Genomic DNA, 230,686 nt, shown 5'->3' on the forward strand with positions numbered 1-230,686 from the left:
CCGGAGTGGCGCCGAAGGCGTGTGGCATGAGCTTCGGCACCACGATCGCGCCTCCGGCGCCGACTGTGACGATTCGGTCGCCCGCCAGCAGTTGCAGTTCTCCGTCCGCGACGTAGAACAACTCGTCGGACTGCGTGTGGTAGTGCGGTGCCGCGCCGTCGGCGCCGCGGGCCATGGTGACCTCGAGTGTGCTCACCGCGCCTCCGGCCGGTTCTGCATCGATCAGTAGGCGCATCGTGACCGACTCGGTACCCAGCGTCTCCGCGTCCTGCGGCTGACGAATCGCGACGTCCATGCGGGGGGCGTTCATCTCGGACTCCATTAGTTCGGTGGTTTATAATTCGCTACCGAACTATATACCGACGAATAGACTCCTGTCCATGACCGAGCAGATAACAGATCCCGTCGACGCGATCGTGGCGCAATGGCGACGCGAGCGGCCCGATCTCGACCTCGACGCCATGGCGGTCATCGGACGTCTCGGCAGGCTGATGGTGGTGGCACAGCGCGAGATCGAGGCGGTCTTCGCCACACACGGGCTGCAGCGCGGAGAGTTCGACGTGCTGGCGGCGCTGCGCCGATCAGGCGAGCCGTTCGAGCTGAACCCGTCCATGCTCGCCGACACGCTCATGCTCTCGCGCGCGGGCATGACCGGGCGGCTGGACCGACTGGAGGCGGCCGGGTGGGTGCGGCGGGTCGCGGACGCGGCTGACCGCAGGGCGGTCCGGGTCGCGCTCACCGACGCGGGGCGAGAGCTCATCGATGTCGCGGTCACCGAGCACACCGCGAACGAGACCAGGTTGCTGTCCGTGCTCTCCGCGGGTGATCGGCGCGAATTGGATCGGATCGTACGAGCGCTGCTGGAAAGCATGCAGTCCGGCGCGTAGCCACGCCCGGCTATCCGCCCCCTAGATCGCGCTCCGCGTGGCGAAACGCGTGTCGCGGTGAAGTAGCCCGGTACTCGGGTCGTGCAGTGTCACACGGGTCTACCGTGAAATCCCGTACCGAAGGTCGGTGCGGTGCGCTAGGAGACCACGATGATCGACATCATCACGCTCCGCGGCACCGGCGAGCCGCGAAATCCCGACGGCGCGCCCGCGGGCATCCTGCACGAAATCACCACGCTGCTCGACACCGACCGATTCAGCGCTTTCGAACCGGACTGGCCCGCGGCGGTGGGCCCGGCGCCGGACGTGTGGGGTCCCTCGCTGGATACCTCGGTGCGGCTGGGCGTCACCGCCGGGGTGCGGGCGATCCAGAACTCACCGAATGTCTGTGGGCTGCTGAGCTACTCACTCGGCGGTATCTGTGCGAGTCGGATCCTGGAGGGCGTCAGATCGGGAAAGTACAAGAATACCGACGGCACTCCACTGGAGATCGCGTTCGTGGTGAACATCGCCAACCCCTTGCGTCGCGCGGGCGAATCGGTCGGAAACCTGTGCCCGTCGTCGACTTTCGGCCTGCATGGTCAGCGCGGTGCCTGGCCCGCCGCGGTCGCCGTCCGCGAGTACGCGAACCCCGGGGACATCATCACCGCGTCCCCAGCGGACTCGCCGCTGCGCATCATCGACATCGGCATCTCGCCATTCTCCTTCGTCGAGGGCGCTCGCATCGGCGATGTCGCACCGCTGATCTTCGCCGAACTACTCGAAGTGCTGCTGCGGGACCCGATCGAGAACCTCGACCGCTATTCCACGGCGGTCCGTGGCGTGATCGGCTACCTGACCCCGTGGCCGGACGGGCAGCACGTACGGTACGCGACCCACACGATGCCGGGCACGAACGTGCGGTGGACAACGCACGCGGCGAACTACGTGAACGCGACGTTCTGAACGTCGTCGGCTGATCAGTGCCTGCGGCGCACCGAAGCCTCGACGAGATCGAGAACGGCGGAAAGGTTCTCATTGGTGTGACCGGAAGCGATGCGGGCGATCAGGCCATCGAGGACGAGATCGAGGTAGCCGAGCAAGACGTCGGTGGGGACGTCGTCGCGCAATGCCCCCGCAGCCTTGCGGCGTTCCAGGCGGGCCAGCGTGGCGGCGGTGAGTTCCGCGGAGCGCTGGGTCCAGCTGGCCCGAAATTCAGGGTCGGTGCGCAGTCGTCGGGCGATCTCCAAACGTGTTCCGAGCCAGTTGAACTGCTCTGGGTGGGCGAGCATATCGCGCATCACCTGCACGATGCCCTGGTTGGCCGCGACGTCGGCCATCCGCTCGGCATCCTCTTGGGCGAGGGCGAGGAATAGCGCGTCCTTGTCCCGGAAGTGGTGGAAAATGGCGCCGCGCGACAGCCCGATCTCCTCTTCCAGACGACGCACCGTGGCGCCTTCATAGCCGAATTCGGCGAAGCAGCGGCGTGCCCCGTCGAGAATCTGGCTGCGCCGGGCGGCGAGATGATCGTCACTGACCTTAGGCATGGCGGGCTCCTCCGAGGGAAGCGGGCGTTGCGGCGCGGGGCAGGCGATGCCGCGTGCCGCGGAATGTGGAACGGTCCGTGCACCGCGAAATGCGGTGCACGGACCCTCGACGGCGGTTTCTGCCGTCCGCCGCCGTGAACCGACGGCGGACGGTCAGCGAAGCAGCTCAACTGCGAATCATATTGCGCAGCACGTACTGCAGGATGCCGCCGTTGCGGTAGTAATCGGCCTCACCGGGGGTGTCGATCCGGACCACCGCATCGAAGGTGATCTTGTCACCGGTCTCCTTGGTGGCGGTGACCTTCACGGTCTTCGGGGTAGCACCCTCGTTCAACTGGGTGATGCCCTCGATATCGAAGGTCTCGGTACCGTCCAGCTTCAGTGACGCGGCCGACTCGCCTGCCGGGAACTGTAGCGGGATGACGCCCATGCCGATGAGGTTCGAGCGGTGGATGCGCTCGAACGATTCGGTGATCACGGCCTTCACGCCGAGCAGGCGAGTGCCTTTGGCGGCCCAGTCCCGCGAGGAACCCGAGCCGTACTCCTTGCCGCCGAGCACCACCAGCGGGACGCCCGCGGCCTGGTAGTTCTGCGCTGCGTCGTAAATGAACGCCTGTGGGCTGCCCTCCTGGGTGAAGTCGCGGGTGTAGCCGCCCGAAACGTCGTTGAGCAGCTGGTTGCGCAGCCGGATGTTGGCGAAGGTGCCGCGGATCATCACCTCGTGGTTGCCGCGCCGCGAGCCGTAGGAGTTGTAGTCCTTGCGCTCGACGCCGTGCTCCTCCAGGTACTGCGCGGCCGGGGTGCCGGGCTTGATGTTGCCCGCCGGGGAGATGTGGTCGGTGGTGACCGAATCGCCGAGCAGCGCGAGCACGCGGGCGCCCTTGATGTCGGTGACCGGCTCCGGGGTCTGCGGCATGCCGTCGAAGTACGGCGGCTTACGAACGTAGGTGGACTCCTCGGCCCACTCGAAGGTCTTACCCTCCGGGGTGGGCAAACTGCGCCACCGCTCGTCGCCCTTGAAGACGTCTTTGTAGTCCTCGAGGAACATGTCGCGGCTGATGACCCGGTCGATGGTGTCCTGGATCTCCTGCGGCGCCGGCCAGATGTCCTTCAGGAAGATGTCGTTGCCGTCGGTGTCTTGTCCGAGCGCGTCGTGTTCGAAGTCGAAGTCCATGCTTCCCGCGAGCGCGTAGGCGATGACCAACGGCGGGGAGGCCAGGTAATTCATCTTCACGTCGGGGGAGATGCGACCTTCGAAGTTGCGGTTTCCCGAGAGCACCGCGGTGACGGTGAGGTCATTGTCGTTGACCGCCTTGGAGATCTCCTCGGGCAGTGGGCCGGTGTTGCCGATGCAGGTGGCACAGCCGAAGGCCACCAGGTTGAATCCCAATTTGTCCAGGTAAGGCCAGAGGCCCGCCTTCTCGTAGTAGCCGTTGACGACCTGTGAGCCCGGCGCCATGGAGGTCTTCACCCAGGGCTTGCGGGTCAGGCCTTTGTCCACCGCGTTACGGGCCAGCAGGGCGGCGCCGATCATGACCGACGGGTTGGAGGTGTTGGTGCAGGAAGTGATCGAGGCGACCACGACCGCGCCGTGATCGAGCACGAAGTCGCCGTGCTCCTCGGTGCTGACCTTGACCGGTTTGGACGGACGGCCCGCGGCGCCGTTGGCAGCCGATATCAGTTCGGCGTCGTCGTCGGCGAAGGACAGCACCGCCGGGTCGCTGGCCGGGAACGACTCTTCGAGCGCCTCGTCCAGGCGCGAGTGCGGTGTGGATGCGGCCGGGCCGCTCACCTCGTCGCTGGTGTAGTTGTGGATATCCTTGCGGAAGGCGATCTTGGACTCCGACAACAGGATTCGATCCTGCGGACGCTTCGGGCCCGCGATGGACGGCACCACCGTGCTCAGGTCCAGTTCCAGGTACTCGGAGTAGGCGGGCTCCTTGTCGGCGTCGTGCCAGAGGCCCTGCTCCTTGGCGTACGCCTCGACCAGCGCGACCTGGTCGTCGGAGCGACCGGTCAGGCGCAGGTAGTCGACGGTGACGTCGTCGATCGGGAATATCGCCGCGGTGGAACCGAATTCGGGACTCATGTTGCCGAGGGTGGCGCGGTTGGCCAGCGGCACCTCCGCCACCCCCTTGCCGTAGAACTCGACGAACTTGCCGACCACGCCGTGCTTACGCAGCATGTCGGTGACGGTGAGCACCACGTCGGTCGCGGTGACTCCGGGGTTGATCTCGCCGGTCAGTTTGAAGCCGACCACGCGCGGGATCAGCATCGAGACGGGCTGGCCGAGCATGGCCGCCTCCGCCTCGATGCCACCGACGCCCCAGCCGAGGACGCCGAGGCCGTTGACCATGGTCGTGTGCGAGTCGGTGCCGACACAGGTGTCGGGGTAGGCCTGCCCGTTGCGGACCATGACCACGCGGGCCAAGTGCTCGATGTTGACTTGGTGCACGATGCCGGTGCTCGGCGGTACGACCTTGAAGTCGTCGAACGCGGTCTGGCCCCAGCGCAGGAACTGGTAGCGCTCACCGTTGCGCTGGTATTCGATGTCGACGTTGCGCTCGAAGGCGTCGGCGCGGCCGAACACGTCGATGATGACGGAGTGGTCGATCACCATCTCCGCGGGCGCGAGCGGGTTCACCTTGTCCGGATCGCCGCCGAGGGTGGCGACGGCCTCGCGCATCGTCGCCAGGTCTACTATGCAGGGCACACCTGTGAAGTCCTGCATGATGACGCGGGCGGGCGTGAACTGGATCTCGGTATTCGGTTCGGCCGAAGGATCCCACTTCGCAATGGCGCGAATGTGGTCGGCGGTGATGTTGGTGCCGTCCTCGGTGCGGAGCAGGTTCTCCGCGAGGACCTTCAGTGCGTACGGGAGTTTCTCGGTGCCGGGCACGGCGGAGAGGCGGAAGATCTCGTAGGAGTTGCTTCCGACCTCGAGGGTGCCCTTGGCGCCGAAAGTATCGATACTTGTCGTCACTTCAGCTCCACTCGTCGGTGCGGGGGGCCGCCCGCGGGGCTGTGCGAGCGACCGAGTCTTCGCCAGGTGCTCCGGCGCCGGAAGGCGCCGGGTCCTCGCCCTACGACCGTAACAGTACGCTTGTCCTGTGAAACACTGGGGGGTCGCTCGGTGTGCCGCACGCGAGTGCTGCGACACTCCGTCGCGTACTGTGCTTTCGAGCTAGAAGGGGATCTCGCTCGCCCCTGCAGTGTTGGATGACCGTCGCTTCGGATACCGATGCGGCTCGACAGACCGGATGGAAGATGACCGCCCCGCACACCTCGGTTTTCACCCCCATGGCCGCGGAACTGCCGCCGAACGTCACCGCCGACACTGTGAGCTCGCTCAACGCGGATCTGGCCGACGACCACGTCGCGACCCTGACCGGCAAGGACAAGGCGGAACTGGCGGCCATCGCGGCGGATGCGCGGGCGCACGGGGTGCCGCTGAGCATCGTGGTCGTTCCCGGTAATCCAGGCCACGACTCGAGCCTGCGTGACCTTGCTACCGAGGTGGGCGAGACGCAGCACGGCACCGTTGTCGTCCTCAGTGACGATTGGGTCGGCACCTATAGCGACTCGATCAGCCGCGTGCAGCTGGAATGGGCCGAGGACGGCGCGAAGGAGACGCACGGCAAGAGCGCGGAGGCGGCTGGTCTCTTTGTCAGCCGTCTGGAAACCCCGGAATCGGTGTCGTCGTGGACCGCCATCACCTGTGTGCTGCTGGCCGGGACGTTGGCGGTCGTTGGTGGGCTGTACTGGGTCAAGGCTCGACGGGCGCGCGAAGACGCGACCGCGGCCGCGCTGGGCTCCGGTGACCGGCAGCCGCCGAGGGCAAGTTTCCTGTAATCCGGAAGAACTAGCGAGATAGCTCGGGGTCGGCTTCGACATCGGTCGACCGAACCGAGTTGTTCAAGGATTCGACCGAGATTCGAGTCATCGATGCTCGCCGCCGCGTAGTCGGCGGCGAGTGCGCTATGTCCGGAGCAGCTAGCTGTTTGCTAGTGCTGCCGTTTTTCTAATGCTGAATGATTGCTGAGACTGTCGTGCGTCGGCGATCGGCGGTACTGATCCGGCATCTATCGGGGATGCGGTCTTTCTGTGCCATTTTCTCCGGGCGGTTGGTTTGCGACATTTGCCGGAATCCGCCGCTGCATCCAGTAAATCTCGAAAAAAGTAAAAATTACGCGTATGTAGTTCTGTTACTGGAGTTTTCTTGGTGATGTAAGTGCCGTACGGTTCAAATAACCGCTACTGGGGAACAAGTGTTGTCAGAGGCCATCTGTCGACCACTGTGCGTCATGGTTCGGCTGGTGCTCGTGAGGCATTGCCGGAATCCACTTCTCGGAGGTGTGATGCGCAATAACGGCGAGTTCGCCCGACGCCGCCCGCTGCGAATAGCTATTGGATTGCTGTCGCTGGTGGCTGTGCTGGTTGCCGGAGGGCCCGCCGCCTCCGTTCCGCCCCCGCCGCCGAACCCCAGCGACAGCCAGATCGCCGAGGCCGGGGCGCAGGTCGACGCCGGAGTCGCCGAGGTGGGGACGTTGATCAACCAGGTCGCCGCGGTCGACCAGCAGCTCCAACAACTCGACGACGCGGTCGCGCGGAAGCGGGAAGAGGTCAACAAGACGCTGGTCGATCTGCAGGACGCGCGCCACACCGCCGACGCGGCCGCCGTGGCTGTCGCCGAATCCCGGCGCGAACTGGCAGCTGCCGCAGCGCGAGTCGGCCAGGCGCGGCACAACTTCGACCAGTTCGCCACGCAGATCTATACCCGGCCGGGCTCGGAGTCGATGGTCATCTACCTTGCCGCTGCCACTCCGGCGGCCGCGCTCGATCAAGCCCAGCTGCTCACCTTGGTCTCGAAGAACCAGCAGCAGGTGCTCGACAGCCTACGCCGTGCACAGATCGCCCAGGGCAATCAGAATTCCAGTGCGCGACAGGCGAAGTCGGCCGCCGATGGCGCCACTGCCGCGGCGGAGGCGAGAAAGGCCGACGCGGAGAAGGCGGTGGCTGCCGCACGGGTCGAGCTCGACCAGCAGACCGTCCAGCGAGACGACCTGCTACGCCAGCGCCGCGATGCACAAGGTCGGGTGGATTCGGCACGAGAGAACGTGGCGGGACTGCGCGGCCAGCGCGACGCGTACTTGGTCTGGGACACGCAACGCAAGGCGGAAGAGGCCGCGGTGCGCGCGGCCGCCGCGGCGGCCGCGGCGCGCGCCACCGACGATCTGGCCGCCCGGGATCGCGCCGCGCGGCTCGGCGAAGGCAGGCGCCCACACACCCAGATGGAGGCCGCGCCGCCGCCGCGGCGGACCATGCCACGCCCGAGCGCGCCTTCAGTCGGCGGTTCCGGAGGCGTCGACATTGCGGTCGACCGGGCCATGTCACAGCTGGGCGTCACGTATGCGTGGGGTGGCGGTGACGAGGACGGGCCGACGCTGGGCATCCGTGACGGTGGTGTCGCCGACAGTCATGGCGATTACAACAAGGTGGGCTTCGACTGCTCGGGCCTGATGATCTACGCGTTCGCGGGCATCGGAGTTTCGCTTCCGCACTACAGCGGGTATCAATACAACGCTGGCACGCGGGTGCCAGTGGACCAGCGCGAACGCGGCGACATGCTGTTCTGGGGGCCCAACGGCAGTCAGCACGTCGCGCTGTACCTCGGCGACGGGAAGATGGTCGAGGCGCCGGAATCCGGCGACGTGGTGAAGGTGTCCCCGGTTCGGGAGGGTGGCATCATGCCCTACGCGGTGCGGGTCACTACCTGATATCCGACTTTTCGGATGCCGGGCGGCCGGGTGGGATCGTCGAATTCCCTTTATATCGGGTCCGGTTGCGGCACAGGCGGCCATTACCTGGAATAGTTGTGGCAGCACGCACAGGACCAAGGCGAAAGCGGGGATGTTGGTGACTTCGACGGACGGTGTGAGCGGGGCGAATTTGGCGAAAGATGCGCCTGGCTCCGCGCCCAGCACCCTCGAGCGTGACGTCCAGACCCTGGAAAAGGCGATCTACGAGGTCAAGCGGGTAATCGTGGGCCAGGATCGCCTGGTGGAGCGGCTGCTCGTCGGTGTGCTCGCACGCGGACATGTCCTGCTCGAGGGTGTGCCGGGTATTGCGAAAACGCTCGCGGTGGAGACCTTCGCGAAAGTTGTCGGCGGCTCGTTCTCCCGCGTGCAGTTCACGCCAGACCTGGTGCCCACCGACCTCATCGGTACCCGTATCTACCGGCAGGGCCGCGAGGAATTCGACACCGAACTCGGCCCGGTCGTCGCGAACTTCGTGCTGGCCGACGAGATCAATCGCGCGCCGGCCAAGGTGCAGTCGGCACTGCTCGAGGTGATGGCCGAACGGCACGTCTCGATCGGCGGCAAGACCTACCCGATGCCGGATCCGTTCCTGGTCATGGCGACCCAGAACCCGATCGAGAGCGAAGGCGTGTACCCGCTGCCCGAGGCGCAGCGCGACCGCTTCCTGTTCAAGGTCGTGGTCGACTACCCCTCGGTGGAGGAGGAGCGCGAGATCATCTACCGGATGGGCGTGACCCCTCCGGCGGCAAGTCCCATCCTGCAGCCGGAGGAACTGATCCGTCTGCAGAAGGTGGCGGCCAACACCTTCGTGCATCATGCGTTGGTCGACTATGTGGTCCGGGTGATCGCGGCGACCCGCAAGCCGGCCGACTTCGGCATGCAGGATGTGGCCAGCTGGATCTCCTATGGCGCCTCGCCACGCGCCAGCCTCGGGATCATCGCCGCGGCTCGTGCTGTCGCGCTGATCCGCGGTCGCGACTACGTGGTGCCGCAGGACGTCGTCGAGGTGATCCCGGACGTGTTGCGCCATCGCCTGGTGCTGTCTTATGACGCGCTCGCCGACGAGATCAGCCCGGAGGATGTGATCAAGCGGGTGCTGCAGACCATCGGCCTGCCACAGGTCGCACCGCAGGCGGTCGCGCCGGGTGCTTCGGCCGCGCCGCCCACTGTCAGCCCGCAGAACGCGCCGCCGCAACAGATCCCGCAGCCGCCCTCGCCGCAGCAACAGTCCGTGCCACAGCCGTCGAACGGGCACCTTTCCCAGCCCGCCGGCACCATCCCGCCGAAGTGACGTCGGCATCGGATCCGGTTCCCCCAGTACCGATGCCGTCGCACGCACCGCCATCGTTCCGATCAGGAGAACTGACCGACCCACGACTGTCGGTCGCGCTGAAAACCCTCGAGCTCACCGTGCGCCGAAAGCTCGACGGCGTGCTGCACGGTGATCACCTCGGTCTCATACCAGGACCTGGTTCCGAGCCGGGGGAGGCGCGCACATATCAGCCGGGCGACGATGTGCGCCAGATGGATTGGTCGGTCACCGCTCGCACCACCCATCCGCACGTTCGTCAGATGATCGCGGACCGAGAGCTGGAGACCTGGATGGTGATCGATCTGTCCGCCAGCCTCGACTTCGGTACCGCCGCGTGCGAGAAGCGTGATCTGGCCATCGCCGCTGCCGCCGCGATCACGCATCTGACCAGTGGTGGTGGCAACCGGATCGGTGCGGTGGTCGCCACCGGCGAGCGACTGGTCCGCATCCCGGCACGCAGCGGGCGCATCCACGCCCAGACCCTGCTGCGCGGCATCGCGACGACACCGCACGCGCGCGACGGCGTGCGTGGTGACCTGCGCGGCGGCATCGAATCGCTGCGCCGCCCGCAACGTAAACGCGGCCTCGCCGTGATTATCAGCGACTTTCTCGGTGACATCGACTGGCAGCGCTCACTGCGTGCCATCTCCGCGCGGCACGATCTGCTCGCGGTCGAGGTGATCGACCCGCGCGACCTGTCGCTGCCCGACATGGGCGATGTCGTGCTGCACGACCCGGAGACCGGGCGCACCCGCGAGTTCAGCATCACCCCTACACTGCGCGCCGATTTCGCCGCTGCCGCGCAGCGCCACCGTCAGCAGGTCGAGCAGGCTCTGCGCAGCTGTGGCGCTCCGGTGCTCACCCTGCAAACCGATCGGGACTGGATCGCCGATGTGGTCCGGTTCGTGTCCACCCGGCGCCACAGCTTGGGCGCCCCGACCGGGCGGGTGCCACGCCAGTGAGTATTTCGCATTTCACCGCACAGATCTGGCTCGGATTCCTCGCGGTCATCGCGCTCATCGCGCTCGGCTACATTCTGGTGCAGCGCAGCAGACACAAGCACATGGTGAAGTTCACCAACATGGAGCTGCTGGAGAGGGTCGCGCCGTCGCGGCCGGGCCCGCTGCGACATCTGGCCGTCGCACTCATGCTGATCGGCCTGATGCTGCTCACCATCGCCGCGGCCGGGCCTACGGCGGTCAAGAAGGTACCGCGCAACCGCGCGACCGTCATGTTGGTGATGGATGTCTCATTGTCGATGGAGGCGGACGATGTGCCGCCGACCCGTATCCAGGTCGCGAAGAAGGCGGGCAAGGAATTCGTGGACGGACTCCCGGAGGGGGTCAACATCGGATTCGTCACGTTCGCGGGCACCGCTTCGGTGATGGTGTCCCCGACAACGAATCACGAAGCGGTCAAGGCGGCGATCGACAACGTCAAGCTGGCCGAGCGCACCGCCACCGGCGAAGGCATCCTCACCGCGCTGCAGGCGATCGACACCCTGGCCACGGTCCTCGGCGGTGCCCAGGAACCACCGCCGGCCCGCGTTGTACTCATGTCGGACGGAAAACAGACGGTTCCCGCCTTCGAGGATGTCGACAATCCGCGGCACGAGTTCGTGGCGTCCCGGCTGGCGAAGAACAAGAACGTCCCGATTTCGACGATCTCGTTCGGCACGAGTTGGGGTGTCGTCGAGATTCCCCGTGAGGACGGTGGTCGCGAACAGGTCAAGGTCGCGGTCGATGACGATGCGATGAAGGAGATCGCGCGGCTGTCCGGGGGCGAGTTCTATACCGCGTCGTCCCTGCAGGAGTTGACGAGGGTCTATGACACGTTGGAGCAGCAGATCGGATATGAGTTGACCAGAGGCGATGCCAGCCGTCCGTGGCTGCTGCTCGGGCTGCTGCTGGTTGCCGCCGGAGTCGTCACCGGCCTGCTGTACCGACAGCGTCTCCCGTAGCAGCCCCGTAGCAACGCAGTGTGAATTGTTCTGGCCCAGTGTTCGCTTCGGGCGTGGCCGAGTGGCCGGTGCAGTGCGGTGATCGAGTGTTGTCCCGACCCTGATGGGCGGCAGCCGACGTCGCCCACTACGGGGAAATGATGCGTACTCCGAAATCTTCGGCGGTCCCGGCTGCCCTGCCAGCAGTTGGTCGCGGCTCCGCTGCCAGAGGCGCCGGCGGCGAGGTGCCGGTACGCCGAATCGTTCGCACCAGCAGGTCGGTGCGACAGACGCGGGCGGCCGCGTCGTGAGCGGTCGATCCGACCAGGTAGGTTGAAGCTCATGTCGAACATCACATCCCGGTCGGTCCTGGTGACCGGCGGTAATCGCGGCATCGGTCTCGCGGTCGCGCAGCGTCTGCTCGCCGACGGTCACAAAGTGGCCGTGACGCATCGTGGGTCTGGGGTGCCGGACGGGCTGTTCGGTGTGAAATGCGATGTGACCGACAGTGACTCGGTCGACCATGCGTTCACCGAGGTGGAGGCGCATCAGGGCCCGGTCGAGGTACTGGTGGCCAACGCGGGCATCACGGACGACACCCTGCTCATGCGGATGTCCGAGGATCAATTCAATCGGGTTATCGATGCCAACCTGACAGGTGCGTTCCGGGTTGCCAAGCGGGCGAACCGGGCGATGCTGCGGGCGCGCTGGGGCCGGTTGATCTTCCTCGGCTCGGTCGTCGGCCTGGGTGGTGGGCCCGGTCAGATCAACTACGCCGCGTCCAAGGCCGGCGTGATCGGTATGGCGCGTTCGATCACCCGTGAGCTCGGCTCCCGTTCGATCACCGCAAACGTCGTCGCGCCGGGATTCATCGAGACAGACATGACCGCGGAACTCGACCAGAAGTTCCACGACATGGCCAAGCAGTTCATCCCTTTGCAACGGCTGGGCCAGCCGGAAGATGTTGCGGCGGTGGTCAGCTTCCTTGCGTCCGAGGACTCCGCCTATGTGTCCGGCGCGGTCATCCCGGTCGACGGCGGCATGGGCATGGGCCACTGACCGCACAGAACACCGTGTCGCGAGGCCATTCTGGGCCGCAGGCAACCCGATCTTTTCAACGTCAGGAGAACCGAGAACTCATGGGCGGACTGCTCGAAGGCAAGACCATTCTGGTTACCGGCATCATCACCGATTCGTCGATCGCGTTCCACGCGGCGGCGGTCGCGCAGGAGCAGGGCGCGAAGGTGATCATCACCGGCATTCCGGAGCGGCTGCGGTTGATCGACCGGATCGCCAAGCGGCTGCCGCAGGAGGTTCCGCCCGCGATCGGGCTCGATGTCACCAACGAGGAGGATCTCGCCGGACTGTCCGACACGGTGCGCGAGTTGGCGCCGAACGGGATCGACGGCCTGCTGCACTCGATCGCATTCGCGCCGCGCACCCTGATGGGACCAGAGGCTCGTCCGTTCCTCGAAGGCCCCGGTCCGGACGCCGCGAAGGCGTTCGAGATCTCGGCGTGGAGCTACGCGTCGCTCGCGCGTGCGGTGCTTCCGGTGATGAACGAGGGCGGCTCGATCGTCGGCATGGATTTCGATCCGCGCACCGCCATGCCGTTCTACAACTGGATGGGCGTGGCGAAGGCGGCGCTCGAGTCGGTGAACCGGTACGTCGCGCGCGAGGTGGGCACGGCCAAGAAGGTCCGCTCGAACCTGATCGCCGCTGGACCGATCAAGACGCTGGCCGCCAAGGCGATCGCGGGCACCGCGACCGATGACGCCGCCAAGCTGAACCAGCTCAACATGTACTGGGACGGCGCGTCGCCGATCGGTTGGGACGTCGACGACCCGACCGTCGTGGCGAAGTCGATCGTCGCGCTGCTATCGGACTGGCTGCCCGGCACCACCGGCTCGATCATCTACGTCGACGGCGGCGCCAGCCACAACACCTGGTTCCCGGAGAGCATGGCGATCAACTGAGCGATTCGCGAGGAGGCACGGTGGTTCCGGCTGCCGACGCGCTGCTGCTGCTGTCGTTCGGCGGCCCGGAGCGTCCCGAGGACGTGATGCCGTTCCTGGAGAACGTCACCCGGGGCAAGGGCGTGCCGCGCGAGCGACTCGAAGCGGTCGCCGAGCACTATCTGCATTTCGGTGGCGTGTCACCGATCAACGCGCTCAACCGCGACATCATCGCGGCGGTCGAAGCCGAATTGGTGACGGCGGGTATCGAACTGCCGGTCTACTTCGGTAACCGGAACTGGAATCCCATGGTGGAGGACACCGTTGCGCGGATGGCCGCCGACGGTGTCGGCTCCGCGTTGGTGTTCCCGACGTCGGCGTGGGGCGGGTACTCCGGTTGCCTGCAGTATCACGAGGACATCGCGCGGGCACGGACGGCTTTCGGTGCGGGCGCGCCGGAACTGGTGAAGTTGCGCCAGTACTTCGACCATCCGCTGCTCATCGAGGCGTTCGCCGACGCCATTCGCGCCGCGCGGGAACGGCTTCCGGTCGACCTACGCGCGGGTACGCGGCTGGTGTTCACCGCGCACTCCATTCCGGTGTCGGCCGACGATGCCGCGGGGCCCCCCGCCGACGGCGGCCGCCTCTACAGTCGTCAGGTCGGCGACGCGGCCCGATTATGCGCCGCCGCAACCGGTTTCACCGACTACGACTTGGTGTGGCAGTCCAGGTCCGGTCCACCGCACGTACCGTGGTTGGCGCCGGACATCGTCGACCACCTCGACGTCTTGGCGACCGAGGACGTCGCGGCCGTCGTGGTCTGTCCGGTGGGCTTCGTCTCCGACCACCTCGAGGTCATCTGGGATCTCGACAACGAGGCCGCGGAGAAGGCCGCGGAACTCGGCATGGCTTTCGCTCGCGCCGCCACTCCGGGCACCGATCGCCGCTTCGCGAAGCTGGTTGTCGAACTGATCTCCGAACACCTGCGCGACACCCGATCTCGCCGGCTCGGCGATGTCCCGGGATACGGCTGCACCCGCAATGGCGCCGCATGCGTCGTCGACTGTTGCGCGGCACCGCGCCGTCCCATCGGTGGGAAGTAAGCCGAATCTGGCCGGTTAGCATCTACTCCGTTTGTGACCGACGAATCCATTCTCCGGGGGGATAACTCTCAATGGCCTATGCCGACGTGCTGATCAACGCCGCACTGCTCGACCCGCATGCCTGGTCCGACACGAGTGTGTGGACCGTCGCGCTGGACGCTACCGAGGCCAGGCGCCGCGGCGGGAGTGGCAGCGGAGGGTTCTCGCTCGGGGGACTTCTGTTGTGTATCGGGGTCGTCATCGTCGTCATTGCCCTAGTGGTCTGGCTGAGCCGAAGAGGGAACTCGAACCGGTCGCAGCAGCCGTATCCGCCGCAATCGCCGCAGGTTCACCACCCCTATCCGCCGCCGCAGTATCAGCAGCCCTACCCGGCGCAGCCGCAGTACCCACCGTATCCGCCACAGCAGCAGTATCAGCAGTACCCGCCGCAACAGCAGTATCAGCAACCGCCCTTCCCGCCGCAGTAGGTAGGCGGGCTCCCCGCGATAGCTCAGAAATTCGCCGCTGATGTACGGGAATAGACCGTGGGAAAGCGGGGTCGGGCCGCGCCTTTGCCCCAAGAGGTGAGGCCGACGAGCCGACCGTCGACGAGGAGCGGACCCCCGCTGTCGTACTCGGCGGTATCTGCGTCGGGGGAGCCCGCGCAGAGCATGGTCCGCGGATCGAAGGCCGCGCCGTAGGCGGCAACACAGTCGTCGTCGGCGACCACAGGGACGGTCGCGGCGCGCAGGCGGGTGTTGGCCTCGTCGGTTTCGGAGGTGGCGCCCCAGCCCAGGATGGTGCCGGTGCTCGAAATCGCAGCGGCGATGTCCACCGTAGGGCTGGGCTGCGGGCGATCCAAGGTCAGGATCGCGATGTCGTCGTGATAGACGGGCTCACCGTCGAGGATGGTCGCCCGGAAATCCGGGTGGATGCGAAGTTCCTTGACGCGCACCGTGTTTCCGTCCCTGTCACGCAGGTCATCGCGGCCGAAGGTGACCGCGAGGACTTGGGGTAGCAGCAAAGCAGGAGCGACGCAGTGCGCCGCGGTGATCACCTGGTCCGGCGCGATGAGCGCGCCGCCGCAGAACTGGCCGGAGGCGCGGGTGGCGAACAGCGGCGTGCCAATGGCGGCCAGCCACGGATAGTCGGTCGTCGTCGCCGGGGTACCGCCAACAATCGCCGAGGCAGGGGCAGGCAGTCCGAGGCCGATCAGCGCGGCAGCGAGGGCCCCGGCGCCACGACGGAGAATACGCATGTCACACTGCCTGCCGGGGGATGCCCGGTCGGCCTGTCGGCAGCTGACAGGGCATCAGTGGTTGCTGCGTGCTGACGCGTGCACCGCGACCAGCCGCGCCGCGCGGATCGCGTCCCAGAGCGGGCGTAGCAGCGATTCCTGCGCACCGATGGCACTGGCGGAGGTGGGGGAGGCGGCCGGTTCCCGCTGCGCCACCGTGAGGATGGCCGCGACATGATCGGCGGTATCCAGAATGCGCCTGGCGCGCAAAGGGATCGAGTCGGGGTAGTCGTGCCGGGAGTAGTCGGCGAGTTCGGCCTCGATGAGTTCACGCGGATCGGAGTCGGCCGCGCCGACGGAGGTCGTGTGGAGTTTCATCAACGCGTCGGCGGCATCGCGGACGGCTTCGCGCATGGCGTATTCGGCTTCGCCGAGTGACATGCCGGACCCTGGCGACGCGGGGATGGGTGTGCTGTAGATCGTCCACTGCAGGGTGTCCTCGTCGGCCCACTGCGGGATGAGGCCGGTGCCGTCGGTGCCGGGGACGCCGAGCAGGATGCCTTCCTCGGCTTCGATCGCGTCGGCGGCGAACGCCGTTCCCGACGGCAGTCCGCGCACATCGCCCGGGACCGGGAGCACCAGCCGCAGTTGAGCGCCGGCCTGCGCGGTCGTCTCGCGAATCACCTTGAGCAGCGCCATGACTCCGCTTCCCGGCAGGTTTCCGTGCGCCGACCAGGGCAGGTCGGTGCGCCCCCCGGTGACCGGGTCGCCGGCCGCGATCGTGTGTCTCGGCGCCCAGGCGTGCAGGGCCGCCAAGATGTCGTCGGGCGCACTGCAGCCGGCCAGCCAGGAGCCGGCCCACACCGTCAGCGTCGCACTTGGAGAGCACATAATTATCGAGCATAAAGGGTTTGCGCTACGCACGGGCGTCGGTGCGGCAGAGCATTCGTGACCTGTACGGCACGACGGGTGGACAGCAGCCGTTGCATTGGTACGGTCATGGCCCGGCTCGTGGCGCCGGGCTGGACCCCTGAGTTCCAGCTATTCGGGTTCGGTGACGAAGTCGATCAGGCGCTCCACCGCGCCGATGAGTGGTGGCTCCAGATCCCGAAACGAGGACACGGCGCCGTACACTCGCCGCCAGCCGTCCTGCGGCGTCCCCCACCCCAGTCGGGTGCAGATACCGGTCTTCCAGTCCTCGCCGCGTGGCACCTGCGGCCACCGCGGGATCTCGACGGTGGCCGGCCGCACCGCCTGCCACACATCGATGAACGGGTGTCCGGTCACCAGCACGTGGGGCCCGAGGCCGGCGGTCAGCTGTGTCTCCTTCGACCCAGTGACCAGGTGGTCGACCAGTATCCCGACCCGCCGGCCCGGTCCGGGTTCGAACTCCACGAGCCGCTCTGCCAGATTGTCCAGGCCCTCCAGATGTTCGACTACCACGCCTTCGACCCGCAGGTCGTGGCCCCACACCCGCTCGACCAGCGCGGCGTCGTGCACGCCTTCCACCCAGATCCGGCTGCCGCGCGCCACCCGGGCACGCAGTCCCTCGACCCTGGTCGAACCGGACGCGGAGCGCGTCGGCTTGCTCGGAAGAGCAGCAGAAGGCCGGACCAGCGTGACCGGCGCGCCATCGATGAGGAACGCCGCCGCCCGCAACGCGAACAGGCGCACCACGCCGCAGGCGTCCTCCAGTTTCACGAACTCGCCGTCGTAGCTGCGATCGAAACCGACCACGGCGCCACAGAATCCGGTGGCGGCGTCCTCCACGACCAGGTCACGCTCCGCGATCACCGTCGGTACCGCCCGCTTCTTCGACCGGGAATGTCCGGAGAAGATATCGCCATACCTGTCACGCGCGTTCATCCGCTCGAAGCTAGCACCACCGCTGCGGGTTTCGGCATCACGACCGTCGCCCGCGCGTCCGTGGGGCAATTGGTGGCGTCGGGGCGGGTCGGTCCCGCCCGAGATCATCATCGGAGCACTAGAGTGGTTGTGTGGCTGCAATTTTTTGGCTGGTCGCGGGCATCGTGCTTGCGGCGGCGGAAATGCTCACCGGGGACTTCACGCTGCTCATGCTCGGTGTCGCGGCGCTCGGCACCGCGGGGATCGCCGCCGTTGCGGACACCTCGCCGGTGGCCGATGCCGTTGTGTTCGCCGTGATGTCGGCGGTGCTGTTCCTCGGTGTTCGCCCGATCATCCGACGGCGCTTCGGAACTCCACCGCCGACGCCGACGAATGTGGACGCCTTGCCCGGTAAGACGGCACTGGTGCTCGAGCAGGTCGCCGCGCAGTCCGGTCAGGTGAAGCTCGGCGGCGAGGTGTGGACCGCCCGGCCGATGGACGTGACCGAGGTCTACGAGCCGGGTACGACCGTGTATGTCATGAAGATCGACGGCGCGACCGCCGTTGTCTGGAAGGGGCCTTGATGGCTGTACTGATCGTGACCGCCGTCCTCGTACTGTTGGTCGTGGTGGTGGTCTTCAAGTCGATCGCGCTGGTGCCGCAGGCCGAGGCCGCGGTGATCGAGCGTCTCGGCCGGTATTCGCGCACCGTGTCAGGCCAACTCACGTTTCTCGTCCCGTTCGCCGACCGGATTCGGGCCAAGGTCGATCTGCGCGAACGGGTGGTCTCCTTCCCGCCGCAGCCGGTGATCACCGAGGACAACCTGACCCTGCACATCGACACCGTGGTCTATTTCCAGGTGACCAGCCCGCAGGCGGCGGTGTACGAGATCAGCAACTACATCGCCGCGGTGGAGCAGTTGACCGTCACTACGCTGCGCAACGTCGTCGGCGGCATGACCCTCGAGCAGACGTTGACTTCCCGGGACTCGATCAACGGCCAACTGCGCGGGGTGCTCGATGAGGCGACCGGCCGATGGGGGCTGCGCGTCGCGCGGGTCGAACTCAAGAGCATCGATCCACCGCCGTCGATCCAGGAGTCGATGGAGAAGCAGATGAAGGCCGATCGCGAGAAGCGCGCGATGATCCTCACCGCGGAGGGGCAGCGCGAATCGCAGATCAAGACGGCCGAGGGTTCCAAGCAGGCGCAGATCCTGTCCGCCGAGGGCGCCAAGCAGTCGGCCATCCTGGCCGCGGAAGGCGAGCGGCAGAGCCGGATCTTGCGTGCGCAGGGTGAGCGGGCCGCCTCCTACCTGCAGGCACAGGGCCAGGCCAAGGCGATCGAAAAGGTCTTCGCCGCCATCAAATCCGGCAAACCGACGCCGGAATTGCTTGCCTACCAGTACATGCAGACGCTCCCCATGGTCGCCCGTGGTGACGCCAACAAGGTGTGGCTGGTACCCAGTGACTTCGGCAAGGCGCTGGAAGGGTTCGCCAAGAGCTTCGGTACCCAGGGCGAGGATGGCGTCTTCCGCTACGAAGCACCCCCTGCCGACGGCTCGGAGATCAAGCCGGAGGACGACTCCGACGTCGCGGACTGGTTCGACACCGCGCCCGATCCGACTATCGAGCGCGCCGTCCGTGCCGCCGAAGCCACGGCGCGCACTCCGGTCGAGGGCATCGCACCGACACCACCCCCACAGGGATTCGAACCTTCCCCGCACCAGCCGGTAATTCCTCCGCAGGAGGCTTTCCCAGCGCACCAGCCCGCACAGTCGCCGCAGCAACCACCGTCCTACCGCCCGGATGACCCGCAAGGCCGTCCTTGGCAGCCCCCGGAGAACTTCTCGAAATAGCGCCCGCCCGGACCCGGCCCCGCACCTGAGTCGAATCCGGCGCGGGGCTGTCGGCTCAGCCGCGGTTACTCAGCCGGCTCGTCCGGAGGCGTGGATCGCCTGACCGATGACGTCGCAGACGCCGCGCATAGCCCGCAATGATGTCGGCATGTCTGGGATCGGCATCCGGACAGCAGACTGGATACCGGCTCGATTCGGAACCTTCCGCGCAAGGAGCGCAGCGGCAACCTCGAGTAGCGTCCCGGTGGCCCGGCGCCGCCAACCCACCCACCGGGGCTTGGTCGCGACAAACCCCGCGATCGTGCCCACCGCCACGACGATCAGCGTATCGACGCCGGTGCTGACCGCGACGTGGATGCTTCCCAGTACGATTCCCTGCTCGACGGTGTGCCCGCGACTCGGTCGATGAACTGTTGGATCAGTGCCACATACAGCGCCACGGCCTTCGGATTCAGCAAGTTCGTCAGCGGGCCCATCCGAAACGCCGCGCCGACCGAGTCCTGCTCCACCGCGGGTGTGTCGGACAAACCGCGGTTGCTCGCCTTCGGCGTCTGCCATGCCAGATATCCCTGATAGACCGCGCCGAGGGCTTTCACGCCGAAATGCAGCCACGGCACCGCGACGAACGCCACCGCCACCGCCACCGCCACCGCCACCGCCACCGCGAGATTGGCCATCAGCGTGTCGACCAGCAAGCCGATTGCCCCTCGGGGAATCTCGGAGTGTTGTGCGCCGGAGTACTCGGAGGTCGACCGCATCGATGGAATCGAGTGGCAGACTTTCCGGTATGACGACACCGGGATGGGCCGACGTGGACCGCTATCTCGTGGACACACTCGTCGGGGAGCAAGATTCGGCGGCGCTGGCAGCGAACAAAGCGGCGGGCTTGCCTCCGATCGACGTGTCACCCCCGCAGGGGAAGCTCCTGTATCTGCTGGCCAGGACGGCCCAGGCGCGGCGGGTACTGGAGATCGGCACGCTCGGCGGATACAGCACGATCTGGCTCGCCCGCGCGGTCGGTGCGAAAGGGCGGGTGATCACGCTGGAGTTCGCAGCGCAGCATGCCACGGTCGCGCGCGCGAACATCGACCGAGCGGGTGTCGGGCACCGGGTGGATATCCGCGTCGGCGCCGCACTGGACAGTCTTCCCGTGCTCGCCGAGGAGGACCCGGAGCCGTTCGATCTGGTGTTCATCGACGCGGACAAGGTCAACAATTCGAACTACGTGCTGTGGGCACTGCGACTGACCCGACCAGGTTCGGTGATCATCGTCGACAACGTCGTGCGCGAGGGTGCGGTCGCCGAGGAGCATTCCGATGACCCGAACGCTCGAGCCGGCCGCGACCTGATCGACCTGCTCGCTGCCGAACCCAGCCTGGACGCGACCGTGGTTCAGACTGTCGGCAGCAAGGGCTGGGACGGCTTCGCGTACGCCATTGTGAACGGCGCCGGCGACTGACGGCGCGCGCAGTGCGGACTGCGCAACATGGTGGAGGCGAAGGGCATTGACGCGGATTCCTCTCCGTGCGGTGGTCGCCGCCAGCCTCCCGATATCACGTTATGTCGAGGTCAAGGTTGTGTGACGCGCCGCCCGTACGGCGAACCCGTCGCACAGCGCATCGAGGCCGGCGTAGAGCAACTCCTCCTGCGTCAGGTCGCCGACGCCGCTGCCTTCCAGTTCCGTCAGCGCGGAGGGGGTCGGCAGTTGTGCCGTCCCGTTCAGTAACGCCCGCAGGCCGTTGTCACCCGCGGGGTTCATGCCCTTGCGCGCCATCAGCGCGGCACTGATCTCCGGCAGAGTGGCGCCGGAGATGTAGTTCCACACGGTGAAGGACATGGTCGTCGCTTCGCGAGCGCAGACCCCGAGTTCCATAAAGCCCTCGACCAGCCAGGCCAGGCAGGCCAGGCTCTGCGGCCCGAAGCTGTAGCGCGGGGTGGCGAAGGTGAGTAGCACCCACGGATGTTCCCGGTAGAGCGCCCAATCGATCTCGCCGGCGATGCGTACTCGATCCCGCCAGGTCCACTGCTGCCCCTCCGGTGACGGGTACGGATTGCGCCGGGCTACCTCGTCGGTCATCAAGGCCAGCAATTCGTCCTTGTGCGCGACATGGCGGTACAGCGACATGGCGCCCACACCCATCCGCTCGGCGATGCGCCGCATGGATAGCGCGTCCAGGCCCTCGGTGTCGGCGAGCGCGATCGCGGTATCGACGATCGCGGTGCGGTGCAACTTGGGTTCGGTCATCCCACGACTCGCTTTCCGTTCCAGTGCCCAGTGCGTACACTGTACCCGGATTGATGCGTACGGTGTACGCGACACGGGAGAGGGCGTTCGGAACATGACAGACCTGGAGGCAGCGCGGGCCACACCGGCCACACGCGGCTCGCGACGTGCCTGGCTGGGCCTCACCGTGTTGCTCCTGCCGGTGCTACTGGTCTCGATGGACATCTCGGTGCTGTTTCTCGCGCTACCGACCCTCACCATCGACCTCGATCCCTCCGCGGACCAGCAGCTGTGGATTCTCGATATCTACGGGTTCCTGATCGCCGGCCTGCTGATCACCATGGGCAACCTCGGTGACCGGATCGGGCGGCGCAACATCCTGCTGGCAGGCGCCACGATCTTCGGAATCGCGTCGATGCTCGCCGCTTTCGCGCCGAGCGCGGGCGTGCTCATCGGGGCGCGGGCGCTGATGGGCCTCGGCGGCGCGACCCTGCTGCCGTCCAGTCTCGCACTGATCTCCAGTCTGTTCCCCGACGCGCGCGAGCGAGCCACCGCGATCGGCGTCTGGACGGCGTTCTTCGCGGGCGGATCGGCCGTCGGGCCGATTATCGGCGGCGTGTTGCTCCATCAGTTCTGGTGGGGCTCGGTGTTTCTCATCAACATTCCGGTGCTGCTGATCCTGCTCGCGTTCGGCCCGTTCGTGCTGCCCGAACATCGGGCGAGCAAGCTGGGACCGTTGGATCTGCCGAGCGTCGCGCTATCCATCGGTGGCATTCTGCCGGTGGTGTACGGCATCAAGCACGCCGCGACCAAGGGGATTGAAACGCAGGCCGTCCTCACCGCGCTGATCGGCGCGGTAATCCTGGTGGCGTTCATCCGTAGACAGCGCCACCTGGACGAACCGCTGCTGGACCTGCGGCTGTTCGGCAAGGCGCAGTTCTCGGTGGCTATCGGCGCCAGCCTGGCCGGCATGATGTCGCTGGCCGGTATGAGTTACCTCACCAGCATCTACCTACAGTCGGTTACCGGGCGTTCGGCACTGGCCGCGGCGCTACTCGGGATACCGATGGCGATCGCTGTGTTCCTCTGTTCGATGGGCGGTGTGGGGGTCGGTCATCGTTTTGGTGCGCGCGCCACCTTCGTGTTCGCGTTGCTCGCCTCGGCGGTCGGCAATCTGATGCTGCTCGGCATGGGCGTGCACGGCGGGCTCTGGTGGTATCTGACCGGATCAGCCATCGCGGGGATCGGTTATGGCGTCTCTTTCACGCTCGTGTCGGACGTCGCGGTGTCGTCGGTGCCGCCGGAGCGGGCCGGGTCCGCCGTGGGCATCTCGGAGACCAGCTTCGAACTGGGCAACGCGCTCGGTCTCGCGCTGCTCGGTTCGCTCGCGGCACTGGTCTTCCGGTCCGGCGTCGGCTACGCGGACACCCTGGGCGAGACCATCCAGCGTGCCGACGGCAACGCCGCCCTGATCGAGTCGGCTCGCGAATCCTTCGTCGGTGGAATGCATATCGCGGTGGCAGCGGGTGCGACCGTGCTTGTGGCGATGGCGGTGGTCGCCCTGCTCGCCTCGCCCGTGAAGCGCTGACCGGACCGGCGAAGCGCACCGCGCGAATAGTGCCGTCAACATCGACGCCAGCTCCTTGTGCTCTGCCGCCTACCGCACCTGCCGGGGTCTGCCGCGACCGCGACGGGAGATGGCGGCCTAGCGCGGCCGGTGACCATGCGCGATCACCGGTCGTGGAGTCTGATTCGGGCATACAGTCGGATTCGTGGACGAAACCCCGGCGTCGCGCAACAGGCGGCCGATCACCGAGCGGTTGGCGACCTGGCTGCTGTACCCCCGCTCGCGTCCGCGCGCACAGTCGCTGCGCGCGGCGGTCGCCGGCAAGGTTGTGTTGGTTACCGGCGCGTCGCACGGCATAGGCAAGGCCAGCGCGCACAAGCTGGCCGCGGCGGGCGCGACCGTGCTGCTCGTCGCCCGGTCCGCCGACGAGTTGGACCGGCTCGCCGCGGAGATCACCGCCGCGGGCGGCGTCGCGCATGCTTATCCCGCCGACCTCACCGACATGGACGCCGTCGAACAGCTCGGTCGCGGGCTGCTCGACCAACACGGCCGTCTCGACGTGATCATCAACAATGCGGGCAAGTCGATTCGTCGTCCCATCGACGAGTCCTATGAGCGCTTCCACGATTTCACCCGAACGATCGACCTCAACTATCTCGGGCCGGTACGTCTGCTGCTGACCGTGCTGCCCACCATGCGCGCCCGCGGACAAGGTCATCTCGTCAACATGTCCACCTGGGGCGTGCTCATGCCACCAGCACCACGGTGGGCGGCCTACAGCGCGTCGAAAACCGCCTTCGACGTGTGGTTGCGCAGCGTCGCGGCCGAGGCCGCGAGCGACGGCGTCACCACCACCTCGATCTACCTGCCGCTGGTGCACACCAGGATGAGCGCACCCACCGACTTCAGCCGCGTGCCCGGACTCACCATCGATGAGGCGTCCAACCTGGTCTGTCATGCCGTGACCGCCAAGCCACGCGAGATCGCGCCATGGTGGTCGGCGCCGGTGCAGGCATGGACGGACCTGAACCGCCCCCATGCGCAGCGGTTCATGGAACGCCGGTTTCGCCGCTGACCCAATTGCGCCCCAACACTCGCGAAACGTCCTGGACACCTCCGCGACACGTCGCGACATAGGATCGACTGGTGCGCGAATCCGGTGCGACGAGTCTGGCGACGCTGTTCGCATTGGCGGACTCGCGGTTGCCGATCGGCGGGCACGTACATTCCGGCGGTGTGGAGGAGGCCGTCGCCTCCGGTCTGGTCCGCGACGCCGCGACCATCGAGCTGTATCTGCGCCGCAGGGTCAAAACCTCAGGTTTGGTCGCCGCGTCGTTGGCCGCAGCAGTCTGCGCGGGAAAGCTGGATCCGGTGCGCGCGGAGGCCGAAGCCGACGCGCGGACTGCCGCGCCGGGCGCCAGAATCGCCTCGCGAGCGCAGGGTCGCGGCCTGCTGCGTCTGGCCAAGCAGCTGTGGCCCCGGCCGGAGTGGTCGACGCTGAGCGTCACACCGCACCTGTCGACGGTCTTCGGCGTGGTGGGCGCCGCCTGCGCGGCGACACCACAGGAAACCGCGGGCGTCGTCGTGTACACCACGCTCACCGGCGCGGCGATCGCCGCCCAGCGACTTTTGGCGCTGGACCCCGCCGCGGTCGCGGTGGTGACAGTGCGCCTCGCCGAGCTATGTGATCGCACCACCGTCGAAGCCGTGGCCGGACTCGCCGCGGTGTCCGACCCCCTGCAGGACGCGCTCGCCCAGCGTCACATGCTCCGCGAGCGGCCGTTGTTCGCCAGCTGAAGCCACCGCCACAAGGAGACCGCGCCATGCCCCCGCATCTGATCGACGGCGAGCCGCACGACCACGTCCACTATCGGCCCAAGCGTGCCCGCACGCCGGGCGAGGCACTACGCATCGGCATCGGCGGCCCGGTCGGCTCGGGCAAGACCGCTCTGGTGGCCGCCCTGTGCCGACAGCTGCGTAACGAGCTGTCGCTGGCGGTGCTGACCAACGACATCTACACCACCGAAGACGCCGACTTCCTCCGCGAGCACGCGGTGCTGCCGGATCAGCGCATCACCGCGGTACAGACCGGCGGCTGCCCACATACCGCCATCCGCGACGACATCACCGCGAACCTCGATGCCATCGACGACCTGGTCGCGGCCAACCCGCCGCTGGAGTTGATTCTGGTCGAATCGGGTGGTGACAACCTCACCGCGACCTTCTCCTCTGGACTGATCGACGTGCAGATCTTCGTCGTCGACGTGGCGGGCGGCGACAAGGTGCCGCGCAAAGGCGGACCTGGAGTGACCTTCTCGGATCTGCTCGTGATCAACAAAACCGACCTGGCCCCGCTCGTCGGCGCCGATCTCGGCGTGATGGAGCGAGACGCGGCGAAAGTGCGCGAGCGCCGCCCGACCGCACTCATCTCGCTCACCGAAGACCCGGCGGCCACCCCGGTGCTGGCCTGGGTACGCGAGCAACTGCGCGCGGTAGCCGAACAGGACCGCGCGGCCGGCACCGAATCCGCTGTTGCGCACTGAGTTACGGATCATCGCTGCCGCAGCGACGATGATCCCGCAGATCCACGCGAGCGGCGGGTTGTCGGCCCGCCGCACCGGCCCGCACACGGTGCATCTGATCGGCACCGCCGCCACGCCACTCGGCGGCGACGAGCTCGACATCGTCGTCGTGGTCGCACCCGGTGCCGAGCTGGTGGTGCGGTCGGTCGCGGCGACGATCGCGCTGCCGAGTTCGACGACGCCGCTGTCGATCGGGCGCTGGGATCTGGAGGTCGGCAGCGGGGGAGCGCTGGATTTCGATCCCGAGCCGATGATCGTCGCGGGCGGCGCCCGGCACCACACCCGCACCACGATCCGGCTGGCGGCCGATGCCCGGCTGCGCGTACGCGAACGCGTCCAGATCGGCCGTACGGGCGAGGACAGCGGCCAGTGGCGTGGTGACCTGATTGCCGACGTCGACGCCACACCGCTGCTGCGCCATCGCCTGGAGCTCGGTGCGGGCGCACCGGCCGACGACGCGCTGAGCGCGCCACGCGCACTGGAAAGTGAACTCGTCTATCCCGACGAACGTCCGGCGGCGACAACGGGATTGACGCAGACCAGGGTGCCGCTTGCGGCTGGTGGCAGCCTGTTCACTCGCACCGGGTCGCTGCTCGCCGTCTCCGAGTGACAGAGCCCCAGCGTGGGGCTGCCGTTCGCGCCGTCGCGAGAGGCGTGTCGAGTCAGTTCGGAATGGGTGTGGTACCGCAGCAGGAGGAGCCCGACCCCGTTGCCGAGCCCCTCGCCCTCCGTTTCCCGAATCGTGCGTCGAATGGGCCGTTTCTGGTCAGCTGGGGACGACCCGCGGGGGTGCGCTGAGGGCGTGCACCGCACCAAGGGTCGCGCCGATGCCCGCACCGAGGGCTGTAAAGGGGACAGCCATGAGGGCCGCCCCGTAAGCCGCACCTATGGGCCCCGCGGCGAGGCCGATCGGCGCGAATGGCAGGCCGATCGCTCCGCCGATCACCCCGCCGGCAGCAGCCCCGATCAGCGCGAACGGGCTCGCGAACGCAGCACCCGCCGCCGCACCGATGGCGGCGGCACCGATGGTCTGGCCTGCGATACGGTCCGACCGGGTGCGTTCCATTCCGATCGAGTCGAGGAATGTCGCCATACTGGCCTCGGCCATCGCGGCGCCGTCGTTGAGCTGGATGGCCTGCTCCCGGTAGAGCCAGTCCGGTGCGTCGACCTGCACATCACCGAAGCGGAATTTGCCCGGTGGCGGCGCGATCGGTGGCACCGCGGTGACCGGAACAGGCAGGTGCAGGGCGCCGAGTGGCGCGAGATACTTCTGGTCCGGCATCGGCCGTGCCCACTGCAGTGAGCTCAGTGTGTTGTCCGGGATTCGCAGACCCTGGTACGGGTGCACGTTCGGCGCCTCGGCCGAAGGCCACTGCGCCGGCTGGTTGCGCTGCTCGGACCGGTCAGTTTGCTCGGACTGGTTGGGCTGGTTGTTCAGCTCGGGTTGGCTCGGTTGGTCGGGTTGGTTGTTCTGCTCCGGCGGGTTCGGCGGGTTCGGCTGAGACCGATCCAACGGGTCCGTCTGGTCGCTGGGCTCGGATTGGTCGTTCCGCTCGGGCTGATCCAGCTGCTCGGGTGGCTCGGGCTGGATGACCGGGGTGCGCCGAGCGGGCTCGGCGTTCGCGGTGCTGGGTCCGACAAGCGCGAGTACTAGTGGAATCGCTCCCGTCGCGACCATCAAGCCCATCTTCTGTCGCTGCCGGTTGCGAATCCTGTGCCTGCCTGTGCCCATAGTTCACCTTTCGTACCGAAAGAGACTTGTGACGCCCCCACGTCGTCTGCTGGCCACGCCGGATCGGCGGAATCCCGGCGACATGGAGAGTGAGCATAGCTGAGGATTTGCTATTCGGAGGCTTTTCGCGAAATCGCGGTGCCGAGACCCACCGCGATCGGCGTCGGCACCCATCGCGCGTCGAACAACAGCCGCTGCGATACCAAGGGCCCCATCGCTGTTGATTCGGCGTGACGATTCAGCCGAACCGGACGGATCGAACGAGACGCCTAGCGCGGCGCCGCCGCGGGCGTTCGGGCCAGCGCCCCTGATCGTCCGCGCGGCACTGTGATTCAGCTCCGCGCAACGGGTTTCACCATGTCGTCACATCAGCGTGGGCACGTCGGTGTGGGCCTTGTCCACGGCGACCCGGCTGTTGCTCGAGGCCCCGAGGGCGGCGGCGAGTTCTTCGGCGTCCTCGTCGTCACCGTTACTGATGGCTTCCAAGGCAAGTCGCGCGAACACCCACTGCTCGGTGGCGGCCATTTGTCCGCGACCGCGTCCGAGGAAAGTGACGAACCACTGGATGACGGTGATGATCCGGCTGCGGTAGCCGACCAGGTAGTACAGGTGCAGCGCCAGCCAGGCCAGCCACGCGATGAACCCGCCGAACTCCAGCTTGCCGACTTGGCACACCGCGCTGAACCGCGAGATGGTGGCCATGCTGCCCTTGTTGAAGTACTTGAACGGCTTACGGTCCTGCGGTGTCCGGCCGTTCAGTTCGGCCTTGATCTGCTTGGCGGCGTACGTCGCTCCCTGGATGGCGCCTTGCGCCTGCCCCGGCACGTTCGGCACCGACATCAGGTCGCCGACCACAAAGACGTTCGGGTGGCCCTTGACGGTCAGATCCGGCTCGACCACGACCCGGCCCGCCCGGTCGACCTCGGTGCCGTCGGACTGGTCCGCGATGATCTTGCCCAGCGGACTGGCCTGCACACCGGCCGACCACACCTTGCACGCCGACTCGATACGGCGCACCGTGCCGTCGGAGTCCTTCACTGTGACGCCGTGCGCATCGACATCGATCACCATCGCGTTGAGCTGGATCTCCACGCCCATCTTCGCCAGGCGCCGTTCGGCCTTGCCACCCAATTTGGGTCCCATCGGACCCAGCACCGCGCCCGCGCCTTCCAGCAGCACGACGCGCGCATCACGCGGATCGATGTTGTGAAAGGTGCCCTCCAGCGTGCGGTCGGACAACTCCGCGATCTGCCCGGCCAGTTCGACGCCGGTAGGACCCGCGCCGACGATCACGAAGGTCAACAGCCGGTCGCGCTCCTCCTGGGTGGTGGCCAGTTCGGCCTGCTCGAACGCCCCCAGGATGCGCCCACGGAGTTCGAGAGCGTCGTCGATGGTCTTCATACCGGGGGCGTAGGTGGCGAACTGGTCGTTGCCGAAATAGGACTGCTGCGCGCCGGTCGCCACAATCAGGCTGTCGAACGAGGTGACCGTGTCCTGGTCGAGTAGGCGCGAGGTCACCGTCTGATTGGTCAGATCGATGTCGGTGACCTCACCGAGCAGCACCTGTGCGTTCTTCTGCTTGCGTAGCACGAGACGAGTGGCGGGTGCGATCTCGCCGACCGACAAGATGCCGGTGGCGACCTGGTAGAGCAAGGGCTGGAACAGGTGGGTCGAGGTCTTGGAGATCAGGGTGATATCGACGTCGGCGTGCTTGAGGTGCTTGGTGCCGAACAGGCCGCCGAAGCCCGAACCGATCACCACCGCCCGGTGACGACGGTTCTCGACAGTCTGAGTGCTCATCGTCCTGCTCCTCGATGGACCGGGAACTCATCCCCGGCGACGGTTTCTGACACGCCCAACCGTAGTCGGCGCGCGGTCGACCGTCACGGTGAGATCGTTTCCAGGGGGAGCGTCGGGAGATGTCGGGTCACCACGGAGCGGATCGTTGTCGCGAACCGGCCGAGGAAATGCGCGGAAGAGAATACGATGGACCCTGTCGCTCAGGGAGGTTTTCCATGGTCGCTGGTGACCGTGTGGTCGGCCGAAGGACCAGCGTGCGGGTCGGTTTCGAATCCGAGAACGAAGCGCTGATCGAGGTACCGCATGAGCATCTGATCGACCGGGCGCTCGGTTTGCTACCGGAACGACATCACGTGCTCGCCACGCCGCCCCAGGGCAGCGCGACCGTCCCGGTCCACGGCGACGCCGGGCTTCCCTACCTCGGGCGGGCGTTGCACTACATGCGCTGGGGGCCGGCCGAGATGATGGAGCGTTATCGCCGCTACGGACCGGTCTCGTTGAACACCTCGCTCGGCGTGGACCGGGTGCTGGTCGCGGGGCCGGACGCGATCGACGAGGTGCTCGGTCGCAGACGTCGCGACTTCGGCCAGGGTTGGGACTACTTCATCGGCCCGTTCTTTCGGCGTGGGCTGCTGCTGCTGGAATTCGACGAGCACAAATTTCATCGCAGGATCATGCAGCAGGCCTTCACCAGGGACCGGCTGGAGGCGCATCTCGCGGCTCTGACCCCGGTGGTGCGCGCGAGCATCGATCGCTGGGTTCCGCGGGAAGGTAGCGCGGAACGCACCGTGCGCCTGTATCCGACGATCAAGGAACTCGCGCTCGACATCGCGGCGGAGAGCTTCATGGGCGTCGACGTCGGTCCGCAGCGCAAGCAGCTCATCGACGCGTTCGTCGCCTGCACGCATGCCGGTCTGGCGATCATCCGGCACTCGGTGCCCGGTGGTAATTGGCGGGCGGGGCTGCGCGGAAGGAAGGTGCTCGAGGAGTACTTCACCGCGATGCTCCCGGAGAAGCGCCGCACCGAAGCGCCGGACTTCTTCTCCGGTCTGTGCCATGCGCGCAGCGAGGACGGCGGAGTTTTCGGCGACGCGGACGTGGTCAATCACATGATCTTCCTGATCATGGCCGCGCACGACACCACAACGACGACAGCCACCGCCGTCGCGTACTACCTGGGAAAACATCCCGACTGGCAAGCGCGGGTGCGCGCCGAGGTCCGCGACCTGGACGACCGGATCGGTGACGTGCCGCCGACCATCGCGGACCTGGAGGGGCTGCGTGATCTGGATCTGGTGGTCAAGGAGAGCCTACGGCTGCTGCCGCCGGTCCCCGGATTGTCCCGCCGCGCGGTGCGCGACACCGAGATCGCCGGCTACTACATCCCGGCGGGGTCCTCGGTCGATATCGCCTACCAGGTCAACCACCTGCTGCCGGAACTGTGGACGCGGCCGGAGCTGTTCGACCCCGAGCGGTTCGGTGAGCAGCGGAGCGAGGACAAATCGCACCGGCTGGCCTGGCTGCCGTTCGGTGCGGGCGCGCACAAGTGCATCGGGATGCACTTCGGCACCTTCGAGGTGAAGACGGTGACGGCCGCCCTGGTACGCGGGTACGAGTGGCGAATCCCGGAGCAATATCGGATGCCCTGGGGGTTTACCGCGATTCCGTTTCCCAGAGACGGTGCGCCCATGACGCTGCGCAGACGCTCGGCCGGCTGACGAGAAGGTCATCGGCCGGCCAGGGCGCCGTTCGTCAGCGGGTTGCGAAGAGCAGTTCCGCGACCTTGGTGTCGGTGTCAGCGCCTTCGGTGTAGCCACCGGCCTCCCCCAGCGAACTCATGATGGCGAGGGTGTAGCGCTCATCCGGTCCTGCGAAGCCAACCGAGTTCACCACCCAGCCACCCTGTTCGGCGGACCAGCCGTTCTTCAGTCCGGGCCGCATCTTTTCGCCTGCGCCCCACACGCCCCAGTGCTGGTTGGAGTCCACCGCGCGCATCCGGTCGACCAGGTAGTTCCGGTCATCGGGGTGCATGTGGTTGAGGATATGGTCCATCAGCCGATCGAGGTCGGCGGCGGTGCACTTCTGGAACGACCAATCCGGGAAGAGCGCGGTATTGGTCGGCTGCGGGACCAGCGTGTTCATTCCGTTGGCGCGGAACGCGTTGTTGAATGCCATGCGGTCGATCCCCGCGTACTTGATCCACAGCCGATCCGCCGCGCCGTCGTTGGAGGTGGCGAGCATCGACTCCATCAATCCGCGATCCTCCGGCGACAGCGTGATGGATCCGGTCCGTGCGCGGTTCAGCAGATCCGCGGCGATCGCGAGTTTGATCGTGGACGCGGTCCACACCGAGTCCTCGGCATTGCCGTTGGCGTACACCCCGCCGGAGACTCGATCGCGCACGACGTAGCCGGTGACGCCGGGACGGCTGTTCAGGTAGGCGTCCACCGCGGTGATGCGACTGCTCATATCGCAATCGAAACCGGGTAGGCACGCCTGCGTATGTGCGAGCGGCGCCGCGCCCGCGGTCGGGAGCATAGCGGGCACGCTCGGTACGAGGATGGCTGCGGCGGCGAGGACACAGGCAGAGACTGCCACGCGGGGAACGGCCCGGGTGACGGGCGACGGGTAACGCACGAGGGACCACGATCGCACATCACGAGGCCGGACGCACGTCTTGAGCTCCGCTGCTGGTTGTGCTAAGGAGTCGGCTGCGTGGTTGCACCACAGCGGATTTCGGCACTCACGACCCGAGCTGGATGCTTCAGCGGAAGGCGGCGCGCAGCTCTTCGACCGTGCGCCCGTTGAGGCGGTAGCAATGCTCGAACGCCTCGGTGTGCCGGTCGCGGGGCCAGGTATGGAGAACAACGGTACGACCGTAGTGGCGCGAGTTGACGAGCTCCCAGCGGTCACCGACGCGGCGGACTGTGAACCCGCCTCTCGGAACCAGCGGAATCACCAGCGCATCCATGAACGCGAACCAGCCTTTCGGTGCAGCTCTGTCGTTCCTCCCCGGGCCAGCACTCTCGCATATCCGTCGCGCGGATTCCGCATGACACGGCGAAGGAATGCGTTCTCGTGTGGTTTATTTCACTCCCGGTGGGATGGGGCGGTGGAGTTACGCGTCGGTCGCTGGGCGTATAAACGTGCAGGACGCGTGCCACCGGGGATCTGTGAACATCCAGCGTAGTCCGACACCCATCGACCGAGAGGGCGGAGATGCCGCTGCACATCCACCGTGCCGAGCGCGCCGACCGCCTCGCCGAGGCACTGGCCGCTCTGCTGGTGATCGCACCGGCGGACCCGTTCATGGCCGAGGTGGTGGCAGTCCCGGCGAAAGGCGTGGAGCGCTGGCTGACCCAGTCGCTGTCGGTGGTGCTCGGGGCGGGCGACTCGGCCGATGGCGTCTGCGCGAATATCGCTTTTCCGTCGCTGGTCACGCTGGTGGCGGAGGTGCTCGCTGCGGTGAGCGGGATGCGCCCGGCGGATGACCCGTGGGCGCAGGAGCGGGTGGTGTGGCGCCTACTGCGGGTTATCGACGGTTCGTTATCCGAGCCGTGGTCCGGCGTGCTGGCCAGGCATCTCGGCGCATCGGACGTCGCGGACCGCGAGCACCGCATCGGCAGGCGATACGCCACCGCGGCGCACCTCGCGGCGCTGTTCGACAGCTACGGTGCGCAACGGCCCGCGCTGATCACCGAATGGGCTGCTGGTCTGGATACCGACGGGGCGGGCGGTTCGATACCCGACGACCTGCGGTGGCAACCGGCGCTGTGGCGGAGACTGCGTGCCGACATCGGGGTGGCGAGTCCCGCCGAGCGGTTGGACGGCGCCTGTGCCCGGTTACGCGCCGAACCGGATCTGGTGGCCCTGCCGCCGCGGTTATCGCTGTTCGGCGTGACCAGACTCCCCACCGATCAGCTCGCCGTGCTGTCTGCGTTGGCCGAGCGCCGCGAGATCCATGTATGGCTCACGCATCCGAGCCCGGCCATGTGGACGTCCTTGGCCGAGACGCCCACGGTGCGCCGACGCGCCGAGGACTTCAGCGCGTCGGCGGTGGCCCATCCTCTGCTCGCGGGACTGGCCCGCGATATCCGGGAACTCCAGCAGCGGCTTGCCGAACCGACTGCGACCGGCACCGATACCTACCACGCCTCGAGCGCCACAACAGCGAAAAAGTCTGCGCCGGAAGGCGATTCGCCCACACTGCTGCGCGCGCTGCAGAAGGGTATCCGAGACGATCATTGGCCGCCGACGGGCGGGGAAGTCGGCGCCGACGGCTCCGTGCAGGTGCACGCGTGTCATGGTCCGGCGCGACAGGTCGAGGTGTTGCGGGACTGTCTGCTCGGGCTGTTCGCCGCCGACGAAACCCTGGAACCACGGGATGTCCTGGTCATGTGCCCCGAGGTCGAGGCGTACGCGCCGCTGGTGCGGGCGGCGTTCGGGCACCGGACGCCGGAAACGCCCGAGACGCACGGCGATTCGGAGCGATCGGAGCCACCAGCACATCGGTTGCGGGTGCGCCTCGCCGACCGGGCGCGCGGCGTGACCAATCCGCTGCTCGCGGTGATCGGCGTCCTGCTCGAGTTGGCCGACGGTCGGGTGACCGTCACCCAGGTGCTCGACCTCGCGGACACCGACGCAGTGCGGCGCCGGTGCGGATTCGACGACGACGATATCGAGCGGCTGCGCGAGTGGGCGGCCGAAACAGGGGCGCGGTGGGGAATCGGACAGCGGCAGCGACAAGCGTTCGGGCTGGCCGATTTCGCGCAGAATACGCTCAACAGCGCGGTGGATCGGATCTTGCTCGGCGTCACCGCGGACGAATCCTCCGACGACTGGCTGGATCTCGCGCTCCCCCTCGACGACGTGGACAGCAACGACGTCGACCTGGCCGGGCGCCTCGCCGAGTTCATCGATCGGCTCGCGGTGTGCCTGCGCGACCTGCGTGGTCCGCGGCCCGCGCACGAGTGGGCGGCGGTGCTCGCCCGGGCGCTCGACCTGCTGACGGACGTGCCCGACGCCCAGGCATGGGTGCGTACCGAGGCACGGCAGGAACTCGCGGCAGCCACCGAACACGCGGGCGACGCGACGTTGCGGCTGGCGGACGTCGCCGTGCTGCTGCGATCGCGGCTCGCGGCTCGCCCCACCCGGGCAAACTTCCGGACCGGCGAACTGACGGTTTGCGGCATGGTGCCGATGCGATCGATACCACACCGGGTCGTGGTGCTGCTCGGACTCGACGACGACGTGTTCCCGCGCGCGGGCGGCGTGGACGGTGACGACGTACTCGGCCGCGAACCGCTACTCGGCGAACGGGATCCGCGCAGCGAGGACCGGCAGTTGTTGCTCGACGCCGTCCTTGCCGCCCGCGACACGCTGGTGGTGTTCCACACCGGCGCCGATCCGGTCAGCGGAACGCACCGTCCGCCCTCGATCCCGGTCGCCGAGCTGCTGGACGTGCTGCGGACCCATGTCGGTGCGCCGGCGATGGCCAAGGTGGTCACTCGGCACCCTTTGCAGCCCTTCGATGTACGCAATTTTCGGGCCGAGCGGCCGTTCAGTTTCGATATCGTGGCGCTGGCCGGCGCCCGCGCGGCAGGACAGCCCGCGCGACGACGCTCGCCGTTCCTCGCTGCGCCGCTACCCGCGCCGGCGGCCGAGGATGTCGCCCTCGCCGACCTGATCTCGTTCGTCGAGCATCCGGTGCGCGCCTTCCTGTGGCAGCGACTCGGCATACGGGTCCCGGAGCACGAAGAGGACATCGCTGATCGACTGCCCATCGAGCTCGACGGCCTGGCGAAATGGGAGTTGGGCGAGCGCCTCCTGGCCGCCCGGCTGACCGGCGCGGACCCGGCGAGTTTGCGCGCGGCGGAGTGGCGGCGCGGCACGCTGCCCCCGTTCGGTTTCGGCGCCGCCGTCCTCGACGAGGTCGAACACACCGTGGACCGGCTGTTCCGCGCCGCGCAGGCGGACTATGCGGGCGCGGCGCGGGCCGTGGACATCGCAGTGGATCTGGGCAACGGCCGCAGGCTCACGGGCACGGTACCCGAAGTGCGCGGCGAAACCTTGGTCCGTACCACGTTCTCCCGACTCGCCCCGAAACACCGCATCGGCGCGTGGGTCTCGTTGCTCGCCCTCGCCGTCACCGAGGACCGGAGCTGGCGCGCTGTCAGCACCGGTCGCGGCCAATTCGGCCGTCCCGCATGGCGATGCGAGGTCACCGCGCCCGACATGCCGATGGCCAGAACGATCCTGCGTGAACTCGTCGCTGTGCGCGACACGGGTTTGACCGAGCCGCTGCCGGTCGCCCCCGCCGCGACCGCGGTCTATGCCGAACGCCGATTCCGTGGCGCGAACGTCGACGACGCTGTCACCGCCGCAGAACGCGAATTCAACGGCGGGCCCACCGGACCCGGCCCCTTCGGTGACCACACCGACCGCCACCTGCGCTATGTGTGGGGCCCGACACCCCGCCTCGACGACCTCATGGCCGCACCCGCCCTGGCCGGCGAGCCCGGCGAGACCACCCGCTTCGGTGCGCTGGCTCGGCGGATGTGGGCCCCGCTACTCGGTATGGAAAGCCAGGGGCAGCCATGATCGGCCTCAGTGACGCGGCCGGGCGCGCGGCGACCGGGCACACGTCGCCTGCGACGGGTGTCGGTCGGCGATCCACTATCGGCTGCCCGGCAGAATGGCACCTCGGGTGTGCGGACCGTACGTCGGGGATCGTTCCCGCGGCCGCGTTGCCGGTCATTTCGGCGGCGCCCGCCGAACACGCGGCACATGGTGGCGCAGGAGGGAGGCACGCATGACCGTGCAGGAGACCTCGTTCGTCGCGCCAGCGTTCGCCGCCGCCGACCGGTTCGAGCCGTACGGCCCGCTCCCGAGCGGGACTACAGTGTTGGAAGCCAGCGCAGGGACCGGAAAGACGCACGCTATCGTCGGGCTCGCCGTACGGTACGTCGCCGAGGCGGGCATCGACGTGTCGCAGGTACTGCTGGTCACGTTCAGCCGCGCGGCGACACAGGAGCTGCGGGAACGCACGCGCGACCGGTTCGTCGCGGTCGCGAAGGGGCTGGCGGATCCGGACTCGGCGCGGGCGCACGCCGACGAGTTGGTTCGGTATCTGGCGCGGGCGGACGACGACGAGGTGCGTCGGCGGCAGCGGCGGCTAGTGACAGCGCTGTCGGATTTCGACGCCGGCACCATCGCCACCACCCACAGCTTTTGCCAGCGCATGCTCGACGAACTCGGCCTCGCCGGCGAACACGATCCCGGTACGAGGCTGGTGGAGACTGTCGACGATCTCGTCGGCACGGTCGCCGACGATCTGTACCTGAACCGCTACGCCCGCGCCGAACCACCCTTTTCGGTGAAAGAAGCGCGCACCTTGGCACTGGCCGCGGTCCGTGACCGGCATGCGGTGCTCATCCCGGACGGCGGGTCCGCCGCGGGCGAGCGGGCGATGTTCGCCGAGGCGGTGCGAGCGGAGACCGAGCGGCGCAAACGGGATGCCGGACTGCGCGATTTCGACGATCTGCTGGTGCTGTTGCACGATGTGCTCGCCGATCCAGAGCACGGCCCGCGCGCGTGCCGCCGCATCCGGACGCGCTACCGTGTCGCGCTGGTCGACGAGTTCCAGGACACCGACCCACTACAGTGGAACATCCTGCGCAGATCCTTTCATGGGCACACCACCTTGGTGCTGGTCGGTGACCCGAAGCAGGCGATCTACGCCTTCCGCGGCGCCGAGGTGCTCAGCTATCTGGACGCGGTCGCGCATGCCGATACCCGCAGGGAACTCACCACCAATTGGCGCAGCGACGCGGGACTGCTCGCCGCGCTGCAGCATCTGCAAGGAGGTGCCGCGCTCGGGCACGAGGAGATCAACGTCCACCCGGTCGGCGCGACCAGGAAGTGGTCGCGGCTGTCCGGTCCTGATGAGTTCACCACGCCGATGCGGCTGCGGTGCCTACCGCGGACCGGCGCCGGGCCGCTGAACAAGTCCGGCTTCCCCGCTGTCGGTCGATTGCGTGCCGAGGTCGCCGCCGATCTGGCCGCCGACATCGTCGCTCTGCTCGAATCCGGGATTCAGCTCGACACAAGGGCCGATTCCGTTGCCGTCGAGATCGATTCGGACGAGTATCCGCCGCCCCACGACGCAGCGCACCGGCCGATCGGTCCTGGCGATATCGCTGTCTTGGTGCGTACCAGGTCACAAATCGACGTGGTGCGCGCCGCGCTGGATCGGGTCGGCGTCGCCTCCGTACTCGCGGGCGGCACCAGCGTCTTCGCGACGAGTAGCGCGACCGACTGGCTGTGGTTGCTGCGCGCGCTGGAACAGCCGCACCGCGGTGACCGGGTCCGGCTGGCCGCGTGCACGCCCCTGCTCGGGTACACCGCGGCCGAGATGGACAGCGGCGGAGCGGATCTGGTCGGTCGGCTCAGTGCGCAACTGCGTGACGCCGCGCGATTGTTCACCCGTGCCGGATTCGCCGCGGTCTTCGAGAAGGTCTCCGCAGAAGCACAGCTGGCGCAGCGACTGCTCGCCGTCGAGAACGGCGAGCGACAACTCACCGACCTGCGGCATATTGCGCAACTGCTCGATCAGGTCGTGCTCGCCGAAGGACTGGGACTGACCGCCTTGACCAGGTGGCTGGCCGATCGGGTGCGTGATCCCGCGTCCGGCGCCGTCGCCGACCGCAGTCGTAGGCTCGACCGGGACGACGCCGCCGTCCAGATCGCGACCGTACACGCCAGCAAGGGGCTCGAATTCCCGGTGGTCTACCTGCCGTTCCCCTGGGACAGCGCGAAGAATCCGTATCCGGCGACGCTGCTGTTCCACACCGATGACGGAACGCGTGTGCTCGACATCGGCGGTCCGGACGCCCCGGGACACGCTGAACGCAAGGTCCGGTGCGAAGCCGAGGAGGCGGGTGAAGAGCTTCGGCTGCTGTATGTCGCACTGACCAGGGCGATGTGCCAGATCGTCGCCTGGTGGGCACCTGCGATCAGCACGGCGGCCGCACCGCTGCACCGGATGGTGTTCGGGCGGCCGGAAGGCACCGCGGTGGTGCCCGGCCGTGCCGCGGTTCCCGCGGATGCTGTTGTACCGTCGGCTCTTTCGACGTGGGCGGGGAGAGCGGCGCCCGGGGCGATTTCGGTGACCGCGGTGACCGGCGCCGACGATGCCGGGCGACAACGGGTGCGTACCGAACCCGGAACTGGTGAGCTGGCGGCCGCGCACTTCGATCGCGCTGTGGATCAGCACTGGCGACGCACCTCGTACTCGGCGTTGACCGCGTCGGCGCACGGACCCGCGATGGCGGACGAGAGCGAAGCCGAAGACGCGAGGGGCACCGCCGATGAGCCCAGCGGTGCCCGGCCGATCGCCGAATCCGAGCCAGATCCGGCCGGGGCCGCGTCGCTGATGAACGCGTTGCCCTACGGCGCGGAATTCGGCACACTCGTGCACGGCGTGCTGGAGCGGATCGACACCGACACCACGGATCTGGATGCCGAGGTGCGTATCCGCTGCCATGCTGCCGTGGACGAATTGATGGCCGAGGCGGACCCGGATCTGCTCGCCACCGCACTGCTCGCGGTGCTGCGGACCCCGCTCGATCGTGGCTGTCTCGCCGACGTCGCGTGTCGCGACCGGCTCAACGAGTTGGAATTCGAACTGCCGCTGGCGGGCGGCGATCGGCCTGGCGCCACCGCAGCGACACTGCGACTGATCGCCGAACTGCTCCGCGTCCACTTGTCTCCGGACGACGATCTGTTCGGGTACGCCGACCACCTCGCGGCGTTGGCGGACCTGCCGCTGCGCGGCTACCTGACCGGCAGTATCGACGCCGTCCTGCGCGTCGCCGAGGGCGCCGACTCTCGGTTCGTCGTGGTCGACTACAAGACCAACCGGCTCGGCACCGGCGACTTGACCGTCGCGCATTACACCCGCGACCGGATGGCCGCGGAGATGCTGCGCTCCCACTATCCGTTACAGGCGCTGTTGTATTCGGTGGCACTGCACCGGTATCTGCGGTGGCGAATGCCCGGCTACGATCCGGCCCGTCACCTCGGCGGCGCGCGCTATCTGTTCGTGCGGGGCATGATCGGGCCGGCGACTCCCGCGGGATGTGGCGTCTTCGACTGGTGTCCGCCGGCCGATCTGATCGTCGCGCTGTCGGCGCTGTTGGCGGGGACGGGCGGACGATGACCTCGATCCAGGTGGCGCAGCGCGGAACCGGCTTGTTGCGCACGTTCAACGAGGCGGGCGTGCTGTCTGCCGCAGATGTGCATGTGGCGCTTCGGCTGGGCCGACTGGGCCGGGAGTCGTCCGAGCAGGTGCTGTTCGCCGCGGCGCTCGCCGTGCGCGCGGTCCGGTCCGGCTCGGTGTGCCTCGAGCTGCACCGGATGCGGGAAATCGGTGTCGACGCCGACGAAACCTGGGATGCGGGCATCGATCCGGCGACACTGCCGTGGCCGGACATCGCCGCGGTGGTTGCGGCACTGCGGGTCAGCCCGCTGGTGCGCGGCGGACCGGCGGGGCCGTTGCGTCCGCTGCGGCTGGTCGAATCGCAGAGTGCGGGTGATGCCGGGCCGCTGCTCTATTTGGATCGGTACTACCAGCAGGAGAAAACCATCCGGCGGGTGCTCATCGAACGATCCGGGCAGCACCCGGTGGTCGACCCGGACATCGTGCGTCATGAGCTGGACCGGCTGTTCGACGAGCCGGTCGGTGCGGCGCCGGACCGTCAACGTCTCGCCGCCGCGCTAGCCTCGACGCACTGGACGACCGTGGTCGCGGGTGGACCCGGTACCGGCAAGACCCACACCATCGCGCGGATGATCGCGTTGCTGGACGCGCACCACCACAAGGCCACCCCGAAACTACCCGCTCTGCGCATCGCGCTGGCAGCCCCGACCGGCAAGGCGGCCGCGCGACTGCAGGAGGCCGTGCGGGAACAGGCCGAGTCGCTCGGGCTGCCCGAACTCACCGCCGCCACCCTGCATCGGCTGCTCGGGTGGCAGCGCGGTCGCACCACGCGGTTCAAGTACCACGAGTTCAACCGGCTGCCCTACGACGTGATCGTCGTGGACGAGACCTCGATGGTCTCGCTGACCATGATGAGCAGGCTGCTGGCCGCGCTGCGCCCGGACACTCGACTGGTCCTGGTCGGCGATCCGGATCAGCTGGCCTCGGTCGACGCCGGGGCGGTGCTCGCAGACCTCGTCGCCGGCCCGGTCGCGAGCACGCCCAACCCGGTACTGGATCAGATCATCGGACCGGAAACGACTGTGGCCGAAGCGCCGTCGGAGCTGACGGTGCTGGAGCGGACTCGTCTGCGTGGCGGTATCGTCCGGCTGACGCGCGGCCGTAGGTTCGGTGGCCGGATCGCCGACCTGGCTGTCGCGGTGCGGGCCGGCGACGCCGACACCGCGCTCGAACTCCTCCGCGCGGGAGGCGCCGAGCTGTCGTCTAATGCGCCCGACGACATTGCGACGGTGCGCGACGACGTCGTTCGGGCCGCCCGCGCGGGCACAGCCGCTGCGCTCGACGGTGATGCGGTGGGCGCGCTCGCCGCACTCGAATCGCACCGGTTGCTGTGCGCTCACCGTCAGGGACGTTTCGGTGTCGAACGGTGGGACCGCATGGCCGCCGAATGGGCCGCCGCGGCGGGAGCGGGATCCGATTCGTTCCAGGCCCCGTGGTACCCGGGGCAGCCGCTGCTGGTCACCGCGAACGATCACGAGGCGCGTGTCTACAACGGCGACACCGGCGTTGTCGTGCGTATGCCCGATGGATCGCTGCGTGTGGCGCTGCAACGGGGCAGTGACCCGTATCTGGTGCACCCCACGCAGTTCCCTGCGGTGGTGACGGTGTTCGCCATGACGATTCATCGCAGCCAGGGCAGTCAGTACGACACTGTCTCCGTCGTTGTGCCCGAGCCGGAATCGAGCCTGCTCACGAGGGAACTTCTCTATACCGCGATCACCCGCGCTCGCCGTCACGTGCGGGTCATCGGAACCGACGAATCCATCCGGGCGGGCATCGCGCGTCGCGTGCTGCGCGCCAGTGGGTTGTCGCGCCGGGAAGAGGACCCGGGCACTCGATAGCGGAATCACGTTTATGCCGCATTCGGAATCCACCGGATCCGAGTGCGCTTCCGCTCGAGGAAGTTGCGGCCGAGTACGGCTCGACGGTTCCGCACGTGTGCCCGGTCATTCGCCGTGACCGATGCGTCGGGAAGCTGAGGGGATCACACGCCGCTCGAAATACTTCGCGCTTGCCCCGAGCGCCAATCCGCGCAAAATCCAGCCGGCGGCAACTTTCCGATCGCAGCGCGTCAGCGAGGGGAACACCTCATCGGGGCACGGCTATCGCCACTGAACAAATTGAATATCTCTACTAATATTTCGTGATGATAGCTAAAAAATCTCAACTTGCCTGGGTATAGCGGTGAGTTTACTGTCTCGGATGTGAGTTTTTCTTCCGCGGTGGGGGCATCCGTATCCGGCTTGGGCTTCGGTCTCTCGCTGATTGTGGCGATCGGTGCACAGAATGTCTTTGTGTTGCGCCAGGGGATCAGCGGCAGGCATGTGCTCGCGGTGGTCACGGTGTGCGCGGTATCGGATATCGTGCTGATCGCGGCCGGGGTCGGCGGTTTCGGTGTAATCGTCGAATCTGCTCCGCAAGTCGTCTCGGTGGCGCGTTACGGGGGCGCGGCGTTTCTGATCGGGTACGCGGCGCTGGCCGCGCGGCGGGCGTGTACGTCCGCGACGCTGATCACCGAATCCGCCAAGGCCACCGCCGCGTTCGGTACGACCGTGGTCACCTGTCTGGCGCTGACGTGGCTCAATCCGCACGTCTACCTGGACACCGTGGTGCTGCTCGGTTCCTTTGCCAGCACCTATGCGGGGTCGGATCGCTGGTTTCTCGGCGCGGGGGCGATGCTGGCCAGCGCGTTCTGGTTCACCGCGCTGGGTTTCGGCGCTCGACTGCTGGGGCCGCTGTTCGCCCGTCCGCTCGCGTGGCGGGTGCTGGATTCGATAATCGCGGTGGTGCTGCTGGTCCTCGGTGTGGGGCTACTGCGTACTGGGTGACCGGCGAATTCGCAGCTGCTCACGACCCGCTCGGAGCGAAAACCTCGCTGTTTCCGATCGCTTCGCGGCCTGGCATTGAGCGACTCGATAATGACAGTGCTGAAGAGCGACTACCTCATCTTCGGCAGGAACCCAGGAACGGCGCAAATTCCGCCAGGCCGGCCGCCATGTGCGAGCGATCGCCGGATATTGCGCATCCTTGCGCTCTTCGGTGGCGTGCGGCCGTGTCGAGCTCGCACTCGATTGGCCGATATTCTGGTGCGCTCTGGTGTCCCATCAAGCTTCGATGTGACGCCGGATCAACCTGTCGGGAACCTCGCCGAAAATACGTCCGCCGAGCGGAGCCAGCGTAGTCACGCTGCTTGACGCCGCGGCCTGGTCGGCTCGCCCCAGGCGAGCGGGTAGCGTCCTGTGGCCACACGTGATGGCTGGCATACGACACCGATTGAGCACAGTACCAATGCCAACTGGCACCGGAGCTGCTCGTTATATGGCGGTGATCATTTACCGTGAATCCCGCAAGCGTAGGGAATTGCCCCATGTCACTCGAACGAGTGGTATGGCAATGTGGCCTGTCTCAGGTGGCGACACCCGGGGTGCCTGAATGCGAAGTGTGGAGGCAACAGTGTTCGATTGGTCATTTCTCGTCAGGCGCGCGCTGGGGTCTGCGATGGGGGTGCTCGCCGCGGGCACATTGGTACTGACAGGGTGTGTGACGAACACCGAAGTGCCGCCGTCGGAGGCTGCGGAAAAGAGCGACACCCCGCACATCTGCTCGCCGAACAATCCGGCCGGATCGTCGTTGGGTTGGACATCATTCGCCGATCGAAACTAGATCGGGTGCTGGCGGTGAAGGCGCAGTGATCTCGTCGTCGAGCAGCGGGTGGTCTTCAGCAGCGCTCATCGCGACCGGCGCGTCCAAGCCGCCACCATATCGCCATTCCACTCAGGAAGGCCGATGTCTGCGTGCGGCGACCAATTCCTGCCGGGCGCTCGAACCGTAGTCTGACCTGTCGTAAAACGGCCGACCTTTTGCGTTGTGTGGGGACGAGTGTCGCGACGAGTCGTTGACGTCGAAATCAGCTTGTCCGGAACAGGCCTTTTCGCGTTGGCTTTTCGCTCAATTGCCGCCTCGATCTCGTGCGCAGCGAGTTCCGTCCATAGCTGCTGCGATCTCGGTCGCGGCGTCGATCAGCGTCCCGGATGATGATGTCAGGGCTGGCTGCGCCCGCCTGGCCCTGCGAGCTGCTGGTCGCACACCGAATGCTGTTCTATGGCCACGGGCGTGGTGCGGCCGTCGGCCTCGGCGTTGATATTGCTCAGGTGCCGCTCCCGCTGGACCACGTGGTGGAGCGTAGGCATTTCCCCCATACCGCTCCAATGGTCCGCCTACGAGGATCGAATCGATGCCAATGGTGTTGTCCCTGAGATGAGAGACGTTCTATGTATCACGGCAGGTTTGTTGCTCCGAATTATCAGGCGCTGCATCGCCAGCGAAGTCGCCGCTGCGAAAAGATGAGTGCCGAGCGCCCTCTGCCTGTGGTCATATCGGGTCTGACCCATCACCCGAAATGCCTCCGTCCCCAAGGTGCAGTTGCCTTCACGTCCACAGCGGTTGTCTTTGTACCGCCACGAAGTATGACGGCTGTTTCCGGAGTTCGGCTCGTTCCGCTATCGGTGGCCAACGCTCGCGAGGAAACCTGATGCGATCACGAAGAACATTATTCCTGTTCGTCGGAATTACTATCTTCGTTGGCATGGGAGGGGAGTGTCCTCGTCGCAGTACGGCTCCCGGATCTGCGATGGTTCGTCGTCGGCGTGCTGCCGGGAATTGCTTTTGTTGTTAGCACTGGAGAAATTCTGCAGTCCCATATCGATAAGGAGAAATTATGGAACCCTCGCGAATCGAGGTCGATAAGGTCGGATTCTACGCCGCCATGGAAGCGCTGATGATGGATGACCCTCATCCGGGGTATGACTATCAGGACTCCCCTTCGCACTGGCTACGGCGGGCATTGTACGCATATGAATGGGCAAAGCATGTCTTTCTGGCGGATAGCCGCGGATTCGGGCTTCGTCGCGAGGTTCCCCCGCCCGGAGAGGCTCGGGAGGCTGTGCTCTTTCACGAGCGTCTCGAGCACGAGCAGTGGAGTGCCTGATGGCCGCATGGAATTGTCCGACTTGCAATACCCGGATGTGGACGATAGATGATTATACGAGGGGTCGTCATCTCGCGTGCAAGAAGCCGGGAAACAGTCTGACCGCTGAAGACCTCGAAGCTCTGCGGCCTTGGCTCAATCCTTCAGTCAGGAGGGGCGCCCGTCCCGAACTGGTAATTTCGGGCGCCTGAGTGTTGTAACCGTCGAACAACGGGATACCGTAAATCCCGGTGGGATGATCCCACCGTCGTGTCCCAGCGCGTAATTGCGCTCTCTTGGTCTGCGTTAGCCGAATGGAAACAATAGTTCTACTACTGGTTTGGAGTTCCGTTATTCTGCGATCCACCTACTACCGCGGCTGTGTTGCCGTGAAATCACCTCACGATTCGATCGGCGACTACATCTCTTGCCGACGGTTCCGATCGCGAAGGATGCCGAAATGACCGAACCAAATCGGGCGCGATCGGTGCGGGCCGGGACGAATGGTAATGTCGTACAGGGGCCCTGGGGCGCTGCCGCAGGCCGCGATGTGGGATGGATCTCCCGAGTGCGGACCGCACCGTCTCGGAAGAATATATTCTCGTGCGGCAGAGATATCGGATTCGGTATCGCTCACCGGCTGGAGTCGGGCACATCGCAAGCGCGGCCAATGATCCAAGTTGGACATGCGGCCCTCGTCTGTGCTCGATCGCTTTTCGAACTACTCGATGCGATCAACCGGGCGGTTGGCCTTCGCTTTGCGACGTGCGTCATCCGGCGGCTCCACGCGGAGGCACGGCCGAACCTGGAAGTTGCGCCACGATGAACCTGGACACGTTGATCGTCGCGCCCTGACCGCCGCTCCTCCGGACGGTACGCGTTCGAATTCGCTGCCTGCTATCCCTACCCGACTCGAACACGCCGGATTGCCGAGGAAACGCGAGCACGGATCGTGAGACGACGATCCTTTCGGGCGTCGCCGAGTGTCGACGACAGCTGTGTCCGCGGGAAACAACGCGGGCGAGCGTCGCAATCCTGCTCGATAACGGTACGGCTGACGTGCCGTACGTCGCCCACATCGCCCACATCGCCCACATCGTTGGTCGAATACGTCGGACAGTGGTGGGCCGGTCAGGTCGTGTCCGTTCCGGCAGGGTCGATCGTAGGCATTTCCCCCATACCGGCGGCACGGCTGCCCGAGGAGCATTAGTCGACCAAACGCCGCAATATTCCCAAAAAGGATCTGATTCGACGTTTTGCGGCGAGTATTTCTGTGTCGATGTAATCGCGTCAAAGGGATGTGTATCGAAATAGGCTAACTACAGGCATTTTGCACTACAGAAGTACTGCCGTCACGAGCTGGATGGCTCGCGATGTTTTACGCCGCCCTCGCGTTTACGGTAAGTACGCCGGGCCTGGGCCGGACTATCGATGCCGGCACTCAGGAAAAAGGTCGACTTGTACGCGGGCTGTGCTGCGGCATCGAAGGTCTGAAGATGAATTGTCCAGAAATCTCGACCTCCGGGTGCGATATATCGATCGAATGGCATCGATTCAGTGCGACGTGCGACCGGAATTCCGATCGGCCAATTGTGCTACTTCCGTGATCGACTGATTCGACATTGTTATCCTTATTTATTTGTTTAGGAGTTGCGCCGATGGGGAACTATGGGGCGCTTGATCGCGAACCGCAAAAACCGCCGTCGCGGGTAAAGAGTGCGGTGCGTGAGACGTCACGGTTGGATAATTTCCACAACGTGCCATATCTCTTGCTCGATTGGGTGGTTTCGCTTGCGTCGTGCGCTGTCAGCGTAGTCGTCGATCATCCGTTCATCTACCTTCTAGCTGTTGTCGTAATCGGAAGTCGGATGCGCGCGCTGGGCAATCTTCTGCATGAGGCATCGCACCGCAAGTTGTTTCGCTCGAGATCCTTGAATGATAATTTAGGAACACTGCTCTGCGCATGGCCACTAGCGATAAGCTATCGTCGGTATGTCGATGACCACCGGTTGCATCACGTATACCTGTGGGATCCTGACAAAGATCCCGATCTCGGCCTCTATCGGCTGACGCGAACAGAGACAGGTTCTGCGGACCAATGTGCACGCTGGAGATTTTGGCTCGTCCATGTCGCGCTTGCGGTTATTCCTGTCATGCCGTGGCGGAGATTGTGCGTCGATCTTGCGTCGAATCGGCCACGACTCGTAAAGTTCTGTGTTCTCGTTCTTTTGCTGTCCGTTATGGAGATATGGACGGATCTCTTTATTCTACACATCGTCTTTTCCTACTGGCTTATTCCGTTCATTACGTCCTATCAGACGATCGTGTATTGGGCGGAAATCGCCGAGCATGGTGGCATGCGGAGTCTTGGAAAAATGTGGGGCAGTCGTAACTGGCGAGGTAATATCATTTCTCGATGGTTGATCGGGCCGCATTCCGATGACTCGTACCACCTCTTGCATCACTGGTTTCCGAGTGTGCCGCACTATCGACTTGCCCAGCTAGATAGTGTTTGTTCAACCGAATGGCAGCGGTACGCGGAACATCCACAGTGCGGTGGATTTTTTCTGTCGGGAGGTTTGCGACGCTCCGTCATCGACGACATATGGATCGGATCCGCTCCCGCGATTCGAAGTGATGAGATAGGGCAAGCGTCGCTGAACTTCCTCGGTGCGGAACCGTCATACCCGGCGGATGCCACGACTGGGTCGAAGCTGGTAACTCCGCTGTCATGGTTGCCGCAGTCGATTCGTTGCCGAGTTCGTGTTCGGCTGTGATCGGTTGCTGTGCTTCGTGGTCCGATGTCTGGCGTGAAGGAGCAGTCGACGATGCGGATTTCCCCATGCCGTTCGATTCGAAGGTGTAGGAGAGTGGCATCCCGCGTCACGGCATTGACCGCGGCTTTCGAGCTGGGGATGCGCGAGAACTTCGGCGTCGGCCCGCCCCTCCGGATTCGGTTGGTGGCAGCGGATGAAGGCTACTCCGCAAGGATCCCGACCGGAGTCCAGCCTCTGTCGATGCGAGGTTCGCTGTGCACACTGGAATGCTGAGCACGGCGACGGGTGCCGCGGTGTTCTCCAGACTCGATGACGGCGCGACCTACACCACGGTGAAACTGCGGGTGAACTCAATCCAGTCGGAGAGGTTCGACGGCTCGCGGCTGGCCTGCGAGGCCAACCCTGTGCATGTGGGGCGCACGACCATCGCGAAGCGCGAGGTCACCGATGACACCGGACATTCGATCGCCAACTGCTCCACTACGAACCGGGTGCTGCCTCAGCAGCTGTGACGCCGCGCCGCCTGCCATCGCACTCACCGAAGTACTGTGCTCGGCCGACGCCGTCAGCTCGTCGAGCCACGTACCATGTCGCCGTGGCTGAATCCCCGCGTATGCGGGGCCGATCACTCGGCGATCAACGGACGGCAACATTGCCGGGCTGATCTCCGTGTGCGCACAGGGCCTACTCCACGCCCTCCGGCGTGTTGGTGACTGGCACCGGCTGATCCCCGCGTGTGCGGGGCTGGATCGGACAGTCCGGCTGTCTTCGCAACCGTACAGGTTGATCCCGGCGTGCCCGGGGCCGAGCCCCTACGCGCGCGAAATGTCCGATATTCGACGGGTGATCCCCGCGTGTGCGGGGCGGTCGATGCGCATAAGGAGAAATCCTGGTCGTAAACGGGTGATCCCCGCGCCTGCGGGGCCGGTACTTGCTGGCCTGCTGCTCAATAGGCAGTGGCCTGGTTTTCATCTCGTGTGTTCTGGATTGGCGAGCGGGGCAAGGGTGATGAGTCCGCAGCCGTATCCGCGGGCGGTTCCTACGCCTTGGGTGAGGCTGGTATGGGCGAGTTCGGCTTCGGTTATGCGCAGGATGCCTTCGAAGGTGGCGGTGTGGAGGGTGACGGGTGGGGCGTTGATTGTGTAGTTCTTCTTGAAGGTGAGATGTTTACGTTCCGTGATGATGAGGGTGGGGTCGCGTTGGAGTATGGGCAGAGTGGTGAATCCCCATCTTTCTGGAGCCTTTTCGAGGAACCAATTGAGTTGGTGTTCGGCGGTCCGGTGGGGTACCCGGATGCCGCGGGGGCGGTGTTGTGCGAGTTTTTCTTGTTGTGCGTGTGAGGGTTTCGTCGGTTTTTTGGTGGTGTAGGTGGGGTTGGCGCGGAGTTTGAAGCGGAATTCGGCGCCGTCGGTGACGCGGTTGAGTAGCGGCTGATAGGACTTGGTGCGCGCTTGCGGCTCGTCTGCGCGCGTCCAGCCAGCTTGCTCGATGATGTGGTCCCAAGAGGGCATCGATCGGGTGAGCACGAGGAGGGTGGCGCGGTGTGGGGTGTCGTGGTCGAGCCGCCACAGAACGCGCTCGTCGAGGGGTTGGTGGCTGATTCCGCCGAGGACGGCGGCATGGGTGGTGTGGGGGTTGCGGATGAGACGTTGTGCGCCGGTGCGCAATGGGTTGAGCCAGATGCGTGACAGATAGGTCATCGTTCAGTCCAGGAGTGTGAACCAGTCGGGCGGGGGTGCGGTGGCGGCACTGTCGTTCGGGATCGGCACGGTGACCCATCCGTGCCGTACTCGCCGAGCGGTGAATTGCCGTGATTTCGGAGCGAAAGTGACAGGGGAGTCGTATCGGATGTCGGTGCCGTGCGGGTCATCTAGGGTGATCGGGAGGGCTCGGGAGGGCAGAGCGGGTCTGTCGACTGCCGGGTTGCGGGCCTGGATCCGCTGGCACGGCACCACAGCCAGCACGGTGGCTAGAGGACCTGGCCAGAGAGTTCCGGTCGGGGGTGACAGGATCAGGGGCAGGGTCGGTGGGCAGCTGCGTCGCCCGAGTGCGAGTGGAAATGCGGGGTGACGTAGGGCATTGCGCAGGCGGTCGAGGAGTTGCGGTGGTCCGCTGAGGGCGACGACGAAAACGGCGTCTTGGAGGTAGAACCGCTCGGTGACGTGGGTGAATTTTTTTCGTCCGCCGAGGATCGCGTGTTTCTGCACGCCGCGTGCGGTGAGGGTTGCGGAGGGCAGGGGCTCGCCGGTGTGGTCGCCGACGGTGTGATAGTCGCGCAGCAGCGTGCCGGGTTCGTCGGTTCGTACACCCAGGTGCAGAGCTGTGAGATCGTCGAGGTGAGAACCGCGCTCGCGTCCGTCGGCTGCGGCGAGTAGTCCGACAACTCCGCTCTTGGTGGGTTGGGCGGCGGTATGGCGCTGGTTGTATCGGCTGTGCTCACCCCATGATTGCAGCGGCCCGGCAAGCCGCAGCACCAAGCTGTAGGGCGTGTGGCCGGCGTCGGTCGTCACGCGCGGCCTTCGTCTGACAACTTGTCGCGCACCGCCGCGATGGTGGCCTCGACAGCTCGCGCGAACTGAAACGGTTGTCCGAGTTCGGCTCCGAGATCGTCGGTTTGGCACGGGGAATAGCTGGAGTGGGTCGCGATCGGTTCGTAGCCCCACGTAATTTGTGTTTCTGCGAACTCGGCAGCCAGGCGTTTAGCGGATTCGGCGGCGATGCCGTCGGTGGAGCGTACGGGGCGCTCGAACGCGGTCACCATGTTGACTGGGCAGTCGCGCACCACGAGGCTGGTGAGATAAGGGCGGGTGTGGTGGGCGAAACTGGTTTGGTGCCCGGTGGGCACTGATCGGGTGAACGCGTTCAGGAATCGTTTTAGTGCCTTCAGCGCGGCGTCGGTGTCTCCGTCGAGGTTGTCGATCAGCTGTTGTACTCCGACGGTGGCGTATCGGTAGTACAGCGCGGAATTGAACTCCGTCGTGTCCATCATTTCCGCACCGGTCCCCTCGGATCGAGGTTTCTCATCGTCGGTGGCGGTGAAGAAGTCGAACTCGACCTGAACAGGATGCGTCGACAGGGCGTGCGCGACTTGCACCGCGGCATCGACATTGAGCTGGGGGATTCTGGCGACCATCCGGCCGAACAGAGCGACATCGACTGGGTGACCCGAACCCAGCTGTTCCTTGACCGGGAGGTTCTTGACGGTCTTCGCGAGTTCGTCGTCAGGGAGCGCGACGAGTTCGACAGCTTGATCCGCGACCAGGGCGACGATGCCGTCGACTTGCGCTTTTCCGAAGTAGAGCAAGTATGCGGTCTCGGTGGGCCGCCTGCCCGGGGTTATTTCCAAGTTCGACAGCAGGCTGTTCGCCAGCCGCGCCGCCTGCGGCCGGCCGATACCGGTCGTTTCCGCGAGGCGCGCGGTGACGAGTGCGGCGATGCGCTTGGTTCGGGTGGATGCCTTCTCCGGAATGTGTTGCCCGTCGGTGGTCATGGTTGTGCGGGTGGCGCGCTTCCATGCTTGCGACGACACGCGAGCGCGCCGGACCGCACCGTATTGGGCGTGTTTGGGGGTGCCGTTCTCGTCGCGGTTGGCATTCGAGGGGGGCAGGCTGTGCAGGATATGTATGTCGATGAAGAGTCTGGGCGCAGGCATGAACGGTCTACTTATCCTCCGGTTCTAGTCAATCGAGTTCGGGTCGGAATCAGCACGTTGTGTGTCGTCGCTGTGGGTTGCGAAGTAGCGGGCCCCCCACCGTCGGCGGATTCGGTCGGTTCTTCCCGGGTGTTCCCAGTCGCGGATGTCTCGGTAGAGCCGGTCATAGTCGAAACCGCCGCCGTAGGTCAGCGGGCGGAGGCGAGTGACGAGACTGCGGAGATGGCCGGCGAGTTCGGTGCGGGAGGTTGCGGTTGCCGCGGCCGAGAACCGGCGATCCAGCCCCTCGACACCCACACGGTGAGTCGATCGCAGACGTGCCATCGCCGCGGCGAACTCGATTCCCGGGATGTGGACGAGTTGAGGTATCGACTGCTGGTGCACGGCGAAGATGCACAGGGTGATGTGCTCAGCCCACAGGCGGTCGGTCAGAATGCCGCCGGCGTCGAGTGTCCGATAGTAGGGAATTACAGTCGGAACCGAGCCCGGTTCGTGGCCGAGCCCGCGTCGCAGGGTTGCGAGCGCAGCACCGTTCGGTCGCTTCCTTCCACCCCATGCCCGTTTGTCGCTCCAATAGTGGTGCGCTGATAAGAGTGTGGTTGTGGCTTTCATCGTGGTTCCTGATGGTCGACGACCGGGATATCGCGGAGAATGTTGCTGGTCTCGCGGTAGAATCTTGCTGCCGCAGAGTTGAGGTTTGTTCGAAAGATGTTGCCCGACTTAGGGGTTTTGTCGATCTGCCCGAGGAAAGCTTGTGGCGGCATCGCTGCGAGTAGGGTTTCGGCGGTCTCGATGCTGAGGCGACGCGCACTCTCCCGCCACATGGCCGCGACTTCTTCGGCGCGATCGGGGGCTTGCTGCAGGACCGACAGGGTCTCTCTGATCAAAGGTGTCAATCGATGCGTGAGTACCTCACCGGCGCGACAAACTGTGTGCGGCTTCGCGCGTACCGCGGTACGCAACTGCTTTTCCAGGACGATGGCAGCCCGGTGCAGCCCCTCGGCCTCCATAGCCATATCACGCACGACCCGCTGGACGGCCGAGTCCGCGACCAGCGCTGCTACGGGCAACGGCACAACATCGACCAAGACATCCTCTACCACCGCGGACTGGGCGCCATAGAACATCGCGGCGGTGAGAACACGCACCAACACACCGTCGGGAAGCGCGCTCCGATGTCGTAACTCAGCCAAACAGGTCAGCAGTCGCGAGGACTCGACCTCCCGATCGGTCGCTGGGTCGATCGCAAGCAAACCCTGCAGCCCGCGCCACACTTCGCGACCGGGATGATGGCGAGCCGGCCACTTCGCCGCAGGGCCGCTCTTCGCCGCGCCATTCGCCTGGCCGCGCCACATAGTGTGGATCTCGATGTCGATCGGGACAGCGGCGAGCCGGTCTCCCGCGGTCACAACTACCCGCCGAACCACCGCCGAACCGTCCAAGCCGATTTCGGGAACCAGACGGATTCGGCGCGCCTGCCACGTCAACAGATCCACGATTCCCACCGCCGATCGCGTCGACCATCGGCCACACAAGGGCGACATCTCCCACGGCGGAATGTCTTTGTCGCTGAGCCCTCGCTGCATCACTGGTGTATTCAGCAACAGCGTCGCCGCAATCGTCTCACCGAGCGGAGCGACCACGCCCAACTGCCCCACCGGGCCGGTGGGATTACCGTACGATTTACCCTGCTGCGCGAAAGGGTCATCCACCGCGCCCGACTTCAACCCCGCTGTGTCCCAGCACTGCGTGGCGAGCATCGCTCGTGCGGCCTGGGCTGGCGTCAGCGCCGGGGGATCCGCATCGGTGCGAACACCGAAGAGTGGAACACTATTTCCGGTCGGAATCGACGAAATCAACACAGCTACTGTTCTGGTCTCACCCCGGGCTGTGCGCAACCCAGCGGCCTGACCGAACGGCTCATCCCCGAATAGATCGAATCGTGCCCGATGAGCGGCCAGATACGCCAGAATCGGGTTGGTCTCCACGTCTTCCAGCTCGGACTCGGACAAACCGGGTACCAGATGGCCGGTCGACCAACGTTCACCCCACTCGGAATCGGTGCGTGGTATGCCCACCGATCGCCAATAGATCGGCAACAACACCTGCCGTAGCAACGCCACAGCCTCCAAAACGTCGTCGACTGCGAGGCTCAGCTCATGTGCGCGGACGAAGATCTCGCCGAGGGATACCGCTCGCGCCCGTCCAGAAATATGGTCGAGTACGTTTATCCACGGTTGATCAACTAAGTCGAAACCAAATTCGGCTTCGGCCATGTCTGCCTTCCGAATATTCTGGTGACATTCCGAAGCCCACCTGCGCGCGGCAAGACCTCTAGAGGTATCGAGTGTTCTCGTGCTGTTAGTGCGTCTGCGTGGACTCGGTACGAGAAGAGTGCCTCGATGAGTCCGAATAGGCGCCAGCGCAGCGCGCCGCCGATAAACCGATCCAACTGGCTCACGTCAAGAACCTACATCGGAGTACGGCAAAGAAATATCGTCGGTGTCTCAATGACATCCTATCTCTTCGACAAATGGCGAGTATTGTTCCGGATGCGATAGTGTCAAGTGCCCGTCCCGGGCGGTATGGGGGAAGTGCCTACGATGAGCACCCGGCTTTCGCGGTCGGCGGGAAGCGAGGGTCCGGCCGTCCCGGCAGGCGGTGTCGGGGCAAGCGCACGGTGGCCCGGGCAGGCGCTCTGGGAATGAACTCACCGCCTGCGGGCCCCTGACATCGTGGGGTCGGCCTGCCAACATCGTTGTCGGGGCAGTCTGGGTGAGGCCTTCGTCACCTAGACCTAACTTTTCCACACGACGACCGGAATGAGCAGTTGGGCATATCCCCACCTCGGTATACACCGGCCGATGGTTCTGCAGTGTAGGGCTTCTCCCCTTGTCGTACGGTTTGTACCTCCGGAGAATTGTTGTTGTGGTCTACGCGCCACCCTTCCCGGAGATGAGGAACGCTTCGCCCACTTTGCCCTCTCCGGGTCATGGTAATAATTATGTGGATCGATCCGAAGGAGCGATCGCGATGACAAACAAATATCGACGATCGATGCAGGCAGATTTCGTGCGGTGGTGCGAGCTGCGGGAGAAGGTCGCGTACACCGACAACGACTACGAGACAGCATGGATGATCAACAAGGTCAACCATATCGAAGAACACTGGGCGCACGGCCACACGCGACCAGATGGGTTCGCCTACAGGGCCGAAATCCGCGTTACATCGCACAGATAGCTTGCGAGCGCAGCGAAGCCGATCCGGGAGTAGTCACTGTCGAAACGCACCCGGCGAACGACATTGCCGAAGCGCTTGCCCGGAGTTTGTTCCGTCTTCAATTCACGCAGCACGCAAATTTGCGGTTGGGCATCAACCAAACCGGCTGCGAGCAACCTGTCCACAGCGTCAGTGGCCCGGCGAAGAGTGTTGCCGACCAGGTGTGGCGATGGCAACGTGACTATGAGCGGAGAGCGGCCTGATTTCCATCTACTCGGAAGCCGAAAGGTGTGGTATGCCGGGTGCGGGCCATCATGCTTGTCGGTCGTTGTAGTCGTAGTAGTGGGGCATCGGTCACGCTGGACTGGAACCGTCGGGCCCGATGATTTGTCCTGGCCTAGAAGCCGACCGACAACTGGTCACCGCGAACGATCACGAGGCGCGTGTCTACAACGGCGACACCGGCGTTGTCGTGCGTATGCCCGATGGATCGCTGCGTGTGGCGCTGCAACGGGGCAGTGACCCGTATCTGGTGCACCCCACGCAGTTCCCTGCGGTGGTGACGGTGTTCGCCATGACGATTCGTCGCAGCCAGGGCAGTCAGTACGACACTGTCTCCGTCGTTGTGCCCGAGCCGGAATCGAGCCTGCTCACGAGGGAACTTCTCTATACCGCGATCACCCGCGCTCGCCGTCACGTGCGGGTCATCGGAACCGACGAATCCATCCGGGCGGGCATCGCGCGTCGCGTGCTGCGCGCCAGTGGGTTGTCGCGCCGGGAAGAGGACCCGGGCACTCGATAGCGGTATCCGAGTTTCTCGATCACGTTCGATCGAGTGGTCTTCGGGTGAACGAGCGTTGCCATTTCACCAAAAAGGTGGCTGTCTTCGTCACGGGGGTAGGCATTTCCCCCATGTCGTTTCAGGCGACAGTGTGGGAGCGTCGTGAGGTGGCCAAGATGCTGTCGAGTCGCTGCCCGCCCCGGGCATCCGGCGGTATCGCGGCCGCCCCGAGGTGATCACGAGCGTGACGAAAGCGTCGATTCATCGGCGCGAGCCAACAGTTGGGTGCCCCGACGGTCATGCGGAATCGCCGTCGGCAGAGGTCGTTCGACCTGGCGCGAGGATCCGATTGCGCGGCCAGGAACAACTCTCGGCGTCACCCCTTCCGGTTTCCGCCCGAAGAACCCATCATCTGATATCTCCGGCCTGGGCAGGCTCGATGGTTTGTCGACACCGGCGGCCGGAGGGCCGGATGAGCATCAAATAAAGAGATCAACGGAAAATGGAGTTCGTTCATGTGTGGCATCGCCGGGTATGTTGACTGGTCGAAGCGAATCCGTGGTGGCGAGGTCATAGATGAGATGATCCGAACCCTGTCGCATCGCGGTCCGGACGACGCGAACAGCTGGATCGGTGATCACACCGCGCTCGGGCATACCCGATTGTCGATTATCGATCGATCCGGCGGAATACAGCCGATGGTGGAGGTCATCGGTGGCCGATCGGTCGCTCTGACGTACGGCGGTGAAATCTACAATTGCCCCGAACTGCGCCGCAAGCTCGGCGCGCTCGGGCATGAATTCCGCACGCGGTCGGACACCGAGGTCGTACTGCGCGCCTATCTGCAATGGGGCGAATCCTGCGTCGATGAACTGTCGGGCATGTTCGCGTTCGCGATCTGGGACGAACGCGTCGATCGACTGCTCCTGGCGCGTGATCGCCTCGGGATCAAGCCGCTCTACTACGCAGCACTGGCGGACGGGGTCGTCTTCGGCTCCGAACTCAAGGCGGTGCTCGCCCATCCCGCGATCGATGCGACGGTCGATCGAACCGGGCTCGCGCAACTGGTCGCGTTGGTGCCCATGACAGTGCCGGGCACCACGGTGTTCCGCGACATCGTCGAGGTCGAGGCGGCGCACGTTGTTCAGGTTCGCCGCGACGGGCTCCGCGCACGCCGGTACTGGTCGCTCGTGTGCGAACCGCACCGTGACGATACTCCCGCGACCATCGAGCGGGTTCGTGAATTGTTGTCCGACAGCGTCTCCCGGCAGGTCGTGGCCGACCGGCCGCTGTGCACGCTGAATTCTGGTGGCGTGGATTCCGCGGCGGTCACCGCGCTCGCTGCCCAGCGGGTCGACGGCCTGTTGAGCTTCGACATCGACCACGCGGTGGAGACTCCCGGCGGCGTCGCCTACGGAGTATCGGCCTTCCATGTGGATCGGGACAACCCCTACGCGTTGTTGACGGCCGAGCATGTCGGAGCACGTCACGAGACAGTAGTCGTCAGCACCGACGATCTGCTCGCCGCGCACGACGCGACGCTCACCGCCATGGACGTGCCCTCGTTGGGCACCCTTAACACCTCCTTGATCGCGCTCTTCCGCCGGATCGGACAGGTTGCGCCGGTGGCGCTCAGCGGCGAGGGCGCAGACGAATTGTTCCACGGATATCGCTGGTACCACACCGCCGCGGACTATCAGCACGACGGCTTTCCGTGGCATCGGACCTACCGGCCGATCATCGGCCTTCTCGGCGCGGCGGCACGTGCCGACATCAAGCCCGACGAGTACCTGGAAACTTGCTATCAGTCTGCGCTGGAACGGGTTCCGGACAGTGATCTCGTCGGTCTCGATCGGCGAATCGAGCAGGTATCGGCATTGACCTTCGATTTCTATCTGAACTTTCTGCTCCGGCGCGCCGACAGAACGTCGATGGCGTCCGGCGTCGAAGTCCGCGTTCCGTTTCTCGACCACAACCTCGTCCAGTATGCGTGGAATATTCCGCGGCTGATGAAGCGCACGGGGGGCATCGAAAAGGGCGTACTACGAGAGGCGGTGGCCGACTTGTTGCCCAGCGAGGTCGTGTCTCGTCGCAAGAGTGGGTATCCGGCATCGATTACTGCCGGATATCAGCGCGCGATGTTCGATCGCTTGCGGATGAAAATCGAAGTCCGGGACTCCTTTCTCGGCGAGGTGCTGGACAAGGCCGCGGTAACAAGATTTTTGGATACCAATGCCGGGGACTTCTCGGACTGGACCGCGACGCAACAGGCGAGCTATCTGGTGGGTATGGACGACTGGTTCACCAGGTATGGGGTACGCGTCGTGTAGTGGTGGTCGCCCATCGGGCATCCGCGGACTGCCCGATGGGCGATCATGTTAAATGACGGCTCGACGGCACAACGATCACAGATAACGTCCGAGTAACGCGGTAATTCGGCCTGCGCGGGATCGAGTGCGGCGATTCGCGCCAGGCGACACTACCAACCCCGCGGTCGACTTCATCGTCGGGTATAGGCCACTAGTCGCCAGCCGAGATAACCGACGACGCAAGGAGATGAGAGGCCTCGGAAACTCCGAGTCTTCTCGTTCGGCGCCGATTCCAGCGAAATAATGTAGCTGTCCGCAGTAGTAATCGAGGCTCGATGTATGGGATATCCCGGACGATCCGTAGTGGCGCCGAACGGATCAGTCGTTCATTGAGCAGGTTCGCGCAGCACGATGCGGGAGTGGTCGAATTCCCGGCCGCGGAGCTTCGGAATTTTGTCGGCAACGCCGTGTCCACCGAGGAGCTCGGCGCGCGGCGTATTGCTGCTGTACACGGTGTGTCAACGGCTCCTCCGCCGCAGCCTGAATTCCGACGATCGGAGCGGTCCTGATACGCCACTTCCGGTCCGCCGCTCCGGAGCGACTCGGCTCAACCGGCGAATCGGAGATGAGCTGGCGGAGCGTCACGGATTCGAGGTGTATGGCTTCGGTATGCCTGGCGTCGATACGGACACGGTCCGCGACATTTCCGCAGCCCTGGACGACATGCTCGCCAAGTATCCGCACACAAAGATTTTGTCGGTAGAAATCAGCAATGTGGAGGGGGATATCGCTCAGGCACTGGAAGATGTGTTGCGGCACAACGGCGTCAAGGGCACCAGGATACTTTTCTCCGAAAGATACGCCACAGATCGGAACCTGCTGTCCACGGCGGTGCGCGATGCGGTGCAGCGGGGCCATTTCAATTCGATGCCCGCACCGCCGGCATACGGCGCGATAGTTCATGAATTCGGTCATGCTCTGAGTTTTTCAGGTCGGTCGGCGGCAGTGGACAGTGCTGATTCCGATCTGCTCGAACATTATCTCCGGACCGATGGTAGCCGACTTTCTGGGGGTGACATCATGGAGTCGTATCGGATATGGCGTGGTCAGCTGAACGGATACAGTTTCTGGCGGGGAGAATTCGATCCGATCGAGGCTTTGCCCGAGGCATTCACCGATGTGGAACTGAATGGCGGCAGTGCTAGCGAACCCGCACAGGTGCTGTTCCGGACGTTGGTGGACGCCGCGGAGTCGCAGTGGCGGAGAGTGGGGTTGATGTGAGAGGTAGAGGATTGTCGGTCGATCAGGTGCGGCGTAACTTCGATTCCAGTCTCGCCCGGGCAGTGGAAGGCTTGGCGCCACCTTCTCACACGGGCCTCGGGCCCGATGTCGAGGGCGCATTGATCGCGATAGTGGTGGCATACCCGGCCGGGAATGACGAGCTGATTGCGAATGCCCGGCGCGCGTTTGCTCGGGAATTGGCCGAACGCGAGCACGATAGTTAGGTAGGCGGTGGTCTCGGTTGTGTTCCATGGGTGGGGTTTTGTGGTGGATACCCGTGACATCGTCGAGGTCGAGGCGGCGCACGTCGTCCAGGTCCGCCGCGTGGGGCTCCGCCCCCCGCCGGTACTCGACGCTCGTGTGCGAATCGCACCGCGACGGTACTTCAGTGACCATGGATCTGGTTCGTGAACTGTTGTCCGACAGTATTTCTCGGCAGGTCATCCCCGGCTGCGCAGTTCTGATGCGGGCCGGCGCCGCGTAGGTTCAGGGCGCCGGGTCCACAGCGTAGGGATTTGCCCCATGCTGAGTCGGTCGGAGAAGTGGAAGGGTCGAACTGTGGCACAGACCCTCCGACTGCATCCGCGAACCGCCCGGTGTCGATCGCGTCGTATGGCGGCGCGCCGGAATATCGCTGGCAGATAACTTACGAAGCGCCGCTGAACGCTCGGTCTGCGTGCGGGTCGCGAGCGGCGCTTGGCGTCAGGCACCGCTTCCACCCGCTGTGGTCGACTCCATCGAGTGCTATTTCTCGCCATGACACGCGCACTCGGTGTCCACCCCCAGGTATCCGCCCTTCTCCGGTCCGTGTCTTTCCGTTCGTCCGTGTATCGGTGCGAACCAGAACCGTACCTGCGTGTCCGCACACTGAATTTCCGACCTGACAGGCAGCACATCCGATGACATCCACGACGCGTTCGCTTCGCGTACAGACCACTCGCGGCCGTGTACTCGACGCGGCGACCGAACTCTTCCTCCGCAATGGGTTGCACGCCACAACCACCGACATGGTCGCGCAACGTGCCGGACTCTCCCGAGGAACTGTCCAACGGCTCTATCCCCGCAAACGCATTCTGGCCGCTGAGGTAACAGAGCGCGTGTGCCGTCGCGCTATCGACCGAATGCACCGGCGCCGGCCGCGGGACATCGACGACCTGATCGTCACACTCACCTCGTGGGCGCACCTCATTGTGTCCCGGCCCCGCTGGATCAGCCTCTACATCGAACTCAGGTTCATCGATGACGCGTGCCCGAGCGCCGTATTCCATCGACGGGCACGATTGCGTGAGTCTCTGTCCGAACTCCTCGACAAGGTTGATGCCTGCGATCCGTCACGGACCGAAGCCACGGCGGAATTCCTGCTGACCATCATCATCGGTATGGCCCTTCAGCGCGCCCACGGTGCTGGTCCCGACCTCGCTGATATCCGCTCGCACATTGGGCTCGTGGTGCGCGGAGCCGAGCCCAGATGACCGCCGGCACCTGGAGGGTCGGAGCCGTTGCGAAGCACTGTGTTTCGGTGTCTGTTCCGGCGAAGGCGCGCAAGTACTGTATCGAACCTCGGTGGAGGCGGAATCGGAGTGGCGAAGAGAAGGGGTGTAGTGAAACGCGCAGGATTGCCCGTCGATCAGGTACGGCGTAATTTCGATTTCAGTCTGGCAGGGGCGCTGGAAGGACTGGCTCCACGTTCTCGAACGGGCCTCGGTCCACATGTCGAGGACGCGTTGATCGCTATGGTCCTGGCGTATCCGAGCGCCGGTGCAGAACTTATCGCGAACACCCGGCGCGAGTTCGCCCGAGAATTGGCCAGACGCGAGCACGACAGAGGGTAGCGGCCGCCCGGTTTCCGCTCGAGTAGTGGACAACCGGGAGCCCGAGGCCGACGTACCCAGAAGGACATTCGTCCCGCGCCCGCGCCCACACCCCGGTGGTCCGGTCCGGTCGAGTCGCCGAGGCCGGAGAACCCACAGGAGCGAAGCTTCGACCTGGACGCGGATTCCAGCAGTCTTGTGCCGAGTCGGCCGCCGACAGGAGCGGGCTGATCGACTCGAGAGCGGTGCCGGGGACTACGCAGCTCCGAATCATCGCCTTCTTCGGACGTCGGTGTCGGTGCCCGCCCAATCGGCGACCCGGTGGGAAGGCGCGGTCATCGATCGCCCCAGGAGCGCATGCCGGATGCTTGCCTCCATGGGTGGATCTTCTGGTAGATACCGATAGTCGTCGGTCCGGCGCGCCATAGGTCGTCACGCGGTGTGCGAGGTCTGCTGGCTGACCGTTGAGTCTCTGCCGTGGCGGTATCAGCGGGCTGGATAGGTTTCAGGGTCGCGGTGGCGCATTCCATGGGGTCCTGTTGACGCCGGCCGCCCAGAGGTCGGTGTACTGGGCGGCGCTGACCTCGGCTTGGACCGCTCTCCACCGGGTGGGATCGGCCGGCGCCTGCATCAAACTTTCAACGGCCCCCGCAGATCTTCGCGCGTGTTCGGTCCCGATATATGCCATCATGCGGCCGCCGCTTGCGAGTTCAACGTCCTTTCCTTCGGTCGCCGATTTTCTTATCTTGTGTAGTTCTTCCATTGTGGGATCCACGATATAACTGTGGACTCGGTTCCGCTCCGCATCCGTGAGGCCGGGAATGACCTTTTCCCCGTTGGCTTCTCGAAACTTCAGCGCAAACCCCTCGAGTGCTGCGCGACCGGCTGGCGAATGGCCCTCGGTCTCGGCGAGTCGCAACGCCGTGACAAGTCTGCCGACGGGCTTGGAGAGAAGAGTTTCGTCCTCGGCGTCTCGCAGGACCCTCGCATGGAGCCGGATGGCTGTGTAAACCTGATCTCTGTCGGTGAATCCGGCAGCGACGAGGGCGGCGCCAGCATTATTGAGACTTCCGCCCATTTCGAGCACGCCGTGAACGGCAGCGGCGGCACCTCGGACAGTGCCTATGCCGCCGCCTCGTTTGCCTGCATAGGCGGCAGCGGCCCCGAGTTGGTCCCGGTCCCTGAGCATTGCTAGCTCGGATCGGTACCTCAGCCGCGAGTCGGGGTCGAAAGGTGATTTGCGCCCGATAAGTAGACTCACTATCGGGCTCGAATTCAGGGTGCTCACTGTGGCGAGGTTGGAGAGTAGTGCGGCGGGGAGGGAGTTTTTGGCACCTCCCGAACCCATCCCCGGACTACCGCCGCCACCGCCGGATCCGGACGGGCCCTGCACGGCCGAGGCGACTCGGTTGGCCGCCCAGTTGTTGCCGCTGGACAGGCTGTCGGCCAGGCGTCGCAGCTGGATGATAGCCCCGAGCATCACTATCCCGGCGAGGACGAATACCGTCATGACCTGGTTTCGGGCCGCATAAAAAATATCGCCCAGGAAAAGGCAGTAACCACCGAGAAACACGGTGTAGCCAGCCATCCTCCCTGCGGACATCCAAGTATCGACAATATTGCGGACCAGGAATGTCTGTGTGGGCCCGTAGATGAATCCGCCCGCGGCGAAACCGAGAATCGCCATGATGGCGTGATAGATGGAGTTCAACGCGCTCCATACGATCTTGCAACCCAGGTAGGTTCCGAAGAGCAAGACGATGGTTCCGAAGATCAGCAGAAGCAGCCCCGTGGTGACCTGGCCGAAACCGGGATCGGTGGCCTTGGCGTAGGCGAACGAGTCGCCGCAGGCTTTCATCGCTTCCACGACGCGCGCATCGTCACCCGTCCGGACCGTCGCCGACCAGGCCGCGCGGCAACGGGGCGACTCATCCACCACATGACCGAAATTCCATACCTGCAAGGGTCGCCGGACGAAATTGTCGGCGAGAGTTCCCTGGATACCCGACACCACGGTGCGGGGATTAGGGTTGGCGTCGCCGTTGAGTCCCGCGGCGATCGAGACGCCGACGTCGCGGCCTTGGGCCAAAAGGCCATGCGAAGAAAGTACCTCGGCCAGTGGATCCGCCAGATATGTCGGTCCGAGTACCGCCACGCCTACCATGGTTGTCACCTGGATCGCCGCCTTGGCGTGATGGCCACGCACCACGAACCACGCGACAAAGAACGCGCCGACCGCTGCCGCTACCGTCAACACCATGGGGGTGGCCACCTGATCGGCCAGCCGGTCGGCGGCGCCGGTCCATGCTCGGCCGAAGACGTCGAGCCATTGAAACGTCAGCGCATAGCTGATCACCCAGAGCGCAAGCACCACGATCGCCATGTATCCCGCGAACTCCACACCGAGCACCAATGCGAGCGTCGTCTTATACGGGTTCAGAACGTTGCCGTGATCGGTGACGAACATATAGTTGGCCAAGGGGACTCCCGAGGAATCCCGAATCTCCATCCAACTGAGCCCGTCGATCGCGGACGGTCCCGCCACAACCGTGTTGTTCTGTGCGGTAGCGACCGACCCGGCGATGCCTGGGATCACCAGCAGGACAGCGACGACGATCAGAAACCACACGATCCTGCGCCGCCGGGGTGTGGCATCGACCCAGTCACCACACCGTCTTGCCATCGTCCGCGGTCGCCACCGCGCGGGATCCCAGAACGCCGACGCCGACCGGGATCGTCGACCTCCCGATTCGATACTTGTCGTCATCGAAGATCGCCGAACCCGTTGGCACAAGCGCACGACGGCAGTGCGAACCGCAACATTGAAATGCGGCCCGGGCTGCGATGATCCGACTCGGACCGCATCGGATGTGGATGTAAGTGATTGTGCTGCGCAGTGTGTGGACGGTTACCGAACTGGCGCCGATGTTGGGTGCGGATGTGTAGTACGTCCTCGAAGCGTTGGTGCCGAACCTGATCAGCCGAGGTCGCGGGGCTGAATCGAGTATTGACAGCAGGAAATCCGAGCACGGCACGACGGTTCCACGGCGGCGCAGTCGGGGTAATGGGGGATATGCCTACGGTGGGCCGTCCATTTGGCAGGACAGGTTTCGTCGACGCGGGTATCCAGCCATAAAATATGTTGTCGGTCGGTTCGAGTCGACAAGTGCCTCGTGAACAATGGTCGGTCACTTCGGCGCCGTACGCAGGGCCACTGCGGCCCGGGTCTGTTCGCAGCGAATCGAAGTGGTGCGATCGCTGTAGTCATCGATTCTCCGAGTACGTCGAACCACGGCTGATGGAACGCTGGTCGAGGCCGGCGCGTTGGGTCCGCAGGTCAGGCCTGGACGCTGTGCGAAAAGTCCGTAAGCGAACAACTCTGGCCTTGTTCCGGAAACCAGCCGCCTACCGTCCGGCTACGCGCGGGAGGTCGACTGTGTCGGTGGGGGTTCTTTGCCCACGGAATGCTGATTCGCATATCCGACCCGGGCTGCGGTGTCGGCACCTGGCACACCGCGCACCGGCAAGACCGTCATGGCGGCGGTGACTCGTATCGCAATCGGCGCTTCGACGTACGGCGAAGACAAGCAGATGACCGATTGGATGCGCACAGATCCGTTCCAGGACTTCATAAACCAGACAATCCGCCAATCTGGGCTCGAGGAGAATGCCCAGCTGTTAGCTGGGTCGATCCGCTAGATGGTGACCTTGTGGAGGCTCGATGGCGGCGATCGGCGAATGGAACGCGAGATTTCCTTCGGGCTGATTGTCGAAGCCATCGATCACAGGTTCTGGTCGCTCGACTCCCGGATCGTCGTAGATTTGGGTCCGGATCGGATGGCCGAACTGGCTGTGGTGTTCCGTCGTTGTTCGGACGGCAGGCAGTTCGCGAGCCGATTGGAAGTGGAGCGCTTCGAGTTTCATCGCACGCGCGCGCCACGTTCGATCAGTTCGCGTCGCGCAGGCCGATGGTGTTGGCCCTCGATGACGTGCATTGGACCGACCCGGCTTCGATAGAGCTGTTAGTACTGCAACGGCACCTGTGCGAGTCTGTGCTGGTAGATCTGATGTGTGGTGTTGGATCATTTTGTGGCCGAGTTGGATTCGCTGATGTCTCGGATCGCGGGCAGGTTCGCGCGTTCGGAACCGCGGGCGCGGGTGTGTGAGTATGTGACGGGGCTGTTGGCGGGCTTGGAACGCAAGAACGGGTGGACGCTTGCCGAACGTGCTGGTGAGGGCTGCCCGGATGGGATGCAGCGGCTGCTGCGCAAGGCGGATTGGGATGTCGATGCGGTCCGTGACGATGTGCGTGACTATGTGGTCGAACATCTCGGCGATCCCGAAGGTGTTCTGGTTGGCGACGAGACCGGATTTCTGAAGAAGGGCACCAATCCGCTGGGGTGCAAAGGCAGTACTCCGGCACCGCCGGACGTACCGAGAACCGCCAGATCGGGGTGTTTCTGGCGTACGCGTCGAAGCACGGGCACGCCCTGATCGACCGGGAACTCTACATCCCGCAATCGTGGACCGACGATCGTGAGCGTTGCCGCGACGCCGGGACCGGCGACGAGGTGGAGTTCGCCACCAAGGCGCGGCAGATGATCACCATGCTCGAGCGGGCACTGGCCGCACAGGTGTCGTTCGCGTGGTTCACCGCCGACGAGGTGCATGGGCAGGCCGGCTACCTGCGGGACTGGCTGGAAGACCACGACGTGTCGTATGTGATGGCCACCCGCTGTGACCACCTGTTGACCACCCGCGCCGACCGCACTGCCCGCGCCGACGAGCTGATCGCCGAACTCGGCGCGGGCAAGTGGCAGCGGATGTCGGTCGGCGCCGGCGCGCATGGGCCCCGCGAATACGACTGGATACGGCGACTGATCGACGGTACCTGGGCGCGCGGGCGTGGGCACTGGCTGCTGGCTCGCCGCTCGATCAGCGACCCGACCGAAATCGCCTACTACGTCTGCTACGGCCCGGCCCGCTCCCGGCTGGTCGATCTCGCGTGGGTCGCCGGGTCCCGCTGGCATGTGGAGGAGGCGTTTCAGCAGGCCAAGGGGGAGGCCGGGTTGGATCACTACCAGATCCGCACCTGGTGTGCCTGGTATGCCCACATCACCTTGTCCATGCTCGCGCTAGCGTGGCTGGCAGCGTCGAAAACCCTTGCTACAAAAGGGGAAACAACGCCAGCGGCGAGGGCATGATCGCTCTCACGTTACCGGAGATCCGCCGCTTGCTGGTCGCGTTCGTGCTCACCCCGTTGCATGCCGCCGATCACATCTGGGCCTGGTCGACCTGGCGACGACGACGCCAACATCAAGCCCGCCTCAGCCACTACCGGCGACGAGGATATCCACTCACGTAGACCATGTAGGAGAGAATCGGGCCATGGGTATCGACCTACAATTGCACAACAGCCGCCCACAGTGGCCCGGTCGACGTTCGAGGCGCAAGCCGACTTTGGTCCGTCAGTCCCATGAGCACGGCGCCGCGCTGGCAAAGTTGATCGCCGAACTCCCCACCAACACCTCAGGCAAGCTCTGGACGGTCGACCCATACAACAACACGGTTTTCAACGAGCAAGAAGCCGCGGCTGCGCTCCGCGAGATCCCAGATCTTCTGGACCGCTGCACCGACAACTCTCACGCCGAAGCGATCTGCGACCTCGCCGCCTACCTGAACGACTGCGCCACGACACCCGGCAGCTACCTGGTTTTCGTCGGAGACTAGCCACACCACACAGGTGCCGTCGCAGTATTAGGCCACCTGCTCAGGCGTCTGGTGCCACACATGGTGCTGGCGTCGCGAGTTCATCACATCGCGCACTCGGCGGTCGTCGGCGATTATGACGCTGTCGGGCTCCTGACCGAGCCTTCATGCTCGGCGCAATGTTCGCGCCGAGCACTCAATAATCGCTCTGCAGAGTGGAACCGGGCAAGGTTTCGCGTCCGGCAGACTGCGAGGGGCGGCTATTCGGTCAGCCACCGAGGGAGGAACACCGAGGCTACGACGGTGGTCGTGGTGGCGGCGATCACTCCGCTCCAGGCCACCGGCCCCAGGGGCGTGCAGCCGAAGAAATGGCTGATGCCCGGCGTCTGGACGATGCCGACCAAGACGACAGCGCTGCCGACGGCGGTAGCGATGACCAGCGGACTGCGGTGGCGGGTGAGCAGTGTTTGCGCCAGTTGGGTGCCGACCAGCGCTGTCAGGCCCATGGTTGTGGACCGGCGTCGGGTCCCTGGGGTCCAGCAGCCGATCAGCCAGGCGATGGTCGCGGCGGTGGCGGTGACGGCGCCCCGGTTGATGATGGCCTGCACCAGAGGGCGGTCCAGGGAGGGGACCGCCTCGGTGAGCACGGCGTGCCGGTGGGCGCGGTGTGCGGCGTCGAGTTCCTCGTCGGTGACAGCGGCCGCTTCCTCGGGGGACCGACGCTGCGGGGTCACCGCGACGGCGAGGGCGGGAAACATATCGGTGAGCAGATTGACCAGCAGCAGTTGCCGGGTACCGATCGGTGCGCGGCCACCGAACGCGGTGCCGAGGATGGTGAAGGCGACTTCGCCGGCATTACCGCCGAGCAGCATCACCAGCGCGTCACGCACGCTGCCCCACATGTTCCGGCCCTCCACGAGGGCGTCGAGTAGCACCGTGAGGTCATCGTCGGTCAGTACCAGGTCCGCGGCGCCTCGCGCTGCGGAAGAACCGCGGCTGGTGACCCCGATCCCGACATCGGCCATCCGGATCGCGGCGGCGTCGTTTGCGCCGTCGCCGACCATCGCGATGACCCCGCCGGCGTGTTGCAGGGCGGAGACCACTTGCACCTTCTGCTCCGGGCTGACCCGGGCGAATACCTGTGCGCCGGCGACCAACTCGGCCCGGGAGTCCTCGTCGAGGGCAGCGAGTTCGGCTCCGGTGACGACCCGGATATCGTCGGCGAAGCCGAGCCGGTGGGCGATGGCACGGGCCGTGACCGGATGGTCGCCGGTGATCAGCGCGACTTTGTGGTCGGCGGCGAGGAGTTGCTCGAGCAGCGGACGCGCCGACGGCCGTGGCGTGTCGGCCAGACCGAGGAATCCGAGCAACTCCAGTTCCGACGCGGCGTCGTCGACCACGTCGGTGTCCGTGTCGTCGGCCAGATCGGCTTCCGCGACACGGTGGGCGACCGCCAGCACCCGCAGGCCCTGCTCGGCAAGGCCGTGCACGAGGGCTTCGGCCCGGTCTCGGTCCACGCTCTGGTGCACGAACCGGCAGCGGGCCAAGACCACCTCGGGGGCGCCTTTGACCACCAGCAACTGCCGTGGTGTTCCGGTCCCGTTCGGTTGCGGCACTCCGACAGCAGCCGCGTAACCGCGTCCGGATTCGAAAGGCATCGCTGCCATCACATCCCAGTTCGCCGCAGCGGCGGGTACCGCGGCGACCGCGGTGAGAATCGCTTCGTCGGTCGCATGGGCATGTCCCTGGTCGGTACCCGGACATGGGCAGGTGCGGCCTGCTGCCTGCAAGACGGCCACGATGTCCGGGGCGTCCAGACTCTGGACGGGATCGTTCGGGTCCTGATGCGCGGTAGCGGCCGCGACGACGCGCAGACGGTTCTCGGTCAGGGTCCCGGTCTTGTCGAAGCACACTGTATCGATGCGGCCCAGGGCCTCGAGGGTGCGAGGGGTACGCACCAGCACACCTCGTCCGGACAAGCGTCTAGCCGCGGCGAGCTGGCCGACGGTCGCCACGAGCGGAAGCCCCTCCGGGACCGCGGCCACGGCGATCGCGACCCCATCCGCGACGGCATCGCGCAGCGGGCGGCGTCGGAGTAGGGAAAGGCCGGTCACCACGCCGCCGCCGACGAGGGTCAGCGGCAGTACGGTCGCGGTGAGTTCGCGCAATCGGGCTGCCACCCCGGCGGGCGCTGCGACCTGCGCTACGGACGAGATCGCGCGGTGGGCTGCGGTGCTGGTACCGGTCGCCACGACGATCGCCCGGGCGCTGCCCGCGATGATGGTCGAGCCCTCGAAGATCATGCTCGATCGGTCGGCCGGATCGGTGACGGGGACCGGCTCTACCTGTTTGTCGACCGGCACCGACTCGCCGGTCAGGGACGACTCGTCGACCTCGAGGTCGGTGGCCACCAGCAACCGAGCATCGGCGGGAACCACTTCCGGGGCGCGTAGGTCGATGACGTCACCTGGGCGTAGCCGAGTGGCGGGCACCGTCACGGTGGGTTCGGCAGTGCGGGCGAAGGCCAGCCGGCGCCGCGTATTGGCGATCACCGGTATCACGACGCGGCGGGCGACCTGGCGCTGCTCGGCGAACAACTCCGCGGCCGCGTTGTCTGCCCGCACCCGCTGCCCACCTCCGACCAGGGCGTTTCCCGCCATCACCCCGGTCACCAGCAGCGCATCGACGCTGCTGCCCAGAATCGCCGATGCCGCTGCGCCGACCGCCAACACGGGGGTCAGCGGGTCACTCAACTCGCTACGAGTCGCGGCTGCCAACCGGGCAAAATCACGCGCCGGCCCCCGCAGCGGGGCCAGCAGCGCACTGTCGGACAGGTCGTCGAGCCGCCGACGCCAGGCCGGGGTAGCCGGGGCGGGCGCCGCCAGCGGCTGCCGCCCACCGGTGAGGCGCTGGTAGACGATCTCGGGGTCGAGCGCGTGCCACGCCGTCAACGGTTGTGGGTCCGGATCAGGTCGACGCAGCACCGACCGCGCGGTGAGCGTCCCGGAGAGCAGAGCGGCGGCGCCAGCCGCGTTGACTGGACTGAGCCAGCGGCCCAACCCCATCCGGCGTCGACTGCCGGTCTCTCCGGTCACCAGAAGCAGACCAGCCAAGGTGCTGCCGGCTTTCGCCAAACGCACCGCTGCCGCACTGGCTCGGCGGGCTGCGGGCAGGGCCGACAAGACCCGCACTGCGGCATTCAGGTCGGTCTCGGTGATGATGTCCGCGGTCCACGGTGCGGCGGCCTTCGGATCATCGAGGGCGACACCGACATCGGCGACGGCGAGGGCCGCCAAAGTGTCGGCCGAGGCGAAGTCGGGATGCAAGGCGGTGATCAGCATGACCGGGCCGCGATCGGTGCGCAGCCTGCGTACGACCTCGAGCAGCGCGGTGCCCGCCGGATAGCTGGCTGTCACCCCGGCGGCGAGTTCGTCCGTCCCGGCGACGTGACGCAACACCACCCGTGTCCCGGTTCGCTGCGCGGTCTGCATCAACGCGACCGCGTACGGGTCGAGTTCCCACCCCACCGCGACCGTGCCGACGAGTTGCCCGCCGACCATGAGGTCCGCATCCTCGATCCCCTGCGCTGGTGCGCCGGATGAGCCCTGACGGTTGTGCCACCGCAGCCGTGCGCCGGTGGCGAGCTGTTCGTCCCGGTCGGACTCTGGGGCTCTCTCGCCATGGAGCAGAGCGTCGGCGACCTGGTAGACGCGGTCGTCGTCCCAGCGTGCCGTGGTCGTGCGGGCGCGTAGCACCGTGCGCGCGTCTCCACGCAATGCCGCACCGTCTATGACTACGACGCGCACCCGATCGAGCCGGCGCAGCGCGCTTGGATCCAGGACCAACAGTCCGGCGCGGGCCAGGCCGCGACCCAACGCCGCGGCGAACGCTTCCCGTCCCAGATGTGCGGCCTTCGGCACTCCGGCGAGCACGGCCTCGGCCACGTCCTGCGCACGTCCGCCGGCGAGCAGGGCTCCCGCCGCGGCCACCAGCGAACCGTTCGCGGCCTGGTCTGCGTAGTCTTCGACCATACCGCCGACGGCCGCCTTCGCCGCGTCGACGGCGACATCGACCGCGGCGTCGACCACGACATGGGAGATCTCACCCGCCGCCGCAGTCGCCCAACTGTGTCGTGGCGCATCGGCGTCGGAGACCACGGACGAGCGGATCGGCGCCATCGGGGCCTGCGGCCGCGTGGGGACGGCAAGGACCGGCTCGCGCAGTGCCCACGTCCGTCGGTGCGCCAACGCTTCGGACACCTGGGCGACCCGTTGCGTGAAATCCAGCAGCGGCGATCCCGGTGCGTGACCGAGCCCATGGGTGGCCGCCGTCGCGGTGTTGAGCAGGAAGTCGGTGGCCACCCTACCCAGGTGTTCCTCGAGCATGGCCACCACGCGCGGCTGATGATTGATCACTGCGGCCGCGGCGCGGGCGGCTTGGGGCACAGCGGGCACTCGCGCCAGCACACCCGCGACCGACCCCACGACCGCCGCCACATCCATCGCGCCCGCCACCAGCGGAACCAATAGTGCCAACCGATCGCCGGGGTCGGCGACCGGCCGCGACCGCGGTTGCACCGTGACGTCGGTGTCCGCGGCCTCGGCGGCGACCCGACGAACAGGCGACCAGATCTCCTCCACTCGGACGTGCTCCGCGCGGTCGACCACCAGTCGACCTAGGGCGTTCTCCACATGCACCGCAGCTACTCCCGGCACCGCGGCCACCGCCGCCTCCACCACCGCGGCGTGTTGCGCCCACATCGACAACGGCAACGCCGAACCCAGATCGAGGTGCAAGCGACGCCCCTTCGACCACGCGACCGATGGCCCGCCCCCGGCGCCGCGGGCGCTCGCCACCACACCGACCACATCACGACCCACGGTGACAACCGGGCCCATCAATACCTGCGCCGCGCCCACAGCCGTCTCCGCTGCCGAGGTGCCGGCCCGCAATGCCACCGAACCCACAACCCATATCAGCCCGTTCACCGTCGCCACACCTATCACGAGCGCTCCTTCACATCGCGGACCACCACAACGGCACATGATGGCAACCCATTCTCTACCGCAATCTTTCCGCAAACTTTCAGAGTGGCGGTTTAGTCCGTGTAATGTCAGCAATTCGGTCGGCGATGTACGAAATTTTCCTGTACTAGACAGCTTGGAGCAACCGGGTGGGCCTCGGAAGGGAGGTCGACCATCGAGGGCGCTGCCAAGCTTGTTGTCGATGCGCGGCAGCGGATATGCGCTGGACCGGTACGAACCGTCGTCGCCGGACAGCTATCGAACGGCGTCTCCGCCCGTGTGCCAGGAATCCGCCGCACCCGATAGTCGAAATTGCTGATGGCACCTGGTCCGATCCGGCCGCGTGGTGTTTTATCCTGCGAATGTGACAGGGGAGCCGGCGCAACGGGCACGTCGATTCCAGTGGCGCTTGGTGGTGGTCATCAGTGTCCTGGTGGCGGCGGGCGGGGCCGCGACCCGATCGTTCTCCTGGTCGGCGAACGTGTTGGTGGCGGTTCCGGTGATCGCGATCCTGGTGCTGGCGTGGCGTGTGACACCCCAGCACACGCCGCGCACGGCCCGACTGCGCCGCGGCGTGTCCGTCTGGTCGGCGCTCATCGTCGCAGCGACGGCGTGGGAGGCGTATGCGTTCGTGCGACAACCAGATTGGACACAACGCAGCGTCGAACACCCCACATTGTCCACGCTGCTGGATCCGGCACTCGAATACTGGCCGGTGCGGTTCGTCGGATGGCTGGTGTGGCTGGGGATCGGCTGGTGGCTGGTGTCGCGATGAGTGATCGTGCTGTCGTCATCGTCGGGTTTGTGTTGATGCTGCTGGCTGGACTCGGCGTCGTCGTGTTCGCCCGCGCGCGTCGAGAACTGGTCGCGTCGCTGGGGGAGACGATGGCCTACCTGACCCGGACCCGAGCGGCGAGAATTGCCGCCGTACTGGTTTGGGCATGGCTCGGCTGGCACTTCCTGGCACGATAGCGCCGCGCACCCCTGCGGGTGTCACGGGCAAGCGCTCCTGGTCGGCAGCGTCAGCGGTACCCCCGGGCGGATGGTCGTCGGGCCACCGGGAGTCTCGACACTAACCGGATCACCCGCGGTGACCTCGACCGTCGTGCCTTCGGGTCGAATCCGCAAGGTCAGTTTGCTATCGCGTACCGCGAGGTCGCGCACCGTCATACCGTTGGGAAACCCGCTGGGCAGCATCGGGTCCAGCCGGGGACCCGTCTCGGTCCACCGAAGCCCGCTCGGACCGTAGAGCAAACCCTGAAGGAATCCGCCCGCGCCCGTGACGAAGATCCACGCCGGTTGACCGACCGTGTTGGCACCCGACCGCTCGCCACGTGCCTCGGACTGGAACCGATACGGCGGCCGGACATATGGCTGCACCGACTGGTCCAGAAACTGCTGGGTGCGGCAGGGGTCGTACTTCGCGCTGAGGATGGCGCCGACACTGTTGCTCATATTGGGGCCGTCGGGATCGGTGCGATCGAAGTAGTACACCAGGGTCGCCTCGGGCGAATAGCCCGGAGCCGTATAGGAATACGGGTAACTGATCAGCACCGTGTCGGCCTGCTTGATCTTCGCCCCCTGATACCCGAGATACTCGGCGGGCACCCCGGGCACGATATCCGGCGGCATCGCCATGTTGGCGGCGATATCGGCCCACCGTGGATTCTCGGGCAGTCCGGCCAGCCGGGCGGCCGACATCGCGGTGCGCATCGTCGCCATCACTCCGGCGTTGGTGAGTGCGCTGTCCACCGAAAACGTGACGTATTCGTCAGCGCCCGCCGCGGGCGCGTAGTGGTAGCGGCCGTCTGGCAGCTTCGGGCCGATTCGTGCGACCTGGTAGTTCGCGATGGCGGTGATCACCGGAGCGCCGCTGTCGCGCAACCATTGCTCGTCGCCGGTGGCCGAGTAGTACTGCCATTGCGCGAGCACGATTTCATTCCCCAGATGTTCCTGGACCAGTCCGCAGACCCCCGGTGACGCGCACCGCTGTGTCGGTCCGTCGTTCCAGGGATACAGCGCGCCGGCCAGTCCGTAGGCGCGTGCGTTCGCCTCGGCTTGCGGTAGCGCCGCGACGCGGAAATCGACTACGGTGCGGGCCAATTCGGGATAGAGCGCGAGCAGGGTGGGGAAGATCCAGGTCTCGGCGTCCCAATAGGTCAGGCCGCCATAGTCGTCCGAGGACAACCCGGCGGGCTGCACGGACCAGCGCTGTCCGGCCCGGACGCTGGACAGTACCGAATACAGTGCGGGCCGGATCCAGTCCCGATAGTCGTCGCGGCCGGGGATCTCGATAGCGGGCTCCCACAGGCGATCCCAGGCCGCGGCGTGCTCGGCGTGCGTCGCGGCGAAACCATGTGCCGCACCGGAGTCGGAGATCTCGGTGGCGATCGCGCGCGGGTCCGCACCATCCGCGTTCGAGGCGATTCCCACGTACTTGGTGACCGTGTAGCTGCGGCCCGCCGCGACAGTGCCGTCGAATCGTGTACCGGCCGTGAGTCCGTTCGCGGGTAGCGCGATGCCATTCAGCTCATCGGGGGTGGTGACCGTGGATACGAGGAAGGCGGCGCTGTCGGTGCCGTCGGCGCGCATGCCAACCGTGATCTGTTTCCGGTCCGGGTCGGCGTCCGCCGTCGTAGCGGTGACTCGACGCGCCGCGGCGCCGTCGATCAGATCGGTGACCGTCAGCGGTCCCGAGAAGCGCGGGGTGATGGAGAGCTGCTGGACCGCGAGGTTCGGTTGCGCCCGGGACACGAAGGTCCGGTAGGTCAGATCCAGTCGGTGTTCCGCGTCGGGCGCCCAGGTGGCCTCGGTGGTTGCGGTGGCATCGCGGTAGTTCAGGCGCTGGCGGTACTGCGTGAGCGTGGCCGGGTCGACGTCGGCCTGGTAGGTCCGGCCCGCGACGTCGAGGGTCAAGCCCGACCACGCGGGGAGCGCGGCGATCACCTCGGTGTTGTTCAACGACCCGGACTGCCTGGCATAGAAGCCGGCGAGATATGTTCCGGTGTAACGCGGTTCCAGCAGCGGGAACGAGGTGCGCACCAAGGTGCCGTAATCGTGATATCCGCCGCCGCTCGGTGGAATCATCGCGCCGATGCGCCCATTGCCCAGATACGGGGCGGCGCGGAAGTTCTCGGGCTCGAACGTCTCCGAGACTGCCGACCAGTCGTCTCCGTCCGTCTCCTCGTCCTGCGCGACCGCTACCGCGGATATTCCGGGCAACGGGACAAGCGCACAGGTCAACAGCACCGCACCGAAACTCGACACGAGTCGCATCGGGCCGACAGTACTAGCGGTCTCCGCGAGCCCACCGCAACGACACGGGCGCCGCAGCGGGCCTACTACTCATGTACGCGGCGACCCGATGCGCCTGTGGAGCGCCGAGGCACAGCGCGATAGGCGACGACGAAGTCGCGGGCCGAGGCCCTCGGCGTTCGCGCCGTGCGTTGGTCGCGGGCGCCGCGGTCCGTTCCGGTATGGACGAACAACTAGGCCTCGGTGTGGGCCGTCGAGCGCGCCGTGGCGATCCGTTCGATGACATGCGCGGCGTGCTCGTCGAAACGTTCGCGCGGAATCGCGATTGCGCCGTCCAGCCAGGGGCGGTAGAGGTAGGCCAGCGCGCCGAAGATAGCGCTGGCGTTGAGCGCGTTGTCGAAGTCGTCTGGTGGCGGGTCGGCATAGTCGCCCGCGCCGACGATCATGGCGATCGGCCCGGTGAACAAACCGATGAGTTCGCCTGCGCGCGGCATCAGCACCGGCGTGGCCTGTGATTCCACGAACATGATCCGGCCGCGGCGGCGGTCCGCCAGCAGATAGTCGGTGAAGACTCCCACCATGTGGCGGAACATCGCGCCTCGTTCGGCCGGCGCGCCGGGCAGTTCTGCGAGCAGTTGGTCGCGCGCGCCGAGGACGACGGTGTCCAGCACGGTGGTCAGCAAGGCGTCCAGGTTGGAAAAGCTCTCGTAGAAGTAGCGCTCGGTCAGCCCCGCCTGTCTGCACACGCCGCGCATCGAGGTCTCGGCGGCACCGACGGTAGCCATCAACTCTGTGCACGCGTCGATCAACTGTTCCCGACGCGCGGCTACCCGGTCGGCGGGAGAGCGTCCGCGCCAGCGACGCATACCCGGAATCGACCCGTCCGCTTCGACCATGGCGTCATCCTCTCATAGCAACCGAATTGACATCATGTGATGTTGACAGCAGTTGATGTCACCAATAGATTGCGAGAACGCTGATCAAAGATGAGGGGTGCGATATGAGATCTGCCGCTTATACCGACCAGACACACGCGATCAACGCGCGCGCGGTGGACTTCGACTTCGCCACGGTGCCGATGCATTACATCCCCGGTGAAGCGATGGCCACGCACATCATCGATGTCATGCACCTGGTGCTACCGGAAGGCGAGCGCGCGATGGCGCAGGCGCTGGCCGAGGCGCTACCCCTGATCGAGGACGAGCGGCTACGCGAGGAGGTCCGTGGCTTCATCGGCCAGGAGTCCATGCACGCGAGTTCGCACGAGAAAGCGCGCCAGCAGTTGGAGCGACTCGGTCTCGACGTCGGTCCGATGGTCGAGCGCGTCGCGTGGCTGATCGACCGGCTGCTCGGCGACCACGGGTTGTCGGGCCGGGCCAAGCACGAGTGGCTGTGCGAGCGGCTGGCGCTGTTCGCCGGAATGGAGCACTACACCGCCGTGATCGGCGAATGGCTGCTGACCAACGACAAGCTGGAAGCCAAGGGCATGCATCCGGCGATGCTCGATCTGATCCGCTGGCACGGCGCCGAAGAGGTCGAACACCGCAGTGTGGTCTACGACGCTTACATGTACGTCGACGGCGGCTATGCGCGGAGGGCGCGCCAGGCGCTGATCGCCAGTTCCGGCTTGCTCGCGCTGTTCGTCATCTCGGGCGGCTACCTGTTCCACAAGGATCCGTCCAGGAACAAGGGGCGGTTATGGCCGCTACAGTTGGCCAGCGCGTCGGCCCGCGGGGTGGTGCCCAGCTTCACCACCTTTCTCACGGAGATTCCGCGCTACCTGCGGCCGGGCTTCCACCCGTCACAACTCGGCACGAAAGACAATGCGCTGCGTTACCTCGCGCAATCGCCTGCGGCACGGGCGGCGGGCGCATGACGGCCATCGGCGGGCAGTTTCAGCCCGGGGCCGCGCTGCGATTGATCGGCTCGGCGGTCGACGTGTACAAGCGGATCTTCGTCGAAGGTGATACCGCGCAGTTGCTTTCGCGACCGCATCCGGTGCGGCACTCCGGCTACGACTACGAGGTTGTCGTCGAGCAAATCGAACAGGAGGCCGACCGGGTGGTCAGTCTGCGATTGCGCGATCCGGACGGCGCGATGCTCCCGGCCTGGACGCCTGGCGCACATCTCGACGTCTTCCTGCCCTCCGGTCGCCAGCGGCAGTACTCACTCACCGGCGACCCCGCCGACCGCCGGTCCTACCGGATCGCGGTGCGCCTCATCGTCGGCGGTGGGGGCGGATCCGTGGAGATCCATCGCCGACTTCGGGTGGGTGATCGCCTGCGCGTGCGCGGGCCGCGCAACGCCTTCCCGTTCGTCGAAGCATCGTGCTATGTGTTCGTCGCGGGCGGTATCGGGATCACGCCGATCCTGCCCATGGTCGCCGCGGCCGAGCGTGCCGGAGTGCCGTGGCGGCTGATGTATCTGGGCCGCACCAGGGCGCGAATGCCCTTTCTCTACGAACTCGCCCAGTTCACCGGCGGTGATGTGGTGGTGCGCCCGGACGACGAGTTCGGCCACCCGGACCCCCGGATGATCTTCGAGCAGACGCCGACCGGCGCCGCGGTGTACGTCTGCGGCCCGCCTCCGCTGGCCGAGGCTGCGCGCACGGTGCTCGCCGTGCACGACCCGACGGTCTCGCTGCACACCGAGCGATTCTCGCCTTTGCCCGTGCGTCGTGGCGAGCCGTTCCGTATCCGGCTGCACCGCAGCGGATTCGACGTGGAAGTCGCGGCCGACGAATCCGCCCTGACAGCTATCCGTCGGGTGCTGCCCGACGTTGCGTACTCCTGTCAGCAGGGCTTCTGCGGCACCTGCAAGGTCGGTGTGCGCGTGGGCGCGGTGGAGCACCGGGACCGGCTGCTGCGCGCCACCGAACGTGAGCACTCGATGCTCACCTGTGTATCCCGCGCGTGCGGCGGCGAACTAGAACTGGATCTGTGAGTTCGGCGGGCAGCGGGGCCCGTGGGTGAGAGGAAGACATGATGGTGGCAGCGGATCCGGAACACGTCCCGATCCTGGTGATCGGGGCGGGGATCGCCGGGGTGGGGCTCGCGGTGTCGCTGCGCGACGCGGGAATCGACGATTTCGCGGTGCTGGAGCGCGCCGCCGATCTCGGCGGGACCTGGCGGGCGAACACCTACCCCGGCTGCGCCTGCGACGTGCCGTCGCAGCTGTACTCGTACTCGTTCGCGCCCAACCCGAACTGGTCGCGCACCTATGGCACCCAACCGGAGATCCTGGCTTATCTCCAGTCGGTGGCACGACACCACGATGTCGTGCGGCACATGCGTTTCGGCACCGAGCTGTTGTCGGCCCGATGGGACGACACGGGAAGTCGGTGGCGGATAACCACCACCCGCGGCGAACTGACCGCCGATGTGGTGGTGTCGGCGGTGGGACCGTTCAGTGAGGCGCAGATCCCGCAGCTACCCGGTGCGGAGACGTTCGAAGGGGCGCAGTTCCATTCGCTGCACTGGGATCACGAACACGATCTGACCGGCGACCGGGTCGCGGTGATCGGCACCGGCGCTTCGGCAGTGCAGTTCATTCCGGAGATCCAGCCGACGGTGAAACGTCTGACCGTGTTCCAGCGTTCGGCGCCGTGGATCGTTTCGCGGCTGGATCGGCGCACGCTGGCCGCCGAACGAGCGCTGCTGCGCCGTATCCCGATGCTCGGCAAGGCGATTCGCGGTCTCTACTACACGGGCATCGAAGGTTTCGGCCTGGTCGGATTCGTAGACAAGCGTTTCCGACACCCCTATGAAGCGCTGGCGAAACTCCAGCTGCTACGCCAGGTTCGTGACCCGACGCTACGCCGCAAGCTCACCCCCGACTATGTGATCGGCTGCAAGCGCGCGATCTTCTCCGACGCCTACTACCCGGCCCTGACCAAGCCCAACGTCGACGTGGTCACCGCCGGCATTCAGGAGATCCGCGCCCACTCGATCGTCACCACCGACGGTACCGAGTACGAGGTGGACACAATCATCTATGGCACCGGATTCGGCGTGCCCCCCGCGATTTTCGACCGCGTGTACGGCACTGACGGACGATCGATCGGGGATCGTTACCGGCAACGACCGAGCAGCTACCTCGGTGCGACGCTCGCGGGGTTTCCGAACTTTTTCTGCACGCTCGGGCCGTTCGGGGCAGCGGGCAATCAGTCCGCGATCTATATGATCGAGGCCCAGGTGCGCTATATCGTCGATGCTGTGCGCACCATGCGTGCGCGGAATATCCGCCGGATCGACGTGCGCGAAGAGGTCCAGCGGACTTTCCTGAACGAGGTGGCCGAACGCAGTCGTGACACCGCCTGGCTCACCGGCGGGTGCCGTAGCTATTACCAGACCGCCGACGGCGGCAACGCCGGGCTGTATCCGAACTGGAGTTTCGAATACCGGCGGCGGACAAGCCGATTCGATCCGGAGTCCTACGAGGTGCGGGTACGGTGAGCATCATGGTCCTCGGCGTACTGCGCGACCTGCTGCTCCTGCCCGCTCAATCGGACATGGAACTATTGGACGTCCGAGATCGTGTAGTCGTGATCACCGGCGCGGGTACCGGAATCGGGCGTGCGCTTGCCGAAAAGCTCTACGCCACCGGTGCTTCGGTGGCCTTGATCGATATCGATGAGGCCGCCGCCGCGGCGGTGGGCCGCTCGATGGGGGAGCGTGCGCTTGTCGTGCGCGCGGACGTGTCCGATCGAATCGGTATGCGCGAAGCGATGTCCAGGGTGCGTCAGCGCTTCGGCCGGATCGACGTGGTCGTGGCCAACGCGGGCGTGGTGCCCGAGCCGGCGACGATCCGGACGATGAACCCCGCCGATTTCGACCGGGTCATCGGAATCAACGTGACCGGCGTGTTCAATACCGTGCATCCGGCACTGGATGACGTGATCACCGCCAAGGGACATGTCGTGGTGGTCTCCTCGGCCGCGGCGTTCGCGCCAGGTATGGGGGGTTCGCCCTACATGGTGAGCAAAGCCGCGGTGGAGCAATTCGGGCGGGCGCTGCGCGTCGAACTGGCCGCGGTCGGTGCTACCGCGGGGGTCGCGTATTTCGGCATCGTCGAGACCGCGATGACGCACGGCACGCTCGACCAGGACGAACTCGGCGCCGACCTGGGCGCGCTGCTGCCCTGGCCGCTGAATCTGCGGATCACTGCGCGCGACGCGGCGGAATCCATCGCGCAGGGCATCGCGCGCCGCGCGCCGCGCACTATCGCGCCGCCGCAGTGGGAGCCCTATGCCCTGTTCCGTGGCGCGATCAACGTGGTGCTGGACAGTCGGCTCGCGCGCGACCCGCGGGTGCACGCCTTGATCCAACGTGTCGAGCAGCGGATCGTCGAGAATCGTCCGATCAGCCCGGTGCCGCGCTGATTCGCGCGGCTCAGGGGCGTCAGGAAGGTGTGGCGGTCGGCCCGGGAAGATCCCTGGCAAGCGCAGCGTCTTCGCCGGCCGGCTCGGGTGCGCGTGTGGTCGGGCAGCGCTGGGATACCTGGATGTCGAGAGCACGGAGTGGATGCTCGAGGTCGCACGCTCGTGCCCGGCACTACCCCCAGCCGTGGTGTCGGTGGGGGTGAAGCGGCGCCGCACAACCGTGGCCTAGTCGCGGGTGCCGATCACGACGGTGGCGAAGTAGTCGTCGGACTGGACGACGCGGCCCGCGAGTCCGCGCTCGGCCAGAACCGATATCGCCGCGGGCCCCTGCGCTTCGCTGGTTTCGATCAGCAGGTGGCCGCCGGGGGCGAGCCAGGATGCGGCGGCGTCGGCCACGCGGCGGAAGATGTCCAGGCCGTCGGATCCGCCGTCGAGGGCGGTGCGCGGTTCGTGATCGCGGGCTTCCGGCGGCATCTGCGCGATCCCCGCAGAGGGAACATAGGGGGTGTTGCACAGCAGGATGTCGATGCATCCGCGCAGGTCCACCGGCAGGGCTTCGAAGAGATCGCCCTCGTAGACCGGGGCGCCGAGCGGGGTGAGATTGCGGCGAGCACAGTCGACCGCGACCGGATCGATATCGGCGGCGGCCAACGTCACCTGGCGGGACTCGTCCCTGAGAATCGTCATCAGTGCCAGCCCCAATGCGCCTGACCCGCAACACAGGTCGACGACCACCGGGTGGCCGGTCCTCGAGCGGATCAGGTCGGCCGCCTCGTCGACGAGAAACGTGGTCCGTTGCCGCGGCACGAAGACACCGGGGGCCACCATGACCCGGAGCCCATGGAATTCGGCCCAACCGAGCAGATGCTCCAGCGGGGTCCCGGAAACGCGCTGGGCGATCAGCACCTCCAGCGGGGTGCCGGTCTCCGCGGCGGCGGCGATCAGCAGCCGCGCCTCGTCTTCTGCGAACACGCAGCCCGCCGAGCGCAGTTGAGCGACCACATCGGTACTTCGCGCTGACATCACTGGCACATCCTGCCGTGCGGTCGCGTGATTGGCCACCAGTTTTCGGAGCGCGCCCGACGGCGGGGATCCGTGCCCGCCAAGGTGCTCGGGCGGGTGCGGATCCCCGGTCGGTCAGTATGCGGTGCTGAGCTGGAAGGTGCGCGTGGCGTCGAGGTAGATGCCATGTTGGGCCTGCTTGGCAGGCGGCGGTAGTTGGGAGACCAGCTGTTCGAGCGAGGTCATCGCGCCCACGACATGGGTGCCGGCGACGATGAAATCGGCGACGGCGCGCCGGATATGGTTGGGCGAGGTGACCACGACCGCGCTCGTGGCACCCACGTCGCGCAGCATCCTGGTGCTGAACACGGCGTTCTGCACGGTCGATCCGGCGCGGGATTCCACACTGATCCGCGACTGCGGCACGCCATGGGCGACCAGCCAGTGACGCATCGCTTCGGCCTCGGTGATGCCGTTCTGCGGGTTGCCGCCGGTGACGACGATGGGCGAGAGCGGAGCGGCGATCGATTGCAGCCAGGCGGCAGTGAGCCGGTTCTCCAGTTCGGGGCGCAGCGATCCGTCCGGGAGCAGGCCGTAGCCGAGGACGACGATGCCGGTCTGCGGCCCGACCAGCGCGGGCAGTGGATTCGGCAGGGTGCCGACCGCGGCGCGGACAGCGCCGAGGACGTTGTGGGTGCCCCGCGCCATGGCCGGATCGACGACGTTGAGCCGCGCGAGGGCGTCGGCGAGTGCGGGCAGGTCGCCTGCGTAGTCGGACCAGATCGCCTGCAGGGCGAGCGCTTCGGCGTGACCGGGGTCGGCGCCGATCAGGGTTCGCAGGTCGGCACGGCCCGCGGCGTCGTCACCGTTGGTGAAGTTGCGCAGGGCGGAGTTCAGGAGGACGTCGGTGTTCGGCGCGGCGTACGCGGGAACACCGGCCAGAGCGGTGAGAGAGAATGCCGCGAACGAGGTCGCGACGAGAAGTTTCCAATGCCTCGAGATCTTCACTACAGTCGACACCTTCCGCCGATCAACGGGTTGGCACGCGCTGGCAGTTAGCCGTGGGCAAACAACGATGACGATACTGTGGTCATCACCGATTTCGGGTGATTGCTGGGCGGGTTACGCAGCCGAGTTTCCGGCGTGCGGACCCATCGGCAAGATGGAGAGGGCGCGCGCACACCCCGTCGCGGCGGCCGGGCTAGGGTGTGTCAACGTGGATACCGTTTCGCTGTCTGGCAAGGAACTCGCCGCCGCTATCAATGCCGATACCAAGGCCCGCGCCGCCGCGCTCGGCGACAGCCGCGCCGCGCCGCGCCTGGCCCTGGTCGTGGCGAACGACGACCCGGCTAGCGCCTGGTACGTCAACTCGCTGCGTAAGGCCGCCGAGCGACTTGGAATCGCCTGCGATACTGTCGATCTCGGAGCGGATGCGAGCGCCGATGCGATCCGCGCCGAGCTCGCCGCGCGCGGGGCGGATGCTGCCACCGACGCGATCATGCTGCAGACCCCACTTCCTGCGGGCATCACCCTCGACGACGTGAGCTCCGCGATCGTCGCGAGCAAGGACGTCGACGGGGTGAGCCCGCTGTCGCTCGGTCTGCTTGCCGCCGGACTCGATGGTTTCGTCCCCGCCACCTCCGAGGCTGTGGTCGAGCTGCTGAAACAGCACGAAATCCCACTCTCCGGCCGCCATGTCGCGGTCGTCGGCCGCTCGAATATCGTCGGAAAACCGCTCGCGCAGTTGCTGCTCGCCGAGGACGCCACCGTGACGGTGTGCCATTCGCGCACCGCGGACCTGGCTGCTGTCACCGCTGCCGCCGACATCGTGGTCGCCGCGGCGGGCCGGATCGGCCTGGTGTCCGGTGAACACGTCCGTGACGGCGCGGTGGTCATCGATGTGGGCACCAACGAGGCGCCCGATGGCAAGATCGTCGGCGATGTCGACGCAGACTCGGTGCGCGGCAAGGCCGCGGGACTCAGCCCGGTCCCGGGCGGAGTCGGCCCCGTGACGACAGCCCTGCTGATGCGTCACGTGGTCGTGGCCGCGGAGAACGCGCGCAACAACTGAGTGACGGTGCCACAGGCTCTATTCCGCCCCGTGAGCAGCGGTGCGTCCGCACCGTACTCGGCCGAAGTTCGTGCGGTCGCGGCTCAACCGCGGCTGATGGCACTGATCAAGGTGCGGTTGCCGTCTGTGGTCGTGGTGACGATCTGCGGGTTGTAGGCGAGCGGGTCGTGGCCGGGACGATGTTCGGTGATGACGACGACGTATTGGCCCGCGAAGGCGCCGGGGGTGATCGCCAGACAGTGGGTTGTACCGGCGGGGATCGAGTCGATGCCTTGTTGGATGGCGTCGGCGGTGGGGACGGCGGCGGTCGCGGTGGCGGCAGCGCGGGCTTGCCCGCCGGAGCGAGCGACGTAGTAGGCGTGCTGAAAAGCGAAAATCGCGGCAGGTCCGGAGTCGAAGCCGCCCACGCCGTTGCCTTGGATCCGGTTGCCGACCCGTTCGGCGGCGCATTGGGTGGCGGGCGTTGCCGTAGTCGCGTTCGCCTGGGTCGGTACGGATCCGTCGGCCTGCTGGTCGGCGCCGCCGCCCCAGAAGTGGGTGACGGTGGCGAAGGCGAGTGCGGCCGAGCCGAGCGTCCCGAGCAGTGGCGGCGCCCATCGGCGTTTTGCACGCTGTGGACGGGAGCGATCGATCAGTCCGTCGAATTCGTCCTGGTAGGAAACGAATTCGGGCTCGAACGTCGGCTGTGGTGCGCCCGGCGGCCGGTCGACCCACGTGGACCACTCACCCTGGTACCCCTCGTCGCCCGCCTGCGGCCGACGCGGTCTGGTGAACCGGGAATCCACCCGCTCGTAGCCGGGTCGTCCGCTCACGTCCGGTCGATCCATCGCCCCACCTTCATCGGGTCACACCGTCGAATTGCCCGCACTGTCCGCAGGACGTCCGTCCGGGCGAGTGCGAGACCGCTCCTCGGGAGAATACTGCCCGTTTGGCGAACTCCGTTCCCGCCGTGCCTCGAGTCGCAGTCGGTCGACGAGGTAGCTCACAATGCGTGATCACCGGGTCGCCGAGCCCGGCGCCAAGGGTGACCATCACTACGTCGGCGAGCCTGCCCATCCGGCCCATGTCGAGGCAGGGGGTACGAAGCTGAACTTGCCCACGCAGGGCGTCATCACGACGGAACCAGTCCAGCAGCTGGACCACGTCGGCGGGCGGGCCACCGATCTGATTGGCGCCTGCCCCTTCTGATGGGACATGCGGATATCTTGCCGTACTCATCCTGGTTCTCAGCACCTACTCGGTGTCCCGAAACCGAGGATTCAGTACACATCTCGCGGCGCCGGGCCCCAGAGCAAGGCAAGTCTTCGTCACTTCAGCCAGAATCGAGCGATGCTCGGGTAGGGAAATCAACGCAGTCGGACGCCCGACGAGTCCGTGTCCTCGATCGCACGGCTGCTCGGGGTGTCGCGGACCGCGCTGTACAAGTACATGTCCGACCTCACCGCGAATGGCGGGTGAGTGCGCCTTGCCGCTGGTCGGGCAACCCCCGGCCGGGTCGCCCGGTGATTGTCGGCCGGGCCTGGGATTGCTGAAGAGCGGGCATCTGTGAGGTGGGGGGCCCGGCGTGCGTTGCCTCACTCTCTGGGTGGGGTGGCCGGGTCTGTGGCATGCTGACAGGTGAGCACGGGTTGTTGAAATGATCGCTCGGCTCGCAACAGGAAGTAAATCAAAAGTATGTCGCAAGGCAGTGTGAAGTGGTTTAACGGCGAAAAGGGCTTCGGGTTCATCGCGCAAGACGATGGCGGTCCCGATGTTTTCGTCCACTACTCCGAGATTTCCGGCTCCGGGTTCAAGTCCCTCGACGAGGGACAGCGTGTCGAGTTCGAGATCGGGCAGGGTCAGAAGGGCCCGCAGGCTCAGAGCGTCCGCGCCATCTAGGAGCTGACCAACAACGAAACCCGCGCCGGTGGCGCGGGTTTCTTGCTTTTCCGGGGTCGGCCACGGCCGCGGCTATCGAGTGTTTGTCCGCTTCATACCGGTTGGTCCGCAGGGCCTGGAGGGGCTGAGCAGTCAGCCCTCTCCAGCCTTGCTCGATCGGCCCGGTCGAGCCTGCAAGAGCGATCGGCCTACCGCGCTGCGGGATCGGCTCGGTCCACTCCGCGACGCGCAGTGGGTGTCCCATGTTTTCGCCCGCACCCGCCGAGTTCATTCACGACTCCTGCGGTGTCAGTAGCCCGGCCCGCGGGCGGTAACGGTTCAGCCGGCCATAACCGACGGACAGCTCTACCGGGCTTGCTTCTTGCGCACCCGAGCGGATGAGCTGGTGTGGTTGGTGGTTCAGTGGCGCGGCTGCTGGGCATCTCGTGTGCCACGCTCGAAAAACGCGCCCTGAGATCCGTCTCGCAGTCAGCAGTTGGACGGGAAGCACGACTACGGCGGGGCAGTCGGCGGGCCCGGGTGCGAGCGTGCGACGGCACCACGGCGGTGTCAGCCGGTCTGTCGGTAGATCCCAGTGGGTGGGGTCAGCATGGAGCGCTCGGGCCTCGAGGTGCGCGTCGGTCGGTGAATCGGACGGACGCCGCACGTAACTCCCGCCTACCCGTTCCCCGCGAGAATGCCGCCGCACGGCTTCATACCCATGACCATCACAGGTCTAGGACTCCAGGGCCGGCGCGACCTCTCCATTCAGATTCCCAGGATGGGAAGGGCAGCCGACGACGTCGGTTTCGTCGGCAACGGATCCACCTTGCCTCGCGTGGGCGAAGAACTCACCTTCGACGGGGACGTGGCGGCGGTGATGGTCAAGATGACGAAGGTAGACCATGTGTTCTACTCGACAACGAACCATCCCGCGCGTCGACTATTGGCGATCGGTACTGCGAGTCTGGCTCGATACCCGCACAGCGCTCTGGCGGGAGTTCGGGGTACCAGGCACCAAGGAACTCCACGCCACCGAGTACGTGAACGGCCGTGGCCGGATCCCGAAGAGCATCCAGGCGCGGCATATTCACGATAGCCATGAGTACTGGAAGGACTTCGGTCGGGAGGTGGCGGGCGATTGCCTGGAGATGCTTCGATGCACCGAGGGGCTGCTCGTCGGGTCGGTGTACCGCAGCGGAAAGCCGAAGGAGTCAGCGTCAACCAAAAGCGACCTCTACGCCGATCTCGTTGCGCGCTTCGAGGTTCAACTGGCAGACCGCGACTCGTTGGGCCTGATCTTCATGGACGGTGACGGCAGCGACAGTTCGTGCCGAACGACTCGTCGCGGTCTCGCGTTGGCGAAGCGGCGTGCGATCGACGACGCTGTCCACATCGATTCGTCCGGCTCACAACTGCTACCGATGGCTGATCTCGTTGCGGGGTCAGCCTCTTCGGCGCTCGATCAGCATCCGAAGAACGAGTTCGCCGTCCAGTGGTAGAGCGACTACCTGGCCGAACGTGATCCTCAGGAGCGGGTCGTCATGGGTCCGAGTAGCCGTCAGCCGAGGTGACTCGGGAAAGATCTGCCGTACACAGCCATCGGATTGCATTTGAAGCGGGGGGCGGGGAGCGTTGCGGGCGCCCGCCCGAGACGATCCTTCGGTCTTTTCAACCCTGAGCGCCGAATTTCTCGAAGATGTTCCTCACTCAGGCCCCTATCGGAACCCCGAGTCGCTGATCCGGCCACCGGTCACGCCGGATGCCGGGACCGGTCGAGGGCAACCTCAGCCCACACAGTCTTGTGCCCGTGGTGGCGGGTGCATGCCCAGGCCGTGGCGAGCCGGTCGATCAGGATCATGCCGCGCCCGCCGGTGTGATCAGGGATGCGGAGGTGGGGGTCGTCGGGGCCGGTGTCGTCGACTTCGATGCGTAGCCGCGCTCGGTGTGCACGCAGTGATATCCGGCATCGGCACGGAGCCAGTCCGTGGCGGCGGGCGTTGCTGACCAGCTCGTCGAACACCTGGATCGCATCTGCGACCACCACCCCCGGCAGTGGTGTCAACAACTCGCGCACCAACGCCCGCGCCCGCGCAGGCGCGATCAGGTCGAGATCGAGATCCATGGCAACGCTGCGGTCTCCGTCAGAGTGCAGATCATCCAACATCGGTGTCGTCATGACCATCACACCTCCTGCGTCGCTGCTCGAGTGCACCAGATCTACCCCGGTCGGAACGATCTGAAACTGTCTACCCCACAGGAAATAACCACGACACCGGCAGACGAAAATCTGTTGTGTCGGATGTAGACATCTTGCGAGGGCTGGTATATAGTCACTGTCGTTGAATTGATAAGTCCAGTGGCCGGGTAGGTGAACTGCCCGGAACATGAGGTTCCACCGTCCCCTTCCGGCGGAGAAGAACATCCGGTGCAGTCGGCCGGACTGCTGGAAGGGGGCGAAGACGCAAGACTGAGAAGTAACGCGGATAGGACCGACAATCCAGGAGGTGGTGCTCACTGAGTAGTCATTTACCAGTTCCGCGTCCCGGGAAGTGTCGGGCGCGGTGTAGGGCATCGGCTCACGCGGCCGGTGAACAGAGTTGATATCAATCCCCTTCGTAGATCCCAGGCCCCGGCGCGCATGCGCCGGGGCCTGGCGGCGTTGAATCCGAGAGGTGCTGTGCAGCAAGCGAACCTGAACCCCGCCGACGGTCCCAGTGCCGCCGACAAACTCGATGACGACGACTACCCCGCCTACAGCATGGGCCGGGCCGCGGAGATACTTGGTGTCACCCAATCGTTTCTGCGTGGCCTCGACGCCGCCGAACTTTTGACCCCGCAACGTTCAGCGGGTGGGCATCGCCGCTACTCGCGTTACCAGTTGCGTATCGCCGGGCGCGTGCGTGAGCTCGTCGATGCCGGTAACGCCCTCGAGGCGGCTTGCCGCATCGTCATCCTGGAAGACCAGCTCGCCGAGGCGCAACGCCTCAACACCGACCTGCAGCGCACCCTCGACCAGCGCGCCGAACCTGGCTGAAACGGAGGGATGAACATGACCGAAACACGCACCGGGCCACCCCCACGGGACTTTGGCGACAGATCGCGGGTCGGGTGACGATGTGTCCGCCTGGGGCATGGACGGGATCGCTGCCGTCGATACCTTGACAAGGTTGTCGGCGTAGTAGCTGGTCCCCTGTTCGAGCAGCGCACTCGGGTCCGGCAGCAACTCAGAGGCTGCGACTGGTAACGACCCGTATTCAACCGGTCTGTATTCCCCTGATCGCCGCTCGTGATCGCGTCCGGTTTCCGAGACGGGGTCCGCTGGCGAAACCCCGTGGCCACAAATGCCGCCCGGCGGCCATGATGGCGGGCATCAGCCTGATGAAGTACTGGCCCTTGGCCGGATTGCGGGTGCGGACACCGCGTCTGGAACTGTGTCTGCCCAGTGCGGAGGACCTGGGCAGGCTTGCTGGGTTGGCCGCGGTGGGAGTGCATGATCCGGCGGTGCAGCCGTTCACTGCGGAGTGGACCGATGCGGAACCAGACGAACGTGCGCAGCGGGTGTTGCGGTGGCACTGGAGATGCTGGGCCGACTGGCAAGTCGATGCGTGGGCGCTCGATCTCGTCGTGCTTCGAGAGGGGAGTTGATTGGCACCCAAACGATCAGTGCGAAGGACTTTGCGGTTTGCTGCTGGTATCTGCCTAGCACGCTACTTGCCCGATTCTTGACAGATACGCACCCACGTCCGACAACGTGCGGCATACCAGAGACCGTCCTGCGCATCGCCGGACTGGCGGTTACCAGGCACATAAACCACGAAGGGCCCCGCTACGGCGAGGCCCTTCGTGTTGTCTCCGGGATTCAGGCGTTGATGGCTTGTCGGTCGGCGGATTCGGTGCGGGTGACCTCGATCTTGCGCGGCTTGGCCTTCTCCGCGACCGGCACGACCAAACGCAGCACGCCGTCGCGGTAGTCAGCGCGGATGGCGTCGGTGTCGAGGTTCTCTCCCAGGAACAGCTGGCGGGAGAACACGCCGCGGGTACGTTCGGCGGCGATCATCGACCGACTCTGATCCAGTTGCGGGCGTGCGGCTTTCACGGTCACGACATTGCGTTCGACGTCGAGGTCCAGAGAGTCCGGGTCGATGCCGGGCAGATCGAATTCGACGAAGAACTCATCCCCTTCGCGCCACGCGTCCATCGGCATGACGGCCGGTCGCGCGGGTGTGCCGAAAACCTGTTGCGTCAGGCGATCCAGGTCACGGAAGGGATCGGTACGCATCAGCATGGTCGCCACCTCCAACTCACTCCATTCTCGATCGAAGGAAATTCAGATAACCTCTGTCATCTGACAGAGATAATATTTAGCACTCAACCCACGTGAGTGCAAGTAGTTCCAAGAGGTAATCTTCAGGCAGGTGACCATGAGCGAGAAACGGGAGACAGGGCAGATGCCAGGACACGAACAGGGCCATCTGCCGCTGGCCGGGCACGCGGTGTATGCGATCTCGGTGGCCGCAGAGCTTGCCGGCGTCGGTGTGCAAACCCTGCGCCTCTACGAGCAGCACGGACTGATCAGCCCGATCCGCAGCAGCGGAGGTACCCGCCGCTACAGCGGCGACGATCTCGCGCGCCTGGCCCGCATCACCGCCCTGGCCGGGCAAGGGGTCAATCTGACTGGGATCGCGCGCATCCTCGACCTCGAAGACACCAATGCCGCGTTACGGGCGAGCAACGACGCCCTCGCCGCCGAACAGGGCCGCGGCCCACATCCAGGAAATCCCCACCCCTAGCGGGCCGCCCGAACCCCGCGCACTGCTACTCCCGCCCAGACTTCTGGCAGCCGCCCGATGTGAACTCGCCTCCGGCCGATGGGCGTGTCCGCCGATGTCACGATGCGCGGGACTGCGAGCATGGGCATGTGTCCGTGGCGAACGAGGAAAGATCGCACGCCGGCGCGCCAGGCGTTTCCGACCCGTCGCGGAGGGCGTGCTGCGCGGCGGGAGGCGGTCCGGTCAAGACCCGCCGGTCGGTGGTGGCGGCGATGCGGCGGGCCTGCCGTAGCCAGAAACGGTGGTCTCGGGCCAGGTGATGTGCGCGGCGATGCGGCCACCGTCACGTTCGCACTCCGCTGCCAGCGCGGTCATCGTGGCTCGAGTGCCCGGATCCCAAAGTCAGTGTCCGCGCACGGCGGACGAGCCCTATGAGCGATATGGCGGTAGCGGCTGTGATCGCAACGGCACGCGCGGTCCGACTATCTGCGTGAGCTGGGCGCTGCCGAGCTGAGCGATTACACCACAGTCGATTTCGGCACTGTACTCCGCGACGTGGGCATCGTGCTCGATCTGATCGGCGGCGCATACGGTTCCCGTACGGCAGCGCCGCTACGTCCCTAGGGCAGACTGATCGACACTCAGGGTTCGGACGCCGAGGCGGATCCGCGCTACGAGCGCTTCTATGTCGAACCGTTCGGGGTGTCGCTGCGGGAATCACCACCATGGTCGAGCATGGGGATTTACGCGTCACGATCGACCAGGTGTTGCCCCTGGCCGCGATCGCGACGGCGCACCAGCTCGAAGAATCCGGCCGGGTGCGCGGCAAGGTCACGCTCATCCCGTGAAAATCTGAAAATCCGCCCGTCCGAACCCGACGGGAGGCAACAGTCTCAGGCGTTATCCGGGCGTCGGTGCGGGTTCCGGATGCCTGCGCTACTTACGCACCGCGTGCACGACATCGGCATGCAGTGCGTCCGCGCGTGCGGTGAGTTCGTCGACGCGTACCAGGACGGCGGCGAAGCCGTCGCTCTCGCCCGGGGGAAGCGACGCCACATTGATCTCGATGTTGAGCTGCGAACTGGCCGCGGCGGCCCGGCAGGCATCCGCGGCAGCGCCTATATCGGTTACCACATTCGGGTTCCCGATCGGAAACAACTCCGTGGCCAGCGACAGCACCTCGTCGGCTTCGTCGACAACCGCGGCGGGCACACGCGCGGCTTCGACCAGCGCGGCGTTGATCGCGGCGGTGCGGGCGGCAAGACGCTCCGGGGTGTCCTTCGGCAGCTGATAGGCGGCGCCGACGGCGGTAAATGCGGCAGCGTCGGCATCCGCCAACGCGAGCGCGCGCCCACGCGCGGCGTCGGCGGCGGCGATGATCCGGTCGACTACCGGGCGATTATCGGCGTCCTTCGCGCGGGTCGTGTAGCGCGCGACCATCGCCACCAGTGCGGCCGCCTGCGCGGCGTGCAGCGCCGCCACCGCGCCGCCGCCGGGGGCGGGGAGCTTGGCGGCCAGGTCGGTCAGGTACTGCGCGAGGGTGGCCTCGCCGAAGGACGACGCAGTTTCCGTGGACGACGTGCTGGTCTGCGACACGAGGATGTTGCCTTTCGTTCTACGGCGAGGAGGATTCGGGATAAACGCTACTCGGTTGTGCCGATGGTTCCGGTGGCGACCAGTCCACCCGCGTTCCCGTGTGGCCGGTGGCGGCCCACGCGGCACCGTCGTTATGTTGAGTGCTATGAGGATCGGATTGGGCATCAATTACTCGGGCGGTTTCCAGGAGGCCGCGGCCGAAGTCGCGGACCTCGAGCGGGCCGGTCTGGACATCGTGTTCGTGCCCGAGGCGTACTCGTTCGACGCGGTGAGCGCGCTCGGCTACCTCGCGGCCAAGACCACGCGCGTCCAGCTGGCCTCGGGCATCTTGCAGATCTACACCCGGACTCCGAGTCTGACCGCGATGACCGCGGCAGGCTTGGACTTCGTCTCCGAGGGGCGGTTTGTGCTCGGTCTCGGCGCGTCGGGCCCGCAGGTGATCGAAGGCTTTCACGGCGTGCCCTACGACGCGCCGATCGGTCGCACCAGGGAATTGGTCGAGATCTGCCGAAAGGTGTGGCGGCGCGAGCGCCTGGAATACCAGGGCAAGCACTACCAGATTCCGCTACCCGCAGGGCAGGGCACCGGACTCGGCAAGCCGCTGAAGCTGATCAATCACCCGGTGCGGGAACGCATTCCGGTGTTGCTGGCCGCGCTCGGTCCGAAGAATGTGGCGCTGGCCGCGGAAATCGCCGAGGGCTGGCAGCCGATCTTTTTTCTGCCGGAGCGGGCCGAGCAGGTCTGGGGCGACGCGCTCGCGGCGGGCTTCGCCCAACGTGATCCCACGCTCGGCGAACTGGACGTGTACGCCGGCCCGGCGCTGGCCATCGGCGAGGACGTCGAACCGCTGTTGCAGTTCGTGAAGCCGCATCTCGCGCTGTATATCGGCGGAATGGGTGCCAAAGGCAAGAACTTCTACCACACCTTGGCGACGAAGTACGGCTACGGCGCGGAGGCCGACCGGATCCAGGAGCTGTATCTCGCCGGCCAAAAGGAGGAGGCTGCCAAGGTCGTGCCGGACGACCTGGTGCGCGACATCTCCCTGGTCGGGTCCGCGGGCTACGTCAAAGAACGGGTCGCGGCCTTCAAGGAGGCGGGTGTCACCGTTTTGAACGTTGTCCCTATGGCGGCGACACCCGCCGAGCGGATCAGGCTGATCGAACGGTTGCGTGAGCTGGTGTGAGCCGGCCGCTGCCGTTGTCGAGGGATCCGACAGCGGCAGCGGCGCCGGTCAGCTCGACCGGAACGCCGCGAGGGCGGCGTCCAGGGTGGAATGTAACGCGAACACCTGATCCAGGCTGGTCATCTTCAGCTGGCGGCTGGTCGCGGGGCCGTCGGCGACGACCGCGATCGAGGTCGCGGTACCTGCGCGCTGGTGGGCCGCGACCAGCGTCGCCATGCCCGCCGAGGCGAGGAAACTGACCGCGGTGAGGTCGATGATCAGGGCCGCGGGCTTACCGCTGAGGATGGCCTCGATCGCGTTCTCCAGCGCCGGTGCAGTCGCCAGATCGACCTCGCCGGCCACCGTCAGCACTGTCGCGGCATCGTGCGCCGCGACTGTGGTGGTCATCGTGTCCGCGAGGGGATACGCGTCTCCGGAAGTGTTGGTCACATCATCACAACACACAAATCGCAGCGGATTTGCAACATTTGAGTGTTCATAGAGCTAACGATACCTCGTTCGTTGCCCGGTCTTCCCTGGTAGCCGCGGCATCAGCGGCCGATGGTGGCCATCTGCGAGCGGATGCGCCGTCTCCACCGCGTTGCCCGGCGTGCTCGACCAAGCGCGTCATGATCGTCGACGAGATCGGATGCCAGCGCACGACCCCGCCCTTTTCAGCGAGCCGCACCGGAAATGCTTGACCGCGTGACCGGCACGCCGAGCCGCAGCACAGCCCCGCGGCGGTAGTCGGTCTCGACGCAGCCGCACGAGGCGGGATCGGTGGGTGCCGTCGAAGTCGATCAATCACCCTGTGCTGTAGCAGATTTCGAGTAGTTTGGTGACCGCGTTGAGTAAGGAGTGATCCGCGCAGCCGCTGTGATCGGCACACCGTCCCGACGTCGTCGTGGTCGGTCCACCCTGGTTGCGTACGGACCGCAGATTACCCGTACGCCGTAACGCTCGAGGCCGATATCGATACGCTTACGGGGCATTGCGGACGGCCGCCGGGCATCCCGGACGGCACGACACGATGGGGTTCAGGATAAGGCTGAGCGTCGTCATTTGGTCTTCGATCCCTCGGTGAGTAGGCGCTTCGCCAATTCTTCACGCGCGAGGTCATGCCTGGCGACCTATCGGGCGCTGAACTGGAGACCTACTTGCGCAATGCCGTGACGACCTACTGACACGAGTCAGGGACGACCACGATGGGACGCGACGCCACGTCGGTGGTCGACAAACACCTACTAGGCTGCTCGCGCAGATCGCCCAAGGTCCTTGCCCAGTCATTGCCGCAAGGAAGAATTGGAGTAAATATGGAGCAGCGGTGGGCGGGTAGTCACATGCCTGAACAACACGGCCGTCTTGCCGTCATCACCGGCGCCAACAGTGGTCTCGGCTTCGAGATTGCCCGGGCGCTCGCCAGCCAGGGTGCGTCCATAGTGTTGGCAGTGCGGGATGTGCACAAGGGCGGACTCGCCGCCCGCCGTGTCGCCGAGGCGGTTGCGGGCGCGGAAATCTCGGTTCAGCGCCTCGATCTCGCCTCGCTGGCTTCAGTACGCGACGCGGCGGAAGAACTTCGGTCCACGCACCCCACCGTCGATCTGCTGATCAATAACGCCGGCGTGATGCACACCCCGAAACAGCGAACTCGGGATGGGTTCGAGCTGCAGTTCGGCACCAACCACCTCGGCCATTTCGCGCTGACCGGGCTGCTGCTCGACAAGATGCTCCCGGTACCGGGCTCTCGAGTGGTCACGGTGAGCAGCATTGGCCATCGTTTCCTGTCCCGAATCGACTTCGATGACCTTCATGCGGAACAGTCGTACAGCCGAGTGGCCGCCTATAGCCGATCCAAACTCGCGAACCTGATGTTCACCTATGAACTGCAACGCAGGCTGTCCGGCCAGGGAACTACGATTTCGGTCGCTGCGCACCCGGGCGCCGCAAACACCGATCTGATGCGAAACCTGCCGAGCCCTTTGCGTGCACTCGTGCCTGTCGTAGCACCGCTGTTTACGCAGAGCCCCGCGATGGGTGCGCTGCCGACTCTGCGCGCGGCCACCGATCCTCGAGTGCTCGGCGGTCAGTACTATGGCCCGGATAGATTGTTCGAGAGCAGAGGTCGCCCGAGGCTGGTCGAATCCAGCGCGCAATCCCATGACACAACCATCCAGCGACGTCTGTGGGCGGTATCGGAGCAACTGACCGGAGTCGTATTTCCCGTCTGACACAGCCACTGCCGCAACGAGCCGAGCTCGCGCCGGTCTTCGGACGCTGACAGTGGAGATTCCGCCGAACCTGCAAATCACTGTTATCCATACACTTGCCGAACGGTCGCGATCGTGGAGTCGATCCCAGCAGACCGACAAAAGGATCAATGCACCGGTGGCGGATGTCCTTCAGCGCTCTCGGCCAGCATGCTGTCCCACTTGCCGATCCGGCAGGAGCCCTGGAACGCCGAGCGCGCGAACTCCAGCGCCAACGCGTGCGGATCGGCACTGGATCGGATGTCGTCCCAGTCGAGGATGAACTCGCCCAAGGTGGTGTCCCAATGCGCGGCGGGAGGCGAGAGGGGGAGTGCGTCGAAGCCGTCGGGCGCTGGGTAGGCGTAGGCGTAGAACGATGCTTTGCCATAGTTTTCGTCGCCGGGCCACCAACCGACAGCGACCTCTTGGGCGTCCATGGCGTTGCGCATGATGAAGTCCGTCGAGGGCGGCGCGGCAGCCTCCCCGGAGAACAGGCTGACCGCGAGATCGAACGAACCCCACCATGCGTTGACCGGGGTGGAACGACCACGGAACGGCGCACGGTATTCGGCCAACACCTGCGCGGCTTGGGTGGCCGCCGCGAAATAGTCGGCAACCTGCTCCGGGTCGTAAGTGGCGTGTTCATCGTCCTCATCGAGCGGTACGGTCCACGACACTTCCTGAGGTGTGGGATTGATCGTCACCGGGCCGCCGAGCGCGCACACCGCGGCCAGCACATCCCGTGTCACCGCGCCGACAGATCGGTTCGGAGTCAACGCGATTCGGCGGGTCTCGCCGGTACTGTGTTCCACCACGGCTTCGTGTGTCCGCAAATCGAGGCGCACCGTCAATGACCCCGATCCGTCCGGTGCGGGTAGCGCGGCGGTCTCCCAGCCGCGCGCTGTCAGATGTAGCGCCGCGTGTTGTAACTGCGGCTCGGCCGGAGCCAGTTCGGTCGCCAGCTTGCCTAGCACCTGAGTGTGTGCGTGCATCGTGTCACAGGTCCGGTGCCACTGCTCGTACGACAACCGCGGCCACAAGGAGCGCATGTCTCCATGCTAACGCTGCGCAACCCTCCGGCTGCCACATCGTCGACCAGAACGGCAGGATCGACACCGTTCGCATCGCTCCGGTCCGTGGTCTAGCCTGCTGTCAGGGTCCGGACGTCGTGGCCGTAGCGCGGAGCACAGGAGTCGGCACACGGCCGCCGATCGGAAACGTGCCTGATCAGTTCCGAATCGCCGACGGTGTGCACTCACCTACTTCGGAACCGGACCGGTTCCCGTCCGTGTCGACCCGGGCCCGACCGCACCTGAGGACTCTGGACAGACCGATACAGATAGGAATGGACCATGCCGACGACCGCCACCACACGCCGTGTGGAACTGCCCGAACTCCTGGAATTTCTGCGTCCGCGCCACCACGGTCTGTTGTCCACGATCCGGACTTCCGGTGATCCGCAGCTTTCTCCGGTGACCTGTGGTGTAGACTCCGGCGGCCGGATAGTGGTCTCTACCTACCCGGACCGCGCGAAGACGCGCAACATTCGCCGCCGTGATCGGGTGTCGATCTGTGTGCTGTCCGACGACTGGAATGGTCCCTATGTGCAGGTCGATGGACATGCCGAGGTTATCGATATGCCTGCGGCACTGGAAGGATTGGTCGACTACTACCGATGCATCTCCGGTGAGCACCCGGATTGGTCCGAATATCGGGACGCGATGAAGCGCCAAGACAAGTCTTTGATCCGCATACACATCGACCGCTGGGGTCCCGTCGCCACCGGCGGGTTTCCCGCGCGTTTGGCGGACTGAGTCCGCGGCACTCCGTTGGCTACCACGTGTCGGTCCGCGTGGCACCCCCGCCGATCACGGGGCGGAGCTCTACCCTGACGGCATGACTTCGCGTTTGGATCTTGCGCTGCCTCATCCAGGCGAAACGCTGTCGTTGGGGGAACTCAGGCTCTTCGTGAAGCAGGCGTTCACCGGGGGCGCGAGCACTGAAACCCCGGTCGCCGTCGTTCCAGTGGAGAACGCAGACGCGATCGCCCACGTGCTGCGCGTCGAATTCGGCGCTCCACCGGGTCCAGGGCGGGTCAAGCGCGAAGACCTCGACGAACTGCTGAGTTTGTTGAGCGAGATCGAGCGCAATCACGGCGATGCCCGCACTCAACTCCGTGCGGTCCACGACATCCGGCAACGACTCACCGGCCGGGAAAGCTAGCGATTCCGACCACCGCGCGGACTCAGGGCGGGTCGGTCCGTATCTCGACCAGCATGCTGCCGTGCATGTTTTCGCGTACGAAGTGGTCACAGTGCCCTCAATTGCACGTTGTGTCGCTATAACTCGCCGGTCCTGAACTGTGGTGTTGAGCGGCGGTGATGAGCGCGCGAGCATGCTCGCCGAAGACAGCTTGTTCGTAGAGTCCCGCCCAGGCTTTCTCGTAGAGAGCGAGTTCCGACGGGGTGGTGATGGTGAGTTCGGCGCTGAGGGTCTCGACGAGGGCGGTGCGGCGATCGAGCAGATCGAACGAGGTGGTGGTGTAGACGAATCCGGCGCCGAGGGGGACTACACCGAGCAGCAGGCGTGGATTACCGAACCCGATATCCAGCAGGTGCTGGAGTTGGCCGGCCACGACGGCTCGGCCGCCGACGCGGGTGTGCAGGGCAGCCTGGTCGATCAGCTGCACGAGGCGGTGGTCGCCACGGTGCAGAATGCGCTGGCGGTGCAGGCGCGCGGTGACGGCATCGTCGAGGTCGTCGCGGGTGCCGAGAAAACGAATGCATTGGGTCAGGACGGCGCGGGCGTAGGGCTCGGTTTGAAGCAGGCCGGGGATCAGGATCGTGCTGTAGGTGCGCAGCGATCGGGCGCGGCTTTCGAGTTCGATGCCGCGACGTTGCCTGCGGGCGTGCCCGCCCGCGGTGACCCGCCGCCATTCCTGCCATTGGGCTTCGACGTTCTGCAGGGCCGCCAGAAGGTCGGGCAGCGCAAGTTCGGCGTCGCACAACCGGCACCACATGGCGAGGTCGTCACGGCTCGGGCGTTGCTTGCCGAGTTCCACCCGGCTGGTTTTCGACCAGTGCCAGCCTGCGGCGGCGGAGAATTCACGGCCGTCCAGGCCCGCGGTGCGGCGCAATTCACGCAGTCGGGCGCCAAGGGCTAGGCGCGCACGGTCGACTCCGTTCGCGGTCATGGGGACCTGCCGAAGAGATAGTCCTGATATGGGATCGCAGCCGACCATACGCGGTCGCGGACCTCGGCCGCTGCGCGGAGTTGGCGCGGGTCGACGGTGGCGGCCGCGCCAGTCCAGCGGCCGCGGTCGTCGAAGAGGCTGTAGGCGAGGGTGTGCTCGTCGAGCAGCCAGAAGTCCTCGGCGACAGCGTCTTCCGGGTCGGCTTGGTTGCGGGGCAGGTAGCGGACCTCTTCACCGGCGGCGATGTTGTGGCGGGTGAGGGCGAGCAAATAGCGGGTGTAGGTGCTGTGCGGGATAGTCACGATCCGTGCCCGGGTGACCGCGACTCCGCGTTCGGTCATGCGCTGGACCTGCCTCGTCCACGGGCCGAACCAGTCCCCGCCTGGGTCACGGGCTTCGTCGACGCGCCACGCAGTCAGGGAGTCGGTTTCGGTGTCGGCACGGTAGTTGTCGGCCGTCTCCAAGTGGAAGGCGGTGTGCTCGGCTAGATCGAGTAGCTCGTCGAATCGCTCACCGGGCGGGATCTGGATCATCCGGTGTCACCTCCCGCGCGATCGGCACCTCCACGGCGGCCTCGTGTCCGGGAATCTTCATCACCGCTAGGGCTTCGGTGTCGACGACCGGGATCCCGGTCAGCAGGAACGTTCCGCGGCCGGTATCGACGAGCCCGGCCACGGCCGTGCCGGGCTCGGTATGGGCGAGCAGGCGGTGCGGGATCTCGACCTGCTCCGGGTGTTCGGTCTTCCAGCCTTGGACGGCGAAGGTGTCGCGGTCGGTGGCGTACAGCCGCGGCGAGCCTTGACCGCCGGACGGACCGCCGAGAAATCGAACCTGCATGATAAATGCTCCTAGTAGCGCGTGGTGTGCATGGATACGGCCTCATGGTGACTTCGACCGGCGCCGATGTCATCAGTTCGCGCACTTTCACGCACTCGACTGGTCCCTCGCGGGCTATGCCTCGTACGGTCCTCCAGGCAGCTCCGGCCGGTTGCCGCCAGGCACGGCGTCCGTCCACGGCGGCGCACGCGTGCATATCTGGTGACAGCCCGGCATGGGTCGCCGCCCGTCGACGGAAGGAGCGTAATGGCCATGCTGGACCTACTGCTCGTGTTCGCTCTCGGCGTCTTACTCGGGGGCGTTGTCGGCTGGTGCGCCGCTCGCACCGGTGCATCCGGTCGGCGCGCGCCGTGAACCGCAGAGTCGCGGTCGGCTACATGCTCGCCCACGCCGAACCCATCCGGCAGCGTCACGCCGAGCAGCGCATTCGCTCCCTGGCCCGCAAACACGACGTGCACTTGGTGCGCACCATCGTGATCGGGCCACGGATGGACCGCCCACTCGGGCGACTGCTGGATGCCATCGACACCCTGCGTGCCGCCGCGGCCGCGAAAGGTCGGCCGCAGCCCAGCGTGCTGGTCATCACCCCAGACCTCGACCACGTCGACAAACGCCCGGCCGTGATCTGCGCGGTAGCCGACCTGCTCACCGTCCGCCCCGAACAGCTCTGGACGCGCGGGCAGACGACGGAGGCGGCCGTATCGGTCGACCTGTAGTCCGCCTATGGCTGACCTGCTGAGGCGGTAGACGCTGTACGGCCGGTCCAACTCGGCCTGCCCAGCGCGGAATTTTTGGAGATTGCGGATGCCGTCCGGCTCATCGAAGCCGACGGTTACCCGAAGATCGAGGAAGAGGCGAGCGACGTTGTTGCGATGGACACCTTGAACCTGGCGCTCGATCGGTCTCGGTTGATGTTCAGTTCCGCTGAGCCTGGGTAGTGCCTCACGTGAAGGCCGAAAATCGGCATTATCGATGTTGTCGGCATCGAGGAGGTTGATCCGTTGGAAGCCGAGGAGATTTTCCGAACCGTGGCGAACCGTGCCAACCTCTCGCGGGAGGAGGCCGCGGATTTGACCCGGGCTGTGCTGCTCACCGTCGCCGACCGGCTCAGTCGTGGCGAGATCCGCGAATTGCGGCTGCGGTTGCCCGCTCCGCTGGACGAGTCGCTGTCCCCATCTCGACGCACAGTGGACAAATTCGGGCTCGATGAGTTCTTGCGCCGAATCAGTGGGCGGACCGGCCTCAACGCCGCTGAGACCTCCCGCGGTGTGTCCGCGGTTCTCACCGTGCTGCGGGACGCGAATATCGGCAACACCTTCGATCACGCCATGTCCCAACTTCCCAGCGAGTTCCGTCAACTGGTCTGGCAAGAGTAGCGTCGCGTAACAATGACTGGCCACCTTGCTGATGCATTGCCGCCGGTTGGTTGACACGCGCAACAGGCGGCACGTCGGTGGTGTGGCGGGGTAAGCGCTCGAGTCCTTGCGCGTGAGGCTGCGGCGGTTCCGGACCGCGCCGTCGGACGATGTGTCGCTGCCGTGTTCGGCCGAAGCGGTGGGAACGGGTCGGCCGACGCCCTGGTCGGCCTGCTATCTTGAACGGCGTTCAAGATAGCAGCGAAGGATGTCGTCGTGGAGGGTGTCGAGACCTCTCGGGAATCGAGAGTCGGTATTTCCGCTCGAGATATGGCGCAGATCGCCGTGTTCGCGGCACTGATCGCCGCGTTCGGCCTGCCCGGCGCCATCACCGTCGGATTCAGTGGCGTGCCGATCACAGTGCAGACCCTGGGGGTCGTCCTGGCCGGCGCGGTGCTCGGGGCGCGCAAGGGCACGGCCGCGGTGGTGGTCTTCCTCGCACTGACGATGATCGGACTGCCGCTGCTGTCCGGTGGGCGAACCGGACTGACCGCGCTGGCGGGACCGAGTGCCGGTTATCTCATCGGTTGGATACCCGCCGCCGCGTTCATCGGCTTGCTGACCGTTCGGATTGTGCCGAGATACCGGATGGTGCTCGGTCTGCTGATCAACGCGTTCGGTGGGATCGTGATCATCTACCTGTTCGGCACGATCGGGCTCCTGCTGCGCACCGATCTGGGGTTCGGGTCCGCGATCAGCACCAACATCGCATTCATTCCGGGCGACCTGGCGAAAGTAGTCGTCGCGACGGTGGTCGCCAAGGGAGTGCATCGTGCGTACCCCGGTGTGATCCGTGGGTAGCTTCGAACTCGGCGGCGCGGGCGATCTCCCCGCTATCGACTTCGACGGCCGCACGTACACGTATGGGCAACTCGATGCGGCGATCCAGGAGTGGATCGACCAGCAGGCGCCGCCCTCACGCGTCTACGACGCGTCGACACTCGCGGCCGCGGACGCTTTGATCTGCGTCTGCGCCGCGGCGCGGCGGGGTGTTGCGGTGGTCGTCGAGAATCCCGATGCGCGTCCCCTCCGCCCGAGCGTTCCACCGTCGGCCTTTTTGCTGGTGGCGACATCGGGTTCGACCGGTCGTCCACGGCCGCTCGCCAGAACGGCGGCGTCCTGGGTCGACAGTTTCCCCGCGTTCACCACGATCACCGGCGTCGACGCGACGGACTGTGTGTTGATCACCGGTCCGCTGCACGCGACGATGCATCTATTCGGTGCGCTTCATGCGCTGTGGGCAGGTGCGTGCGTCACCGACAACCCGGCGAAAGCCACGGTGGTGCATGCGGTGCCTGCTGTCCTGCGCGACGTGCTGCGCACGGCCCCGAAGCTGCGCACGGCGATCGTCGCGGGCATCGCACTGGATGACGGCGCACGAAGCGCGGCGGACGGTATCGAGCTGATCGAATACTACGGATCCGCGGAAGTCTCCCTGGTCGCGGCGCGTCGGGTTCCCGAGCCGCTTCGATTGCTGGAGGGCGTCGATGCCGAGGTTCGTGACGGGTTGCTGTACGTCCGGTCCCCGTACCGTGTGATCGGAACACCCGAGTGGTTCGGCGTCGGCGACCTCGCCGAGCTTGGGGAGAACCGCGAACTGACGGTCCGGGGCAGGGGTGAGTGCGCGATCAATGTCGGCGGCACCACCGTGGTCGCCGAAGATGTCGAGCGCATCCTCGAGACCCTCGACGGGGTCGCTTCCGCGGCCGTCGTCGGATCGCCGCATGCCGTGTTCGGCGAAACCGTGCTGGCCGCGGTGCAACTCGACAGCGGCGTCGGCATCGACGAGGTGCGGTCGCGCGCACGCCGGGTACTGACGAGGGAGGCGATGCCTCGTCGGTGGGTATCGGTCGCCGCCGTGCCTCGGACCGCCAACGGCAAGGTCGCCCGGGGTCGGTTGAAGGACCTGCTGACATGAATCAGGTCCCTGTTCTCGTAGCGCCGCGGCGGACGCCGATCGGCAACGCCGGGCACGGATTCGCCGATCTGACCACTACCGATCTGGCCGCGCCGGTGCTGCGCGCTGTGCTGTCGTCGTTGCGCGGCGCCGGGATAACCGCCGAGGTGGACGATGTCGTCCTCGGCAACTGCCTCGGACCGGGCGGCGATCCGGCGCGGATCGCGGCGTTGCGGGCCGGGATGGGCGCGCACGTTCCCGGCGTCACGATCGACCGCCAGTGCGGATCCGGCCTGGACGCGGTGATGCAGGCGGCGGTGCGGGTCCGTAGTGGTGCGGACGAACTCATTCTGGCTGGCGGCGTCGAATCGGCGAGTACGGCCCCGTGGCGGTTCTGGCCGCCGGTCGCAGGCGCCGATCCCGTGCGATACACCCGAGCTCCCTTTGCGCCGCAAGGGTTTCCCGATCCCGAGATGGGGGTGGCCGCCGATGATCTCGCGCGGGTACGCGGCATCACCCGCCAGCGGCAGGACGCCTATGCCGCACGCTCGCACACGCTCGCCGCGGCGGCCGACTTCTCCTCGGAAATCGTCCCGATCGGTGACGTCCATCGCGACGAGCGCGTCCGCGCGGGCATGACCGAGGCCCGGCTCGCCCGGCTGCGCCCCAGTTTCGGTGGCGATGGAACCGCGACAGCGGGCAACTCGTGTGGCATCTCCGATGGCGCCGCGGTGGTGGCGGTTACCACCGAGTCGATTGCTGCGGGATTGCCCGCGCTGCGGATACTCGGGACCGCGGTGTCGGGTTCCGACCCGGCATTCCCCGGTCTGGGGCCGGTACCCGCGATCCGGAAACTGCTGCGGCGAACCGGATTCGATCCGGCTGATCTGGGAGTCATCGAGATCACCGAAGCCTTCGCGTCCGTGGTGTTGGCGGTGTCGGACGAACTGGGACTGGACGAATCCAAGATCTGTCCGCAGGGCGGCGCCATCGCGATCGGACATCCGTGGGGGGCGTCCGGAGCGATTTTGTTGGTGCGCTTGGCAAGTCAGATGCTGCGCGAGGGTGGTCCCGCGCTCGGGCTCGCGGCATGTGCCATCGGCGGTGGGCAGGGTATCGCCATGCTTGTGGAGCGTGTGTCGTGAGCGAGGTCGTCTTCGATTCGGTGAGTCACCGCTACGGTGATCGAACAGTTTTGCGCGATATCGACCTGTGTCTCTGCGAGCGCCGTATCGGCATCATCGGAGCCAACGGCTGCGGCAAGTCGACGGCGGCACGCATGATCAACGGGCTGCTGACACCGACCTCCGGCCGGGTCACGGTGGACGGGATCGATGCGGCCAGAAAGGGCGCGCAGGTGCGGCGCAAGGTCGGCTTCGTCTTCACCGACCCCGACACCCAGATCGTCATGCCGACGGTTGCCGAGGATCTGGCCTTCTCCTTACGGCGGACGGGTCTGACCAAACCGGAGATCGTGGCTCGCGTCCAAGAGATGCTGGTTCGATTCGGGCTCGAGGAGCACGCCGAGCATCCCTCGCATCTGTTGTCCGGCGGTCAGAAACAGTTGCTCGCCATCGGGGCAGTCCTCATCCGCGGGCCGGAGGTGATCGTCGCCGACGAGCCGACCACCCTGTTGGACCTGCGCAACACACGTGTGGTCGCCGCGGCGCTCGACTCGGTGGACCAGCAGGTGATCGTCGTCACGCATCAACTGTCGCTGCTGGCCGGCTTCGACCGTGTCATCGTGATCGACGACGGCGGCGTGGCATTCGACGGGACTCCAGGCGACGCCGTCCCCGCTTATCGGGAATTGGTCGAATGATCGGCCGGTACCGACCGGGAGACTCGCTGCTGCACCGGATGCCCGCAGGAGCGAAACTGTTGCTGCTGATCGCGTCGATCGTGGCGGCCACGGTGTGCGTGCACAGCCCGCTACAGACCGGCATTGGCGCTGTGGTGGTGGCGGGACTGTTCACGGTCGCCGGGATTCCGGTGCGGGTCGCTCTGGCGCAACTGCGTCCAACGGTGTGGATGCTGCTGGTCATTGCCGTATTCCAGGTGCTGGCCACGTCGCCCGCGCGGGCTGTCGTCGTGTGCGGCGTCCTGCTGATCTCGGTGGCCCTCGCGGCGGTGGTCACACTCACTACGCGCGTCACCGACATGCTCGACGCGGTGACCTACGGGCTCGGGCCGCTGCGGAGGATCGGGGTCGATCCCGAGCGGATCGGGTTGTTGCTGGCACTGGCCATCCGATGTGTTCCGCTGCTGGCCGGGATCGTGCACGACGTCGCGCAGGCGCGCCGCGCCCGCGGGCTGCAATGGTCGATGACCGCGCTGGCTACGCCGGTGTTGGTACGAGCACTGCGGACCGCCGACGCGATGGGCGACGCCCTTGCCGCGAGGGGAGCGGACGATCACTGAGCTGCTGGCCGAGCGTCTTTCCCGGCAGGCGTCCGAGCACCCGGACACCACAGCCGTCGTCGCTGCTCGGGCGCGCGTCGACTATCGCGAGTTCTGGTCGCGAGTAACTCGCACGGCCGCGGGGCTCGGCAGCATGAACCGGGTCGCCGTGCTGCCCACATCGGACATCGGATCTCTCGTCGTCGTGGCGGCGGCCATGTATGCCGGTGTCGGCGTCGTTCTGCTGCACCGACACCTGCTGCCGAAGCAGCTGACCAGGGTGCTGGAGTTGGCGCGGCCCGGAGCTGTGGTAGCCGCGCCGCACCAGCACCGGCGATTGCGCCGACTGGGATTCGACGGGATCGTGCAGACCGCCGCCGCACTGGAATCCGACGGCCGGTCCGCCCGCGCGCACCTCGACACCGAACTGCTGGTCGGCATCACCTCCGGCACCACCGGTGAACCGAAGTTGTTCGTGCGCAATCAGCGATCGTGGGCAGCGACTCTCGATCGCTCCGACGCCACCTTCGATATAGGCCGCCAGGACCGTGTCTCGGTGCCCGGCGTCCTCGATCACACGCACTTCCTGTACGGCGCGCTGCATGCCCTCACCCGGGGTGCGACGGTGGATCTGCGCCCGATCGGCCAATCGCTGAACGACGGTGCGACGCACCTGTATTCGGTGCCGACGATCGCCTGGGATGTGGTGCGGTCCGGAATCGGTCCGGTCGCGAGTGTTCGCGAAGTGCTCTCTTCGGCCGCCCGCTGGCCGCGTTCGGGGCGTGGGGCACTGCAGGAGATCGTGCCGAACGCGTCGTTGGTGCACTTCTACGGCGCATCCGAGTTGAGTTTCGTGTCCTTCGATCGAGGACTCGGGGCCGCTGACGAGCATTCGGCGGGCGAACTGTTCGATGGTGTCGAGGCGGAGGTCCGCGCGGGTCTGGTGTTCGTGCGCAGCGACATGCTGTTCGACGGTTACCTCACCGAGGACGGTGTGGTGGACGGCCCGGTCGAGGGCTGGATGTCGGTGGGTGACCGGGGCAGGGTGGTCGGCAACCGCATACAGTTGCTCGGCCGCGACAGCGACATGCTGATCCGTGCGGGGCTCAACGTGGAACCCGTCGCGGTCGAGGCGGCGCTCATCGCGATACCCGGTGTCGCGGAGGCCGCCTGTATCGGCGTGCCGGACGCACGAATGGGGGAGGCGCCCGCAGCCGCGATCGTAGTGAGCGGTGCCGCACCGAGTTCCGACGACATCTGGCGGCATCTGCGCGCGACACTGCCGAGTCCGAGCATGCCGGTACAGGTTCTGATCGTCGACAGCCTGCCGCGTACACCGCGCGGAAAACTCGATCGTCGGGCCCTCTCCGATGTCCTCCGAGCCCAGCGCAGGTAGACGAAACCATTTCGACGCAGGAGTGAACGGGTCGGCAGGACCTGTCGATGCCGGCACGGGGACGGTTGCGCGCACATCTGCTACCGCACGGACATTCGGGGGTATCGGGGGCGGCCGCGTTCGATCTGCTGCGTCGTCACCCGGAAACTCGGCGGTTGGTGCCGCGCAACGGATTGGCCACCGGGAAGGTGATCGCGGGCAGTGTCACCGACATTCGGACCGTCGTGCCCGGTCCAGAGTGGTCGATGTCGAGTTCTTCGGTCAGCGCGCGCATCATATCGATGCCACGGCCACGATAGCCGGGATCGGAGGCGCGTGGCTTCCAGTTGCCGGTGTCGGTGATCACGATGACCACCATGTCGATATCGCACGTGGCCGACAACTGGACCCGCCCGCCGTCGCCGTGGCGATAGGCGTGTTCGATGCTATTGCTGCACGCCTCGTTGGCCGCGGCGACCAGATCCGAGGCCAAGTCATGCGGTACCGCCGCGGCGGCCAGCCATGCCTTCAGGGTGCGGCGCATCACCGCCAGTTCGTCGGCCAGGGCAGGGACGTCCAGGCGCAGTGGTTCCGGTGGCTGGCGGTAGACCACCATCGCGACGTCATCGTCGTACCCTGCTGCGGGCCGCAACCGGGACAGCACCGCGTCGGCCACCTCACGCGGTAGCCGCGCCGAAGTGTCGGCGAGCACCGAGGCGATCTTGGCGAACCCGTCGTCGATGTCGACGCCGCGCTGTTCGACCAACCCGTCGGTGAACAACACCAATGTCGAACCGGGCGTCAGCGCCGTGGTGGCCTCGGGCCGTCGCGGCGGGTCGAAGGTGGCCAGTGGCACCGAACGGCCGCCCTCGAGCAGCCTGCCGGTGGCGTCGACATCGGCGAGAATCGGGGGCATGTGGCCGGCGCTGCTGTAGCGGACCAGCCCGCGCACGGGGTCGAGCACGGCGGCGCACACCGTGGTGCACATGGCGCCCGGGATGCGTGCGGCGACGGTGTCGAGTTCGGCCAGCAGCTGTGCCGGTCCTGCGCCGCGCAGCAGCAACGCCCGCGCGGCGGTCCGCAACTGGCCCATCACGACGGCGGCGGACAGGCCTCGTCCCACACAGTCGCCCACGACGACGCCGATGGTTCCATCGCGCAACGGCACCACGTCGTACCAGTCGCCACCGATCTCCAGCGGTGGCAGCGCGGGTTCGTAATGTACCGAGAATCGCGGTGGCAGCTCGATCGGGCCGAGCATCGCGCGCTGCAGGGTCAGCGAGGTGGCGCGCGCTTGGTCGAAGTTACGCGCTCGCTGTACCGCGAGGCTGAGGTGACCGATCAGTAGCGAGAACAATGTCCAGTCCGCGGCGCTGATCGCCCGCGGCGCGGCGAAGCGCAGCCACATCGCCGCATCTCCGGTCTCTCCGAGCGGGGTGACAATGCCCTCGGAACTGACAGCACCCTCGGGAATAGCCAACAGACTGCGGGCCGGCCTGCGCCGGGCCCGTTCGAGCAGCGCTCGCGAGCGGTCGTCGAGCGCGGCGTCACCGTTGTGCGAGGTGCGGTCGGCGCCGGCGCCGGAGACGTATACCTCGGGTGCGGCGTTGCGGCTCGGCCACACCGCCACCACCGCGGTCTGCGCGCCGACCGTGCGCCGCAGCTCGTCGAGTCCCACGGCCAGTACCTCCACCACGCTGGTCGCCGCGCCGACCGCGGTGGCCAAGCGGGAGGCTGCCTGGTCGCGGGCCTGCGCGTCGTGCTCGGCGGTGACGTCCCGAATGGTACCGACGAAGATCCGCTCGTTGCCCTCCGGCTTGATCAGCGCGCTGGTGCTCACCGCGAGCCACACGTTGCGCCCATCTCGGTGCCGGATCGGGATGACGAAACGCTGTGCCTCGGTACCGAGATCGGGATAGCGCGGACCCTCCGGAGCCGACCACGGATGCGGAAGCGGGTAGGGGATTTCGGCGGCGCCGTAGCCTGTCAGCGCGCCGAAAGCGGTGTTGACCTCGATGATGGTGCCCTGCGCATCGGCGACGAAGAAGCCGTCTTGCAGCGATTCCACCAGCGCGGTGCGGAACGCGTCCCGTCCGGCGAGATCGTCGGCGCGCGTACGCTGTTGCTCGTATCGGCGGGTGCCGTCGAGATAGCCTCGCGTGGCGATATCCAGCGGAACAAGTGTTTGCAACAGGAACTCGAGCGCGATCTCGGGCAGGCGGCCGTGGGACTCGTCCTGCTCGGACCGCTGCTGTTCGGCGTCTTGGACCACCCGGAAGTGGTTCTCGGTGAGATCGAGCAGGCTGATGCCCTCCACCAGGGCGCGCCGGCCGAGTTCGTAGCCGTCGGCGAGGCCGGTTTGCGTGGGCGAATCCAAGTGACGCCGTAGCGCGTCCGCGTAGGCGCTGAGGAACTCGGCCAGTTCGCTCATGGCTGCGCCTCACTGACTCCAGGGTTCGGCGCGACCGTGTTCGCGGCGTCGACGATGGTTCGGTCGCTATGGTCGCTCATGTCGTCGGACCCGCCGCGCCGCGGTGTCGGGCGGCCAGCACGAGAGCGTCGTCAGTGTCTTTGGCGTGCTTGGCCAGAATGTCGGCGGTGATATCGGCAGTGAATTTGGCCAGGTCGACCTCGTCGGCGGCTTCGGGGACGATGCCGTCGGTGGACATCAGCAGCAGATCCCCGGGGCGGACCGCGATGGACTGCGGTTGGAGGTTCGCCGGTAGCCGATAGCCAACGATTCCCGCGGTGAGCAGCACGGTGGCGTGTACGGTCAGGCCGGCTGGACCCGCTGTGAGCATCCGGGATTCGACATTGCCGACGCCGAGCCAGTGCACGGTATCGCTCTCCTCGAACAGGGCGAGCGAGATCGCTGCCCCGCGAGTGTCGGTCAATGCGCGATGACACAGCACCATCAACACGTCCAAAGGTTCGGCGCGGTTCTCGGCCAGCACGCGCGCCGCACGGTCGGCGGCGTCGGCCGCGGCCGCGCCGTGCCCGAGCCCGTCCAGGACGGCGAAAAGCACGGTACCGCCACCGGTGTCGAGGACGACTCCGCGATCACCGGAGACATCCTGACCGGGTAGTGCGCGACCGGCCACCGCCCATTCGATCCGGCCGATGAACCCGTCCTCATGCACCGTTGGGTACCCACTTCCACATCTCCACCAGCGTGCCGTGCCCTGGCGCCGAGTCGACGGTGAGCCGGTCCATCAATCGTCGGGCGCCGGGGAGGCCGAGTCCGAGACCCCGTCCGGTGGAATAACCGTCCTCCAGCGCGCGAGGAATGTCGTTGATGCCTGGTCCTTGATCCTCGGCCTGGACTACCAGCGCCTGGCGACCCTCGCGGTCATCGACCAGCAAACGTATCTCGCCGCTGCCCGCGTAACTGGTGATGTTGCGGGCGATCTCGGAGATCGCCGTGGAGATCATGGTGCGGTCGGTCAGGGTGAATCCGAGCTTTGCTGCGAGTTCGTGTCCGGCCTGACGTGCGGTCACGATGTCACCCGACACCCGGACCGCGATCACCACGTTCTCAGCGGCCACTGTCACGACCGTCTCGCTGGCGACGGGCTGGAGTCTTGCGGTCCAACCAGGCGAGTCCCTCTTCGAGATCGAGGGCGGTGTGCATGTCTTCGAACGTGAGTCCGAGTTGCACCATGGCGAACGCGACTTCCGGTTGCAGTCCGACGATCACCGTTTCGGCGCCGCGCAGCTGCGTCATGTGCGCGATGGTACGCAACGATCTCGCGGCGAACGAATCCATCACGTCGATCGCGGTGACGTCCACGATGATTCCGTGTGCCCGATATTTGCTGACCTGTTTCATCAGGTCGTCCTGCAGGCGTTCGGTGTCGGCGTCGGTCAGCGCGGACTGGACCGACGCAATGAGATACGTACCCTGTTTGAGAATCGGTACCGGCATCAATCCGCCTGATCAGCGGCCGTCGCGTTCGGAGACCCGGGAAACCTCATAACCCAGTAGGCGCTCCGCTTCTTCGATACCGCCCTGCAGGTCGCCGACCGCGTTCATCTTCGACAGATCCAGCCCGATGGTGACCAGCGTGAGTGCGATCTCCGAGGACAGGCCGGTGATGATCACGTTCGCGCCCATCAGGCCGGACGCGTCGACGGTCTGCACCAGGTGGTTGGCCACCGTGGAGTCGATCGCGGGCACACCGGTGATGTCGATCACGACGACCTTCGCGCGGTTGGCCCGGATCGCCCGCAGCAGTTGCTCGGTGAGCTGGCGGGCGCGCTGGCTGTCCAGCACGCCGATGATCGGCAGGATCAGCAGCTGTTCGCGGACCTGGAGAACCGGCGTGGACAGCTCGCGGATCGCCTCCTGCTGCTGGCGGATGACGCGCTCACGCTCTTGGACGAAGGAGACGCCCACAGTGTTGGCAATGCGGTTGGCGGCCGGTTCGTATGCGTCGAGAACCGCGTTGAGCAGCTCGAAGTCGGCCTGATATTTCTCGAACAGCGACCGGGCCAGCACGTCGCGCAGCAGCAGGACGATACCGAGGACCTCGTCGGTCTCGACGCCTCTCGGGATGATGCGTTCGGACAGGTCGCGTGCGTATGCCTGCAACGCCTCGACGCTACCGGTCTCGAGCACCTCGACGTAATTGTCGTAGACCGAGGTCGCCTCGGAGAAGATCTCCTCGGGGGTCATCGCGGTCAACAGCTGCGCGTCGGTGATGCGCCGGGCCCATTCCTCGCGGAGCGCGGTGCGGTTCTGGCGCAGATGCTCTACCAGCTGCGGGAGCAGGTTGTCGACCGGCCCCGCGGTCAGCGAATCCGCCGAAAGGCTCATGGACACCTCGGACATGAAACTCCTGCCCCTTTCGACGGTTGAGTCGGATTTTCGTGTGTTCGGCTGCGCGCCGTTTCCGAGCCTAGTCATACCCCACCCGGATTGCCGACGAAACCTACCGGTTGTTCGCCTGCGGTTCGGGGGCGGGGACGTCATGGCACCGTAGCGAATCCGCGTTCCAATGCGGCGAGCGCCTCGTCCAAGTACACCGTCAGGTCGGTGTCGGCTCGCGCGAGCCATGCGTCGAACGCGGCGCGGGCCGCCGCGAGCGTGGTCCGACCTACCGCGAGCGGGATCAGGCCGTCCGCCGACTCGCCGAGCCGCCCGGCGGCGAACGTGCTCACCGCGCGTTCCCAGGCGTCGTAGTGCGCGCCCGCGGTGGCGGCCAGTGCCGGAATGGTGGCGACGAGCTGCATTCGGGTGCGTAACTCGGGGACGTCCTCGGCGCGATATCGATTGGCGTTCACCACGACTCGGCGGACGGCGGTCATCATCGGAACGTCGTCGGGGACCGTGGCGAAGGCCGCGCGCAATGCCGAGACTTCGTCGTCGAACTGGTGCCAGAGCACCTCCGCCTTGGTGGGGAAGTACCGGAAGAAGGTGCGACCACTGATGCCGGCGGCGGTGGCGATCTGTTCGACGGTGGTGTCGTCGAAGCCCTGTTCGGTGAACAGTCGCATGGCGATCAGTTCGAGTTCGCGCTTGCTGGTGCCCCGTGGGCGGCCGCGTGTGGCCTGGTTCTCCCGCATCGTCTGATTCTGCTCGGCGGTCACGGCCCTTGATTATGTCATTGACTGACGATAATCTCTCGGCATGTTGGCGGATCTCACCTGGCCCGAGGCGGCCGCGCGGGCGGCCGCGGGTGCGATCCTCGCGATAGCGGTGGGTGCGACCGAGCAACACGGTCCGCACCTCCCGCTGTCCACCGACACCGACGTGGTCGCGGCATTGTGCGCCCGGCTCGCCGCCGTGCGGCGGAACGTGCTGGTCGGCCCAGCGATTCCGTACGGTGCCAGCGGGGAGCACGCGGGCTTCGCTGGCACGCTGTCGATCGGGCAGGCGGCATTGGAACTGCTGGTTGTCGAGCTGTGTCGCTCGGCGACCGCGACCTTCGACCGGATTCTGCTGGTCAACTGGCATGGCGGCAACATCGAACCGTTGCGCAGGGCCGAAGGCCTGTTACGGTCCGAGTCGCGTGACGTGCGGGTCTATCTGCCGCGCTTCGACGGAGATCCGCACGCCGGGCGGGCGGAAACAGGGTTGCAGCTGGCGCTGGCACCCGACCGGGTGCGCGGCGACCTGGCCGTGGCGGGGGACACCCGTCCACTGTCCGAACTGCTCCCACTGCTGCGCGCTGGAGGAGTGCGTGCGGTGAGCGCCAACGGCGTGCTCGGCGACCCCGCGGGCGCGACTGCCGCGGAAGGCGCCGCCCTGCTCGACCGTGTCGCCGCCGATCTGATCAAACGAACCCGGTGCTGGTGGCCGGATGTCGCGCCGGAAAGGACCGGAACATGAACCCGTGGTTCGAGACCGTCGCCGAGGCGCAGCGGCGCGCGAAGAAACGGCTCCCGAAGTCGGTATACGGTGCGCTGGTCGCCGGATCCGAGCGCGGTCAGACCATCGAGGACAACCAGATGGCGTTCACCGAACTGGGGTTCGCGCCGCACGTCGCCGGGCCGATCGGCGTGCGTGACCAGTCCACCACCGTGCTCGGCCGACAGCTGTCGATGCCGGTGCTGATCTCCCCGACCGGAGTGCAGGCCGTACACCCGGACGGTGAGGTCGCGGTGGCCCGCGCCGCCGCCGCGCGCGGTATCGCGATGGGTCTGAGTTCGTTCGCCGGCAAACCGATCGAAGCGGTGATCGCGGCCAACCCGGCCACCTTCTTCCAGTTGTACTGGTGCGGTGCGAAGGACGAGATTCTGCAGCGGATGAATCGGGCGAGTGCTGCTGGCGCCGTCGGTTTGATCCTGACGCTGGACTGGTCGTTCTCGCACGGCCGTGATTGGGGCAGCCCGGTGATTCCGGAGCGGCTGGACCTACGCACCATGCTGAAATTCGCACCGCAGACTCTCGCGCGGCCCCGTTGGCTGGCCACCTATCTGCGTTCGGGTCACCTGCCGGATCTGACCGTGCCGAACATGGCCGTCGGCGACGACCCCGCTCCCGGCTTCTTCGGTGCCTACGGCGAATGGATGAACACGCCCGCGCCGGACTGGGCGGACGTGCGGTGGATCTGCGAGCAGTGGAACGGTCCGGTCATGCTCAAGGGTGTGATGCGAGTCGACGACGCGCAGCACGCGGTCGACGCTGGTGTCGCGGCGATCTCGGTGTCCAATCACGGCGGCAACAACCTCGACGGCACCCCGGCTGCGCTGCGGGCGCTTCCGGTGATCGCGGACGCAGTGGGATCGCAGGTCGAGGTGGTGCTCGACGGCGGGATCCGGCGCGGCAGCGACGTGGTCAAGGCGGTGGCGCTGGGGGCACGAGCGGTGATGATCGGCCGTGCCTACCTGTGGGGGCTGGCCGCGAACGGGCAGGGTGGTGTGGAGAACGTGCTGGATATCTTGCGCGGTGGCATCGATTCGGCGTTGCTCGGCCTGCGCAAGACCAGCGTCGCCGAGCTGGACCGCTCGGATCTGGTGGTGCCGGCGGGGTTCGGGCGGGCGCTGGGCGTGCCCGAATCGCCCGATGCGACACCCGCATCGGCGGAGGACGAGCTGCGATCGGCGGCGGAGTCGATCACATCCACCTGAGAATCAGCTCTCGGCGGCCGAACTTCGATGGTGGGTGAGCAGGGTGTCGTAGATGTCGGCGAGCGCGGCCAATTGCTGTCGATCGAGGATGTCGATCATGTGCCTGCGCACACTCTGCACGTGCGCGGGCGCGGCGCAGGTCAGTACCTCGGCGCCGCGCGGGGTGAGCCGCGCCGCGGTGCGGCGGGCGTCGTCCGGAATCGGTTCGCGCACCACCAGTCCGCGTTTCTCCATCCGGGTGATCTGATGGGAGAGTCTGCTCTGCGACCACTCGAGTTTGGCGGCCAGCGTGGCGAAGGTGAGCCGGTGGTCGGCGGTCTCCGCCAAGAAGGCGAGCACCGAGTATTCGACATAGGTGAGGTTGGACTCCCTGGTGGAGTCCCGCCCGACCGCCGCGGCGACGAGGTCGCGGGTGCGCACGAAGCCTATCCAGGCGCGCATCTCGACGTCATCGAGCCAATGGGGGTCGGTCACGATAGCGCTCCAAACTCTGACGTATCACTTCTCAAACGGTCCGCGTCGCTTGGCGCGGCGCGAACAGTCTGCGCGCGGCCGGACGATCGGCCGCCCGAGCGCTTTCTCAAGGATGAGAGGTAGCACCACCAGGGTTGAACGTGCAACCTTTTCCGCCGACTTCTCATACATAGGGTTGCCTAACTATCGGTGGGCTGCGGTGCGCTGGCTAGGCTCGCTGTGCTCGTGATCAGCCCGGCTGTTCGTCAGCTTCGGGCCCACCCAAAGGAGTGCGACTGGTGACCGCGCCGGACTTTCGCTATTCAGACCTGCTGCCGATCGGCGCGGACGACACCCCCTATCGATTGCTCACCAGGGAGGGCGTCAGCACCTTCGAGCACAACGGCCGCTCGTTCCTGCAGGTCGAGCCGGAGGCGTTGCGACTGCTCACCGAGACGGCGATGCACGACATCAGCCACTACCTGCGCCCCGCGCACCTCGGCCAGTTGCGCAAGATCATCGACGACCCGGAGTCCAGCGGTAACGACCGCTTCGTGGCGCTGGATCTGCTGAAGAACGTCAACATCTCCGCGGGCGGTGTCCTGCCGATGTGCCAGGACACCGGCACCGCGATCGTCATGGGCAAGAAGTCCGAGGGCGTGCTCACCGGCGCCGACGACGCCGAATGGATCAGCCGCGGTGTCTTCGATGCCTATACCAAGCTGAACCTGCGGTACTCGCAGCTGGCGCCGATCACGATGTGGGACGAGAAGAACACCGGTTCCAACTTGCCCGCGCAGATCGAGCTGTACTCCACGGCAGGCGATCCCGCGCATCCGGTATACAAATTCTTGTTCATGGCCAAGGGCGGCGGATCGGCGAACAAGTCGTTCCTGTACCAGGAGACCAAGGCCATTCTGAACCCCACGCGGATGCTGGAGTTCCTGGACGAGAAGATCCGCTCGCTCGGCACCGCGGCGTGCCCGCCGTACCACCTCGCGGTCGTGATCGGTGGCACCAGCGCGGAGTTCGCGCTGAAGACGGCGAAGTACGCCTCCGCGCATTATCTGGACACCCTCCCTACCGAGGGCTCGCTGTCCGCGCACGCGTTCCGCGACCTGGAGCTGGAGGAGGAGGTCTTCAAGCTGACCCAGTCCTTCGGCATCGGTGCGCAATTCGGTGGCAAGTACTTCTGTCACGATGTGCGGGTAGTCCGGCTGCCGCGGCACGGCGCCAGCTGCCCGGTGGCCATCGCGGTGTCCTGCTCGGCGGACCGGCAGGCATTGGCCAAGATCACCGCGGACGGCGTGTTCCTGGAGCAGCTCGAGCGCGAGCCCGCGCAGTACCTCCCGGAGCAGACCGACGCGATCCTCGGCGGCGACGTCGTGCAGGTCGATCTGAATCGACCGATGGACGAGATCCGTGCCGAGCTGTCGAAATACCCCGTGAAGACCAGGCTTTCGCTGACCGGTCCGCTGGTGGTGGCCCGCGACATCGCGCACGCCAAGATCAAGGAGCGGCTCGACGCGGGCGAGCCGATGCCGAACTACTTGCGCGATATGGCCGTCTACTACGCCGGCCCGGCCAAGACGCCCGAGGGCTACGCCTCCGGATCGTTCGGTCCGACCACCGCGGGCCGGATGGACTCCTATGTCGACCAGTTCCAGGCCGCGGGCGGCTCGTTCGTGATGCTCGCCAAGGGTAATCGGTCGGCGCAGGTGACCAAGGCGTGTAAGCAGCACGGCGGCTTCTACCTCGGCTCCATCGGTGGTCCGGCCGCGCGGCTGGCGCTGGACTGCATCAAGTCGGTCGAGGTCCTGGAGTACGCCGAACTGGGTATGGAAGCCGTGTGGAAGATCGAGGTCGAAAATTTCCCCGCGTTCATCGTCGTGGACGACAAGGGCAACGACTTCTTCGCCGAGACCCAGAAACCGATTGCGCTGCGCGTGCGCACCCGCTCGGCAGAGCGCGTCTGATCCGGTTCCTCGATCTGTAAAGCGGCAGTGCGCGGACACTGCGATGTCAGCGTGATCGCCGGGGTGGCATCACCGTCGACCGGGCACGCTTAGCGGAGTACGTCGTTGATTCCGGCTGCCGACCCACGTCGAGGAGAGCGATGAGGACATCGAGGGCAGTACCCACGTCATTAGGTATCTCGGAGGTGGCCGCTCGGCGAGTGGCCGAGCGCGCCGCGCGCGAGGGAACGAACTGCACCGCACTGGTCGAGCGTCTGATCCAGGAAGGCGTCGATCAACTCGACCATCCCGGGATCGTTTTTCGTGGTCCGATGAACAACCGCCGCGCCGCGCTCGCGGCAGGTCCGGCTGTCTGGGAAGTTGTTGCACGCCTGCGGGAATTGGACGGTCCGGTAGAGCGCCGCATCGCCGTCCTCAGTGCGAAATCGGACCTGAACGCCGGCCGGATCCGGGTCGCCGTCGCCTATGCCCGAGCGCACGGCCCCGAGATCCTTGACCGAATCATGCGCAATCGTCAAGCGGCGGACGCGTTTGTCCGCGCAGGGGTGGGTCCGACAGCGGCTGCGGCAGGGCCGGGAACGCTGGACGGTCCTGTGCGCAGCTGATTCGGGCGGATTGTCCGGTGTATTCGCTCTTCACATCGCTGGGGAGCGAATGTGAATATCCGCTCTCGCGCTGCAATCCGTGAACAGCCATCCGAGCCGCGGGGCTGGAGACCTCCGTGGCGCGTGCAGTTCGATCAGGGCCTGTGGGGCACAGGGTTTCATGGCCGCGCGTCTGAGAGGACGTGGTGTATTTCGCTACCCATTAGTGATAGCAGAGGAAGTCATGCTGTGATCCACAGCACTGGAATAGATTTGTGGACAACAAGATTTCCATGTGAGCGAAGTGTTTGCCGCGTAAGAATACTCGACGGATGTGGACCTGCTTTATGGCTATGGCTCCAAGTAAATCTGCGTGAGTGTCGGAATTATGCTGAGTTGCGGTGAATTTGCTGTCTGTTATCCACAGGCTGGCTGGTGTAGTTCGATCAGTTCGGCGGCACATCCACCGTTCGTCCCGTCATCTGAGCACGGCCGAGCGAACGCATCTGACCGACTCCCCTCGCCGCCGCGCACCGTGCCCTGCCTGAGGACACGCAGAACTGGATGGCACCTGGTCCGCTCGTCCATGACCGTGGGCTACCGGGCCTCGGCGCGCGCAGGCGATAGCATTCGCCGCATGATGGTGGTGCGCGGTGCGGGACGGAGTCGGATGCTGCTCGGCCTACCGGTGGCGGTGCTGTCCGCGCTGGTCGCCACCGGGGCGATGGCGGGGCAGGCCCGGTCGGATCCCGGTGTCGCGACCGATCAGCGGGAGACCGCGGGGTCGGCGACCGGGACCGAGGGGCTGGAACCGCGACTGGCCCTGGCATACACGCTTGCGGCCGACGAAGCGCACGCCCAGGCGGTGCCGCTGTCGATCACCTCCGGATATCGGACGCCCGCGCAGCAACAGGCGTTGTGGGACGATGGCGTATCGACCTACGGCACCCCGGATGCCGCGCGGCGGTGGGTGTTGCCGCCCGAGGAGTCCACGCACGTCGCGGGGCGGGCGATCGACGTCGGTCCGCAGCAGGGAGCAGCATGGCTCGAGGCGAACGGTAACCGCTGGGGGCTGTGCCGGGTATTCGACAACGAGTGGTGGCACTTCGAATTGGCCACGATCCCGGGCGGTGCCTGCCCGCCGATGCGGCCAGACGCGAGCGTGCGTTAGATCGCGACGGGCTGGCGATGTCCGCCGGCCACTCCGGCGTTACGCGTCGAATCGCTCAGCGGCTGTTCGATTGCGGTTTGTCGGTCGGCTGTGGGGTTTTGGCAGTGACGCGGTACCGGTGGCCGGCGATCCGATCGGGACGGTAGCGGATGGTGGCGTCGGTCACGACTGCCCAGTCGCGTCGGCTGGCGAGGAGCGCGATGGGGCTGGAGAAGAGCATCGGGTAGCTCCTGGTCGGTTAGTCGCCGAGGTGGACGATCGCGCCGAACTGATGTTCATAGTTGCTCATGCTGTCGTTCAAGATTTGCATCAGGCGGAAGATCAACGCGGGTGGGAACTTCACCCGGGACACCACCTGGGTTGGTTGGCGCACCACCGGCTGACCGGCATCGTCGACACCGTTCTCGGTCGGCAAATAGACGAGGAAGTCGAGGGTGAAGTCGGTGCGGTTGTACCAGCAGGTGAACCCATTGGCGTACCGGCCCGCGCTCATCGCCTCGGGCACGATCACCTCGACGTCGGTCGGGGGCGGGGTTGGTTCGCTCATCCGCGGCCACCTTTCACCGGTCGACGAAAAGGGCGCACTTGCGGTGGCCCTTTTCGTCGACGGACGATTCACTGCGGGCAGACGATGACTAGCGCGTCTGCATCCTCGCCTGCTGGCGCAGGTGATGCAGCTGCATTTCCGACTGCATCAGCCGATCCTGGGCGCGAGTGGCCTGGTCCTCGGCCTGCTGGGCCAGCTGGCCGGCCTGGTCGGCCTGGTCCTGCGCCGTCTGAGCCCGCTGGTTGGACTGGTTGGCCTCGCCCTGTGCCTGCTGGGCCTGGTTCTGCGCACGGTCGGCCTCGCCCTGTGCCTGCTGCGCCTGGTTCTGCGCCTGCATGGCCTGGTTGCGGGCCTGTTGGGCCTGCTGGCCGGCCTGGTTGGCCTCGTGCTGCGCGATCTGTGCCTGGTGCTGGACCTGGCGCGTCTGCTGTTGCGCCTGTCGGGCCAGGTTCTGCGCCTGCTGGGCGTACTGACGAGCGCTCTGCGCTTCCTGTCGTGCCTCATCGACACCGAGCCGCAGCATCTCGATGTCCATCTCCTGGGCCTCGCCGCGCTTGGTGTCGCCCATCGTCTCCTGTGCCATGTGAGGTTCCCTCCGAGTGTGTTGAGTGGACAGACTCTTGGACCGACTCATTCTTATCCCAAGGACCCACCGCTGTCAGCAACATTGTCGCAACTATTTGGATAATGGGAGCGAGGCGTATCGGAACCCCGGTCGGGTCGGCGGCGATCGCACTGACGGTCACCTGGAGAGTTCTCAGGGAGCCGGTGCGCTCACCGCGACGTGACGGTGTGATCGACCGGCGCGTGGGCGTCATGCGCGCCCGGTCGTCGCGCTGGTGAGTGGCCCGTGCGCGGGTGGGAGGGTCGAGCGCGCGACGATTCGCTCATGCCGCTCTCGCTCCGAGGACTCAGTGTGAAATCCTCATCCGTGACCCGGGGGTGCTGCGGCGCTTGAATAGTGCCCACCGTCCAGGATGCAGCGTCGGCTACTTTCTGGTTAATAATTTCGTCGGGAGATGATGAGGCTAGGTCACCGGAGTGAGTTCGAGTCCACCCTCGATCGTGTTCGGGACCCGCCGGCGATCGGGCGAGCCGAGCGCGGCAGTCAGGTCGGTGCCGTCGTGCTCGGCGAGTAGTTCGCCGCTGTCCCACACCAGCAGTGTGGCGCTGACGGTGTTCTCGGCCGCCGCATGTGCCAGATCATAGTGCGCGCAGCCGGGAACGTGCGGGTAGGTGATCCACAGGTCGTAGCCGGTCATGAACAGATCGAGGTCGAATTGCACGCTCAGGCCGAGCAATTCGCTGCGCCCGTTGTCGTCCACGCCCGCGAACGCCTCGTCCAGCGCGAGCAGGCGGGGAGCCTGCGGATCGGCCGAATCGAGCATGACGTGCGCGGCGGCGAACAGTGGCAGGTGCAGTGACACCGACTGCTCGCCGCCCGAGAGGGCACCGTGGCGGGCCACGGTCAGTTTGTCCTCGCTGCCGTCAGCGGAGATCAGTGTGAACGAGAACACCCGCCAGGTCCGGTAATCCAGAGTGGCCGCGAGGATCTCGGGGTAGGAGCGTTCCGGGTGTGCGGCCCGCGCGGCGCGGATCTCCGACGCGAAGTGCGCCCGGATCGCTGCCAGGTCCGGTGCGGACAGCGTCGAGGCGTCGCGGTCGAGCAACTTGCACATGGCCCGCGCTGCGTCGGACAGGCTGTCGGCGAGCACCCAGTGCACGCCGATGGTGTTGCCCGACGACATGCGCCGTTGTTTCATCTCCGTGGCCATCCTGGCGATGAGATCGCGAGCGTCGCTGGTGCGTTCGTGGATCTGCTGGGCGAGGCCGGTCAGGAGCGCGTCCTCCAGGATGCGCCGTTCGGCATCGGTGAGCAGCAACTCCTGGTCCTTGCGCGCGGTATCGATGCGAGTGGCGAAATCGGCGAGCGCCGAAACGCCGTACTCGTCCTGCACCTGGACCACAGTGAGGCCGTCGGCCGCATCCCACTGCAGCCGGTAGTCGCGACCGGAACCGGCAAGCGTGGCGTCGAACTCCTGCAGCGCGGCAGTTACCGCGCTGCGGGTGGATTTGCGAGTCGCCTCGCTCGCGCGTACCTCGGCGGTGGCAGTGGCGAGGCTGTCGAACAACTCGGTGACCTCGTCGGGCAATATCCGCGATTCGGTCTTCGGTCCCGCCGCGGCGATCCGGTACAGCAGCTGCTCGGGTGTCGACCAGGCGGCGTCGCTGCTCGGCCAGTGGCGGTCGATGGGCGCCCCGAGCAGGGCGAGTAGATCCGGCGTGGCGTACGGGGCGAGGGCTTTGACCTCCGCGAGCACTTCGGTGAGCGCGGTAGCGAGAGCGTCGTATGCGGTGCGGTAGGCGGCCTCGGCGTCGCCGACCGCCTCGATGGCCTCGTTGGCGGACTTCCGTGCGGCCTTCTGCTGGGCCCTGGTCGCCTCGATCCGCTGCCTGGCCAGCTCGAGCTCGCGATCGATGTCGGCGGCGCTCGCGCCGAGCGCCTCCCGCAGTGTGTCCAGTTTCCGCAACTGTTCCTGGTAACCGGCTTGCGCGGCTTCCGCTTCCTCGGTGAACGCCTCAGCCAGGTCCGTGGCCTCGGTCAAGCGGTCTTCGGCTTCGCGTTCGCGTTCGCGCGCCCGCTCGTACTCGGTGCGCAAGCGCAGCAGTCCGGTGCCGGTGTTCTCGAAATGCCGGACGGCGGCGGCGAGTGCGTCCAGCTCGTCGGCCTCGCGCGCCGTCCGGTGTGCCGCCGCGGCGGCGCGCAGTTTCTTCTCCACGGCGGATACGTCCGCGACCGTCTGATCGAGGTCACGTTCGGCTTGGGTCGCGGCCTCGGTGCGGGATCGCATCATGCCCGCGGTCTCCGACACCGCGCGCAAGGCAGCAGTGACCGCGGTCGGACGCGGAACTGACTTGGCGGCGGCCGAGATCCGGGCGAGTTCTGCGGTCGCGATGGCCTCGTCCTGTTCAGCGGAACGGCGGGCTTCGCTCGCCGCGCCAATGGCGGCGGCCAACTCGGCCGAACGCATCTCGCGCCGCCTGGCCCGCGCCGTGGCTCCGATGAACTCCGCATGGTCCTTGCGGTGTCTGCCGACCTGCACGCCTTGGCGGAACCCGCCAGCGCTGCCGATCGCGATCACACCGCGCGGGTTGTCCGCGCCGTCATACAAGGCGATCGAGGCGAGCACATCGGCCACGGCCTGCCGCGGCACCGGGCAATTATCCGAATCATCTTCCACGACAAGCACATCAGCGAGCGTCCGTTCCCCGACCGGCCGATCTGTCGCGGGCAGCGGAATCAGAAACTGATCCGACTCATAGTCCGGGGGTGGCGCGTCGCTCGTGCAGATCCAGCCGTCGAGCAGGTCGGCCGCGTGCAGCGCGGCCTCGATGCCCGCGGCGGTTTCGGGGGGCACATCGTCGGCGAAACGGACCAGACGCCACAGCGGAGCGCCGGGCCGCCCGCCGGTACGGCCGGCACGCGCCGAGCGGACCGGCGGCCCATCCTCGCGCTGGGCCGCGACCCGATCACGTTCGGCGGTGAGTTCAGCAATCTGCACGGTCTTCGCCGCCGCGCGGGAACGAGCCTCCTGCCGGCGGGCTCGGATCTCGTCGAGCAGGGGTTCGGCCCGCTCGGCCAGCACCTCCGTGACGGTGGCTTCGTCCGAACCCGTCTGGGCCACAGCGGCGTCCAGGGCGTCGAACAGGCCGTTGCGGACGGGGGAGTACACCTCGCGATGCTCGTCCCACCAGGCCCGCAGGGCAGCTGCGGCTTCGGTACGGACCAACGCGACGGTTGCTTCGGCGTGCGCCACCTCCGCCGCAGCCGCTGCACCCGACTCGCGTGCCCGTTCGGCGAGCCGCTCGGCCCTGGCGCGTTCGGCGGCCGCGGTGTCGAGAACGCCCAACGCCTTCCGTACCGCGCGCACGTCGGCATCGCGCTCCTCGGCATGTCCGCGAACGGCAGCGGTGAATTGTTCGGCGCGGGCCTGCTCGGGCAGTGGGGTCCACCCGATCCCGGCTTCCTCAGCGGCGGTACGCAATTCGTCCTCGCCGCGGGCGAGCGCCGCCGCGGCGGCGCGGGCCGCGGTGTGTGTGCGCTCGGCCTCGTCGGCACGCTGGTCCAGGGTCTGGCGCGCTTTGAGCGCCTTGTCGCCGTGCACGTCTGCCGAGAGCTCCAGGCGACGTACGGCGTCGGCCAGATCGTCGAGCTGCTGTTTTCCCTCGTACGCGCTGGAACGCTGCAAAGTCTCGCGGTCGGCGAGGGTCTGCTCGTAGGCGCGGTCGGCGTCCTCGGCGCGGGTCTCGGCGACAGTCCGCTCGGCTTCCCTGCGCTCGCGCAGCACGCTGGCGGCGAACAGCGATGTGCTCGCGTGCGTGACCGCGTCCAGGCGGGCACGCACGTGGTCGACGTCCGTCTTCGCCTGGACTGTCAGGTATTTCCGGTAGACCTCGACGAACGCCCTGGTCGCCGTGTCGGCGTGCACCAAGCCTTCCAGAGTACGGCCGACCTCCTCCATGTCGCTGAAGGAGCGGGCGGCATCCAGGATCAGCTGCTCGTCGAGCGGGCGCAGGCCGTCGGTGAGCGCCTGGGACAGGCCGCGCGGGTCGAGGTTCTTCGCCAGCTGTGGCCTGCGCAGCGTCAATATCAGGTTGATCAGCTGGTCGTAGCGCTGTGCGCCGAGCCCGAACATGCGCGCGTCGATGGCGTTTCGGTAGTCCACCGGTCGGTCGACGATCGAATCGGTACCGATCTGCTCGGCCAGTTGTTTGCGGGTGAACGGGCGGTCCTCCGGGCCGATCAACGAGAAGTCGATGCCGACCCGGCCGTCGGCGACGAAGTACCAGCGGGTCACCTTGTCCGAGGAACGGGTGGCACGCATGCCGATCCCGATGGTGACCGCCTCCGGGTCGTCCCAACGGCCGCGCGCGAACTCCATCCAGATGTAGGAATAGGCCGATTCCTGCTTGCGATAGAGCAGGTTCGACTTCATCGTGCGTTCCTCGCCCGCGAACGGGTTGAGCCTGCGCGGCTCGATCCGCCCGTCCAGCACGAACGGAAACAACACCTCCAGGGCCTTGGTCTTGCCTGATCCGTTCGGTCCGCGCAGCACCAGCCGACCGTCGGCGAAACAGAATTCCTGGTCGCGGTAGTCCCACAGGTTGACGATCCCGGCGCGGGTCGGGGTGAACCGCACTCCGCCATGAATGAGCGACATCAGTCAGTCCCCTTCCGTGCCGGTCTGTCGGACTCGTAGGTGTCGGCCGCGGTGACGAACAGTTCCGCGGCCCGCTTAGTGCGGACCGTCACGACCGCGCCGCGGTAGCGCGCGAGGGCGGGCAACACGAGCAGGCCGTCGTCGACCGTCCGGATCAGTCGTAGCCGCTCCAGCAAGGACACCACCTCTGTTGCGAGGCCGGGGATGTCGGCTTGCCACTGCGCGGCAAAGGTGGCGCCGTAACGGTCGGCGAGTGCCTGTACCGTCTCGCGCACCCATGTCGCGTCCACGAGCGGATATGTCGCCGCGACCGGTCGCGCTGCCGTCTGGTCCTGATCTGGTTCAGGCGACACGGGTTCTCTTTCCGGCGGATCCAGCGACCGCAGTTCGGCAAGTGGCGCGAACACGCTGGATTCGGGGATCGTGTCATCGAGTTGCGCCGCGAGCGCTTCGCCCCGGTCCGGCGCGCAGCAGCGTCGGGGCAGCGGGTTGTCGATGTCGAGCACCAGGTCGGCGATCTCGCCCGCCAGCAGCAGTGCGACCTGGGCGAGGGTGCCGGTGCCGGGAAACCTGATGTCGGACAGTCGCCCCGAGCTGTCGATCAGCGCAACCCCCTCGGCGCGCCGCTCGGCGTGCAGGCCGGTGAACAGCTCCACCTCCGCCACGATCCGCTCTTGTGCGAGGACCCCTCGGTCCTGAGCAGCGAGATCATCGGCGTACACCACTGGTCGTTCGACCAGCGCCCTGCGGACCCGCCGTGCGGTCTCGGCGGCGGTCGGTGCGGGTGCGGCACCGCTGGTGGCCATCGCCGCTTCGGTGAGCAGTCCGCGCACGCTGTGCAGGTGTTGCAGCGCGCGCGGCGGTCGGAACAACGCGACGACCACCGGCCGGTCGATGTCGTAGAGTGCCTCGCCGGCCTGCGGGTCGTTCGCCCAGCCGCTCGCGTCGCCGTCGGCGAGAGTGATCGCGCCGCGATGAGTGAGCCAGCCCACCGCGTCGACGAACGCGTCGCGATCCGCGGTCCGGTCCGTGGCCAGCTCGAGCCCGTCCACCCGGCTGGTGTAGGCGGCGACTTGATCGGCCAACTCCGACAACGTGATCTGGTCACCCGCCCGCCCCAGCGCGGCGACCGCCAGTGCGAGGTAGGCATAGCGGCGACGGTCGAAAACCCGGTCGGCCTGCGTGCGTGCGGGTCTGCTCGTGTCGAGGCGGTCGAGCACCGGGAACACCCGTGCCGTGGTTTCGGTCACCTCGAGTCGGTAACCGAACAGCGCGGCCAGATCTTCGCGCAACTCGGTGGCCCAGCGTCGGATCAAGGGCAGCGCGATCCGGTCCGGATAGGTCCGGGTGACCAGATGATGGGCCAGGATGACCCGGGCGGCGCGTTGGTAGTTGTCCAGAGCGAGTGCGTCGACAGTGCGTCCGTGCATCAGGGACGTTCTCCTCGGTGCGACCGTTCCTCGTGGTGCGGCCGTCGCGTCGCCGTCTGCTCGACCTGCAGCATGCGGTTGTTCAGATGGAGTAGTCCGTGCGCGGTCCGCACGACGGTGCTCCCCTCGTGCTCGGACACGGTCAGGGTGACGCCGCTGTCAGACCCCGTGGTGCCCGCCACGTGGCCGCGCACCGGCACCCAGGCGGTGGACGCGGCGTCGAGCAGGCGTAGCAGCACTTCGGTTTCCCGTTCGTCGAGGACCCGGTTGTGCACATCGGCCGCGGCCAGCGACCGGGCGGCCGCCGCGCGGGCCCGCTGCGCATCGAGTTGCGCCTCGCGTAGGCGGCGGATGCTCGCGTCGTTGCGGTGGATGCGCGCGGGCGCACCAGCCGACGGTGCGCGACCGGTTTCGGCGAGGGTGCGCGAGATCTCCAACGGTGGTGCGTCCCACCAGGAGCGGATCGCCGGAATCAGGTCGGCGTCGGGGTGCTCCATGGCCAGATGCCGCGGCCTGCCCAGCCCGAAGACCGCGTCGAACAGGGCATGGGCGCTGTCGGCGGTCGGCGCCGCAGTGAACCAACCCGCCAGATGCCGCAGCGCCGCCTCTCGACTCACGCCGCCACGCCGAGTCTCGGTCACCCGGCGCAGCAGCGACAGCACCGCGGCGATGGCGCTCATGGTGGCCTCGCGCAGCCGCTCGGCTTCGGTGCTGCCCACGGTTTCGCCACTGGACGCGACGAACCAGGTCCGCAATCCGTCCCACCGTGCCCGCCAATCGGCCTGGCGTTGAGCGCGACTCAACAGCACCCGCTCGTCACAGTCGGCCGCGCGGGAAATCAGCTCCTCGACGCCGGTCTCCTCGATCTCCATGATCGCGGCCGCCAGGCGCGGGGTGAACCGGGCGAGGTCGAGGCTGAATTCCCGCATGTGCGCCAGCAACGCGTCCTTGTGCGCGAGGAAGGATTCGGGGGTGACCTCGGTGGTGCGAACCAGGTCGCCGAGCCCGAGATAGAAGTGCGCGGCGCGGGCGGCCATGTCCGACAGTGCTGCATCGAGTCGGCGCAGCGTGCGATATACCCGTTCGGCATCGCCCGCCTGATTGGCCGCGGCCAGAGTGTGCAGGTCGGCGAGAAGCTCAGGAAGCACGAGGCGGGAGAGTGCGGCCTCGTCGAGGCGGGCGTCGAGCACACCGGCAACGGCGCGGTAGGCCTGGAAACCCGCCTGGGAGAACTGATACACGTAGTGCCGGTTGCGGTACTCCGCCAAGGTAGCGGCGCGAGTTCCGTCGTAACTGCGCTCCAGCGCACCCCATTGATGCAGCTGGTCCAGCAGCGGGCCGATCTCGGCGGCGGTGAGCCGCGCGGCCTTCGCCAACCCCTCCGAGATAAGGGACTGCACCGATGCGCCGGTTTCAGGCTCCCCCGGCGCGGTGACGCGCGCTTCGTCCAGCGTGTCGCGGTGTCGCATATCGGGTGTGGTGGTGGGCGATTCGGTCGGGGTACGCGGTGCGCCTCCAGCGCGCTCGATCCACTCGGCCACGTCGTCCGCGTGCAGCAACACGACGTATGCCGCCCGCGCGCTGTCGAACGCGCGCAGTACCCGGAGGTAGTCGGCGCGTCGCTCGGCGGTGGCGAAGGAGAACAGCCGCAGCCGGTCGTCCCAGTGGACGGGGCCGGAGCCTTCGACGGAGTCGGTCACCGGCAACAGGGTAGTAGCGGATAGATCGCCGCCTGCACGGTGTTCCAGTGTTCGGCGTGGCAGAGTCGGGTTCGGCGGCATTCGCTGGTGTTGCCGCGCAGGTTCGGTCACTAGACCGACAGCGACCGCAACTGGTCCAGATACAGCCGGGTGCGCGGGTCGTCGGGGAAGCGCTCGATGATCTCGCGCGCGGCCTCACCCGCGATCCACAACAGCGAAGGCAGCGAGCGGCGCTCGCCCGTGAGTGCGCGCATGCCCTCATCCAGCGCCAGTTCGAGATCACGATTGCGGACCGCGACCATGGCCAGGGTCAAGTGTGCCTCCGATACGCGCATCGGGTTGCGCACCGAACCGTCGGCGCAGGTCGAGTTCCGGATCACCTCGCGCGCGTAGGATTCCGCGAGCCGATCTTCGCCCGCCACTCGGCAGCAGTCCATTGCGTAGAAGTCGAATTTTCGTGCGTCGATGACGAAGTGGTTGTCCAGATTCGCCGGAAAATCGAGTCGCTCGAGGATTGCTCGGCCGTCCGCCAGCGCGGCTTCCGCCTCCCGTCGATCGCCGAGCCTGGCCCATGCTTTAGCGCGCTGTGCGGCGAGTTGAATTCCGACGCCCAGGTTTCCGCTGACCTCCAGCGCCGGGCCTACCGCTTCGATGACGCCGTGGTAGTTACCCTGGGTGAGGGCGAACCAGGCCGCCAGTTCCGCGGCCCAGGCAGTGATCTCGGTGTTCTCGGCTTCCTGCCCCAGCGAATGCGCGGCACGGCGGGTCGCCTCGGCGGCGGTTCGCCTGCCCAGGTCGAAGTCGACGCACCCGACCAACAGCGCGACCCAGCCTGCGAGAACCAGGATCTCGCGATGCTGGGACAAAGTCAGGCGTCCGTCCAGCAACGAGGTGATTCTGCGCAGCCACGCGGTGCCTTCGGCGTGCAGGTAATGTGGGTCGGTGTCGGAGTATTCGCAGCACAGGCGCTCGGCGGTGATCCGAATGGCTTCCAACGTCACCGAAGACACGTCGGACATGCGCAACCGTCCGATGAACTCCAGGGTGTCCATCCCGGTGGCGGAGAGCAACTCGTCATCCCGGTTCGGCCGTGCCTTCGGGAAGAACGCCGCGGTCACGGTGTCGAACGCGGCGGCGATGAGGGGGGCGTAGAAATCATCCGGGCGCGATTCGCCCGATTCCCAGCGGCGCCAGTTCCGTAGCAGGGTGCTGTCTGTCGGCAGGTTATGCGTTGACTTGGCGCGCATTACGCGGACAGCATCGGCTTGGGACCACCTCCTCGCATCGCGCTCGGAACGCATTCGGACAGCCCAGAGGGGTCGATCGTCGCCAGCAGTCACGTCTGTAGTATCGCACCAGCTAACGTTTGGCGGCCGCATTAGGGCAGGGAGTTGTCCCCCCGTTGACATCTATATCCGCACTGCGGCTTTGTGCATGCTGAAGAGGGAAGCGGAGAGTTAACCCGCTCGAAGTGCAAGAGCAGTTGCAAGTACATCTGCCCTTGCATGAAGCGCAATAACCCCGTAGAACGGGTGGATCCACACAAAAGAACAGCGATGCCAATCCAACGGAGGTTCGGGTGGAAGCGTTGATCTATGGATACTTGCGTGACGATCTGGCCGACGGCCAAAGGGAAGAGCTCGAGGACGCCATGAGCAGTCTCGCCCGTGAGGAAGGGCTCTGTTTCGCCGCAACGTTCCATGAATCGACAGGGGGTGACGGCACGGCCTTAGCCGAGCTGACACGGGAACTCAAGCGCGCCGACGCACACCACGTGGTGGTTCCCTCGCTCGATCACTTTGCCGGCCAGACGATTCCGCGAGACATCTTGCTCGCGAAACTGGCGCAGGACGCGGCGGCGCGGATCTGGACCATCGAGAGCTGAGCGCGTCGAGATGATCGCTCGGCATCCCGGCGATCTCCACTTCCGCGGCCTCGGCACCATCTCGGTCGCGACCACACCGACCGCGAGGGACACGAGCAACGTCGCGACATGGCGTTTCCCGACAGTGGATACTCCTGTCAGTCCAGCGAATCGACGAACATCGAACTATCGGTCGGCGCTACCACGCCGCCGACACAGAGCGCAAACCGCGGATCATGGACAGCCGCACCAACATCAGCAGGCGCGCCATGATCAACCGAGGTCGATCTGGCTGGAAAGCCGCAGCCTTTGGCACCGTGGTCACTACAGCCCAACCGGGCACCAACCGCGGCCAGACGTTGTCGCGCCGACCCCTCCGAGCAGCGGTACCGACGGCGCATTCTCCGGTGGGCGCCGGATGATGGGCCTGGTAGCGGAACTCGACGGTCGATGCGGCTTTCGTTGTCCTGACCCGACGGTGCGCGGCGCCAGCGGCTCCATCAACCGAGGATCCGGAGCAATTGGGGTGGCGGCGACCGGAAAATAGACGAGTACCGCGAGCACACAGCGGTCCCCGGTGGCAAAGCCGTAGGTCGGCCGAGAAAGTTGTTGAGCAGCAGTATTTCGGTCGGCGACCGGAATCGCTGACCGCAACCCGCTGACCTCAGGTCGCGGCCTGAACGTGACTTCCCGGCGCAGTACCGAGAACCGCCGCGGGGTCGCGGGAACCGAAGCCTCCGCGGCGCAACGAGTTCAGAGTCCGAAGCTGCCCGGTCCCCGCCTGCGCAGATACTTCTCGAATTCGGCGGCGATGGCGTCGCCGTCGATCTTGGCCATCGCTTCGTTCACATCGACCGCGGCGTCGCCGCGCTCCTCCAACGAGCGCACATACTCGTTGATCTCGTCGTCGCCGACGGTCATCTCATTGACCGCGGTCTCCCAGTCTTCGGCTTGGGTAGGCAGTTCGCCGAGCGGCACCTCGATGTCGAGCACATCCTCGACCCGGTGGAGCAGGGCGATGGTCGCCTTCGGATTCGGCGGTTGGGAGACGTAGTGTGGCACCGCGGCCCAGAACGACACCGCGGGCACCCCAGCCTTCACACACTGGTCCTGCAGTACACCGGTGATGCCGGTCGGTCCCTCGTAGCGGGTCTGTTCCAGACCGAACCGCTCAGCCGCCTCCTTGCTGTAGGCGGAGCCGGTCACCGGAACCGGCCTGGTGTGCGGGGTATCGGCCAGGAGCGCGCCGAGGATGACGACGGTCTGTACCCCGAGCTGTTCGATGAACTCCAGCAGATCACCGCAGAAACTGCGCCAGCGCATGTTCGGTTCGATGCCGCGCAGCAACACCACGTCGCGGTCGCTGCCCGGTGGCGAACAGACCGACAGCATCGTCGAAGGCCACTGGATTTCCCTGGTCACACCGTCTACTTGGCGTACCGTCGGCCGGTTCACCTGATAGTCGTAATAATCCTCGGAGTCGAGTTCGGCCAGCGGTTCGGCGTCCCAGATCAGTTCCAGATGCTCGACCGCGCCGCTGGCCGCGTCACCGGCATCGTTCCAGCCTTCGAAGGCAGCGACCAATACCGGATCCCGCAACGTAGGCAGTTCCGGATCGGGAGTTTCACTGGCGTTCACTCGGTCAGCCTACGGTGTGAGCGGTTATGGCGTGTCCTATGACCGCCCGACGGGTCGGCGTGTTTGCCCGGCTGCCGCCTGCCGCGAGTGTGGCACAGGACACCGAGGCCCACTGTCGCGGGCTGGATCGTTCGCCGTGCCCACTACGCTGGATTGCATGTCTGCGCCCCGCCCCGCCGAGTTCGACACGACGCTGCTCGACACGCTTCGCCGCCGTGTCGTCGTCGGTGACGGGGCGATGGGCACGATGCTGCAAGCCGCTGACCTGACCCTGGACGATTTCCGTGGCCTGGAGGGCTGCAACGAGATCCTGAACGACACCCGTCCGGATGTACTCCGGGGTATCCACCGCGCCTATTTCGAGGCGGGTGCCGACGCGGTCGAGACCAACACTTTCGGCTGCAACCTGCCGAATCTCGCCGACTACGACCTCGCCGACCGGATCCGTGACCTTTCCGAGCGTGGGACCCGGTTGGCCAGGGAGGTAGCCGATGAGATGGGCCCGTCGGCCGACGGTACGCCACGATACGTGCTCGGCTCGATGGGGCCGGGCACCAAACTGCCCACCTTGGGCCACGCCCCGTTCTCCGCGTTGCGCGACGCTTACACCGAGTCAGCCCTCGGCATGCTCGATGGCGGCGCCGACGCCATCCTGATCGAGACCTGCCAGGACCTGTTACAGGTGAAGGCGGCCGTGACCGGCAGCCAGCGAGCGATGACGACGCTGGGCCGCCGAGTCCCGATCATCACGCATGTCACGGTGGAGACCACCGGCACCATGCTGGTCGGCAGCGAGATCGGCGCGGCGCTGACCGCGCTGGAGCCGCTCGGCATCGACATGATCGGTCTGAACTGCGCGACCGGGCCGGCCGAGATGAGCGAACACCTGCGGCACCTGTCCCGGCACGCACGGGTGCCGGTCTCGGTGATGCCGAATGCCGGTCTGCCGGTACTGGGCGCCGACGGCGCGGTGTATCCGCTTACGCCCGAGGAACTGGCGGTCGCGCTGCGCGGTTTCATCTCCGAATTCGGGCTCGCGATGGTCGGCGGTTGCTGCGGCACGACGCCCGAACACATCCGCCAGCTCACCGCCGCGGTGCGCGAGGTCGAGCGGACGCTGCCGCCGATCGCCGAGCGACGCGCGCCGGCGCATGAGCCGAGTGTGTCCAGCATGTACACCGCGGTGCCGTTCGAACAGGACGCCTCGGTCCTGATGATCGGCGAACGGACGAACGCTAACGGCTCCAAGGCTTTCCGTGAGGCAATGCTCGCCGAGGACTGGCAGAAGTGCCTGGACATCGCCAAAGACCAGACCCGGGACGGCGCGCACATGCTCGACCTGTGCGTCGACTACGTCGGCCGCGACGGCACCAAGGACATGACGGCGCTGGCGGCCCGGCTGGCTACCGCCTCGACGCTGCCGATCATGCTCGACTCCACCGAAGTCCCGGTGTTGCGGGCCGGTCTGGAACACCTGGGCGGCCGCTGCGCGGTGAACTCGGTGAACTACGAGGACGGCGACGGCCCGGACTCACGTTTCCAGCAGACCATGCGGCTGGTCGCCGAGCACGGCGCGGCGGTGGTCGCGCTGACCATCGACGAGGAAGGTCAGGCTCGGACCGCGGCGAAGAAGGTGGAGATCGCCGAGCGGCTGATCGCCGACATCACCGGCACCTGGGGCCTGCTGGCGAGCGACATCATCATCGACACGCTCACCTTCACCCTCGGCACCGGCCAGGAGGAGTCACGTCGCGACGGCGCCGAGACCATCGAGGCCATTCGCGAGCTCAAGCGCCGGCATCCGGACGTCCAGACGACACTCGGCCTGTCGAACATTTCCTTCGGCCTCAACCCGGCGGCACGTCAGGTGCTCAACTCGGTGTTCATGCACGAATGCGTCGAGGCCGGTTTGGACTCCGCGATCGTGCATGCCTCGAAGATCCTTCCCATCAGCCGGATCCCCGACGAGCAGCGGCGGACCGCACTGGATCTGGTGTACGACCGCCGCAGCGAGGATTACGACCCGCTGCAGAGGCTGATGGCGTTGTTCGAGGGGGTGTCCACCGCCTCGTCGAAGGCCTCGCGCGCCGAGGAACTCGCGGCGCTTCCGCTGTTCGAGCGGCTGGAACGGCGGATCGTCGACGGCGAGCGCAACGGTATCGAGGCCGATCTGGACGCCGCCATGACCGAGGTGCCACCGCTGCGGATCATCAACGAGACCCTGCTGTCGGGGATGAAGACGGTCGGTGAGCTGTTCGGGTCCGGCCAGATGCAGCTACCGTTCGTCTTGCAGTCCGCCGAGGTGATGAAGGCCGCCGTGGCCTATCTCGAGCCGCATATGGAGGCCACCGATGACAGCGGCAAGGGGCGCATCGTGCTGGCCACCGTGAAGGGCGATGTGCACGATATCGGCAAGAACCTGGTCGACATCATCCTGTCCAACAACGGCTACGAAGTGGTCAACCTCGGTATCAAGCAACCGATCGCGACCATCCTCGACGCCGCGGTGGACAAGAAGGCCGACGTCATCGGCATGTCCGGTCTCCTGGTGAAGTCGACCGTCGTGATGAAGGAGAATCTGCAGGAACTCAACGTCAAAGGCGTCGCCGAGCAGTTCCCGGTGCTCCTCGGTGGTGCGGCGCTCACCCGTGCCTACGTAGAGAACGATCTCACCGACGTATACGAAGGCGATGTGCACTACGCACGTGACGCGTTCGAGGGCCTGCGGTTGATGGACGACATCATGACCCGCAAGCGCGGTGGCGGTCCCGACCCGGACAGCTTGGAGGCCATCGCCGAGCGGGAGCGGGCCGCCGAGCGCAAGGCGCGTCACGAGCGGTCCAAGCGGATCGCCGCGGAGCGCAAGGCGGTCGAGGTGCCGGTCGTGGTGCCGGAACGCTCGGATGTCGCCGCGGACCTGCCGGTGCCGGTACCGCCATTCTGGGGCGCCCGGGTGGTGAAAGGGCTCGCGCTACACGAGTACTCGGGCCTGCTCGACGAGCGGGCACTGTTCCTCGGCCAGTGGGGGCTGCGTGGGCAGCGCGGCGACGGCCCGAGCTACGACGAACTGGTGCAGACCGAGGGCAGGCCGCGGTTACGCGCCTGGTTGGACCGGTTGAGCACCGAGGGCGTGCTGCAGCACGCCGCAGTAGTGTATGGCTACTTCCCCGCGATCTCCGAGGGCGACGACGTCGTCGTGCTCACCGAGCCTGATCCCGCTGCGCCGGAACGTTATCGGTTCACTTTCCCGCGCCAGCAGCGTGACCGGTTCCTGTGTATCGCCGACTTCATCCGGTCGCGGTCATACGCCACAGCGACCGGTCAGGTGGACGTGCTGCCGTTCCAACTCGTCACCATGGGTCAACCGATCGCCGATTTCGCCAACGAGCTGTTCGCGGGCGACAACTACCGCGACTATCTCGAGGTGCACGGCATCGGCGTCCAGCTCACCGAGGCGCTGGCCGAGTACTGGCACCGTCGGATCCGGGAAGAGCTGGTTCTAGACGGTCACGCGGTCGCCGATTCCGATCCTGCGGATGTGCAGGACTATTTCAAACTCGGCTACCGCGGCGCCCGCTACTCCTTCGGCTACGGCGCCTGCCCCGATCTGGAGGACCGCGCCAAGCTGGTCGACCTGCTCCAGGCCGACCGCATCGGCGTCGTGCTGTCCGAGGAACTCCAGCTGCATCCCGAACAGTCCACCGACGCGTTCGTGCTGCTGCACCCGGAAGCGAAGTACTTCAACGCCTGACGGTCCCGGATCGCCCCGTGCCGCGCTGCGGCCGGGTCGCGACCGACCGCGATCAATTCCGCGCAGGCGATCGGCGGGCAAGCCTGGCATCCGGCCGCATCCGTGTCGGGCTGCCGCGATCCGAGGTGGGTCGAGTGCGTCCCGGCGAGTAGCGCAATGGTCATCGGATCGAGCCGGACAGTGTGATGGTGTTCACGTGTGGCGTAGCGGAATTCGGCGGCGATCATGCCCTTGGCTACCAGGACGTATGCTGTGATTTGCGAAAATCCGCGCGCCGCGGGGCCCGACACGGCGCATGCGCCCGCGGCCTCGATACGCTTGATCGCGGGCACCCGTGCCGGAGGGTGGATGTCTGTCGGGTGGGTGTGCCATTGTCGAAGCGTTGCAACTGCATCCGGGGCAGTCGGCGGATGCGTTCGTGTCGCTGCCCTCGGGGTGCAAAGCACCTCGGCGCGTGCGAATTTCGGAGGTTTCCGGTCACGTGCGGAGTGCGGGACGGCTAGGCGCGTAAGCAGGAGAGGCACACCACCATGACGGCGGATCGATTGATCTCGGGACGATACCGGCTCACGGATCCGATCGGCACCGGAGCCATGGGGGTCGTCTGGCGGGCCACCGATGTCCGGTTGCAGCGAACCGTCGCGGTCAAGCAACTGTTGCTCGGTCCTGGACTGACCCGATCGGCGGCGCTGGAGGCGAAGCAGCGCGCCATGCGGGAGGGCAGGATCGCCGCGCGGCTGCACCATCCGAACGCCATCACCGTCTTCGATGTGGCCGAAGAGGACGGCCAGCCGTGGTTGGTCATGGAGTACATGGACGCGCCCAGCCTGGCGGCCAAGCTGTCCGGCGCGCGCACCCTGGCGCCCACGGAAGTCGCCGAGATCGGCGCCCAAGCCGCGGCCGCGCTGGCCGCCGCGCACGACGCGGGGATCATGCACCGGGACGTGAAGCCGGCCAATCTGCTTGTTGGCGACGACGGCAGGGTGAAGATCACCGACTTCGGCATTTCCCGGGCCGTCGGTGACGTGACGGTCACCGCCACCGGGTTCCTCGCGGGCACGCCTGCCTATCTGGCGCCGGAGGTGGCGCGCGGCGAGGATCCGGAACCGGCCTCCGACGTCTTCGCTCTCGGCTCGACGTTGTACGCGGCCGTGCAGGGCAGTCCGCCATTCGGCGAGGGGGACAACCCGCTCGCCATGCTGCACGCAGTGGCCAGGGCGCACATCGAGCCACCCGCCGCGGCGGGCGCGCTCACACCGGTGCTGATGCGTCTGCTCGCCCCGACCATCGAGGCGAGGCTCACCATGCGTGAGGCCAAGGAGGCGTTGGAAGCCGTTGCCGCCGGCCGGGATCCGAAATTGACGCCGCCGGTCTCGGCGACGGTGCTGTCCGTGCCCGGCGCGGACGGCACGACGACCGTGGTGCGGCAACCAGGTGCAGCGCCGCCCGGCGCGGCGGAGGCCGCCGCGCTCGGGCCCGACGCACAGCCGGGTTCCGCTGCGCCCCAATCGGTTTCTTCTCAGCCGCCGAACCCGCCGCTCGGTGCCACCACTCGGCCCGACGGCGGCGGTGCCGAGCGCACTGTCGGGACTGTCCTCGCTGCCGCCGCGGTAGTCGCGGTACTGGTGGTGGCGGGGATCTTCGCCATGGTGGTGCGCGGCGGTGGTGACGATGCCGTAGCCACGACGCCATCGGTCTCCGGTCCCCAGGTGCCAGGCGACAACCCATTACCATCGTCGGTCGACGTGGTCGGACCGGTCCAGCAGGAGCCCGCCGCGCCGCGCGCGCCCCGCTCTCCCGTGCCGTCGACGACACCCGCTACTGGTCCGATCTCGGCGACGCCGAGCACCACGCCGGTGTCGAGCACGTCTCCTGCGGCAAGGGTTACCCCCGCGCCGAGCGCCACGTCCACGCCCAGCGTCACGTCCGCGCCCAGTACGACGTCTGCGCCCAGTACGACGCCTGCGCCGAGCACGACCGGCACCCCCACGCCGACCGGTCCGCCGACGGCCGATCAGATTGCCGCGTTCGTCCGGAGCTACTACGGAATGCTCCCCGGCAACGTGCCCGGCGCCTGGTCCCAGCTGTCGTCCGGGTACCAGGCGCAGACCGGTCACGACTCGTACGTGAACTTCTGGGGCACGATTCGTTCGGTGAGCGTGGCCGCGATCACACCGAGCGGTGCGAACCGAGTGGTTGTGTCGCTGACCTATACCCTGAAGGACGGCTCGACGACCTCGGAAAACCGATGGGTCCAGGTCGTCGGGGACAACGGCCGGTTGCAGATCGCCGCATCCGGCGCCTAGTGGCGAGACCGAGGAGACGCACCGAACGTGACAGCGCGACTGGCCGGAGTGCTCTGGGATATGGACGGCACGCTGCTCGATTCGGAGAAGTTGTGGGATATCGCGTTGCGCGAGCTGGCGCGGGAACATGGCCGCGAGATGACCGACGCGCTCCGGCACGCGCTGATCGGCGCGTCCGGTCCGGACGCGCTGCGGATAATCTTCACCGGCCTCGACCTCGAGCCCACCCGCGACGCGCTTCGGGCGGCGAGGATGTTCCTGGACCGGAGGGTCACCGAGTTGATGAGCGGACCTATCCCGTGGCGACCCGGTGCGAAGGACGCGCTTGCCATGGTGCGCGCGGCCGGTCTGCCCAGTGCTCTGGTCACCAACACCAAACGGTCGCTCACCGAGTTCGGGCTCGACACTCTCGGTCGTGACTTTTTCGACGTGTCGGTCTGCGGGGATGAAGTGGCGCACGGTAAGCCGAAGCCGGATGTCTACCTGCGCGCTGCCGAGGTGCTCGGTCTGGATCCGCGGCACTGCGTGGCAGTGGAGGATTCGCCGACGGGCGCCCGCGCCGCCGAGGCTGCGGGCTGCACGGTGGTGGTCGTTCCGTGCGAGATTCCGGTTCCGGATGCGCCGGGTCGTGTTTTCCGGGATTCGCTGGTCGGTCTGACTGTCGACTACCTCGACAGCGCGCTGCGGGTGCGCGGCGGAGTCGCTCCCGACGCGACACTCCCGACCTCGGTGTACTGAGAGTTACTGTGCCGCAACGGTAGTGAATGCTGCTGGTAAGTGTGACCGTGATCACCGGCAATCTCTCCGAATCCCGGGCGTGTCGGTGTGTGCTGCACCAAAATGACGCCATGGCAGCGTTGGGCGTACTCGACGAGATCGTAGATACCGGTCGGTATCCCCTGGCGGATTCGGAAAATCCAGGCCGGCACGAGGCGGTGCGCCGTGCGCGTGCCGATCTGGAGGACAGCGGCTGCACCGTCCTCCGCGGATTCATTCGGCCGGAGTTGGCCGAGACCCTACGGGCACAGGGGGAGCGGATCGCTTCCCATGCGCACTATGCGATCGAGCGGGTCAACGCCTATAACATTCCGCTGGATACCGAACTGCCACAGGATCATCCGGGACGGATCGTGCTCGAGCGCGGCAACGCGTTCGTGCCACGCGACCGTATTCCGGCCGACGCGCTGATCCACCGGCTCTACACCGACCAGCGGTTTCAGTGTTTCGTCGCGGACTGCTTCGATCTGCCCGAGTTGCACGAGTTCGCCGATCCTCTCGCGGGACTGTGCCTCAACGTCGTCACGCCGGGAATGTCGCATCCCTGGCATTTCGACACCAACGAATTCACCGTTTCGATGCTGACCCAGCCCGCGGAGTCCGGTGGCGTCTTCGAGTATTGCCCTAACATCCGCACGCCCGAGGCGGAACACCTCGACGACGTACGCGCGGTGCTGACCGGCTCGGGCGACCAACTCGTCAAACGGTTGTCGCTGCGCCCAGGCGACCTGCAATTGTTCCGTGGGAGATTTGCGTTGCACCGCGTCTCACCCGTCATCGGTGCGCGTCAACGCCATTCGGCGATCTTCGCCTACACCGATAGGCCGGGGGTGGTCGGCACAGTGGAACGTACCCGGCAACTGTTCGGCCGCGTGTTACCCGACCACCTGGCCGCTGAGGCCGCCGCTGTCCGGGGCGACCGACTACTCGACTGAGCCCAGCGGCTCGACTGACCGAGCTCGACCCGAGAGGACCGACCGTGCCGGTGCCGTTGCACACAACTGGAAAAGCGTCTTTCGACGAGATCTACGACCGCGCCGATCCACGCGCGTACTACGCGCGTATGTCCGATCTGGACTACCGCATTCCGGAACTGGCAAAGCCGTTCTTCCAACAGCAGATCAGGGAGTACCGCGCCTCTGCCCGAGTGACCGCCCCGACGGTCCTGGACATCGGCTGTTCCTACGGCATCAACGCGGCGCTGCTACGCTTCGACACCACGATGCGTGGGCTGGTCGGTCATTACGACGACCCCGACTCCGACCGCGCTGGTCTCATCCGACGCGACCGAGCCCGTTTGGACGCGCACACCGGCCCGACCGACGTCCGCTTCCTCGGCATGGACGCCTCCCGCCCCGCGCTCGACTACGCGCACGAGGCAGGTCTGCTGCATGAGGTGGTGCACGCCGACTTGGAGTCCGGCGAACCGACCGACGAGCAGCGTGCGGTGCTGGCCACCGCAGACCTGGTGGTGTCCACCGGTTGCGTGGGTTACGTCACCGAGAAGACGCTCGCCCGGGTGGCCACCGCCCATCCGCGCAGGCGGCCCTGGATGGCACACTTTGTGTTGCGCATGTACGACTTCGCTCCGATCGCGGCGGAACTCGCCGCGCTCGGTTACCGCACCGAACAGGCGCCCGGGCTGTACGAGCAACGCAGGTTCGCCTCCGATGCCGAACGGACCCAGGTGTTGAACACCCTGTCCGCCAAGGGGATCGATATCACCGGCCACGAGGATACCGGCTGGCTCTACGCCGCCCTGTATCTGTCCAGGCCGTTGCCGAAACATTACGCCGACACCAAGGATCCGCATTGACCGAACGCACCTTCGCCGCCGACGATCACCTGCCCAGGGTGCCCCTGCCGACGCTGGAGGACAGCTGCGGCCGGTTCCTGCAGTGGTGCGCACCGCTGCTCACCGCTGACGAACTCGCCACCACCACTGCCGCGGTCGAGGACCTGCTGCGTGCCGACGGTCCGGGGCGTACGCTGCACGCGGCACTCGCGGAGTACGACGCGACCCCCGGCGTGGGCAGCTGGCTGGATCTGTTCTGGCCCTCGCGATATCTGGGCAGGCGCGACCGGATCGCGCTGAATGCGAACTTCTTCTTCCTGTTCCGCGATGACACCCCGCTGGGCGTCTCCACCGGAGCGACACAGGTGGACCGCGCGGCCGGGATCATCTCCGCCGCCCTCGCCTACAAACTGGCCCTCGACCGGGAGGCCATCCCGCCGGTGACCCAGCGCGGACAGCGGCTGTCCATGTGGCAGAACAAGTATCTGTTCTCCGAGACCCGCGTCCCCGGAGTGGAGCAGGACACCGTGCGTGCTCCCTACAGCAATGACTGGCCGGGCCATTCTGAGGCCGGGCACATCGTGGTGTTCTTCCGCGGCAGCATGTTCCGGATGGAGGTGATCGGTGCCGACGGTGCGCCGTACTCGCCGGAGGATCTCGCCGATGGGTTGCGCGCGGTACTGAAGGCGGGCGCCCGCCCAGCCCGTACCGATACCGCTGTCGGGCACCTCACCACCAAGGCGCGGGCCGAGTGGGCGGTCAGCAGGCAGAAACTGCTGGCCGAACCGGCGAACGCCGCGGCGCTGGACACCATCGAGACCGCGCTGTTCGCGATCTGTCTCGAGGACTTCACCCCGCGCGACGAGCTGCACGCCTGCGATCAACTGTTGCACGGCGACAGCGCGAACCGGTGGTTCGACAAGGCGGTGTCGTTCATCGTCTTCGGCGACGGTCAGGCCGGCATCAACATCGAACACTGCGGGCTGGACGGTACGACCATTCTGTCGTTCGTCGATACTCTGCTGGAAAGCCCGGTGTCCGAGCACGCCATCCGGTCCGGGGCGCAGGCCCAGGGCCTGCCCGCGATCGAACCGATCGAGTTCGTGCTGGATGCGGCGCAGCGCGGTGACATCGCCGCGGCCGGCGCCGCCTTCGCGCAGTATGCCGTAGCGAACGCGACCGAGACGGTGTCGTTCCCGCACTTCGGCACTCTGCGCGCCAAACAGCTCGGCATCTCGCCGGACGCGTTCGCGCAGCTGAGCTATCAGCTCGCGCACCGCCGCAGCAAGGGGCTCACCGGCGCCACCTACGAGTCCATCGCGACCAGGCAGTACCGCAACGGTCGCACGGAGGCGATGCGGGTGGTCACCCCAGAGATGGTTGCTTTCGTAGACACGATGCAGAGCCGGGACGCCGACGCCGCGGCGAAGCTCGCGGCCGCGCGGACGGCGGCCGCCGCGCATGTCGAGCGGGCCAAGCAATGCCAGGCGGGTGACGCCCCCGAGCAGCACCTGTGGGAGCTGCAGTGGATCCAGCGCCGCCGCGGCGCGGAGTTGGGCGTCACCGCACCGATTCCGCTCTACGACAGCCCCGGCTGGACAATCATGCGCGACGATTACTTGAGCACCAGTTCGGCGCCGTCGGTCAATATCCGCTACTTCGGGTTCGGCTCGACCAGCTCGCGGTGCATCGGCGTCGCCTACGTCTTGCTCCCGGATCGCTGGAACCTCTACCTGGCTACACCGAAGCCGGTCGCCGACCAGATGCACGCGTTCGCGGACCAGCTTCGCACGGCGGTCGCGGACCTGGAGGCGCTGCTGGCCGAAGACTAGCCCGGCGCCACCCGGTCTCCAGCGCCCCGATCGTTGCGATGGTGGGTTCCCCAGGGACCGGGTAGTCGTGGTTATGGCCGGGACGGGCCGGAGCAAAGGGTCCGCACCCGGGTCTGAAACAATGGCTCATCGTGAAGAACTTCGAAACCCTGTTCGCCGAGCTGCAGGATCGTGCGGTCAACCGCCCCGCGGGGTCCGGAACCGTTGCCGCGCTGGACGCCGGCGTGCACACCCAGGGTAAGAAGGTGCTCGAGGAGGCCGGGGAAGTGTGGCTGGCCGCCGAACACGAGAGCGATGAGTCGCTCGCCGAGGAGATCTCCCAGCTGCTGTACTGGGTGCAGGTGCTGATGGTGGGTCGTGGGCTGAAGCTCGAAGACGTGTACCGACATCTGTGACGGCCGTCTGATCCCGTCTCTCCTCCCGAAAGGACTCCACCTCATGCTGCGCGTCGCAGTCCCCAACAAAGGCGCCCTCTCCGAATCCGCGGTTTCGATCCTTGCCGAGGCCGGCTACCGCAAGCGCACCGATTCGCGCGATCTGACTGTCCTCGATCCGGCCAACCAGGTCGAGTTCTTCTTTCTGCGGCCCAAGGACATCGCCATCTATGTCGGCTCCGGCGAACTCGATCTCGGCATCACCGGCCGCGATCTGGCGCTGGATTCCGGCGCACCCGTGCAGGAGCGACTCGCGCTCGGCTTCGGCCGCTCCACCTTCCGCTACGCCGCCCCGGCGGGGCGGGAGTGGAAGGTGGAGGACCTCTCCGACAAGCGGATCGCGACCTCGTACCCGAACCTGGTGTCGAGCGATCTCCGCGGGCGTGGTATAGAGGCCGAGGTGATCCGTCTGGACGGCGCGGTGGAGATCTCCATCCAACTCGGCGTCGCCGACGCCATCGCCGACGTGGTCGGTTCGGGTCGCACCCTGCGCCAGCACAACCTGGTCGCATTCGGCGAGACGCTGTGCGATTCCGAGGGTGTGCTGATCGAGCGCAGTGGCGCCGATCAACGCGACCGCGCGCGCAATCAGTTGGTTGCCCGGGTTCAGGGTGTCGTCTTCGCTCAGCAGTACCTGATGCTGGACTATGACTGTCCGAAGGAACTGCTCGACGCCGCGGTCGAGATCACCCCGGGGCTGGAGTCGCCGACCGTGGCGCCGTTGGCCGACACCGGGTGGGTGGCGGTCCGTGCGCTGGTGCCGCGCAAGTCGGGCAACGAAGTGATGGACCAGCTCGCCGATCTCGGCGCCAAGGCGATTCTGGCCACCGATATCCGCTCCTGCCGGGCATTCTGACCTCCGAGGCATCGGCCACCAAGACCGGAACCCCGAGGCGACAATCCGTTGAGACGCGGTACCAGGACACCTCGGCGTAACTGATCGCGGCAGCGGTGATTGTTCTCCGAAGGTGCTGGGGTGCAGACGGTTTCGCAGAATTACAGCTGAGCACGGTGTCCGGCCTCGGCGGTCGTGACGAATTCGGTTATCGGCCACGGCCTTCGCTGTGCCACGAGTTCGCGGTCTGGTCGTGGTGCGCAGGACAGGCTGCGGAGCGCCTGGTCTCCGGAGTTGTTCAGGCGCGCGACGCGACCGCATCCGGATTCGACGGACCGAAGGTACTCGCCGCCACTGATTCCCTGTGTTCGGTCGAGTATCTCCCACCAGGTCGGGACACTGTCGCAGGTGCCACGGATGTCGACGGCGAGGCGGCCGAAACGCCGGCGTCCACCGTGGGCGCACCGCAGCGGACTGCGACGCCGGGTGGGTGCGCCCTGGTGCGTGCCCTGCTCATCATCGTAGGAGATGGTTGGTATGGCGGTCCTGATCGCGGTGGTCGTGATCATCGCAGCACGCGGCAGCCCACTCGGCTCGAGGCGGGCCCCGACTAGGCGTAGCAGCTCAGTCGGACACTGCGTCGGACAAGGTCTCGTCCGGTGATTCATCGGCACCGCCGGTCGGCCAACCCGGGTAGGGCGGTGGAGTCCCGCCGAACTCCGGGCACAGAGGCTTGTAGTCGCAATAGGAACACAGCCAGCTCGTGGTGGGCTGGAACTCGCCGGTCCGACCCGCGTCCAGGATGGCCGCCCACAGCGCCCCCAGCGTGCGTTCGAAGCGCAGCAATTCCTCCTCGTCGGGCGCGTAGGTGAGGATCTGCTCGTCGGCCAGGTAAACCAGCCGTAGCTGGGCCGGCACGACGCCGCGTGTGCGCAGCAGCACCAGCGCATAGAACTTCAGCTGGAACAGCGCCCGGGTTTCCTGCGTCGGCCCCGGTGCCCGCCCGGTCTTGTAGTCGACCACCCGGAGGGCTCCGGAAGGCGCCGCGTCGATCCGATCGACGAACCCGCGCAACAGCACGCCGTCGTCGAGCTCGACCTCGACCTTGGCCTCCCGAGACTCCGGGTCGAAGCGGGTCGGGTCCTCCAGTCGGTAGTAGCGCTGCACAAGCGCGCGCACTTCGTCGAGAAACGGTTCGAGTTGCTCGTCGGCGATCAACTCGGCCACTTCCGGTCGTTCGGCCCGCACTCGCGCCCAGGCAATCGGCACCAGTCGGTCGGCCCGCTCGGGCAGACGGTCAGCCGAGGGCAGACCATAGAGGTCCTCCAGTACCGCGTGGACCAGCGTGCCGCGCACGGCGTGCCGAGACGGTGGCTCCGCGATCCGATCGATCGCCCGGAACCGGTATTTCAGCGGGCACTGCTTGAAATCCATTGCTCGCGAAGGCGACAGCGCGGGCCGCGATCGCCGTGCCACGGCGTCGGGCGTGGACGCCGGCGCGTTGTCGGCAGGGTGCGTGGATACGGGCGAGCACATACCTGGCAGGCTATCCGGCGGCACCGACACGCCGGTGCGCGACAGCACGGATTCGAACCAGCGGAACGGAGATTCATGACGGCCAGACGGACCGGGCCATTCACCATCGGTGACCGGGTACAGCTGACCGATGCCAAAGGGCGCCTGTACACGGTGGTCTTGGAGCCGGGCAAGGAGTTCCACACCCATCGCGGCGGCATCAAGCACGACAATCTGATCGGCGCCGACGAGGGCAGCGTGGTGCAATCCACCAATGGAACGCCGTATCTGGCGTTGCGCCCGCTGCTGATCGACTACGTGCTGTCCATGCCGCGCGGCGCGGCGGTGATCTATCCGAAGGACGCCGCGCAGATCGTGCACGAGGGCGACATGTTCCCGGGTGCGCGGGTGCTCGAGGCGGGGGCGGGTTCCGGTGCGCTCACGTGCTCGCTGCTACGCGCGGTCGGGCCGCCGGGGCAGGTGGTGTCGTACGAAATCCGCTCTGACCACGCCGAGCATGCCGTCCGCAATGTGGAGACGTTCTTTGGCGAACGTCCGGCTAACTGGTCGCTGACCATTGGCGACGTCGCCGACTACGCGGGGGAGCCGGTCGACCGGGCGGTTCTGGACATGCTCGCGCCGTGGGACGCGCTGCCCGCGGTGTCGAAGGCGCTGCTGCCCGGTGGGGTGCTGATCGTCTACGTCGCGACCGTCACACAGCTGTCCAAGGTCGTGGAGGCGCTGCGCGAGCAGGAATGTTGGACCGAGCCGCGCTCATGGGAGTCGCTGGTCCGGCCGTGGCATGTGGTCGGACTCGCGGTGCGCCCGGAACATCGCATGCAAGGCCACACCGCCTTCCTCGTCAGCGCCCGCAGGCTCGCCGAGGGCACCGTCACCCCCAAACCGCAGCGTAGGCCGTCGAAGGGCTGAGGCCGCCGGGCCAGGCGACCTGCGGCTTCCCGTGCCGCGGTCACCTGCCGAGCGGCCGCGCGGGTCAGGCCGGGACGCAGGGTGCCTGCGCGAAGCCGAGCATCAGGCAGCCGCTCGCGTCCGAGAGCTTCCAGCTACCGTCGACGTTCTCCCAGGACATCGGAATCGGGGGCGGGGCGCCGTGCGGGGAGGTGATGGTCACCTGGGCGTTCGCCGTGTCGCCCTGGGTGGTGATGTCGGCGACCGCGAAAGTCAGCGGATAGTTCTGCAGTCCCGCGTTCATCCGGTCGATGTTCGCGGCGCGTTTTTCGCCGTCGACGATCAGCTTTGTCTTCTCGGCAGTGGCTATCTTCGGGTCGGCCAGCTCGACCAACACCCCCTGCAGCGTCTCGGCGGTCGGTGTGCCAGCCGCATGGTCGCCGTGCTCGTGGGTGCTCGACGCAGCGGCCTTGCCGGAGGGAGAAGTCGTGGCGGAGTCGTCGGAGCCGCAAGCCGCCAGTCCGACGGTCACGGCTGCTGCCGCTGTGACGGCAGCTACGGAAACGCGGAGAGTTCTGGCGGGAAGGAGCATTGTCAGCAACCTTTCGGCTTGGTTGGCGAGGGTACTCGCCGCATAGGGGTTAGGGGAGGCTAACATGGTTGCTCGGCCGCCGATCGCAGCCCAGATGTGATCACGACGAAACAATGTCGGAAAGCGCGAATGGGTCGCGACCGGTAGCGTTGATAGACCGGGACTGGGAGGAGCAGCACATGAGCCCCATCGAGAATTCGGATTCGGCGGCCTGGAGAGAGCTCGAGGCAGTACGCGCCGAGGCGGCTGCACTCCGAAGGCAACTCGCCGATTCGCCGGATCGCTCACGGGAATTGGAAGCCCGCATCGATTCGCTGACCATTCGCAATACCAAGTTGATGGACACCCTGAAGGAGGCTCGCCAGCAACTGGTAGCGCTCCGTGAGGAGGTCGATCGGCTCGGTCAGCCGCCGAGTGGATACGGCATTCTGATCGGTGTATACGACGATCAGACGGTCGACGTGTTCACGTCGGGTCGCAAGATGCGGTTGACCTGTTCACCGAATATCGAGACCTCCACTCTCGAATACGGACAGACCGTACGCTTGAACGAAGCGCTCACGGTCGTCGAGGCCGGGATCTACGACGCGGTCGGCGAGATCGGCACCCTGCGGGAAATTCTCGATGACGGCCGCCGCGCCCTGGTCGTCGGCCACGCCGACGAGGAGCGGGTGGTATGGCTCGCCGGTCCGCTTGCCAAGGTTGCCGAGGTCGATGATCTGGACGACCCCGATTCCCCGATCCGCAAGCTGCGTCCGGGTGACTCGCTCCTGGTGGACACCAAGGCCGGCTTCGCGTTCGAGCGAATTCCCAAGGCCGAGGTCGAAGATCTCGTGCTGGAAGAGGTGCCGGACGTCGACTACGGCGATATCGGTGGTCTCGGTAGGCAGATCGAGCAGATCCGGGACGCGGTGGAGCTTCCTTTCCTGCACAAGGATCTGTTCCGCGAGTACGCGCTGCGTCCGCCGAAGGGTGTGCTGCTCTACGGTCCCCCCGGTTGTGGCAAGACCCTCATCGCCAAGGCAGTGGCCAATTCGCTGGCCAAGAAGATCGCCGAAGCGCGGGGTGAGGACGCCAAGGAAGCGAAGTCCTACTTCCTCAACATCAAGGGCCCCGAGCTGCTGAACAAGTTCGTGGGCGAGACCGAGCGCCACATCCGGATCATCTTCCAGCGGGCCCGCGAGAAGGCGTCCGAGGGCACTCCGGTGATCGTGTTCTTCGATGAGATGGACTCGATCTTCCGCACCCGTGGTTCGGGCGTCTCTTCGGACGTGGAGACCACGGTGGTCCCGCAGTTGTTGTCGGAGATCGATGGCGTCGAGGGCTTGGAGAATGTCATCGTGATCGGCGCGTCCAATCGCGAGGACATGATCGACCCGGCCATCCTGCGGCCCGGACGTCTCGATGTGAAAATCAAGATCGAGCGTCCGGACGCGGAGTCGGCGCAGGACATCTTCTCCAAGTACCTCACCGAGTATTTGCCGTTGCACGACGACGATCTGGCCGAGTTCAGTGGCGACAAGGCAGTGTGCATCCGCGCGATGATCGAACGGGTCGTCGACCGGATGTACGCCGAGAGCGAGGACAACCGCTTCTTGGAGGTGACCTACGCCAATGGCGACAAGGAGGTCCTGTATTTCAAGGACTTCAACTCCGGCGCCATGATCCAGAACATCGTGGACCGCTCCAAGAAGTACGCGATCAAGGCGGTGCTCGACACCGGCAACCCCGGTCTGCGCATCCAGCATCTCTACGATTCGATCGTGGACGAGTTCTCCGAGAACGAGGACTTGCCCAACACCACGAATCCCGATGACTGGGCACGTATCTCGGGTAAGAAGGGTGAGCGGATCGTCTATATCCGCACGCTGGTCACCGGGAAGAATGCCAGCGCGAGCCGCGCCATCGACACCGAATCGAACACCGGCCAGTACCTGTAAGTTTCCATCGACCCCAAAGGGCCGCGTTCTCCGCTGGAGGACGCGGCCCTTCGGCTGTGTCGGAGCTGTGTGACTGATTGTGTTAAAATTTGGCCATGCGGCCAGAAAATAGTACAAGTGGTCGAAAAATCTCATTTATCGAGGAGGCCCGCCGCAGGCAGATCATCGCCTCCGCCGTGGAGGTGATTTCCGAGGTCGGCTACGGCAACGCGTCGTTGGCGCGGATCGCCGAACATGCGGGAATCTCCAAAGGGGTCATCTCCTACCACTTCGCCGGCAAGGACGATCTGATGACGCAGCTGGTGATCCAGCTGTATGTCGCGGCCACGGAATATGTCGCGCCGCGGGTCGGTGCGGCGGTAGGGGCGCGTAACCGTCTGCTGGCGTACATCGACTCGAACGTGGCGTTCATCGCCTCGAACTCCGCTTACGTGACCGCGCTCATCGAAGTGGTGACGAACCTGCGTGACGCGGAAGGTAAGCCGAGATTCGCCTCCGCTGACGGGGAACGCGACATCATCGTGCCCTTGGTCGACATCCTGACCGAAGGCCGGCGCACGGGGGAGTTCGGAGAGTTCGATCCACTGCTGATGGCGAAGTCGATTCGCGATGCCATCGAGGGCGCGGCCGGGCGGGCGGTACGGGAGGCGGATTTCACGCTGGACGCGTACGCAGCGCACTTATGCAGAGTGTTCGACCGGGCGACACGGTAGTGGGGTGGCGATGATTGAGGTTCTGGACTCGGAGCGGCGTGCTGGGGATGCCCGGGGATCGGTGCCCCTTTTCGCCTTCGGCGGCGTCGGCGCGGTGGCGGCGCTCGCCGCGGTGGCGCTGGCGGTCTCGATCGCACGGTACGGATTCTTCGGTGACGAGCTGTATTTCGTCGCCGCCGGGCGCAGACTGGCGGTCAGCTATGCCGACCAAGGGCCGCTGCTGCCCGTGATCTCTCGCCTGATGGATCTCGCAGCCCCGGATTCACTGGTGGCGCAACGACTTCCGGCCGCCGTGATCACCGTGGCCGCGATGGTGATCACCGCGCAGATCACCAGGGAATTCGGCGGAGGCCGTGCAGCGCAGGTTCTTGCCGCGGGCGCGTACGCCACCTCGCCGTTCCTGCTGGTGCAGGGTGATCAGTTGGCTACCAACACGATCGACACGGCGCTGTGGGTGGTGGTGAGCTGGCTGGTCGTCCGCTGGGTTCGCACGCGTCGCGACGGCCTGCTGCTGGCCTCCGGAGCGGTCACAGCACTGGACATGCAGGTCAAGTGGCTGATTCCGTTCTTCTGGATCGCGCTCGTGATCAGCGTGGCCGGCTACGGGCCGCGGGAGCTGCTGCGTCGCCCGATGCTGTGGTGGGGCGCGGCGCTGGTCGTCGTCACCGCGGCGCCCAGCCTGATCTGGCAGTCGACACATGGCTGGCCGCAACTGCGTCTCGGGAGTGTGGTCGCCGCAGAGCAGGCCACGATCGGCGGCCGTTACACGTGGCTGCCGCTGGCACTCGCAGCGGCCGGACTACTCGGCGGTCTCTTGCTGGTCTACGGGATATGGACGCTGTTGCGGTCCGCATCCTGGCGGACCTATCGGTTTCTCGGTGTGCTGCCACTCGTGCTCGCTGTGGCTTTCCTCGTTACCGATGGACGCCCGTACTACGCGGCGGGCTGCTACGCGGCGCTGATCGCGGTGGGTGCGGTGGCCTGGACGAACGGCTGGCGCCGCCCCCGCAAGATCGCGACTGTCGCGCTGGTCGCATTTTCTGCGATGCTGTTGGTGTACGCGCTGCCGCTGCGTCCAGAAGCCGATATCGAGCCGGCCGCCACTCAGGCCGAGGCGGGGCTGGAGATCGCCGTCTACGGCCGTTTCGGTTGGTCGGAACTCGTGGCAGCGACAGCTGATGTCTATCGTGAGCTGCCTGAGTCGGAACGAGCAAGTGTCATCGTGATCGCCGATTCCTACTGGCAAGCGAGCGCATTGGACGTCTATCGCGCACAGTTCGGCCTCCCCGCCGTCTACAGCCCCAACCGGGGGTTCGGTTACTTCGGCACGCCGCCGGACTCGGCCACCACGGTCCTGTGGGTTGGTGGTGACGAGCCGAATGTGCGGCGGCACTGCGCCGACCTGATTCCGGTCGGACATGCGGATGCCCGCCTCGGTTTCCCCGGCGTCACCCGCGATGTCACTATCTGGCGCTGCGCGCAGCCGCGTGCACCGTGGTCCCAAGTGTGGCCGGACCTGCTGCGGATGGGCTGATCAGGTGGTGGCGCCTCACCACCAGCCCAGGATCGAGGACAACTGTCTGCCGAGTTCCGGTGCCAGCGACCGGGAATAGCTGGCGGTCAGATGGTGCTCGTCGTGATAAATCAGAATATTGCCTTCGGTGACCGCGCATACGTCCTGTTCGCACACCGCGTCGCTCAGGTCCAACGGAAACATGTTGGGGAATGAGGCGGCCGACTCCAGCGCCGGATTGACCGTGTTCAAGGCCGCCGCCCGCGGCATGCCGCAGCTGATGCGGTCGCCGTGCTGGGCTAGGCAGTCGATCGCCCGGTACCGGACACCGTCGCGGCGCAGCCACGGAGTGTCACGAATGGCCAGCACGTTGAGTCCGCGTTCGGCCAGTCGATTCCACACGTCCAGATAATCAGCCGGGGTTTCGTCGCCGAGGTCGTCGCGTGGGCGGGTCGCGGTGGTGAACACCCACTCCGGTCGGTCCGCACCGAGGCGATCGATCACCTCGACCGACCAGTCTCGACAGTCCGGAATGGCCTCGCCCTTGTACATCGGCTCCGCGGCCACCGTGAGTGGGCAACCCATCTTGAGATAGACGTCGACGCGGAAGCTGTGCTCGTGCCCTAGGACATCGAGGGCGGGAACCCAGTGCTCGGCGTGCGAACTGCCCACTACCGCCACCGTATGCTCGGCCTTCGCGTCCCCGTAGGAGCAGGTGATCACATCGCGGGTGTCCCAATCTGCGATACAGCCGTCCCGGGCGGGGTACGCGAGGTCGGCGGGCGCCTCGTACACGGTCGGCCGGGTCCGGGCCTTGGGGGTGTGCGCGCCGCCGACCAGCGCTTCCGCACCCGGATAATGGATCGGGTCGAGCGATGCCGTCGCCTTGGGCGGATTCGCCAGCGTCACGACTTGCGCGCCGACTGACACCGTGAGTACCGCGAGGCCCAGTGCCGTGATCACCTGGCCGGTGCGGCGATGGCGGACCAGCGGCTCGATGAGGGATCGTGCGGCCCGTCGGCTCCGCAGCGGTTCCTCGATAAACCGGTTCGTGAGATAGGCCAGTACCAATGCCGCCGCGACGACGCCGAGACCGTCGACGAATCCGGCGGTGGCGGACCGCGCCTCCGCGAGAACGAAGATGAGGACTGGCCAGTGCCACAGGTACAACGCGTAGGCCAATTCGCCGAGGCGGACCGCGGCGGATGTACCCAGTAGCCGGTTGGGTAGCGGCTGCTCGGCCCGGGGGAGATTGTTCCCGGCCACAATCAACGCCACCGCGGCTCCCACCGGGACAAGCGCCGCCGGGCCTGGGAACGCGTCGGCGCCGTTGATCAGCCAGCCGCATGTCAACACCGCGGCCGTGCCGAGTGCAGCCGATAGCGAGCGGACGAAACGTGGCGGGGATAGCCACGGCGCTGCGACCGCGAGCAGCGCTCCGGCCAGTAGTTCCCACGCGCGCGCGACGCTGTCGTAGTAGTTCCAACCTTGATGTACCGAAGTGCCGTGTGCGGCGTAACCGAACGAGGCCACCGCAAGCACGGCGAGGATGATCGCCAGAACCGGCCGGAGTGCTCCGGGGCCGGCCAGACGCCCGGACACTCCCGCTACCAGTGCCACACCCAGCAGCGCGACCAGATAGAACTGCCCTTGTACCGCCATCGACCAGAGGTGTTGCAGCGGGCTCACCGAAGGATCGGCGGCTAGGTAGTCCGACCAGGACAACGCCAGACGCCAATTCTGGTAGTACAGCAGCGATGCCAGCGTCTGCGCGGCGATCTCGGTCCACTGAGTGAAGGGGCGCAACAGGACGGTTGCCGCTGCCACCGCAGCCAACACCGTCACCAGGGCGGGCAGCAGCCTGCGGGCGAGCCTGCGCGCGGTGGGCGCGATCCGCACCGCACGGTGTGACTCCACGCCTCTCAGCAGCGAGCGGGTGAAGAAGAAACCGGTGAGAACCAGGAAGACATCCACGCCGCCCGAGACCCGCCCGAACCAGACGTGGAACGCGACGACCAGCACGATCGCCACTCCACGCAGCCCATCCAGATCGTGCCGGTAGGTGTCCGCGGCTTCGCTAGGCGCTGCCGCGGGCGAGACGACGATGGCCGATCGCCGCAACCGGAATACCGCACGGGCGACCGTCACCGGACCCGCGGCGCGAGGCCGGATCGGCAGAGGGAGGTGACGTCGAAGTGGCGGTTCGATGTACGGGACACGTCACTCTCTTACCATGGGCGGTAAACCCCGGTCCACCTCGCTCAGTCGGAGTGTCGTGCGGAAAAGCGAACCGAATGCGGACAATTCGGTCACCCCATCGCAGGTCGCGGACGCATGATGGCTAGGGTGGGGCGATGAACGTTGAGGTGACACCCCTGCCCGGTATCGGTGTGCGTAAGGACTTCCCGCTGACCAACACACGGCGCCGAATAGGAGTGATCGATCACCGGGACGGCACGATGGACCTGATCGTGAGCAAGGCCGACCACCCCGACGAGACCGAGCAGGTACCGCTGTCGGGCAAGGAGGCGGCCGTGCTGGCCAACCTGCTCGGTGCACCGCAGCTGGTCGAGCAACTGCGTGAGGAACACCGCGAGTTCACCGGACTGACGACCCGTCAGTTATCCATCCCCGACCGGTCCCGCTACGAAGGGCGGATGCTCGGCGAAACCCAGATGCGCACGCGGACGAAAACGTCCATCGTCGCGGTGGTGCGTGGTGGGCAGCCGATTCCTTCGCCGGGGCCGGATTTCACGTTCACCGCTGGTGACGTGCTCGTCATTGTCGGAACCGCGGAGGGCCTGGAGGCCGCCGCCAAGATCCTGTTAGACGGCTGATCGGCGATGGTGGCACAGGAGACGGCACTGGCGCTGGTTCAACTGGGCGCGGTATTTTTCGGCCTCGGCCTGCTCGGTCGGATCGCCGCGCGCATCGGCCTGTCGCCGATCCCGCTGTACCTGGTGGGCGGACTGGTATTCGGCACCGGCGGCCTGGTGGAGCTGCGGCAGGTCGACGAGTTCATTCACTTGGCCAGCGAGATCGGCGTCGTGTTGCTGCTCTTGCTGCTCGGCTTGGAATACACTGCGTCGGAACTGGTCACTGGTATGCGCCGGTCGTGGGCCGCGGGTGTCGTCGACCTCGTGCTCAACGCCACACCGGGCGTGCTGGTTGCCTTCGGGCTCGGCTGGGGCCTCACCGGCGCCATCGCCATGGCCGGCGTCACCTATATCTCGTCCTCGGGCATCGTCGCGAAAGTGCTCAACGATCTGGGCAGGCTCGGCAACCGGGAGACACCGGTGGTGCTGTCCATCCTGGTGTTCGAAGACCTGGTGATGGCGGGTTATCTACCAGTGCTCACCGCCGTGCTGGCCGGTGTCGGCTTTTTCGCCGGATTGAAGACGCTCGCGATCGCGCTGGTCGCGGTGACGGTCGTGCTGATCGTCGCGCTGCGCTACGGCCGCTATGTCTCCGCGATCGTCGACAGCGAGGACCGGGAGATATTTTTGTTGAAATTGCTCGGTTCCGCGTTGTTGGTGGCCGGGGTCGCCTCCGCGGTACAAGTGTCCGCAGCGGTGGGCGCTTTCTTGCTCGGCATCGCGATCTCGGACTCGACCGCGCACAACGCCACCAAGATCCTGGAACCGCTGCGCGACCTGTTCGCCGCGCTGTTCTTCGTGCTGTTCGGCCTGAGTACCGACCCGGTCAGCATTCCGCCGGTGCTGGGCTGGGCGTGCCTGCTTGCGGTTGTGACCACCGCGACCAAGGTCGCCACGGGTTGGTGGGCGGCCAAGCGGGCCGGCGCGGGTCGCTACGGCCGGGCACGCGCAGGCACCGCCCTGGTCGCCCATGGTGAGTTCTCGATCGTCATCGCGGGCCTGGCGGTCTCCGCGGGCGCCGTTCCCGCCGAATTCGCCGCGTTGGCCACCACATATGTACTGCTGATGGCGATCCTCGGCCCGGTTGCCAACCGTGTTGTCGAGCCGGTCGTCGCACTGGTCATTCGCCGCAAGGTCGCGGTGCCCTGACCTGCGGCGAGCCGTCGATCCGGGCCGGTGTCCTGCTCCGGTCCGATGTCCGGTTCGTTCACCACGCGTGATGGTCGGGCGGTTGCGAGGATAAGGCAATCGCGGGCGACGAGGTGCCGTGACAGCGCAGGTCAACTTCTTTGTCGAGCTTCCTGATCCTGGCCGAAACAGCGGTGGCGGCGCTGAATGTGGCGCCGCCACCAGGTACTTCGATCGTTCAGTTGCGTACGGCGGCAACAGAATCGAGGACGATATCGACGGCGGGTTCGCCGTCACCCGAGCCGTCCTTGACGCCTGCGGCGGCGATCGACGCGAGCACGTCCAAGCCCGCGGTGACCCGCCCGAACGGGGTGTAGTTGGGCGGCAACTGGGTGTTCTGGTAGACCAGGAAAAACTGACTGCCGTTGGTGTCGGGGCCTGAGTTGGCCATCGCGACCGTGCCCGCCGGATAGGTGGCGCCCGTCAGGTTCTCGTCGGGGAAGCGATAACCAGGGCCGCCGGTGCCGGTCGCGGTCGGGTCACCACACTGCAGGACGTAGATCCCCTCGGTGGTCATCCGATGGCACTTCGTGTGGTCGAAGTATTGCTCACCGGACAGAAACACGAACGAGTTGACCGTGCGTGGCGCGTGTGCCGCGTCCAAGGCGATCGTCACGGTGCCACAGGTGGTCGTCAGGGTTGCGGTGTATCCGGCACTGCCATCGATTGTCGCCGCAGGTTCGGCGGTCCACTGCTTGCCGTTCGGTTGGCCGGCGGTCGGCGCGGCGCAGGTGGCAGGCGCCTGCTCCCGCAGAGTTCCCGGGTTCGCCGAGACGGCGCCCGCCGCGGACGCCACCAGCGTCGCGCCGACGGCCAAGACGCCGAAGAGCCGCAGCATCCGCCACGGGACGCCGACGCGTTTCACGGGCCGATCGCTGTCGAGTTGTCGCACGTGCACTTCGCTGCTCACCGCTAGAAATCTCCTTCAATCGGGTTGCGCACCGGACGATGCGACGCGAATCATTCCATCTCGCCTCGCCCAGCGTGGCCGTACCGTCCGATTGTCATATAACTCGGCGGAGGACGGGCGGCAGGTGCGGGTGCGGCGCCGATGGTGGGTCGGGCGGCCGGGTGATGACGACGAGTTCTGCGATGAGCCAGTCGATGTCGATATCGATATTGGCAATTCTGCGGGCGAGCGTCGATGTCCGATGCGGGACATCGACGCTCGCGGTGACGAGATCATGGAAGCAACAGCATATTTGGTAGCAGCGTGCGCGAGACCCGCGAGAAACACACCGGTTTCGTGCGAGACGTGCCGAGTCCGGCCGGAGGTGCCGTGCGCGCGAGTAGAACGGCGGAAGAGCGTGCGTGATCGACGGCGCTGACCGCGTTGCGGAGCTGGCTGCGGCGAAGCGTGCGGCGACCGGGGAGTCCACCAGGTCGTGCTCGCCGTCGAACACGGTGAGTGCAGTGAACGGTCGGTTTACCCGGAACCTCGCGCCGAGTTCGGGAAGAACGTCTCGCCCAGGTAGCCGGCTTCGGCATTGTCCGCTCGGTCCCGACCTCGGCGCACCGCACCGTCGAGGTCGGCAGCACGTCGGGGTCGACCCGCCGCGCGGCGGGTGGACGCGAAAAGTGTGGTCGGACGCGGATGAGTCGCTGCTGTGTGAGAGGCGGTGGTGGGGATACAGTGCCGATCCACGTCGGCCGCCAGGTGCGAATCCTGATCAACCCATAATCGAAACTGGTTTCCGCAATCTTGTATCGCAACCGAATCGATTCTCGGTGACGTATAACAAGGCATGGGAATCGTTCGAGCGGCGCTCGTCCAGACGAACTGGACGGGTGATAAAGAGTCCATGATCGCGGCGCACGAGGCCTACGCACGTCAGGCCGCCGCGCAGGGCGCGCAGGTGGTCTGCTTCCAGGAGCTTTTCTACGGTCCGTACTTCTGTCAAAGGCAGGACTCGAAGTTCTACGACTACGCCGAATCCGTGCCGGGGCCGACGACGGAGCGCTTCGCGGCGTTGGCGCAGGAATTGGGCCTTGTTCTGGTGCTGCCGGTCTACGAGCAGGAACAACCCGGTCTGCTCTACAACACCGCGGCGGTCGTCGATGCCGACGGCAGCTATCTCGGCAAGTATCGTAAGCACCACATACCACACGTCGACGGATTTTGGGAGAAGTTCTACTTCCGGCCGGGAAACCTGGGCTGGCCGGTGTTCGACACCGCAGTCGGCAAGATCGGCGTCTATATCTGCTATGACCGACACTTTCCCGAGGGCTGGCGCGCGCTTGGCCTGGCCGGCGCGGAGATCGTGTTCAACCCCTCGGCGACCTCGCGTGGCCTGTCCGGGTATCTGTGGAAGTTGGAACAGCCGGCCGCGGCGGTGGCCAACGAGTATTTCGTCGGCGCGATCAACCGGGTCGGTATCGAGGAGTTCGGCGACGACGATTTCTACGGCACCAGCTATTTCGTCGACCCGGAGGGCAAATTCGTCGGCGATGTCGCCTCGGATACCGGCCCCGAACTGGTGATCCGCGATCTGGACATGGATCTGATCAAGGTGGTTCGTGACCGTTGGGCCTTCTACCGCGATCGCCGCCCCGACGCCTACGGGCCCATGGTGGCCCCCTGAGACAAGGTGGGATCGAGATGACGCGCACATTCATCCATGGCGGCATGGTGGTCTCGGCTACCGGATCGCAGTCGCTCGACGTGCTGGTCGACGGCGAGACCATCGTCGCCGTGCTGCATCCCGGCAGCACGGCGCTCGGTGCGGACCTCGCCGCATCCGCCGAGGTGGTGATCGACGCGACCGGTAAGTACGTGATCCCTGGTGGCGTGGATGGTCACACCCATATGCAGATGCCCTTCGGCGGCACCGAAGCGTCCGATACCTTCGAAACCGGCACCCGCGCCGCCGCCTGGGGCGGCACCACGACCATCGTCGATTTCGTCGTTCAGAAACCAGGGGAGCGGGTCCAGGACACCCTGGGCGTGTGGCACCGGAAAGCTGCGGGTAGGTGCGCGATCGACTACGGCTTCCACCAGATCATCGGCGAGGTCGACGACGAATCCCTGAAGGGGATGAGCGAATTGGTGGCCGAGGGGGTCACGAGTTTCAAACTGTTCATGGCCTACCCAGGCGTCTTCTACTCCACCGACGGCCAGATCCTGCGGGCCATGCAGACCGCCGGTGAGCTGGGCGCGTTGCTGATGATGCACGCCGAGAACGGGATCGCCATCGACGTGCTGGTCGAGCAGGCGCTCGCGCGTGGCGACACCGCTCCGTACTTCCACGGCACGACGAGGCCGTGGCAGATGGAGGAGGAAGCCACCCATCGGGCGATCATGCTGGCTCATCTGACCGGCGCGCCGCTGTATGTCGTGCACGTCTCGGCCAAGCAGGCGCTCGCGCAGATCGCCACCGCTCGCGGCAACGGCCAGAACGTGTTCGGCGAAACCTGTCCGCAATATCTGTACCTGTCACTCGAAGAGCAATTGGGCGCACCGGGTTTCGAGGGCGCGAAGTGGGTGTGCTCGACACCGCTGCGATCCAGGGCGGAAGGGCACCAGGACGAACTGTGGCGTTACCTACGCACCGGCGACGTCACGGCCGTGAGCACCGACCATTGCCCGTTCTGCATGAAGGATCAGAAGGAGCGGGGTCTGGGCGATTTCAGCAAGATTCCCAACGGGATCGGCGGTGTCGAGCATCGAATGGATCTGCTCTTCCAGGGCGTCAAGGCCGGGAAGATCTCGCTGGAGCGCTGGGTGGAGGTCTGCTGCACCGCGCCCGCGCGGATGTTCGGCATGTATCCGCGCAAGGGTGTGATCAGCCCCGGCGCGGACGCCGACATCGTGATCTACGACCCGGCCGGCCATACCAGCATCGGGGTCGGCAAGACCCACCACATGAACATGGACTATTCGGCGTACGAAGGATTCGAGATCGATGGCCACGTCGACACGGTGCTGTCCCGCGGCCGGGTGATCATCGACGCCGGCGCCTACCTCGGTAGCGCGGGGCACGGCCGGTTCGTCAAACGCGAACTATCGCAGAACCTGATCTGACGACGCATCCCGATCCACGAAACGGAGGGCCGCATGGACATCGGTGTGGTGTTGCAATGTACGCCTCCCGCCGCGCGTGTGGTCGAGCTGGCCAGACTCGCGGAGACACATGGGTTCTCGCATGTCTGGACATTCGACTCGCATCTGCTCTGGCAAGAGCCTTATGTCATCCACAGTCAGATCCTGGCCGCCACCCGCAAAGTGGTGGTCGGCCCGATGGTGACCAACCCGGCCACGCGTGACTGGACGGTGACCGCGTCGACCTTCGCCACGTTGAACGATATGTTCGGAAACCGCACCCTGTGCGGAATCGGTCGCGGCGACTCGGCCGTGCGCACCCTCGGTGGTAAACCCGCCACCCTGGCTACGCTGCGGGAATCCGTCGAGGTGATCCGGGAACTCGGCAACGGTCGCAGCGCGCGGGTGGGTGATACCGTCGTTCGTCTGCCGTGGGCAGCCGAGTCCAGGCTGGAGGTGTGGGTGGCGGGGTACGGACCCCGTGTTCTCGACCTCGCCGGTGCGGTGGCCGATGGATTCATTCTGCAATTGGCCGATCCGGACATCACGGCATGGACCATAGCGCGGGTGCGGGCAGCCGCCGAACGCGTAGGTCGCGACCCGGCGTCGGTCCAGATCTGTGCCGCCGCGCCGGCATACGTCACCGACGGATCGGACGCGATGCTGGCGCACGCCAGGCAGCAGTGCCGGTGGTTCGGTGCGATGGTCGGCAATCACGTCGCGGACATCGTGTCGAAATACGGTACCGGCACCGATATCCCGGCCGCGCTCACCGACTTCATCCAGGGCAGGCAGGACTACGACTACAACCAGCACGGTCGCGCGGGCAACGTGCATGCCGAATTCGTGCCCGACACCATCGTGGACCGCTTCTGTCTGCTGGGCACGCCCGACGACCATCTGGCCCGGCTACGCGAGCTGGAGCGGCTCGGTGTCGACCAGTTCGCCGTCTACCTTCAGCACGACGCGAAAACCGCGACGCTGCAGGCGTACGGCGAATCGGTGCTGCCGCGCCTGACCCAGCCGGTGATTGCCACCGAGGCGGTCGATTGAGCCCCGGCGACCGGCGGCCTGTCCACCGGAACGCTGCGCCGCGCGGCAGTGAAAGGCGCGGCCGCTGTGGCAGAACCCCGGACGGTGCCTGCACCGGCGAGTACGTTACCAAGGCGCTGGACCTCTCGACGTCCCGCGGAAACGATGTCACCGGGGCCGGTTACGCGCCGCAGCACAGGTGACCTTGACAGAAGGTGGTAAGTAGCGTGGCCGATCACGTTTTCTATCCCTGGAGCGCCCAGGCCGAGGTGAACCCAGTGCCGATCACCGGGGCGTCCGGCTCCTACTTCTGGGACGCGACCGGCAAACGCTATCTCGACTTCTCCTCGCAGTTGGTGAATGTCAACATCGGTCACCAGCAGCCGGACATCATCGCGGCGATCGTGGCGCAGGCACAGCGGCTCAGCACCATCTCGCCGACCGTCGGCAACGAGGCGCGCAGCGAACTGGCCCGGCTGATCGTCGAGCGCGCACCCGGCGAGCTGAATCGGATCCTGTTCACCACCGGTGGCGCGGAGGCGGTCGAGCATGCGGTGCGGCTGGCCCGCAGTTACACCGGGCGCACGAAAATGCTCGCGGCGTATCGCTCCTACCACGGCGGTACGGGTGTCGCGATCGGCCTCACCGGTGAACCCCGCCGCTGGGGCGCGGAGCCGACCAATGTCGACGTGGTGCGATTCTTCGGACCGTATCCCTACCGATCGCCGTGGGCGACGGCGACTCCCGAGGAGGAGACCGCCGCCGCGCTGGCCCATCTGCGACAGGTGATCGAATTGGAAGGCCCGCAGCACATCGCGGGGCTGATTGTGGAGACGGTGGTCGGCACCAACGGCGTGCTCGTTCCGCCGCCCGGCTATCTCGCCGGTGTGCGCGCGCTGTGCGACGAGTTCGGCATCGTCTACATCGCCGATGAGGTGATGGTCGGGTTCGGCAGGGTGGGTGAATGGTTCGCGGTCCAGGCTTTCGACGTCGCGCCTGATCTGATCACGTTCGCCAAGGGCGTGAACTCCGGCTATGTCCCGCTCGGCGGTGTGCTCATCGCGGAAAAGATCGCTGAGCGCTACGACCACACCGTGTATCCAGGTGGTCTCACGTATGCCGGGCATCCGCTGGCCTGCGCGGCCGGCGTTGCCTCGATCGAGGTTTTCGAGCGAGACGGCATTCTCGACCACGTGCGCTCGGTGGGCGCTGACGTGCTCGGAAAGGGGTTGCAAGAGTTGACTGCCCGGCATCCGAGTGTTGGTGAGGTGCGCGGGCTCGGCTTCTTCTGGGCCCTGGAACTGGTCCGTGACCCCGTCACCAGGGAGCCGCTCGTTCCGTTCGCCGCGGCGGGCGCGACCGCCGCACCGATGGCCGCGGTCACCGCCGCTGCGAAGGATCGCGGGTTGTGGCCATTCAACGCGGGCAATCGTTTTCAGATCGCGCCGCCGCTGACAACCACCGCGGAAGAGCTGCGCACCGGTTTGGCGATCATCGACGAAGTGCTCGAGGTCGCCGACGGCTTCATGAGCTGAATGTCCGGTGTTGTCGCGGCGCTCGGGGCGCCGAACCGGCGCGATCTTGCCGGGCTCGGCTCCGGGCGCTCGACGACCAGACCGTGGCATGGCCTTGCCGTGGGCCGAACCGACTTTAACGCTATCGGCCCACTGGGGGGCGCCGCCGAAGAACCGTGCCGGTTACATCGACTGGCAGGTCCGGTCGGCGCGAGCGGTGGGGTCCCCCGAGTTCGAGTTCGACGCGGCAGTTCGGGCCGATCGGGCCGCACGCGTCTACGACCGAGGACGCGATGACACCGGGATGATGCGCCAGCTGGTGACGGTTCCGGCCTCCGGTGACCGAGCACAGCTGAGAGCGTTGCGCGTACCCACGCTGGTGCTGCATGGCGCAGCTGACCTCATGCGCGACGCCAGTGGCGGCGAGCGACCGCCGACGCCTTCCCCGAAGCGAAACTCGTCATGATCGACGACATGGGCCGTGGCCTGCCCCGAGAATCGTGGCCGACGTTCGCCGATCACATCGCTGAACTCATCCAGCGTAGAGCGGCGGTACACAGCAGTGCCCAGGGTCGTGCGGCGTATCGGCGACGCTAGCCGGCGGCCGCGGACCGCCGATGAAAGATCGCATCAGTTTCCCCATTGGGAGTAGGCCCTACGGGCTGATACTTGTCGGGTGATTTCGCATTCGGCCGGGCCCAATTCAGCGCACTCCTGTCGATTCTGTGGTGGACATCCCGATGACGTCGGGCTACTGCGCTCTTTGTCTGCGTGTGACCAGTGTGCGAGCACGGTGGAGGCGGCCATCGCCGGAGCTGGTAGATATACCGCGGAAGTGGACGACGCCGCGCACGCCGAGCTGATCGCGACAGCCGATGACCCGAGGCCCGTGCCGCGGCTGTATATTTTCGAGCGCGTGGTGGCGGCCGGGCTGACCAGGCGTCGGGCCAGGGTGGCCGTGACGATCTTTTCGCTCGAACTGTTCGACGATGGATTCCGGATCAGGGCGCAGGTGGACTTGGCGCGGGATCATCCCGACTACCGCTCCCCGTTGGAACCCGAAACCTGGGATGATCCACCTGGCCGGACGCGGCATTTCCGCTCGGGTTTTCCGGAGACCGGGATGCGTCTGACCGACGACCGGGGCGGCGCCTACCGTTTCATGGAGTCGCGTGCAGACAGTGACGGCGCCAGGATCGTGCTGGACTTCGCCTGCGGCCCTCGTCTCGATCCTTCCTGTCGCGTACTGAATGTGACTGTGCCGCAACTTCTCTGGCAAGATCCGATCGACCCGCTGGCGGGGTTCCTGCTCGACCCTGGACCGTGGGACTTCACGATTCCGCTGGGATGACCGGAGCCGGCGAGTCGGAATGCCGATCTTGTGACGGACGGCTCGACCCAGGGCGGCTCGACGATCGTTCGGCCCTCGGTATCCTGCGTATATGACCTCTGGGCGGACCGAACTCTGGCACAACCCGCGGTGTTCCAAGAGCCGCACCGCGACCGCGTTCCTGGACGAAGCGGGCCTCGAGTACTCGGTGCGGAAGTACATCGACGAGCCGCCGTCCGCCGCCGAACTTCGCGACGTGCTGCGCAGGCTCGGTGTCGAACCCTGGGACATCGTCCGTACCGGCGAGCGGATCGCCAAGGAGCTGGATATGGCGAACTGGGGACGCGCCGACAATGACCGGGACCGGTGGGTGGCGGCAATGGTCGAGCATCCGGCGCTGATCCAGCGTCCGATCGTGCTGACCGCCGACGGTGGCGCTGTGGTCGCGCGCGACGAGGCAGCGCTGCGCAATCTGCTGTGACGACTGCGGCCGGTTCGTCGCGCTGCGTCGGCTCGGTGTCGGCCGACTCCGTCGCACAGGATTCGCTGAACTGTCGCCTGTACCGGAGGTGAATCGGGCCGATACTCCGGTTCGATACAGGCGGTAGGGTCGGCGGACATGAAGGTACAACTGCGGCACAATCCTGCTTCGACCATTGCGCGGTGCTTTCTGGCCGGCGGAGAGCCGATGCGGGTCGAGAGTGGCGCCATGGTTGCGCACTCGGCGGGAGTCACGTTGCAGGCCAAGGCCGAAGGCGGCATCCTGGCCGGATTGAAGCGGTCGGTGCTGGCCGGTGAATCGTTCTTCGTCTCGACCTTTACGGCGCCGCAGCAGGGTGGCTGGGTGGATGTGGCGCCCGCGCTACCCGGCGACATGCTGAACCTGCAGATCAGCCCGGATCGTCCGTTCTTCATCAGCCGCGGCGGCTGGATCGCCAACTCGCACGGCGTACAGGTGGAGAGCAAGTGGGGCGGTTTCGCGAATCTGTTCGGCGGCGAAGGGGGATTCGGTTTGCGCGCACACGGTGCGGGCGAGATCGTCGTCGGTGTGTTCGGCGCGATCGATGTCATCGACCTGCAAGCCGGCGAGCCCATCACCATCGACACCGGTCACGTGGTGGCCTACGACCTGGCGATGAATTTCACCATTCGCCGAGCGGTGTCGGGCCGATCGATCCAGTCGCTGAAGTCGGGCGAGGGATTCGTCTTCGACTTCACCGGGCCCGGTCGAGTGTTGCTGCAGACTCGCAACCCAGGCGCGTTCGCCGCGTGGGCGGGGTCGGTCGTGTCGTCCAGCTGATCATCGTGACGGCCCGCCCGTATTCTTCGGCCGGGGGCCCGCCGTGTTGAGGATGTCCGGGATCAGTAGGCGGGTGTCCGGCACAAAAGGCCAGTCCGGATCTACCAGGTGCGCCAGCAGTTCGGCCTCGGACCACCACCAACCGTCAGCGATCTCATCGGGTTGGTGCCGAATCGGTCCGTCGTAGCGCAGTTCGTACGCGAAAAGGTGACAGCGCATGGGTCTGTCCTGCCAGTCGCCATCCCAGGAGACGCTCGCCAGCGTGCGCAACGGCAGATCGCCCCGGTCGAGCATGATGCCGAGTTCTTCGCCGACTTCGCGCAGAGCGGTGTCGCGCGGCGATTCGCCGGGTTCGACCACGCCGCCCGCGAGGCAGTCGTGCATGCCCGCGAAGACCATTTTGGTGTCGGTGCGGCGGTGCACATAGATCCGATCGCCATCCGGTGACCGCACCAGAACGCCGGCGCTGGCATGCCACAGTCCGTCTCGGTAGACCGTGGCCCGGTCGGCCGCGCCGATTGGGTTGCCCTGGGGGTCGTAGACCGCGATCGACTCGGTGCCCGACGCGTCGGCGTCCGGTGACCCACGGTGCGGCGGAAATGGCACGGGTCGAGAGTAGCCTGAGCACCGCACGCCCCCCGGAGAGAGGATCGCCCCGATGGTGCTTCCGCGCGCATTGGCGAATTTCAACCGGCACGTCACCAATCCGACCGCGGGTCTTGTCGCGGGTCGGGCGCCCGGTTTCGGCATCGTGCTACACAAGGGCCGAAAATCTGGGCGCTCCTACCGAACTCCGGTCATGGTCTCCGTCCACGACGACAATTACCGAATCGCCCTCATCTATGGCCGAAACGCCGACTGGGTCAAGAACATTCGCGCCGCCGGCGGCTTCACGCTGGAGACTCGCGGGCACGTCGTCGAGCTGACCGAGCCGGTGGTGCTGCACGGCGCGTCCGGGGTCTGGGCGTCGCCGGGTGTTCGCCAGGTGCTCACTGCGCTCTCGGCCGACTACTACCTGCAGGCCCGTCGGGTGGACTGACCGACTGCCGCGGCAGATCTTGGTTCCGCCGGTGCGGCGGCATACTGCGCGGCGTGGAGTAGGCTCCCGCCTTCAGCATGCCTATGGTGACAGGGATCGGTTCCGCTACCGGCTTGGGGGCGTTGAGCGATTCAGGCGTCGATCGGCGGATCGATCGCTTCGATGCCGAGGCGGTCGGAATACTGCTTGTTGAGTTCGGCCCAACCGTGGTTCATCGCTTCGGCGCCGACGATGGGGCCGATCGGACTGCCCGCCAGCAGCTCCGCGGCTACATCGAGGCAGATGTGCCAGCCCGCCGCCATCATCGCGGCCATGGCGCGATCGGCCAGCCAATGGGTGAGCCGAAGCGTGGTCGCCGCGCCGTGCGGACTGAGGTCCCAGCGCAACAGGTCGGCGCCCCAGGTGAATTCGAGCAGTGCGGGCGGCTCGGCCACGGTCACCTGGCCGTGCAATTCGGTCCGCGTGTGACTGTCGGTCATGATCAGGGTGACCGGTCCTGGGGTGTGTAGTGGCCGATCCGCGGTGTAGGGCGCCCAGTGCCGCAGCTCGTCCGGGTCGGTCAGTGCCGACCAGACAGATTCGGGTCGGTGCGGAAACTCCCTGGTGAATACCAGCGCGAACCGCGTGCCATCGCTGACGATCTCGACCGGCCGCAACGGACTCGGGTGATAGTGACGAGTGGTCATGGAGACTCCTTGTTGTCGAGGTGTCGGCCGAGGGCATCGAGGTGCCGGCTCCACAGCCGCAGGTAGGGCAGGAGCCAGTCCTCGAGGTGCTGGAACGGTCCCGGCGCCAGCCGGTAGATCCGCTTCTGTGCCACGGTTTCGACGGTGACGAACCCGGCCTCCCGCAGCACCTTGAGATGCTTCGACACCGTCGGCTGCGGCAGGTTCAGCTGGTCGACCAGCTCACCGACACTGGCCTGGCCGGTGCGCAACCGGTCTAGAATCTTTCGGCGCTGTGGTTCGGCCACCGCCGCGAATGCGTCAACCGTCACTCCAAGTAATATGCCAGAACATGCATATACCTGTCAAGGAATATAATCTGATCCACGCTTTAACGGGTGACGAGATGGACCGAACCGGAGCTACCGTCGGGATCGCGGCGGCCGCGAACTCGCCCGGCCACCAGCAGCGCAAGCACCTGGAATGGAAGCCGCACGCCGTGTTGTCGCGACGGTGATGCCGCTATTCGCCCACCGCCCAGTGGGATCTCCCGCTCAGCGCCGAGGGCGGCAGCCCGAACGTGCGTCGGCAGGCGCGGGTCAGGTGAGCGCTGTCGGAGAACCCGGCGGCCACCGCGGCCGCGGTGAGGTCGTCGCCCGCACGCACGCGAGTTGTTGCGATATGCAGTCGCAGCCAGAGGATGTAGGGACGCAAAGGGATTCCCACCTGTTCGGCGAACAGCCGGGTGAGTCTGCTTGCCGAAATGCCCAGCCGGTGTGCGACATCCGAGCCGCGCACCGAGCCGTCCCGGACCAACGCGGGCAGCAGGTGCAGCGCCGCGGTGACGACGGAGTGCCGCTCGCTCGATTCGATCTTGCCATTCTCGGGCAGAAGATCGTCGATGACGGCCGCGACCTGGTCGATCAGATCGCCGTGGGTGGGATCGAACCTGAGCGTGTCGGCGCTGTCGATCCATCCGTGCAGGTGCGCCCTTCGATCCGCGGCGGCTCCGGCGGCGGTCTCCGGATCGAGGTAGATGGCGGTGCCATGTGCGGCGCCCACGTCGATCCGATGTGGCGCGTCGGTCGGAACGATGACGCGGGTGCCGTGCCGCCGGACGCCGTTGCCGTCGACCACGACGATGGGGCTGGACGCGGCAATGATTTGCACCGCGTGGTGGGCATGCAACGGCGTCGGATCGACGGCTTCCGCGAATGCCAGGATCCCGGGCCGCAGCAATGCGGTTGATGACGGTGGCTCTGCGGCGCCCTTCGACGTCGGGAAGTCGTTGGTGACCAGAGCCTTCATCGGACACTCCCGGCTGACGCACGCTCGCTGGATCCTGCAACGAGACTATCCGTTCGCCGCTGCGGTAGTCGCGCTTTGCCCGATCGCGCCCGCTCCTGTCCGGTCTGCCGCCCGGAAGAGCAGGCAACAGCCGCGCCGCTCGTGCTGTTCGCGGCGAGTATCCCCAATTCCTGGTGCATCTCGTCGACGTCGCTCCCACGCATGGAAACGACCACGCCGGCCACACGCAAAGGATCGAGGGGAGTCGAACGGTGGTTCGGATGCTTTCGCGAGCCGCCGTGTCGCTCCGCTCGAATGGTGTAGGCGGTGACGCCTGGGCGGCAGTGGGCTAGTTGTCGGTGATGTCTACGTCACGCCTCGCCGAGCGCGGGGACGTAGCCGACCAGTCCTTCGGGTTGGTGAGAATCCGGGTACCGGTGCTCAGCGTGCCGAGGATCGCGACCCCGCGCAGCATGTCGAGAGCGGTGAACCGGGCGGGGGCCGCTGGCGTCGTCGGTTCCGGCGAACGGTGCGCCCGTCAGGCCCGATCGGCGATCGGAGATCGATTCGGTCGTCGTTCGACTATCACGTCGACCTGCGCGGGGACGAGTTCTCCGGAAGTACTACAGCGGTATGACATTGGTCTCCGCCCGTCGCGCCGGGTCAGCCCAGGCGCGTCGCCTAGGCTCGACATCATGCAGCGCATCATCGGAATCGAGGTCGAATACGGCATCTCGACCCCTACCGAGCCGTCGGCCAACCCGATCCTCACCTCCACGCAGGCGGTTCTGGCGTACGCCGCGGCCGAGGGTGTGCCGCGGGCGAAGCGCACTCGGTGGGACTACGAAGTGGAATCTCCACTGCGTGACGCGCGTGGGTTCGACCTGAGCCGCATGAACGGCCCCGCTCCGGTGATCGATGCCGACGAGGTCGGCGCGGCCAACATGATCCTCACCAACGGTGCCCGGCTCTATGTGGATCACGCCCACCCCGAGTATTCCGCGCCCGAGGTGACCGACCCGTTGGATGCGGTGATCTGGGACAAGGCCGGCGAGCGGGTGATGGAGGCCGCAGCGCGGCACGCGTCGAGCGTTCCGGGCGCCCCGCGTCTACAACTCTACAAGAACAACGTCGACGGCAAGGGCGCCTCGTACGGCACCCACGAGAACTATCTGATGAGCCGCGACACCCCGTTCAACCAGATCATCGTCGGACTCACGCCGTTCTTCGTGTCCCGCCAGGTGATCACGGGCGCCGGCCGGGTCGGCATCGGCCAGTCCGGCGACAATGCAGGCTTCCAGCTGTCCCAGCGCTCCGACTACATCGAGGTCGAGGTCGGTCTGGAGACCACGCTCAAGCGCGGCATCATCAACACCCGCGACGAGCCGCACGCGGACGCGGACAAATACCGCAGACTGCACGTCATCATCGGCGACGCCAATCTGGCCGAAATGTCGACGTACCTGAAGGTGGGCACCACCGCCTTGGTGCTCGATCTGATCGAGGCGGGCGAGAACCTGTCCGATCTCCAGCTGGCCCGCCCGGTCACCGCGGTGCACACGATCAGCCACGACCCGACGCTGCGCGCGACCGTCGCGCTCGCCGACGGCCGCGAGCTCACCGGTCTCGCGCTGCAACGGGTCTACCTGGACCGAGTGGTCAAGTTCATGGACCGCGAAGGCAATGACGACAAGCGCGTCCAGGACATCATCGACAATTGGGCGATGGTGCTCGACCTGCTCGAACGCGACCCGATGGAGTGCGCGACGCTGCTGGACTGGCCCGCCAAACTGCGGTTGCTCGAGGGTATGCGCAACCGAGAGGGTCTCGGCTGGGCGGCGCCCAAGTTGCACCTGATGGACCTGCAGTACTCCGACGTTCGCCTGGACAAGGGCCTGTACAACCGGCTGGTAGCGCGCGGTTCGATGAAGCGGCTCGTCACCGAGCAGCAGGTCCTGGATGCCATGACCAAACCGCCCACCGACACCCGGGCGTATTTCCGCGGCGAGTGCCTGCGCCGTTTCGGCGCCGACATCGCCGCCGCCAGCTGGGATTCGGTGATCTTCGATCTGGGCGGCGACTCGCTGGTCCGCATTCCCACGCTGGAACCGCGGCGCGGCACGAAGGCCCACGTCGGCAAGCTGCTCGATGGCGTGGACACCGCCGCTGACCTGGTTCAACAGCTCACGACCTAGCGTGCTGTGCCTGGCCGAACCCACGCACAGAGGGGGACGTGACCGTCTGGGCTGTCATGGCGTGGCCCACCTCCGGGCAACCGAAACGCAGGCCCGACGGTGCAAGTCTCGCCCGCTCGGACACCGGAAAGCGGCCGCGTTCCCATCGTGGTGTAGGTGATGTAGTCGACCCGCGAATCGAACACAGAGGCGAATTAGACACAGTTGCGCCATGGTGCGGGTGTCGCTGGGTAGTGTTGAAGGACGAGCACGGACATTGCTCATGATCGGGGCCGTGCTCAGATGGGCCCCGGTCATGATGAGGACAGAGGAGGTCGGCTGCGATGGCACAAGAGCAGACCAAGCGCGCCGGGGGTGGCGACGAGGATGATGGCCCGGACGGTGTGGACGCCGCCGGTCAGGAGCGCCGCGAGAAGCTGGCGGAGGATACCGACGACCTGCTCGACGAGATCGATGATGTGCTCGAGGAGAACGCCGAAGACTTCGTCCGAGCGTACGTGCAGAAAGGTGGCCAGTGACAGCAGGTGACCCCTCGCGTCTCCACTTGGGGTACGCCCTCTCTTCCTTCTCCGAATACCTGCGTATGCACGCGCCGGACCTGTTGCCTTCCAACAGCTTCGGACATAGTGCCGCCGGACCTACCGGCGGCACTTCCGCGAAGGACATCGCTCCGCACGGCACCACGATCGTCGCGGTCAGCTACCGCGGCGGCGTGCTGATCGCCGGTGATCGGCGCGCCACCCAGGGAAACCTGCTGGCTAGTCGGGACATCGAGAAGGTCTACATCACCGACAGCTACTCCGCGGCCGGTATCGCCGGTACCGCGGGCATGGCGGTGGAGATGGTGCGAATCTTCGCGGTGGAGTTGGAACACTACGAGAAGCTCGAGGGCGTGTCGCTGACGTTCGACGGCAAGGCGAACAAGCTGTCGAAGATGGTGCGCGAGAACTTGCCCGCGGCCTTGCAGGGCCTGGCGGTGGTACCGATGCTGGTCGGCTACGACCTCGGCGCCACCGATCCGCAGAAGGCGGGCCGCATCGTGTCGTTCGATGTGGTGGGTGGTCGTAGTGAGGAACGATTCGGCTACGCCGCGGTCGGTTCCGGCTCGATGTTCGCGAAGTCCTCGCTGAAGAAGTTGTACGCCAAGGGGATTGATCAGGATCGAGCGCTGCGCATCGCGGTCGAGTCGCTGTTCGACGCGGCCGATGACGATACCGCGACGGGTGGTCCGGATCTGCTGCGCAACATCTTCCCGACGGCGATCGTCATCGATGAGGAGGGCGCGGTCGAGGTGACCGAGTCGCGGCTGGCGGAGATCACTCGCGGGATCGTCGCCGATCGTGAGGCCGCCGAAGAAGGGAGCGCCTGAGCATGACACTGCCGTACTACGCGTCGGCCGAGCAGATCATGCGCGACAAGACCGAACTCGCGCGCAAGGGTATCGCCCGGGGTCGCAGTGTCGTGGTGCTGATCTATGACAAGGGCGTGCTGTTCGTCGCCGAGAACCCGTCCGCGACGCTGCACAAGGTGAGTGAACTCTACGACCGGATCGGGTTCGCCGCGGTCGGCAAGTACAACGAGTTCGAGAATCTGCGCAGGGGCGGCATCCTGCAGGCCGATATCCGCGGTTACCAGTACGACCGCCGTGATGTCACCGGCCGGGCGCTGGCCAACGCCTACGCGCAAACTCTCGGCTCGATCTTCACCGATCAGCTCAAGCCCTACGAGGTGGAGATCTGTGTCGCCGAGGTGGGCTATCCGGAGCAGTCCGCGGCGTCGGTGCTGTACCGGATCACCTTCGACGGGTCGATCGTCGATGAGCGGGAGTTCGTGGTGATGGGCGGTACGACCGAGCCGATCGTCACCGCGCTGAAAGGCTCCTACCAGCCGGGTCTGGACTTGGCCTCGGCGGTCGGTGTCGCGGTACGCGCGCTGCAGGCACGCGCGCCGGAAGGCGCGGAGAAGGAGAAGCGAGTGCTCGACGTGAGCTCGCTCGAGGTTGCGACGTTGGAGCAGGCGCGCCCGCGCCGGGCGTTCCGACGCGTCACCAATACCGTGCTCGAGCGGCTGCTGAGCCCGGCCGAACCGGCCGGCAAGCCGAAGTCGAAGAAGAACGAGAAGACCGAGGAATCCCCGGTGGACGACGCGAAGTCGGAGTAAGCCGCGAGGCGGATGAGTTCCACGGCGGCGGGAAGGGCGCGTTGACGGCGCGGTGTCCCCGCCGCCGTGCCGTCGTGGTCGGCGGGGCGTCCGGATCTCTGGTCGGAAGTGTGCATCCTTTCGGTGACAGCCCGGGTTCGACCGTGCAAATTCCGGCAAAGCGGACCAAATCGTTGTGAAGACGTATGCATCCGGGTTGTTCGGTGCACCACGCAAGTCCAGCACATGGCTGTACTGTCGATAGTGTGCAGCGACGAATTATGGGGATCGAGACCGAGTTCGGTGTGACATGCACCTTCCACGGTCACCGTCGGCTGTCCCCCGACGAGGTAGCCCGGTATCTGTTCCGTCGGGTGGTGTCCTGGGGCCGTAGCTCGAACGTGTTCCTCCGCAACGGTGCTCGGCTCTACCTCGATGTCGGGTCGCACCCGGAGTACGCGACCGCGGAATGCGACAACCTGGCGCAGTTGGTGACCCACGACCGAGCGGGCGAGCGGGTCCTCGAAGAGTTGCTGATCGACGCCGAGCAGCGTCTTGCCGAAGAAGGCATCGGCGGCGACATCTACCTGTTCAAGAACAACACCGACTCCGCGGGCAACTCCTACGGCTGCCACGAGAATTTCCTCGTGGTCCGTGCGGGCGAGTTCTCCCGGATCTCGGACGTGCTGCTGCCGTTCCTGGTGACCCGTCAGCTGATCTGTGGCGCGGGCAAGGTTCTGCAGACGCCGAAAGCCGCTACTTTCTGCCTGTCGCAGCGTGCCGAACACATCTGGGAGGGCGTCTCCTCGGCGACGACCCGCTCGCGCCCGATCATCAACACGCGCGACGAACCGCACGCGGACGCGGAGAAATACCGCCGCCTGCACGTGATCGTCGGCGACTCCAATATGTCAGAGACCACCACCATGCTCAAGGTCGGCACGGCCGCGCTGGTGCTGGAGATGATCGAGGCAGGTGTCTCGTTCCGCGATTTCGCCCTGGACAATCCGATCCGCGCGATCCGTGAAGTCAGTCACGATATGACTGGGCGCCGTCCGGTGCGCCTGGCGGGTGGTCGGCAGGCCAGCGCACTGGAGATTCAGCGCGAGTACTACGCCCGCGCTGTGGAGCATCTGCGCAACCGGGACCGCGATCCCCAGATCGATCAGGTGGTCGACCTGTGGGGCCGCACCCTGGACGCGGTCGAGGCGCAGGACTTCGCCAAGGTCGACACCGAGATCGACTGGGTGATCAAGCGCAAACTGTTCCAGCGCTATCAGGACCGCTACGGCATGGAATTGTCCGATCCGAAGATCGCTCAGCTCGATCTCGCCTATCACGACATCAAGCGTGGTCGAGGCGTCTTCGATCTGCTGCAGCGCAAGGGCCTGGCCAAGCGGGTCACCGAGGACGAGGCGGTGGACGCCGCGGTGGACATTCCGCCGCAGACCACTCGCGCCAAACTGCGTGGGGACTTCATCACCGCCGCGCAGGAGGCCGGCCGTGACTTCACCGTCGACTGGGTGCATCTGAAGCTCAACGATCAGGCGCAGCGCACCGTGCTGTGCAAAGACCCGTTCCGCTCGGTCGACGAGCGCGTGGAACGTCTCATCGCGTCGATGTGAGTGGGTTGCGGGCCGGTCGAGCGACCGGCCCGGTGCCGTTGCGGCGCGGATCACTCGTGTGCCAAGTACCGTTCGATCGTCGCCACCTTCGCGGTCATCGCGTCCGTCACGCCGGGTCGTATGTCGGCTTTGAGCACCAGGCTGCACCGTGGCGCGACCGCGATAACCGCGTCTGTCGCCTGCTTGACCACGCCCATCACCTCGTCCCATTCGCCCTCGACGGTGGTGAACATGGCGTCGGTGTGGTTGGGCAGGCCACTGGCGCGCACGATGCGGACCGCTTCGGCGACGGCTCGCCCAACGTTGGCACCGGCACCGAGGGGAGTAACGGAGAAGGCGATGATCATGTATTGATGATGCCCGCATCGCACGCGTGACCGAATGAATCGCGCGCCGCCGCGCGGTGTCGGCCCGGTGCCGATTACCCTCTATCGGGTGGCGATATCCAAGGTCGAGCGGCTGATGAATCTGGTCATCGCGTTGCTGTCGACCCGTCAGTTCTTGACCGCGGAGCGGATCCGGGACAGTGTCGCGGGATACGAGGACTCCGCCAGCGACGAGGCGTTCAGCCGGATGTTCGAGCGGGACAAGAACGAACTCCGTGATCTGGGCATTCCGCTGGAAGTCGGACCGGTGGGCCGGTACTCGACGATCGAGGGCTACCGGATCAACCGGGATGCCTACGAACTACCCGATATCGACCTCACCGACGAGCAAGCCGCCGCGGTCGCGGTCGCCGTGCAGATGTGGGAATCGCCCGAGTTGGCCGCCGCTGCGGAGGGCGCGCTGCTCAAGCTGCGGGCGGCGGGCATCCACGTGGAGACCGATGCCGCCGTCGCGTCGGTGCCCGCCGTCCCCGCCCGCACTCGTGGCTCGGAGCCGGTGCTCGGCAAACTGTTGGCAGCGATCGACGCGGGCCAAGCGGTCCGGTTCGAGCATCGCGGTGCGATCAACGCCCCCTACCTGATGCGCGATGTCGAGCCATGGGGCGTGGTCACCCATCACGGCCGCTGGTACCTGGTCGGCCACGACCGGGATCGGGACGCGGTGCGGAGTTTCCGCCTGTCCCGGATCGGCGACGATGTGACCGCCTACGGGCCGCGCAACGCGGTGCACAAGCCGGACGGGGATCTTCGCGCGATTGTCGACCGAGTCACCAGTTCGGCGCCGGTCAGCGGCTTGGCTACGGTGTGGATCGTTGACGGACGAGGCCAGGAGATCCGCAGGCTCGGCCAGGTGACCGATGCGCGCACGATCGGTCGGCGCGCGGGCGCCGTGGTGGAACTGCCCGTTCGCTCGTGGGACTGGGTGGCCCGGCTCATCACCGGTCTCGGCCCGGATGCGGTGGTGCTCGCGCCCGAGGAACTCAGGACCGACGTCATCGCCCGGCTGCGCTCGGTGTTCGACCATACCGAGGTCCGGGCATGAACGGGCGGCGATCGACGCAGCCCTCGGGCGCGACAGTACGGGAGCCGAGTGCGCGCGAGGCACAAGGCATCAGCGCGGGGGTATCGGGTGCGGTGGGCGAGGTGACACGGTGAGTTCGAGGCTCTCGGTGCGTCTGTCGCGGCTACTCAACATGATTCCGTACTTCATCGCGCATCCCGGTATCAGCGCTGCCGCTGCCGCCGCCGACCTGGGCGTGACCACCAAGCAACTGATGAGCGACCTGAATCAACTATGGATGTGTGGGCTGCCCGGATATGGTCCTGGCGACCTGATCGACCTGTCGTTCTCGGAGGAGAGCATCGAGGTCACCTTCTCCGCCGGAATCGACCGGCCGCTGCGTCTGACCTCCACCGAGGCGACCGCACTGCTGGTCGCGCTGCGTTCGATCGTGGATATGCCAGGCATGGTCGACCCGACCGCGGCGCACGCGGCCATCGCCAAGATCGAATCGGCGATCGCGGGCGGGTCGACCCGGGCCGGCGAGGCCCGCGAGACTCACACGCCGCCGCGGGAGGCGCCCGCCGTGGCCACCGTGCGGTCGGCGCTGGCGCTCGGGCGCGCGCTGCGCTTGGTGTACTACTCCGCCAGCCGCGATGTGGTGTCCGAACGGGTGGTCGACCCGATCCGTATCGTCCTGGTGGACAACAACAGCTATCTGCAGGCGTGGTGCAGGCAGGCCGAGGGCGTCCGGTTATTCCGTTTCGACCGGATCGAGGCCGCGGTCGAACTGGACGAACAGGCGCGGCCGCCCGAGCACGCCACGGAAGCGGGGCTCGACCTGTTTCAGGACGACCCCGCGGTTCCTTTGGCGCGCTTGCGAATTCACGCCGATTACGCTTGGGTACTCGATCAGTACCCGATGCATCGGCTTGCGGTGCATCTCGATGGCAGTCTGGAGGCGACCATGCGGTTCGCCACGCTGGATTGGATGGCGCGGCTGCTGCTCGGCTTCGGCGCCGGCGTCACGGTCCTCGGGCCGCCGGAACTGGTCGCTGCGGTGCGGGAACGCTCGAACGCCGCCCTGGCCGCCTACGAGGAAGCCGGATACCCGGAGGCTCGATGAGGGACGACCCGACAGCGCCGTTATCGGCGGACCGGACGTCGCGACACACTGGAGGATCGATGCGGAGTAGGCGGCCTTCCGGTGCCGGCTCGGCCCGAACAGAGGTGTTCTCTCGAATGTCAGAGGCTGGAACGGCGTGAAGAATCGCGTGCTGGTGGTCGGAGCGGGCAGTATCGGCACCTTCGTCGGCGGCAAGCTGGCGATGGCCGGAGCGGACCTCACGTTGGTCGGTCGAACATGGTTGGTGGACGAGATCACCTCCTCGGGGCTGCGGCTGACCGATCTCGACGGCGGCGACGACGTCCTGGCCCCGGACAGGTTCCATGTCGCCACCGAGCCGGAGGATGTCGGATCGGCGGACCTGGTGCTGGTCACAGTGAAATCGGCGGCGACCGCGGACGCGGTGCGCCCGCTCGGCGGCAAGATCCGGCCGGGCACCGTGGTGCTGAGTTTGCAGAACGGTATCGGCAACGACAGTGTGATTCGGGAGATCCTGCCGCACTGCGTGGTCCTGGCGGGCATGGTGATGTTCAATGTCGTGCACCATCCCGACGGCCGCTTCCACCGCGGCACCGAGGGCAAGCTCGCGGTGCAGGACGATCCCGCGCTCGCACCGTTCGTCGACCTCTTCGAACAGGCGGGACTCGCATTGCGCCGGTACCCCGACCTGCGTCCGGTGCAATGGGCGAAACTGCTACTGAACCTCAACAACCCGATCAACGCGTTGTCCGGACAGCCGCTGCGTACGGAACTCGCCGATCGCGACTACCGTCGCTGTCTCGCGCTGACCCAGCGCGAAGCGCTGGCGGTGATGAACAAGGCGCGAATTCGCCCGGCCAGACTTACTCCGCTGCCGCCGCGGATGATGACGGCGCTACTGACTGTCCCCGACGGCTTGTTCCAGCGGGTGGCCGGGCGGGTTCTCGCCATCGATCCGGAGGCGCGCTCCTCCATGGCGGACGATCTGGGACTCGGTCGCAAGACCGAAATCTCCTGGCTGTGCGGCGAGATCGTCGGTCTGGGTGCGATGGTCGGGGTCGCGACGCCGGTGAACCAGCGGCTGATCGAGTTGATCGTGGCCGCTGAACAGGGTGATCGGCGGAGCTGGACCGGACCGCAACTGCTCACCGAACTGCACGCCGCCGCGGCAGGCGGCGTGGTCGAACGCCGGGCAAACGACCAGTGACAACAGCGTTCGCGCACGTCACGGTCCGGTAGCATCGAATCATCACAGTCTTGGGAGGTAATTATGGGCAGTCTGAGCATCTGGCACTGGCTGATCATTGCGGTGGTTTTCGTGATGTTCTTCGGCGCGAAGCGGATGCCCGACGCGGCCCGCAGTCTGGGCCGATCCTTGCGCATCTTCAAGAGCGAGGTCAGCCAGATGCAGAACGAGGGTGCCTCGTCGACCACCACCGCGCCGACCCAGCAACCCACGCCGCAGCTGCCGTCCGCGCAGCAGGTCGCACCGTCGGCCACCGAGCAGCCGCACACCGAGCCGAAGTCGGTCTGAGCGGACCAGCTCGCGCCGGGGTGAGGACGGACCTCACTCCGAACTCAGCGCTGTTGCCGAGGTCAGTAGGGCACGTCAACCCAGGGGTTATCACCGACCATGCGAATCCCGTTCGATCCGCGTCGCAGTAAGCGCAGGACCAATCCCGACGGCACCATGTCGTTGGTCGAGCATCTGCAGGAGCTGCGCTACCGCCTGCTGATCTCCATTCTCGCGGTGGTCGTCACCACGGTGCTCGGGTTTCTCTGGTACGCGCATTCGTTGATGGGTATCGAGAGCCTCGGTGAGATTCTTCGCGGGCCATACTGTTCGTTGCCCGCGTCGGCGCGCGCATCGCTCAGCCCGGATGGTGCGTGTCGTCTGTTGGCCACCGCGCCGTTCGAACAGTTCACGCTGCGCCTGAAGGTCGGTATGACCGCGGGCGTCGTGTTGGCCGCGCCGATCTGGCTGTATCAACTGTGGGCATTCATCACACCCGGCCTGTACGCCAAGGAACGCAAGTACGCGATTGGGTTCGTGTCCTCCGGAACGGTGCTCTTCGCCACTGGTGCGGTGCTCGCCTACATCGTCATCGCGCACGCCCTCAGCTTTCTGCTCACCATCGGCGACAACGTTCAGATCACCGCGCTGAGTGGTTCGCAGTACTTCGGCTTCATCATCAACCTGCTCGTCATCTTCGGCGTCAGCTTCGAAACTCCGCTGTTGATCATCGGATTGAACCTGGTCGGGTTGCTGACCTACGCGCGGCTCAAGGCGTGGCGGCGCGGCATCACCTTCGGCCTGTTCGTCTTCGCCGCCATCGTCACCCCGCAGGACCCGTTCTCCATGCTCGCGCTCGCGCTGGCGCTGACCGTTCTGTTCGAGGTCGCCATCCAGTTCTCCCGGATCAACGACCTGCGACGTGCCCGCCGCGACAACGAAGGGTGGGGCGCCCTGTCCGATGCGGAAGCGTCCGATGTGAGTTCGCCCGAGCCGATCGATCCGGCGGCGTCGCTCTCGACGTCACAGGCGAAATCCACGCGCTCGGTGTCGGACTACTCCGATACCCTCTGACAGTGACAGATCATCAGTCGCAGCCGGGCGAGTTGGCCGCATTCTCCGTCGAGCTGAAGTTCGAGCTCGATCCGTTTCAGCGCACTGCGTGTCGGGCGCTCGAGGACGGCCACAGCGTGCTGGTGTGCGCTCCGACCGGCGCGGGCAAGACCGTTGTCGGTGAATTCGCGGTACATCTGGCGCTCGCGGCGGGTGGAAAATGCTTCTACACCACACCGATCAAGGCACTGTCGAACCAGAAGTTCGCCGACTTCACCGAACGGCACGGCCGCGACAGCGTCGGCCTGCTCACCGGCGATCAGTCGATCAACCCGGACGCACCGGTGATCGTGATGACCACCGAAGTGCTGCGCAATATGTTGTACGCCTCCTCCGACGCGTTGCGCGGGTTGTCGTATGTGGTGATGGACGAGGTGCACTACCTCGCCGATCGATTCCGCGGGGCGGTGTGGGAGGAGGTCATCCTGCATCTGCCGCCGGACGTCCGGCTGGTCAGCCTGTCGGCCACGGTCAGCAACGCGGAGGAGTTCGGCGCGTGGATGGAGACCGTGCGAGGCGACACCACCGTGGTCGTCGACGAGACCCGGCCGGTGCCGCTGTGGCAGCACGTCATGGTGGGGCGGCGGATGTTCGATCTGTTCGACACGAAGTCCACCGACCAGAAGGTGCTGGTCGACGAGGATCTGGTGCGGTTCATCCGGCAGCGCGAGGCGGCCGACCGGATGAACGGCTGGGCTGGTCCACGCCACGGCCGTGGTGGTCCACGTCGCGATTTTCGTCCGCTACCACGGCCCGACGTGCTGGCCACGCTGGACGACGAGGGCTTGTTGCCCGCGATCACGTTCATCTTCAGCCGAGCAGGCTGCGATGGAGCGTTGGCACAGTGCCTGCGCTCACGGCTGGACTTGAGCCGCGCGGACGAACGCGACGCGGTCGACGCGATCATCGACAAGCACACCGGCGATTTGCCCAAGGCCGATCTGGAGGTGCTGGGCTACTGGGAGTGGCGCGAGGCGCTACAGCGGGGTTTGGCCGCGCATCATGCGGGCATGTTGCCCGCGTTCCGGCACACCGTCGAAGAGCTGTTCGTCAACGGACTGGTGCGCGCCGTATTCGCCACGGAGACACTGGCGCTCGGCATCAACATGCCCGCGCGCACCGTTGTGCTCGAGCGGCTGGTGAAGTTCAACGGCGAGTCGCACGCGGAACTCACGCCGGGGGAGTACACCCAGCTGACCGGGCGAGCAGGGCGGCGCGGCATCGATGTCGAAGGACACGCGGTGGTGCTGTGGCAGCCCGAGGTGGACACCAGTGCGGTCGCGGGCCTGGCTTCCACCCGGACCTATCCACTGCGCAGTTCGTTCCGTCCGGGCTACAACATGTCGATCAACCTGATCGACCGGATGGGCGCCGACGAGTCGCGCGCATTGCTGGAGCGGTCGTTCGCCCAGTTCCAGGCGGATCGCTCGGTGGTCGGATTGGTGCGTGGCATCGAGCGCAACGAGGTCACCCTGCGCAAACTGGTTGATCAGCTGGGCGGCGTCGAAGGCGGCTTCCTGGCCTACTTCGCACTGCGCGAGCGGATCAAGCAGCGCGAGCGGCAGTTGGCGCAGCAGGGCCGAGCCGATCGGCGGGGTGCGGCAGTGGCCGCGCTGGTCGCGCTGCGCCGCGGCGACGTGGTGGCGATTCCGTCCGGGCGGCGCGCCGGGCTCGCGGTGATCCTCGAGCCGGATTCGACGCCTGGGGATCCGCGTCCGCTGGTGCTCACCGAGGACAAGTGGGCGGGCCGGGTGTCGGTGGCGGACTTCCCGGTGCCCGCCGAGGCGCTCGGGCATATGCGGTTGCCGCGCCGGGTGGATCATCGGACCGCGCACATCCGCCGTGATCTGGCGTCAGCGCTGCGCAGCACCGGAATCTCGGCGCCGGGCAGGGCACGGCGGGGCAAGCGTTCGGCGGCGGCCGACGACCGGGAACTGGCTACGCTGCGCCGCAGCCTGCGCGCACATCCCGCGCACACGAGGCCTGACCGCGAGCAGATGGCCAGGGTGGGCGATCGTTACAACCGGCTATTGCGCGAGACCGAGGCCATGCGCCAGAAGGTTGCCGCGACCACCAACTCGTTGGCGCGGACCTTCGATCGGATCCTTGGACTGTTGGAAGAACGCGGGTTCGTGCACGAGAGCGAGGTGACCGCCGACGGGCGCAGGTTGGCTCGGATCTACGCCGAGAGCGACTTGTTGGTCGCCGAGTGCCTGCGGCAGGGTCTGTGGCGCGGCCTCGGCCCCGCCGAACTGGCCAGCGTGGTCTCGGTACTGGTGTACGAATCGCGTCAGGAGGGTGGATATCTCGGTGCGAGCGGACCGACGGCGCCGATCCGACAGGCGGTCGGCGCGACGATCGGAGCGTGGACCGGGTTGCGGTCGGACGAAGCGCGACACAAACTGCCGCCGACCAGGGAACCGGATCTCGGTTTCGTCACCGGCGTCTACAAGTGGGCGCGCGGGGACGGGTTGGCCGACTCGTTGCTGGCCAGCGGCGACCAAGGCGCACCACTCTCGGCGGGCGATTTCGTCCGTTGGTGCAGACAGGTGATCGATCTGCTGGATCAGATCCACAGTACCGCCGACGACTCCGAGATCGCGGCGACAGCGGCCAAGGCGGTGCGGGCGATCCGGCGGGGTGTCGTCGCGGTGGACGCCGCGTGAGCGGTATGAGCGCAGTGTCGGTGTCGGCGTGCGTCACCATGGAGGTGTCGCGGGCGCTGCCGACATCAACACAGTTGATTCGATTGTGATTTGATTTCTTTCGCGTACCGACCGTGGCGGAAGAGTCGTGTGATGCGACGGGCCCCACGCGGGGGGCTACCGTGTGTACAACGATGCGAGTGGAGGCAAGCAGATGAGCGGCCCTTATGGACCGAATGACCCTGGGGAGGGACGCAACGATCCCACCCAGCAGTGGGGCGGACAGCAGGCACCCGGCGGTGCCGGCTCCGCGCAGCCTTGGGGTGGACAACCGCAGTCCCCGGCTTCGGCCCAGCCGACCCAGCACTGGGGTGAGCAACCGCCGCAGCAACAGTGGGGACAACCGCACCAGCAGTGGGGTCAGCAGCCCCAGCAACCGCAGTGGGGTCAGCAGCCCGCTCAGCCGGGCCAGCCGCAGTGGGGCCAACCCCAGCAGCAGGACTGGGGCCAGCAAGGCCAGCAGCCGCAGTGGGGTCAGCAGCAGCCCCAGTGGGGAGCTCAGCAGACACCGCCGCAGCAGGGCGGAAAAGGCAAAGGCCTTGTTATCGGCCTGTCCGTGCTCGCTGTCGTGGTGCTCGGTGCGATCGTCGCCCTCGTTCTGGCGCTGACCGCCAAGGACAAACTAGACCAAGCCGCGGTGCAGGACGGCGTCAAGAAGGTGCTGTCGGATTCCTACGGCATCCAGGACGTCAGTGATGTTTCCTGCCCGTCCGGCCAGGAAGTCAAGGTCGACGCCGCGTTCGAATGCAGCCTGAAGGTCAGCGGCGAGTCGAAGAAGGTGACCATCAAGATCACCAAGGAGGACGGCACCTACGAGGTCGGCCGCCCCAGCTAGTTCCCGGTCCGCTCGCATCCCGGTGCGGCCCACTCGACGGTGGGTCGCACCGCCGGGTTCGGCGTCGAGATCGAGTAGCCCCATCGCGATGTGCGCGATGGGGTTCTCTGTTGGTCGTCAGGTGGTGCGTACCGCGCTCAGGGCGGAGATCAGGCGGGTGATCGGACTCTCGGCGTTGTAGGCGGTGGCGAGGTCACGCAATCGAGCCGGGTCGGCGGGTTCGGTCGGGAGGACATCGCTGCGGGAGAGTTCCACGTCGGCGTCGCAGACAACCCGCACGACCGGCGCCGCGGCGTTCAAATAGTCCTCCGCGGCACGAAGTTTGGCGCGCATGCCGTGGGCGAGGTCGGCGTCCGCGTCGTCGACGGCCGCGCGTAGCGCGTCGAGCGAACCGAAGCGTGAGATCAACATCGACGCGGATTTCTCACCGATCCCCGCGACACCGGGCAGGCCGTCGGAAGCATCGCCGCGCAGCGTGGCCAGATCGGCATACGCGTGACCCGCATTCTGTTGTGGCACACCATATTTCGCGGAGACCTCGGCCGGTCCGAACAGTTCCGCCTTGGCCAGGCCGCGCCCCGCGTACAGCACGCGTACCGGGGGTTCCGGGTCATCTCGCACGAGTTGGAGCAGATCGCGGTCACCGCTGACGACGATGACCGCATCGTCGCGTTCGCGGGTGGCCAGGGTGCCGAGTACGTCGTCGGCCTCCAGGCCGGCCGCGCCGCCGGTCGCGACGCCGGCCGCGTCCAGGACCTCCAGAATCATCGCTACCTGGGGGGTCAGCGTGTCCGGAACCATCTCGGCGCCGGCCGCGGCGTCCGGGGTGCGGTCGAGCCGGTGCGCTTTGTAGGACGGCACCAGTTCAACCCGATAGGCGGGCCGCCAGTCCAGGTCCAGGCAGACCACCAGCCTGCTCGGCGTGTGCTTGACGATGAGCGACGCCACCATGTCGATGAAACCGCGTAGCGCGTTCACCGACCTACCGTCCGGCGCGGTGATCTTGTCCGGAATCGCGTGAAAAGCACGGAACCACAGACTGGCTCCATCCAGCAGCAACAGGGGCCCACCAGCAGCAGAGGTCACGGGCTGAGGCTACCCGCCTGCTGTGACATCACCGCGGAGACAGAAGGGCCGTTGGAGAGATCGCGGCTCCGACGACCGTGTCGACCTGTTCTAGTGGGGTGGTGCCACGGTTCGAGTTCATCCGACGTCGGCCGGCGGGTAACGTCGCACAGATGAGCTCCCACACGAATTTTAGGTTCGCGGCGGACGTCTATGGTGCTCGGGTCGAGCGCGCGGTGGAACTGATGCGGGCCGCTCATCTGGACGCCTTGCTGATCACCCCGGGGCCGGATCTGCGCTATCTGATCGGATCGGCGGCAGAGTCCTTCGAGCGGCTGACCTGTCTGGTGATCCCCGCGGACGGCGCGACGCCGTCGGTGGTGATCCCGAAACTGGAACTCGCCTCGCTGGACGATTCAGCGGCAGGCGAATTGGGGTTGCAGGTACTGGACTGGGTCGACGGCACCGACCCGTACGGCGTGGTGAAGTCCGCGCTGCATGTCGGTTCCCGGGTGGCCGTCGCCGACGCCATGCCCGCGCTGCACCTGCTGCCGCTCGCGGAATCGTTCACCGGCCTACCCGTGTCCGCCACCCCGGTGCTACGCGAACTGCGCATGATCAAGGACGCCGCGGAGGTGGACGCGCTGCGCCGCGCGGGCGCCGCGATCGACCGGGTACACGCGCGGATGAGTGAGTTCCTGCAGGTGGGTCGCACCGAGGCCGAGGTCGGCGCCGACATCGCCGCCGCCATCGTGGCCGAGGGGCACACCGAGGCGGCGTTCGTCATCGTGGGCAGTGGTCCGCATGGCGCCGATCCGCATCACGGAGTGTCGCAGCGGCGCATCGAGGCCGGGGACGTGGTGGTCATCGACATCGGCGGTCCGGTCGAGCCCGGCTACTACTCGGACTCGACGCGGACGTATGTGCTCGGCGATCCGGACGCGGAGGTAGCCGCGCGGTGCGCCGAACTGGAGCGCGCCCAAGCGGCCGCGGCCGCGGCAGTCCGCCCGGGAGTCACCGCCGCCGCGATAGACGCCGCCGCCCGAAACCCATTGACCGAGGCGGGTTTCGGCCGTGAGTTCGTGCATCGCACCGGCCACGGTATCGGCTTGTCGGTCCATGAGGAGCCCTACATCGTGGAAGGCAACGACGTGGTCCTGCAGCAGGGCATGGCATTCAGCATCGAGCCCGGCATCTACTTCCGCGGCCGGTGGGGCGCCCGCATCGAGGACATCGTCGTTGTCACCGCCGACGGCAGCGAATCGATGAACAACCGCCCCCATGGACTCACCGTGCTATGACCTGGCGGTACGACGGGACACGGCCGTGGCGGGATTCCGTCGCGACCCGGCCGGCCACCAACACTCGCCGCCGTGCGGGAGTATCGGCATCAGTCGAGCGGGAGTCCTGGACGCGCGCCGTTGCCCGGTCGGCCCAGGATCAGGCGGAGGCGCCGTTCTCTGCGGCACTGCCGTCGGTGGCCGCAGCGGTAAGGGTGCTGCTGGACAAGACTCGTCGGACCTGGATGGCGATCACGACACGGGTGGGATTCTCCCGGGGCACCCGGTAGCGGCCCGTGTAACGGCGCACCGCTGTGGCGACGTTGTCCGGGTCGTCGAGCACGGTCGCCGGGCCTTCCAGCGTGATCCAGCGAATGCCGTCGACCTGACTGACCGCCGCGTAACCGGAGCGGCGCACATTGCGAACCTTCACCGATCCGTCGTTGGTGATCACCCGCGCGATTCCGGCCTCTTGGTCCCAGGTGAACCCGACCGCCACCACGTGTGGCGTTCCGTCCGCGCGCAGGGTCGTCAGGGTGGCGAGGTGCCGCTCGCCCACGAACTCCAAGGCACCAGGCGACAACTCGGCAATACTGGTCGACATTCCTCGACGGTAGTCCGCACCCCACCCTGCACTGTCCACCGCCCCCGGCCGAGTGGCACCTGGGTATGGCACAACCAGGGGGCACTCTCTCCGATGTGCCACTCGTCGAGCCGGCGCGGGAGCGATGACAGACTGGGGCATATGGGAATGCGAGGGTTGGCCGAGGGCATGGTGCTGGTACTCGGGGGGCGTAGCGAGATCGGGCTCGAGGTCGCACGGCGGCTGGCGCCGGGGCGGGTGGTGGTTCTCGCCGCGCGTCGCAGCCAGGAGTTGGCGGCGAACAGCGCGGAGGTCATGAGCGCCGGAGCGACCGCGGTCCACACTGTCGAGTTCGATGCCGACGATACGTCCCTTCATCCGGCGATGCTGGACAAGATCGTGGCCGAACACGGGCGGATCGGCATCGCGGTACTCGCGTTCGGCGTGCTTGGCGACCAGCTGCGTGCCGAACAGGACCCGGCACACGCGATGGCGATCCTGCACACCGATTTCGTCGCGCAGGCCGGGATGCTCACCTGCCTGACGAACCTGCTGCGTGCCCAGGGCGACGGGCAGATCGTTGTGTTCAGCTCGGTTGCCGGCGTCCGGGTCCGCCGCGCCAACTATGTCTACGGATCGGCCAAGGCCGGCCTCGACGGTTTCGCGAGCGGGCTCGCGGACGCGTTGCATGGCAGCGGCGTTCATCTCCTGCTGGTTCGCCCCGGCTTCGTCATCGGCCGTATGACCGAGGGAATGTCGCCCGCGCCGTTTTCCAGCACCCCGGACCGAGTTGCCGCGGCCACGGTGACGGGGCTGCGCAAGCGGGCGGGCCGGGTCTGGGTGCCCCGGATCCTGCGGCCGGTATTCTTCGCGATGCGCCTACTGCCCCAACCGATCTGGCGTCGGATGCCGCGGTGACGAACTCCGCTGTGTCGTGGACCGGCCCAAGGATCGCGGTCGTTGGGATCGGCGCCGATGGGTGGGACGGTCTCGGCCGTGCCGCGCGGGAAGCTATCGGCGCCGCCGCGGTCCTGTTCGGATCCGCACGGCAGCTCGCGCTGGTGCCGGAGGCGGCCGCGGGCGAACGTGTGGCGTGGCCGTCGCCGTTGCTCCCGGCGCTGCCGGGGCTGCTCGAGTCGCGTGCCGGGGCGCGGCTGTGCGTCTTGGCCAGCGGCGATCCGATGTTCTTCGGCATCGGCGTCACCCTGGCCCGACTCTACGGGCCGCGGGCGCTGCAGGTGCTGCCGCAGCCGTCGTCCGCGTCGCTGGCCTGCGCGCGACTCGGGTGGTCGCTGGCCGACACGCCGGTGGTGAGTGTGGTGGGACGTCCGTTGGCGGCCGTGCTGCCCGAGTTGGTGGACCGTGGGCGTCTGTTGGTGCTCAGCGCTGACGAGCACACACCAGGGCAACTGGCGGAGTTGTTGCGACGCCATGGTTTCGGCGCGTCCGAACTGACCGTTCTCGAGCAACTCGGCGGACCATCCGAACAGATCGGTGCCGACGTCGCGCAGCGGTGGCAGCGCCCAGCCGGTGACCCGCTGAACATCGTCGCGATCAGCTGCGTGGCCGACGCGGACCAGGTGCGCACGACGCGGTTGCCCGGCTTGCCGGACCAGTTGTTCGGCGGCGATGGGCAGCTCACCAAACGGGAGGTCCGCGCACTGACGCTGGCGGCGCTGGCCCCGGCTCCGGGAGAATTGCTGTGGGACGTCGGGGGCGGCTCGGGCAGCATCGCGATCGAATGGTGCCGGGCGCATCCCGGCAACCGCGCCGTGACCTTCGAGCGACTCGAGCGCCGACGACGACAGATCGCCGACAACGCCGCCGCGCTCGGTGTCGGGCACATCGTGGTGCGCGGCGAGTTGCTCGCGGAGGTCGGTCGCGCTGAAATTGCCGCTCCGGAGGCCATTTTCGTCGGTGGTGGACTCACGCAGGATGGCCTTCTCGGGACATGCTGGGCGCAGCTGCGACCGGGCGGCCGGCTCGTGGCGAACGCGGTGACCGCCGAGTCGGAATCGCTCCTGCTGACCTGGGCCGCCGCGCAGGGCGGTGAGCTGCGAAAGTTCCAGATCTACCGTGCCGAACCGCTCGGATCCTTGACAGCTTGGCGGCCCCAACTCCCGGTGACACAGTGGTCGGTGGTGAAGCCAGGCGCCTGATCGGTCCGGCTTTCTCCGCCGATTCAGGAACGTGTTGCCGGTCAGGCGGTAGGGTCGGGGCCGAGTTTCGAGCATGATCGGAATAACAGTTTATGACGGAGAGATAGATGAGATATAAGAAGTTCGCCGCGACCGCACTGATGGCCGTTGCCGCGACCGGCGTCACCGCCGGCACCGCCTACGCCGCGCCCACGCCCGCGGCGCCTGCGGCGCAAGACCAGGCCGCCACCTCGCCCACGGTCACGGGTACCGACCAAGGCGTTGGCTACCTGTTGCAGATCGCCGACACGGGTAAGTCCCTGGTCACTAGCGTGACCGGTGGCGCGTTCAGCCTGGATTCCGACCAGCAGTCGGTCAGCCTGAAGAATTCCACGGGTGACACGGTCACCACGATTCCGCTCACCGCGACAGCCAAGGGGCAGCCGGTCCAGATCGCCGCGAACATCGCCGACGAGGGCAAGCAGCTGACCTTGACCCCGCAGGTGGCGCCGACCGCGAACGCACCGGTCGCCGCCGAGTTTGTCGGAGCGCAGGAGTGGTTCTTCGCCGAGTTGCAGCGCGCTTCGCTCGGTGCCGCGGTCGGCGGGCTGATCGGCGCCGCCATCGGCATCCTGTTCTTCGGGGTCGGCATCCTGCCCGGCGCGGTACTCGGCGCGCTCGTCGGTCTCGCCGTCGCGGGCGGGCCGTCGCTGCTGAACGCGGGTATCGCCTACTTCAGCGGACAGCCCTGAGAATTCTGATTCTGGGCGGCACCCGGGAAGCCAGGGAGCTCGCCCACATCGCTTCCGGCGAGCGAGGATTCGAGATCGTTTCCTCGCTCGCCGGACGTGTGCGTACGCCCCTGCTGCCCGAGGGGGCGGTCCGGGTCGGCGGCTTCGGCGGAGCCGAGGGGCTGCGTGACTGGGTCGCGGCCAACGGCATTGATGCCGTGGTCGATGCCACCCACCCGTTCGCGGCCACGATCAGCGCCAACGCGGCTGCGGCCGTGAAAGATTCGGGCGTGCCGCTGGTATGTCTACGTCGGCCGAGCTGGTCGGCGCAGACGGGCGACCGGTGGGTTCGCGTTCCAGATCTCGCCGCCGCCGCCGAGGCGGTCGCCGCACTCGGTGAACGTGTCTTCCTCACCATCGGCCGCCAAGGTGTGCGGGCTTTCGCTGGATTGGGCGGACAGTGGTTTCTGATCCGCGCTATCGACCCGCCTGAAGGGCCGTTGCCGCCGCATCGCGAAATACTGCTGGCTCGAGGACCTTTCACAGTCGAGGGCGAGTCACGACTGATCGCGCAGCATCGGATCGACGTGCTGGTCGGCAAGGACAGCGGTGGCGACCAGACCGCCGCAAAACTGGTTGCCGCACGCGCGGCGGGTGTTCCGGTCGTGGTGATCGATCGTCCGAAGTTCCCCGAGTGCGATGTGCTGGTGGAAACCGTCGCACAAGCTCGGGATTGGCTACGCCGTGCGGCAGCCGCGACCAGCGGCGAACGGGAGTGACCGACCACTTCCGATCGCGTGCGCGTGTCTGTCACGGTGCGGGTGACCAGGCGACGCCGAGCAGCTCCGGCAGATGGTCGAACCACTCGAGCACGGCGCGTTCATAGCGGATGCCGAAGTCCAGCGTCGCGCGCGCGAATGACGACATCGTCGCCGGATCCTCGGCGAGATACTTCGTGAGCCGCCCCTGGTGGATCTCGCGATTGGTCGCGACGATGTGTTCGAGCCGTTTGCGATCGAGATGCTCTCCGAAGGAGAGGGTGAGCAACAGTGGCACCCGAATCGTTTCGCCGCCGGGATCGCGTGCGATCCATTCCAGGAATTCGTCCCGTCCTGCGTCGGTGATGCGATAGGGCGTCCGTTCCCGAGCTCCGGTCTCGCCTTTCTGGACGAGTCCCGCCGCGTCCATCGATGCGAGCTCGCGATAGACCTGGCTCTGCGTAATCGTCCAGAAGTCGCCGATGCGGTCCTGTGCCTCGGCTACCAGATCCCATCCCGACATGGGGCCTTGGTGGAGAAATCCGAGCAACGACGCTGCCGTGCAGTTCAACGGCTTGCGCGTGGTCGCGGTGTTCGTCAACGCCAACTCCCTTCGGTCTCAACATTCCATAGTGGAATGTTATACCCACTGGGCGAATTGGGGTAGCCGACCGGCCGGTGGAGACGGGCGAGCGTCTGGGTCGTACCCCGCCGCCGAGGTCGGTCCGATTTCCGGTGCGTCAGGCGATCCTACGTGTCGTCAGCGGTCGTTTCGCGTACGCGACCGTACCGCCGGGAGGTGTAGACCCGGGTGCCCTGGTCGGACTCGATCGCGACGGTGGTGGAGGCGCCGATGATCATCAGCGTCCGCATGTCCACGTCCGCGGGGTCGAGATCGCCTAGCGTCACCACCCGGACCGACTCGGCGGGCCCGCCGACGTCGCGCCCGAGTACCACCGGCGTGTCGGACTCGCGATGTTCCAGCAACAGTTTCCGCATCGCGTCCACCTGCCAGGTGCGTTGTGACGAAGCGGGGTTGTAGACCGCGATCGCCATATCGGCCGCTGCGACAGCGGAAAGGCGTTGCGCGACAACCTCCCACGGCTTGAGTCGGTCCGACAGCGAGATCATCGCGTAGTCGTGTCCGAGCGGAGCGCCGACGCGGCTCGCGACGGCGTTGGCCGCGGTGAGCCCGGGAAGTACGCGTATCGGCACCCCGCGCCATTGCGGGTCCGCGGATTCCTCCAGCACTGCCGCCGCCATGGCGAAAACCCCCGGGTCGCCCGACGAGACGACCGCTACCCGTGCACCTCGCTTGGCCAGGTCCAGGGCCATGGCGGCGCGCTCGGACTCCACGCGATTGTCGGTGGCGTGCCGGCGCTGGCCCGGTCGCTCCGGTACCCGATTCAGATAGCTGGTATAGCCGACCAGATCGGTGGCGTCGTCCAAAACTGCGCGCACTTCGTCGGTGGTCCACCCCGGCGCGCCAGGGCCGAGGCCGACCACGACCACCTCGCCGGCGTCCGCGTGCTGCGCCGTGCGCGCGGTGTAGACGCGCCGGCCAGCATCCACACTCGTGTCCACCCAGGGGATCGGGGCGGTCGGCTCGGGGCCGGGCACCACAGTGATGGCGAAGTAGGGCACCTCGGCAGCGTCGACCGAGTCGGCGTGCAGTACTCGCTGCTCGGTCGTGCTCGCGCGTTCGACGTAGTATGCGTCGGCGAGTCGGTCGGCGTTCGACAGTGCCTGGTGCACAGCGGGAAAGGTGCGACCGAGCTTCATGATCGCGGCTGCGTCGGTATCCTGCAATCGCCGGGAGAGCTCGTCGACCGGCATGGTGCCGGGCAGGATCGTCAGCACCTGATCGCCCTCGACCAGCGGTGTTCCCAACGCTGCCGAAGCCGCGCTCACCGAGGTGATGCCCGGGATGATCTCGGCCTCGAAGCGGTCGGCCAGGCGGCGGTGCATGTGCATGTACGAGCTGTAGAACAACGGGTCGCCGGCGGCCAGTAGCGCGACCGAACGGCCCGCTGTCAGATGGCGGGCGAGTCGCTGGGCAGCCTGCTCGTAGAATTCGTCGATCGCGCCCTGGTAGCCGCCGGGGTGGTCGGTGGTCTCGGTGGTCACCGGATAGACGAGGTGCTCCTCCAACTGGCCGGGGCGCATATACGGTGCGGCGATGCGGCGGGAGATGCTGCGACCGTGGCGTGCGCTGTGGAACGCGATGACATCGGCAGCGCCGATCACCCTGGCCGCCTTGACCGAAACCAGCTCGGGATCGCCGGGGCCGAGCCCGACACCCCAGAGTTTGCCCGGCGCGGCAGTACTCATTCCTGTTCGCTCGCAATCGCATTGAGTGCCGACGCGGTGATGCCGCTGCCGCCTCGTCTGCCCCGGACGGTGAGGTACTCGATGTCGCCGAGACCGATCAGCGCGTCCTTGGATTCAGCGGCGCCGACGAACCCGACCGGGATCCCGAGCACGGCCGCGGGCCGGGGCGCTCCGGCGTCGAGCAGGCCGAGCAGGTGGAACAAGGCCGTCGGGGCATTGCCGATAGCGACGACCGCGCCGTCGAGACGGTCGCGCCACAGTTCGAGTGCGGCGGCGGAACGGGTAGTCTCCATGGCCGCCGCCAGCTCGGGCACACGCGGATCGGCGAGGGTGCAGATCACGTCGTTGTCGGCCGGTAGTCGTCGGCGAGTCACCCCCGAGGCGACCATGGCCGCGTCGCACAGAATCGGTGCTCCCGCGCGCAGCGCCGCCCGCGCAGAAGCCACGACCCCGGGCGAGAACGCGATGTCCGTCGCGAGATCCACCTGGCCGCAGCCGTGGATCATCCGCACGACCACCTGCGCCACGTCCGGGGGAAACCCACTCAGATCGGCTTCGGCGCGGATCGTCGCGAACGAGCGCCGGTAGATCTCGGCACCGTCGGTCAGGTAGCTGGTACGTACGTCGGGCATGCGGTCCACCCTAGTTAGTCCTCGTACCGATCGTGGGCTCGGCCGGTGCGGCGACGCAGGGCCGACAATGAAGGTCGTCCGGCCGCTGTCATAGCGGTTGAGGTGGCTCACTTACGAACTGTTGGCATCCGAACGGCACGGCGCACGCAACGGCCACGAACCGTATCGAGGCGACAACATTCCAGTTCGCCCGCTATCCATCCGATATCTATGCCGGCACAACCGGCCAACCCTCGTGGACGTTGTACCGTCCGGAGCCACTCAACTCTCCAGTTCGTACACGCCGTCACCGATCGGCACCACGTGGCCCGCGGTCGGTCCTGAGAAGTGCGTGCCGATGAGGAGGGTGCGTGTGCGGGCGAGCTCGTCGAGCACAGAGCGCCTGGTTTCGACGGCCCGGACCGGGTCGTGATCCCCGCCGGAGACCCACTCGGGATGTGCCAACTGGACGGGATGATGGATGAAATCCCCGGTGATGAGCGCGTGTTCACCCCGTGACTCGATAAGTACGCTCGTGTGGCCCGGTGTGGGGACGAGCCGGACCTCAGGCGTGATCTGCTCGTCGGTCGCAACGAGGTCGACCAGCCCGGCCTCGATCAGTGGACTCACGGAGTCGGCGAAGAGCTGCGATGTGCCATGCCCTTCCGCTTCCTGAGCGTGCGCGAACTCGGTCCGGGCGAACAGGTGCCGGGCGTTCGGGAAGGTGGGAACCCATGTGCCGTTGACCATTCTGGTGTCCCAGCCCGCGTGGTCGACGTGCAGATGGGTGCACAGCACCGTGTCGATGGCTTCGGGAGGGGATGCGGTCTCCGTCAGATCGTGCAGATACCTGCCGTCGAGCCCGTTCCACGCTGGCACAGGACGTCCTTGCTTGCCATTGCCCAGCCCCGTATCGACGATGATCCGCCGCGTCGGTGTCACCACGACAAACGAATGAATGCTGGTTCTCAGCAGACCGTGCTCGGTGGCGAAGTGTGGATGCAGCCAAGGCAGTCGCCGCACTGCCTCCGAAGTGGCCTGCGGGAGCATCAACTCGGTGTTGCCCACCGACTCCAGTTCGGTGATTTTCGTGATCGTGATGTCCCCGAGCGTCCAAGTGCTCATTTCGGTCTTTCCTCCCTGGACGGGGCGTCACTTCCTGGCGTCGCCTGCACTTCGCTGCGCAGCGGTCTCGGTCGTACCTGCCAGGCAGTGCGGCAGGTCGTCGGTGTCACTGCGCAACTGGGCCCGGCCCGTCATGGTCGACGGTAGGAGAGGTGGACGCGACGTCCTCCCATGCGCGCAGATACGCCTTGATCGCCTGCCGGTTGCGTTGTAGCACGTCGATGCGTCGTTCGAGGCTGCTGAGTTGACGTCGCAGGCGGTCCAGATCTGTTGCCACGGGGCACGGCGAAGCGTGCGTTTCTTCCTTCGCGGCGTCGAGACAGGGCAGGACCTCGCGGATCATGTCCGTCGTGAACCCGGCGTCGAGAAGTTCGCGAATCTGCAGTACCCGGTCGATAGCAGGCTCGCCGTAGGTGCGGTATCCGTTGCCGCTGCGGTACGGGTGCAGGATCCCCACCTCTTCGTAGTAACGAAGCAGCCGCGGCGCGACACCCGTTTTCGCGGCCAAGTCCCCGATCTTCACATCGTTCTCCTCGACTAGGCATGGGTGCGGACGGTATGCCGCACTGTCGCACGGTAGGCGACCTCGCGGTCGCACTTGACCTTCACATTAGTGGGAAGGTTTAGCTTTTCCACGTTCCCAGACCTGCCGAAGCGGGTTGATCGAGACGATGTCGACGAGAAAGCGAGATCAAGACATGACGACGGGTTCCAGAATGAACGCGGGCAAGCCGGGCGGTGGCGGGTGGACCGCGGACCGAATGGCCGACCAGAAGGGCCGCACCTTCGTCGTGACCGGCGCGACCAGCGGTCTCGGTCTGGTGACGGCACGCGAGCTCGCGGCACACGGTGGTCGGGTATTGCTCGCCGTTCGGGACGCGGTAAAGGGAGAGGAGGTGGCGTCCTCGCTGCGAAGGGCGTATCCGGGGGCCGATGTCGAGGTGCGTCGGGTTGATCTGCTGAATCCGGACTCGATCCGCCGGGCGGCGCAGGAAATCGGCGCGGCGGAGTCCGTCGATGTGCTGATCAACAACGCGGGCATCTCGATGGTCGAGCACTCCGTGACCGAGCAGGGTGCGGAGCGTCATTTCGCCGCGAATCATCTCGGCCACTTCGCGTTCACGGCACTGCTGGAACCGGCGCTGCGCCGGTCGCCGGCGCCACGGGTGGTGACCGTGACGTCGTATATGCATGAGAAGGGCGAACTCGATCTGGACGATGTCGCGTGGTCGCGCAAGTACACGCCCCTCGCCGCCTACTCGGCATCGAAGCTGGCCAACGCGGTCTTCGGGGTGGAACTCGCTCGGCGCGAGCAATCGTCGTCGTCGCCGATCGCCAGCATTCTCGCGCACCCGGGCTACAGCAACACACCGATGCAGAACAAAGGCACCGGGATCATGGGAATCGCCATGCGCGTTTCCGGAAAGCTCTTCGCGCAGAGTCCGGAAATGGGAGCTCTGCCGCAGCTTTTCGCGGCGACCCAGCCCGATCTCACCGGGGGCTCCTATATCGGACCTGATGGTCGGGGTGGACGTTCGGGACATCCCACACCTGTGCAGCTGTCAGCGGCAGCCCGAGATCCAGAACTCGGCCGTCGCCTGTGGGCGCTCTCTCGAGAGCTGACCGGCATTCGCTGGCACACCGCCGAAGTCTGACCACGTCGACCGGAGACGAGGACGATCGATCGCGCTGCCGAACTGCTGGTGGCGGTGATGAGCAGGTCGCGATAGCCGGTCCGAGCAGCTCACGCGTCCGCCGTCGTAGTCAGGCCGGTGGATAACGCTGGCTAGGACTGCGGTGCGGCCGGAGCGGCTCGGGTAGCGACGCGACCCGTCGTGTGCGGTCGCGGGCTGGATCAGGTTCGTGGCCGCTCGAGGATTCGGGACATGACGATCGAACTGCGGGTGCGTCCGACGCGCGCGTTCTCCCGGATCCGCTCGACGGTCACCTCGATCTCGGCCATGTCGGTGGCCATCACATGCACCAGGGCATCGGCCTCGCCCGCGATCGTCCACACACCGACGACCTGGGGGATCGGCTCCAGGCTGCGTTTGAGCTCGGCCGGTGAGATGTTGTCGCGGTAGTAGACCTCGACGTACGCCTCGGTTTTCCAGCCGAGGGCAGCCGGATTGACCAAGGCGGTGAATCCGGTGATCTGTTTGCTCGCGACCAGCCGGTCGACGCGGCGCTTCACCGCCGGCGCGGATAGTCCGACCGCGCCGCCGATTTCCTGGAAGGAGGCGCGCGCGTGCTCGAGCAGTCGTTCGAGAATCCGCCGGTCGAGGTCGTCCATTTCGCACCCGCTTTCAGCTCACGCAATGAACAGTTGCTCTGGAAGGAATCTACGCAACAAATCGTTGTTTCTAGCGCAATAGTAGGCGAATTACTGTCATGGCAGCCGAAAGTTCGCGCCTACCTCCGGGAGCACCGTTGACTTCTGTAGCCACCCTCCAGGCCGAGTTCGCCGCACGTCGTCCGTCATCGCGACGGTTCGTCATGTGCCGACCCGATCACTTCGAAGTCTCCTACTCGATCAATCCCTGGATGAACCCCGACGACCCCGTCGACCGATCCCGAGCCATCGACCAGTGGGAGACCCTGCGTGCGACGTACCAGGAGCATGGGCACAAGGTCGACGTGGTGCCCGGCATCCCCGGCCTGCCGGACATGGTGTTCGCCGCGAACGCCGGGCTGATCGTGGGCGATCGCGCGATATCGGCCCGCTTCACCCATCCCGAACGCGCCGCCGAGGGGCCGGCCTATCACCGCTGGTTCGCCCAGCACGGGCTGGCCGGTCTGGTCGGAGCCGCGGAACTGAACGAAGGCGAAGGCGACTTCCTCCTGGTCGGCGACCGGTTGCTGGCGGGAATGGGGTTTCGCAGCTCCCGTGCGGCGCACGAGGAGGTGTCGCGTCACTTCGAACTACCCGTGGTGTCCCTGGAACTCGTCGATCCGCGCTTCTACCACTTGGACACGGTACTGCTGCCGCTGGACGCCACTACCGTCGCCTACTATCCGCCCGCCTTCAGCGCGGACGGTCGCGCGGTGCTCGCCGAACTCTACCCCGACGCGATCGTAGCCACGGATGCCGATGCGGCGGTGCTCGGATTGAATGGCGTCTGCGACGGTGCCAACGTCTTCCTCAGCAGCGATGCGACCGATCTGAGCGAAGCCCTTCGCACCCGCGGCTACAACCCGGTCGGCATCGACATGTCGGAACTGCTCAAGGCGGGTGGCAGCGTCAAATGCTGCACCCTCGAAATCCACGAGGCGAGGACGAGTCGACGCGCACCGTGAGGTGAAGTTCGATGGTGTTGGCCGGTGCCATCCGGCCGACGAACACAGTGCGACATTCGTGGCAGGTCAGTGGTGTCTGTACGGCGGGGGCGCAAGGGTGTGTCGCGGGTGATCGGGTTCGGTGACCGCGAGGACAGGCAATCGGTGGCGTGGATCGTCCAGAGATTGGGACAGTCCGAGGATCGCGCGCCTCCGTTCGGTCAGCCGATGCGATAGCCCTCGTCGGTCGCGACCACATCGGTGGCCGCGCCGCGAGGGCGGCCACAGCGGCGGTCGCAGCCGGACCAGTGTTGCCGGCCGGCGACCACGACATCCGTCGAAGCCATCACTGGACTGTCGGAGATTCGTTGGTCGGCACCATCTTTCGGTTCGGCTCGCTCGGTGCTGGAAGTGCCTGCCCCGACTGTGCTTTTCCCGGAGGGCAGCACACGCCCCGATTCGACCGCCGCCGTCACGTCGCCCCGGACATCGGTGTGGGACTTCGCGCAGCCAGGCTGTCCGGCGCAGGCGCTGACCAGTTGCCAGGGCGAATCGGCGTCGAAGACCAGGCCCATCGGCGCGAGCACGCGCACCACCTGTTCAGCGGCCCATTCCTCCAGGTCGGTAGCTATCAGGCTGCGCCACGGGGTGACGAAGACGGGGCGTTCTACGGCGGCGAGGAACTCTGCGGTGCGGGCGGGCAAGGAACCCAGGCGCACCCCAGCGCCGAGGCTGACCAGTCCGTTGTCCTGTTCCAGCCAGCCGATCGGAACAACCTGTGCGGTAGTGAATTCGACACGATCGTCGCCGGGGGGCAGGCCGAGCAGATCGATTACACGCTCGCTGCCGTGCGCTATTTCACGCAACCGCCAGCGGCCGGGGTTGTCACCGCGCAGTGCCAAGAACCCGTGGGCGGCGGCGAGCACCACCTCGGTGACGTCGGCGGAGTGGATCCGGATGCCGCTGTCCGCCCCGGCCAACAGCAGCGCGAACTCGTCCGGGCCGACGGCATGCACACCGATATCGGCGCCGAGTCCGCTGACATCACCACGGCCGTCGTCGAGGGTGAACAACACCCGGCCGGGCAGATCGGCGAGGCGCGGCGCGGCCATCAGTTCGGTGTCCAGCGCGCGAACCAGTCCGCGCACGTCCGCCACGCCACCGACTCGTCCGGACAGCGGCGACGCGATGATGTTGCGCACCCGCTCGTGCGTGTGGCTGGGCAGTAGGCCCACGTTCTCCAGTCGCGCCCACAGCGCCTCGGCGTCGCCGATCCGGCGCAGCTGAACGTTGCCCCGTGAGGTGAGCTCGATGTTCCCATCGCCCAGGTCGTGCGCGGCCTGGGCGAGCACCTGCCATTGCACGGGCTCCACCCGCCCTCCGGGCACCCGAATCCGCGCCAACGGCCCATCAGCCGCGTCGTGCAACCGGAGCACGCCGGGACAGGAGTCGGCAACAGGTCGTGTCATAACTCCCTCAGCCTACGTACCCCGGGGTGGCCGGCTTCGGGCCTACCCACCCGACAAGCTGCGTGCAGATCATCGACGACGTGCCGACCGACCGGAACGGCGCGGTATCCGAGCGGGCGGACACGCAGGCGAGCCGGACCGCGGTGGCAGGTAGCATCGGCATGCTCGGCGGACCACGAGGAAACCGGTGGGAATCCGGTGCGGTCGCGCCACTGTAGACAGCCAGACCCTCCCGGCGAGCAGCGAACCCCCGATGGGCGCGTCACCCAAGGAAGGCTGCCACCTGTGATTCTGCTGCTGTCCACGTCCGACACCGATCTGCTCAGCGCCCGCGCCAGCGGTGCCGACTACCGATGGGGTAACCCCGCTCGTCTGCTGGTCGACGATGTGCCGGATCTACTCGTCGGCGCTGATCTGGTGGTCGTCCGAATCCTCGGCGGCAAGCGGGCCTGGGAAGACGGGCTGTCGGCAGTGCGCGCCAGCGGCGTACCGCTGATCGCGCTCGGTGGCGAGATCGCCCCGGACGCCGAGTTGATGGAGTGCTCAACCGTGCCGGGCGGCGTCGCAGCCGACGCGCACAACTACCTCGCGGCGGGTGGCCCGGCGAATCTGCGTCAGCTGCACAACTTCCTCTCCGACACCGTGCTGCTCACCGGATACGGGTTCGAGCCGCCGGTCCAACTGCCGAGTTGGGGTGCACTGGACCGGCCCGCGGCGCCGGTCGAGGGTCCGACGGTCGCGGTGATCTATTACCGTGCGCAGCATCTCGCAGGCAATACCTCGTACATCGATGCGCTGTGCACCGCGATCGAACAGGCCGGCGCCCGCCCGCTGCCGCTGTACTGTGCGTCGCTGCGGACCGCCGAGCCGGAACTGCTCACCACGCTGCGACGGGCGGACGCCCTCGTGGTCACCGTGCTGGCCGCCGGCGGCACCAAACCCGCCACCGCCTCCGCGGGCGGCGAGGACGAAGCATGGGACGTCGGTGCGCTGGCCGATCTGGATGTGCCCATTCTGCAGGGTCTCTGCCTGACCAGCGGCCGGGACCAGTGGGAGGCCAACGACGACGGCCTGTCGCCATTGGACGTCGCCACCCAGGTCGCCGTGCCGGAGTTCGACGGCCGGATCATCACCGTCCCGTTCTCGTTCAAAGAGTTCGACACCGACGGCCTGTCCACCTATGTCCCCGACCCCGAACGCGCGGCCCGGGTCGCGGGCATCGCAACCCGCTATGCCCGGCTGCGTCACATTCCCGCCGCGCGCAAGCGCGTCGCTGTCATGCTGTCGGCCTACCCGACCAAGCACGCCCGGATCGGCAACGCCGTCGGCCTGGACACCCCGGCGAGCGCGATCCGTCTGCTCACCGAAATGCGTTCCGCCGGCTATGATCTCGGCGAACCCGACGAGATTCCCGGGCTGGCCGAACGCGACGGTGATGCCCTCGTGCACGCGCTGATCGCGGCCGGCGGGCAGGACCCGGACTGGCTGACCGACGAACAGGTGGAGGGCAATCCGATCCGCATCGGTGCGGCGACCTATGCCGCCTGGTTCGACACCCTGCCGGTAGATCTGCGTGAAGCCGTCGTCGAGGCGTGGGGGCCGGCCCCGGGCGGACTATACGTCGACCGCTCGGCCGATCCAAACGGCGAGATCGTCATCGCCGCGCTGCGTTTCGGCAACATCGTGTTGATGGTGCAGCCCCCGCGCGGCTTCGGCGAGAACCCGGTCGCCATCTATCACGACCCGGATCTGCCGCCGAGCCATCACTACCTCGCTGCCTACCGCTGGCTCAGCGCGCCGGAGGGTTTCGCCGCCGACGCGCTGGTGCACCTCGGCAAGCACGGCAATCTGGAGTGGTTGCCCGGCAAGACACTCGGTATGTCCGCCTCCTGCGGCACCGACGCCGCACTCGGCGACCTGCCGCTGATCTACCCCTTCCTGGTGAACGACCCCGGCGAGGGAACCCAGGCCAAAAGGCGCGCGCACGCTACCCTCGTCGACCACCTGATTCCGCCGATGGCCCGTGCCGAAAGCTACGGTGACATCGCGCGTCTGGAGCAACTTCTCGACGAGCACGCCAACATCGCGGCGCTCGACCCGGCCAAACTTCCGGCCATTCGTCAGCAGATCTGGACGCTGATGCGGTCGGCGAAGATGGATCACGACCTCGGCCTCGCCGAACGTCCGGATGAGGAGTCCTTCGACGACATGCTGTTGCATGTCGATGGCTGGCTGTGCGAGATCAAGGACGTCCAGATCCGCGACGGTCTGCACGTGCTCGGCGAGGCGCCCACGGGGCAGAGTGAACTCGACCTGGTGCTCGCCATGCTGCGTGCCCGTCAGCTGTGGGGCGGCGAGCGCTCCGTGCCCGGCCTGCGGGAAGCGCTCGGCCTCGATGAGTCCGGAGCCGAGGCCCGTGAGCGGGTTGACACCGTGGAATCCCTTGCCCGCGAGCTGGTTTCGCGGCTACAGGCGGCGAATTGGTCGCCGGACGCGGTGGATGGTCTCACCGAGGATGCCGAGGTCCGCCGGGTGCTGCGATTCGCTGCCACCGAGGTGGTGCCGCGGCTGCGGCAGACCGGCGTGGAGATCGAGCGGGTGCTGCACGCGCTGAAGGGCGGCTTCATTCCGGCGGGTCCGAGCGGGTCTCCGCTGCGCGGTCTGATCAACGTACTGCCCACCGGCCGCAACTTCTATTCGGTCGACCCGAAGGCCGTGCCGTCGCGCCTGGCTTGGGAAACCGGTCAGGCCATGGCGGAATCGCTGTTGGACCGGTACCGGGCCGATCATGGCGAATACCCGCGGTCGGTTGGCCTTTCGGTGTGGGGTACCTCTGCGATGCGCACGTCCGGCGACGACATCGCGGAAGTCTTTGCGCTGCTGGGCGTCCGACCGGTCTGGGATGAGGCGAGCCGACGGGTCACGACACTCGAAGTGATGTCACTCGCGGAATTGGGCCGCCCCCGGGTGGATGTCACCGTGCGGATCAGTGGCTTCTTCCGTGACGCCTTCCCGCATGTGCTGGCCCTATTGGACGACGCGGTGCGCCTGGTCGCCGACCTGGACGAGCCCGCCGAATCGAACTACGTGCGCGCGCACACCCAGGCCGACCTCGCCGAGCACGGTGATCAGCGGCGAGCGACCACCCGCATATTCGGCTCCAAGCCGGGTACCTACGGCGCGGGTCTGCTGCAGCTGATCGACTCGAAGAGTTGGCGCACCGACGATGACCTCGCGCAGGTGTACACCACCTGGGGTGGCTACGCCTACGGCCGCGACCTCGATGGCGCGCCCGCTGCCGACGACATGCGCGGCGCCTACCGGCGAATCGCGGTGGCTGCGAAGAACACCGACACCCGTGAGCACGACATCGCCGACTCCGACGACTATTTCCAGTTCCACGGCGGCATGGTCGCTACGGTACGCGCGCTGACCGGGAAGAACCCGGTGGCATACATTGGCGACAGCACCCGCCCCGACGCCGTGCGCACCCGGACGCTCTCGGAGGAGACCTCGCGGGTGTTCCGTGCCCGCGTGGTGAACCCACGCTGGCTGGAAGCCATGCGCAGGCATGGCTACAAAGGTGCCTTCGAGATGGCGGCGACGGTGGACTACCTGTTCGGCTACGACGCCACGACGAATGTCGTCGCCGACTGGATGTACGAGAAGCTGTCGGAAAGCTACGTTTTCGACGAGGTGAACCGCAAGTTCTTGGCGCAGTCCAACCCGTGGGCCCTGCACGGCATTGCCGAGCGGCTGCTCGAAGCGGCCGAGCGTAAGCTCTGGGAGAAGCCCGACCGGGCCACCCTCGATCGGCTGCGTCAGGTCTATCTGGAGACCGAAGGGGAATTGGAATAACGCTGAATTCGACCCCGTATTTTTCGAGGTAATGCCGAAATATTCGATCTTGCAGGGTGATTCGATACTTTCAGCTCTCGACATCGGCACGTCTAGCGCGCATCATTAGGGATGCTCCATCGCCGTTTCCGGGGAAACGACATCATCGAATCGGCTGGATGATCGGGAAGTCTCATGAAACTCAGAAAATTACTGACGACCACACTGCTGACCATTGCCGCCACCGGTGTCACGGCCGCCACCGCGTACGGCCAGGCCGAGGTGCCCGACCAGGTGATCGGTGGCGTCGACCAGGGTATCGCCTACACGGCCGCCGTCGCGCCCGACCGGTCGAGCGCGACGGTCACCGTGACCTCGGGTACGTTCGCCGTGACGTCGGGCACCATCGTGACGGTGCGTGCGCCGGACGGTGCAGCGGTCGCCACCGTGCCGACGACCCTACAGACGGTGGCTGGTCAGCAGGTTCGGGTGACGCCGGAAGTCGACGCGGCCGGGACCACTTTGACGTTGACACCGGTCGGGGCCGCGGTCCCGGAACTGGGTGCGCCACAGTTCATCGGTGACGCGGGCACCACGGTGGCAGGTGTCTTGATCGGCTGCGCCGTCGGGACGCTGATCGGTCTGCTCTTCTTGATTGTCGGGTTCCTGCCCGGCTGCGTGATCGGTGGCATCATCGGTGGTATCGCGGGTGCCAACCAGTAGCACGGCGCACCCGAATCGCGCCGTGGTGGGTGACACCGTGTTCGGCGAGTTCGTCGGATTACCGGAAGGCTAACCAGTCTGTGTCATGCATGGTTCGACCACGAAGTCGAGCCCGAAGTTGTTCAATGTCACCGGCAGCGGAGCATTCGGGTCCGGCTGCGGGGTAGACCGCAGCCGGAACTCCGCCGTGGTGAGCAGGTGCGCGAGCAGCGTGCTCGTGACGAACAGAACGAGGTTGCGGCCAGGACAGTCGGCCGGGCCCGCGCTGAAGGGGACGAGTTGCGGATACTGCTCCACGCGGCCGTCGAGCCAGATATCCGGAACGAACTCGTCGGCGAAGGGAAGCAGGTCGGGATCTCGATGGAATGCCGGGACCGCGATCATCAGCGCGGCACCTGCCGCGATGGTGAAGCAGTCCTCGCCGTCACGCCACTGTGTGTCGGTAGTGATATCGCGCAGGATCGTCGGTGTGGTCGGCCACAACCGCACCGACTCGAGCACACAGGCCCGCAGGTAGCTCCGCAGGTCGAGGCGATCGGGGGCGGCGGCGTCGGCCTGCGCCCGGGCGGCTTGCTCGGGATGGGTAGTCAGCACTGCCAGCGCTCGGCTCAGCGCCATGCCGGCAGCATCGAAGGCGAACAGCCAGTGCGGGATCTGTCCGACGGGATCCGTCGCGCCCGCCGCGGGGACAGCGGCCAGCGCACCGGCCAGACTGTCGGGCTGCGCGGACTCGACGTAGCGGTAGAGGCGATTGGTGAACAGGTCGCGTCGCCTGCGGTGCGCCGGGGCCAGGAATGACCAATTGCCCGCCGAGCGTAGCCGCCCTAGTTCATCGGTGAGCGTGGTGTCATCGCGGCCACGGTCGCCGAGTACCAGTCGGCGCACCAATCGCCACCATTGGACGGTGAATTGCGTCGCGTCCATGTGCCCGCGGTGCAGCGCCGACACGACCAACTCCCGCGCCTCGTCCGCGATGATGGCGGCGAAGGGCAGGGCGAGCCGATGTAGCGGCTCGGCGGTGTCCAACGCGGCTTCGTTCAGGGCTCGACGCTGCGTTCGGATCGGGCCGTCGGACAACAACACACCGTGTGGCTGGAACTGACGCAGCGCGGCGCGTTTTTCCCGATTCGCCGGGTGAAACGGCATCGGTGAGTCGGCCAATACCCGGCCGACGTCCTGTGGGTCGAGAACCACCACGATCCGACGTCCCGGCACGACGAGTTCGACCGGGCCGGATCCGAATTCGCGGCGCAGTTGACGCATGCGCTCGATCACCCGGGAATCGGCCTTGGTGTGCTCGAGCAAGCCCAGCACCGGCCGCCTCCGCGCGATGACCCCGGACGCGACAGAGGCGAATCCGAGATCCGCCAATGCGGCCGCCGCGGACACCCCCACCAGCCGATGTTGGCGGTTCTCTGTCATACGGCCTCCTCCCGGAGCACAGTGGTCGACACGGTGTCGACGACCGGGCAGATACCCGGTGTTGCGCACCTGAAACCCACGCGGTGTGCGCGGTGTGCCGGCTGCCTGCCTCGTGTCGTCGGATAGGAGCCAGGAGCGTTTCTGGCCTGCCGAGCGGTTGGACCGCGTGGATCGACACCTGCTGCGGAGTGCGCGGGAGGAAGCTATCCGACCGTGGGCCGGCCGAACGGGAGGAGTTCGAGAATCGCCGTGCTCAGTTCGGCGGTGTCTTTTCGGCCGCCACCGCGGCCTCGACGGTGTCGAATACGGTGAGCAGCCGGTCCAGCGCGGTTACCTCGATCGGCCGTCGCGCCGCGTCACTGGGCACCACCCGGAGGCGACCAGGACCGGTCGCCTCTGACGCCGCGAGCAGGACACTGAGGCCGGCGGAGCCGAGAAATCCCACGTTCGACATGTCCACGACAACAGTGGGCGGTGTTTCGAGGAGTGCCTGTTCGAGCGCCGACTGCAACTGCGGTGCGGATGCCATATCGATCTCGCCGTGTACGGTCACGATCAGGACGTCGCCCGCCGATCGCACCTGGACCTCGAGCGCCCGCGGTGAGCCTTCGGTGCTCACCGCGCACCGCCCACGGCTGCGCACCGTCCGGTCACGTGATCACACACGGATAGCGCTCGGTCCGGACGCTCGGTCCCACTTTCGCTTCTCGGGCCGTAATACGCCACTTCCAACCTCCGCTGCGTGTCGAACCTCTGGCGCTCTCGAAACGGCGCAGAGAATAAGGCATTCCGCGGTCAACTTACCCCATCGTGTCCGAGGCGATCACCCATCGCGCCGCCATACGCGTTGACCGGCAGGGGTGTTCGCTCGCGCCGGAGTGGAATAGGTCACGGGAAATCGGCGAGTGCGTGTCCGGCGAGACGGATCCGCCGCCAGCGGATCTCCGGTGTGGCCCGTCGGCCGCCGAACGTGTGAGATGAGGTCAATCGGGTACCGCCAGGCACATCGACGTCGACGCAGCACTCGTCCGTGTCGCGGTTCAGAAGCAATGGAGGTGAATATATGGCGAACCGAGGTCGCCGCGCGCCCGCGCCGCTGGACCTGACTTTTTCCGCCGAGCCAGTTCGGCTGGCTGCTGTGCGCCGTGCGCTGCGCACTTGGCTGGCGTGCTGTCAGATCGGGGGAGAGGACGCGTGGAGCGTGCTGATTGCCGCTGACGAGGCGTGCGCGAACGCTATCGAGCACGGCCACCGGGGCAGGGCCGGCGGCAGCGTCCGCCTCCATGCCTCGACGATCCGGGACGGAGTGCACCTCACCGTCAGCGACAACGGCCGATGGCAGCCCGTCACGTCGGCGCCCGACAACCACCGTGGTCGCGGGCTCGAATTGATGCAGGGCCTCATGAGCCAGGTGCATGTCGAAACCGGCGACGCCGGGACTGTTGTCGACATGCACGCGTACTTCGCTGGACCTGGTGCTCGTCGCCCGGTGTCGGCCGTGTAGTTCCGTGCCGGCATCGGACTCCGACCTGCTCCGATGTCACCTCGATCACTTGCGCCACCCGGTCCGACCGCAACGACGGCGGCCGGCCCGCCCCGGTACGACAACATCGCCGTTCGCGACAAGGCAACGGTACCGATCGCAGCTCGGGGCCCCGGCCGAGTGGATCATTGCCGCTGGCATACTGAGCCCGAACGAACGCGATGTTCCGCTCGCGGAGGTGAGGGCGAATCATGATCGCCACAGGTTGCCGGACGCCGGCTCATTCCCCAGCTGGAGTCAGCCGATGAGCGCAGTCGCATTCCTCAACATCGGCATGCACGGTCATATCAACCCGACACTGCCGGTCGCGGCCGAGCTTGTCCATCGTGGCCACTCTGTTACCTACCACACGACACCTGCGTACGCCGAGGAAATCGCGGCCACCGGCGCGCGAGTGTTCCTGTATGCCGGGGACGAAATACCGCTGTCCGGCCCGCCGACGGCGGTCACGCTCATGGAGCAACTTGCACGCACGGCGGTCCAGGTGCTGCCCGGAGTCCTCACCGATCTCCGCGGCACCCGGCCCGATCTGATCGTGCACGGATCTGCCTGCCTGTGGGGGCCGGTGGCCGCCCGGGAACTCGACGTGCCAGCGGCGTCGTCGTTCACCACGTTCGCGTTCAACCGGCAGGTGCCCAGTCCCACCCGCGCCTCCTGGGCCCTACTCGCCGCAGCGGCGGCCCTTCCGCGCAGCGTCGGAGGCTATCTCAGGTCCCGCTGGGAACTGCGCCGCCGCTACGATACGCGCGCGGTGCCAGCGATCGACCTGGCGGACATCCGCCAGCCGCTCAACCTGGTTTACACCTCACGGGTGTTCCATCCCGACGCCGACAGTTTCGATCAGTCCTACCAGTTCGTCGGACCGAGCATCGGCGCCCGCCCACCTGACTCGTCGTTCCCGATCGACCGGCTGCGGGACCCGGTTCTGTACGTCTCCATGGGCACGGTGTTCGACGCCGGCCCACGGCTGCTGCGCACCTTCGCCGACGCACTCGCCCCACTGGGCGGGATCGTGATCATCTCCACCGGACACACCAGCCCCGCCGAACTCGGCCCGCTGCCCGCCAACGTGATCGCCTCCAGTTCGGTACCGCAGCTGGACGTGCTCGCCCACACCGCGCTGTTCATCACCCACGGCGGGGTCAACAGCGTCAACGAGGCCCTGTATGCCGGCGTCCCGATGCTAGCGGTCCCGCAGGGGGCCGATCAGACACTGGTCGCTCGCCGCCTCGTCGAACTCGATGCCGGCCTGTCGATCCGCCCCGAGGATGTCACCGTGGAGTCCGTGCGCGCCCTCGCTCAGCGCCTGCTCGCCGAGCCTCGGTTCCAGGTCGCCGTGCGTATCCTGCAGAGCGCCCAACATCTGGCGAGCGGCTATCCCCGCGCCGCCGACGAACTCGAACGCTACCTACGGCAGACCGGCGCCACCCAGTGCGGGCCCCCTGAGCTGCCATCGCAGGGTTGACCGGTGTCCCCCTTCGTCGCGATCCTGCTACTGCTCGCCGGTCTGTCCGAGGCCGCCGGGCGTCTCGTGCCCGTGGTGGCACGCCTGTCCGGCGTGTCCCGCACTCGGGCGGCCTTGTTGATGCTGGCCGGCGCCGTCGTCGACGGCGCCGTCTTCGCGCTCTGGCCGCTGTCCGCATGGACCTTGGCGGAACTGGTACTGCCTACGTCACCGTCTGACGAGGGCGCGTTGGTCTGGACACCAGCCCTGGCCGCTCCGCTGCTACTCGCCGCAGTCCTCGCGTTCCCCCTACTCGGCCCGCTACTACACCTGCTGCTGATGGCGGGAGTAGGGGCCGGCCTCGCCACCTCGCTCGCCCGCCTGGCCGGGGTCGGCTGGTGGGAGGCCACCGGCTGCATAGCCGTCGCGGGAATCGGACTCGGCGTCGCCGTCGAAGGCGTCCGTCGTCTGGTCGCGACGCTCAACAGGACCAGAGCGCCGGAGCGACTCACATGATCGAGTTCGCGCTTCTGCTGTTGCTCGTCGGGATCGGACCGGCGTTGCTCGCCGAAGCGCTGCTCGCCCGTTACGAGGTGCTGGCCTATACCGCTGGCTGGCGGACCCCCACCACCGCGCTCCCCCTTCGGATGCCCTACGCGCGGGGCGCGGACGCGGACCGCCCTCCGGACGCCTACCTGGTCTATCTCGACGGCATCGGGAAACGTCGATTCCAGGACACCCGCGACGGCGGCCAACTAGTCGACTCCCTGATCGGGAAGGCGCCAGAGCTCAGGGTGCTGGGCCAGATCCAGCCCTACTCTCCGCTGGCTCATCCGCTCGCCGACCGGCCGGTGTGGACATGGCTGCGCCGCCGGATCGGGCTGGTGCTCTTTCTGCACAACGTGATGCAGATCTTCGTCGCCGCCGACCGCCGGTATCGCCCCCTGTACAACCGCGCCGTCGGTTCGCAGATCGCTGCCCAGCTCCAGCTCGCCGGCTACCGTCCTGCCAGCGGTATCCCCGTGGTGCTGCTCAGTTACAGCGGTGGTGCCCAGGTCGCCACCGGCGCGGTGAACGAACTGTGGTCTCAGCTGCGCTGCCCGCTCTGGCTCACCACCATCGGCGGATTTTGCAACGGCGCCAACGACATCAGTCACGCCCAGCACGTCTACCGTCTCACCGCTGCCAGCGACTGGATCGAGCGCGCCGGTATGTGGATCTTTCCGCAGCGGTGGCGGCTGGTCCGCTGGAGCGGATGGAACCGGGCCGCCCGCGGAGGAAAGATTACGGTGCACTCGCTCGACCCGGCCACCCACGTCGGTCCGCGCAGTTACATCAGCCCGCAGGCCCGGCTTTCCGACGGCCGAAGCCACCTCGACCGGACCGCCGATACCGTGATCGCGCTGATCCGGGAAGGCCTCCGCACCAGCGCTGAACCCGAGGACCCGCTGGCTACTCAATCATGATCTGCGAACCGACGCGGCCTCCTGCGGGCTCCGGATGCATGCACCGAACGATGTCGACGGCGCCCCCGGATGGTCGTAGCGGGTGATAGGCAAAATGCCCTGTGCTGGGCGGCCTCGACCGGAATGGCTGTCCTTCCGGATCCGCCCGGTGATCTGGAGCCAACTCTGGGGGCGGGCAACGTCGCACGATCGTCATGGCTTCGTCATCGGTGTGGCCGGCGCGCGTCAAATGGTGTCCGAATCCGGGGCGCGTGTCTGAAATGTATTGCGCGGCAACAATACCTATGCATTCTCCGGGTTGGCTACGATGGAAGGGTGCGGATCGGGGTCGGGCTCTCCACCGCGCCGCAGGCGCGGCAGGCAGGCGCGCAGGCCGCAGCGTGCGCGCGTGACCAGCTCGCGGGCGAGACGGTGTCGCTCGGCGTGCTGCTCGCGTCACGGGCGTACACCGACGAGGCCTCGGCCGTGCTCGCGGGTGTCCACCAGGCGGTCCAGGTCCCCGCCCTGGTCGGATGTGTGGCCCAGGCTGTCGTGGCGGGTCGTCATGAGATGGAGGACGAGCCCGCGGTGGTGGTGTGGCTGGCATCCGGATTGCCCGCCGCCGAGACATTCCAGTTGGAATTCGTCCGCACGGCGACCGGTGGGCTATTGGCCGGCTACCGATTTGATCAGGCCGCCCGCGACTTCCATTTGTTGCTGCCGGACCCCTACTCGTTCCCGGCCGACCTCCTGCTCGAGCACTTGAACGCCGATCTGCCCGGCACCCTCGTCATGGGCGGGTTGGTGAGCGGTGCACGGGGTCCAGACGGCAGCAGGCTGTTCTGCGACCGCGACGTGTCGACATCCGGTGCGGTCGGCGTACGGCTTCCCGGACGGTGCGGCGTTTCGATCGTCTCGCAGGGCTGTCGGCCGATCGGATACCCGTATATCGTCACCGGCGCGCACGGCGCGCTGATCACCGAACTCGGCGGCCGGCCGCCGGTCGAACGATTGCGTGAGATGGTCGAACTGCTACCGCCTGATCAGCAGGAACTGCTGACCCACGGCCTACAGATCGGCATTGTGGTGGACGAGCACCTGGCAGCGCCGGGGCAGGGCGACTTCCTGATTCGCGGCCTTCTCGGCGCCGACCCGTCGAGCGGCACGATCGAGATCGGCGAGGTTGTCGAGGTCGGCACGACCATACAGTTCCAGGTTCGCGATGCGGTCCGAGCGGACAAAGATCTGCGAGCCGCCCTCGCGCAGGCGAGTTCGGACCTCCCGGGGCGCCCGGCAGGTGCGCTGCTGTTCACGTGCAACGGACGCGGCCGGCGGATGTTCGGTGTGGCGGATCACGACGCTGCCACGATCGGCGACTTGCTCGGCGGCATACCGCTCGCGGGCTTCTTCGCCGCCGGTGAGATCGGTCCCATCGCCGGACGTAACGCGCTGCACGGCTTCACCGCGGCGATGGCGCTGTTCGTAGAATGAACATCGGTATCCGGGTCTTCGCCGAGTTGAACGACTTCCTGCGGCCCGACCAGCGATACACGGTGTCCGACAGACCCGTCCGTCCGCACCAGACCGTGAAGGACATCGTCGAAGCCGCCGGCATCCCCCACACCGAGGTCGATTTGATTCTCGTCAACGGGCAACCGGTGGGCTTCGACCATCGCCCGGTGGCCGGCGACCGGATCACTGTGTATCCGGTATTCGAGACGCTCGATATCGCACGGATCACTCGGGTGCGCCCACGTCCGCTCCGGGAGTCGCGCTTCGTCGCCGATGTCAATCTCGGCGGTCTTGCCAAGATGATGCGGCTGATGGGCTTGGACGTCGACTGCCGGTGGGATGCCGGTGATGCCGAACTCGCCGAGGTGTCGGCGGCCGAGCATCGGATTCTGCTCACCCGCGATCGAGGCCTGTTGAAGCGCCGCAATGTCACTCATGGTGTATTCGTGCGGTCGGACCGGCCGATCGATCAGATCGTCGAGGTGATCCTGCGCCTCGACCTGATCGAGCGCCTTGCGCCGTTCACTCGGTGCCTGCGCTGTGGCGGCATCGTCGACGTGGTCACCGAGGCCGCAGTCGACGATCGGCTGGAACCGCTTACGCGCCGCTACTACGACACGTTCCGGCGGTGCCGCGACTGCGAGCGCGTCTACTGGTCGGGCTCGCATCAGGTTGGTCTGGACGCGATTGTGGCGGCGATCCGCGCTGGGCTGCGCGGCGCGACAACCCGCTGACGGCTCGAGCCAGCGAGGCGGCTCGCCGATCATCTTCCGGTCGGAACCCGGAAGCGCTCGACGTACTCCGGCCAATTCCAGGTGGATAAGAATCGCTGTGCCGCCGCATACCCCTTTTGGTAAAGTGCTTCGATCTCTTGTTCAGTGATGTCGAAGTTCAGTACGCCGACGTCGGCCGAATCGACCCGGATCGCCCGGGCGTCCACCCAGGGCTGGTTCAAATATGCCTGATCGCGGCCGACCAGCATGGTGGTGAGGACACTCTCGAACAGGTGCGGGGCCCCGTACCGGCGAAGCAGCCCGAGCTGTGGAATCACCGTGATGTTGCCGGCCGGCAAATGAGGCAGCACCGTAATTCCGAAGGTGGGCCAGCGTGGCAGGTGACCGTCGGTCCGATCGAGCGAATCGATCGGAAAGTTCGACAGCACCCCGCCATCGACCAAGGTCGAAGTTACCCCCGCGGTACTGGTCAACGAGACCGGTCGGAAGAAGAACGGAATCGCCATCGACGCGCGCACGGCCGCTGCCACCGGTTGCGTATCCGGGTCTAGACCGTAGACCCGGTCATAGTCCCAGGGCAGTCGTACCAGCTGGCCGGTCGTCACATCCGTCACTGTGACCACCAGGGAGTACTGCCGTTGTGCGGGGAGGGTCTCGTCGTCGATGCGCAAGTCACCGAACGTAGTCACCCCCAGTGTGCGAAGCTTGGCGGCGATCCATTCGTGGGCATAGTCACCTCGATAGATTCCGCTTCCCCGAAGTATCGCCCAGGACGGCCCGACGAGGGGAATTCTCTCGAACGGCCCACTGTCGAGAAACTTGTCGTACTCGAGACCGAGTGCCAGGTCCTTCACCTCGATACCTGTCAGCCGCCCTCGCTTCGACGCCGCCGCGACGATGGCCCCGAGCATCGCGCCGGCCGAAGTGCCGGATACTCGCTGGACCTGGTAACCGGCGTCGATCAGCGCGGCGACGGCCCCCACCAGTCCGACGCCTTTCGCGCCGCCGCCCGCGAGAACCAAGTCGGCGGATCGGTCCGACTCCGGCGCGGTCACAGCCGACCTCCGACGTCCAGCCCGCCGTGGTCTGTCGATCGGTACAGGTCCATTGCCGCTCCATCAGCGTCGAAGGTCATCGTCCCGCGAGGTTGTTCGTGTACATTCATCGCCCATCTTCCGCTGCACCAGTACCGCCGGCGGCGCGAACCGAGAAGTCGGATCAGGTCTCGAACAGTTCCGAACGAGGGTCTGCGGCGCCGATACCGTTCGGTACGGTGCCGACCAGTCCAGTTCTCGAATGCGCTGTCCGGCAGCCGATTCGACCATCACGATCTCTTCGTGGCGGACCGAGCCCACCACACGCCAGCGCATTCAACGAAATGCTGCCACGATTGCGCCGGTGTCTGCACAATTGTCGTCACTGTCCCGCACAGCAGGACGGGAACTCGGGAGATCGTTGGTGGTGCCGGTTATCGGGTTTTCACGGGAGGATGGCATCGATGTAGCCACCGTCGGCACGAAGAGCACCGCCTGTCGTGGCCGAGGCGAACTCGGAACTGAGGTACACGATCAGGTAGGCGATCTCGGTCGGTTCGATCAGACGTCGGATCAGCGAGTGTGGACGATGATCTTTCATGAACTGCTGTTCGGCCTCGTCCCATGACAATTCGTCGCCCACCAATTCGTGGACGAATTCCTCGACGCCGGGTGTGCGTGTCGGACCGGCCATCACCGAGTTGACTGTGACACCGGTGCCAGCCGCCGCTTTCGCGTACCCACGGGTGACCGCCAACAGGGCTGTCTTCATTGTGCCGTAATGAACCATCTCGATCGGGGTCACGACCGCCGAATCGCTGGCGATGTTCAGCACCCGACCGAACCCGCGGCCCATCATTCCTGGCAAGTACATTCGGGTCAGGCGCACCGCGGACAGGACATCGACTTCGAAATAGTGCCGCCATTCGTCGTCCCCGATTTCGAGCACGGGCTCGGCGCCGAAGATACCGAGGTTGTTGACGAGGATGTCGAGTTCGTCGACCTGTTCACGCAGCGTCTCCGCGCCGTCGGCGGAGGCGAGGTCGGTGGCCACCGCGGTCACCTCGGCGCCGCGCACCTCGTTCGTGATGGTCGCGCGGGCGCGGTCGGTCTTGTCCGGGTCTCTTCCGTTGACCACCACCGATGCCCCGCCCGCGCCAGCTCTGTCGCAATGGCCAATCCGATGCCCTGACTCGACCCTGATACCAATGCGCGTCGTCCGGAAAGGTCTATGTGCATCCGACCATCGTGCCGCAGCGCGCGGACGCGTAGTTTCCGCCACGCCCGAATCGCCACGCAAGACAAACACTTACACCCGCTTCCCTCGTTACGGGCGTCGATCAATCGGCTCCGGACGGCGACGCGGACCGTGCGGCGCCGACGGTGGGGGCGGGTGTTTCGAGGAGTTTGTCGGCAAGGGAATTGCTGATGAAGCCCGGGATGCTAGGTGCGAAGATTTTGAGGTAAGTATCGATCCACTCGTGGCGGGTGTTGAGGAACGGGAAGTCTGTGGGAGCCATATAGCGTATGGCGAGCAGTGGCAGCGGCGCGTCGAGTGCGTGGAAGTCCGGGTTGTGCAGTCCCGGGGTGGCGCAGCCAGGATAAAACTGGCCGATCATCAGTCCTTTGTCGACGAACCGTGTTTTCTGGTCATTCTGGACGGTGTCGATGTTGGCGTAGTCGGTCAGGTCGGGAAAGACCGCGAGGAAGGCTTTTATTTTGGCTTCGGGCTTGTGTTGCGGTGGTAAGGCGGGAAACAGATCGTTCATGTCGTCGACAATCGCGGTGATGTACTCGGTGTCGATGTGGCGGCCTTCGATGAAAGCGACCCAGAGGTACTCATGCGCAATGGCGCGGGCGGTGTAGGGACAAACCGGGCCGGATCGGCCGAGGTCCGGGTGGGGTCGGCACAGGTGTTCCCGCGTCCATTGGCGAAGTTCGGCGGCGCGGGGATGCTCGGTTTCGCGAGTTGCCCGGTCGTCGGCGAACAGATTGGTCGGTCGCATGCCGGAGCGTGCCCCGACGATTCCGTCAGTGTTCATGATCGGCTTCTCGTTACTGGGGTGAGGTCGAGGTGGCTGGGGGCGTAATCCAAGTCCTTCGTGACTACGTGTCCGACTGCGCCGAGAGCCTCGGGTTCGGTCATCCGTGTGTGGCGGATGGGAACGCGCTGGTCCGCGTCGTGGCGGCTGGTGCGGCCGTTGTGTGTGCGAGCTGGTGTGTCGGCCGTCTGGTCACTGGCAGCGCGGGAGCGCAGGTCACCGTCGAAGAGGGCGGATCGGCTGTTCACCGTGCGGCCGGCGAGCCGGATATGCCTGTGGTGCGGGATCGCGAGACGTTCGGTGGTCCGAACGGTGCCGGGACCGCCCAGCCGATGGAGCAGGCCGGTCGCGGTCTCCGCAGTCGGGTCGACGGGGATGTGAGCACCATCGGGGCCGCCGAACACAGTGAACTGCGGTTGCTGTTCAGCCATAACATGCTCTCCAGACACATCTGGACCAACCAGTTCGTCGGCTTATACCTCAGACCTACGGCACTCACGACGAAACGGTTCAAAACCAACGGGATGTTTTTCTCCGGGCCAGAAAACACATCCAGGTTTGTCGCGGATTGGCCGCTCGCGGATCAGTCCCTGCGGGCGGGGCCACCAGCGGTGACCCCCGTGCCCTCGATTGCCATCCTCGCGGCGACCGGGCGTCGTCGGCAGCCGGTGCCTGCCGGTGCTGAACCACGCGAACGTGGAGCTGATGAGCGGCATCACTGGGTCGAGCCCGACGCCATGGCGTCGGGCTCGACCCATCCTGGCATCCGTCGTCACTGTGCCGGCGATTACCCGGAGTGCGCGTCACACTCGTGGGCGTCCGGTCGACGGCGGGCTGCTATCAGGTCAGGCTGCGGCTGGGCCGTAGTCGAGGTGAACGACGCCGTTGTCGTACACCTCACACCGCACGAGCGCGAGCTTTGTCGCGTCGACGCCGTCGCGCCACAGTCGCTTGCCCTTGCCGAGTGCGATCGGGTACACGAACAGGTGCAAATTGTCGACCAGACCGTCCGCCAGGAGTGCCCGGACGAGCGTGCCGCTGCCGCTGATGTAGATGCTGCCGTCCGTGTCGTCCTTGAGCTTTCGGATGACGTTCGGGTCGTACGGGCCCAGACGGGTGCTGTTGGCCCATTCGACCTGAGGTTCCCGCGCGCCGACGACATATTTCATCGTGTCGTTGAAAAATGGCGCCCCAGGGTCGTCCTCGGCCGCGCGGGTCGACCAGGCCGGTGCGAACATCTCGAAGGTCGTCCGGCCGAGCAGGATCGCCTTCGACTCGGCCGTGATCGCGCCGAGGGTTTCACCCATCTTGGGATCGAAGCCGTACTCGAAGGTCCAGGACGGATCCTCGAACACTCCGTCGAGTGCGATGAACTCGTGAACTACTATGGCGCCCATAGCGATATCCTTTCATCCTCAACGCTCGACCATAGTGGTTCGACGCTCGCGTGGCTGTTGTCGACATGATCGAGTTCCGATGGTGCCGACGCGCAGCAGAGAGTAGTGATCGAGTTCGCTATGACTCGATGCGGGCCAACAGCCAGTGCGGACCGACGGTGTCGGCCCCGATCGCTTCGACCCGGGCACGGAGGCCACGATCCGCAGTCACCACGGTGATCGGTCGGTTGCTGTGTTGCTCGGCGGCTGCTGCTACCGCACCGACGACGGCGTCATCTCCCGAACCGTCGGCCAGCAGCACCCGCAGGCTTTCGAAGTCCGGTGTCGTCTGATCGGTGACCGCGGCCTTCGCCGCGCCCTCCAGCACCACAACCACCTCGGCCGGTCGTCCCAGGCCAGCTCTCGAGGCAGCGAGTCGCTCGAGCAATCGTCGGGTCGCGCCGACACGATCGCGCCACCAACCATCGGGCTTCGACCCCACGACATTCGCCGCATCCACCACGATCAGCTGAACCTCGTCATCCCGCACACCGTCAGTCTTCACTTCTCTCTACCACCGGCGTAGGCGGCGTCGGTCGTGTCCGCCTCGAAACGTCGACGCCGCGTACCGGCGCACAATCGCGAAAATCCAATAGATGCGCCTCAGAGTGTCATTTCCGGCCCAGTCGGCGGCCGTTTCTTGTTCATGTGAAAGAACTATTGGCGCCGGTTTCTTTGCTTTGTGTACAGCTGGTCGTAGGTAGTTCCGGTTGATCCACGAGGGAATCTACAGAGGCTTCGGTCACGGCCTTGTCGGTGGCTATCGCGATTTGCGCAAGCGCATCATCGGCAGCTGGTCAGCTAGCTGATTCAGATATTGATCAGGGGTTACGCATCCTCGGTCGTGCGCGGTATTCATGCTGGTCGGTTAGTGATTCTCCGGACTGCCGAGAAACTGATCCGATTTTTGGTCGGTGGATCCGGTTTAATTTCTGGCGTTCTGGCTATTACCGGAGAATTGGCGTCGACACAGCGTAGGAATTCGTGATGAACGAACCGAACCTGACGAACCGAACAATCCATCCTCGTCGCGGCCGCGACAGCTACGAGAACATCGAACCTTGGTTCGACAAGCTGGCCGCCCTCGAGGCCGCCGATCCGCACCGCCACGAGCTGCGTGCGGAGATCATCCGGTTGTGCCTGCCGCTGGCCGAGCACATCGCCCGCCGGTTCGCCGGCCGCGGCGAACCCCATGATGACCTGCGGCAGGTCGCGTGCGTCGGTCTGCTGCACGCGGTCGATCGGTTCGATGTGAGCCGGCAGGCGTCGTTTCTGGCGTTCGCGGTGCCGACCATCATGGGAGAAGTACGCCGGCACTTCCGTGACCGCGCCTGGAGTGTGCGGGTACCGCGGCGGGCGAAAGAAACCCACGCCCGGATCGGTCCGGCTGTCGAACGGCTGGCGCAGCGGATGGGCCGGATGCCGAAGGCGCGGGAGATCGCGGCCGAACTGCAGGTAGATCTACCGGAAGTGACTCGGGGACTACTGGCAGCCAACGCCTACAACACCAACTCCCTGGACGCTGTGTTCGTTGACGACGATGAGGGGGGTGCCGCGTTGGCCTCGCGGCTGGGCGCCGAGGAACCGTGTTATCAGCTGACCGAGGACGCGATGGCGGTACGACCGCTGATCGCCGCGCTGCCGGGGCTGGAACGCGACGTGCTGGTGATGCGGTTCTTCGAATCTTTGACCCAGGGCCAGATCGCCGAACGCATCGGCGTTTCGCAGATGCATGTCTCCCGTATTCTTTCGCGCACCTTGACCAAGCTGCGCGAACAAGCGCTCGATCAACGACCACACCGTACGGCAGCCTGACCGATCGCCGGCAACGGCGTCGGAAAGGTCGGCGCCGTTCACGCGCTCAGCACCCGAGCGCGGCCGACAGCGCGTACACGGAACCGCGGACAAGCGATCGCAACGGCGCCGGCAGCGGTCGCTCGCGATGACCGGCGCGGCTGCCTACCTCCCCCTGGCAGACCGACACTCCACAACCTCGAGCGGGCATCCGAGTGCTGTCGTAGTTGCGATCCGTATCGAGACGCCACCTGAACCTGTTCGGCGCAGGTCTGGGCGGCAACTCGCATTGGGCTGTTCGGTATCGCGAAGTGCACTCTGCGCTCGGAGCGATCGACACCGCGCGGAAACGGTCGCTGAGCGAGCCGTCCGATCAGGTTCGCGATCGCGTCCTCGACCGTGTCGACCGCGCATTGTTCCTTGCGCGGCAGCGTGACGGGTGTGCGCGGCACCGCGATCGCACGCACGAAGTCGGAGTATCCGAGAATCGCAGTGTCGGCGGCTGGGGTCCCTGGTCCTGCGCGAAATGTTGTTGTTCCGTGTCGATTTAGCATGTCGGGAAGGAGACTGGTCGACCGACGACGTTGTGCGCTGTCGGCTCCTCCGGAGACCGCCACGGCACGCAACAGTTATTTCGCCGTCTGGCGACGACCGGTGCCTCGGCAACGGGGTCGATCGTCGCTGACACCCCGCGATGGAGGGCCCCGAAAGTGCCCTTCGCGGACTGGCACGATCCGCACCGGCGGCAGGACGAGACAGGGAATGTGCCATGAGCCCAATCCGCCGGGTGGAGCGCCGCGAAATCAAGTCATGCAGGTAAAGTCGAAGGCATGACGGCTGGTCCGGCGTTCTCGCCGATCCGGCCGCCCGCAGGCACCGGGTGGATCGGGGCCGACGATGTGCCCGTTCCGCCCGAGTGCCACTCGGGTGACGGTCCAACGACGGATCGGTTCCATGCCAGGAGCAACCTGCGGAGAGATCGTCGAACGATCTCGATGTTCCATTACCACTGTCACAGGCCGCATCTCGGGCGGGCTCGATCGGCTCTGAAGCTGTCTGACAGGAAGTGATCAGCGATGACCGAATCCGTGCGGCCGCACGTGGACCTGCTCGACCTGGCGTATCCGTACGCGATGGACGCGATGGCCGATATCGAACGCCGCAGCATCGAAAATCGTGTGGCGAAATCCGATTCCATGACCGCCGCGGCCTTCGCCGCCACCGTGCGCCGAGTGGAGGAGACGCTGGCGGCGCTGACCGTGATCGACGCGGTGAATCCGCCGCCTACGCTGGAGTCGAAGATTCTGCGGAGACTCGACCAGTCGACCTGCCACACGGGCAGCGACCAGCGCGTCCGGACGGTCGGACGGATGCCGCGGTTGTCCCGGCTCGTGCTAGCGGCAGCGGTGATCGGCGCGGCAGGGGCCGTGGCGATCACCGAATGGATTCGGCGATGATCTCGACCGGGTCTCGCCGAAGGCTTACCCGTGCAACCGGATCGAGATCACCCGTTGTCTGGCTTGCCGGGCGGAATGCTGAGATCGGTATCCACGGCGTCAATCGCACCCTTCGAGGGTGGCGTGCGCCAGCTCGCGGATAACGTCACCGACGTCGTCACGGGCGCGGAATGCCGCAAGTTGACGGTGGGCTCCGTTGCCGCGGGCAAGGACGGCGGCGCACGCCTGGTCTACGAACGGGCGGTCGCCGGCTTCCTCGAGCGCGGGCGCGGCATGGTCGATCAATCGGCGCAGCAGTGTGCTGTTGGGCGCCACTCGGCAGTCGCGGGGATCGACGCCGTCGCCGGCGAGCCCTGAGCGTGCGGCCTTCCAGTACGCCGTCCGCAGTACTTCGGCCGGGACCGCAGGCGCGATGTGACCCGCTGCCAAGGACTTTCGCGCTACCACGACGGCCGCACGCACCAGCGCGGCCAGCAGGGCGGTTTCCTCTACGGTGGCCGGAATGTCGCTCACCCGCACTTCGACGGTCGGGAAGGTGATGGATGGGCGGACGTCCCAATAGACCATCTTCCGGTCCAGGATGCTTCCACTTTTCAACATCATCGCGACCATGGCGTCGTAGTCGCGGGCGGACTCGAAATACGGCGGCGGTCCCGCGCTTGGCCAGCGTCGCCACAGAATGCTGCGCCAACTGGCGTAGCCGGTCTCGGCGCCGCGGTAGATCGCCGAATTCGCCGTGAGCGCGAGCAGCAGCGGCAGCCACGGCCGCAGATAGTTGCTGACCTGTACCGCCGTCTCATAGTCGGGGATGCCGACATGGATGTGGCACCCGCACAGCCCCTGCTCATGCGCGAGCATGCCGAAGTTGTCGGCGATGTGCTGGTAGCGCGGTGTGTCGGTGACCGGGAAGTCGTGTGGGACCGTCGGCGGAATGGCCACCGCCAGGAGTCGGGCGCCATTGTGCTCGGCACAGGATGCGATGCCGCGGCGCAGCTCGCGCAGCTGCCGGTGCAGTGCGGCGATGTCGGTGTGTACCCCGGTGCTGCTTTCCACCTGGCAGCGGGTCAGCTCGAGTTGCAGGTCGATGCCGAGGTCTTTCGCGGTGCGTGCTACCTCGACGTTCCGTGCCACCGGTTCGCCGGTCCGCGGATCCGCCAACAGGAACTCCTCCTCCACACCGACGGTCGTGCGGCCAGCATCCATGGCGTGGGGATACCCACGGTTTTCTCGACTAGACGGCCGTCGTTGCCCGAGCGCCGGTGGAGTGCCGAGTTTTGATCGCGCGGGGCAGCGGCCTCCCAGAACCGGTGCTGCGGAAACGCGGCCGTTCGGGCCCAGCCGATAGGGTCGGTCCATGCGGGTCGTCGTTCTCGGTTCGGGTATCTCGGGTCTTTCCACCGCGGCAGAACTACTGCGCAACGGGCACGACGTCACGATTGTCAGCGCCGAGCCGATCACCGCAACGACCTCCTTCCTGGCCGCCGCGGTTTGGTTTCCGACTGCGGCGGGCCCGGCCGACCGCGTCCGGACATGGAGCGACACGACCTTCGAGTATCTGGCGACTCTGGCGGCGGCGGGCACGCCGGGCGTGCGGATGTGCGAGTCGATGGCCGTCTACCGCGACGAGCCGGTGGTTCCGATGTGGTCGCGGTCGGTTCATTCGTTTCGCGAGGCCGAGTTCGGCGAGCTGCCACCCGGTTACCGGTTCGGCTTCCGCTTCGCCGTCCCGCTGGTCGAGATGCCCACCTACCTGCCGTATCTGCGTCACCAGGTGGACACGGCCGGAGCGAGGTGGGTAGTGCGCACTGTTCGCCGGCTCGACGACCTTGTGGACCTGTCGCCGGAGGTGGTGGTCAACTGCGCGGGCCTGCGCGCGGGCGAATTGGTCGACGACCACGAGGTGTCTCCGATTCGTGGCCAGATCGTGCGGGTGGCGAACCCGGGACTGTCGATGTCGATCCGCGACGAGGAGCACCCGCTCGGCCGCGCCTACGTCCACCCTCGGGCACACGACTGCGTTCTCGGTGGTTCCTTGGACTTCGGCGAGTGGGACACCACGCCGAACGCGGATCTGACTCGCTCGATCCTGGAGCGCTGTCGTGATCTGGCACCCGCCCTGGCGGATAGTCGGGTTCTGGGAATCCTCGTCGGCCTGCGCCCCGGTCGCGGCGAAGTCCGCCTCGAACTCGATAGGGCGGTGCTGGCGGGCATCCCGGTGATCCACAACTACGGCCACGGCGGTTCCGGCATCACCATCGGTTACGGGTGTGCTCAGGCGAGTGCGGCCCTTGTCGCCGCTCTCTGAGCGGCGGCGGCGGAGGCCGGTTCGAGCGCCTGGTCGGGTCCTCGGGGTCGGTCGGTGATCATGGGCGACCTCAGTCAAGTTACCGTGGGGTACTTCCGTGTCCGGGGAGGTAAGGAGTCACGATGTCCATCACCGAATCGGCAGGTCCGGATCTGACCCTATCGGGCCGGCCCGCCAGCTCGTCACTGCGGGATGTGCGGAGTTTGTCGCGAAAGATGGTTGGCCACTTCGTCGAAAACGTCGCGCCGTGCCGGACACTGCCCGGCGAGGCGCTCAACGGAGACATCACCACCATCACCGGCCTGTGCCTGGAACTCGCTGTCGGCATGCTCGACGGCGCCGACATTCCGGGGAAGACGCTGCATCTACGCAATGCCGCGGCGGGATGGGCACGCGAGGGAATCCCGATCGACACCATCCATCACGCTGTGCACGAGGGATTCAAACTCGGATTCGATATCGTCGTCGCCAATGCGACCGCCGCGGATTTCGACAGCGTCAAAGACATCAGCCGTCGCCTGTTGGAAATCCTGGACATCATTACCTCGACTGTCTCGCGTGCCTATGTCGCGGAATTGCGAGTGGTGGTCGGGGAGCACCACACGGCGGTGCACACGCTCACCTCCGCCCTGCTCGGCGGACACCCCACTTTCACCATGGCCCGCGAATGCGGTATCCAGATCGCCGACTCGTATTCCGTTCTCGCAGTGGCCATCGCGGTGCACCCCGACGAGGGCAATCCGCAGCTCGATGGCGCTGTGGTGGCGCGCCGCAAGTTGCGGCGCGTGCAATCCGAGCTCGCGACACGCTGTGGGGAGAGCGTGCTGTCGCTGCTGAGCGTCGACGGTGGCACCATCTTGCTGCCGTCCGCGTCGCCGGACGACGAGGCCCTCGACGAACTGGCGGAGTTTCTCGCCCGTGCCGCGCAGGTTCCGGTCGTCGCGACGGTGGTCGTCGCGACCCCGGCCGAAGTACCCGCCGCCGCCGATCGCGCGCACGAACTGCTCGACATGGTGCAGCGCCTCGGCTGTGCGCACGGGCTGTACCGATTCGACGACCTGGCCCTGGAGTACCAGCTCACCAGGCCCGGTCCCGGGTTGGAAACGCTACGGACGCTGCTCGATCCACTCGACGAGCATCCCGAGTTGCTCGATACGCTGCGACGTCACATCAGCACGAACCTCAACCGCCAACGTACCGCGCGATTGCTGCACATCCACACCAATACCGTCGACTACCGGCTCAAACGGATCGGCCAGCTCACCGGGCTCGACCCCGCCCAGTCGGCGGGGGTGTGGTATCTGCGTGCGGCACTGGTGGCACGCAGCTACCGGAATCCCGATGATGCGCCGTCGTTCGGTCTCGGCGCGTCTGCCTCGGAATCTCCTTCGGAGGATGTGATCGGCGCGCAGACGATGTCTGCCGCACACCGAAATCCTGGCGACTGACTTCGGGCCGCGATCCGGCGGCACGCAGTGCTGCACAGACGTTGCCGCGACGGGGTCAGTGCGCAGCGTCGAGGGCTCGAGGACGGATGTGATCCGCTGCTCTCGGAAGTACTCGTGTGTCGGATCAGTCGGTGGTGGGCGCTGTGTCGACGGTGCCGGAAGCTAGGAAGCTTTTGCGCGTAGGAGTGCGTGTAGGGAGTCAGGAGTCCAGCGGCGGTCGGCGCCGGGGCGGGTCGCGAGGTAGGCGGCGGTGGTCGCGGTGGTCCAGCGGTGCGCAGTCGATAGGCCGGCGGCAAGGTGTCGCAGGTAGGCGGCGGCGGGTGGATTGCCGGGGAGGTCGCGGTAGCGCCATGGGGCGGTACAGGTCAGGAGCGGATGGCCTTGGTGGGATCCGGCGTGAACCAGGGTTTCGTATCGGCCGGGGCCGAGTGTTGTTGTGCCACGGTCGATCAATTCATCCAAGTCGAGGTCCGTTCCGGGGGCGCGGTACATCTCCTGGGCCACGATGTCGGAAAACTGAGCGGTGGTCAGCAGGTGGGCGTGGACGGCGATGTCGCCGGCGCAGGCCGGATCGAAGAAAGCGCGGCCGCCGGTCCAGGTCAGCGATTCGGTGGCGAAGTACAGCAATCCTGGCAACAGAAGGGGTACCGAGCGAATCGGGTCGGCGTGGTCGCGGCAGCCGGGTAGCGTGATCGCTCCGCCGTCGGGCCTGCCGCCGCGCAGATAAGTACGCAGCCTGGTCAGGCTCATGTTGGAGCCGTAGGCTGCGTACCAGACCAGCTCCGTCGAGGAGGATCCGTCTGGTCGTATGGCCACCGAATCGGCGATCACACGCTCGATGCGTCGCGCCGGCACCTCACCATTGTCGACTCAACTCGGCCGGTCGGCCAGCGTGCTCCTGAGCCGGCTGGAGGTCGCCCCGGCAGGGCGTGTTCCGCGCTATCGACACGCCGGGTCAAGTGGCCGCATTCTTCCGCTGCGTTGGCGCGGCGGGTGTGGTGTGCGTGTTACTCTGCGCGTCGCGCCAGTTCGATCACCGGGATGAGTCGTTTTGTGCTGCGCTGATAATCCGCGAACTGGGGTTGAACGGCGCTCTGCTTTGCGTAGATCTCGTCCCGTTCGGCTCCGGTCAGCACCCTCGCGGTAGCCGAGAACGTCTCGGTGCCCAGCTCGACCGTCACCTCCGGGTGCGCAACGAGGTTTCCGTACCAGTGCGGATTGGCGTCGGAGCCACCTTTGCTGGCGAAGATGTAGATCCGATCACCATCCTGGAAAGGGACCAGTGGGGCGATCCGCTCGATGCCGGACCGCGCACCGATATGGTGAACAAGCACCAGTGGTTTGCCCTCGAACATACCTCCGACCTTGCCGTCGTTCTCGCGGAACTCGCGGATCACCTCGCGGTTCATTGCGTCAAAGTCGAATCCGACTGCATCCGTCATGAATTGATCGTAACCGTCGGGTGCGACTCGTAGGCATCGTGTTTTCAGTAATATGCGCGAGAAACGTCACGCCAAGGTGCGGAATATTCACGCACTCCTATTTGTGGTGCTGGCGTCACCGTCGTATTTCGGTATGGCTCGAACGCGGGCGCTTCGAAGAACATTGATCCGCCGCGAGCCGGAGTCCAGGATTTACCTGCGGTTGCACGGTCGGCCCGGGTGGGATCGATCGCGAGATCGCTCGGCGGAATATTCGCGGATCTGGTCTCGGGCCACGAGTATTCGAGTGCGCTCGTTCGCGACCGGCGGTCGACCGTGACTCGCCCGGGGTCCGACCGGCGGGTGGTCTGGTCGGTCGAGTGTCGTCGGCGATTGATTGTGGACGCGAAAGCTGTTGAACGCCAGCGGAATCGATCGACCCCCGCCCCGGTCTCGATCCGAGGCCATCGTGTCGGGCGGCCATTCGCGGGCGCGAGGTGTCGCGCGGTGCGGACGCCGCCATCGGCGTGGCGATCGAGCTGATGGTGGTCGTGAACTGAGCTCAGGCGGATTCGGCCAATCCCGCCGAGCGCCAGATGTCGGCGAGATGGTCGAGCGGGAGCGCGAGAACCTGGCTGAGTGCCACGACGGTGCCGAAGGCGGGGGAGGGCAGTCTGCCGGTCTCGATCTTGCGCAGCGTTTCCGGCGAAATGCCCGCCGCGCGGGCGACTTCAATGAGATCGCGATCGGCGCGGGCGGTGCGCAGGGCGCCGCCGAGGCGGCGACCCGCGTCGAGCTGTTGCGGTGTCAACGGGAGACGAACCATAGGCATAGGCTACGGCCGGTATTAAAATACCGCAACTAATCGCGGCGCGGTGCGTCGTGTGACGTACGCACCGCGCCGGGGGCGGGGCCAGCGGGCCGGCGGCCTACCTCGCGGTAGTCTGCCGCTTCGGCAATTTCCAGCCTGGCCGCGGGAAGTGGCAGGTATAGCCGTCCGGATAGCGCTCCAGGTAATCCTGGTGTTCGGGCTCAGCTTCCCAGAACTCGCTCGCCGGAGTCACCTCGGTGACCACCTTGCCGGGCCACAGGCCCGAGGCGTCGACGTCCGCGATGGTGTCCAGTGCGACCCGCTTCTGGTCGTCGTCGCGATAGAAGATTGCCGAACGGTAACTAGTGCCGATGTCGTTACCCTGCCGGTCCCGCGTCGTCGGATCGTGGATTTGGAAGAAGAACTCCAGCAGCGCCCGGTAGTCCGTCCGCTCCGGGTCGTAACTGATCTCCAGAGCCTCCGCATGTCCCGGGTGATTGCGATAGGTGGGGCGATCGTTTCGCCCGCCGGTGTAACCGACCCGCGTCGCCACCACTCCCGGCTGTTTACGGATCAAGTCCTGCATGCCCCAAAAGCATCCACCGGCCAGAATCGCCTTCCGCGTGGTCACGCTTCCTCCTTCGTGAACAGAGTCCGGTATTGCCCATAACCTTCCGCCTCGAGGTCATCGAGGCGGATGAACCGCAGTGCCGCCGAATTGATGCAGTACCGCAGGCCACCCGTCGTGGCTGGCCCGTCGGTGAACAGATGGCCGAGATGACTCCCACCGTGCGCCGAGCGCACCTCGGTGCGGATCATCAGATGACTGAAGTCCCGCTTCTCGACCACATTCCCGGCATCGATCGGCTTGGTGAAACTCGGCCATCCCGTTCCGCTGTCGAACTTGTCGACCGAGGCGAACAGGGGCTCCCCGGACACCACATCCACATAGATGCCAGGCTCGTGGTGGTCCCAGTACTCGCCGGTGAACGCCCGTTCGGTCCCGCTTTCCTGGGTGACGTGGTACTGCTCAGGCGACAACGCGGCGATCGCGGTGGGATTTCGCTTGTGTTCCTGTGTCACATGACCTCCTGATTATCGGCCACAGGTACAACCGGCGGTATGGTCCGGAAAGTCCCAACGGGTCGGGCGTCACATTTTGGTCGTCAATTGTTCGGTCGGGCTGCCGCAGATAGCAGCATGGACGGCGGTCGATGAACAGCGCGGCGAGTGAGATCGGGCTTTGTCGCAGGTCCAAGACTGGGGCGGGGGTCAGGTTGCGGCAGCAGACCGGTGCTGTGCCGATGCTGGGGGCTCCCGGGGTCTGGCCGGTATCGGACGGTATCGGACAGCATCGGAGTCCGGCAGGACCAGCGGGGCTGATTATTAACTAACCTCCAAGCATGGGCTTGACAGTTATATCGGACGGTGCTTCAGTTTAACCATCAAAAGCCGTTAAAGTGGTTGAAAGTGGAGGGTTCGAGATGGCTGTGGTCCACCACCGTTACAAGACCGGGCAAGGCCGACGTATGGCTACCGGGAGGCGGGACCCGGCGACGCCCCGGCGGTCGTGCGCCTGCATGTCCTCGGCCGCGTGACCAGCCCGCGCTGACTGTGCTCGCCCGCGGGTCGGTGGCGGCGCCGGCTCGGGGTTGCCACGAGCGAACCGGGTCACGAAGAAAGCGAGAGTAAAAGGAGAGATCAATGGGTTTGACATGGCAGCAAGGGCCATTGGCATCCAGGTCGGTAGGGCAGTTCCTGGTGGCGGACCCGCTGCCGGAACGGTTGCTGTTCGCCGAACCGCTGCGCCGGCGGATGCGCGTGCAATTCGGCGGCGACTGGGTGGCCGACAGCGAGGACGTCGTCCTGCTGCATGAGCCGGACCGCTATCCGGTCGCGTTCTTCCCTTTGGCGGATGTCCGCGAGGGCGTTCTCGTACCGGAGTCGCGCCCGACGCAACATCGCGAACTCGGGACAACCGCATGGTTTGCCGTGCGCGGTGGTGACAGGCAGGCGCAGCGAGCTGCTTGGCAATACAGCGGCCTCCCGGCCTATGCGGATGTCCTACGGGACCGGGTCGCGTTCGCTTGGCGGTCGATGGACGGCTTCTACGAAGAAGACGAGCGAATCGTCGGGCACGCTGCCGACATGTACCACCGCATCGACATCCGCCGGACCTCACGCCATCTCGTCGTCCGTGACGGTGATCGGGTCGTCGCCGAGACGCGGCATCCGGTCGCGCTGTACGAATCGGGTTTCGCTCCGCGCTGGTACGTCGCCCGTGACGACATCGACACCACTGCGCTGGCTCCCGCCGAGGGCGAGACGTTCTGCCCGTACAAGGGCTTGGCCAGCTACTACGACATCGGCGCACACCACCGCGCCGCGTGGTCGTACCTGGACGCATGGCCCGAGGTCACCGCCGTGTCCGGCTGGGTCTCGTTCGAGCCGAACATCGTCGATGTCTCCCTCGACGGGAGCGGACTCGAACTCGAACCGGGTCAAACCGTCGTGCCCCACGGCATCGACCGTGGCCTGGATCCCGACGAACTGCGGCAGCACAGCGACGCAGCCGGCCGCTGAGGTATCTCGGGGTCGGCCGACTCGACTGAGTCTTCCGCCGGGTTCCGGTACATCGTGCTGGCTCGCGATGCTCGTCAGTGGGCCCGTGCTTCTTGTGGAGTCAATCCGAACTGTGCCTTGAAGGAGGCGCCGAAGGCGCTGAGCGAGCGAAAACCGCTGCCGTAGGCGATGTTGGCGACGGTGCGGTCCGTGGGGGCGTCACGGAGCATGCGGTGTGCCCGCTCGAGCCGTGCGGTGCGGATCAGTTGGCTCGGAGTCGTTCCGGTGTGGTGCAACGCCAACTGGATCTGGCGAAGCGACCAGCCCAGGCTCCGCGCGATCACGGCAGGGGTGAGGTCGGGGTCGTGGGCATGTCGTCGGACATAGTCACGGACCGCGGCGTCCACGGCCGCCAACGTGCTGGGCGACTCGCTCCCCGGACGCAGGCACAGGCGGAGTAGATCGGCGATCATGTCACACGCCGTGGCGAAGGCGGGCCCATCCACGGCATGGCACTGCTCGCAGAGTTCGCTGATCATGCACGCCGCCACCGAACCCATGCCCTGGCTCAGGTCGATCAGGGCAGGCCCGCTGCCGACACCGAGGGGAAGCGCGCCGGCGGGGATGTTCATGATCCACGCTCGTGCGAATTGTGGCTGTCGGAAATCCAGCGGTCGTGCTTTCGTGACCACGACTCCCTGCCCGGGAAGGGCCTGTACGGAGTGGTCGTCTTGTCGAAGATGTAGTGCGCCGGTAGTCGGGAGCAGCAGTCGCAGGCTTGCATCGTCATCGTGACGGATATCCGCGGGCGTGCGCGAGTAGATGATGCCGTCGGACCAGAATTCGACCAGCTGGTAGTCCGCATATCGCTGTACCGTCGTCCAGCCGCGGAATGTCGAGGGGCTGGCGAAACGGAATCGCAGGGTGCCTTGGTGGCGACAAACATGCTCCGCCCAGAAATCGGTCGAATCGCCGGCCGAGACGGTGGCCGTGTCGGTCTGTTCGACCGAATACGGCTCGGAAAGTGCCATCGGGCGACCTCCACTGACATGCACGTTTCCGTGCGTCCCGTGCGCAGATCAGGTCGAACCCGTATCGGCGCATCCCTAATGTCAGAAATCAGTCTAGCGACTCCAGTGGTAGCGAGGAAGACCGATGCGAAACCCAACCGTGATTGGTATGACATTTGCACAGATCGACGATGTCGCCCTGTTCGGATATTCCGGCGTAGTTCAATCACTGTATGATCAAGGAGCCTCGCGATCAGGCATTGTGCCGGTGGATTCGCGGCACCGAATCTCCTCGTTCACCTACCTCGGTAGGGGCATCACCAGCTCGGAAATTTCGAATCCAGCCCGGTCGGGGCATCGATCTCACGAAGAGATCGAGACGAGTAGGGCATGTGACATAGGTAGTCGATACGAATGTGATGGACGGCTACCGATGTGGCGACATGTACCTAGCAAGACAACATGGCAGTGACCGAAAGCTCGGGCAGCTCCCGTCGGACGGATTTACCGGGACCGAGCACAGAGAACCCGTGAGGTAAAGACAACATGGTCCGCTCGTTGGCGGGGCTGATTCTGTCGGGGCCCCGCAATACAAATCGCGCCACAAATCTCGCCCTATCACGACGAGAATACGGCCGCTCTCCGGGACGGGGACTCCGTTCACCGGACGGGAAGGCGTACCTTCGGCTCGTCGACCCGGCTGAGCGAGCGCAAAGCAGGCCGGCCCTGCTTCGGTTTTTCTCGGAAGCGCCCGGTATCGGTGTCATTGTGGGCAGGCTCGAACCTGCTCTCCGGGCCGTGCGTGGTCGACTGCCGCAGCGCCACCTCGGTCCGGTATCACGCTTCCGCGACCCGGGCTCTCGGCCCGCCGGCCATCTCGAGCGAACGGACCGGCGGCTGGTGATCGTGAGCGAGGTGGTCACCGACTCGCCCCCGGCGCGGGGACCGTAACGGCGCGGTATGACTCCGATCCTGGAGTAGCGCTCGATATCCGAAAATTGCTCTGACGGTAGATAATTAGGTCTGAATGGTTTGTGATCATGAAAGAAATGCGGTGTCTGCGGTGCGGAAAAGCATTGCGCGAGAAAATGGATGAACGCCGGCGTATGCACATGAACTGTGTCCGATCGGTGAAATTCGCGGATGTGCGAATGAATCCGGCTGATTGGAAGGCAGTGGCCGGTTGGCTCGATCCGGGGCGAAACTATCTGATCGGGCACATGGGGGCGGAATAGTGCTCCGACGTCCAGATGAGTACAAGGCGGCGACAGAGCTGTCACGAAGCCAGGCTGTCCAGGAGGTCAGAAACATGAATCGCGTGACCGAGAGCGAGCTGCATCAAGATTTCAGGCGTTGGACCGAACTGGTCGATCGCGCCGCGCACGCGGAGAACGAGGTGGAGCGGGAGACGCCCGCTGTGCGAGCGGCAGAGCTGGAGCGGAAGTGGATCTTCGCGGCCGCCGACGACTGGAACACAATGCGCAACCGGCATGAGCAGTGGTGCGAGAGGATCGACCGCCGACGGGCGACCACCAAGGCTCAACTGCGCTGCAACCAGTTGCTCTGATACTCCAACTCGCACCACCCGCGTACGGGCCCGGTCGCGGGCGGACCACGCAGGTACCGGCCGAGCAGATGGCGGCCGCGGCCGGCGGTGCACAGCACGCCGACCTGACCTCGCCGTTGTGTATCACCGCCCGCTGCCCAGTCATCGTCGGTGACAACCTGGTGGTGTACCGCGACGACAATCACCGCACGGTCAGCTACGAACAGACACTCGGATCGGTCATCAGCGCGCTCGCCGACCGTGCGCTCGCCGCGGCTGAGTTGCCTGGCCCCGTGCCGCTACGACGAGGCTGCTCTCGCCCGTCGGACGCAGCCCCTTTCCTTCATCACCGCGTTCGCCTCAGGACACATGCAACGGAATGGACGGCGGGAACGTGACCGGCAGAGACGTCAATGACCGGTGGACCGGACCGGGTCGCCAGGCCGAGGCGGCGGGCTGTTCGGCCAGACGGATCTCGGGCAGTGCATCGAGGAGCTGATCGATGGCGTCTTGTGCAACCAGGTAAGCCAAGGATTGCGCGGGACAGCTGCGCTGCCCGATACCCCACGCCAAATGTGAGCGATTGCCGGCGTGACTATCGCTTCGGACCGCAGGGTCGTTGTTGCATGCGGAGATGCTGACGACGACCGGCTGATGTGCGGGAAGCCAGACGCCGTCGATGAGGATCGGCTGACGGGGATAGGTGAGGAGGTAGTTCGCCAGCGGCGGGTCGTTGAACAACACGTCGTCCAGGGCTTCGCGGGTGGACAGGCTTCCACCCAGGACGCTTCCGCCGAAACGGTCGTCGGTGAGGATCAATAGCAGGGTGTTGACGATCAAGTTCTGTTGGAATTCGATCCCCGCGCCATAATTGCTTGCCACCTGGTGGATCATCTCGACATCATCGAGTTCGGCCGGATGCCGCAACAGCGACGAGGTGACGTCGCTGCCGGGTTCGTTTCGTTTGAGAGTCACCAGTTCCAGCATCGCTTCACTGATCATCCTGTTGCCGTTCTCGGCATCGACACCCTCGACGATCGCAGCCATCCCAGCGGCCATCCGCTGGCCGATCTCCGGTGGGCAGCCGAGCAGGACATTACAGATTTCGAATACCAGCGGGAACGCATACTGGCGGATCAGGTCGGCGCTGCCGTCTTCGCAGAAGGAGTTGATCAGAGAGAGTGCAATCTTCTCCACGATCGCGTGTAGAGAGTAGAGATCGACCTCGTTGAGCGCCGTGGTAGTGGCCTGCCGGTAGCGCACGGCATCTGCCCCGGCGGACCTGGTCGCCATGGGCCGCCACTCCAGCATCGGGAGGATCGGGCAGTCGGCAGGAATGTTCTTCTGCCAGGTACGCGGATCAGCGGGGAAATGCTCGGGATCGTTGAGTATCCGCAGTGCGATGGTGTAATCGATCACCAGAGTGGCGGGGACATCCGGCGCCAGCGCCACAGGTATCAAAGAGCGCCCTTGCCTGCGCATTTCTCCGTAGGCGCGATGAGGATCAGCGGCGAACTCCGGCGCGTACAGCGGCACCCGCGGGCCGTCGGCGTCGAATGGCGAGCCGTGAATGACTGGGCAAGATGGGGTGTGCGCCTCGGATCGGGTGGTACTCACGAATAGGACTCCAGACTGTTCCTACGGATTGCGAATGACGTGCCGCAGTTTCGGTGGCGTTGCTTACTGGATATCGGGCCAAGGATTGGGCGTATCGCGTATACCTCATCGTCGATCGGGTCCCATGCCCCGAACTGGATCACGGCGAAGCTCGACGAAAATAGGGTACTCGACGAGCGCCCCAGCGAGGTCCGCGCTCCCAGCTCCGTCGGCTGAGAGTGTCGATGTCAATGTGCCCCAATGTGGTTCGATGACGGCGACCATACTCGAATTGGCCTCGAGCCGCTGATGCCACCGGTCGGATCGGTTGCCGCAGGACTCGTATGAGAGCTGAGAACGCCTGAGCGAGAACGTGTTGCGAAGACTGGTCGGCGATCTCCGCCAGTCTGCGGCATCGAAACTCATTGGGCGCTCGGCCGGATGCATCGTCCGATACCCTCCGCCACCTGGGCGTGGCACAGGTACTGCGGTTGCGTATCACCGACGGACATCATGCACAGTAGCGCGTAGCGACCACTCCATCACTCGGGGATCGCTTGTATCATGCTGCCTACCAATATGTTCAGGAGCATCACCATACTGGTGCACGGCAGGCCCCTGCCATTCACAACTGACAACACCGAGGTGAGGGCAACCCTGATCAACTAGATCGGCACGAGCCGACCGGAGTCGCCGCTACCCGGCAGACAAGTCGGGGCGCACGGGGTCCGCGAGTGAGCACGAGATCGCGCATATCCTCTTCCAGTAGCCGACCAGCGCGATCCGGACGACCCCACGCCCGCCCGCGTCGATCGGTGCGGCGCTCGACCAGTCCGACTGCGACATTTCATCATTCGCGCTGCCGACTCGGTGAGGGTATCGCTGATGCGCCGCCGCTTGGCACACGTCGAGATCGGTGCACCGGCCAGCCATGTCGCGGCCACGCGCGGTAGCGACGATCCCGCGCCGAATCAGCCAGCAGTACTTCCACGCCATATCAACCCGAAGGGACATCGATGACATTCGTGACGCCGACCGAGCGAAGCTGGGGCGCGTTATCCGAGCCGATTCACGCCGACGCTGCCGGGATAGGCGAACCGGTCTGGAAGGACAACGCCTACCTCTCGTTCTGGGACCCCGCCGCACAGGTGTTCGGCACAGTGCACGTCTCGACCTCCCCCAATGCACCCAGTGCCCGACGTGCTCGTTTCAGCATCTCCGTAGCGGGCCGGGTCGTCGAGGTCGTCGAACCGCTGGGCGAGGGCACATTCAGCAGCGACAGTATCGACTTCCGCCTCGACGGGCGGGTGCTGGTCGATCATCCGGCCGTGCAAGCCGATCTCGTCAACGCCCCACTGTTCATCGCCGCCGACTACGCCACGAACGACCTCATACCGCCGCTCGTGCCAGGCAAACCACTCCAGCACTTCCAGCAGGCCTGCTCCATCGTCGGCAGCGTGACGCTCGACGGTGGGTCTGTCGCCATCGCGGGTCACGGTATGCGCGACCGCACCTGGGGCTTCCGCGACGAGGCGGCGCAATGGGTCGAGTTCGCCGCGCTGTTCACGGTCGACGAGTCGAGGTTCGTCACCGCGATGAAGTTCCGCGGCGCCGACGACACGTTGTCTGCTGACGGTTTCGTGATCGAAGGCGCGCATTCGACACCGATCACCGGCGTGGCCTTCGCGCGCGACGCCGCTGCTCAATTTCGTTGGGCCCGATTGGAACTCGCCGACAACAGCACCCGCGTCGTGTCGATACGTAGCCGGGTCGGCGGCTTCTGGGTACCGGCGGGCCCTGCCGAGACCGAAGGGCCGGCTTTCGGCGTCTACGACGACTTCATGCTGCTCGACAGCGAAGGACGTCGTTGCGGTGGCCTTTTCGAACAGGCAATAGTGCACCGGGTCGCCTAGCCCGCCGAGAGAAAGCAGACAAACAATGTCAGATGTCCTCCGCATACTTCAGGCGGCGCGACTGAAAGGGCGCCCGCGCGAGTCCGATCTCGCTGCCGCCACGGGCTTTGCCGACGCCGAAATCTCCGCAGTACTGGAGGCACTCATCAGCGCGGGCGAACTCGACCGCGTGGGAGCACGCCTCAAACTCACCACCGCGGGCCGCTCCCGGCTCGATACCTTGCTGAAAGCCGAGCGTGCCACCCTCGATCAGGAGCTGTTGCGACGGTGCTACCAGGACTTCGAGGAGGCCAACACGGAATTCAAACAGCTTGTCACCGATTGGCAGCTCATCGAAGGTGTACGCCCCAACGACCACAATGACGCCGAGTACGACGCCCGTATCGTGGCGCGGCTGGCCGACCTGCACGTGCGCTTCACACCGCTGCTGGCGCAGTTCATTCGACTCGCGCCACGACTCGCGGAATACCCGAACCGGTTCGCCTCGGCTGTGGCTGAAGTCGAGTCCGGTGACCACACGTGGTTTGCGCGGCCACTCATCGACAGTTACCACACGGTCTGGTTCGAATTACACGAGGAACTGATCGGCCTCACGGGACTGTCTCGTGTGCAGGAAGCTGCTGCCGGGAGGGCGGAATGACCTCGGCAACATCGAAAGCCCCATCGATTATCGTCCTCGACGGCACCACCACCGAAGGCCG

General features: G+C 66.3%; 209 protein-coding genes and 3 pseudogenes (2 of these 212 only partly in view). 126 read left to right on the forward strand and 86 right to left on the reverse strand.

Translation table 11 applies throughout. The annotated features are described in order from the left end of the window. Positions 1-310 carry the 5' portion of a cupin domain-containing protein gene (locus AB0C34_RS06005; RefSeq protein WP_357067869.1) on the reverse strand. 188 nt of this gene lie to the left of the window's left edge, so the window shows 310 of its 498 coding nt (coding positions 1-310); it begins with the start codon at positions 308-310; the stop codon falls past the left edge of the window. A gap of 70 nt (positions 311-380) precedes the next feature. Here AB0C34_RS06005 and AB0C34_RS06010 point away from each other — a divergent pair, with 70 nt between their 5' ends. Beyond that, the gene (locus AB0C34_RS06010; protein ID WP_357067871.1) at positions 381-887 is read left to right on the forward strand and encodes a MarR family transcriptional regulator; all 507 of its coding nucleotides are present in this window, start codon (positions 381-383) and stop codon (positions 885-887) included. Between the two features lie 150 nt (positions 888-1,037). Then, complete coding sequence (locus tag AB0C34_RS06015) at positions 1,038-1,832, forward strand: hypothetical protein (protein WP_357067873.1); 795 nt, start codon at positions 1,038-1,040, stop codon at positions 1,830-1,832. 14 nt (positions 1,833-1,846) lie between these two features. Here AB0C34_RS06015 and AB0C34_RS06020 read toward each other — a convergent pair whose 3' ends face one another. Both AB0C34_RS06020 and AB0C34_RS06025 read right to left on the reverse strand, forming a co-directional pair. Continuing rightward, positions 1,847-2,413: a TetR family transcriptional regulator gene (locus AB0C34_RS06020; protein ID WP_357067874.1), complete on the reverse strand. Its 567-nt coding sequence runs from the start codon at positions 2,411-2,413 to the stop codon at positions 1,847-1,849. Between the two features lie 166 nt (positions 2,414-2,579). Beyond that, positions 2,580-5,396: an aconitate hydratase gene (locus AB0C34_RS06025; protein WP_357067876.1), complete on the reverse strand. Its 2,817-nt coding sequence runs from the start codon at positions 5,394-5,396 to the stop codon at positions 2,580-2,582. A 284-nt stretch (positions 5,397-5,680) separates the two neighbouring features. On the opposite strand from AB0C34_RS06025, the gene AB0C34_RS06030 reads away from it, so the two are divergent. The 9 genes from AB0C34_RS06030 (at position 5,681) to AB0C34_RS06070 (ending at position 15,008) form a co-directional block, all read left to right on the forward strand. Then, positions 5,681-6,265, forward strand: coding sequence for a DUF6676 family protein (locus AB0C34_RS06030; protein ID WP_357067878.1), 585 nt, complete (start codon positions 5,681-5,683; stop codon positions 6,263-6,265). A gap of 506 nt (positions 6,266-6,771) precedes the next feature. Then, complete coding sequence (locus AB0C34_RS06035) at positions 6,772-8,190, forward strand: NlpC/P60 family protein (protein WP_357067880.1); 1,419 nt, start codon at positions 6,772-6,774, stop codon at positions 8,188-8,190. 133 nt (positions 8,191-8,323) lie between these two features. Further along, positions 8,324-9,523 carry a MoxR family ATPase gene (locus tag AB0C34_RS06040; protein WP_357067882.1) on the forward strand — a complete coding sequence of 400 codons (1,200 nt, stop codon included), beginning with the start codon at positions 8,324-8,326 and terminating at the stop codon, positions 9,521-9,523. A 32-nt stretch (positions 9,524-9,555) separates the two neighbouring features. Next, positions 9,556-10,506, forward strand: coding sequence for a DUF58 domain-containing protein (locus tag AB0C34_RS06045; protein ID WP_357068534.1), 951 nt, complete (start codon positions 9,556-9,558; stop codon positions 10,504-10,506). Continuing rightward, on the forward strand, positions 10,503-11,504 hold the full coding sequence (locus tag AB0C34_RS06050; RefSeq protein ID WP_357067884.1) for a VWA domain-containing protein: 1,002 nt from the start codon (positions 10,503-10,505) through the stop codon (positions 11,502-11,504). Before AB0C34_RS06045 ends, AB0C34_RS06050 begins: the two co-directional genes overlap by 4 nt. 321 nt (positions 11,505-11,825) lie before the next feature. Further along, on the forward strand, positions 11,826-12,542 hold the full coding sequence (fabG1, locus tag AB0C34_RS06055) for a 3-oxoacyl-ACP reductase FabG1 (protein ID WP_357067886.1): 717 nt from the start codon (positions 11,826-11,828) through the stop codon (positions 12,540-12,542). An 80-nt stretch (positions 12,543-12,622) separates the two neighbouring features. Next, positions 12,623-13,459: an NADH-dependent enoyl-ACP reductase InhA gene (gene inhA / locus AB0C34_RS06060; RefSeq protein ID WP_357067888.1), complete on the forward strand. Its 837-nt coding sequence runs from the start codon at positions 12,623-12,625 to the stop codon at positions 13,457-13,459. A 20-nt stretch (positions 13,460-13,479) separates the two neighbouring features. After that, positions 13,480-14,541, forward strand: coding sequence for a ferrochelatase (locus AB0C34_RS06065; protein ID WP_357067890.1), 1,062 nt, complete (start codon positions 13,480-13,482; stop codon positions 14,539-14,541). 71 nt (positions 14,542-14,612) lie between these two features. Then, positions 14,613-15,008 carry a hypothetical protein gene (locus tag AB0C34_RS06070; RefSeq protein WP_357067892.1) on the forward strand — a complete coding sequence of 132 codons (396 nt, stop codon included), beginning with the start codon at positions 14,613-14,615 and terminating at the stop codon, positions 15,006-15,008. Between the two features lie 23 nt (positions 15,009-15,031). Here AB0C34_RS06070 and AB0C34_RS06075 read toward each other — a convergent pair whose 3' ends face one another. From AB0C34_RS06075 to AB0C34_RS06085, 3 genes are all read right to left on the reverse strand, one after another. Next, positions 15,032-15,778: a serine protease gene (locus tag AB0C34_RS06075; RefSeq protein ID WP_357067894.1), complete on the reverse strand. Its 747-nt coding sequence runs from the start codon at positions 15,776-15,778 to the stop codon at positions 15,032-15,034. Between the two features lie 54 nt (positions 15,779-15,832). Continuing rightward, the gene (locus tag AB0C34_RS06080) at positions 15,833-16,648 is read right to left on the reverse strand and encodes a hypothetical protein (protein ID WP_357067896.1); all 816 of its coding nucleotides are present in this window, start codon (positions 16,646-16,648) and stop codon (positions 15,833-15,835) included. A gap of 150 nt (positions 16,649-16,798) precedes the next feature. Beyond that, entirely contained in the window at positions 16,799-17,623 is an 825-nt protein-coding gene (locus AB0C34_RS06085) for a DUF3097 domain-containing protein (protein WP_357067898.1), read from the reverse strand. A 131-nt stretch (positions 17,624-17,754) separates the two neighbouring features. On the opposite strand from AB0C34_RS06085, the gene AB0C34_RS06090 reads away from it, so the two are divergent. Together AB0C34_RS06090 and AB0C34_RS06095 are read left to right on the forward strand one after the other, a co-directional pair. Further along, the gene (locus AB0C34_RS06090) at positions 17,755-18,186 is read left to right on the forward strand and encodes an NfeD family protein (protein ID WP_357067900.1); all 432 of its coding nucleotides are present in this window, start codon (positions 17,755-17,757) and stop codon (positions 18,184-18,186) included. Next, a complete protein-coding gene (locus AB0C34_RS06095; RefSeq protein ID WP_357067902.1) occupies positions 18,186-19,457 on the forward strand; it encodes an SPFH domain-containing protein in 1,272 nt (423 codons plus the stop codon). The genes AB0C34_RS06090 and AB0C34_RS06095 overlap by 1 nt, the downstream gene beginning before the upstream one ends. 69 nt (positions 19,458-19,526) lie before the next feature. On the opposite strand, the gene AB0C34_RS06100 is transcribed toward AB0C34_RS06095, so the two are convergent. Both AB0C34_RS06100 and AB0C34_RS06105 read right to left on the reverse strand, forming a co-directional pair. Beyond that, positions 19,527-19,772 carry a hypothetical protein gene (locus AB0C34_RS06100; protein WP_357067903.1) on the reverse strand — a complete coding sequence of 82 codons (246 nt, stop codon included), beginning with the start codon at positions 19,770-19,772 and terminating at the stop codon, positions 19,527-19,529. 5 nt (positions 19,773-19,777) lie between these two features. Then, complete coding sequence (locus AB0C34_RS06105) at positions 19,778-20,215, reverse strand: LysE family transporter (RefSeq protein ID WP_357067904.1); 438 nt, start codon at positions 20,213-20,215, stop codon at positions 19,778-19,780. A gap of 29 nt (positions 20,216-20,244) precedes the next feature. On the opposite strand from AB0C34_RS06105, the gene AB0C34_RS06110 reads away from it, so the two are divergent. Beyond that, entirely contained in the window at positions 20,245-20,916 is a 672-nt protein-coding gene (locus tag AB0C34_RS06110) for an O-methyltransferase (protein WP_357067906.1), read from the forward strand. Positions 20,917-21,015: 99 nt separating this feature from the next. On the opposite strand, the gene AB0C34_RS06115 is transcribed toward AB0C34_RS06110, so the two are convergent. After that, a complete protein-coding gene (locus AB0C34_RS06115) occupies positions 21,016-21,702 on the reverse strand; it encodes a helix-turn-helix domain-containing protein (protein ID WP_357067908.1) in 687 nt (228 codons plus the stop codon). A gap of 94 nt (positions 21,703-21,796) precedes the next feature. Between AB0C34_RS06115 and AB0C34_RS06120 the strand changes: the two genes are divergently transcribed. The 5 genes from AB0C34_RS06120 to AB0C34_RS06140 all read left to right on the forward strand — a co-directional run bounded on the left by AB0C34_RS06120 (position 21,797) and on the right by AB0C34_RS06140 (position 26,440). Further along, entirely contained in the window at positions 21,797-23,269 is a 1,473-nt protein-coding gene (locus AB0C34_RS06120; protein ID WP_357067910.1) for an MFS transporter, read from the forward strand. A gap of 184 nt (positions 23,270-23,453) precedes the next feature. Then, on the forward strand, positions 23,454-24,323 hold the full coding sequence (locus tag AB0C34_RS06125) for an SDR family NAD(P)-dependent oxidoreductase (RefSeq protein WP_357067912.1): 870 nt from the start codon (positions 23,454-23,456) through the stop codon (positions 24,321-24,323). Between the two features lie 71 nt (positions 24,324-24,394). Then, complete coding sequence (locus AB0C34_RS06130) at positions 24,395-25,045, forward strand: urease accessory UreF family protein (RefSeq protein WP_357067914.1); 651 nt, start codon at positions 24,395-24,397, stop codon at positions 25,043-25,045. Positions 25,046-25,071: 26 nt separating this feature from the next. Beyond that, entirely contained in the window at positions 25,072-25,791 is a 720-nt protein-coding gene (gene ureG, locus AB0C34_RS06135) for an urease accessory protein UreG (protein ID WP_357067916.1), read from the forward strand. Further along, complete coding sequence (locus AB0C34_RS06140; RefSeq protein WP_357067918.1) at positions 25,781-26,440, forward strand: urease accessory protein UreD; 660 nt, start codon at positions 25,781-25,783, stop codon at positions 26,438-26,440. Before ureG ends, AB0C34_RS06140 begins: the two co-directional genes overlap by 11 nt. Before the next feature lie 156 nt (positions 26,441-26,596). Here AB0C34_RS06140 and AB0C34_RS06145 read toward each other — a convergent pair whose 3' ends face one another. Continuing rightward, a complete protein-coding gene (locus AB0C34_RS06145) occupies positions 26,597-27,562 on the reverse strand; it encodes a hypothetical protein (protein WP_357067920.1) in 966 nt (321 codons plus the stop codon). 363 nt (positions 27,563-27,925) lie between these two features. Then, positions 27,926-29,362 carry an NAD(P)/FAD-dependent oxidoreductase gene (locus AB0C34_RS06150; protein WP_357067922.1) on the reverse strand — a complete coding sequence of 479 codons (1,437 nt, stop codon included), beginning with the start codon at positions 29,360-29,362 and terminating at the stop codon, positions 27,926-27,928. 215 nt (positions 29,363-29,577) lie between these two features. Between AB0C34_RS06150 and AB0C34_RS06155 the strand changes: the two genes are divergently transcribed. Beyond that, a complete protein-coding gene (locus AB0C34_RS06155; RefSeq protein WP_357067924.1) occupies positions 29,578-31,080 on the forward strand; it encodes a cytochrome P450 in 1,503 nt (500 codons plus the stop codon). 34 nt (positions 31,081-31,114) lie between these two features. On the opposite strand, the gene AB0C34_RS06160 is transcribed toward AB0C34_RS06155, so the two are convergent. Continuing rightward, positions 31,115-31,831 carry a tat pathway signal sequence gene (locus AB0C34_RS06160; protein WP_357067926.1) on the reverse strand — a complete coding sequence of 239 codons (717 nt, stop codon included), beginning with the start codon at positions 31,829-31,831 and terminating at the stop codon, positions 31,115-31,117. A 295-nt stretch (positions 31,832-32,126) separates the two neighbouring features. After that, positions 32,127-32,333 (reverse strand): hypothetical protein, encoded by a 207-nt coding sequence (locus AB0C34_RS06165; protein WP_357067928.1) that lies wholly within the window; start codon positions 32,331-32,333, stop codon positions 32,127-32,129. A gap of 248 nt (positions 32,334-32,581) precedes the next feature. On the opposite strand from AB0C34_RS06165, the gene recC reads away from it, so the two are divergent. From recC to AB0C34_RS06185, 4 genes are all read left to right on the forward strand, one after another. After that, positions 32,582-35,962 carry an exodeoxyribonuclease V subunit gamma gene (gene recC / locus AB0C34_RS06170; RefSeq protein ID WP_357067930.1) on the forward strand — a complete coding sequence of 1,127 codons (3,381 nt, stop codon included), beginning with the start codon at positions 32,582-32,584 and terminating at the stop codon, positions 35,960-35,962. 211 nt (positions 35,963-36,173) lie between these two features. After that, positions 36,174-39,581, forward strand: coding sequence for a UvrD-helicase domain-containing protein (locus tag AB0C34_RS06175; RefSeq protein WP_357067932.1), 3,408 nt, complete (start codon positions 36,174-36,176; stop codon positions 39,579-39,581). After that, positions 39,578-41,482: an exodeoxyribonuclease V subunit alpha gene (gene recD, locus AB0C34_RS06180; RefSeq protein WP_357067933.1), complete on the forward strand. Its 1,905-nt coding sequence runs from the start codon at positions 39,578-39,580 to the stop codon at positions 41,480-41,482. Before AB0C34_RS06175 ends, recD begins: the two co-directional genes overlap by 4 nt. Before the next feature lie 363 nt (positions 41,483-41,845). Beyond that, positions 41,846-42,469 (forward strand): LysE/ArgO family amino acid transporter, encoded by a 624-nt coding sequence (locus tag AB0C34_RS06185; protein WP_357067935.1) that lies wholly within the window; start codon positions 41,846-41,848, stop codon positions 42,467-42,469. Positions 42,470-43,681: 1,212 nt separating this feature from the next. Here the strand turns inward: AB0C34_RS06185 and AB0C34_RS06190 are convergent. Beyond that, positions 43,682-43,813 (reverse strand): hypothetical protein, encoded by a 132-nt coding sequence (locus tag AB0C34_RS06190; RefSeq protein ID WP_357067937.1) that lies wholly within the window; start codon positions 43,811-43,813, stop codon positions 43,682-43,684. A gap of 545 nt (positions 43,814-44,358) precedes the next feature. Between AB0C34_RS06190 and AB0C34_RS06195 the strand changes: the two genes are divergently transcribed. The 3 genes from AB0C34_RS06195 to AB0C34_RS06205 all read left to right on the forward strand — a co-directional run bounded on the left by AB0C34_RS06195 (position 44,359) and on the right by AB0C34_RS06205 (position 47,896). After that, the gene (locus AB0C34_RS06195) at positions 44,359-44,628 is read left to right on the forward strand and encodes a hypothetical protein (RefSeq protein WP_357067939.1); all 270 of its coding nucleotides are present in this window, start codon (positions 44,359-44,361) and stop codon (positions 44,626-44,628) included. A gap of 1,637 nt (positions 44,629-46,265) precedes the next feature. After that, positions 46,266-47,384, forward strand: coding sequence for a fatty acid desaturase family protein (locus AB0C34_RS06200; protein WP_357067941.1), 1,119 nt, complete (start codon positions 46,266-46,268; stop codon positions 47,382-47,384). Positions 47,385-47,638: 254 nt separating this feature from the next. Further along, entirely contained in the window at positions 47,639-47,896 is a 258-nt protein-coding gene (locus tag AB0C34_RS06205; RefSeq protein WP_357067943.1) for a hypothetical protein, read from the forward strand. Positions 47,897-48,352: 456 nt separating this feature from the next. On the opposite strand, the gene cas6e is transcribed toward AB0C34_RS06205, so the two are convergent. The 6 genes from cas6e to AB0C34_RS06235 form a co-directional block, all read right to left on the reverse strand. Then, on the reverse strand, positions 48,353-49,084 hold the full coding sequence (cas6e, locus tag AB0C34_RS06210) for a type I-E CRISPR-associated protein Cas6/Cse3/CasE (protein WP_357067945.1): 732 nt from the start codon (positions 49,082-49,084) through the stop codon (positions 48,353-48,355). 3 nt (positions 49,085-49,087) lie between these two features. Continuing rightward, positions 49,088-49,894, reverse strand: coding sequence for a type I-E CRISPR-associated protein Cas5/CasD (cas5e, locus tag AB0C34_RS06215; RefSeq protein ID WP_357067947.1), 807 nt, complete (start codon positions 49,892-49,894; stop codon positions 49,088-49,090). After that, positions 49,891-51,036 carry a type I-E CRISPR-associated protein Cas7/Cse4/CasC gene (gene cas7e, locus AB0C34_RS06220; RefSeq protein ID WP_357067949.1) on the reverse strand — a complete coding sequence of 382 codons (1,146 nt, stop codon included), beginning with the start codon at positions 51,034-51,036 and terminating at the stop codon, positions 49,891-49,893. Before cas7e ends, cas5e begins: the two co-directional genes overlap by 4 nt. 24 nt (positions 51,037-51,060) lie before the next feature. Beyond that, positions 51,061-51,648, reverse strand: coding sequence for a type I-E CRISPR-associated protein Cse2/CasB (gene casB, locus AB0C34_RS06225; protein ID WP_357067951.1), 588 nt, complete (start codon positions 51,646-51,648; stop codon positions 51,061-51,063). Continuing rightward, on the reverse strand, positions 51,645-53,312 hold the full coding sequence (gene casA, locus AB0C34_RS06230; RefSeq protein WP_357067953.1) for a type I-E CRISPR-associated protein Cse1/CasA: 1,668 nt from the start codon (positions 53,310-53,312) through the stop codon (positions 51,645-51,647). The genes casB and casA overlap by 4 nt, the downstream gene beginning before the upstream one ends. Before the next feature lie 927 nt (positions 53,313-54,239). After that, positions 54,240-54,440 (reverse strand): hypothetical protein, encoded by a 201-nt coding sequence (locus AB0C34_RS06235; protein WP_357067955.1) that lies wholly within the window; start codon positions 54,438-54,440, stop codon positions 54,240-54,242. A 230-nt stretch (positions 54,441-54,670) separates the two neighbouring features. Between AB0C34_RS06235 and AB0C34_RS06240 the strand changes: the two are divergent. The 4 genes and pseudogenes from AB0C34_RS06240 to AB0C34_RS06255 all read left to right on the forward strand — a co-directional run. Next, positions 54,671-55,057: pseudogene (locus AB0C34_RS06240) on the forward strand (ATP-binding domain-containing protein); the annotation flags it as partial. 494 nt (positions 55,058-55,551) lie between these two features. Beyond that, a complete protein-coding gene (asnB, locus tag AB0C34_RS06245) occupies positions 55,552-57,366 on the forward strand; it encodes an asparagine synthase (glutamine-hydrolyzing) (protein WP_357067957.1) in 1,815 nt (604 codons plus the stop codon). 648 nt (positions 57,367-58,014) lie between these two features. Further along, positions 58,015-58,626, forward strand: coding sequence for a hypothetical protein (locus AB0C34_RS06250; RefSeq protein WP_357067959.1), 612 nt, complete (start codon positions 58,015-58,017; stop codon positions 58,624-58,626). An 899-nt stretch (positions 58,627-59,525) separates the two neighbouring features. Then, positions 59,526-60,098: a TetR/AcrR family transcriptional regulator gene (locus tag AB0C34_RS06255; RefSeq protein ID WP_357067960.1), complete on the forward strand. Its 573-nt coding sequence runs from the start codon at positions 59,526-59,528 to the stop codon at positions 60,096-60,098. Positions 60,099-60,942: 844 nt separating this feature from the next. Here AB0C34_RS06255 and AB0C34_RS06260 read toward each other — a convergent pair. Then, the gene (locus AB0C34_RS06260) at positions 60,943-63,120 is read right to left on the reverse strand and encodes a hypothetical protein (RefSeq protein ID WP_357067962.1); all 2,178 of its coding nucleotides are present in this window, start codon (positions 63,118-63,120) and stop codon (positions 60,943-60,945) included. 1,388 nt (positions 63,121-64,508) lie between these two features. On the opposite strand from AB0C34_RS06260, the pseudogene AB0C34_RS06265 reads away from it, so the two are divergent. After that, positions 64,509-65,641 (forward strand): annotated as a pseudogene (locus AB0C34_RS06265) (IS701 family transposase). 184 nt (positions 65,642-65,825) lie between these two features. Beyond that, the gene (locus tag AB0C34_RS06270) at positions 65,826-66,167 is read left to right on the forward strand and encodes a hypothetical protein (protein ID WP_357067964.1); all 342 of its coding nucleotides are present in this window, start codon (positions 65,826-65,828) and stop codon (positions 66,165-66,167) included. 239 nt (positions 66,168-66,406) lie between these two features. Here AB0C34_RS06270 and AB0C34_RS06275 read toward each other — a convergent pair whose 3' ends face one another. Beyond that, entirely contained in the window at positions 66,407-71,152 is a 4,746-nt protein-coding gene (locus AB0C34_RS06275; RefSeq protein ID WP_357067966.1) for a cation-translocating P-type ATPase, read from the reverse strand. 382 nt (positions 71,153-71,534) lie between these two features. Here AB0C34_RS06275 and AB0C34_RS06280 point away from each other — a divergent pair, with 382 nt between their 5' ends. Together AB0C34_RS06280 and AB0C34_RS06285 are read left to right on the forward strand one after the other, a co-directional pair. Then, on the forward strand, positions 71,535-71,945 hold the full coding sequence (locus AB0C34_RS06280) for a hypothetical protein (protein ID WP_357067968.1): 411 nt from the start codon (positions 71,535-71,537) through the stop codon (positions 71,943-71,945). Beyond that, entirely contained in the window at positions 71,942-72,142 is a 201-nt protein-coding gene (locus AB0C34_RS06285; RefSeq protein WP_357067970.1) for a DUF6186 family protein, read from the forward strand. Before AB0C34_RS06280 ends, AB0C34_RS06285 begins: the two co-directional genes overlap by 4 nt. Positions 72,143-72,163: 21 nt before the next feature. On the opposite strand, the gene AB0C34_RS06290 is transcribed toward AB0C34_RS06285, so the two are convergent. After that, positions 72,164-74,446 (reverse strand): glycosyl hydrolase family 65 protein, encoded by a 2,283-nt coding sequence (locus AB0C34_RS06290; RefSeq protein ID WP_357067972.1) that lies wholly within the window; start codon positions 74,444-74,446, stop codon positions 72,164-72,166. Between the two features lie 212 nt (positions 74,447-74,658). Further along, positions 74,659-75,321 carry a TetR family transcriptional regulator gene (locus tag AB0C34_RS06295; protein ID WP_357067973.1) on the reverse strand — a complete coding sequence of 221 codons (663 nt, stop codon included), beginning with the start codon at positions 75,319-75,321 and terminating at the stop codon, positions 74,659-74,661. A 104-nt stretch (positions 75,322-75,425) separates the two neighbouring features. Here AB0C34_RS06295 and AB0C34_RS06300 point away from each other — a divergent pair, with 104 nt between their 5' ends. Genes AB0C34_RS06300 through AB0C34_RS06315 form a run of 4 tightly spaced genes read left to right on the forward strand, consistent with a single transcriptional unit; the run spans position 75,426 to position 79,805 of the window. Continuing rightward, complete coding sequence (locus tag AB0C34_RS06300; RefSeq protein ID WP_357067975.1) at positions 75,426-76,301, forward strand: metal-dependent hydrolase; 876 nt, start codon at positions 75,426-75,428, stop codon at positions 76,299-76,301. Then, the gene (locus AB0C34_RS06305; RefSeq protein WP_357067977.1) at positions 76,298-77,368 is read left to right on the forward strand and encodes a PDR/VanB family oxidoreductase; all 1,071 of its coding nucleotides are present in this window, start codon (positions 76,298-76,300) and stop codon (positions 77,366-77,368) included. The genes AB0C34_RS06300 and AB0C34_RS06305 overlap by 4 nt, the downstream gene beginning before the upstream one ends. Positions 77,369-77,406: 38 nt before the next feature. After that, complete coding sequence (locus AB0C34_RS06310) at positions 77,407-78,879, forward strand: NAD(P)/FAD-dependent oxidoreductase (protein WP_357067979.1); 1,473 nt, start codon at positions 77,407-77,409, stop codon at positions 78,877-78,879. Positions 78,880-78,884: 5 nt separating this feature from the next. Beyond that, a complete protein-coding gene (locus tag AB0C34_RS06315; protein ID WP_357068536.1) occupies positions 78,885-79,805 on the forward strand; it encodes a short-chain dehydrogenase/reductase in 921 nt (306 codons plus the stop codon). Positions 79,806-80,030: 225 nt separating this feature from the next. On the opposite strand, the gene AB0C34_RS06320 is transcribed toward AB0C34_RS06315, so the two are convergent. Further along, on the reverse strand, positions 80,031-80,828 hold the full coding sequence (locus AB0C34_RS06320; protein WP_357067981.1) for a putative protein N(5)-glutamine methyltransferase: 798 nt from the start codon (positions 80,826-80,828) through the stop codon (positions 80,031-80,033). A 114-nt stretch (positions 80,829-80,942) separates the two neighbouring features. After that, the gene (locus AB0C34_RS06325) at positions 80,943-81,815 is read right to left on the reverse strand and encodes a YdcF family protein (protein ID WP_357067982.1); all 873 of its coding nucleotides are present in this window, start codon (positions 81,813-81,815) and stop codon (positions 80,943-80,945) included. A 208-nt stretch (positions 81,816-82,023) separates the two neighbouring features. Between AB0C34_RS06325 and AB0C34_RS06330 the strand changes: the two genes are divergently transcribed. Beyond that, positions 82,024-82,878: a bifunctional 5,10-methylenetetrahydrofolate dehydrogenase/5,10-methenyltetrahydrofolate cyclohydrolase gene (locus AB0C34_RS06330; RefSeq protein ID WP_357067984.1), complete on the forward strand. Its 855-nt coding sequence runs from the start codon at positions 82,024-82,026 to the stop codon at positions 82,876-82,878. Between the two features lie 83 nt (positions 82,879-82,961). Here AB0C34_RS06330 and AB0C34_RS06335 read toward each other — a convergent pair whose 3' ends face one another. Then, positions 82,962-83,705, reverse strand: coding sequence for a hypothetical protein (locus AB0C34_RS06335; protein WP_357067986.1), 744 nt, complete (start codon positions 83,703-83,705; stop codon positions 82,962-82,964). 10 nt (positions 83,706-83,715) lie between these two features. Continuing rightward, positions 83,716-84,096 (reverse strand): hypothetical protein, encoded by a 381-nt coding sequence (locus AB0C34_RS06340; protein WP_357067988.1) that lies wholly within the window; start codon positions 84,094-84,096, stop codon positions 83,716-83,718. A 156-nt stretch (positions 84,097-84,252) separates the two neighbouring features. Here AB0C34_RS06340 and AB0C34_RS06345 point away from each other — a divergent pair, with 156 nt between their 5' ends. The 3 genes from AB0C34_RS06345 (at position 84,253) to AB0C34_RS06355 (ending at position 86,237) form a co-directional block, all read left to right on the forward strand. Further along, a complete protein-coding gene (locus AB0C34_RS06345; protein WP_357068538.1) occupies positions 84,253-84,336 on the forward strand; it encodes an HTH domain-containing protein in 84 nt (27 codons plus the stop codon). 216 nt (positions 84,337-84,552) lie between these two features. Next, positions 84,553-84,756 carry a cold-shock protein gene (locus AB0C34_RS06350; protein WP_357067990.1) on the forward strand — a complete coding sequence of 68 codons (204 nt, stop codon included), beginning with the start codon at positions 84,553-84,555 and terminating at the stop codon, positions 84,754-84,756. Between the two features lie 884 nt (positions 84,757-85,640). After that, positions 85,641-86,237, forward strand: coding sequence for a hypothetical protein (locus AB0C34_RS06355; protein WP_357067992.1), 597 nt, complete (start codon positions 85,641-85,643; stop codon positions 86,235-86,237). 251 nt (positions 86,238-86,488) lie between these two features. Here AB0C34_RS06355 and AB0C34_RS06360 read toward each other — a convergent pair whose 3' ends face one another. After that, positions 86,489-86,914 carry an ATP-binding protein gene (locus AB0C34_RS06360; protein WP_357067994.1) on the reverse strand — a complete coding sequence of 142 codons (426 nt, stop codon included), beginning with the start codon at positions 86,912-86,914 and terminating at the stop codon, positions 86,489-86,491. A 501-nt stretch (positions 86,915-87,415) separates the two neighbouring features. Here AB0C34_RS06360 and AB0C34_RS06365 point away from each other — a divergent pair. After that, on the forward strand, positions 87,416-87,772 hold the full coding sequence (locus tag AB0C34_RS06365) for a MerR family transcriptional regulator (protein ID WP_357067996.1): 357 nt from the start codon (positions 87,416-87,418) through the stop codon (positions 87,770-87,772). Positions 87,773-88,116: 344 nt separating this feature from the next. Beyond that, on the forward strand, positions 88,117-88,383 hold the full coding sequence (locus AB0C34_RS06370) for a hypothetical protein (RefSeq protein WP_357067998.1): 267 nt from the start codon (positions 88,117-88,119) through the stop codon (positions 88,381-88,383). A 214-nt stretch (positions 88,384-88,597) separates the two neighbouring features. Here the strand turns inward: AB0C34_RS06370 and AB0C34_RS06375 are convergent, their stop codons facing one another. Beyond that, complete coding sequence (locus AB0C34_RS06375) at positions 88,598-89,023, reverse strand: HSP20 family small heat-shock protein (RefSeq protein WP_357068000.1); 426 nt, start codon at positions 89,021-89,023, stop codon at positions 88,598-88,600. Between the two features lie 163 nt (positions 89,024-89,186). On the opposite strand from AB0C34_RS06375, the gene AB0C34_RS06380 reads away from it, so the two are divergent. Together AB0C34_RS06380 and AB0C34_RS06385 are read left to right on the forward strand one after the other, a co-directional pair. Next, a complete protein-coding gene (locus AB0C34_RS06380) occupies positions 89,187-89,528 on the forward strand; it encodes a MerR family transcriptional regulator (RefSeq protein WP_357068540.1) in 342 nt (113 codons plus the stop codon). A gap of 704 nt (positions 89,529-90,232) precedes the next feature. After that, on the forward strand, positions 90,233-90,355 hold the full coding sequence (locus AB0C34_RS06385) for a zinc-binding dehydrogenase (RefSeq protein WP_357068002.1): 123 nt from the start codon (positions 90,233-90,235) through the stop codon (positions 90,353-90,355). Positions 90,356-90,443: 88 nt separating this feature from the next. On the opposite strand, the gene AB0C34_RS06390 is transcribed toward AB0C34_RS06385, so the two are convergent. After that, the gene (locus AB0C34_RS06390) at positions 90,444-91,103 is read right to left on the reverse strand and encodes a cyclodeaminase/cyclohydrolase family protein (protein ID WP_357068004.1); all 660 of its coding nucleotides are present in this window, start codon (positions 91,101-91,103) and stop codon (positions 90,444-90,446) included. 145 nt (positions 91,104-91,248) lie between these two features. Between AB0C34_RS06390 and AB0C34_RS06395 the strand changes: the two genes are divergently transcribed. Beyond that, the gene (locus tag AB0C34_RS06395) at positions 91,249-92,286 is read left to right on the forward strand and encodes an LLM class F420-dependent oxidoreductase (RefSeq protein WP_357068006.1); all 1,038 of its coding nucleotides are present in this window, start codon (positions 91,249-91,251) and stop codon (positions 92,284-92,286) included. Positions 92,287-92,334: 48 nt separating this feature from the next. Here the strand turns inward: AB0C34_RS06395 and AB0C34_RS06400 are convergent, their stop codons facing one another. Beyond that, complete coding sequence (locus AB0C34_RS06400) at positions 92,335-92,673, reverse strand: STAS domain-containing protein (RefSeq protein ID WP_357068542.1); 339 nt, start codon at positions 92,671-92,673, stop codon at positions 92,335-92,337. Positions 92,674-93,578: 905 nt separating this feature from the next. Between AB0C34_RS06400 and AB0C34_RS06405 the strand changes: the two genes are divergently transcribed. Then, entirely contained in the window at positions 93,579-94,493 is a 915-nt protein-coding gene (locus AB0C34_RS06405) for an SDR family NAD(P)-dependent oxidoreductase (RefSeq protein ID WP_357068008.1), read from the forward strand. Between the two features lie 146 nt (positions 94,494-94,639). Here AB0C34_RS06405 and AB0C34_RS06410 read toward each other — a convergent pair whose 3' ends face one another. After that, positions 94,640-95,560 carry a DUF5996 family protein gene (locus tag AB0C34_RS06410; RefSeq protein ID WP_357068010.1) on the reverse strand — a complete coding sequence of 307 codons (921 nt, stop codon included), beginning with the start codon at positions 95,558-95,560 and terminating at the stop codon, positions 94,640-94,642. 303 nt (positions 95,561-95,863) lie between these two features. Between AB0C34_RS06410 and AB0C34_RS06415 the strand changes: the two genes are divergently transcribed. Next, positions 95,864-96,325 carry a PPOX class F420-dependent oxidoreductase gene (locus AB0C34_RS06415; RefSeq protein WP_357068012.1) on the forward strand — a complete coding sequence of 154 codons (462 nt, stop codon included), beginning with the start codon at positions 95,864-95,866 and terminating at the stop codon, positions 96,323-96,325. An 82-nt stretch (positions 96,326-96,407) separates the two neighbouring features. Further along, positions 96,408-96,734 (forward strand): hypothetical protein, encoded by a 327-nt coding sequence (locus tag AB0C34_RS06420; RefSeq protein ID WP_357068014.1) that lies wholly within the window; start codon positions 96,408-96,410, stop codon positions 96,732-96,734. 97 nt (positions 96,735-96,831) lie between these two features. Here the strand turns inward: AB0C34_RS06420 and AB0C34_RS06425 are convergent, their stop codons facing one another. From AB0C34_RS06425 to AB0C34_RS06435, 3 genes are read right to left on the reverse strand one after another with little or no spacing between them, the layout of a single operon-like run. Then, positions 96,832-97,704 carry a helix-turn-helix transcriptional regulator gene (locus tag AB0C34_RS06425; protein ID WP_357068016.1) on the reverse strand — a complete coding sequence of 291 codons (873 nt, stop codon included), beginning with the start codon at positions 97,702-97,704 and terminating at the stop codon, positions 96,832-96,834. Next, the gene (locus tag AB0C34_RS06430) at positions 97,701-98,237 is read right to left on the reverse strand and encodes a DUF6879 family protein (RefSeq protein WP_357068018.1); all 537 of its coding nucleotides are present in this window, start codon (positions 98,235-98,237) and stop codon (positions 97,701-97,703) included. The genes AB0C34_RS06425 and AB0C34_RS06430 overlap by 4 nt, the downstream gene beginning before the upstream one ends. Then, positions 98,215-98,541 (reverse strand): hypothetical protein, encoded by a 327-nt coding sequence (locus tag AB0C34_RS06435; protein WP_357068020.1) that lies wholly within the window; start codon positions 98,539-98,541, stop codon positions 98,215-98,217. Before AB0C34_RS06435 ends, AB0C34_RS06430 begins: the two co-directional genes overlap by 23 nt. 350 nt (positions 98,542-98,891) lie before the next feature. On the opposite strand from AB0C34_RS06435, the gene AB0C34_RS06440 reads away from it, so the two are divergent. From AB0C34_RS06440 to AB0C34_RS06475, 8 genes are all read left to right on the forward strand, one after another. Next, the gene (locus AB0C34_RS06440; RefSeq protein WP_357068022.1) at positions 98,892-99,257 is read left to right on the forward strand and encodes a hypothetical protein; all 366 of its coding nucleotides are present in this window, start codon (positions 98,892-98,894) and stop codon (positions 99,255-99,257) included. A 285-nt stretch (positions 99,258-99,542) separates the two neighbouring features. Beyond that, entirely contained in the window at positions 99,543-99,917 is a 375-nt protein-coding gene (locus AB0C34_RS06445; protein ID WP_357068024.1) for a DUF2267 domain-containing protein, read from the forward strand. A 255-nt stretch (positions 99,918-100,172) separates the two neighbouring features. Next, a complete protein-coding gene (locus tag AB0C34_RS06450) occupies positions 100,173-100,757 on the forward strand; it encodes a biotin transporter BioY (protein ID WP_357068026.1) in 585 nt (194 codons plus the stop codon). Further along, positions 100,750-101,874: an AMP-binding protein gene (locus AB0C34_RS06455; protein WP_357068028.1), complete on the forward strand. Its 1,125-nt coding sequence runs from the start codon at positions 100,750-100,752 to the stop codon at positions 101,872-101,874. Before AB0C34_RS06450 ends, AB0C34_RS06455 begins: the two co-directional genes overlap by 8 nt. Beyond that, on the forward strand, positions 101,871-102,998 hold the full coding sequence (locus AB0C34_RS06460) for a thiolase family protein (protein WP_357068030.1): 1,128 nt from the start codon (positions 101,871-101,873) through the stop codon (positions 102,996-102,998). The genes AB0C34_RS06455 and AB0C34_RS06460 overlap by 4 nt, the downstream gene beginning before the upstream one ends. Continuing rightward, positions 102,995-103,675: an ABC transporter ATP-binding protein gene (locus AB0C34_RS06465; RefSeq protein WP_357068032.1), complete on the forward strand. Its 681-nt coding sequence runs from the start codon at positions 102,995-102,997 to the stop codon at positions 103,673-103,675. The genes AB0C34_RS06460 and AB0C34_RS06465 overlap by 4 nt, the downstream gene beginning before the upstream one ends. Next, a complete protein-coding gene (locus AB0C34_RS06470) occupies positions 103,672-104,274 on the forward strand; it encodes an energy-coupling factor transporter transmembrane protein EcfT (RefSeq protein WP_357068034.1) in 603 nt (200 codons plus the stop codon). Before AB0C34_RS06465 ends, AB0C34_RS06470 begins: the two co-directional genes overlap by 4 nt. Beyond that, positions 104,267-105,649, forward strand: a complete 1,383-nt coding sequence (locus AB0C34_RS06475; RefSeq protein ID WP_357068544.1) for an AMP-binding protein — start codon at positions 104,267-104,269, stop codon at positions 105,647-105,649. Before AB0C34_RS06470 ends, AB0C34_RS06475 begins: the two co-directional genes overlap by 8 nt. Before the next feature lie 136 nt (positions 105,650-105,785). Here the strand turns inward: AB0C34_RS06475 and AB0C34_RS06480 are convergent, their stop codons facing one another. The 6 genes from AB0C34_RS06480 to mftR form a co-directional block, all read right to left on the reverse strand. After that, the gene (locus tag AB0C34_RS06480) at positions 105,786-108,059 is read right to left on the reverse strand and encodes a SpoIIE family protein phosphatase (protein ID WP_357068036.1); all 2,274 of its coding nucleotides are present in this window, start codon (positions 108,057-108,059) and stop codon (positions 105,786-105,788) included. Positions 108,060-108,135: 76 nt separating this feature from the next. After that, on the reverse strand, positions 108,136-108,768 hold the full coding sequence (locus tag AB0C34_RS06485; RefSeq protein ID WP_357068038.1) for a SpoIIE family protein phosphatase: 633 nt from the start codon (positions 108,766-108,768) through the stop codon (positions 108,136-108,138). Further along, entirely contained in the window at positions 108,761-109,174 is a 414-nt protein-coding gene (locus tag AB0C34_RS06490; RefSeq protein ID WP_357068040.1) for an ATP-binding protein, read from the reverse strand. Before AB0C34_RS06490 ends, AB0C34_RS06485 begins: the two co-directional genes overlap by 8 nt. Then, entirely contained in the window at positions 109,164-109,553 is a 390-nt protein-coding gene (locus AB0C34_RS06495; protein WP_040779629.1) for an STAS domain-containing protein, read from the reverse strand. The genes AB0C34_RS06490 and AB0C34_RS06495 overlap by 11 nt, the downstream gene beginning before the upstream one ends. Positions 109,554-109,565: 12 nt before the next feature. Then, positions 109,566-110,459: an STAS domain-containing protein gene (locus AB0C34_RS06500; protein ID WP_327118405.1), complete on the reverse strand. Its 894-nt coding sequence runs from the start codon at positions 110,457-110,459 to the stop codon at positions 109,566-109,568. A 137-nt stretch (positions 110,460-110,596) separates the two neighbouring features. Beyond that, entirely contained in the window at positions 110,597-111,217 is a 621-nt protein-coding gene (gene mftR / locus AB0C34_RS06505; protein WP_357068043.1) for a mycofactocin system transcriptional regulator, read from the reverse strand. Between the two features lie 40 nt (positions 111,218-111,257). Between mftR and mftE the strand changes: the two genes are divergently transcribed. Continuing rightward, on the forward strand, positions 111,258-111,959 hold the full coding sequence (gene mftE, locus AB0C34_RS06510; RefSeq protein WP_357068045.1) for a mycofactocin biosynthesis peptidyl-dipeptidase MftE: 702 nt from the start codon (positions 111,258-111,260) through the stop codon (positions 111,957-111,959). Then, on the forward strand, positions 111,956-113,200 hold the full coding sequence (gene mftD, locus AB0C34_RS06515; protein ID WP_357068047.1) for a pre-mycofactocin synthase MftD: 1,245 nt from the start codon (positions 111,956-111,958) through the stop codon (positions 113,198-113,200). The genes mftE and mftD overlap by 4 nt, the downstream gene beginning before the upstream one ends. A 3-nt stretch (positions 113,201-113,203) precedes the next feature. On the opposite strand, the gene AB0C34_RS06520 is transcribed toward mftD, so the two are convergent. Then, complete coding sequence (locus AB0C34_RS06520; RefSeq protein ID WP_357068049.1) at positions 113,204-113,674, reverse strand: MarR family winged helix-turn-helix transcriptional regulator; 471 nt, start codon at positions 113,672-113,674, stop codon at positions 113,204-113,206. 278 nt (positions 113,675-113,952) lie between these two features. Between AB0C34_RS06520 and AB0C34_RS06525 the strand changes: the two genes are divergently transcribed. The 3 genes from AB0C34_RS06525 to AB0C34_RS06535 all read left to right on the forward strand — a co-directional run bounded on the left by AB0C34_RS06525 (position 113,953) and on the right by AB0C34_RS06535 (position 117,384). Continuing rightward, positions 113,953-115,629: a fumarate hydratase gene (locus AB0C34_RS06525; protein WP_357068051.1), complete on the forward strand. Its 1,677-nt coding sequence runs from the start codon at positions 113,953-113,955 to the stop codon at positions 115,627-115,629. A 140-nt stretch (positions 115,630-115,769) separates the two neighbouring features. Then, a complete protein-coding gene (locus AB0C34_RS06530; RefSeq protein WP_357068053.1) occupies positions 115,770-116,234 on the forward strand; it encodes a hypothetical protein in 465 nt (154 codons plus the stop codon). A gap of 619 nt (positions 116,235-116,853) precedes the next feature. After that, positions 116,854-117,384, forward strand: a complete 531-nt coding sequence (locus AB0C34_RS06535) for a M15 family metallopeptidase (RefSeq protein WP_357068546.1) — start codon at positions 116,854-116,856, stop codon at positions 117,382-117,384. A 55-nt stretch (positions 117,385-117,439) separates the two neighbouring features. Here AB0C34_RS06535 and AB0C34_RS06540 read toward each other — a convergent pair whose 3' ends face one another. The 7 genes from AB0C34_RS06540 to AB0C34_RS06570 form a co-directional block, all read right to left on the reverse strand. After that, positions 117,440-117,604: a hypothetical protein gene (locus AB0C34_RS06540; protein ID WP_357068055.1), complete on the reverse strand. Its 165-nt coding sequence runs from the start codon at positions 117,602-117,604 to the stop codon at positions 117,440-117,442. 18 nt (positions 117,605-117,622) lie between these two features. Next, a complete protein-coding gene (locus tag AB0C34_RS06545) occupies positions 117,623-117,931 on the reverse strand; it encodes a DUF3467 domain-containing protein (RefSeq protein WP_357068057.1) in 309 nt (102 codons plus the stop codon). Positions 117,932-118,019: 88 nt separating this feature from the next. Then, positions 118,020-118,514 carry a hypothetical protein gene (locus AB0C34_RS06550; protein WP_357068058.1) on the reverse strand — a complete coding sequence of 165 codons (495 nt, stop codon included), beginning with the start codon at positions 118,512-118,514 and terminating at the stop codon, positions 118,020-118,022. Positions 118,515-118,959: 445 nt separating this feature from the next. Continuing rightward, on the reverse strand, positions 118,960-123,153 hold the full coding sequence (locus AB0C34_RS06555; RefSeq protein WP_357068060.1) for a TIGR02680 family protein: 4,194 nt from the start codon (positions 123,151-123,153) through the stop codon (positions 118,960-118,962). After that, positions 123,153-124,583, reverse strand: coding sequence for a TIGR02678 family protein (locus AB0C34_RS06560; RefSeq protein ID WP_357068062.1), 1,431 nt, complete (start codon positions 124,581-124,583; stop codon positions 123,153-123,155). Before AB0C34_RS06560 ends, AB0C34_RS06555 begins: the two co-directional genes overlap by 1 nt. Next, entirely contained in the window at positions 124,583-126,235 is a 1,653-nt protein-coding gene (locus AB0C34_RS06565) for a TIGR02677 family protein (RefSeq protein ID WP_357068547.1), read from the reverse strand. Before AB0C34_RS06565 ends, AB0C34_RS06560 begins: the two co-directional genes overlap by 1 nt. A 158-nt stretch (positions 126,236-126,393) precedes the next feature. Further along, positions 126,394-127,530 (reverse strand): XRE family transcriptional regulator, encoded by a 1,137-nt coding sequence (locus tag AB0C34_RS06570; RefSeq protein ID WP_357068064.1) that lies wholly within the window; start codon positions 127,528-127,530, stop codon positions 126,394-126,396. Between the two features lie 332 nt (positions 127,531-127,862). Between AB0C34_RS06570 and AB0C34_RS06575 the strand changes: the two genes are divergently transcribed. Further along, positions 127,863-128,168, forward strand: a complete 306-nt coding sequence (locus tag AB0C34_RS06575; protein ID WP_357068066.1) for a hypothetical protein — start codon at positions 127,863-127,865, stop codon at positions 128,166-128,168. A gap of 732 nt (positions 128,169-128,900) precedes the next feature. On the opposite strand, the gene AB0C34_RS06580 is transcribed toward AB0C34_RS06575, so the two are convergent. Beyond that, positions 128,901-129,785 carry a PAC2 family protein gene (locus tag AB0C34_RS06580; RefSeq protein WP_357068068.1) on the reverse strand — a complete coding sequence of 295 codons (885 nt, stop codon included), beginning with the start codon at positions 129,783-129,785 and terminating at the stop codon, positions 128,901-128,903. A gap of 157 nt (positions 129,786-129,942) precedes the next feature. Between AB0C34_RS06580 and metH the strand changes: the two genes are divergently transcribed. The 9 genes from metH to AB0C34_RS06625 all read left to right on the forward strand — a co-directional run bounded on the left by metH (position 129,943) and on the right by AB0C34_RS06625 (position 142,129). Then, the gene (metH, locus tag AB0C34_RS06585) at positions 129,943-133,536 is read left to right on the forward strand and encodes a methionine synthase (protein ID WP_357068070.1); all 3,594 of its coding nucleotides are present in this window, start codon (positions 129,943-129,945) and stop codon (positions 133,534-133,536) included. A 530-nt stretch (positions 133,537-134,066) separates the two neighbouring features. Continuing rightward, the gene (locus tag AB0C34_RS06590) at positions 134,067-135,842 is read left to right on the forward strand and encodes a protein kinase (RefSeq protein ID WP_357068072.1); all 1,776 of its coding nucleotides are present in this window, start codon (positions 134,067-134,069) and stop codon (positions 135,840-135,842) included. Positions 135,843-135,869: 27 nt separating this feature from the next. Further along, positions 135,870-136,580: an HAD family phosphatase gene (locus AB0C34_RS06595; protein ID WP_357068074.1), complete on the forward strand. Its 711-nt coding sequence runs from the start codon at positions 135,870-135,872 to the stop codon at positions 136,578-136,580. Between the two features lie 110 nt (positions 136,581-136,690). Then, positions 136,691-137,554, forward strand: a complete 864-nt coding sequence (locus AB0C34_RS06600; protein WP_357068076.1) for an arpA protein — start codon at positions 136,691-136,693, stop codon at positions 137,552-137,554. Between the two features lie 44 nt (positions 137,555-137,598). After that, on the forward strand, positions 137,599-138,435 hold the full coding sequence (locus tag AB0C34_RS06605) for a class I SAM-dependent methyltransferase (protein WP_357068078.1): 837 nt from the start codon (positions 137,599-137,601) through the stop codon (positions 138,433-138,435). After that, a complete protein-coding gene (locus AB0C34_RS06610) occupies positions 138,432-140,246 on the forward strand; it encodes a choline/carnitine O-acyltransferase (RefSeq protein WP_357068080.1) in 1,815 nt (604 codons plus the stop codon). The genes AB0C34_RS06605 and AB0C34_RS06610 overlap by 4 nt, the downstream gene beginning before the upstream one ends. Positions 140,247-140,359: 113 nt before the next feature. Then, entirely contained in the window at positions 140,360-140,641 is a 282-nt protein-coding gene (locus AB0C34_RS06615) for a phosphoribosyl-ATP diphosphatase (protein WP_357068549.1), read from the forward strand. 43 nt (positions 140,642-140,684) lie between these two features. Continuing rightward, the gene (hisG, locus tag AB0C34_RS06620) at positions 140,685-141,536 is read left to right on the forward strand and encodes an ATP phosphoribosyltransferase (RefSeq protein WP_357068082.1); all 852 of its coding nucleotides are present in this window, start codon (positions 140,685-140,687) and stop codon (positions 141,534-141,536) included. A gap of 95 nt (positions 141,537-141,631) precedes the next feature. Beyond that, positions 141,632-142,129: a hypothetical protein gene (locus AB0C34_RS06625; protein WP_357068084.1), complete on the forward strand. Its 498-nt coding sequence runs from the start codon at positions 141,632-141,634 to the stop codon at positions 142,127-142,129. A gap of 10 nt (positions 142,130-142,139) precedes the next feature. Here the strand turns inward: AB0C34_RS06625 and AB0C34_RS06630 are convergent, their stop codons facing one another. Then, on the reverse strand, positions 142,140-143,051 hold the full coding sequence (locus tag AB0C34_RS06630) for a RecB family exonuclease (RefSeq protein ID WP_357068086.1): 912 nt from the start codon (positions 143,049-143,051) through the stop codon (positions 142,140-142,142). A gap of 75 nt (positions 143,052-143,126) precedes the next feature. On the opposite strand from AB0C34_RS06630, the gene AB0C34_RS06635 reads away from it, so the two are divergent. Continuing rightward, positions 143,127-143,960, forward strand: coding sequence for a tRNA (adenine-N1)-methyltransferase (locus AB0C34_RS06635; RefSeq protein ID WP_357068088.1), 834 nt, complete (start codon positions 143,127-143,129; stop codon positions 143,958-143,960). A 64-nt stretch (positions 143,961-144,024) separates the two neighbouring features. Here the strand turns inward: AB0C34_RS06635 and AB0C34_RS06640 are convergent, their stop codons facing one another. After that, on the reverse strand, positions 144,025-144,531 hold the full coding sequence (locus AB0C34_RS06640; RefSeq protein WP_357068090.1) for a hypothetical protein: 507 nt from the start codon (positions 144,529-144,531) through the stop codon (positions 144,025-144,027). Between the two features lie 179 nt (positions 144,532-144,710). Between AB0C34_RS06640 and arc the strand changes: the two genes are divergently transcribed. The 3 genes from arc to AB0C34_RS06655 all read left to right on the forward strand — a co-directional run bounded on the left by arc (position 144,711) and on the right by AB0C34_RS06655 (position 148,718). After that, positions 144,711-146,471, forward strand: a complete 1,761-nt coding sequence (gene arc / locus AB0C34_RS06645) for a proteasome ATPase (protein ID WP_357068092.1) — start codon at positions 144,711-144,713, stop codon at positions 146,469-146,471. 95 nt (positions 146,472-146,566) lie between these two features. After that, positions 146,567-147,184 carry a TetR/AcrR family transcriptional regulator gene (locus tag AB0C34_RS06650; protein WP_357068094.1) on the forward strand — a complete coding sequence of 206 codons (618 nt, stop codon included), beginning with the start codon at positions 146,567-146,569 and terminating at the stop codon, positions 147,182-147,184. A 10-nt stretch (positions 147,185-147,194) separates the two neighbouring features. Then, the gene (locus AB0C34_RS06655) at positions 147,195-148,718 is read left to right on the forward strand and encodes a glycosyltransferase family 39 protein (protein ID WP_357068096.1); all 1,524 of its coding nucleotides are present in this window, start codon (positions 147,195-147,197) and stop codon (positions 148,716-148,718) included. A 15-nt stretch (positions 148,719-148,733) separates the two neighbouring features. On the opposite strand, the gene AB0C34_RS06660 is transcribed toward AB0C34_RS06655, so the two are convergent. Further along, positions 148,734-150,845 (reverse strand): acyltransferase family protein, encoded by a 2,112-nt coding sequence (locus AB0C34_RS06660; RefSeq protein WP_357068098.1) that lies wholly within the window; start codon positions 150,843-150,845, stop codon positions 148,734-148,736. A 206-nt stretch (positions 150,846-151,051) separates the two neighbouring features. On the opposite strand from AB0C34_RS06660, the gene AB0C34_RS06665 reads away from it, so the two are divergent. Continuing rightward, complete coding sequence (locus AB0C34_RS06665) at positions 151,052-151,534, forward strand: TrkA C-terminal domain-containing protein (RefSeq protein WP_357068100.1); 483 nt, start codon at positions 151,052-151,054, stop codon at positions 151,532-151,534. A 6-nt stretch (positions 151,535-151,540) separates the two neighbouring features. Beyond that, entirely contained in the window at positions 151,541-152,722 is a 1,182-nt protein-coding gene (locus AB0C34_RS06670; RefSeq protein WP_357068102.1) for a cation:proton antiporter, read from the forward strand. Between the two features lie 217 nt (positions 152,723-152,939). Here the strand turns inward: AB0C34_RS06670 and AB0C34_RS06675 are convergent, their stop codons facing one another. After that, positions 152,940-153,671, reverse strand: a complete 732-nt coding sequence (locus AB0C34_RS06675) for a peptidylprolyl isomerase (protein ID WP_357068104.1) — start codon at positions 153,669-153,671, stop codon at positions 152,940-152,942. An 835-nt stretch (positions 153,672-154,506) separates the two neighbouring features. Between AB0C34_RS06675 and AB0C34_RS06680 the strand changes: the two genes are divergently transcribed. The 8 genes from AB0C34_RS06680 to AB0C34_RS06715 all read left to right on the forward strand — a co-directional run bounded on the left by AB0C34_RS06680 (position 154,507) and on the right by AB0C34_RS06715 (position 161,976). Then, entirely contained in the window at positions 154,507-155,343 is an 837-nt protein-coding gene (locus AB0C34_RS06680; RefSeq protein ID WP_357068106.1) for a nitrilase-related carbon-nitrogen hydrolase, read from the forward strand. A 17-nt stretch (positions 155,344-155,360) separates the two neighbouring features. Further along, positions 155,361-156,782, forward strand: a complete 1,422-nt coding sequence (hydA, locus tag AB0C34_RS06685; RefSeq protein WP_357068108.1) for a dihydropyrimidinase — start codon at positions 155,361-155,363, stop codon at positions 156,780-156,782. A gap of 33 nt (positions 156,783-156,815) precedes the next feature. Beyond that, entirely contained in the window at positions 156,816-157,853 is a 1,038-nt protein-coding gene (locus AB0C34_RS06690) for a TIGR03842 family LLM class F420-dependent oxidoreductase (protein ID WP_357068110.1), read from the forward strand. Positions 157,854-158,059: 206 nt separating this feature from the next. Then, positions 158,060-159,367: an aspartate aminotransferase family protein gene (locus AB0C34_RS06695; RefSeq protein WP_357068112.1), complete on the forward strand. Its 1,308-nt coding sequence runs from the start codon at positions 158,060-158,062 to the stop codon at positions 159,365-159,367. Between the two features lie 88 nt (positions 159,368-159,455). Then, entirely contained in the window at positions 159,456-159,812 is a 357-nt protein-coding gene (locus tag AB0C34_RS06700) for a hypothetical protein (protein ID WP_357068114.1), read from the forward strand. Between the two features lie 369 nt (positions 159,813-160,181). Further along, the gene (locus AB0C34_RS06705; protein ID WP_357068115.1) at positions 160,182-160,697 is read left to right on the forward strand and encodes a hypothetical protein; all 516 of its coding nucleotides are present in this window, start codon (positions 160,182-160,184) and stop codon (positions 160,695-160,697) included. A 91-nt stretch (positions 160,698-160,788) separates the two neighbouring features. Further along, positions 160,789-161,157 (forward strand): arsenate reductase family protein, encoded by a 369-nt coding sequence (locus tag AB0C34_RS06710; protein ID WP_357068117.1) that lies wholly within the window; start codon positions 160,789-160,791, stop codon positions 161,155-161,157. 138 nt (positions 161,158-161,295) lie between these two features. Beyond that, complete coding sequence (locus AB0C34_RS06715; RefSeq protein WP_357068119.1) at positions 161,296-161,976, forward strand: TIGR00266 family protein; 681 nt, start codon at positions 161,296-161,298, stop codon at positions 161,974-161,976. Here AB0C34_RS06715 and AB0C34_RS06720 read toward each other — a convergent pair whose 3' ends face one another. Then, positions 161,977-162,582 carry an NUDIX domain-containing protein gene (locus tag AB0C34_RS06720; protein ID WP_357068121.1) on the reverse strand — a complete coding sequence of 202 codons (606 nt, stop codon included), beginning with the start codon at positions 162,580-162,582 and terminating at the stop codon, positions 161,977-161,979. A gap of 52 nt (positions 162,583-162,634) precedes the next feature. Here AB0C34_RS06720 and AB0C34_RS06725 point away from each other — a divergent pair, with 52 nt between their 5' ends. Continuing rightward, the gene (locus AB0C34_RS06725; RefSeq protein WP_357068123.1) at positions 162,635-163,015 is read left to right on the forward strand and encodes a nitroreductase family deazaflavin-dependent oxidoreductase; all 381 of its coding nucleotides are present in this window, start codon (positions 162,635-162,637) and stop codon (positions 163,013-163,015) included. Positions 163,016-163,146: 131 nt separating this feature from the next. Here AB0C34_RS06725 and AB0C34_RS06730 read toward each other — a convergent pair whose 3' ends face one another. The 4 genes from AB0C34_RS06730 to AB0C34_RS06745 all read right to left on the reverse strand — a co-directional run bounded on the left by AB0C34_RS06730 (position 163,147) and on the right by AB0C34_RS06745 (position 165,442). Continuing rightward, entirely contained in the window at positions 163,147-163,701 is a 555-nt protein-coding gene (locus AB0C34_RS06730) for an SRPBCC family protein (protein WP_357068125.1), read from the reverse strand. Then, positions 163,698-164,012, reverse strand: coding sequence for a metalloregulator ArsR/SmtB family transcription factor (locus AB0C34_RS06735; RefSeq protein ID WP_357068126.1), 315 nt, complete (start codon positions 164,010-164,012; stop codon positions 163,698-163,700). The genes AB0C34_RS06730 and AB0C34_RS06735 overlap by 4 nt, the downstream gene beginning before the upstream one ends. A gap of 190 nt (positions 164,013-164,202) precedes the next feature. Then, positions 164,203-164,988: a helix-turn-helix domain-containing protein gene (locus AB0C34_RS06740; protein ID WP_357068128.1), complete on the reverse strand. Its 786-nt coding sequence runs from the start codon at positions 164,986-164,988 to the stop codon at positions 164,203-164,205. Positions 164,989-165,316: 328 nt separating this feature from the next. Beyond that, positions 165,317-165,442: a hypothetical protein gene (locus AB0C34_RS06745; RefSeq protein WP_357068130.1), complete on the reverse strand. Its 126-nt coding sequence runs from the start codon at positions 165,440-165,442 to the stop codon at positions 165,317-165,319. Positions 165,443-165,662: 220 nt separating this feature from the next. Between AB0C34_RS06745 and dop the strand changes: the two genes are divergently transcribed. The 5 genes from dop to pafA all read left to right on the forward strand — a co-directional run bounded on the left by dop (position 165,663) and on the right by pafA (position 170,926). After that, positions 165,663-167,162, forward strand: a complete 1,500-nt coding sequence (gene dop, locus AB0C34_RS06750; protein ID WP_357068132.1) for a depupylase/deamidase Dop — start codon at positions 165,663-165,665, stop codon at positions 167,160-167,162. Between the two features lie 323 nt (positions 167,163-167,485). Continuing rightward, positions 167,486-167,680: a ubiquitin-like protein Pup gene (locus AB0C34_RS06755; protein WP_040735645.1), complete on the forward strand. Its 195-nt coding sequence runs from the start codon at positions 167,486-167,488 to the stop codon at positions 167,678-167,680. After that, positions 167,677-168,531: a proteasome subunit beta gene (gene prcB, locus AB0C34_RS06760; protein ID WP_357068134.1), complete on the forward strand. Its 855-nt coding sequence runs from the start codon at positions 167,677-167,679 to the stop codon at positions 168,529-168,531. The genes AB0C34_RS06755 and prcB overlap by 4 nt, the downstream gene beginning before the upstream one ends. A 2-nt stretch (positions 168,532-168,533) precedes the next feature. Continuing rightward, positions 168,534-169,322, forward strand: a complete 789-nt coding sequence (prcA, locus tag AB0C34_RS06765) for a proteasome subunit alpha (protein WP_357068136.1) — start codon at positions 168,534-168,536, stop codon at positions 169,320-169,322. A 245-nt stretch (positions 169,323-169,567) separates the two neighbouring features. Continuing rightward, on the forward strand, positions 169,568-170,926 hold the full coding sequence (pafA, locus tag AB0C34_RS06770; protein ID WP_357068138.1) for a Pup--protein ligase: 1,359 nt from the start codon (positions 169,568-169,570) through the stop codon (positions 170,924-170,926). A gap of 50 nt (positions 170,927-170,976) precedes the next feature. Here the strand turns inward: pafA and AB0C34_RS06775 are convergent, their stop codons facing one another. Next, positions 170,977-171,273 (reverse strand): thiamine-binding protein, encoded by a 297-nt coding sequence (locus tag AB0C34_RS06775; RefSeq protein WP_357068140.1) that lies wholly within the window; start codon positions 171,271-171,273, stop codon positions 170,977-170,979. An 88-nt stretch (positions 171,274-171,361) separates the two neighbouring features. Between AB0C34_RS06775 and AB0C34_RS06780 the strand changes: the two genes are divergently transcribed. The 7 genes from AB0C34_RS06780 (at position 171,362) to AB0C34_RS06810 (ending at position 179,583) form a co-directional block, all read left to right on the forward strand. Then, a complete protein-coding gene (locus tag AB0C34_RS06780) occupies positions 171,362-172,354 on the forward strand; it encodes a WYL domain-containing protein (RefSeq protein ID WP_357068142.1) in 993 nt (330 codons plus the stop codon). Between the two features lie 109 nt (positions 172,355-172,463). Further along, on the forward strand, positions 172,464-173,438 hold the full coding sequence (locus AB0C34_RS06785; RefSeq protein WP_357068144.1) for a YafY family protein: 975 nt from the start codon (positions 172,464-172,466) through the stop codon (positions 173,436-173,438). Positions 173,439-173,574: 136 nt separating this feature from the next. Next, entirely contained in the window at positions 173,575-174,624 is a 1,050-nt protein-coding gene (locus tag AB0C34_RS06790) for a 2-dehydropantoate 2-reductase (RefSeq protein ID WP_357068146.1), read from the forward strand. A 63-nt stretch (positions 174,625-174,687) separates the two neighbouring features. Further along, on the forward strand, positions 174,688-174,951 hold the full coding sequence (gene tatA, locus AB0C34_RS06795; RefSeq protein WP_357068148.1) for a Sec-independent protein translocase subunit TatA: 264 nt from the start codon (positions 174,688-174,690) through the stop codon (positions 174,949-174,951). Positions 174,952-175,050: 99 nt separating this feature from the next. After that, positions 175,051-176,004, forward strand: a complete 954-nt coding sequence (gene tatC / locus AB0C34_RS06800; protein WP_357068150.1) for a twin-arginine translocase subunit TatC — start codon at positions 175,051-175,053, stop codon at positions 176,002-176,004. A gap of 2 nt (positions 176,005-176,006) precedes the next feature. Next, positions 176,007-178,709 (forward strand): RNA helicase, encoded by a 2,703-nt coding sequence (locus AB0C34_RS06805; RefSeq protein ID WP_357068152.1) that lies wholly within the window; start codon positions 176,007-176,009, stop codon positions 178,707-178,709. Positions 178,710-178,902: 193 nt separating this feature from the next. Beyond that, positions 178,903-179,583, forward strand: coding sequence for a DUF4333 domain-containing protein (locus tag AB0C34_RS06810; RefSeq protein WP_357068154.1), 681 nt, complete (start codon positions 178,903-178,905; stop codon positions 179,581-179,583). A gap of 117 nt (positions 179,584-179,700) precedes the next feature. On the opposite strand, the gene AB0C34_RS06815 is transcribed toward AB0C34_RS06810, so the two are convergent. Continuing rightward, on the reverse strand, positions 179,701-180,669 hold the full coding sequence (locus tag AB0C34_RS06815; RefSeq protein ID WP_357068156.1) for a 5'-3' exonuclease: 969 nt from the start codon (positions 180,667-180,669) through the stop codon (positions 179,701-179,703). Positions 180,670-180,821: 152 nt separating this feature from the next. Here AB0C34_RS06815 and AB0C34_RS06820 point away from each other — a divergent pair, with 152 nt between their 5' ends. After that, positions 180,822-181,949 carry a Xaa-Pro peptidase family protein gene (locus tag AB0C34_RS06820; RefSeq protein WP_357068158.1) on the forward strand — a complete coding sequence of 376 codons (1,128 nt, stop codon included), beginning with the start codon at positions 180,822-180,824 and terminating at the stop codon, positions 181,947-181,949. Positions 181,950-182,088: 139 nt separating this feature from the next. Here AB0C34_RS06820 and AB0C34_RS06825 read toward each other — a convergent pair whose 3' ends face one another. Continuing rightward, complete coding sequence (locus AB0C34_RS06825) at positions 182,089-182,532, reverse strand: PPOX class F420-dependent oxidoreductase (RefSeq protein WP_357068160.1); 444 nt, start codon at positions 182,530-182,532, stop codon at positions 182,089-182,091. A 141-nt stretch (positions 182,533-182,673) separates the two neighbouring features. On the opposite strand from AB0C34_RS06825, the gene AB0C34_RS06830 reads away from it, so the two are divergent. The 4 genes from AB0C34_RS06830 (at position 182,674) to AB0C34_RS06845 (ending at position 186,159) form a co-directional block, all read left to right on the forward strand. After that, entirely contained in the window at positions 182,674-183,429 is a 756-nt protein-coding gene (locus AB0C34_RS06830; protein ID WP_357068162.1) for an SDR family NAD(P)-dependent oxidoreductase, read from the forward strand. Continuing rightward, on the forward strand, positions 183,426-184,670 hold the full coding sequence (gene cbiE / locus AB0C34_RS06835; RefSeq protein ID WP_357068164.1) for a precorrin-6y C5,15-methyltransferase (decarboxylating) subunit CbiE: 1,245 nt from the start codon (positions 183,426-183,428) through the stop codon (positions 184,668-184,670). Before AB0C34_RS06830 ends, cbiE begins: the two co-directional genes overlap by 4 nt. Before the next feature lie 107 nt (positions 184,671-184,777). Then, complete coding sequence (locus AB0C34_RS06840) at positions 184,778-185,401, forward strand: hypothetical protein (RefSeq protein WP_357068166.1); 624 nt, start codon at positions 184,778-184,780, stop codon at positions 185,399-185,401. After that, positions 185,398-186,159, forward strand: a complete 762-nt coding sequence (locus AB0C34_RS06845; RefSeq protein WP_357068551.1) for a cobalt-precorrin-6A reductase — start codon at positions 185,398-185,400, stop codon at positions 186,157-186,159. The genes AB0C34_RS06840 and AB0C34_RS06845 overlap by 4 nt, the downstream gene beginning before the upstream one ends. Positions 186,160-186,190: 31 nt before the next feature. On the opposite strand, the gene AB0C34_RS06850 is transcribed toward AB0C34_RS06845, so the two are convergent. The 5 genes from AB0C34_RS06850 to AB0C34_RS06870 all read right to left on the reverse strand — a co-directional run bounded on the left by AB0C34_RS06850 (position 186,191) and on the right by AB0C34_RS06870 (position 190,728). Continuing rightward, entirely contained in the window at positions 186,191-186,739 is a 549-nt protein-coding gene (locus AB0C34_RS06850; protein WP_357068168.1) for a PadR family transcriptional regulator, read from the reverse strand. A 149-nt stretch (positions 186,740-186,888) separates the two neighbouring features. Beyond that, positions 186,889-188,469 carry a precorrin-3B C(17)-methyltransferase gene (gene cobJ / locus AB0C34_RS06855; protein WP_357068170.1) on the reverse strand — a complete coding sequence of 527 codons (1,581 nt, stop codon included), beginning with the start codon at positions 188,467-188,469 and terminating at the stop codon, positions 186,889-186,891. Then, on the reverse strand, positions 188,466-189,101 hold the full coding sequence (locus AB0C34_RS06860; protein ID WP_357068172.1) for a precorrin-8X methylmutase: 636 nt from the start codon (positions 189,099-189,101) through the stop codon (positions 188,466-188,468). Before AB0C34_RS06860 ends, cobJ begins: the two co-directional genes overlap by 4 nt. 261 nt (positions 189,102-189,362) lie before the next feature. Next, on the reverse strand, positions 189,363-190,205 hold the full coding sequence (locus tag AB0C34_RS06865) for an MBL fold metallo-hydrolase (RefSeq protein WP_357068174.1): 843 nt from the start codon (positions 190,203-190,205) through the stop codon (positions 189,363-189,365). A gap of 106 nt (positions 190,206-190,311) precedes the next feature. Continuing rightward, positions 190,312-190,728 carry a MerR family transcriptional regulator gene (locus AB0C34_RS06870; protein ID WP_357068176.1) on the reverse strand — a complete coding sequence of 139 codons (417 nt, stop codon included), beginning with the start codon at positions 190,726-190,728 and terminating at the stop codon, positions 190,312-190,314. 175 nt (positions 190,729-190,903) lie between these two features. On the opposite strand from AB0C34_RS06870, the gene AB0C34_RS06875 reads away from it, so the two are divergent. Beyond that, a complete protein-coding gene (locus tag AB0C34_RS06875) occupies positions 190,904-191,860 on the forward strand; it encodes an oxidoreductase (RefSeq protein ID WP_357068178.1) in 957 nt (318 codons plus the stop codon). A gap of 200 nt (positions 191,861-192,060) precedes the next feature. On the opposite strand, the gene AB0C34_RS06880 is transcribed toward AB0C34_RS06875, so the two are convergent. Next, complete coding sequence (locus AB0C34_RS06880; RefSeq protein WP_357068180.1) at positions 192,061-192,498, reverse strand: Lrp/AsnC family transcriptional regulator; 438 nt, start codon at positions 192,496-192,498, stop codon at positions 192,061-192,063. A 137-nt stretch (positions 192,499-192,635) separates the two neighbouring features. Between AB0C34_RS06880 and ddaH the strand changes: the two genes are divergently transcribed. Continuing rightward, a complete protein-coding gene (gene ddaH / locus AB0C34_RS06885; RefSeq protein ID WP_357068182.1) occupies positions 192,636-193,502 on the forward strand; it encodes a dimethylargininase in 867 nt (288 codons plus the stop codon). A gap of 200 nt (positions 193,503-193,702) precedes the next feature. Here ddaH and AB0C34_RS06890 read toward each other — a convergent pair whose 3' ends face one another. Continuing rightward, positions 193,703-194,950, reverse strand: a complete 1,248-nt coding sequence (locus AB0C34_RS06890; RefSeq protein WP_357068184.1) for a precorrin-3B synthase — start codon at positions 194,948-194,950, stop codon at positions 193,703-193,705. A gap of 80 nt (positions 194,951-195,030) precedes the next feature. Between AB0C34_RS06890 and AB0C34_RS06895 the strand changes: the two genes are divergently transcribed. From AB0C34_RS06895 to AB0C34_RS06905, 3 genes are all read left to right on the forward strand, one after another. Continuing rightward, positions 195,031-195,168, forward strand: a complete 138-nt coding sequence (locus AB0C34_RS06895; RefSeq protein WP_357068186.1) for a hypothetical protein — start codon at positions 195,031-195,033, stop codon at positions 195,166-195,168. Between the two features lie 67 nt (positions 195,169-195,235). Next, positions 195,236-198,808 carry a cobaltochelatase subunit CobN gene (locus AB0C34_RS06900; RefSeq protein WP_357068188.1) on the forward strand — a complete coding sequence of 1,191 codons (3,573 nt, stop codon included), beginning with the start codon at positions 195,236-195,238 and terminating at the stop codon, positions 198,806-198,808. Positions 198,809-198,982: 174 nt separating this feature from the next. Further along, complete coding sequence (locus AB0C34_RS06905; protein WP_357068189.1) at positions 198,983-199,510, forward strand: hypothetical protein; 528 nt, start codon at positions 198,983-198,985, stop codon at positions 199,508-199,510. A 69-nt stretch (positions 199,511-199,579) separates the two neighbouring features. Here AB0C34_RS06905 and AB0C34_RS06910 read toward each other — a convergent pair whose 3' ends face one another. Further along, entirely contained in the window at positions 199,580-200,932 is a 1,353-nt protein-coding gene (locus AB0C34_RS06910) for a cytochrome P450 (protein ID WP_357068191.1), read from the reverse strand. Positions 200,933-201,185: 253 nt separating this feature from the next. Then, on the reverse strand, positions 201,186-201,551 hold the full coding sequence (locus AB0C34_RS06915; RefSeq protein ID WP_357068193.1) for an STAS domain-containing protein: 366 nt from the start codon (positions 201,549-201,551) through the stop codon (positions 201,186-201,188). A 444-nt stretch (positions 201,552-201,995) separates the two neighbouring features. Here AB0C34_RS06915 and AB0C34_RS06920 point away from each other — a divergent pair, with 444 nt between their 5' ends. The 6 genes from AB0C34_RS06920 to AB0C34_RS06945 all read left to right on the forward strand — a co-directional run bounded on the left by AB0C34_RS06920 (position 201,996) and on the right by AB0C34_RS06945 (position 207,610). After that, complete coding sequence (locus tag AB0C34_RS06920; protein ID WP_357068195.1) at positions 201,996-202,436, forward strand: ATP-binding protein; 441 nt, start codon at positions 201,996-201,998, stop codon at positions 202,434-202,436. Positions 202,437-202,719: 283 nt separating this feature from the next. After that, the gene (locus AB0C34_RS06925) at positions 202,720-203,940 is read left to right on the forward strand and encodes a macrolide family glycosyltransferase (RefSeq protein ID WP_357068197.1); all 1,221 of its coding nucleotides are present in this window, start codon (positions 202,720-202,722) and stop codon (positions 203,938-203,940) included. 3 nt (positions 203,941-203,943) lie between these two features. After that, positions 203,944-204,435, forward strand: coding sequence for a hypothetical protein (locus AB0C34_RS06930; protein ID WP_357068199.1), 492 nt, complete (start codon positions 203,944-203,946; stop codon positions 204,433-204,435). After that, positions 204,432-205,385 carry a hypothetical protein gene (locus tag AB0C34_RS06935; protein WP_357068200.1) on the forward strand — a complete coding sequence of 318 codons (954 nt, stop codon included), beginning with the start codon at positions 204,432-204,434 and terminating at the stop codon, positions 205,383-205,385. Before AB0C34_RS06930 ends, AB0C34_RS06935 begins: the two co-directional genes overlap by 4 nt. A gap of 315 nt (positions 205,386-205,700) precedes the next feature. Further along, the gene (locus AB0C34_RS06940; protein WP_357068202.1) at positions 205,701-206,855 is read left to right on the forward strand and encodes an FIST N-terminal domain-containing protein; all 1,155 of its coding nucleotides are present in this window, start codon (positions 205,701-205,703) and stop codon (positions 206,853-206,855) included. After that, positions 206,852-207,610 (forward strand): Mut7-C RNAse domain-containing protein, encoded by a 759-nt coding sequence (locus AB0C34_RS06945; protein WP_357068204.1) that lies wholly within the window; start codon positions 206,852-206,854, stop codon positions 207,608-207,610. Before AB0C34_RS06940 ends, AB0C34_RS06945 begins: the two co-directional genes overlap by 4 nt. A gap of 29 nt (positions 207,611-207,639) precedes the next feature. Here AB0C34_RS06945 and AB0C34_RS06950 read toward each other — a convergent pair whose 3' ends face one another. The 6 genes and pseudogenes from AB0C34_RS06950 to AB0C34_RS06975 form a co-directional block, all read right to left on the reverse strand. Beyond that, the gene (locus AB0C34_RS06950; RefSeq protein WP_357068206.1) at positions 207,640-208,665 is read right to left on the reverse strand and encodes a patatin-like phospholipase family protein; all 1,026 of its coding nucleotides are present in this window, start codon (positions 208,663-208,665) and stop codon (positions 207,640-207,642) included. 424 nt (positions 208,666-209,089) lie between these two features. Beyond that, a pseudogene (locus tag AB0C34_RS06955) lies at positions 209,090-209,883 on the reverse strand (SDR family oxidoreductase). 101 nt (positions 209,884-209,984) lie between these two features. Then, a complete protein-coding gene (locus AB0C34_RS06960; RefSeq protein ID WP_357068208.1) occupies positions 209,985-210,686 on the reverse strand; it encodes a DUF6875 domain-containing protein in 702 nt (233 codons plus the stop codon). After that, complete coding sequence (locus AB0C34_RS06965) at positions 210,683-211,117, reverse strand: hypothetical protein (protein WP_357068210.1); 435 nt, start codon at positions 211,115-211,117, stop codon at positions 210,683-210,685. Before AB0C34_RS06965 ends, AB0C34_RS06960 begins: the two co-directional genes overlap by 4 nt. Before the next feature lie 414 nt (positions 211,118-211,531). Then, the gene (locus AB0C34_RS06970) at positions 211,532-212,083 is read right to left on the reverse strand and encodes a dihydrofolate reductase family protein (RefSeq protein WP_357068212.1); all 552 of its coding nucleotides are present in this window, start codon (positions 212,081-212,083) and stop codon (positions 211,532-211,534) included. Between the two features lie 118 nt (positions 212,084-212,201). Then, positions 212,202-212,612 carry a hypothetical protein gene (locus AB0C34_RS06975; protein ID WP_357068552.1) on the reverse strand — a complete coding sequence of 137 codons (411 nt, stop codon included), beginning with the start codon at positions 212,610-212,612 and terminating at the stop codon, positions 212,202-212,204. A 497-nt stretch (positions 212,613-213,109) separates the two neighbouring features. Here AB0C34_RS06975 and AB0C34_RS06980 point away from each other — a divergent pair, with 497 nt between their 5' ends. Beyond that, positions 213,110-213,937 carry an RNA polymerase sigma factor SigF gene (locus AB0C34_RS06980; RefSeq protein ID WP_357068214.1) on the forward strand — a complete coding sequence of 276 codons (828 nt, stop codon included), beginning with the start codon at positions 213,110-213,112 and terminating at the stop codon, positions 213,935-213,937. A gap of 1,055 nt (positions 213,938-214,992) precedes the next feature. Further along, complete coding sequence (locus AB0C34_RS06985; protein ID WP_357068216.1) at positions 214,993-215,373, forward strand: hypothetical protein; 381 nt, start codon at positions 214,993-214,995, stop codon at positions 215,371-215,373. 99 nt (positions 215,374-215,472) lie between these two features. Here AB0C34_RS06985 and AB0C34_RS06990 read toward each other — a convergent pair whose 3' ends face one another. Next, positions 215,473-216,576 carry a glutamate--cysteine ligase gene (locus AB0C34_RS06990; protein ID WP_357068217.1) on the reverse strand — a complete coding sequence of 368 codons (1,104 nt, stop codon included), beginning with the start codon at positions 216,574-216,576 and terminating at the stop codon, positions 215,473-215,475. A gap of 151 nt (positions 216,577-216,727) precedes the next feature. On the opposite strand from AB0C34_RS06990, the gene AB0C34_RS06995 reads away from it, so the two are divergent. Beyond that, the gene (locus AB0C34_RS06995) at positions 216,728-217,678 is read left to right on the forward strand and encodes an FAD-dependent oxidoreductase (protein WP_357068219.1); all 951 of its coding nucleotides are present in this window, start codon (positions 216,728-216,730) and stop codon (positions 217,676-217,678) included. A 122-nt stretch (positions 217,679-217,800) separates the two neighbouring features. Further along, positions 217,801-219,126: a helix-turn-helix domain-containing protein gene (locus tag AB0C34_RS07000; protein WP_357068221.1), complete on the forward strand. Its 1,326-nt coding sequence runs from the start codon at positions 217,801-217,803 to the stop codon at positions 219,124-219,126. Between the two features lie 162 nt (positions 219,127-219,288). Here the strand turns inward: AB0C34_RS07000 and AB0C34_RS07005 are convergent, their stop codons facing one another. The 5 genes from AB0C34_RS07005 to msrB form a co-directional block, all read right to left on the reverse strand. Further along, positions 219,289-219,981: a histone deacetylase gene (locus tag AB0C34_RS07005; RefSeq protein WP_357068223.1), complete on the reverse strand. Its 693-nt coding sequence runs from the start codon at positions 219,979-219,981 to the stop codon at positions 219,289-219,291. Between the two features lie 152 nt (positions 219,982-220,133). Then, the gene (locus AB0C34_RS07010; RefSeq protein ID WP_357068225.1) at positions 220,134-220,568 is read right to left on the reverse strand and encodes a nitroreductase family deazaflavin-dependent oxidoreductase; all 435 of its coding nucleotides are present in this window, start codon (positions 220,566-220,568) and stop codon (positions 220,134-220,136) included. Positions 220,569-221,109: 541 nt separating this feature from the next. Beyond that, positions 221,110-221,373, reverse strand: a complete 264-nt coding sequence (locus AB0C34_RS07015) for a helix-turn-helix transcriptional regulator (protein ID WP_357068227.1) — start codon at positions 221,371-221,373, stop codon at positions 221,110-221,112. A gap of 103 nt (positions 221,374-221,476) precedes the next feature. Further along, positions 221,477-221,989 carry a peptide-methionine (S)-S-oxide reductase MsrA gene (msrA, locus tag AB0C34_RS07020; RefSeq protein ID WP_357068229.1) on the reverse strand — a complete coding sequence of 171 codons (513 nt, stop codon included), beginning with the start codon at positions 221,987-221,989 and terminating at the stop codon, positions 221,477-221,479. Next, positions 221,986-222,441 carry a peptide-methionine (R)-S-oxide reductase MsrB gene (gene msrB / locus AB0C34_RS07025; RefSeq protein WP_357068231.1) on the reverse strand — a complete coding sequence of 152 codons (456 nt, stop codon included), beginning with the start codon at positions 222,439-222,441 and terminating at the stop codon, positions 221,986-221,988. The genes msrA and msrB overlap by 4 nt, the downstream gene beginning before the upstream one ends. Positions 222,442-223,062: 621 nt before the next feature. On the opposite strand from msrB, the gene AB0C34_RS07030 reads away from it, so the two are divergent. Then, complete coding sequence (locus tag AB0C34_RS07030) at positions 223,063-223,941, forward strand: DUF427 domain-containing protein (protein ID WP_357068233.1); 879 nt, start codon at positions 223,063-223,065, stop codon at positions 223,939-223,941. A 74-nt stretch (positions 223,942-224,015) separates the two neighbouring features. On the opposite strand, the gene AB0C34_RS07035 is transcribed toward AB0C34_RS07030, so the two are convergent. Further along, positions 224,016-224,951, reverse strand: coding sequence for a helix-turn-helix domain-containing protein (locus AB0C34_RS07035; protein ID WP_357068234.1), 936 nt, complete (start codon positions 224,949-224,951; stop codon positions 224,016-224,018). Between the two features lie 1,297 nt (positions 224,952-226,248). Here AB0C34_RS07035 and AB0C34_RS07040 point away from each other — a divergent pair. Beyond that, positions 226,249-226,497 carry a hypothetical protein gene (locus AB0C34_RS07040; RefSeq protein ID WP_357068236.1) on the forward strand — a complete coding sequence of 83 codons (249 nt, stop codon included), beginning with the start codon at positions 226,249-226,251 and terminating at the stop codon, positions 226,495-226,497. A gap of 339 nt (positions 226,498-226,836) precedes the next feature. On the opposite strand, the gene AB0C34_RS07045 is transcribed toward AB0C34_RS07040, so the two are convergent. Then, complete coding sequence (locus AB0C34_RS07045; RefSeq protein ID WP_357068238.1) at positions 226,837-228,093, reverse strand: cytochrome P450; 1,257 nt, start codon at positions 228,091-228,093, stop codon at positions 226,837-226,839. Between the two features lie 995 nt (positions 228,094-229,088). Here AB0C34_RS07045 and AB0C34_RS07050 point away from each other — a divergent pair. The 3 genes in view from AB0C34_RS07050 to AB0C34_RS07060 are tightly spaced (at most 25 nt apart) and all read left to right on the forward strand, a layout consistent with a single transcriptional unit that may run on beyond the window. Further along, the gene (locus AB0C34_RS07050; protein WP_357068240.1) at positions 229,089-229,985 is read left to right on the forward strand and encodes a hypothetical protein; all 897 of its coding nucleotides are present in this window, start codon (positions 229,089-229,091) and stop codon (positions 229,983-229,985) included. A 25-nt stretch (positions 229,986-230,010) separates the two neighbouring features. Then, entirely contained in the window at positions 230,011-230,625 is a 615-nt protein-coding gene (locus tag AB0C34_RS07055) for a hypothetical protein (protein ID WP_357068242.1), read from the forward strand. After that, a protein-coding gene (locus AB0C34_RS07060) for a pyruvate, phosphate dikinase (protein WP_357068244.1) crosses the window boundary here: on the forward strand, positions 230,622-230,686 show its 5' portion. It continues 1,438 nt past the right edge of the window; 65 of the gene's 1,503 nt are visible here — the first part of the coding sequence; the start codon lies at positions 230,622-230,624; its stop codon lies off the right edge, out of view. Before AB0C34_RS07055 ends, AB0C34_RS07060 begins: the two co-directional genes overlap by 4 nt.

It is taken from the genome of Nocardia sp. NPDC049220, assembly GCF_040647855.1.
Classification (GTDB): Bacteria; Actinomycetota; Actinomycetes; order Mycobacteriales; family Mycobacteriaceae; genus Nocardia.

Bases quoted from the DNA above. Each gene is read 5' to 3' on its own strand.
- AB0C34_RS06310 (WP_357067979.1), top strand. From the start codon at position 77,407: ATGATGGTGGCAGCGGATCCGGAACACGTCCCGATCCTGGTGATCGGG.
- AB0C34_RS06195 (WP_357067939.1), top strand. From the start codon at position 44,359: ATGGAACCCTCGCGAATCGAGGTCGATAAGGTCGGATTCTACGCCGCC.
- AB0C34_RS06335 (WP_357067986.1), bottom strand. From the start codon at position 83,705: ATGGATCGACCGGACGTGAGCGGACGACCCGGCTACGAGCGGGTGGAT.
- tatA (WP_357068148.1), top strand. From the start codon at position 174,688: ATGGGCAGTCTGAGCATCTGGCACTGGCTGATCATTGCGGTGGTTTTC.
- AB0C34_RS06115 (WP_357067908.1), bottom strand. From the start codon at position 21,702: ATGACCGAACCCAAGTTGCACCGCACCGCGATCGTCGATACCGCGATC.
- AB0C34_RS07015 (WP_357068227.1), bottom strand. From the start codon at position 221,373: ATGGTTCGTCTCCCGTTGACACCGCAACAGCTCGACGCGGGTCGCCGC.
- AB0C34_RS06810 (WP_357068154.1), top strand. From the start codon at position 178,903: ATGAGCGGCCCTTATGGACCGAATGACCCTGGGGAGGGACGCAACGAT.
- AB0C34_RS06865 (WP_357068174.1), bottom strand. From the start codon at position 190,205: ATGAGCACTTGGACGCTCGGGGACATCACGATCACGAAAATCACCGAA.
- hisG (WP_357068082.1), top strand. From the start codon at position 140,685: ATGCTGCGCGTCGCAGTCCCCAACAAAGGCGCCCTCTCCGAATCCGCG.
- tatC (WP_357068150.1), top strand. From the start codon at position 175,051: ATGCGAATCCCGTTCGATCCGCGTCGCAGTAAGCGCAGGACCAATCCC.
- AB0C34_RS06200 (WP_357067941.1), top strand. From the start codon at position 46,266: ATGGGGAACTATGGGGCGCTTGATCGCGAACCGCAAAAACCGCCGTCG.
- AB0C34_RS06040 (WP_357067882.1), top strand. From the start codon at position 8,324: ATGTTGGTGACTTCGACGGACGGTGTGAGCGGGGCGAATTTGGCGAAA.
- AB0C34_RS06730 (WP_357068125.1), bottom strand. From the start codon at position 163,701: ATGACCACTCGTCACTATCACCCGAGTCCGTTGCGGCCGGTCGAGATC.
- AB0C34_RS06555 (WP_357068060.1), bottom strand. From the start codon at position 123,153: ATGTCGCTCATTCATGGCGGAGTGCGGTTCACCCCGACCCGCGCCGGG.
- AB0C34_RS06690 (WP_357068110.1), top strand. From the start codon at position 156,816: ATGGACATCGGTGTGGTGTTGCAATGTACGCCTCCCGCCGCGCGTGTG.
- AB0C34_RS06535 (WP_357068546.1), top strand. From the start codon at position 116,854: ATGGTGGTGCGCGGTGCGGGACGGAGTCGGATGCTGCTCGGCCTACCG.
- cas7e (WP_357067949.1), bottom strand. From the start codon at position 51,036: ATGCCTGCGCCCAGACTCTTCATCGACATACATATCCTGCACAGCCTG.
- AB0C34_RS06085 (WP_357067898.1), bottom strand. From the start codon at position 17,623: ATGAACGCGCGTGACAGGTATGGCGATATCTTCTCCGGACATTCCCGG.
- prcA (WP_357068136.1), top strand. From the start codon at position 168,534: ATGACACTGCCGTACTACGCGTCGGCCGAGCAGATCATGCGCGACAAG.
- AB0C34_RS06370 (WP_357067998.1), top strand. From the start codon at position 88,117: ATGAAGTACTGGCCCTTGGCCGGATTGCGGGTGCGGACACCGCGTCTG.
- AB0C34_RS06875 (WP_357068178.1), top strand. From the start codon at position 190,904: ATGACGACGGGTTCCAGAATGAACGCGGGCAAGCCGGGCGGTGGCGGG.
- AB0C34_RS06075 (WP_357067894.1), bottom strand. From the start codon at position 15,778: ATGCGTATTCTCCGTCGTGGCGCCGGGGCCCTCGCTGCCGCGCTGATC.
- AB0C34_RS06080 (WP_357067896.1), bottom strand. From the start codon at position 16,648: ATGTGCTCTCCAAGTGCGACGCTGACGGTGTGGGCCGGCTCCTGGCTG.
- AB0C34_RS06755 (WP_040735645.1), top strand. From the start codon at position 167,486: ATGGCACAAGAGCAGACCAAGCGCGCCGGGGGTGGCGACGAGGATGAT.
- casB (WP_357067951.1), bottom strand. From the start codon at position 51,648: ATGAAAGCCACAACCACACTCTTATCAGCGCACCACTATTGGAGCGAC.
- AB0C34_RS06600 (WP_357068076.1), top strand. From the start codon at position 136,691: ATGGCAGCGTTGGGCGTACTCGACGAGATCGTAGATACCGGTCGGTAT.
- AB0C34_RS06500 (WP_327118405.1), bottom strand. From the start codon at position 110,459: ATGTCCGAGGTGTCCATGAGCCTTTCGGCGGATTCGCTGACCGCGGGG.
- AB0C34_RS06710 (WP_357068117.1), top strand. From the start codon at position 160,789: ATGACCTCTGGGCGGACCGAACTCTGGCACAACCCGCGGTGTTCCAAG.
- AB0C34_RS06740 (WP_357068128.1), bottom strand. From the start codon at position 164,988: ATGAAGGCTCTGGTCACCAACGACTTCCCGACGTCGAAGGGCGCCGCA.
- inhA (WP_357067888.1), top strand. From the start codon at position 12,623: ATGGGCGGACTGCTCGAAGGCAAGACCATTCTGGTTACCGGCATCATC.
- AB0C34_RS06995 (WP_357068219.1), top strand. From the start codon at position 216,728: ATGCGGGTCGTCGTTCTCGGTTCGGGTATCTCGGGTCTTTCCACCGCG.
- AB0C34_RS06890 (WP_357068184.1), bottom strand. From the start codon at position 194,950: ATGACACGACCTGTTGCCGACTCCTGTCCCGGCGTGCTCCGGTTGCAC.
- AB0C34_RS06415 (WP_357068012.1), top strand. From the start codon at position 95,864: ATGCCGACGACCGCCACCACACGCCGTGTGGAACTGCCCGAACTCCTG.
- dop (WP_357068132.1), top strand. From the start codon at position 165,663: ATGCAGCGCATCATCGGAATCGAGGTCGAATACGGCATCTCGACCCCT.
- AB0C34_RS06165 (WP_357067928.1), bottom strand. From the start codon at position 32,333: ATGGATGCGCTGGTGATTCCGCTGGTTCCGAGAGGCGGGTTCACAGTC.
- AB0C34_RS06640 (WP_357068090.1), bottom strand. From the start codon at position 144,531: ATGCTCCTTCCCGCCAGAACTCTCCGCGTTTCCGTAGCTGCCGTCACA.
- AB0C34_RS06430 (WP_357068018.1), bottom strand. From the start codon at position 98,237: ATGATCCAGATCCCGCCCGGTGAGCGATTCGACGAGCTACTCGATCTA.
- AB0C34_RS06160 (WP_357067926.1), bottom strand. From the start codon at position 31,831: ATGAGCAGTCGCATCACCGCGGTGGACGCCTACCTGAACAGCCGTCCC.
- AB0C34_RS06120 (WP_357067910.1), top strand. From the start codon at position 21,797: ATGACAGACCTGGAGGCAGCGCGGGCCACACCGGCCACACGCGGCTCG.
- AB0C34_RS06035 (WP_357067880.1), top strand. From the start codon at position 6,772: ATGCGCAATAACGGCGAGTTCGCCCGACGCCGCCCGCTGCGAATAGCT.
- AB0C34_RS06965 (WP_357068210.1), bottom strand. From the start codon at position 211,117: ATGGCTGAACAGCAACCGCAGTTCACTGTGTTCGGCGGCCCCGATGGT.
- AB0C34_RS06830 (WP_357068162.1), top strand. From the start codon at position 182,674: ATGGGAATGCGAGGGTTGGCCGAGGGCATGGTGCTGGTACTCGGGGGG.
- AB0C34_RS06945 (WP_357068204.1), top strand. From the start codon at position 206,852: ATGAACATCGGTATCCGGGTCTTCGCCGAGTTGAACGACTTCCTGCGG.
- AB0C34_RS07055 (WP_357068242.1), top strand. From the start codon at position 230,011: ATGTCAGATGTCCTCCGCATACTTCAGGCGGCGCGACTGAAAGGGCGC.
- AB0C34_RS06820 (WP_357068158.1), top strand. From the start codon at position 180,822: ATGAGCTCCCACACGAATTTTAGGTTCGCGGCGGACGTCTATGGTGCT.
- AB0C34_RS06110 (WP_357067906.1), top strand. From the start codon at position 20,245: ATGACGACACCGGGATGGGCCGACGTGGACCGCTATCTCGTGGACACA.
- AB0C34_RS07010 (WP_357068225.1), bottom strand. From the start codon at position 220,568: ATGACGGATGCAGTCGGATTCGACTTTGACGCAATGAACCGCGAGGTG.
- AB0C34_RS06270 (WP_357067964.1), top strand. From the start codon at position 65,826: ATGGGTATCGACCTACAATTGCACAACAGCCGCCCACAGTGGCCCGGT.
- AB0C34_RS07030 (WP_357068233.1), top strand. From the start codon at position 223,063: ATGGGTTTGACATGGCAGCAAGGGCCATTGGCATCCAGGTCGGTAGGG.
- AB0C34_RS07035 (WP_357068234.1), bottom strand. From the start codon at position 224,951: ATGGCACTTTCCGAGCCGTATTCGGTCGAACAGACCGACACGGCCACC.
- hydA (WP_357068108.1), top strand. From the start codon at position 155,361: ATGACGCGCACATTCATCCATGGCGGCATGGTGGTCTCGGCTACCGGA.
- AB0C34_RS07000 (WP_357068221.1), top strand. From the start codon at position 217,801: ATGTCCATCACCGAATCGGCAGGTCCGGATCTGACCCTATCGGGCCGG.
- AB0C34_RS06935 (WP_357068200.1), top strand. From the start codon at position 204,432: ATGATCGAGTTCGCGCTTCTGCTGTTGCTCGTCGGGATCGGACCGGCG.
- AB0C34_RS06320 (WP_357067981.1), bottom strand. From the start codon at position 80,828: ATGTCAGCGCGAAGTACCGATGTGGTCGCTCAACTGCGCTCGGCGGGC.
- AB0C34_RS06395 (WP_357068006.1), top strand. From the start codon at position 91,249: ATGAGGATCGGATTGGGCATCAATTACTCGGGCGGTTTCCAGGAGGCC.
- AB0C34_RS06560 (WP_357068062.1), bottom strand. From the start codon at position 124,583: ATGCACGGACGCACTGTCGACGCACTCGCTCTGGACAACTACCAACGC.
- AB0C34_RS06380 (WP_357068540.1), top strand. From the start codon at position 89,187: ATGCCAGGACACGAACAGGGCCATCTGCCGCTGGCCGGGCACGCGGTG.
- AB0C34_RS06920 (WP_357068195.1), top strand. From the start codon at position 201,996: ATGGCGAACCGAGGTCGCCGCGCGCCCGCGCCGCTGGACCTGACTTTT.
- AB0C34_RS06775 (WP_357068140.1), bottom strand. From the start codon at position 171,273: ATGATCATCGCCTTCTCCGTTACTCCCCTCGGTGCCGGTGCCAACGTT.
- AB0C34_RS06020 (WP_357067874.1), bottom strand. From the start codon at position 2,413: ATGCCTAAGGTCAGTGACGATCATCTCGCCGCCCGGCGCAGCCAGATT.
- recD (WP_357067933.1), top strand. From the start codon at position 39,578: ATGACCTCGATCCAGGTGGCGCAGCGCGGAACCGGCTTGTTGCGCACG.
- AB0C34_RS06145 (WP_357067920.1), bottom strand. From the start codon at position 27,562: ATGGGCACAGGCAGGCACAGGATTCGCAACCGGCAGCGACAGAAGATG.
- cobJ (WP_357068170.1), bottom strand. From the start codon at position 188,469: ATGAGTACTGCCGCGCCGGGCAAACTCTGGGGTGTCGGGCTCGGCCCC.
- AB0C34_RS06010 (WP_357067871.1), top strand. From the start codon at position 381: ATGACCGAGCAGATAACAGATCCCGTCGACGCGATCGTGGCGCAATGG.
- AB0C34_RS06425 (WP_357068016.1), bottom strand. From the start codon at position 97,704: ATGACCGCGAACGGAGTCGACCGTGCGCGCCTAGCCCTTGGCGCCCGA.
- AB0C34_RS06315 (WP_357068536.1), top strand. From the start codon at position 78,885: ATGGTCCTCGGCGTACTGCGCGACCTGCTGCTCCTGCCCGCTCAATCG.
- AB0C34_RS06015 (WP_357067873.1), top strand. From the start codon at position 1,038: ATGATCGACATCATCACGCTCCGCGGCACCGGCGAGCCGCGAAATCCC.
- AB0C34_RS06435 (WP_357068020.1), bottom strand. From the start codon at position 98,541: ATGCAGGTTCGATTTCTCGGCGGTCCGTCCGGCGGTCAAGGCTCGCCG.
- AB0C34_RS06385 (WP_357068002.1), top strand. From the start codon at position 90,233: ATGGTCGAGCATGGGGATTTACGCGTCACGATCGACCAGGTGTTGCCC.
- AB0C34_RS06255 (WP_357067960.1), top strand. From the start codon at position 59,526: ATGACATCCACGACGCGTTCGCTTCGCGTACAGACCACTCGCGGCCGT.
- AB0C34_RS06070 (WP_357067892.1), top strand. From the start codon at position 14,613: ATGGCCTATGCCGACGTGCTGATCAACGCCGCACTGCTCGACCCGCAT.
- AB0C34_RS06300 (WP_357067975.1), top strand. From the start codon at position 75,426: ATGAGATCTGCCGCTTATACCGACCAGACACACGCGATCAACGCGCGC.
- AB0C34_RS06550 (WP_357068058.1), bottom strand. From the start codon at position 118,514: ATGGCACAGGAGACGATGGGCGACACCAAGCGCGGCGAGGCCCAGGAG.
- AB0C34_RS06175 (WP_357067932.1), top strand. From the start codon at position 36,174: ATGACCGTGCAGGAGACCTCGTTCGTCGCGCCAGCGTTCGCCGCCGCC.
- AB0C34_RS06570 (WP_357068064.1), bottom strand. From the start codon at position 127,530: ATGCGCGCCAAGTCAACGCATAACCTGCCGACAGACAGCACCCTGCTA.
- casA (WP_357067953.1), bottom strand. From the start codon at position 53,312: ATGGCCGAAGCCGAATTTGGTTTCGACTTAGTTGATCAACCGTGGATA.
- AB0C34_RS06290 (WP_357067972.1), bottom strand. From the start codon at position 74,446: ATGCGACTCGTGTCGAGTTTCGGTGCGGTGCTGTTGACCTGTGCGCTT.
- AB0C34_RS06925 (WP_357068197.1), top strand. From the start codon at position 202,720: ATGAGCGCAGTCGCATTCCTCAACATCGGCATGCACGGTCATATCAAC.
- asnB (WP_357067957.1), top strand. From the start codon at position 55,552: ATGTGTGGCATCGCCGGGTATGTTGACTGGTCGAAGCGAATCCGTGGT.
- AB0C34_RS06665 (WP_357068100.1), top strand. From the start codon at position 151,052: ATGAACGTTGAGGTGACACCCCTGCCCGGTATCGGTGTGCGTAAGGAC.
- AB0C34_RS06150 (WP_357067922.1), bottom strand. From the start codon at position 29,362: ATGAGCACTCAGACTGTCGAGAACCGTCGTCACCGGGCGGTGGTGATC.
- AB0C34_RS06700 (WP_357068114.1), top strand. From the start codon at position 159,456: ATGGCCTTGCCGTGGGCCGAACCGACTTTAACGCTATCGGCCCACTGG.
- ureG (WP_357067916.1), top strand. From the start codon at position 25,072: ATGCCCCCGCATCTGATCGACGGCGAGCCGCACGACCACGTCCACTAT.
- AB0C34_RS06045 (WP_357068534.1), top strand. From the start codon at position 9,556: ATGCCGTCGCACGCACCGCCATCGTTCCGATCAGGAGAACTGACCGAC.
- AB0C34_RS06030 (WP_357067878.1), top strand. From the start codon at position 5,681: ATGACCGCCCCGCACACCTCGGTTTTCACCCCCATGGCCGCGGAACTG.
- AB0C34_RS06680 (WP_357068106.1), top strand. From the start codon at position 154,507: ATGGGAATCGTTCGAGCGGCGCTCGTCCAGACGAACTGGACGGGTGAT.
- AB0C34_RS06355 (WP_357067992.1), top strand. From the start codon at position 85,641: ATGTGTTCTACTCGACAACGAACCATCCCGCGCGTCGACTATTGGCGA.
- AB0C34_RS06095 (WP_357067902.1), top strand. From the start codon at position 18,186: ATGGCTGTACTGATCGTGACCGCCGTCCTCGTACTGTTGGTCGTGGTG.
- AB0C34_RS06905 (WP_357068189.1), top strand. From the start codon at position 198,983: ATGAAACTCAGAAAATTACTGACGACCACACTGCTGACCATTGCCGCC.
- cas6e (WP_357067945.1), bottom strand. From the start codon at position 49,084: ATGACCTATCTGTCACGCATCTGGCTCAACCCATTGCGCACCGGCGCA.
- AB0C34_RS06985 (WP_357068216.1), top strand. From the start codon at position 214,993: ATGACCGAATCCGTGCGGCCGCACGTGGACCTGCTCGACCTGGCGTAT.
- AB0C34_RS06745 (WP_357068130.1), bottom strand. From the start codon at position 165,442: ATGCTGCGCGGGGTCGCGATCCTCGGCACGCTGAGCACCGGTACCCGG.
- AB0C34_RS06990 (WP_357068217.1), bottom strand. From the start codon at position 216,576: ATGGATGCTGGCCGCACGACCGTCGGTGTGGAGGAGGAGTTCCTGTTG.
- AB0C34_RS06295 (WP_357067973.1), bottom strand. From the start codon at position 75,321: ATGGTCGAAGCGGACGGGTCGATTCCGGGTATGCGTCGCTGGCGCGGA.
- metH (WP_357068070.1), top strand. From the start codon at position 129,943: ATGTCTGCGCCCCGCCCCGCCGAGTTCGACACGACGCTGCTCGACACG.
- AB0C34_RS06260 (WP_357067962.1), bottom strand. From the start codon at position 63,120: ATGGCAAGACGGTGTGGTGACTGGGTCGATGCCACACCCCGGCGGCGC.
- AB0C34_RS06480 (WP_357068036.1), bottom strand. From the start codon at position 108,059: ATGAGCGAACTGGCCGAGTTCCTCAGCGCCTACGCGGACGCGCTACGG.
- recC (WP_357067930.1), top strand. From the start codon at position 32,582: ATGCCGCTGCACATCCACCGTGCCGAGCGCGCCGACCGCCTCGCCGAG.
- AB0C34_RS06250 (WP_357067959.1), top strand. From the start codon at position 58,015: ATGCCTGGCGTCGATACGGACACGGTCCGCGACATTTCCGCAGCCCTG.
- AB0C34_RS06670 (WP_357068102.1), top strand. From the start codon at position 151,541: ATGGTGGCACAGGAGACGGCACTGGCGCTGGTTCAACTGGGCGCGGTA.
- AB0C34_RS06860 (WP_357068172.1), bottom strand. From the start codon at position 189,101: ATGCCCGACGTACGTACCAGCTACCTGACCGACGGTGCCGAGATCTAC.
- AB0C34_RS06495 (WP_040779629.1), bottom strand. From the start codon at position 109,553: ATGCCGGTACCGATTCTCAAACAGGGTACGTATCTCATTGCGTCGGTC.
- arc (WP_357068092.1), top strand. From the start codon at position 144,711: ATGAGCCCCATCGAGAATTCGGATTCGGCGGCCTGGAGAGAGCTCGAG.
- AB0C34_RS06375 (WP_357068000.1), bottom strand. From the start codon at position 89,023: ATGCTGATGCGTACCGATCCCTTCCGTGACCTGGATCGCCTGACGCAA.
- mftE (WP_357068045.1), top strand. From the start codon at position 111,258: ATGTTGGCGGATCTCACCTGGCCCGAGGCGGCCGCGCGGGCGGCCGCG.
- AB0C34_RS06960 (WP_357068208.1), bottom strand. From the start codon at position 210,686: ATGAACACTGACGGAATCGTCGGGGCACGCTCCGGCATGCGACCGACC.
- AB0C34_RS06470 (WP_357068034.1), top strand. From the start codon at position 103,672: ATGATCGGCCGGTACCGACCGGGAGACTCGCTGCTGCACCGGATGCCC.
- AB0C34_RS06350 (WP_357067990.1), top strand. From the start codon at position 84,553: ATGTCGCAAGGCAGTGTGAAGTGGTTTAACGGCGAAAAGGGCTTCGGG.
- AB0C34_RS06715 (WP_357068119.1), top strand. From the start codon at position 161,296: ATGAAGGTACAACTGCGGCACAATCCTGCTTCGACCATTGCGCGGTGC.
- AB0C34_RS06155 (WP_357067924.1), top strand. From the start codon at position 29,578: ATGGTCGCTGGTGACCGTGTGGTCGGCCGAAGGACCAGCGTGCGGGTC.
- AB0C34_RS06545 (WP_357068057.1), bottom strand. From the start codon at position 117,931: ATGAGCGAACCAACCCCGCCCCCGACCGACGTCGAGGTGATCGTGCCC.
- AB0C34_RS06105 (WP_357067904.1), bottom strand. From the start codon at position 20,215: ATGCGGTCGACCTCCGAGTACTCCGGCGCACAACACTCCGAGATTCCC.
- AB0C34_RS06630 (WP_357068086.1), bottom strand. From the start codon at position 143,051: ATGTGCTCGCCCGTATCCACGCACCCTGCCGACAACGCGCCGGCGTCC.
- AB0C34_RS06970 (WP_357068212.1), bottom strand. From the start codon at position 212,083: ATGGGCGCCATAGTAGTTCACGAGTTCATCGCACTCGACGGAGTGTTC.
- mftD (WP_357068047.1), top strand. From the start codon at position 111,956: ATGAACCCGTGGTTCGAGACCGTCGCCGAGGCGCAGCGGCGCGCGAAG.
- AB0C34_RS07050 (WP_357068240.1), top strand. From the start codon at position 229,089: ATGACATTCGTGACGCCGACCGAGCGAAGCTGGGGCGCGTTATCCGAG.
- AB0C34_RS06725 (WP_357068123.1), top strand. From the start codon at position 162,635: ATGGTGCTTCCGCGCGCATTGGCGAATTTCAACCGGCACGTCACCAAT.
- AB0C34_RS06540 (WP_357068055.1), bottom strand. From the start codon at position 117,604: ATGCTCTTCTCCAGCCCCATCGCGCTCCTCGCCAGCCGACGCGACTGG.
- AB0C34_RS06635 (WP_357068088.1), top strand. From the start codon at position 143,127: ATGACGGCCAGACGGACCGGGCCATTCACCATCGGTGACCGGGTACAG.
- AB0C34_RS06400 (WP_357068542.1), bottom strand. From the start codon at position 92,673: ATGACCACCACAGTCGCGGCGCACGATGCCGCGACAGTGCTGACGGTG.
- AB0C34_RS06655 (WP_357068096.1), top strand. From the start codon at position 147,195: ATGATTGAGGTTCTGGACTCGGAGCGGCGTGCTGGGGATGCCCGGGGA.
- AB0C34_RS06305 (WP_357067977.1), top strand. From the start codon at position 76,298: ATGACGGCCATCGGCGGGCAGTTTCAGCCCGGGGCCGCGCTGCGATTG.
- AB0C34_RS06825 (WP_357068160.1), bottom strand. From the start codon at position 182,532: ATGTCGACCAGTATTGCCGAGTTGTCGCCTGGTGCCTTGGAGTTCGTG.
- AB0C34_RS06650 (WP_357068094.1), top strand. From the start codon at position 146,567: ATGCGGCCAGAAAATAGTACAAGTGGTCGAAAAATCTCATTTATCGAG.
- AB0C34_RS06460 (WP_357068030.1), top strand. From the start codon at position 101,871: ATGAATCAGGTCCCTGTTCTCGTAGCGCCGCGGCGGACGCCGATCGGC.
- AB0C34_RS06840 (WP_357068166.1), top strand. From the start codon at position 184,778: ATGAGATATAAGAAGTTCGCCGCGACCGCACTGATGGCCGTTGCCGCG.
- AB0C34_RS06980 (WP_357068214.1), top strand. From the start codon at position 213,110: ATGAACGAACCGAACCTGACGAACCGAACAATCCATCCTCGTCGCGGC.
- AB0C34_RS06360 (WP_357067994.1), bottom strand. From the start codon at position 86,914: ATGACGACACCGATGTTGGATGATCTGCACTCTGACGGAGACCGCAGC.
- AB0C34_RS06880 (WP_357068180.1), bottom strand. From the start codon at position 192,498: ATGGACGACCTCGACCGGCGGATTCTCGAACGACTGCTCGAGCACGCG.
- AB0C34_RS06530 (WP_357068053.1), top strand. From the start codon at position 115,770: ATGAGGACATCGAGGGCAGTACCCACGTCATTAGGTATCTCGGAGGTG.
- AB0C34_RS06285 (WP_357067970.1), top strand. From the start codon at position 71,942: ATGAGTGATCGTGCTGTCGTCATCGTCGGGTTTGTGTTGATGCTGCTG.
- AB0C34_RS06410 (WP_357068010.1), bottom strand. From the start codon at position 95,560: ATGCGCTCCTTGTGGCCGCGGTTGTCGTACGAGCAGTGGCACCGGACC.
- AB0C34_RS06420 (WP_357068014.1), top strand. From the start codon at position 96,408: ATGACTTCGCGTTTGGATCTTGCGCTGCCTCATCCAGGCGAAACGCTG.
- AB0C34_RS06590 (WP_357068072.1), top strand. From the start codon at position 134,067: ATGACGGCGGATCGATTGATCTCGGGACGATACCGGCTCACGGATCCG.
- AB0C34_RS06340 (WP_357067988.1), bottom strand. From the start codon at position 84,096: ATGAGTACGGCAAGATATCCGCATGTCCCATCAGAAGGGGCAGGCGCC.
- fabG1 (WP_357067886.1), top strand. From the start codon at position 11,826: ATGTCGAACATCACATCCCGGTCGGTCCTGGTGACCGGCGGTAATCGC.
- AB0C34_RS06405 (WP_357068008.1), top strand. From the start codon at position 93,579: ATGGAGCAGCGGTGGGCGGGTAGTCACATGCCTGAACAACACGGCCGT.
- AB0C34_RS06910 (WP_357068191.1), bottom strand. From the start codon at position 200,932: ATGACAGAGAACCGCCAACATCGGCTGGTGGGGGTGTCCGCGGCGGCC.